194 protein-coding genes, 2 tRNA genes and 1 pseudogene (2 of these 197 running past the window's edge) are annotated in these 230686 nt (G+C 63.5%); 102 read left to right on the top strand and 95 right to left on the bottom strand.

All coding sequences use genetic code 11. From position 1 onward, the window contains the following. From dctP to ACXAEK_RS21655, 6 genes are all read left to right on the top strand, one after another. Positions 1-864, top strand: the 3' portion of a protein-coding gene (gene dctP / locus ACXAEK_RS21680; protein WP_475045093.1) for a TRAP transporter substrate-binding protein DctP. It extends 123 nt beyond the left edge of the window; only the last 864 of its 987 coding nucleotides appear in the window; the start codon falls outside the window, past its left edge; its stop codon occupies positions 862-864. 79 nt (positions 865-943) lie between these two features. After that, positions 944-1486, top strand: coding sequence for a TRAP transporter small permease (locus ACXAEK_RS21675; protein ID WP_475045092.1), 543 nt, complete (start codon positions 944-946; stop codon positions 1484-1486). 5 nt (positions 1487-1491) lie between these two features. After that, on the top strand, positions 1492-2808 hold the full coding sequence (locus tag ACXAEK_RS21670) for a TRAP transporter large permease (protein WP_475033395.1): 1317 nt from the start codon (positions 1492-1494) through the stop codon (positions 2806-2808). Then, positions 2805-4049 carry a malonyl-CoA decarboxylase gene (locus ACXAEK_RS21665; protein ID WP_475045091.1) on the top strand — a complete coding sequence of 415 codons (1245 nt, stop codon included), beginning with the start codon at positions 2805-2807 and terminating at the stop codon, positions 4047-4049. Before ACXAEK_RS21670 ends, ACXAEK_RS21665 begins: the two co-directional genes overlap by 4 nt. Before the next feature lie 15 nt (positions 4050-4064). After that, the gene (locus ACXAEK_RS21660) at positions 4065-5579 is read left to right on the top strand and encodes a malonate--CoA ligase (protein WP_475045089.1); all 1515 of its coding nucleotides are present in this window, start codon (positions 4065-4067) and stop codon (positions 5577-5579) included. Positions 5580-5651: 72 nt separating this feature from the next. Next, a complete protein-coding gene (locus ACXAEK_RS21655) occupies positions 5652-6065 on the top strand; it encodes a universal stress protein (protein WP_475045087.1) in 414 nt (137 codons plus the stop codon). 35 nt (positions 6066-6100) lie between these two features. On the opposite strand, the gene ACXAEK_RS21650 is transcribed toward ACXAEK_RS21655, so the two are convergent. After that, on the bottom strand, positions 6101-6442 hold the full coding sequence (locus ACXAEK_RS21650) for a hypothetical protein (protein WP_475045085.1): 342 nt from the start codon (positions 6440-6442) through the stop codon (positions 6101-6103). 352 nt (positions 6443-6794) lie between these two features. Between ACXAEK_RS21650 and ACXAEK_RS21645 the strand changes: the two genes are divergently transcribed. Beyond that, positions 6795-6884, top strand: a tRNA-Ser gene (locus ACXAEK_RS21645). A gap of 251 nt (positions 6885-7135) precedes the next feature. Here ACXAEK_RS21645 and ACXAEK_RS21640 read toward each other — a convergent pair. From ACXAEK_RS21640 to ACXAEK_RS21620, 5 genes are read right to left on the bottom strand one after another with little or no spacing between them, the layout of a single operon-like run. Further along, a complete protein-coding gene (locus ACXAEK_RS21640) occupies positions 7136-7984 on the bottom strand; it encodes an alpha/beta fold hydrolase (protein WP_475045083.1) in 849 nt (282 codons plus the stop codon). Between the two features lie 32 nt (positions 7985-8016). Beyond that, positions 8017-9174, bottom strand: coding sequence for a CaiB/BaiF CoA transferase family protein (locus tag ACXAEK_RS21635; protein ID WP_475045082.1), 1158 nt, complete (start codon positions 9172-9174; stop codon positions 8017-8019). Next, the gene (locus ACXAEK_RS21630) at positions 9171-9818 is read right to left on the bottom strand and encodes an enoyl-CoA hydratase/isomerase family protein (protein ID WP_475045081.1); all 648 of its coding nucleotides are present in this window, start codon (positions 9816-9818) and stop codon (positions 9171-9173) included. Before ACXAEK_RS21630 ends, ACXAEK_RS21635 begins: the two co-directional genes overlap by 4 nt. Beyond that, a complete protein-coding gene (locus ACXAEK_RS21625; RefSeq protein WP_475045079.1) occupies positions 9815-10564 on the bottom strand; it encodes a class II aldolase/adducin family protein in 750 nt (249 codons plus the stop codon). Before ACXAEK_RS21625 ends, ACXAEK_RS21630 begins: the two co-directional genes overlap by 4 nt. Then, on the bottom strand, positions 10558-11652 hold the full coding sequence (locus ACXAEK_RS21620; protein ID WP_475045078.1) for an aromatic ring-hydroxylating oxygenase subunit alpha: 1095 nt from the start codon (positions 11650-11652) through the stop codon (positions 10558-10560). The genes ACXAEK_RS21625 and ACXAEK_RS21620 overlap by 7 nt, the downstream gene beginning before the upstream one ends. Before the next feature lie 139 nt (positions 11653-11791). Here ACXAEK_RS21620 and ACXAEK_RS21615 point away from each other — a divergent pair, with 139 nt between their 5' ends. Then, entirely contained in the window at positions 11792-12691 is a 900-nt protein-coding gene (locus ACXAEK_RS21615) for a LysR substrate-binding domain-containing protein (RefSeq protein WP_475045076.1), read from the top strand. 166 nt (positions 12692-12857) lie between these two features. On the opposite strand, the gene ACXAEK_RS21610 is transcribed toward ACXAEK_RS21615, so the two are convergent. The 4 genes from ACXAEK_RS21610 to ACXAEK_RS21595 are packed head-to-tail and all read right to left on the bottom strand — an operon-like array spanning position 12858 to position 17070. Next, positions 12858-13640, bottom strand: a complete 783-nt coding sequence (locus ACXAEK_RS21610) for a dimethylarginine dimethylaminohydrolase family protein (RefSeq protein WP_475045075.1) — start codon at positions 13638-13640, stop codon at positions 12858-12860. Between the two features lie 3 nt (positions 13641-13643). Next, positions 13644-15248 (bottom strand): 5-guanidino-2-oxopentanoate decarboxylase, encoded by a 1605-nt coding sequence (locus tag ACXAEK_RS21605; protein ID WP_475045074.1) that lies wholly within the window; start codon positions 15246-15248, stop codon positions 13644-13646. Then, complete coding sequence (locus ACXAEK_RS21600) at positions 15245-16429, bottom strand: pyridoxal phosphate-dependent aminotransferase (protein ID WP_475045072.1); 1185 nt, start codon at positions 16427-16429, stop codon at positions 15245-15247. Before ACXAEK_RS21600 ends, ACXAEK_RS21605 begins: the two co-directional genes overlap by 4 nt. After that, complete coding sequence (locus ACXAEK_RS21595; protein WP_475045070.1) at positions 16429-17070, bottom strand: TetR/AcrR family transcriptional regulator; 642 nt, start codon at positions 17068-17070, stop codon at positions 16429-16431. Before ACXAEK_RS21595 ends, ACXAEK_RS21600 begins: the two co-directional genes overlap by 1 nt. 95 nt (positions 17071-17165) lie before the next feature. Between ACXAEK_RS21595 and ACXAEK_RS21590 the strand changes: the two genes are divergently transcribed. From ACXAEK_RS21590 to ACXAEK_RS21545, 10 genes are all read left to right on the top strand, one after another. Next, positions 17166-17963, top strand: coding sequence for an ABC transporter ATP-binding protein (locus tag ACXAEK_RS21590; protein ID WP_475045068.1), 798 nt, complete (start codon positions 17166-17168; stop codon positions 17961-17963). Between the two features lie 40 nt (positions 17964-18003). Continuing rightward, positions 18004-18768, top strand: a complete 765-nt coding sequence (locus tag ACXAEK_RS21585; protein WP_475045066.1) for a transporter substrate-binding domain-containing protein — start codon at positions 18004-18006, stop codon at positions 18766-18768. A gap of 9 nt (positions 18769-18777) precedes the next feature. Further along, entirely contained in the window at positions 18778-19524 is a 747-nt protein-coding gene (locus tag ACXAEK_RS21580) for an ABC transporter permease (RefSeq protein ID WP_475045064.1), read from the top strand. After that, a complete protein-coding gene (locus ACXAEK_RS21575) occupies positions 19521-20282 on the top strand; it encodes an ABC transporter permease (protein ID WP_475045062.1) in 762 nt (253 codons plus the stop codon). The genes ACXAEK_RS21580 and ACXAEK_RS21575 overlap by 4 nt, the downstream gene beginning before the upstream one ends. A gap of 138 nt (positions 20283-20420) precedes the next feature. Further along, positions 20421-20885: a hypothetical protein gene (locus ACXAEK_RS21570; RefSeq protein WP_475045061.1), complete on the top strand. Its 465-nt coding sequence runs from the start codon at positions 20421-20423 to the stop codon at positions 20883-20885. Beyond that, positions 20876-24985 carry a TAT-dependent nitrous-oxide reductase gene (gene nosZ / locus ACXAEK_RS21565; RefSeq protein WP_475045060.1) on the top strand — a complete coding sequence of 1370 codons (4110 nt, stop codon included), beginning with the start codon at positions 20876-20878 and terminating at the stop codon, positions 24983-24985. The genes ACXAEK_RS21570 and nosZ overlap by 10 nt, the downstream gene beginning before the upstream one ends. Before the next feature lie 3 nt (positions 24986-24988). After that, on the top strand, positions 24989-26257 hold the full coding sequence (locus ACXAEK_RS21560; protein WP_475045059.1) for a nitrous oxide reductase family maturation protein NosD: 1269 nt from the start codon (positions 24989-24991) through the stop codon (positions 26255-26257). Continuing rightward, the gene (locus ACXAEK_RS21555) at positions 26250-27146 is read left to right on the top strand and encodes an ABC transporter ATP-binding protein (RefSeq protein ID WP_475045057.1); all 897 of its coding nucleotides are present in this window, start codon (positions 26250-26252) and stop codon (positions 27144-27146) included. The genes ACXAEK_RS21560 and ACXAEK_RS21555 overlap by 8 nt, the downstream gene beginning before the upstream one ends. Next, positions 27143-27964 (top strand): ABC transporter permease, encoded by an 822-nt coding sequence (locus ACXAEK_RS21550; protein ID WP_475045056.1) that lies wholly within the window; start codon positions 27143-27145, stop codon positions 27962-27964. The genes ACXAEK_RS21555 and ACXAEK_RS21550 overlap by 4 nt, the downstream gene beginning before the upstream one ends. After that, positions 27961-28479: a nitrous oxide reductase accessory protein NosL gene (locus tag ACXAEK_RS21545; protein WP_475045054.1), complete on the top strand. Its 519-nt coding sequence runs from the start codon at positions 27961-27963 to the stop codon at positions 28477-28479. Before ACXAEK_RS21550 ends, ACXAEK_RS21545 begins: the two co-directional genes overlap by 4 nt. A 21-nt stretch (positions 28480-28500) precedes the next feature. On the opposite strand, the gene hisD is transcribed toward ACXAEK_RS21545, so the two are convergent. Both hisD and ACXAEK_RS21535 read right to left on the bottom strand, forming a co-directional pair. After that, entirely contained in the window at positions 28501-29778 is a 1278-nt protein-coding gene (gene hisD, locus ACXAEK_RS21540) for a histidinol dehydrogenase (protein ID WP_475045053.1), read from the bottom strand. Positions 29779-29927: 149 nt separating this feature from the next. Continuing rightward, a complete protein-coding gene (locus ACXAEK_RS21535; protein ID WP_475045052.1) occupies positions 29928-30899 on the bottom strand; it encodes a LysR family transcriptional regulator in 972 nt (323 codons plus the stop codon). A gap of 207 nt (positions 30900-31106) precedes the next feature. Between ACXAEK_RS21535 and ACXAEK_RS21530 the strand changes: the two genes are divergently transcribed. The 3 genes from ACXAEK_RS21530 (at position 31107) to ACXAEK_RS21520 (ending at position 34270) form a co-directional block, all read left to right on the top strand. After that, a complete protein-coding gene (locus tag ACXAEK_RS21530) occupies positions 31107-32102 on the top strand; it encodes a taurine ABC transporter substrate-binding protein (protein ID WP_475045050.1) in 996 nt (331 codons plus the stop codon). Between the two features lie 99 nt (positions 32103-32201). Continuing rightward, positions 32202-33008, top strand: a complete 807-nt coding sequence (locus ACXAEK_RS21525) for a taurine ABC transporter ATP-binding protein (protein ID WP_475045048.1) — start codon at positions 32202-32204, stop codon at positions 33006-33008. Continuing rightward, positions 33005-34270, top strand: a complete 1266-nt coding sequence (locus ACXAEK_RS21520) for an ABC transporter permease (RefSeq protein ID WP_475045046.1) — start codon at positions 33005-33007, stop codon at positions 34268-34270. Before ACXAEK_RS21525 ends, ACXAEK_RS21520 begins: the two co-directional genes overlap by 4 nt. Positions 34271-34437: 167 nt before the next feature. Here the strand turns inward: ACXAEK_RS21520 and ACXAEK_RS21515 are convergent, their stop codons facing one another. Continuing rightward, the gene (locus ACXAEK_RS21515) at positions 34438-36873 is read right to left on the bottom strand and encodes a GcvT family protein (protein ID WP_475045045.1); all 2436 of its coding nucleotides are present in this window, start codon (positions 36871-36873) and stop codon (positions 34438-34440) included. Positions 36874-37013: 140 nt separating this feature from the next. Further along, a complete protein-coding gene (locus ACXAEK_RS21510) occupies positions 37014-38036 on the bottom strand; it encodes a LysR family transcriptional regulator (RefSeq protein WP_475045043.1) in 1023 nt (340 codons plus the stop codon). 281 nt (positions 38037-38317) lie between these two features. Here ACXAEK_RS21510 and ACXAEK_RS21505 point away from each other — a divergent pair, with 281 nt between their 5' ends. The 4 genes from ACXAEK_RS21505 to ACXAEK_RS21490 all read left to right on the top strand — a co-directional run bounded on the left by ACXAEK_RS21505 (position 38318) and on the right by ACXAEK_RS21490 (position 42931). Beyond that, positions 38318-39442, top strand: a complete 1125-nt coding sequence (locus ACXAEK_RS21505; RefSeq protein WP_475045041.1) for an extracellular solute-binding protein — start codon at positions 38318-38320, stop codon at positions 39440-39442. A 154-nt stretch (positions 39443-39596) separates the two neighbouring features. Beyond that, positions 39597-40709 carry an ABC transporter ATP-binding protein gene (locus ACXAEK_RS21500; RefSeq protein WP_475039281.1) on the top strand — a complete coding sequence of 371 codons (1113 nt, stop codon included), beginning with the start codon at positions 39597-39599 and terminating at the stop codon, positions 40707-40709. 12 nt (positions 40710-40721) lie between these two features. Next, complete coding sequence (locus ACXAEK_RS21495; protein WP_475039279.1) at positions 40722-41642, top strand: ABC transporter permease; 921 nt, start codon at positions 40722-40724, stop codon at positions 41640-41642. Next, positions 41639-42931 (top strand): ABC transporter permease, encoded by a 1293-nt coding sequence (locus ACXAEK_RS21490; RefSeq protein ID WP_475039278.1) that lies wholly within the window; start codon positions 41639-41641, stop codon positions 42929-42931. Before ACXAEK_RS21495 ends, ACXAEK_RS21490 begins: the two co-directional genes overlap by 4 nt. 68 nt (positions 42932-42999) lie before the next feature. Here the strand turns inward: ACXAEK_RS21490 and ACXAEK_RS21485 are convergent, their stop codons facing one another. The 8 genes from ACXAEK_RS21485 to lpdA all read right to left on the bottom strand — a co-directional run bounded on the left by ACXAEK_RS21485 (position 43000) and on the right by lpdA (position 52815). Beyond that, complete coding sequence (locus ACXAEK_RS21485; protein ID WP_475045039.1) at positions 43000-44004, bottom strand: helix-turn-helix domain-containing protein; 1005 nt, start codon at positions 44002-44004, stop codon at positions 43000-43002. 101 nt (positions 44005-44105) lie between these two features. Continuing rightward, positions 44106-46958, bottom strand: a complete 2853-nt coding sequence (gene gcvP, locus ACXAEK_RS21480; protein ID WP_475045037.1) for an aminomethyl-transferring glycine dehydrogenase — start codon at positions 46956-46958, stop codon at positions 44106-44108. A 118-nt stretch (positions 46959-47076) separates the two neighbouring features. After that, on the bottom strand, positions 47077-47442 hold the full coding sequence (gcvH, locus tag ACXAEK_RS21475) for a glycine cleavage system protein GcvH (RefSeq protein WP_475045035.1): 366 nt from the start codon (positions 47440-47442) through the stop codon (positions 47077-47079). 21 nt (positions 47443-47463) lie between these two features. Next, on the bottom strand, positions 47464-48561 hold the full coding sequence (gene gcvT / locus ACXAEK_RS21470) for a glycine cleavage system aminomethyltransferase GcvT (protein ID WP_475045034.1): 1098 nt from the start codon (positions 48559-48561) through the stop codon (positions 47464-47466). 30 nt (positions 48562-48591) lie between these two features. Further along, on the bottom strand, positions 48592-49005 hold the full coding sequence (locus tag ACXAEK_RS21465; protein WP_475045032.1) for a universal stress protein: 414 nt from the start codon (positions 49003-49005) through the stop codon (positions 48592-48594). 68 nt (positions 49006-49073) lie between these two features. Further along, positions 49074-50444 (bottom strand): alanine/glycine:cation symporter family protein, encoded by a 1371-nt coding sequence (locus ACXAEK_RS21460; RefSeq protein ID WP_475045031.1) that lies wholly within the window; start codon positions 50442-50444, stop codon positions 49074-49076. A gap of 25 nt (positions 50445-50469) precedes the next feature. After that, entirely contained in the window at positions 50470-51414 is a 945-nt protein-coding gene (gene lipA, locus ACXAEK_RS21455; RefSeq protein ID WP_475045029.1) for a lipoyl synthase, read from the bottom strand. Between the two features lie 18 nt (positions 51415-51432). Beyond that, entirely contained in the window at positions 51433-52815 is a 1383-nt protein-coding gene (gene lpdA / locus ACXAEK_RS21450) for a dihydrolipoyl dehydrogenase (RefSeq protein ID WP_475045028.1), read from the bottom strand. A gap of 173 nt (positions 52816-52988) precedes the next feature. Between lpdA and ACXAEK_RS21445 the strand changes: the two genes are divergently transcribed. Beyond that, positions 52989-53603 (top strand): helix-turn-helix domain-containing protein, encoded by a 615-nt coding sequence (locus tag ACXAEK_RS21445; protein ID WP_475045026.1) that lies wholly within the window; start codon positions 52989-52991, stop codon positions 53601-53603. A gap of 101 nt (positions 53604-53704) precedes the next feature. Then, positions 53705-54373 carry a GntR family transcriptional regulator gene (locus tag ACXAEK_RS21440; protein WP_475045024.1) on the top strand — a complete coding sequence of 223 codons (669 nt, stop codon included), beginning with the start codon at positions 53705-53707 and terminating at the stop codon, positions 54371-54373. Positions 54374-54382: 9 nt separating this feature from the next. Here the strand turns inward: ACXAEK_RS21440 and ACXAEK_RS21435 are convergent, their stop codons facing one another. Next, on the bottom strand, positions 54383-55276 hold the full coding sequence (locus ACXAEK_RS21435) for a LysR substrate-binding domain-containing protein (RefSeq protein ID WP_475045022.1): 894 nt from the start codon (positions 55274-55276) through the stop codon (positions 54383-54385). A gap of 109 nt (positions 55277-55385) precedes the next feature. Between ACXAEK_RS21435 and ACXAEK_RS21430 the strand changes: the two genes are divergently transcribed. From ACXAEK_RS21430 to tcuB, 8 genes are read left to right on the top strand one after another with little or no spacing between them, the layout of a single operon-like run. Continuing rightward, positions 55386-56930, top strand: coding sequence for a trimethylamine methyltransferase family protein (locus ACXAEK_RS21430; protein ID WP_475045020.1), 1545 nt, complete (start codon positions 55386-55388; stop codon positions 56928-56930). Next, positions 56930-58414: an aldehyde dehydrogenase family protein gene (locus tag ACXAEK_RS21425; protein ID WP_475045019.1), complete on the top strand. Its 1485-nt coding sequence runs from the start codon at positions 56930-56932 to the stop codon at positions 58412-58414. The genes ACXAEK_RS21430 and ACXAEK_RS21425 overlap by 1 nt, the downstream gene beginning before the upstream one ends. Then, positions 58411-59706, top strand: coding sequence for an aspartate aminotransferase family protein (locus tag ACXAEK_RS21420; RefSeq protein ID WP_475045017.1), 1296 nt, complete (start codon positions 58411-58413; stop codon positions 59704-59706). The genes ACXAEK_RS21425 and ACXAEK_RS21420 overlap by 4 nt, the downstream gene beginning before the upstream one ends. Beyond that, positions 59703-62108, top strand: a complete 2406-nt coding sequence (locus ACXAEK_RS21415; RefSeq protein WP_475045015.1) for a GcvT family protein — start codon at positions 59703-59705, stop codon at positions 62106-62108. Before ACXAEK_RS21420 ends, ACXAEK_RS21415 begins: the two co-directional genes overlap by 4 nt. Next, the gene (locus ACXAEK_RS21410; RefSeq protein ID WP_475045013.1) at positions 62101-64512 is read left to right on the top strand and encodes a GcvT family protein; all 2412 of its coding nucleotides are present in this window, start codon (positions 62101-62103) and stop codon (positions 64510-64512) included. The genes ACXAEK_RS21415 and ACXAEK_RS21410 overlap by 8 nt, the downstream gene beginning before the upstream one ends. A gap of 3 nt (positions 64513-64515) precedes the next feature. Continuing rightward, complete coding sequence (locus ACXAEK_RS21405) at positions 64516-66180, top strand: thiamine pyrophosphate-binding protein (protein WP_475045011.1); 1665 nt, start codon at positions 64516-64518, stop codon at positions 66178-66180. A gap of 8 nt (positions 66181-66188) precedes the next feature. Continuing rightward, complete coding sequence (tcuA, locus tag ACXAEK_RS21400; RefSeq protein ID WP_475045009.1) at positions 66189-67565, top strand: FAD-dependent tricarballylate dehydrogenase TcuA; 1377 nt, start codon at positions 66189-66191, stop codon at positions 67563-67565. Next, a complete protein-coding gene (gene tcuB / locus ACXAEK_RS21395; protein WP_475045007.1) occupies positions 67558-68646 on the top strand; it encodes a tricarballylate utilization 4Fe-4S protein TcuB in 1089 nt (362 codons plus the stop codon). The genes tcuA and tcuB overlap by 8 nt, the downstream gene beginning before the upstream one ends. A 694-nt stretch (positions 68647-69340) precedes the next feature. Here tcuB and ACXAEK_RS21390 read toward each other — a convergent pair. From ACXAEK_RS21390 to ACXAEK_RS21370, 5 genes are all read right to left on the bottom strand, one after another. Further along, positions 69341-70435, bottom strand: coding sequence for a sensor histidine kinase (locus ACXAEK_RS21390; protein ID WP_475045005.1), 1095 nt, complete (start codon positions 70433-70435; stop codon positions 69341-69343). Continuing rightward, entirely contained in the window at positions 70407-70901 is a 495-nt protein-coding gene (locus tag ACXAEK_RS21385; protein WP_475045003.1) for a response regulator, read from the bottom strand. Before ACXAEK_RS21385 ends, ACXAEK_RS21390 begins: the two co-directional genes overlap by 29 nt. A gap of 101 nt (positions 70902-71002) precedes the next feature. Continuing rightward, positions 71003-71662: a response regulator gene (locus tag ACXAEK_RS21380; RefSeq protein WP_475045001.1), complete on the bottom strand. Its 660-nt coding sequence runs from the start codon at positions 71660-71662 to the stop codon at positions 71003-71005. 550 nt (positions 71663-72212) lie between these two features. Beyond that, positions 72213-74561, bottom strand: coding sequence for a methyl-accepting chemotaxis protein (locus ACXAEK_RS21375; protein WP_475044999.1), 2349 nt, complete (start codon positions 74559-74561; stop codon positions 72213-72215). 263 nt (positions 74562-74824) lie between these two features. Then, positions 74825-75016: a hypothetical protein gene (locus ACXAEK_RS21370; RefSeq protein ID WP_475044998.1), complete on the bottom strand. Its 192-nt coding sequence runs from the start codon at positions 75014-75016 to the stop codon at positions 74825-74827. A 144-nt stretch (positions 75017-75160) separates the two neighbouring features. Here ACXAEK_RS21370 and ACXAEK_RS21365 point away from each other — a divergent pair, with 144 nt between their 5' ends. Then, the gene (locus tag ACXAEK_RS21365) at positions 75161-75874 is read left to right on the top strand and encodes a trypsin-like serine peptidase (RefSeq protein WP_475044997.1); all 714 of its coding nucleotides are present in this window, start codon (positions 75161-75163) and stop codon (positions 75872-75874) included. Positions 75875-75950: 76 nt separating this feature from the next. On the opposite strand, the gene ACXAEK_RS21360 is transcribed toward ACXAEK_RS21365, so the two are convergent. The 4 genes from ACXAEK_RS21360 to ACXAEK_RS21345 form a co-directional block, all read right to left on the bottom strand. Further along, positions 75951-77129, bottom strand: coding sequence for an HlyD family type I secretion periplasmic adaptor subunit (locus tag ACXAEK_RS21360; protein ID WP_475044995.1), 1179 nt, complete (start codon positions 77127-77129; stop codon positions 75951-75953). After that, a complete protein-coding gene (locus ACXAEK_RS21355) occupies positions 77126-79462 on the bottom strand; it encodes a type I secretion system permease/ATPase (RefSeq protein ID WP_475044994.1) in 2337 nt (778 codons plus the stop codon). Before ACXAEK_RS21355 ends, ACXAEK_RS21360 begins: the two co-directional genes overlap by 4 nt. Continuing rightward, positions 79459-80751 carry a TolC family protein gene (locus ACXAEK_RS21350; RefSeq protein WP_475044992.1) on the bottom strand — a complete coding sequence of 431 codons (1293 nt, stop codon included), beginning with the start codon at positions 80749-80751 and terminating at the stop codon, positions 79459-79461. The genes ACXAEK_RS21355 and ACXAEK_RS21350 overlap by 4 nt, the downstream gene beginning before the upstream one ends. A gap of 72 nt (positions 80752-80823) precedes the next feature. Then, complete coding sequence (locus ACXAEK_RS21345; protein WP_475044990.1) at positions 80824-83373, bottom strand: Ig-like domain-containing protein; 2550 nt, start codon at positions 83371-83373, stop codon at positions 80824-80826. Positions 83374-84104: 731 nt separating this feature from the next. On the opposite strand from ACXAEK_RS21345, the gene ACXAEK_RS21340 reads away from it, so the two are divergent. The 3 genes from ACXAEK_RS21340 to ACXAEK_RS21330 are packed head-to-tail and all read left to right on the top strand — an operon-like array spanning position 84105 to position 88896. Further along, positions 84105-86039 (top strand): PrkA family serine protein kinase, encoded by a 1935-nt coding sequence (locus ACXAEK_RS21340; RefSeq protein ID WP_475044988.1) that lies wholly within the window; start codon positions 84105-84107, stop codon positions 86037-86039. An 18-nt stretch (positions 86040-86057) separates the two neighbouring features. After that, positions 86058-87395 (top strand): YeaH/YhbH family protein, encoded by a 1338-nt coding sequence (locus ACXAEK_RS21335; protein WP_475044986.1) that lies wholly within the window; start codon positions 86058-86060, stop codon positions 87393-87395. Continuing rightward, complete coding sequence (locus tag ACXAEK_RS21330) at positions 87382-88896, top strand: SpoVR family protein (RefSeq protein ID WP_475044984.1); 1515 nt, start codon at positions 87382-87384, stop codon at positions 88894-88896. The genes ACXAEK_RS21335 and ACXAEK_RS21330 overlap by 14 nt, the downstream gene beginning before the upstream one ends. Positions 88897-88980: 84 nt before the next feature. Here ACXAEK_RS21330 and ACXAEK_RS21325 read toward each other — a convergent pair whose 3' ends face one another. Continuing rightward, entirely contained in the window at positions 88981-90093 is a 1113-nt protein-coding gene (locus ACXAEK_RS21325) for an S-(hydroxymethyl)glutathione dehydrogenase/class III alcohol dehydrogenase (protein ID WP_475045343.1), read from the bottom strand. A 354-nt stretch (positions 90094-90447) separates the two neighbouring features. Between ACXAEK_RS21325 and ACXAEK_RS21320 the strand changes: the two genes are divergently transcribed. Both ACXAEK_RS21320 and cueR read left to right on the top strand, forming a co-directional pair. Then, entirely contained in the window at positions 90448-92955 is a 2508-nt protein-coding gene (locus tag ACXAEK_RS21320; protein WP_475044982.1) for a heavy metal translocating P-type ATPase, read from the top strand. Further along, on the top strand, positions 92952-93341 hold the full coding sequence (gene cueR, locus ACXAEK_RS21315) for a Cu(I)-responsive transcriptional regulator (RefSeq protein WP_475044981.1): 390 nt from the start codon (positions 92952-92954) through the stop codon (positions 93339-93341). The genes ACXAEK_RS21320 and cueR overlap by 4 nt, the downstream gene beginning before the upstream one ends. A gap of 112 nt (positions 93342-93453) precedes the next feature. Here the strand turns inward: cueR and ACXAEK_RS21310 are convergent, their stop codons facing one another. Genes ACXAEK_RS21310 through pcaC form a run of 4 tightly spaced genes read right to left on the bottom strand, consistent with a single transcriptional unit; the run spans position 93454 to position 96045 of the window. After that, positions 93454-94284, bottom strand: coding sequence for a 3-oxoadipate:acetyl-CoA acetyltransferase (locus tag ACXAEK_RS21310; RefSeq protein WP_475044980.1), 831 nt, complete (start codon positions 94282-94284; stop codon positions 93454-93456). Between the two features lie 11 nt (positions 94285-94295). Continuing rightward, complete coding sequence (pcaG, locus tag ACXAEK_RS21305; protein WP_475045342.1) at positions 94296-94916, bottom strand: protocatechuate 3,4-dioxygenase subunit alpha; 621 nt, start codon at positions 94914-94916, stop codon at positions 94296-94298. After that, the gene (gene pcaH, locus ACXAEK_RS21300; RefSeq protein ID WP_475044978.1) at positions 94916-95653 is read right to left on the bottom strand and encodes a protocatechuate 3,4-dioxygenase subunit beta; all 738 of its coding nucleotides are present in this window, start codon (positions 95651-95653) and stop codon (positions 94916-94918) included. Before pcaH ends, pcaG begins: the two co-directional genes overlap by 1 nt. After that, positions 95650-96045, bottom strand: a complete 396-nt coding sequence (gene pcaC / locus ACXAEK_RS21295) for a 4-carboxymuconolactone decarboxylase (RefSeq protein WP_475044977.1) — start codon at positions 96043-96045, stop codon at positions 95650-95652. The genes pcaH and pcaC overlap by 4 nt, the downstream gene beginning before the upstream one ends. An 87-nt stretch (positions 96046-96132) precedes the next feature. Here pcaC and pcaQ point away from each other — a divergent pair, with 87 nt between their 5' ends. The 5 genes from pcaQ (at position 96133) to ACXAEK_RS21270 (ending at position 103647) form a co-directional block, all read left to right on the top strand. Further along, a complete protein-coding gene (gene pcaQ, locus ACXAEK_RS21290) occupies positions 96133-97059 on the top strand; it encodes a pca operon transcription factor PcaQ (RefSeq protein WP_475044975.1) in 927 nt (308 codons plus the stop codon). Between the two features lie 132 nt (positions 97060-97191). Then, positions 97192-98103, top strand: coding sequence for an MBL fold metallo-hydrolase (locus ACXAEK_RS21285; protein WP_475044973.1), 912 nt, complete (start codon positions 97192-97194; stop codon positions 98101-98103). A gap of 358 nt (positions 98104-98461) precedes the next feature. Next, entirely contained in the window at positions 98462-100120 is a 1659-nt protein-coding gene (locus ACXAEK_RS21280) for a transcriptional regulator (RefSeq protein ID WP_475044971.1), read from the top strand. A gap of 173 nt (positions 100121-100293) precedes the next feature. After that, the gene (locus tag ACXAEK_RS21275) at positions 100294-100752 is read left to right on the top strand and encodes a hypothetical protein (RefSeq protein ID WP_475044969.1); all 459 of its coding nucleotides are present in this window, start codon (positions 100294-100296) and stop codon (positions 100750-100752) included. 240 nt (positions 100753-100992) lie between these two features. Next, entirely contained in the window at positions 100993-103647 is a 2655-nt protein-coding gene (locus ACXAEK_RS21270; protein WP_475044967.1) for a methyl-accepting chemotaxis protein, read from the top strand. An 82-nt stretch (positions 103648-103729) separates the two neighbouring features. Here the strand turns inward: ACXAEK_RS21270 and ACXAEK_RS21265 are convergent, their stop codons facing one another. The 4 genes from ACXAEK_RS21265 to ACXAEK_RS21250 form a co-directional block, all read right to left on the bottom strand. Next, positions 103730-104665 (bottom strand): glycosyltransferase family 2 protein, encoded by a 936-nt coding sequence (locus ACXAEK_RS21265; protein ID WP_475044966.1) that lies wholly within the window; start codon positions 104663-104665, stop codon positions 103730-103732. A gap of 45 nt (positions 104666-104710) precedes the next feature. Then, entirely contained in the window at positions 104711-105652 is a 942-nt protein-coding gene (locus ACXAEK_RS21260) for a GNAT family N-acetyltransferase (protein WP_475044965.1), read from the bottom strand. Between the two features lie 3 nt (positions 105653-105655). After that, a complete protein-coding gene (locus tag ACXAEK_RS21255; protein WP_475044963.1) occupies positions 105656-106516 on the bottom strand; it encodes a hypothetical protein in 861 nt (286 codons plus the stop codon). A gap of 70 nt (positions 106517-106586) precedes the next feature. Then, positions 106587-107261, bottom strand: coding sequence for a NeuD/PglB/VioB family sugar acetyltransferase (locus ACXAEK_RS21250; protein WP_475044961.1), 675 nt, complete (start codon positions 107259-107261; stop codon positions 106587-106589). Positions 107262-107369: 108 nt separating this feature from the next. Here ACXAEK_RS21250 and ACXAEK_RS21245 point away from each other — a divergent pair, with 108 nt between their 5' ends. After that, positions 107370-107783, top strand: a complete 414-nt coding sequence (locus ACXAEK_RS21245) for a sugar 3,4-ketoisomerase (RefSeq protein WP_475044959.1) — start codon at positions 107370-107372, stop codon at positions 107781-107783. Next, positions 107780-108877, top strand: coding sequence for a DegT/DnrJ/EryC1/StrS family aminotransferase (locus tag ACXAEK_RS21240; RefSeq protein WP_475044957.1), 1098 nt, complete (start codon positions 107780-107782; stop codon positions 108875-108877). Before ACXAEK_RS21245 ends, ACXAEK_RS21240 begins: the two co-directional genes overlap by 4 nt. A 653-nt stretch (positions 108878-109530) precedes the next feature. On the opposite strand, the gene ACXAEK_RS21235 is transcribed toward ACXAEK_RS21240, so the two are convergent. Continuing rightward, a complete protein-coding gene (locus ACXAEK_RS21235; protein ID WP_475044956.1) occupies positions 109531-109809 on the bottom strand; it encodes a hypothetical protein in 279 nt (92 codons plus the stop codon). 735 nt (positions 109810-110544) lie between these two features. Between ACXAEK_RS21235 and ACXAEK_RS21230 the strand changes: the two genes are divergently transcribed. Both ACXAEK_RS21230 and ACXAEK_RS21225 read left to right on the top strand, forming a co-directional pair. After that, positions 110545-110682 carry a hypothetical protein gene (locus tag ACXAEK_RS21230; protein ID WP_475044955.1) on the top strand — a complete coding sequence of 46 codons (138 nt, stop codon included), beginning with the start codon at positions 110545-110547 and terminating at the stop codon, positions 110680-110682. A 10-nt stretch (positions 110683-110692) separates the two neighbouring features. Continuing rightward, positions 110693-111067 (top strand): site-specific integrase, encoded by a 375-nt coding sequence (locus ACXAEK_RS21225; RefSeq protein ID WP_475044953.1) that lies wholly within the window; start codon positions 110693-110695, stop codon positions 111065-111067. 250 nt (positions 111068-111317) lie between these two features. Here ACXAEK_RS21225 and ACXAEK_RS21220 read toward each other — a convergent pair whose 3' ends face one another. The 8 genes from ACXAEK_RS21220 to ACXAEK_RS21185 all read right to left on the bottom strand — a co-directional run bounded on the left by ACXAEK_RS21220 (position 111318) and on the right by ACXAEK_RS21185 (position 122626). Then, positions 111318-112799, bottom strand: coding sequence for a hypothetical protein (locus tag ACXAEK_RS21220; RefSeq protein WP_475044952.1), 1482 nt, complete (start codon positions 112797-112799; stop codon positions 111318-111320). A 247-nt stretch (positions 112800-113046) separates the two neighbouring features. Beyond that, positions 113047-113121 (bottom strand) — tRNA-Gln (locus tag ACXAEK_RS21215). Further along, positions 113112-113315, bottom strand: coding sequence for a hypothetical protein (locus ACXAEK_RS21210; RefSeq protein WP_475044950.1), 204 nt, complete (start codon positions 113313-113315; stop codon positions 113112-113114). Before ACXAEK_RS21210 ends, ACXAEK_RS21215 begins: the two co-directional genes overlap by 10 nt. 105 nt (positions 113316-113420) lie before the next feature. Further along, positions 113421-115352 carry an acyl CoA:acetate/3-ketoacid CoA transferase gene (locus ACXAEK_RS21205; protein WP_475044949.1) on the bottom strand — a complete coding sequence of 644 codons (1932 nt, stop codon included), beginning with the start codon at positions 115350-115352 and terminating at the stop codon, positions 113421-113423. A gap of 229 nt (positions 115353-115581) precedes the next feature. Further along, complete coding sequence (locus tag ACXAEK_RS21200; RefSeq protein WP_475044947.1) at positions 115582-117696, bottom strand: peroxidase family protein; 2115 nt, start codon at positions 117694-117696, stop codon at positions 115582-115584. A gap of 207 nt (positions 117697-117903) precedes the next feature. Continuing rightward, positions 117904-120288, bottom strand: coding sequence for a response regulator (locus tag ACXAEK_RS21195; protein ID WP_475044945.1), 2385 nt, complete (start codon positions 120286-120288; stop codon positions 117904-117906). Continuing rightward, positions 120285-121316, bottom strand: coding sequence for a cytochrome-c peroxidase (locus tag ACXAEK_RS21190; RefSeq protein WP_475044944.1), 1032 nt, complete (start codon positions 121314-121316; stop codon positions 120285-120287). The genes ACXAEK_RS21195 and ACXAEK_RS21190 overlap by 4 nt, the downstream gene beginning before the upstream one ends. Before the next feature lie 77 nt (positions 121317-121393). Further along, positions 121394-122626, bottom strand: a complete 1233-nt coding sequence (locus tag ACXAEK_RS21185; protein ID WP_475044942.1) for an NnrS family protein — start codon at positions 122624-122626, stop codon at positions 121394-121396. Positions 122627-122870: 244 nt separating this feature from the next. Here ACXAEK_RS21185 and ACXAEK_RS21180 point away from each other — a divergent pair, with 244 nt between their 5' ends. After that, entirely contained in the window at positions 122871-123566 is a 696-nt protein-coding gene (locus ACXAEK_RS21180; protein ID WP_475044940.1) for a Crp/Fnr family transcriptional regulator, read from the top strand. Between the two features lie 312 nt (positions 123567-123878). On the opposite strand, the gene ACXAEK_RS21175 is transcribed toward ACXAEK_RS21180, so the two are convergent. From ACXAEK_RS21175 to ACXAEK_RS21165, 3 genes are all read right to left on the bottom strand, one after another. Further along, a protein-coding gene (locus ACXAEK_RS21175; protein WP_475038988.1) for an IS3 family transposase occupies positions 123879-125005 on the bottom strand; the annotation gives its coding sequence in 2 pieces (ribosomal slippage) (positions 123879-124741 and positions 124741-125005; 1128 coding nt in all). 53 nt (positions 125006-125058) lie between these two features. After that, positions 125059-125958: a YaaC family protein gene (locus ACXAEK_RS21170; RefSeq protein WP_475045341.1), complete on the bottom strand. Its 900-nt coding sequence runs from the start codon at positions 125956-125958 to the stop codon at positions 125059-125061. Positions 125959-126372: 414 nt separating this feature from the next. Next, the gene (locus tag ACXAEK_RS21165) at positions 126373-126582 is read right to left on the bottom strand and encodes a hypothetical protein (protein WP_475044939.1); all 210 of its coding nucleotides are present in this window, start codon (positions 126580-126582) and stop codon (positions 126373-126375) included. A gap of 124 nt (positions 126583-126706) precedes the next feature. Between ACXAEK_RS21165 and ACXAEK_RS21160 the strand changes: the two genes are divergently transcribed. Genes ACXAEK_RS21160 through ACXAEK_RS21135 form a run of 6 tightly spaced genes read left to right on the top strand, consistent with a single transcriptional unit; the run spans position 126707 to position 131592 of the window. Further along, on the top strand, positions 126707-127159 hold the full coding sequence (locus tag ACXAEK_RS21160; RefSeq protein WP_039150931.1) for a c-type cytochrome: 453 nt from the start codon (positions 126707-126709) through the stop codon (positions 127157-127159). Positions 127160-127172: 13 nt separating this feature from the next. Continuing rightward, positions 127173-128516, top strand: coding sequence for a cbb3-type cytochrome c oxidase subunit I (locus ACXAEK_RS21155; protein WP_475044936.1), 1344 nt, complete (start codon positions 127173-127175; stop codon positions 128514-128516). A 3-nt stretch (positions 128517-128519) separates the two neighbouring features. Further along, positions 128520-129314, top strand: a complete 795-nt coding sequence (locus ACXAEK_RS21150; RefSeq protein ID WP_475044934.1) for an AAA family ATPase — start codon at positions 128520-128522, stop codon at positions 129312-129314. A 4-nt stretch (positions 129315-129318) separates the two neighbouring features. Continuing rightward, the gene (locus ACXAEK_RS21145; RefSeq protein WP_475044933.1) at positions 129319-131196 is read left to right on the top strand and encodes a nitric oxide reductase activation protein NorD; all 1878 of its coding nucleotides are present in this window, start codon (positions 129319-129321) and stop codon (positions 131194-131196) included. A gap of 1 nt (position 131197) precedes the next feature. Further along, complete coding sequence (locus ACXAEK_RS21140) at positions 131198-131371, top strand: hypothetical protein (RefSeq protein WP_475044931.1); 174 nt, start codon at positions 131198-131200, stop codon at positions 131369-131371. Continuing rightward, positions 131368-131592 (top strand): NnrT protein, encoded by a 225-nt coding sequence (locus ACXAEK_RS21135; protein WP_475044929.1) that lies wholly within the window; start codon positions 131368-131370, stop codon positions 131590-131592. Before ACXAEK_RS21140 ends, ACXAEK_RS21135 begins: the two co-directional genes overlap by 4 nt. 125 nt (positions 131593-131717) lie before the next feature. Here the strand turns inward: ACXAEK_RS21135 and ACXAEK_RS21130 are convergent, their stop codons facing one another. The 9 genes from ACXAEK_RS21130 to ACXAEK_RS21090 all read right to left on the bottom strand — a co-directional run bounded on the left by ACXAEK_RS21130 (position 131718) and on the right by ACXAEK_RS21090 (position 140244). Continuing rightward, positions 131718-131966: an EF-hand domain-containing protein gene (locus ACXAEK_RS21130; protein WP_475044928.1), complete on the bottom strand. Its 249-nt coding sequence runs from the start codon at positions 131964-131966 to the stop codon at positions 131718-131720. Between the two features lie 418 nt (positions 131967-132384). Beyond that, positions 132385-133527 carry a M56 family metallopeptidase gene (locus ACXAEK_RS21125; RefSeq protein ID WP_475044927.1) on the bottom strand — a complete coding sequence of 381 codons (1143 nt, stop codon included), beginning with the start codon at positions 133525-133527 and terminating at the stop codon, positions 132385-132387. Continuing rightward, positions 133517-133933: a BlaI/MecI/CopY family transcriptional regulator gene (locus tag ACXAEK_RS21120; protein ID WP_475044925.1), complete on the bottom strand. Its 417-nt coding sequence runs from the start codon at positions 133931-133933 to the stop codon at positions 133517-133519. Before ACXAEK_RS21120 ends, ACXAEK_RS21125 begins: the two co-directional genes overlap by 11 nt. Before the next feature lie 299 nt (positions 133934-134232). Further along, positions 134233-134511: a DUF2160 domain-containing protein gene (locus tag ACXAEK_RS21115; protein ID WP_174148848.1), complete on the bottom strand. Its 279-nt coding sequence runs from the start codon at positions 134509-134511 to the stop codon at positions 134233-134235. Further along, positions 134511-135308 carry a carbohydrate ABC transporter permease gene (locus ACXAEK_RS21110; RefSeq protein WP_475044924.1) on the bottom strand — a complete coding sequence of 266 codons (798 nt, stop codon included), beginning with the start codon at positions 135306-135308 and terminating at the stop codon, positions 134511-134513. The genes ACXAEK_RS21115 and ACXAEK_RS21110 overlap by 1 nt, the downstream gene beginning before the upstream one ends. A gap of 12 nt (positions 135309-135320) precedes the next feature. Beyond that, complete coding sequence (locus ACXAEK_RS21105) at positions 135321-136184, bottom strand: carbohydrate ABC transporter permease (protein ID WP_475044922.1); 864 nt, start codon at positions 136182-136184, stop codon at positions 135321-135323. Next, positions 136184-137278, bottom strand: a complete 1095-nt coding sequence (locus ACXAEK_RS21100) for an ABC transporter ATP-binding protein (RefSeq protein ID WP_475044921.1) — start codon at positions 137276-137278, stop codon at positions 136184-136186. The genes ACXAEK_RS21105 and ACXAEK_RS21100 overlap by 1 nt, the downstream gene beginning before the upstream one ends. A gap of 7 nt (positions 137279-137285) precedes the next feature. Beyond that, complete coding sequence (locus ACXAEK_RS21095) at positions 137286-138350, bottom strand: ABC transporter ATP-binding protein (protein ID WP_475044920.1); 1065 nt, start codon at positions 138348-138350, stop codon at positions 137286-137288. 160 nt (positions 138351-138510) lie between these two features. Further along, on the bottom strand, positions 138511-140244 hold the full coding sequence (locus tag ACXAEK_RS21090) for an ABC transporter substrate-binding protein (RefSeq protein WP_475044918.1): 1734 nt from the start codon (positions 140242-140244) through the stop codon (positions 138511-138513). Between the two features lie 267 nt (positions 140245-140511). Here ACXAEK_RS21090 and ACXAEK_RS21085 point away from each other — a divergent pair, with 267 nt between their 5' ends. Next, the gene (locus ACXAEK_RS21085) at positions 140512-141630 is read left to right on the top strand and encodes a THUMP domain-containing class I SAM-dependent RNA methyltransferase (RefSeq protein ID WP_475044916.1); all 1119 of its coding nucleotides are present in this window, start codon (positions 140512-140514) and stop codon (positions 141628-141630) included. 56 nt (positions 141631-141686) lie between these two features. On the opposite strand, the gene ACXAEK_RS21080 is transcribed toward ACXAEK_RS21085, so the two are convergent. Further along, positions 141687-142886: a hypothetical protein gene (locus ACXAEK_RS21080; protein ID WP_475044914.1), complete on the bottom strand. Its 1200-nt coding sequence runs from the start codon at positions 142884-142886 to the stop codon at positions 141687-141689. Positions 142887-143243: 357 nt separating this feature from the next. Between ACXAEK_RS21080 and ACXAEK_RS21075 the strand changes: the two genes are divergently transcribed. Together ACXAEK_RS21075 and ACXAEK_RS21070 are read left to right on the top strand one after the other, a co-directional pair. Next, positions 143244-144257, top strand: a complete 1014-nt coding sequence (locus tag ACXAEK_RS21075) for a hypothetical protein (RefSeq protein ID WP_475044912.1) — start codon at positions 143244-143246, stop codon at positions 144255-144257. Positions 144258-144339: 82 nt separating this feature from the next. Then, the gene (locus ACXAEK_RS21070) at positions 144340-145140 is read left to right on the top strand and encodes a TIGR03084 family metal-binding protein (RefSeq protein WP_475044911.1); all 801 of its coding nucleotides are present in this window, start codon (positions 144340-144342) and stop codon (positions 145138-145140) included. 224 nt (positions 145141-145364) lie between these two features. Here the strand turns inward: ACXAEK_RS21070 and ACXAEK_RS21065 are convergent, their stop codons facing one another. Further along, positions 145365-146207: a 2-dehydro-3-deoxygalactonokinase gene (locus ACXAEK_RS21065; RefSeq protein WP_475044910.1), complete on the bottom strand. Its 843-nt coding sequence runs from the start codon at positions 146205-146207 to the stop codon at positions 145365-145367. 384 nt (positions 146208-146591) lie between these two features. Between ACXAEK_RS21065 and ACXAEK_RS21060 the strand changes: the two genes are divergently transcribed. Continuing rightward, positions 146592-147608 (top strand): AraC family transcriptional regulator, encoded by a 1017-nt coding sequence (locus ACXAEK_RS21060; RefSeq protein ID WP_475044909.1) that lies wholly within the window; start codon positions 146592-146594, stop codon positions 147606-147608. Between the two features lie 43 nt (positions 147609-147651). Here the strand turns inward: ACXAEK_RS21060 and ACXAEK_RS21055 are convergent, their stop codons facing one another. Then, positions 147652-148008, bottom strand: coding sequence for a hypothetical protein (locus ACXAEK_RS21055; RefSeq protein WP_475044907.1), 357 nt, complete (start codon positions 148006-148008; stop codon positions 147652-147654). Between ACXAEK_RS21055 and ACXAEK_RS21050 the strand changes: the two genes are divergently transcribed. The 3 genes from ACXAEK_RS21050 (at position 147998) to ACXAEK_RS21040 (ending at position 151121) form a co-directional block, all read left to right on the top strand. After that, positions 147998-148765 carry a sugar transferase gene (locus tag ACXAEK_RS21050; protein WP_475044906.1) on the top strand — a complete coding sequence of 256 codons (768 nt, stop codon included), beginning with the start codon at positions 147998-148000 and terminating at the stop codon, positions 148763-148765. The genes ACXAEK_RS21055 and ACXAEK_RS21050 overlap by 11 nt on opposite strands. A 150-nt stretch (positions 148766-148915) precedes the next feature. After that, complete coding sequence (locus tag ACXAEK_RS21045) at positions 148916-149758, top strand: P-loop NTPase family protein (RefSeq protein ID WP_475044905.1); 843 nt, start codon at positions 148916-148918, stop codon at positions 149756-149758. A 112-nt stretch (positions 149759-149870) separates the two neighbouring features. Continuing rightward, on the top strand, positions 149871-151121 hold the full coding sequence (locus tag ACXAEK_RS21040; protein ID WP_475044903.1) for a GumC domain-containing protein: 1251 nt from the start codon (positions 149871-149873) through the stop codon (positions 151119-151121). Positions 151122-151295: 174 nt separating this feature from the next. On the opposite strand, the gene ACXAEK_RS21035 is transcribed toward ACXAEK_RS21040, so the two are convergent. After that, entirely contained in the window at positions 151296-152666 is a 1371-nt protein-coding gene (locus ACXAEK_RS21035) for an oligosaccharide flippase family protein (protein ID WP_475044902.1), read from the bottom strand. A 237-nt stretch (positions 152667-152903) separates the two neighbouring features. On the opposite strand from ACXAEK_RS21035, the gene ACXAEK_RS21030 reads away from it, so the two are divergent. Then, a complete protein-coding gene (locus tag ACXAEK_RS21030; RefSeq protein ID WP_475044901.1) occupies positions 152904-154109 on the top strand; it encodes a glycosyltransferase in 1206 nt (401 codons plus the stop codon). A gap of 86 nt (positions 154110-154195) precedes the next feature. Here the strand turns inward: ACXAEK_RS21030 and ACXAEK_RS21025 are convergent, their stop codons facing one another. The 8 genes from ACXAEK_RS21025 to ACXAEK_RS20990 all read right to left on the bottom strand — a co-directional run bounded on the left by ACXAEK_RS21025 (position 154196) and on the right by ACXAEK_RS20990 (position 172910). Beyond that, positions 154196-155032: a glycosyltransferase family 2 protein gene (locus tag ACXAEK_RS21025; RefSeq protein WP_475044900.1), complete on the bottom strand. Its 837-nt coding sequence runs from the start codon at positions 155030-155032 to the stop codon at positions 154196-154198. After that, entirely contained in the window at positions 155029-157533 is a 2505-nt protein-coding gene (locus ACXAEK_RS21020; protein ID WP_475044898.1) for a hypothetical protein, read from the bottom strand. Before ACXAEK_RS21020 ends, ACXAEK_RS21025 begins: the two co-directional genes overlap by 4 nt. Beyond that, complete coding sequence (locus ACXAEK_RS21015; protein ID WP_475045340.1) at positions 157530-158465, bottom strand: hypothetical protein; 936 nt, start codon at positions 158463-158465, stop codon at positions 157530-157532. The genes ACXAEK_RS21020 and ACXAEK_RS21015 overlap by 4 nt, the downstream gene beginning before the upstream one ends. Further along, positions 158465-159154, bottom strand: a complete 690-nt coding sequence (locus ACXAEK_RS21010) for a 4'-phosphopantetheinyl transferase family protein (RefSeq protein ID WP_475044897.1) — start codon at positions 159152-159154, stop codon at positions 158465-158467. The genes ACXAEK_RS21015 and ACXAEK_RS21010 overlap by 1 nt, the downstream gene beginning before the upstream one ends. After that, a complete protein-coding gene (locus ACXAEK_RS21005) occupies positions 159151-163716 on the bottom strand; it encodes a MupA/Atu3671 family FMN-dependent luciferase-like monooxygenase (protein ID WP_475044896.1) in 4566 nt (1521 codons plus the stop codon). The genes ACXAEK_RS21010 and ACXAEK_RS21005 overlap by 4 nt, the downstream gene beginning before the upstream one ends. Further along, positions 163713-164729: a glycosyltransferase family 2 protein gene (locus ACXAEK_RS21000; RefSeq protein ID WP_475044894.1), complete on the bottom strand. Its 1017-nt coding sequence runs from the start codon at positions 164727-164729 to the stop codon at positions 163713-163715. The genes ACXAEK_RS21005 and ACXAEK_RS21000 overlap by 4 nt, the downstream gene beginning before the upstream one ends. 5 nt (positions 164730-164734) lie before the next feature. Then, a complete protein-coding gene (locus ACXAEK_RS20995; protein WP_475044893.1) occupies positions 164735-171184 on the bottom strand; it encodes a type I polyketide synthase in 6450 nt (2149 codons plus the stop codon). A 262-nt stretch (positions 171185-171446) separates the two neighbouring features. Continuing rightward, positions 171447-172910, bottom strand: coding sequence for a hypothetical protein (locus ACXAEK_RS20990; RefSeq protein ID WP_475044892.1), 1464 nt, complete (start codon positions 172908-172910; stop codon positions 171447-171449). 231 nt (positions 172911-173141) lie between these two features. Between ACXAEK_RS20990 and ACXAEK_RS20985 the strand changes: the two genes are divergently transcribed. After that, complete coding sequence (locus tag ACXAEK_RS20985) at positions 173142-173855, top strand: WecB/TagA/CpsF family glycosyltransferase (protein ID WP_475045338.1); 714 nt, start codon at positions 173142-173144, stop codon at positions 173853-173855. A 198-nt stretch (positions 173856-174053) separates the two neighbouring features. Here the strand turns inward: ACXAEK_RS20985 and ACXAEK_RS20980 are convergent, their stop codons facing one another. Both ACXAEK_RS20980 and ACXAEK_RS20975 read right to left on the bottom strand, forming a co-directional pair. Then, entirely contained in the window at positions 174054-175004 is a 951-nt protein-coding gene (locus ACXAEK_RS20980; RefSeq protein ID WP_475044890.1) for a glycosyltransferase family 2 protein, read from the bottom strand. Beyond that, the gene (locus tag ACXAEK_RS20975; protein WP_475044889.1) at positions 175001-176038 is read right to left on the bottom strand and encodes a glycosyltransferase family 2 protein; all 1038 of its coding nucleotides are present in this window, start codon (positions 176036-176038) and stop codon (positions 175001-175003) included. Before ACXAEK_RS20975 ends, ACXAEK_RS20980 begins: the two co-directional genes overlap by 4 nt. Positions 176039-176189: 151 nt before the next feature. On the opposite strand from ACXAEK_RS20975, the gene ACXAEK_RS20970 reads away from it, so the two are divergent. Continuing rightward, positions 176190-177170, top strand: coding sequence for a glucokinase (locus tag ACXAEK_RS20970; protein WP_475044888.1), 981 nt, complete (start codon positions 176190-176192; stop codon positions 177168-177170). Between the two features lie 69 nt (positions 177171-177239). On the opposite strand, the gene ACXAEK_RS20965 is transcribed toward ACXAEK_RS20970, so the two are convergent. Further along, positions 177240-180866, bottom strand: coding sequence for a translocation/assembly module TamB domain-containing protein (locus ACXAEK_RS20965; protein ID WP_475044887.1), 3627 nt, complete (start codon positions 180864-180866; stop codon positions 177240-177242). Next, positions 180863-182665, bottom strand: coding sequence for an autotransporter assembly complex protein TamA (locus ACXAEK_RS20960; RefSeq protein ID WP_475044885.1), 1803 nt, complete (start codon positions 182663-182665; stop codon positions 180863-180865). The genes ACXAEK_RS20965 and ACXAEK_RS20960 overlap by 4 nt, the downstream gene beginning before the upstream one ends. A 527-nt stretch (positions 182666-183192) precedes the next feature. On the opposite strand from ACXAEK_RS20960, the gene ACXAEK_RS20955 reads away from it, so the two are divergent. Together ACXAEK_RS20955 and ACXAEK_RS20950 are read left to right on the top strand one after the other, a co-directional pair. Continuing rightward, positions 183193-183495 carry a hypothetical protein gene (locus ACXAEK_RS20955; RefSeq protein ID WP_475044884.1) on the top strand — a complete coding sequence of 101 codons (303 nt, stop codon included), beginning with the start codon at positions 183193-183195 and terminating at the stop codon, positions 183493-183495. 77 nt (positions 183496-183572) lie between these two features. Continuing rightward, positions 183573-184169, top strand: a complete 597-nt coding sequence (locus ACXAEK_RS20950; protein ID WP_475044882.1) for a hypothetical protein — start codon at positions 183573-183575, stop codon at positions 184167-184169. A gap of 50 nt (positions 184170-184219) precedes the next feature. On the opposite strand, the gene ACXAEK_RS20945 is transcribed toward ACXAEK_RS20950, so the two are convergent. From ACXAEK_RS20945 to ACXAEK_RS20935, 3 genes are all read right to left on the bottom strand, one after another. Then, on the bottom strand, positions 184220-185203 hold the full coding sequence (locus ACXAEK_RS20945; protein WP_475044881.1) for a type I glyceraldehyde-3-phosphate dehydrogenase: 984 nt from the start codon (positions 185201-185203) through the stop codon (positions 184220-184222). 122 nt (positions 185204-185325) lie between these two features. Continuing rightward, positions 185326-185640: a hypothetical protein gene (locus ACXAEK_RS20940; RefSeq protein WP_475044879.1), complete on the bottom strand. Its 315-nt coding sequence runs from the start codon at positions 185638-185640 to the stop codon at positions 185326-185328. A 67-nt stretch (positions 185641-185707) separates the two neighbouring features. Further along, positions 185708-186484 (bottom strand): IclR family transcriptional regulator domain-containing protein, encoded by a 777-nt coding sequence (locus ACXAEK_RS20935; protein ID WP_475044877.1) that lies wholly within the window; start codon positions 186482-186484, stop codon positions 185708-185710. A 212-nt stretch (positions 186485-186696) separates the two neighbouring features. On the opposite strand from ACXAEK_RS20935, the gene ACXAEK_RS20930 reads away from it, so the two are divergent. Continuing rightward, entirely contained in the window at positions 186697-188145 is a 1449-nt protein-coding gene (locus tag ACXAEK_RS20930; protein WP_475044875.1) for a glutamine synthetase family protein, read from the top strand. Between the two features lie 185 nt (positions 188146-188330). Next, positions 188331-188690 carry a glycine cleavage system protein GcvH gene (gcvH, locus tag ACXAEK_RS20925; protein ID WP_065267652.1) on the top strand — a complete coding sequence of 120 codons (360 nt, stop codon included), beginning with the start codon at positions 188331-188333 and terminating at the stop codon, positions 188688-188690. A gap of 117 nt (positions 188691-188807) precedes the next feature. Here the strand turns inward: gcvH (ACXAEK_RS20925) and ACXAEK_RS20920 are convergent, their stop codons facing one another. The 3 genes from ACXAEK_RS20920 to truA form a co-directional block, all read right to left on the bottom strand. Next, a complete protein-coding gene (locus ACXAEK_RS20920; RefSeq protein ID WP_475044874.1) occupies positions 188808-189743 on the bottom strand; it encodes a 2-hydroxyacid dehydrogenase in 936 nt (311 codons plus the stop codon). Positions 189744-189823: 80 nt separating this feature from the next. Next, positions 189824-190558 (bottom strand): NYN domain-containing protein, encoded by a 735-nt coding sequence (locus tag ACXAEK_RS20915; protein ID WP_475044873.1) that lies wholly within the window; start codon positions 190556-190558, stop codon positions 189824-189826. Between the two features lie 208 nt (positions 190559-190766). Continuing rightward, positions 190767-191534: a tRNA pseudouridine(38-40) synthase TruA gene (truA, locus tag ACXAEK_RS20910; protein WP_475044871.1), complete on the bottom strand. Its 768-nt coding sequence runs from the start codon at positions 191532-191534 to the stop codon at positions 190767-190769. A gap of 112 nt (positions 191535-191646) precedes the next feature. Between truA and ACXAEK_RS20905 the strand changes: the two genes are divergently transcribed. The 3 genes from ACXAEK_RS20905 to ACXAEK_RS20895 are packed head-to-tail and all read left to right on the top strand — an operon-like array spanning position 191647 to position 194503. Next, entirely contained in the window at positions 191647-193062 is a 1416-nt protein-coding gene (locus ACXAEK_RS20905) for a YcjX family GTP-binding protein (protein ID WP_475044869.1), read from the top strand. Beyond that, positions 193059-193514, top strand: coding sequence for an N-acetyltransferase family protein (locus tag ACXAEK_RS20900; RefSeq protein ID WP_475044868.1), 456 nt, complete (start codon positions 193059-193061; stop codon positions 193512-193514). Before ACXAEK_RS20905 ends, ACXAEK_RS20900 begins: the two co-directional genes overlap by 4 nt. Beyond that, entirely contained in the window at positions 193511-194503 is a 993-nt protein-coding gene (locus ACXAEK_RS20895; protein ID WP_475044867.1) for a YcjF family protein, read from the top strand. Before ACXAEK_RS20900 ends, ACXAEK_RS20895 begins: the two co-directional genes overlap by 4 nt. Before the next feature lie 104 nt (positions 194504-194607). Here ACXAEK_RS20895 and ACXAEK_RS20890 read toward each other — a convergent pair whose 3' ends face one another. Next, positions 194608-195030, bottom strand: a complete 423-nt coding sequence (locus ACXAEK_RS20890) for a group III truncated hemoglobin (RefSeq protein WP_475044866.1) — start codon at positions 195028-195030, stop codon at positions 194608-194610. A 157-nt stretch (positions 195031-195187) separates the two neighbouring features. Here ACXAEK_RS20890 and ACXAEK_RS20885 point away from each other — a divergent pair, with 157 nt between their 5' ends. The 6 genes from ACXAEK_RS20885 to ACXAEK_RS20860 all read left to right on the top strand — a co-directional run bounded on the left by ACXAEK_RS20885 (position 195188) and on the right by ACXAEK_RS20860 (position 203442). Then, complete coding sequence (locus tag ACXAEK_RS20885) at positions 195188-196495, top strand: SDR family oxidoreductase (RefSeq protein ID WP_475044864.1); 1308 nt, start codon at positions 195188-195190, stop codon at positions 196493-196495. Between the two features lies 1 nt (position 196496). After that, positions 196497-196985 (top strand): DUF2269 family protein, encoded by a 489-nt coding sequence (locus ACXAEK_RS20880; protein WP_475044862.1) that lies wholly within the window; start codon positions 196497-196499, stop codon positions 196983-196985. A gap of 235 nt (positions 196986-197220) precedes the next feature. Then, positions 197221-200163 carry an isoleucine--tRNA ligase gene (gene ileS, locus ACXAEK_RS20875; protein WP_475044860.1) on the top strand — a complete coding sequence of 981 codons (2943 nt, stop codon included), beginning with the start codon at positions 197221-197223 and terminating at the stop codon, positions 200161-200163. A gap of 333 nt (positions 200164-200496) precedes the next feature. Beyond that, positions 200497-201180, top strand: coding sequence for a hypothetical protein (locus ACXAEK_RS20870; protein ID WP_475044858.1), 684 nt, complete (start codon positions 200497-200499; stop codon positions 201178-201180). Positions 201181-201328: 148 nt separating this feature from the next. Then, entirely contained in the window at positions 201329-202408 is a 1080-nt protein-coding gene (locus ACXAEK_RS20865; RefSeq protein WP_475044856.1) for a peptidoglycan-binding protein LysM, read from the top strand. An 11-nt stretch (positions 202409-202419) separates the two neighbouring features. Next, complete coding sequence (locus tag ACXAEK_RS20860) at positions 202420-203442, top strand: ABC transporter substrate-binding protein (RefSeq protein WP_475044855.1); 1023 nt, start codon at positions 202420-202422, stop codon at positions 203440-203442. 3 nt (positions 203443-203445) lie between these two features. On the opposite strand, the gene ACXAEK_RS20855 is transcribed toward ACXAEK_RS20860, so the two are convergent. Both ACXAEK_RS20855 and ACXAEK_RS20850 read right to left on the bottom strand, forming a co-directional pair. Beyond that, positions 203446-203811 (bottom strand): hypothetical protein, encoded by a 366-nt coding sequence (locus ACXAEK_RS20855; protein WP_475044854.1) that lies wholly within the window; start codon positions 203809-203811, stop codon positions 203446-203448. A 100-nt stretch (positions 203812-203911) separates the two neighbouring features. Further along, complete coding sequence (locus ACXAEK_RS20850) at positions 203912-204298, bottom strand: hypothetical protein (RefSeq protein ID WP_475044852.1); 387 nt, start codon at positions 204296-204298, stop codon at positions 203912-203914. A gap of 197 nt (positions 204299-204495) precedes the next feature. On the opposite strand from ACXAEK_RS20850, the gene ACXAEK_RS20845 reads away from it, so the two are divergent. Further along, entirely contained in the window at positions 204496-204948 is a 453-nt protein-coding gene (locus tag ACXAEK_RS20845) for a methylated-DNA--[protein]-cysteine S-methyltransferase (protein WP_475044851.1), read from the top strand. Positions 204949-205050: 102 nt separating this feature from the next. On the opposite strand, the gene ACXAEK_RS20840 is transcribed toward ACXAEK_RS20845, so the two are convergent. From ACXAEK_RS20840 to fsa, 6 genes and pseudogenes are all read right to left on the bottom strand, one after another. Beyond that, positions 205051-205761, bottom strand: coding sequence for a CDP-alcohol phosphatidyltransferase family protein (locus ACXAEK_RS20840; protein WP_475044849.1), 711 nt, complete (start codon positions 205759-205761; stop codon positions 205051-205053). Between the two features lie 39 nt (positions 205762-205800). Beyond that, on the bottom strand, positions 205801-206013 hold the full coding sequence (locus tag ACXAEK_RS20835) for a hypothetical protein (protein ID WP_475044848.1): 213 nt from the start codon (positions 206011-206013) through the stop codon (positions 205801-205803). Positions 206014-206128: 115 nt separating this feature from the next. After that, positions 206129-206356 (bottom strand): GDCCVxC domain-containing (seleno)protein, encoded by a 228-nt coding sequence (locus tag ACXAEK_RS20830; protein ID WP_475044846.1) that lies wholly within the window; start codon positions 206354-206356, stop codon positions 206129-206131. Between the two features lie 48 nt (positions 206357-206404). Then, positions 206405-207325: a tyrosine recombinase XerC gene (locus tag ACXAEK_RS20825; protein ID WP_475044844.1), complete on the bottom strand. Its 921-nt coding sequence runs from the start codon at positions 207323-207325 to the stop codon at positions 206405-206407. Further along, positions 207322-208030 (bottom strand): annotated as a pseudogene (locus tag ACXAEK_RS20820) (DUF484 family protein). The gene ACXAEK_RS20825 and the pseudogene ACXAEK_RS20820 overlap by 4 nt, the downstream one beginning before the upstream one ends. 296 nt (positions 208031-208326) lie before the next feature. Further along, the gene (gene fsa / locus ACXAEK_RS20815; RefSeq protein ID WP_475044842.1) at positions 208327-208980 is read right to left on the bottom strand and encodes a fructose-6-phosphate aldolase; all 654 of its coding nucleotides are present in this window, start codon (positions 208978-208980) and stop codon (positions 208327-208329) included. 81 nt (positions 208981-209061) lie between these two features. Between fsa and ACXAEK_RS20810 the strand changes: the two genes are divergently transcribed. Beyond that, on the top strand, positions 209062-211257 hold the full coding sequence (locus ACXAEK_RS20810; protein ID WP_475045336.1) for a primosomal protein N': 2196 nt from the start codon (positions 209062-209064) through the stop codon (positions 211255-211257). 139 nt (positions 211258-211396) lie between these two features. On the opposite strand, the gene ACXAEK_RS20805 is transcribed toward ACXAEK_RS20810, so the two are convergent. Next, positions 211397-212458 carry a YeeE/YedE family protein gene (locus ACXAEK_RS20805; protein WP_475044841.1) on the bottom strand — a complete coding sequence of 354 codons (1062 nt, stop codon included), beginning with the start codon at positions 212456-212458 and terminating at the stop codon, positions 211397-211399. Positions 212459-212622: 164 nt separating this feature from the next. Here ACXAEK_RS20805 and ACXAEK_RS20800 point away from each other — a divergent pair, with 164 nt between their 5' ends. From ACXAEK_RS20800 to ACXAEK_RS20790, 3 genes are all read left to right on the top strand, one after another. Continuing rightward, positions 212623-213858 (top strand): MFS transporter, encoded by a 1236-nt coding sequence (locus ACXAEK_RS20800; protein ID WP_475044839.1) that lies wholly within the window; start codon positions 212623-212625, stop codon positions 213856-213858. Positions 213859-214005: 147 nt separating this feature from the next. After that, on the top strand, positions 214006-214878 hold the full coding sequence (locus tag ACXAEK_RS20795) for a 50S ribosomal protein L11 methyltransferase (protein ID WP_475044838.1): 873 nt from the start codon (positions 214006-214008) through the stop codon (positions 214876-214878). A 103-nt stretch (positions 214879-214981) separates the two neighbouring features. Further along, complete coding sequence (locus ACXAEK_RS20790; RefSeq protein ID WP_475044837.1) at positions 214982-215326, top strand: hypothetical protein; 345 nt, start codon at positions 214982-214984, stop codon at positions 215324-215326. Between the two features lie 203 nt (positions 215327-215529). Here ACXAEK_RS20790 and ACXAEK_RS20785 read toward each other — a convergent pair whose 3' ends face one another. After that, positions 215530-215748 carry a DUF1127 domain-containing protein gene (locus tag ACXAEK_RS20785; RefSeq protein ID WP_475044836.1) on the bottom strand — a complete coding sequence of 73 codons (219 nt, stop codon included), beginning with the start codon at positions 215746-215748 and terminating at the stop codon, positions 215530-215532. 327 nt (positions 215749-216075) lie between these two features. On the opposite strand from ACXAEK_RS20785, the gene ruvC reads away from it, so the two are divergent. The 17 genes from ruvC to ACXAEK_RS20700 all read left to right on the top strand — a co-directional run. Then, positions 216076-216573, top strand: coding sequence for a crossover junction endodeoxyribonuclease RuvC (ruvC, locus tag ACXAEK_RS20780; protein WP_475045334.1), 498 nt, complete (start codon positions 216076-216078; stop codon positions 216571-216573). After that, complete coding sequence (ruvA, locus tag ACXAEK_RS20775) at positions 216570-217259, top strand: Holliday junction branch migration protein RuvA (protein WP_475044835.1); 690 nt, start codon at positions 216570-216572, stop codon at positions 217257-217259. Before ruvC ends, ruvA begins: the two co-directional genes overlap by 4 nt. Before the next feature lie 129 nt (positions 217260-217388). Beyond that, positions 217389-218408 (top strand): Holliday junction branch migration DNA helicase RuvB, encoded by a 1020-nt coding sequence (ruvB, locus tag ACXAEK_RS20770; RefSeq protein ID WP_475044833.1) that lies wholly within the window; start codon positions 217389-217391, stop codon positions 218406-218408. A 132-nt stretch (positions 218409-218540) separates the two neighbouring features. Beyond that, positions 218541-218846: a MazG nucleotide pyrophosphohydrolase domain-containing protein gene (locus tag ACXAEK_RS20765; protein WP_475044831.1), complete on the top strand. Its 306-nt coding sequence runs from the start codon at positions 218541-218543 to the stop codon at positions 218844-218846. Positions 218847-219143: 297 nt separating this feature from the next. After that, the gene (locus ACXAEK_RS20760) at positions 219144-219809 is read left to right on the top strand and encodes a hypothetical protein (protein WP_475044829.1); all 666 of its coding nucleotides are present in this window, start codon (positions 219144-219146) and stop codon (positions 219807-219809) included. Further along, entirely contained in the window at positions 219809-220351 is a 543-nt protein-coding gene (thpR, locus tag ACXAEK_RS20755) for an RNA 2',3'-cyclic phosphodiesterase (RefSeq protein WP_475044827.1), read from the top strand. Before ACXAEK_RS20760 ends, thpR begins: the two co-directional genes overlap by 1 nt. Positions 220352-220409: 58 nt before the next feature. Then, positions 220410-220793, top strand: coding sequence for a tol-pal system-associated acyl-CoA thioesterase (gene ybgC / locus ACXAEK_RS20750; RefSeq protein WP_475044825.1), 384 nt, complete (start codon positions 220410-220412; stop codon positions 220791-220793). Positions 220794-220899: 106 nt separating this feature from the next. Beyond that, the gene (tolQ, locus tag ACXAEK_RS20745) at positions 220900-221595 is read left to right on the top strand and encodes a protein TolQ (RefSeq protein WP_475044823.1); all 696 of its coding nucleotides are present in this window, start codon (positions 220900-220902) and stop codon (positions 221593-221595) included. 4 nt (positions 221596-221599) lie between these two features. Then, entirely contained in the window at positions 221600-222091 is a 492-nt protein-coding gene (tolR, locus tag ACXAEK_RS20740) for a protein TolR (protein WP_475045332.1), read from the top strand. A 15-nt stretch (positions 222092-222106) separates the two neighbouring features. Then, the gene (locus ACXAEK_RS20735; RefSeq protein ID WP_475044822.1) at positions 222107-223240 is read left to right on the top strand and encodes an energy transducer TonB; all 1134 of its coding nucleotides are present in this window, start codon (positions 222107-222109) and stop codon (positions 223238-223240) included. Beyond that, complete coding sequence (gene tolB, locus ACXAEK_RS20730) at positions 223237-224562, top strand: Tol-Pal system beta propeller repeat protein TolB (protein ID WP_475044821.1); 1326 nt, start codon at positions 223237-223239, stop codon at positions 224560-224562. The genes ACXAEK_RS20735 and tolB overlap by 4 nt, the downstream gene beginning before the upstream one ends. 92 nt (positions 224563-224654) lie before the next feature. After that, on the top strand, positions 224655-225161 hold the full coding sequence (gene pal / locus ACXAEK_RS20725) for a peptidoglycan-associated lipoprotein Pal (protein ID WP_475044819.1): 507 nt from the start codon (positions 224655-224657) through the stop codon (positions 225159-225161). A gap of 4 nt (positions 225162-225165) precedes the next feature. Further along, positions 225166-225993 (top strand): tol-pal system protein YbgF, encoded by an 828-nt coding sequence (gene ybgF / locus ACXAEK_RS20720; protein ID WP_475044818.1) that lies wholly within the window; start codon positions 225166-225168, stop codon positions 225991-225993. Next, positions 225990-227243 (top strand): tRNA lysidine(34) synthetase TilS, encoded by a 1254-nt coding sequence (gene tilS / locus ACXAEK_RS20715; protein ID WP_475045330.1) that lies wholly within the window; start codon positions 225990-225992, stop codon positions 227241-227243. Before ybgF ends, tilS begins: the two co-directional genes overlap by 4 nt. 79 nt (positions 227244-227322) lie before the next feature. Beyond that, positions 227323-229236, top strand: a complete 1914-nt coding sequence (gene ftsH, locus ACXAEK_RS20710) for an ATP-dependent zinc metalloprotease FtsH (protein WP_475044816.1) — start codon at positions 227323-227325, stop codon at positions 229234-229236. 164 nt (positions 229237-229400) lie between these two features. Then, the gene (locus ACXAEK_RS20705) at positions 229401-229976 is read left to right on the top strand and encodes an MOSC domain-containing protein (protein ID WP_475044814.1); all 576 of its coding nucleotides are present in this window, start codon (positions 229401-229403) and stop codon (positions 229974-229976) included. 186 nt (positions 229977-230162) lie between these two features. After that, positions 230163-230686, top strand: partial view of a formate--tetrahydrofolate ligase gene (locus ACXAEK_RS20700; RefSeq protein WP_475039697.1) — the 5' portion only. Its footprint extends 1153 nt past the window's final position; only the first 524 of its 1677 coding nucleotides appear in the window; the start codon lies at positions 230163-230165; its stop codon lies beyond the right edge, outside the window.

The raw sequence follows: 230686 nt of genomic DNA, 5'->3' as shown, positions 1-230686 counted from the left end.
GCTCAGATCGTCGCCGACGAGGTGGCTGCTGCGGATGTGGATCTGAACATCAAGATCTTCGGCTCGAAATCGCTGTTCAAGCCGCGTGAGCAGTATAAGCCGCTGAGCCGCGGCCAGCTGGACATGACGGTGCTGCCGCTTTCCTATGCCGGCGGCCAGCAGCCTGCCTATAACCTCACCCTGATGCCAGGGCTGGTGAAGAACCACGATCACGCAGCGCGTCTCAGCGGCTCACCCTTCATGGAGGCCCTGGAAGCCAAGATGGCTGAAGACGATGTGATGGTGCTGGTGCATGGCTACCTGGCAGGTGGTTTTGCCGGCAAGGACAAGTGCATCACCAAGCCCGAAGACGTGAAAGGGCTGCAGACCCGGGCAGCGGGCAAGTCATTTGAACAGATGCTGGCCGGTGCAAACGCATCAATTGCATCAATGGCGTCTTCCGAGATTTACAACGCCATGCAAACCGGCGTCCTGCAGGCCGCCAATACCTCTTCCTCGTCCTTCGTCTCCTACCGGATCTACGAGCAGGTCAGCTGCTACACCCCGGCAGGCGATGTGGCGCTGTGGTTCATGTATCAGCCGCTCTTGATGAACAAGCGCACCTTTGAGGGCCTCAGCGATGAGCAGCAGAATGCCCTGCTGACTGCTTCGGAAAAGGCGCAGGCCTACTATCTGGAAGAGGCCAAGAAGCAGGATGCCGCCTCGGCCAAGATCTTTGCCGATGCCGGTGTCGAGATCGCCGAGATGACAGCGGAAGACTTTGAAGCCTGGCGCAAGCTGGCGATGGAGACCTCTTATCAGAAGTTTGTCGATGAGGTTCCGGACGGGCAGGCTCTGCTCGACCTGGCGCTGGCTGTTGAGTGACCCCCTCGCCTGACTGCCGCCGGAGCGGCCCTCGTGCCGCTCCGCTCCCCCTCAACTTCTACAAAAACGGGAGGCGATGATGGCCAGCCATAGCAATGCAGCCATTGCCCATGCCGGCAACAATCCCTTTCTCCGCCTGGTCGCGGCGCTTTCGACCCTCGCGGGCTGGTGCTCGGCCGGCATGATCGTCGCCGCGGTAGCCATCACCTGCCAGATGATCGTGGTGCGTTTCGTGCTGAACGGCTCCACTGTCTGGCAGACCGAGGCCGTGATCTATCTGATCATCGCAGCCACCTTGGTGGGGCTGCCTTATGTGCAGCGCTTGCGCGGCCATGTGAATGTCGACCTGATCCCGCTGTCACTGGCACCCCGCGGCCGCTTTGCTCTGGCGGTGCTGACTGCGGTGCTGTCGATCGTCATCGTCGCAATCATGCTCTGGTACGGCTTTGAGTACTGGCATTTCGCCTGGGAGCGCGGCTGGCGGTCGGACACCGTCTGGGGCGTGCGCCTGTGGATCCCCTATCTTGCGATCCCCGTCGGCTTCGGCCTGCTACTGCTGCAACTGGTTGCAGATCTGGTGGCCGTGCTGACCGGCATCGACAAACCCTTTGGACTGGAGTAAAGCCGATGGACCCGCTTCTTCTTGGCGGAATCGTGGCACTGGCCACCATTCTCGTACTGTTCTCCGGCGTCTCCGTGGCCATTGGCCTGCTGATTGTCTCCGCCGGTTTCCTGATCATCTTTGACGGCCCCCGCTCGCTGGAGCTGATGCCGGAAATCCTGTTCGGCAAGCTCGACAACTTTGCCCTGCTGTCGATCCCGATGTTCATCATCATGGGGGCCTCGATTGCCTCGACCCGGGCCGGCGCCGACCTTTATGAGGCGCTGGAACGCTGGCTTACCCGTATTCCCGGCGGGCTGGTGGTCTCCAACCTTGGCGCCTGCGCGCTGTTTGCCGCCATGTCCGGCTCTTCGCCCGCAACCTGCGCCGCCATCGGCAAGATGGGCATCCCGGAAATGCGCAAGCGCGGCTATCCGGACGGTGTTGCGGCCGGCTCCATCGCTGCAGGCGGCACGCTGGGCATCCTGATCCCGCCCTCGGTCACCATGATCGTCTACGGCATCGCTACCGAGACTTCGATCGGCCGCCTGTTCCTGGCCGGCGTGATCCCGGGCTTGATGCTGGTTGGCTTGTTCATGGCCTGGTCGCTCTACTCCACCTGGCGCTCGGGCGATGCCACCCGCCTTGGCTCGGGCAGCTACACCTGGAGCCAGCGGTTCGAGATCCTGCCCCGCGTGCTGCCCTTCCTGGCGATCATCCTCGGTGTGCTCTACGCCATGTACGGCGGTATCGCGACACCGTCCGAGACTGCTGCGGTCGGCGCGCTGCTGTGCCTGATGATCGCGATGATCATCTACAAACTGTGGAATCCGCGCGATCTGTGGGTGGTGCTGCGCGACAGCACCAAGGAAAGCGTGATGATTCTGTTCATCATCGCTGCCGCCGGTGTGTTCTCCTACATGCTGTCCTCGCTGTTCATCACTCAGGCGATTGCAGAATGGATCGGCACACTGGATGTGAACCGCTGGGTGCTGATGGGGGCGGTCAATGTGTTCCTGCTGATTGCCGGTTTCTTTCTGCCGCCGGTTGCGGTGATCCTGATGGCGGCGCCGATCCTCTTGCCGATCATCACCACCGCGGGCTTTGATCCGATCTGGTTTGCCGTGGTGCTGACCATCAACATGGAAATCGGCCTGATCTCTCCGCCCGTCGGCCTGAACCTCTATGTGATCAACGGCATTGCCCCGGACATCTCGCTGAAGACCATCCTTACCGGCTCGCTGCCCTTCGTGGCCTGCATGGTGGTGGCGATTGTCCTCCTCTGCCTGTTCCCGGGCCTGGCCACCTGGCTGCCGGATCTGGTGATGGGAGCGGCGCTATGACCCTCTTGGCTGATCTCCTGTCCACGGTGTTCGAGCGGCGCCAGCGCCGCGAGGCCGCCGCGGAACCGGACGGCCGCCCGCTGGAGGAGCTGGCCGGCGCGCTGGTCGGCTCCACCGGGGAAACCTCGGGGCTGGCTTTGGCAGAGCAAATCCTGACCCGCTTTGCCGCGCTGGAGGACGAGGGCAAATCCGCCTTCTTCCGCCAGCTTGCCACCGGCATGAACATCGCCCCCGAAACCGTCCGCCAAACGCTGGAGGCCTACGAGAAGAACCCATCCAAGGCCACATACCGCGCCTTTATGGAGGCTTCCGAGCCGCGCCGGCAGGAGCTGATCCGCCGCCTGAACCGGGTGCCCAGTGCCACCGGCGCTCTGGTGCGGATGCGGGCGGACCTGCTGCGGCTGGGCCGGGGCGAGCCGGAACTGGAGGCGCTGGACCTCGATTTCCGCCACCTTTTTGCCAGCTGGTTCAACCGCGGCTTCCTGGTGCTGCGCCCGATCAGCTGGGAGAGCCCGGCCCATATCCTGGAAAAAATCATCGCCTACGAGGCGGTGCACGCCATCGGCAGCTGGGACGACCTGCGCCGCCGGCTGGAGCCCTCGGACCGGCGCTGCTTTGCCTTCTTCCACCCGTCAATGCCGGACGAGCCGCTGATCTTTGTCGAAGTGGCCCTGACCAAGGGCATTCCCGGCTCGGTCCAGGCTCTATTGGCCGAGGACCGCGAGGCGATGCCCGCGGAAGACGCCACCACCGCGGTGTTCTATTCGATTTCCAACTGCCAGGCCGGGCTGGCCAGCATCTCTTTCGGCAACTCGCTGATCAAGCAGGTGGCCAGTGATCTGGCGGCCGAGCTGTCGGGGCTTGATACTTTCGTCACCCTCTCGCCCATCCCCGGCCTGACAAAATGGCTGAAACAGGAAGGTCTCAGCTGGTACACGGGAATCCCGGAAGCCATGCGCGCCACCGCCGCCCGGTACCTGCTGACGGCAAAGGGCAAGGGCGGGCTGCCCTACGACCCGGTCGCCCGCTTCCACCTGGGCAATGGCGCCATTGTGCATGCAGTCCATGCCGACGCCGATACCTCGGACAAGGGCCGCGCCCAGTCCGGCGGCACCATGGTCAACTACCTCTACGACCTCAAGAAAACTGCCCAGAACCACGAGCACTTTGCGGCCACCCAACAGGTGGTGGCCTCTCCTGAGGTGCAATCCCTTGCGGCATCCGCCAGCCCACAGGCTTAAGAAAGGCAAAACCCCATGGCAAATCCATTGTTTGACCGCCTTTTCGGCATCCACGCCGGTAAGGCCACGCCCTTCCTGCATCTGCTGAACGGCGAGGTGATCACCCATCAGGACTTCCTCGGCACCGCTGCTCAGATCGCCAATGTGCTGGCCCAGACCGGGCTGAAACCGGGCGACCGGGTGGCGGCGCAGGTAGAAAAGTCCCCTGAAGCTCTGGCGCTTTATGCCGCTTGCGCACAGGCCGGGCTGATCTTCCTGCCTTTGAACACAGCTTACACCGCCGACGAACTCACCTACTTCATCGAAAACAGCGGCGCCTCGGTGGTGATCTGCGATGCCCGCAGCGAGGCCACCCTGGCCCCCATCGCCAAACAGCTCGGCGCCGGGATCGAGACGCTGAACGCCGACGGCTCCGGCACCCTGATGGATCAGGCCGCCGCGATGCCCCTCGCCTTTGCCACGGTTGAGCGCGACGGCGATGATCTCGCAGCCTTCCTCTACACCTCCGGCACCACCGGCCGTTCCAAGGGAGCGATGCTGACCCAGAACAACCTCTTGTCAAACGCCGAAACCCTGGCGCAGGAGTGGCGCTTCACGGCGGACGACGTGCTGCTGCACGCGTTGCCGATCTTCCACACCCACGGGCTGTTCGTGGCTACCAACGTCACGCTGGCAGCAGGCGGCAGCCTGATTTTCATGCCCAAGTTCGATCTCGACGCGGTACTGCAGCACATGCCGCAGGCGACCAGCCTGATGGGCGTGCCGACCTTCTACACCCGCCTCCTGGGCGATGATCGCTTCACCCGCGAGCTCACGCAGCATATGCGCCTCTTCGTCTCCGGCTCGGCGCCGCTGCTGGCGGAAACCCATGTCCAGTTCGAAGAACGCACCGGTCACCGCATCCTCGAACGCTACGGCATGACCGAAACCAACATGAACACCTCAAACCCCTTTGAAGGCGACCGCCGCGCCGGCACTGTCGGCTTCCCGCTGCCGGGGGTGGAGTTGAAAATCACCGATCCGGCCAGCGGCGAAGCCCTGCCGCAGGGCGAGGTCGGCCAGATCGAGGTGCGCGGCCCCAATGTGTTCAAAGGCTACTGGCAGATGCCCGAAAAAACCGCCGCTGAACTGCGCGAAGACGGGTTCTTCATCACGGGCGACCTCGGCAAGATCGACAAAGACGGCTATGTCCATATCGTTGGCCGCAACAAGGACCTCATCATCTCGGGCGGCTACAACATCTATCCCAAGGAGATTGAGCTGGTGCTGGACGACCAGCCCGGCGTGCTGGAAAGCGCAGTGATCGGTGTGCCGCACCCGGACTTTGGCGAGACCGTGCTGGGTATTGTCATCGCTGAACCCGGCCAGTCCCCCGATCTGGACACCATGATGGAGGCCGTGCGCCAGGCGCTGGCCCGCTTCAAGCACCCGCGCCAGCTGATCCTGCTGGATGAGCTGCCCCGTAACACCATGGGCAAGGTCCAGAAAAACATCCTGCGTAACACCTACAAGGACATGTTCGCGTCCTGACCCTCCTCTCCCTGGGCAGGCGCCTCCGCCCCGTGGAGCGCCTGCCGCCTTTTTTTGCCGGAGAAAGATACTATGCCGAAATACAGCAACATCCTGGTCCCGGTTTCCTTTGAAGCCGCCCGCAATGCCGCCCAGGCCTTGGAAATCGCCGACGCCATCCGCACCAGCGGCGGGCAGATCACCCTGCTGCATGTTCTGGAGCAGCTGCCGCAGTATGCCAGCGACCAGCTGCCGGAGAACCACATGGAAACAGCCCGTGCAACCGTCACTGGAAAGCTTGCGCCATTGGTGGAAGGCCTGCCGGATGCGGAGATCGTGGTGGTGGAAGGCCACAGTGCCCGCAGAATCCTCGACTACGCCGAGGAGAACGCGAAGGATTGCATCGTCCTGGCCAGCCATCGGCCAGGAATGCAGGATCTTTTCCTTGGTTCCACAGCTGCACGTGTCGTGCGCCAGGCACGGTGCTCAGTTCACGTAGTCCGGTGAAGGTTTGCCTTTCGGAGAAGCCGCATCGTGACGTGTCATGCCGGTTGCCCGCCGGTGTCGGACAGATCGAGCCATCTAACCCGCAATGGTGAACGAGAGTTTGCAATGGTTGCTTCCTGCGCTCTGATGCCGCCGGTGTAACCCGCAACATCAAATGAGGCAGCTTGGCCTGCCGAGGGTCCGCTTCCGGGAAAGTGACCAAGGAGTTTCGCGTCGGCAGCATCTTTGGCCCGACACCCCTTGTCTACGGCCGCTTCGGGCTGATTGAGCAAATCACAGTTAGCCTGAGAAAGGTTGGCACTGGTTTCTCGGTGCGGTGCTGCCGCATAGCGGCAGTGAGCCCAAACCGAATTTGCTGCAACGGCGTAAGTTTTCACGTCGGCTCATAGCGAAAACAGCATCCGCTCTAGCATGTGGTAGAAGAGCCGTGGTGAAGCGTGATGAGGTCACCGCTCGCCGATGCCGCCAACGCGGTGTCTAGGATCGCAAGCGCTTCTTCCATTGCGGCATGGCGGTGCTCGCCTTGGCGGCTCTCATTACAGCCGGAGCAGGGGAGGAATCAATTTCAGGCCGGTTGCCGTGAACATCATGTGAACACGGCTGCACGGATTTTGCTCGCGTATCATGTGCAGTTCCCGGAAAACCGGGGAAATCCCCTTTTTTTCTGACGCAGCAAAAATTTGAAAAAACGCCTTGTTTCTCTAGGCTCTGGCAAATATACGGGTCAGCGGAGACGTGGCCGAGTGGTCGAAGGCGCTCCCCTGCTAAGGGAGTAGGCGGGAAACCGTCTCGTGGGTTCGAATCCCATCGTCTCCGCCATCATACCTTGATTTTGTTGGGTGATTTCATCTTGAGTGAACTTGCTCGCCATGCCACCCGCCAAAAGCCGAGCTTCTATTTTAAGTCAAGTGCCTGTCATTTGAATGCCTTTAGGTGCGGACTGCCGGCGGGTTGCGCGGAAAGGCAGCGCTGATTTGAGGTTCCCCGGTGCCAGCGCAAATTGACAATGCTCGCTGTGTCCCGCATCGCAGGGCCGAGGCCGCCGGCTTAAACAGCGGCATGCCGAACTCTCAGGAGCGGAGAGCTGCTGGATCCTGTTGCGCGGCAAACTCTGCCAGCAGCGCATTGAATTCTGAGAACCGTTCTATGTTGACGAGGTGGCCGGTGCCGGGAAACCGATGCCATTTAGCATCCGTCAGCGTTTGCTGGAGAAAGGCATTTGTTTCCTCGACCAGGTAGTAGTCCTCGTCTCCGGTCACCAGAAGAACTGGCTTTGCCAAAGCCCTCAGCCTCGCTGGATCATCAAACAGGGACCGCCGGTTCCAATGCACGGTCGACAGTACATGAACGGCGCCCTCAGGCGATTGGCCGCGCAGGTTCGCGGCATAGATGGCCCAGGCCTCTGGGTCATTCCTCTGAAAACTCTGGTAAGCCGGGTCATCCTCAAGAACGGCAACTGCACCATCGCCGCCCCGCTCTTCGCGCAGCTTTGCTTCATGGCTGACCCATTCCTGGCGGTAGCGGGTCCGTTCCTGGCCGTCGCGCGGGCCGGAGCTGTTGCCGACAAGCGTTACGCCAGCAACCCGGCCGGGATGGTTCAGAGCAAAGTCCAGGCTGGTGAAGCTGCCCATGGAGGTCCCAACCACGTGGGCCTGGTCCAGCCCGAGATGGTCCATCAGGGCCAGAAGGTCGCCGGTTGACTGCTCTTGCCCGTATTGGCTGCGGTCCCGGGGGACAGAGGAGGGCAGGAAGCCGCGGGCGCAATAGGTGATGCAGCGGAAGGATTTCGACAGTTCCGGTATCTGCCGGTGCCAGCTGCGGTGATCGCCGCCGAACTCGTGGACAAAGACAATCGGGATGCCGGTTCCGGTCTGTTCGTAGTAGATCGAGATGCCGTCAGCGGTCTGGAATTCGGGCATTTTGGTGCGTCCTGCCTGGGTTTTCGGGGCGGTCAGCGCGTCAGCGCTGCGATTGCGGTGGCGTCATAGCCAAGTTCGGAGAGAACCTCCGCGGTGTGCTCTCCAAGTTCCGGCGCCGGGCTTTCCTGCAGGCCGCGCTCCGCGATAGGATTGCGGGCGAACTGCATGGTTCGCCCCGGTGCTCCGGCCTCAACATCCGAGAAGGCCGCGTATTCCTCGGCAATGGGGCTGTCGCCAATGGTCTGGATGGTTTCCACCACTGAACAGGGGATGGCTTTGTCGATCAGGATCTTGGTCCAATAGGCCGACGGGTGCTGTCTTAGATGTGCGCCCAGCACCTCATCCAGCGCATCCCGGTTGGCAAGCCGCGCCTCATCGCCCTGAAACCGCGGATCGTCCAGCAACCTGGTAAAGCCGATGGCCTCGCAAAAGCGCGGCCAGTCCTTATCGCTGCCGAGGCCGATGACAATATCGCGGTCGGCAGTGGGGTAGGGCTCGAACGGTGTCATCGACGGGTGGCGCGAGCCGATCGGCCCCGGCACGATGCCTGCGTTGAGGTAGCGGGCAAAGGCGTTCTCCAGGCAGACCCACTGACACGCGAGCATGGACACATCCAGATGGCTGGTTTCAGACGTGCCTTTGGCGTCGCGCTCATACAGCCGCTGCATAATGCCGATGGTGGTGAACAAGGCGGCGGCGATATCGCCGACCGAGAAGCCGACGCGGGTCGGGCCGCCGTCCAGTTCGCCGTTGATGCTCATCATGCCGCTCATCGCCTGCACCACGATGTCGTAGGCGGGGCGATGCGACAGGCTGCCGGTCTGGCCGAAGCCGCTGATCGAGGCGGAGATCAGCCGCGGATTGATCCGCTTGAGGTCGGCATCGCCGCAGCCCAGCCGGTCGCGCACACCGGGGCGCATGTTTTCGACAAAGACGTCGGCGGTAGCCAGCAGCTTGTGCAGGGCTTCCTTGCCTTCCTCGGTTTTCAGGTCCAGTTTCACCGACCGTTTGTTGCGGTTCAGCGAGGCGAAGTAGAGGCTGATGCCGTCCTCGAACGGCGGGGTGGTACGGGCCAGATCGCCGTTCGGGTTTTCCACCTTGATCACATCGGCGCCAAGGCTGGCCAGCAGCCAGGTGCAGAACGGACCGGACAGGACCGAGGTCATGTCGACAACGCGGATGCCTTTCATGACGAACCTCCCTTCAGCATCGATTTGAGTGTCTTCAGATGCGCCCCCTCTGCTGCCAGCGCGGTGGCACAAAGGCTGCGGCAAGTCTCTTCCAGCGCATCCCGCGGCACCAGACGGTCGGCCAGGCCCCAGGCGGCGGCGTCCTCTGCGCTCACGGTGTCGCCGCCAAGCAGGATTGCAGCGCAGCGGCCCGGGCCGGTCAGCGCCTGCAGTTTATCCACATCATACTGCCCCGGCAGCACGTTGTTTTTGAGGACGGGATAAGAGAACCGTGCCTCGGGCACGCAGACGCGGATGTCGCAACCCAGCGCCAAGGTCAGCCCGCCGCCGATGCAGGGGCCGTTGATTGCCGCCACTGTCAGCACCGGAACAGCACGCAGCGCCGCGGCCATTTCGTCCCAGGGATCAGGGCCGTCCAAATCGTCATAAAGCGTGTTCAGATCCGCACCGGCACAAAATACCCTTTCGCCTGCACCGGTGAGGATGACAGCCCGCAAGTCGTTGTCGCTGGCGGCCGCACGGAAGATGTCCCGCAAGGTGCGTAGCATCCCGGCTGTCAGCGAGTTTGCCTTGTCCGGCCGGTTGATGGTGACAGTCAGGCAGGCGCCTTCGCGCCGGGTCAGGATCAGGCTGTCTGCACTCATGACCGGAACTCCGGTACTGTGCGCTCCAGCATCCGGATCAGCGCGGGCCATTGCACATCGCCATGCGGGCCGTTCTCCGGTGCACCCCAGTCGTGCAGGGCGGCCATGGCGTCCTTGGTGATGGCGATGGGCTGATCCGTGGCCCCCAGAATATCCACCTGAATCTTGCAGGCCATCTCAAGGTAGTAGTGATAGGTGAAGGCCTCCGCCGCGGTGCGCCCGGCGACCAGCAGCCCGTGGTTCTGCAGCAGCATGGCGAAATTGCCGCCCAGGTCGCGGGCCAGCAGCGCGCCTTCGTCTTCCACTGCGGTGGAGTCTTGGTAGGGGTGGCTCGACAGGGTGCCAAGCACAAAGCCCGCGTGCTGCGACAGCGGCAGCAGGCCTTCAGGCATTGCCGAGACAGCCACACCGGCGCGGGTGTGACTGTGGATCACATAGTTCACATCGGGGCGCGCGTTCAAAATGCCGGAATGGATGATGTGCCCCGCCAGATTGATAACCTTGCCGCTGCCCGGCTGATCATCCACCGCTTCACCCTCAAACGACATGCGGGTGAGGTTCGATGCCGTAATCTCATCGAACATCAGGTCGTGCGAGTTCAGCAGGTAATGCCCGGGGTCTTCCGGCAGGCGGGCCGAGATATGGGTCGAGGTCAGGTCGGTCCAGCCATAGTGGTGGGACAGCCGGTAGAGCGCGGCCAGATCCTGGCGGGTCTGGGTGGCGGTGCCGGAGGAAGAGGTCAGCATTCCGGTTCTCCCAAGGCATCGCGGTACAGATTGTGGAAATGGCGCAAGCCGACTTCGCTCATAGCGCCGCAGCCGTCGCCGATGACGTACGGGCCGGGCTCGAACGCGCGGCTTTGCATGCCTTTTTGGATCTTGGAGACGACCACCTCGTCCTCGGCGCCGGTGGTCTCCCGGTGCTTGACCATCAGGGCGCGGACCTCGTCGTCGGACACCGTGCCGCTTGCAAACCAGCGGTATCGGTAGATGGTGCGGTTCCAGGCCACTGGCAGCCACTGGCGGATGGTGAAATAGCCGCCCGGGTAGCAGCACATCGAGACATTCGGCCAGATCCAATAGGCGCCGTAGTCGCCCGCGCGGGGGCTGGCCTCGAGGTCGTAGTCGTATTGCTTTTCGTTTTTTGTCTGTGCCTTGCCGTCATGCCAGATGGTCATGCCCTTGGGCACAGTGGTGTAGCCTTCCATGTCCAGCACGCCATGGGTGAGCGAGGAGGCATGAACCGTCGGGCAGTGGTAGCATTCGTTGTAGTTTTCAACCGACAGCTTCCAGTTCGAGTTGTGCTCGATCTCGGTTTCGCAGACGAACCGCAGCCGCTCAGGGTCAGGGTGGAAGCTCAGCAGGTTTTCCTTGTACTCCTCCAGTGCCGGGGCCATCGGCGCGGCGTCCTCGTCCAGGTTGACAAAGACAAAGCCGCAGAAGATCTCCACCTGGACGGTGCGCAGATTGATCTGATCGCAGGTCAGCCCGTCGCTCTCCACCGACCCCGGTGCGCGGCGCAGCCTGCCGTTAATTTCATAGGTCCAGGCATGGTAGGGGCAGACCAAGACCCGCTTGCCCTTGCCGCTGCCTTCGACCAGCGGGTGGCCGCGGTGGCGGCAGATATTGTAGTAGGCCTTGATATCGCCATCCGGTGCGCGGATGACAAAGACATCCTCATCAACAATGGTGAAGGTCTTGAAATCACCAGGCTCCGCGATCTCGGACACATGGCAGACGCATTGCCAGCTGCGGAAAAAGATCTTTTCCTTATCGGTCTCAAAGCAGTCCGGCTCGACATAATACCGTGCAGACAATGGTGTATCCCGTGGCATCTGCCCTCCGCTTCCGGCTAGGCGGCCCAATGATCCGCCAGCCTGTTTGCTTTTTGATGAGCCACAGCCTGCCTTGTTGTAATCTTTGTGAATAGATAGAGAGATATTACACCTAGGGTAATTTCAAGTTGGTCTGACTATGCTGAACATTTCCAGTCAGCTGCCGCTTGGCGCGGTCCGTGTCTTTGCTGTGGCAGCCCAGTTCGGAAACTTCAAACGGGCGGCCGCTGAGCTGGGGGTGACACCAACGGCTGTCAGTTCTCAGATCAAGGTGCTCGAGGCCTATCTGGGCTGCACGCTGTTTGACCGTAACGCCCAATCCGTCACGTTGAACCATGCTGGACGGCAGTTCGCAGAAGCTTGTGATACGGTTTTTGCAAGACTCGGTAAGGCGGTGCAGGATGTGCGCCAATCGGCCAGCCGCGACTCGATCACGGTGGGTGTTGGGGCGCTGATCGGTTCGCAATGGCTGTCAAAGAAGCTTTTCAGTTTTTGGCAGCGCTTTCCCGAAACCGGGCTGCATCTGCAGTATTCACCCGGCGGGGTGGAGTTCTCGGATGGCCAGACAGACATGATGCTGGCTTGGGGTGACGGGCGCTGGCCGGAGTTGGTCTCTGAGCCCTTGCTGCGTTTCACGACCTCGCCGGTGGCAGGTCCTGGGCTGCTGGCGGGCCGTCCGCCCCTGACCAGCCCGGCGGATCTTCTGTCGCTGCCGCTGCTGCATTGGAAAGATCAATTCGACTGGCTGGAGTGGTTTGATGCCATGAAAGTTGAGACTGGCGGTTTCCTGACCGGCGTTGTGATTGATGATTCCAGCGTTCTTCTTAGGGCGGTTCTGTCCGGGCAAGGGGTTTCGCTTGGCCTGCTGCCGCTCATTGAAAGTGAGCTGCAGTCCGGGGATCTTGTCCGGCCTTTCGGAGAGGATTTCACGCCGTCCCGGTCCTATCATCTGGTCTACCCGCCGGATGCCATGGATCAGCCGCAACTGAAGGCCTTCCGGGATTGGATTGTCGAAGAGGCCGGTACAGCCCAGCCCTAGTTTCAGGGTTTGCAACCCGTAGATCAGAGGTGCGGCGCGGGCGTTGGCGTCGATGTGTGCCAGTGGCGGGCAGCCGGGTCTGCGGCAGCCCGCCGGGGAGACAGGAACGGGCAGGAAAAAGAGGCGAGCCTGGTAAAGGCCAGCCCGGATTGCGCCAGCTGGTGGATTAGAACCGCAGCGAAAGGCAGGACATGCCGCCGTCCAGCTTGGCGCAGTCGGTATTGTCGATCTGGACGACCTCAAAGCCCGCCTTGTCCAGCATTTCAGCCGTGCGCGGGAAGCCTGCGGCCATCAGCACCAGATTGTTGAAGCGGATGGCGTTGGCAGCGGCCTCCTCGCCCTCGGGGACATGCAGCACCCGGTAGCCGTCGAAGCAGCCCGAGGCATCCAGGCGTTTGGTTGACAGGATGGTCTCACCGTCCATCAGCGAGCAGTCGGTCTTGAAATGCAGCACGCCTTCGGGAGTAAAGACCTCGCGCAAGCTGTGGCCCCACTCGGCGGCAATCTCCGCCAGTTCGGCAACGCCTGCGGCATCGGTGCGGTCGGAGCGGCCGACCAGGATTTCCTTCTCCGTCACCAGAATGTCTCCGCCCTCGATATGGCCCGGGCCTTTGATTTCGTGGATGGTGTCATAGCAAGCGCGCAAAGTGGGGGCCATTTCCGCTACCTCGCCGAGGCGTGAGGGCGCGCCGGGGCGCATCAGGATGGCGCCCTGGGGCAGGCACAGTGCGGTGTCCTCGACAAATTGGGCGTCGGGGAATGCCTCAAGCGGCTCCAGCTCGATCACCTCGGCGCCGGTGCTGCGCAGGGCGTCCACATAGGCCGCATGGGCGGCCAGCATGCTGTCAAGGCTGGGGTTGCCAATGTCCTCGGCGCGCAGACCCGCGGCGATGGTCGAGGCCGGGCGGCGGGTGATGGCGTGGGTGAACTCAAAGGTGGGGTTGCGCATGGGTTACTCCTGCTCCGGCGCGGGGCCGGTGATTTCGATTTCCACGATGGACGGCGCATTGCGCGCTTGCGCTTCGATCAGTGCAGCGGCGATGGCCTGCGGGTCTTGGGGCACGCGGGTGAAGGGGATGCCGAAGGAGGCGGCGGTGGCGGCAAATTCCGGCGGGGTGGGGTCGCAGCCGACCACCTCGACGTCGACGGCCTCCATAGAGGAGGCGATCTCGCCATAGCCGCGGTTGTTCCACAGCACGAAGGTGATGGGCAGGTTTTCATCGACGGCGGCCATGACCTCAGGCAGCGAGAACTGGGCGCCGCCGTCGCCTGCGATGCAGATCACCGGGGTTTCGGGTGAAGCGATAGCGGCGCCGATGGCGGCGGGGATGCCATAGCCTAGTGCGCCGTAGCCGGTGGCGGCGTTGAACCAGCCGCCGGGGCGGTCGTGGTCGTAATAGAGGTTGCCGGCATAGATCGGCTGGGTGGAGTCGCCCACCATCAGCGCCTCCGGAACCGCTGCGCGCATGGCGTTCAGCACCTCGACCTGGGCGCGGTAATCCGGGCCGATTTCCTCAAAGGCCGCAGCGCGGGCTTGCTCGGCGCGGGCAGCACCCTCGCTTTGGTTCGACTTGCCGGGCAGGGCTGCGAGCAGGCCGGAGACCGCCTCGTCAGCGCGGCCCTGGATGGCGAGCGCGGTGTTGTGGCGGGCCAGCTGCCCGGGGCAGATGTCGACCCGGATCAGACCTTCCATCGCCGCCATGCTGCCGGTGGCATACATGTCGTAGTCGGTGGGGCCGAGTTCGGTTCCCAGTGCCAGAACGCAATCGGCGTCCTCGATCAGGGTGCGGACGGCTTGCAGACTGGGGCTGGCCGGGACGGTGAGCGCATGGCCGTGCATCAACCCGCGCGCATTGACGGTCTGCACCACCGGCGCGTCGAGGCGTTCGGCCAGGGCTTGCAGGTCTGCGCCCGCGGTTTTCGCGCCGCCGCCGGCCAGGATCACCACGTGTTTGGCTGTGGAGAGCCGGTCTGCGGCTTGCGCGATTTGGGCCGGGTCCAGCGCCGGTTTGGCGGTGTCTTCTGCGGTCAGGCCGCCGTTTGCTGCGGTGCCTGCCACGTCCAGCGGGATCTGGATGTGGGTGGGGCCGGGGCGGCCAGCGGAGAAGGGCGCAAAGGCGTGGTCGAGGGCGGTGCTCAGCTCCTCCGGCTGAGAGACATGCTCTGAGACCAGCGCTACGGTTTTGGCGAGCGCGTGCTGATCCGGCAGCTCATGCAGGTGTCCGTGGCCCTTGCCAAGCGTGCCGCTGGCGTTGACACCGGAGAGCACCAGCATCGGCACCGAATCCGCCCGCGCCTGGGCCATCGGGGTCAGCGTGTTGGTGAGGCCTGGGCCGGTGATCACGAAGGCAACGCCGGGTTTGCCGGAGGCCCGGGCATAGCCGTCGGCCATGAAGCCCGCGCCCTGCTCGTGGCGGGGGGTGACATGGCGGATGCCGGAGGCGGCGAGGCCGCGGTAAAGCTCTACCGTGTGAACGCCGGGAATGCCGAAGACGCAGGAGACACCGCGTTCCTTGAGACCGGCGACCAGCGCCTCACCAACTGTTTGCTTGGTCATGCAACGCTCCGTTTCGTGCGGTTTGCGTGGGCCACAATGCGGTCGAGTGCAGTGGCGAATTTGCTGTCGTCGATGGTGAGTGCGACCCGCACCCAGTCGCGCAGGCTGCCGCCAAAGGCGGAGCCGGGCATGACGGAGACGCCATGCTCCAGCAAGTCCCAGGCGTAAGCGTCGCCGTCCATGCCGGTGGCGGCGACATTCACGAGGGCAAACATGCCGGCGTCGGGGCGGTGCACGGTCAGTCCGGTTTCGCTGTGCAGCCGCTGTTCCAGCAGGGCGGCGCGGGCGGAGAAGCGGGCGGCCATGCCGGCCGCAACCGAGGAGCCCTCGCGCACCGCTTTTTCGGTCATGTCGGCGATGAAGGGCTGGTTGCCGAACAGCATGGTTTCCGAGACCGGCAGCAGCGCAGTGCAGAATTCCTCGGGCCCCACGCACCAGCCGCTGCGGAAACCGGGGGCGGCGTGGGACTTGGAGATCGAGGAGACCGCGATCACCCGGTCCGCCAGGGCCGGGTCGGAGAGCGGCGAGACAAATTCGGCGCCTTCGAACACTAGGTGCTCATAGACCTCATCCGAGATGATCCAGAGATCGTGCTGAATTGCCAGCTTACCGATTTCCCGCAGGTCCTGCGCCGTCAGGATGGCGCCGGTGGGGTTGTGCGGGGTGGTGAGCAGGATGGCGCGGCTGCGCGGTGTGATGCGTTCGGCTATGTCGGCGGCCTGCATGCGGAAACCGGCCTCGGGGCGCAGCGGCACCGGTGCAGGCTCCGCCCCGGCGGCGCGGATCACGCCCTCGTAGGTGGCATACATCGGGTCGCCCACCAGCACCTCGGTGCCTGCCTCGGCCACGCCCTGCATGACAGCGTAAAGCGCGGTCTGGGTGCCGGGGAAGCAGAGGATATTTTCCGGGGTGAAAGCCCGGCTGCGGCTGGCGGTGTAGGACTTGGCCAGGGCGGCGCACAGCCCGGCTTCGCCGCGGCCGTTGGAATAGCAGGTGCGGCCCGATTGCAGGGCCTGCGCGGCTGCGTCAAGCAGCTCTTGCGGGGCGGGCACGTCGGGCTCGCCGATGGTCATCTCGACCAGGTCGGCGCCACTTTCGGCCAGTTCGCGCGCCTTCAAGTGCACTTCCCATTTGCCGCCGCCCAATCCGGTCAGGCGTTCGGTGATTGCTGTCAGCCTCATCAGGTTTCAGCCTCCTGCGTTAGATCCAATTCAACGATGGCGGCAACGGATTGCCGTCCGATTTCAACCAGTTCGCCGGGCGCAAAAGCGTCCGGCAGGGCGCCGCCTTCCAGCCACAGCCCGTCGATCACCGCGTTGCAGGCAATCGCCAGCTGCCGCAGGCGGGCAGGGGGGGCAGGGCGGCCGGCTTCCTCCAGCGCGGCCTTGATCAGGCCCTCAAGCTGGTCGCGGAAATAGGCGTAGGTGCGTTCGTGCGTCGCCTTCATCTGCGCGTCGTTCTGCACCTTGTTCAGAAAGCTGGCCCAGAGCGCCAGCGAGCGCGGGTCGACCACCGGCGGCGTCAGCGAGCCGTCGACAAACGCGCGCAGCCGCCCCCGGGCGGTGCCCTCTGCCGCGCCGGGGGCAAAGGTGTCGTCCGTCATCTGGTTCATGTGGTGCTCGTAGGCGGCGGTGATCAGCTCTTCCTTGGAGCTGAAGTAGTGGCGGATCAGACCCTGGGTCACATCGGCGCGTTCGGCGATTCCCCGCACCGTGGCACCGCGCACGCCTTTCTCGGCCACCAGTTCGAGCGTGGCGAGAATCAGCGCTTCCTGCCGGGATTCGGCCAACTCGCGTTTGAATTTTTTGCGCTCCTCGCTCACCTTAGCTCCCTTTTTGCCGGGTGGAGAAATTATACACTTGCATAATTACTGGGATCGCGGCTTACTGCAATCGGAAAATTCGAGGTGACGCAACAATGGACACAGCCGCAGCCGCCGCATCAGTTCAGGAGCCGGAAGCGCGCCGGGAGGCGATCCGGGTGGAGGGACTGCACAAGTCCTTTGGCAATCTGGAGGTGCTGAAAGGCGTGGACCTGACCGCACATCAGGGCGATGTGGTTGCGATCATCGGCGGCTCGGGGTCGGGCAAGTCGACCATGCTGCGCTGCATCAACTTTCTGGAGACGCCGAGCTCAGGGAAAATCGTGATCGGCGGCGAGGAAGTTGCGATGCGGGGCGACGGCAGCCCGGCCAATCAGAAGCAGATCGAACGTATCCGCACCAAGCTGGCGATGGTGTTTCAGCAGTTTAACCTGTGGACCCACCGGACGCTGCTGGAAAACGTGATCGAGGTGCCGGTCCATGTGCTGAAGGTGCCAAAGGCTGAAGCCGTCGAGCGCGCCCGCGAATTGCTGGAGCGGGTCGGGCTGGGCGGCAAGGAGGATACCTTTCCGGCCTATCTCTCGGGCGGGCAGCAGCAGCGGGCAGCGATTGCGCGCGCCTTGGCGGTGGATCCCTCGGCGATGCTGTTTGACGAGCCGACCTCAGCGCTGGACCCGGAGCTGGTGGGCGAGGTGCTGACGGTGATCCGCGATCTTGCCGCCGAGGGGCGCACCATGCTGCTGGTCACCCATGAAATGAAGTTCGCGCGCGAGGTCGCGAACCATGTTGTCTACCTTTACCAGGGCCGCATCGAAGAGCAGGGACCGCCTGCCGAGGTCTTTGGCAATCCGCAATCAGAACGGCTGAAGCAATTCCTGAGCTCAGTTGCCTGACACAAGAAGAGCCCAATAAAATCAACAGGGAGAGAACCTCATGAAACTGAAAACATTGCTTGCTGCGGCAACCGCAGCTGCCGCCCTGACTGCTGGCGCCGCTGCCGCTGAACAGGTCAAGATCGGCATCGCGGCCGAGCCTTACCCGCCGTTTTCCTCGCTCGACAGCTCGGGCAACTGGGCCGGCTGGGAGATCGAAGTGATCAATGCGGTCTGCGCCGCGGCTGAGCTGGACTGCGTGATCACGCCGGTGGCCTGGGACGGCATCATTCCGTCGCTGACCGGCCAGCAGATCGACGCCATCATGGCCTCCATGTCGATCACGGAAGAGCGGCTGAAAACCATCGACTTCTCTGATGCCTATTACAACACCCCGGCGGTGATCGTTGCGGACAAGTCGATGGATATCGAGCCGACGCCGGACTCGCTGGCGGGCAAGATCCTTGGCATTCAGGCCTCGACCACCCACCAGGCCTATGCGCAGGCGCATTTCACCGGGGCTGAACTGAAGGTCTATCAAACCCAGGACGAGGCCAACCAGGATCTGTTTGCGGGCCGCATTGACGCCACCCAGGCGGACAGCATCGCGATGGCGGATTTCGTCGGCTCGGACACCGGCAGTTGCTGCGAGATCAAGGGCGCGGTGGCCGATGATCCGGCAATCCTGGGCCGCGGTGTCGGGGCGGGCGTGCGCAAGGGTGACGACGCGCTGCGCGAGGCGCTGAACAAGGGTATCGCTGCGATTCTGGCGGATGGCACCCATGAGAAGATCACCGCCAAATACTTCACCACCAGCATCTACTAAGGTGCTGCCGTGACCGGACTGCTTGAGTTACTGGGCCTCGGCGCCAGCGCGGAGCTGCTGTCGCTGTCGGGCTGGGGAGGCAACCTGCTGCGTGGGCTTGCCAACTCGCTGCAAATCGCCTTTGGCGCCTTTGGGCTGGGGCTGGTGATCGGGCTGTTCGGGGCCTATGGCAAACTGTATGGCGGGAAGGTCACGCGTGATCTTCTCGCCATCTACACCACGGTGATCCGGGCGGTGCCTGAGCTGGTGCTGATCCTGATCCTCTATTACGTGGGCAGCGATATCATCAACAAGATCTCTGCCGCGATGGGCGGCGGCCGGGTTGAGATCAACGGCGTTGCGGCCGGCATCTGGGTTCTGGGCGTGGTGCAGGGGGCCTATGCCACCGAAGTGCTGCGCGGCGCCATCAAGGCAGTGCCTGTGGGGCAGATCGAGGCGGCAAAATCATACGGCATGCCCGCCTTCATGATCATGCGGCGGGTGACGATCCCGGCGATGATGAGCTTTGCGGTGCCGGGGCTGGCGAACCTGTGGCTGATCGCCACCAAGGACACGGCACTGCTGGCGGTGGTCGGCTTTAATGAGCTGACGCTGGAAACCCGGCAGGCGGCAAGCAGCACGCGGGCTTACTTCACCTTCTTCCTGGCTGCGGGGTTTCTGTACCTGATGGTGACCCTGTGTTCCGGCGCGGTCTTTGCCCGGGTTGAGAAATGGGCACGCCGCGGCCAGCCTTCGCTGAAGGGGGGCACGGCATGATCCCCGTGAAAGAGCTGATGCAGCCGCACCGCATCGTGATGATGCTGGTCTTTGCTGGCATCGTGATCTGGTGCGCCGTTTCGCTGCGCTGGGACTGGATCCCGAAATATGCACCCTTGGCGCTGGAGGGGCTGTGGGCCACGGTGTGGATCCTGGCGGTTTCGACCTTTCTGGGGTTTCTGCTGGCGGTGCCGCTGGGATTGGCGCAGGCGGTGGGGCCCTGGTATCTGTCGATCCCTGCGCGCACTTTCTGCACCATCATCCGCGGCACGCCGCTGCTGCTGCAGATCTGGCTTTTGTATTATGGGCTGGGGTCGCTGTTTCCGCAGTTTCCATGGATCCGCTCGTCGGAGCTGTGGCCGTATCTGCGGCAGGCCTGGCCCTATGCTGTGCTGGCGCTGACGCTGTCTTATGCGGGCTATGAAGGCGAAGTGATGCGGGGCGCGTTTTCCGGCGTCGCCAAGGGGCAGCTGGAGGCCGCGAAGTCCTTTGGCATGCCGCGTTTCACCATGTTCCGCCGGATCTGGCTGCCGCAGGCGGTGCGCAACGTGCTGCCCACCTTGGGTGGCGAAACCATCCTACAGCTGAAGGCGACGCCGCTGGTGGCGACGATCACGGTGGTGGAGATCTATGCGGTTTCCTCGCGCGTCCGGGCGGATACGTTTATTGTCTATGAACCGCTGCTGCTGCTGGCGCTGGTCTACATGGCAATTGCGGGCGTGATTGCACTGGCTTTCCGGCGGTTTGAGAAAGGCTGATGCGGCAGGGAATTAGCCCATTCTGACCGCGGTTTGAGACCGGCTGAAAAAATCAAGTTAATCTGACATACATCAAATTGCGGCTCTGCTGTTCCCAGTAGTGTCAGCGGCAAATGCAGCAAGAGAATCTTGTAACAGATGCCGCGCACTCCTTTCATATCCACTGCTTGCCGCGCCGGGCTGTTCCGGCGGCTGGCGGGGATCTGTGCGGTCTTCATGCTGGTGCTGCAGGTGGCCTTCCCTGGAGCGGGGCAGGCCGCAGCCGGCGGCGAATGGATTGAGATCTGCGGCGAGTTCGGCGTGCAGCAGATCCAGGTCGCTGCCGAGGACAGCGAAGACAGGCAGGATTGCCCCAAATGCAGCACTTGCGCCCTTTGCGCGGCTGAGACCGGGGCCGCTGCGGCATTCCTTCAAACATCAGGGATCAGCCGGGCGGCGGATTGCGCCGTGCTGCTGCCTGCGGGCACCGCGGTGCAGCCGAACCCGGCACAATACTGGCATGAGGGCCGCGGGCCTCCGCTAGTGAAAGAGATAGAATCCGAACGCGCCCTGCGCGCGTCCGTGGCAGCCACTCAAGAAAAAGGAGAGGCGCCATGGTCCTGACACGCGCCTTCCGGGGCTGGTTGACAGCCCTTGTGATGACAATTGCCGCCCTTTTTGCAGCGGCGGCTGAGGCAGACAGCCTCGACTCCTTCCTGACAGAATTGACACCTGCCGACCTGGTGCCCGGCGCCGAGGGTTTTGGCCCGGTGCGCAGCGATGTGCCGGTGGCACCTGTGCTGAAGGGCGGCGAGACCGTCGCCTATGCTTTCCTGACCTCCGATTTTGTCGGCACCACCGGCTACAGCGGCAAGCCGATCCATGTGGTGGCGGCGATTGACACCGATGCGGTGCTGACCGGTGTGAAGCTGGTGAAGCACTCTGAGCCGATTGTGCTGATCGGCATCCCGAACTCGAAAATGGTCAAGCTGACCGAAGGTTATGCCGGGCTGGATCTGAAGGCCGAGGCGGCGGCGGGCGGCGATGCGCATGACCTGGACATCATCTCGGGCGCGACGGTCACCATCATGGTGATCGACGACAGCCTGGTGCGCGCCGGGATCAAGGTGGCCCGCGCGCTGGGTTTGGGCGGTCTGTCGCCGGTGCAGCCGGACGGGCCGAAGCGTGAAGTCGATATGGCCCGTGGGGAGGTGTCGGACTGGACTACGCTGGCAGGGGACGGTTCTGTGCGGCGGATGACGCTGGACGTGGGCCAGATCAATGCGGCCTTTGAGGCGACCGGCGACGAACGCGCGATCAAGCGGCCCGAGGCGGGCGAGCCCGGGGATACTTTCATCGACATGCATGTGGCGTTGGTCTCGGTGCCGTCAATCGGCAAGTCGCTGCTGGGCGAGGCCGAGTACAAGAACCTGCAGAGCTGGCTGAAAGAGGGTGAGCAGGCCATTCTGGTGCTGGGGCGCGGCAGCTACAGCTTCAAGGGCTCTGGCTATGTGCGCGGCGGCATCTTCGACCGGATCCAGCTGATCCAAGGCGATGCCTCAGTGCGGTTCTTTGATAAGCAGCACAAGCGGCTGGGCGCGCTGGCCACGGACGATAGCCCAAGTTTCACCGAGCTGGACCTGTTCAAGATCCCGGCCGATGCGGAGTTCGACCCTGCTGAGCCGTTCCGGCTGCAGCTGCTGGTACAGCGGGCGGTGGGTGCGCTGGAGCGGTCGTTCCTGACCTTTGACCTCGGCTACAAACTGCCAGAGCAGTATCTGCTGCCCGCCGCGCCTGCGCCCAAAGTGGTGGAGGATGCCACGGATGAAGCCGCCGCCAAGGCGGCGCTGTGGCAGCGGATCTGGAAGGACCGCACCGTCGAGATCGGTGTCTTGGGCGTGATGCTCTTGGTGCTGACGGGGGTGTTCTTCTTCCAGTTCCAGGCGACCGTGAATGCGCGCACTTTCTACTGGTTCCGCATCGGCTATCTGACCGTCACGCTGGTGTTCCTGGGCTGGTACGCCAATGCGCAGCTGAGCGTGGTGAACCTGATGGCGCTGGCGGGATCGTTGCGCAGCGGGTTTTCCTGGGATGCTTTCCTGCTGGACCCGCTGGTGTTTATCCAGTGGTTTGCGGTTGCTGCAGCACTGCTGTTCTGGGGCCGCGGCGCCTATTGCGGCTGGCTGTGCCCGTTCGGTGCGCTGCAGGAGCTGACCAACAAGATTGCCCGCGCTCTGAAAGTGCCGCAGATCACCCTGCCGTGGGGCCTGCATGAGCGGCTTTGGCCTGCGAAATACATGATCTTCCTTGGGCTGTTCGGCATCTCGATGGTGTCGATCCCGCTGGCCGAGACATATGCAGAGGTGGAGCCGTTCAAGACCGCGATCATCCTGAAGTTCGTGCGCGACTGGCCGTTTGTAGTCTTTGCGCTGGTGCTGCTGGGACTGGGTCTGTTTATCGAGCGTTTCTACTGCCGCTACCTGTGCCCGCTGGGCGCGGCGCTGGCGATCCCGGCGCGGGTGCGCATGTTCGATTGGCTGAAGCGCTACCACGAATGCGGACACCCCTGTCAGACCTGTTCAAACGAGTGCCCCGTTCAAGCCATTCACCCGACCGGTGAGATCAACCCGAACGAATGTGTGAACTGCCTGCATTGCCAGGTTCTGTACCAATCCGAAACGAAATGCCCGGTTGTGATCAAACAGCTGAAACGCCGGGCCAAAACCGGTGCACCCGGACCGGACGTTGCTCTGGGCCTGCTGCTCGGCCAATCACCCCAACGCGAACAGGACAAAAGTTTCCTGAAGGAGGACATCATGTCTGAAGACCTGAAAAACAAACTGCCCGTCACCCGCCGCGGCCTTCTGGGGGCCACTGCCTCCGGTGCTGTTCTGGCGGCCACCGGTGCCGGCTCCGCGCTGATGGGCGCCAAGCCTGCACAGGCGGCAGGCGTCAACCTGGAGCCGGGCGAACTGGATGAATACTATGGCTTCTGGTCCTCGGGCCAGACCGGCGAGCTGCGCATTCTGGGCGTTCCGTCCATGCGCGAACTGATGCGGATCCCGGTTTTCAACCGCTGCTCTGCCACCGGCTGGGGCCAGACCAACGAGTTTAAGAAGATCCTGACCGAGGGCCTGCTGCCTGAGACCAAGGAATTCCTGGCTGCCAACGGCAAGGAAACCTATGACAACGGCGACCTGCACCACCCGCATATGTCGTTCACTGATGGCACCTATGACGGCCGCTACATCTTCATGAACGACAAGGCCAACACCCGCGTTGCCCGGGTGCGCTGCGATGTGATGAAATGCGACAAGATCATCGAGATCCCCAACGCCAAGGACATCCACGGGTTGCGCCCGCAGAAGTTCCCGCGCACCGGCTATGTCTTTGCCAACGGCGAGCACGAGGCGCCGCTGATCAACGACGGCCAGATCCTGGATGACCCGTCGCAATACGTGAACATCTTCTCCGCCATCGACGGCGACACCATGGAAGTTGCCTGGCAGGTGATCGTCTCGGGCAACCTGGACAACACCGACTGCGATTACCAGGGCAAATACGCCTACTCGACCTCCTACAACTCGGAAATGGGGATGACCCTGGCCGAGATGACCGAGAACGAGCTGGACCACGTGGTTGTCTTCAACATTGCGGCGATCGAAGCCGCCATCGAGGCGGGCGACTATCAGGAGCTGAACGGCGCCAAGGTTGTTGACGGGCGCAAAGGCGCGCCGGGCAAACTGACGCGTTACATCCCGATCCCGAACTCACCGCACGGCATCAACACCGCACCGGACAAGAAGCACGTTTGCGTCAACGGCAAGCTGTCGCCGACTGTTTCGGTGATCGACGTCGAGAAGCTGGACGCGCTGTTTGACGGCGATGCCGACCCGCGCTCGGCCATCGTGGCGGAACCGCAGCTGGGCCTTGGCCCGCTTCACACTGCCTTTGACAACCGCGGCTATGCCTACACCACTCTGTTCCTGGACAGCCAGGTGGTGAAATGGGATATCGCCAAGGCGATCGAGGCCTATGCGGGCGCCGATGTGGACCCGATTATGGACAAGGTTGATGTGCAGTACCAGCCGGGCCACAACTCCACCTCCATGGGCGAGACCGCCGAGGCGGACGGCAAATGGCTGATTTCCATGAACAAGTTCTCCAAGGACCGGTTCCTGAACGTCGGTCCGCTGAAGCCCGAGAACGAGCAGCTGATCGACATCTCCGGCGACAAGATGAAGGTGGTGCACGACGGACCGACCTTTGCCGAGCCGCATGACTCGATCATCGTGCACCGCTCCAAGGTGAACCCGGCCAACATCTGGGACCGCAACGACCCAATGTGGGAAGACGCGCGCAAGCAGGCAGAGGCGGATGGCGTTGATCTGGACGACTATCAGGACACCATCGTGCGCGACGGCGACAAGGTGCGGGTCTATATGTCCAGCCAGGCGCCAAACTTCAGCCTGGAGAAGTTCACCGTCAAGCAGGGGGATGAGGTCACCGTCTATGTCACCAACCTGGATGATATCGACGACCTGACCCACGGCTTCTGCCTGTCGAACTTCGGCATCGCAATGGAAGTGGGGCCGATGGCCACTGCCTCGGTTACCTTTGTGGCTGAGCGTCCCGGCGTGCATTGGTACTACTGCCAGTGGTTCTGCCACGCGCTGCACATGGAGATGCGTGGCCGGATGCTGGTTGAGCCGCGGAGCGCGTAAGCCATGAAACGGCTCCTGCCTATATCCTTGGTTGCGGCTTTGACCTGTCTGGCACCCGCCTGGGCGGCCACTTGGGACGTGCCCAACCGGGCAGGGGCCATCGCTGAAACACTGGCGCTGGCGGCGGATGGCGACACCCTCCGCCTCGCCCCCGGCGAATACGCCGAAACCCTGGTGCTGGACCGGCCTGTCATTCTGGACGGGCAGGGCAAGGCCACATTGGACGGGCAGGGCAAGGGATCGGTGATCACCGTGACCGGGCCGGGCGTGACCGTTCAGAATCTAACCGTTGTCGGCTCCGGCTCCTCGCATCAGGAGATCGACAGCGGCATCAAACTTACCAAGACCGCTAAGGCGCCGCAGATTCTGAACAATGTGCTGCTAGGCAACCTTTACGGCGTGGATATTCACGGCGCCCGGGACAGCCTGGTGCAGGGCAACCGGATCGAGGGGCGTCTCGACCGGCACATGAATGCCCGCGGCAACGGGGTCTATGTCTGGAACGCGCCGGGCGCTGTGGTGGACGGCAACGAGATCCGATTTGGCCGCGACGGGATCTTTGTGAACAGTTCCAAGAAGAATGCCTTCACCAACAACGTGTTTCGCGATCTGCGGTTTGCCGTGCATTACATGTATGCCGACAATTCCGAGGTCTCGGGCAATGTCTCGATCGGCAATCACTTGGGCTATGCGGTGATGTTCTCCAAACGGGTCAAGGTGACCGGGAATGTCTCGCTGAATGACCGCGACCACGGGGTGATGCTGAACTACGCCAACCAGGGCGAGGTGCGCGGCAACTATGTGAAGGGGGCCAAGGACAAATGCACCTTCCTTTATAACGCCCACAAGAATGACTTCTCCGGCAACTGGTTCGAGGGTTGCGGGATCGGCATCCACTTCACCGCCGGCAGTGACGGCAACCGGATGGTTGGGAACGCCTTTGTCGGCAACCGGCACCAAGTGAAATTCGTCTCCACCAAATGGGTGGAATGGAGCGAGGAGGGCCGGGGCAACTACTGGTCCGACTTCGCAGGTTTTGATGTGGACGGAGACGGCATCGCCGATGCGCCTTACCGTCCGAACGACAGCATGGACCATGTGCTGTGGACGCAGCCGGCGGCGAAACTCTTGATGGGTTCGCCTGCGGTGCAGCTGGTGCGCTGGTCGCAATCGGCGTTCCCGGCGCTGCTGCCCGGCGGGGTGATCGACAGCCACCCGCTGATGCGGCCAGAGCGGCCCGGGGCCGCCAGAAAGGTTGAACAGGATGGATAACTCTCCGCTGCAGATCCGCGCGCTGGACAAGTTTCGCGGCAAGACGCAGGTGCTGCATGGCATCGATCTGGACATCGCGCCGGGTGAGCGGCTGGCGCTTTTGGGACATAATGGCGCGGGCAAATCGACGATGATCAAGGCGGTGCTGGGCCTGATCCGGCATGAGGGCGGCAGCATCCGCATCTGCGGTTCCGCTCCCGGCAGTGCCGCGGCACGGGCGGCCACGGCCTTTCTGCCAGAGGCGGTCAGTTTCCACCCGGCGCTGACCGGGCATGAACAGCTGGCGCTGTTTGCCCGCCTTGCCGGTGAACGCGCTGACATCGAGGGCCTGCTGGAACGGGTTGGCCTGGGCGAGGCCATGCATCGCCGCATCGGCGCCTATTCCAAGGGGATGCGGCAGCGGCTGGGCTTGGCGCAGGTGCTGCTGGGCCGCCCCAAGCTGGCGCTGCTGGATGAACCCACCAGCGGGCTGGACCCGATCTCGCGCCAGGACCTCTATGCCATTATCAATGAACTGGCAGAGCAGGGCGCGGCGGTGCTGATCGCCTCCCACGCGCTGACCGAGGTGGAGGCGCGCACTGACCGTATCGCCATTCTGCGCAAGGGCGCAAAGGTGGCGGATGACACTCTGGCGGGCCTGTCGGCCCAGGCCGGGCTGCCGGTGAAGCTGCGGGTGCAGGCCAGCGGCGCGCACGCCGACCGGATTGCGGTGGAGACTGGCGGGCGGCGGATCAACGGTGCCTCGGTCGAGATCCTGTGTTCACCGCAGGACAAGATGGCCGAGCTGCGCAAAATCGCCGCCATGGGCGATGCGGTGGCCGATATCGACATGGTGCCGCCGAGGCTGGAAGACCTGTATCGCCATTACTCCGGGGAGGACCGCAAATGAGACGTGCCTTTGCCATTGCCCGTGCCGAGATGCTGATCCTGCGCCGCAACCGCTGGCTGTTCATGGCCACGCTGATCATGCTCGCCTTTGCGCTGGCCTTGTCCTTTGCTGGATCGGCGCCGACGGGAACGTTGGGGGTGGACATGCTGACCGTCTCGGTGGCCTCAATGACCACCCTGTCGGTCTACCTGGCGCCGCTCTTGGCGCTGATGATGGGGTTCGATGCGGTGGCAGGCGACCGCGACCGGGGCAGCCTTGCCCTGTTACTGGCCTATCCGGCGGGACGGGCTGAGATCCTGCTGGGCAAGCTGATGGCCCATCTGGCTGCCCTGGCGGTTGCCATGTGCATCGGCTTTGGCGCAGCGGGGGCCATTGCTGCCTGGTTCGGCGGCGCCGGCGCTGAGAGCCTGGTGGCATTGGGGCGGCTGGTGCTGACCTCGATCCTGTTGGGGGCCGTTTTCCTGGTGTTGGGCTATGCCTTGTCAGCGCTCAGCAGCGGTGCAACAGCCGCGGCGGGCCTGTCTGCGGGCGTGTGGCTGGTATTTGTGGTGCTCTATGACCTGGGTCTGCTGGGTGCGGTGGTGATGGACAGCGGCGGGGTCTTTACTCAGAAGATCTTCCCCTGGGTGATGGTCGCCAACCCGGCGGACGCGTTCCGGCTGTGGAACGTGGCGGCCTCGGAAAGCGTGGCCCTGTCCAGCGGCATGGCGGGTGCGGCCAGCGCCTTGCCCGGCTGGGCGGCACCGCTGTCGCTCTCGCTGTGGCCCGCGCTGGGCTTTGCTCTGGCTTGCGCTGCGTTCCGGAGGGTAGAGCCATGAAACGCCTGTTCCTTGCCGCCGCATTGGTTCTGGCCGCGTGCCGGGAAGAAGAAGCCAAAGCGCCGCCCGCGCCCGTGGAGCTGACCGAGGCTGCGCTGAGCTATTTCTGCCAGATGAATGTGGCCGAACATGGCGGACCGAAGGGGCAGATCCATCTGGACGGTTTCCCTGCACCGCTGTTCTTTGCCCAGGTGCGCGATCTGGCGGCCTATGTGAAAAGTCCCGAACGGGATGCGGAGATCACCGCGATCTATGTGAGCGACATGGGCGCGGCGGCGAACTGGGAGCATCCCGGCACCAATAACTGGATTGATGCCAATGGCGCGCATTTTGTGGTCGGCTCCAACGCCGCAGGCGGCATGGGCGCGCCTGAGGTGGTGCCGTTTGCTTCGCCAGAGGCGGCGGCACGGTTTACGCAGCGCTATGGTGGCACTGTCGCCGGGTTTGACAGCATACCTGACGACGCCGTGCTGGGGCCGGTTGATCTGGACCAGCAGCTGGAGACGCCGTCCTGAGGGCAGTGTTTCGGTAAGGTCTTAGGCGGTCTCGGGCATCAGCCGCAGTTCGGCGGCGATGGCGTGGCCCTCCATGCCTTCCATCCGGCTGATGCGGGCGGTGCGCTGGGCGAGCTCATGCGAGGCCGCGGCATTGCAGCGCTGCCAGGTCACGGTCTTGGTGAACTTGTGTACCGATAGCCCGCCGGTATAGCGCGCCGCACCGCTGGTCGGCAGCACGTGGTTGGGGCCGGAAGTCTTGTCGCCGAAGGACACCGTGGTCTCCTTGCCCAGGAACAGCGAGCCATAGGCGGAGAGGCGGTCCAGCCACCAGTCAAGGTTCTCAGCCTGTACCTGCAGATGCTCGGGCGCGTAGCGGTCGGCGACCTGAGCGGCCTCTTCACGGCTGCCGCATAGGACCACCTCGGCCCGTTCGTGCCAGGCGCGGTGGGCGGCGGAGAGGTTGGGTTCGGGCAGCTTGTCGATCAAGCCCTGTACACGGGCCATCACGCCCTTGGCCAGGCTCTCGCTGGTGGTGATCAGCCAGACCGGGCTGTCGGCACCGTGTTCCGCCTGGCTGACCAGGTCCCAGGCGACGGTTTCCACTTCGGCGGTGTGGTCGGCAATCACCAGCGAGTCCGTCGGTCCGGCAAACATGTCGATGCCGACTTCGCCGAACAGCATCCGTTTGGCCTCTGCCACATAGGAATTGCCGGGGCCAACCAGGATGTCGGCGGGCTGGGCGCCGAACAGGCCCTGGGCCATGGCAGCGATGCCCTGCACTCCGCCGAGGTTCAGGATCAGGTCGGCGCCGCACAGGTCCATCGCATAGATGATGGCGTCGGGAATGCCGCTGCCCGGGCGCGGGGGGGATACTGCCGTGATGTGCGGCACGCCAGCCACCTTGGCGGTGGTGATCGTCATCAGTGCACTGGCGATATGGCTGTAGCGCCCGCCTGGCACATAGCAGCCGGCGCTGGAAACCGGGATCTGTTTCTGGCCTGCGATCAGGCCGGGGATCACCTCGACCTCGCATTCGCCCATAGTGGCCTTTTGCGCCTCGGCAAAGCGGCGGATATTGGCGTGGGCGAATTGGATGTCGTCCTTGGTTTGCTGCGAAACCCGGTTGCAGGCCGCGCGGCGCTGGGCGTCAGTCACCACGATGGGCCCGGTCCAGCCATCCAGTTTTTCCGCATAGTGGCGCACCGCGTCTTCACCCTCGCGCCGGATGTTGGCCAGCATGACAGCAACTGTGTCGCGGATATCGCGGCTTTCGGTGTTGGGGCGTGCTTGGGCTTGCTTTAGATGGGTGATTGCCATGGGCTTATGTTCCTCGAAAAACCGCCGGTTGCGCAGAAAGACACAGGATGCGGAGTGCGCCTAAGACAGCGTCCGGCGGGCCGGGCGGTCAAGCGGCGGCGCATTGGTTTCGAGAAACACGAATGTTTGTTTCGAATTGCAGCCTGATCCTATGCCTCTTGCGCGGGCAAAGTTCTGAACTCTTCGGCCAGCCAGGGAAAACGGATGCTGATCGGATCTGTGAAGTGGTGGCGCAGGGACTTTTGCAGCGCCTCGTGGATCAGCTGCGAGGTGGCGGCCGGGTAGACGTTGGTGGTGAACAGCGACACCGTGCGGGCAAAGCTTTTGCCGGGAAACCGCACCACTTTGACCTTGTCATGAAACCGCGCTGCACGATGGTAGCTGGCGGCGGTGGTGACCGTCCAGCCGCTGCCCTCCGAGACCAGGCCGATGATTGACTGGTTGCATTCCAGCTCGAACCGGTTGGGCAGCGCGATCTTGAGACGGGTCAGCTGAGTTTCGATTTGCTTGCCGATGGTGTGGTCACGGGAGTAGCGCAGGAACGGGAGCGGCGCGTCAGCTTTGGTCAGGTCCTCGACGCTGCCGGCATAGGCTGCCGGGACCACCAGGATGAATGGGTCGCGCATCAGCGGATATTCTATCAGGTCGGGCAGCAATCCGGACGGGCGGGTCGCGACGCCTGCATCCAGCTTTTGCTCCTGCAGCTTTTCGATGATTTCGTGGCTGGGGCGGGTGTAGTGGCGGAAGCTGCAGCGGGGCAGGGCGGTGGACAGGAACTGGAACAACTCGGGGCCGACTTCATTGTCGAAGTCATCCAGCAGCGCCATCCGCAGGTCGGTGGCATGCTGCCAGCTGCCGGAGCGGATTTCCGCCTCGCCACGTTTTAGGGTCATTAGCCCATCATAGACATAGCGCGCAAAAACCACGCCTGCTGGGGTCAGCCCCATCGGGCGGCGGGTGTGGTCCACCAGTTCCACCCCAAGCGCGCTTTCCAGGCTGCGCAGGTGGTTGGATACGGTGCTGATCGACAGGCCGGTTTCCGCAGCCGCCTTTTGGATCGATCCCGACTTGGAAATCAGCTGGAACACCTCCAGCCAGCGCAGGCTCAGTGTCTTGTGCATATGCCGTCCTCCCTTGCAGTCTGCATATGCTGTCCTTTGATTAGCGCAAAATGTTCCGTAAAAATCGAAACTAAGTTTTACTTTAGCCGCAAGGGTAATTTTGTTCTACAGTGAAATTGCTTCCCGGATATGGTTTGCCGTGCAAAAATCCAAGCCTCAAGACCTGCAGTGAACGGGTCCGGCGTGTCAACTGGGAGGACTAACAATATGATCAAAAAGTATCTGCTTTCAACAGCCTGTGCAGCTGCGGCCGCGGTTTCGGCCACTTCTGCCTCGGCGCTGGACGAAATCACAGTTGCCTATTTCCTGGAGTGGCCGATGCCGTTCCAGTTCGCCAAGGCCAATGGCACCTATGAAGAAGAGATGGGCGTCAAGATCAACTGGGTCTCCTTTGACACCGGCACCGCAATGTCGGCGGCGATGGCATCAGGCGACGTGCAGATTGCCGTGAGCCAGGGCGTTCCGCCGTTTGTGGTGGCCACCTCGGCAGGGCAGGACATCCAGACCGTGGATGTGGCCGTCAGCTATTCCGACAACGACAACTGCGTGGTGGCCGAAGCGCTGGAAATCGACAAATCCAACGCGGGCGAGCTGAACGGCAAGAAGGTGGGAGTGCCGATCGGCACTGCCGCGCATTACGGTTTCCTGTCGCAAATGGCGCACTTCGGTGTGGATATCGGCTCGATGGAAATCGTCGACATGGCGCCCGCGGACGGCGCGGCGGCCTTTGCCCAAGGCAACCTGGACATGGTCTGCGGCTGGGGCGGTGCGCTGCGGCGGATGCTGGAACACGGCAACGTTCTGCTGACTGGTGCCGAGAAGGAAGAGCTGGGCATTCTGGTGTTTGACGTGACCAGCGCGCCGGCGGGCTTTATCGCCGAAGAAGGCGCACTTCTGAGCAAGTTCCTGAAGGTGACCGCAGATGCCAATGCGATGTGGAACGCGGGCGGCAGCAAGGATGAGATGCTGCCGGTGATCGCCAAGGATGCAGGTATGGACCTGGCGGATGCCGAGGCCACCATTGCGACCTTTAGCTTTCCCTCGGCTGAGGATCAGCTGTCCGGCAAATGGCTGGGCGGCGGCGCGCAGAGCTTCATGAAGGGCGTTGCCGATGTGTTCGTGAACGCGGGCAGCATTGAGGCTGCGCTGGAATCCTATGACGGCGCCGTCGACAGCGGGCCGCTGGAGGCCGCGGTAAACTGAACCGGGGCACACCGGTCAAGTCGGACGGCCCGGATCCCGGGCCGTCCGCGTCTGCGGTTTAAGGGCGGTGTTTGCCGACCCTAACAGGAAGGGGAAGAGATGTCGGGACTGGATATCAAGAGTGTCTCCATGCGTTTTGATCTGCCCAATGGCAGCTCGGTTCAGGCGCTGAAAGACGTTTCATTGAATTTGCAGGCGGGGGAACTGCTGTCGGTATTGGGTCCGTCAGGCTGCGGCAAGACCACGCTGCTGAATATTCTGGCGGGCTTTCTGGCCCCCACCGAAGGTGCGGTAGAGCTGAACGGCCATGTGGTAACAGGCCCCGATGCCGAACGCGGCATGGTGTTCCAGAAAGGCGCCTTGTTCGAGTGGATGAACGTGCGCGACAACGTGGAATTCGGCCCCCGGATGAAGGGCATGGCCAGGGCCGAGCGGGAGAAGATCTCGGACCACCTATTGGAAATCGTCGGCCTGCAGGACTTCAAGGAAAAAGCGGTTTATGAACTGTCGGGCGGTATGCAGCAGCGGGTGGCGCTGGCCCGCTGCCTGGCCAATGAGCCGGATGTGATCCTGATGGATGAACCGCTGGGCGCGCTGGACGCGCTGACGCGGGAGAAGATGCAAGGTTTGGTGCTGAAGCTCTGGAAAGAGACCGGCAAGACCATCATCCTGATCACCCACTCGGTGGAGGAGGCGCTGCTGCTGGGGGAGCGCCTGATCGTGATGGCGCCGCGTCCTGGGCGTATCCACCGCGAATACCAGCTGCCGTTTGCCGAGCGCGGCGTGAATGCCGACCTGCGCGACGTGAAGAAATCCGAAGGCTTTGCCGAGACGCGGGATGAGATCCTCTCAATGATCTGGGAGATGGAAGAGGAGATCATGGGCCGGACGGAGCAGGTTGCATGACAGTCCTTCTTTTCTATGTTGCGCTGTTTGCCGGCGCCTTCTTTTTGGTCCACCTGATCCGCCGCGGCATGCAGTCCCGGCAGGATTTCACCAGCCTGAAGACGGTGACTTTCGGCGATGAAAGCGCTGTGACGCCGGACCGGGCGGCCTCGATTATTTCGGTTTTGGTGATCTTTATCATCTGGGGAGCCTTCACCGGCTCAAAACTGATCCCGATCCATGTGCCGGGGCCGTTTACCGGTGAAACCACCTTTACCTACACGCTGGAAAACGCCGAAGGCGCGACGGACGATGCCGAGGTGACTGTGCGGGTCTTTGGCTTTGGCGAAGATGTCGAGAAGTTCGAAGTCGAAGCCGGGGGCGGCTTTGCCAGCAATGACGCGCTGGCGGCGCAGGCCGGGCGCTCGACCACGCTGCTGTTCGACAAGAACGACGAGGCCAAGCGCAAGGCGGGCGCCAGGATTGTTGCCATCAACGGCGAGGCGATTGGTGCGGATGGCGCGGTGGATACCGGCGACGGCACCGTGACGTTGACCGGCAAGGGGGCGATCAGCTTTACCCCGCATCAGGGGATGCAGATGAATCCGATCTGGCTGCCGGCACCGGAAACCGTAGTTTCCCGGTTCTTTGAAATCGCCTCGGACGGCTATCAGAACTTCTCGCTGTGGCAGCATCTGGGCTGGTCGCTGACACGGGTGATCGCGGGGTTTGTAACTGGGGCGATCGTGGGCATTCCGCTAGGCTATGCCATGGGTCTAAGCGGCTGGTTCCGCGGCTGGTTCGATCCGATTGTCGAGTTCATGCGGCCGGTGCCGCCCTTGGCACTGATCCCGCTGGTGATCATCTGGTTCGGCATCTGGGAGACCGGCAAGATCGTTCTCTTGTTCCTCGCCGCTCTCTGGATCATGACAATTGCGGCGCGGGCCGGGGTTTCCGGGGTAAATATCTCCAAGATCCACGCGGCCTATTCGCTGGGCGCCTCCAAGTGGCAGATCATGCGGCATGTGATCGTGCCGAACTCGCTGCCGGAAATCTTTACTGGCGCGCGGGTGGCGATGGGTGTCTGCTGGGGCACGGTTGTGGCCGCCGAACTGGTGGCTGCGCAAAAAGGGGCTGGCATGATGATCATCGCTGCGTCGAAGTTCCAGCTGACCGATATCGTGATCATGGGCATCGTGCTGATCGGCATCATCGGCTATGGCATCGATATCCTTATGCGCAAGGCCGAGAACTGGCTGGTGCCGTGGAAAGGCCGCAGCTGATTTCTGCCGCTGTTACGCAAACGAAAACGCCCGGAACTTCCTGGGCGTTTTCTTAATAAGCGGTGTCCGTTCTAGCTGCTAAGGGCCGCAAAGACCCGCGGGGTGGCGCATCGCGCCGCCCCATGGGGGCGGGTCGGCGCGGCCCGGCCTCTCGGCCGGGCAGAATGTTATCCACGGATCCGTGTGAATTCCGGGTCATAAGGGGAAGGTGCGATGACTGTTGCGCCAACCAGATCGCCGCAGAGGTCGAGCTGCATGGTGCTGCCCTCTGACGCCAGCTCTGGCTCGACAAAGGCATAGGCCAGGTTCATCCCCACCCGGTGGCCCCAGTCGCCGGAGGTCACGGTGCCTACAACCCTATCCTCCTGCATCAACGAGGCGCCGCCGTGGGCCGGGGCGTGGGTGGTACCGATCTGCAACGTGACCAGCTTTTTGCAGGCGCCTTCGGTCTGACGTCTCTCCAGGGCGTCACGGCCGATGAAATCGCATTTGTCCAATTTGACAAACCGGTCCAGCCCGGTCTCGAAAGGATCGAACTCGGTGATCAGATCGGCTTTCCAATGCAGAAAGCCTTTCTCCATCCGCATCGATTCCAGCGCGCGGGCGCCGAAGAGTTTCAGCTCGTGTTTCTCACCCGCTTTCCGCAGTGCCAGATAGGCAGCGTAAAGCGAGGCGTTGGGGACGTGGACTTCATAGGCCAGCTCGCCCGAGAAACTGACGCCCATCACCGTGGCCGGGGCAAAGCCGATGAAGCATTCGCGCACCGACAGCCAAGGGAAGGCCTCAACCGACCAGTCACCCCGGGCGCAGGCTGAGAGTACGTCCCTTGCCCGGGGGCCGGCCAGGACCAGGATGGTCTGGTCATTGGTGAGGGAGCGGATCTGCACGTCCTCGCCCCCGCGGATGTGCTGGGTAAGCCAGTCCATGTCATGGAATTCGCTGGCAGCGGCAGAGCCGTACCAAACGCGTTCGGGCCCGCGGTCCGAGGCGGGGAGGTTGGCGACGGTGGCCTCGCCCTTGATCATGCCTTGGTGGTTCAGGAGGTACCCCAGCCCGGCACGGCCCGCGCGTTTGGTGACGGCGCCGCAGAACATGCGGTCGAGGAAGCTGTGGCGATCTGCACCGGTGATCTCGAACCGGTTGAAACCGTTGACCTCGGCGAGGCCGACGTTCTCCTGCACATTCTTCACTTCCGCGGCGACCACATCGAAGGCTTCGTCGAAATTGAAGCTGAGCGAAGGATGGAAGTCCGGCGAAGGCTTGATGTACTCCACCCGCTCCCAGCCGTTCACCACGGTGAATTCGGCGCCCTCGGCGGCCATGACTGGGGTGAGCGGTGTGGTCTTCGCCGGGCGGCCTGCGGGGCGGTGCTCATGCGGGAAGTGGAAGCGAAATTCGTTCTGGTAGTCTTCGATCGCTTTGAGGGCAGTCAGTTCAAAGTTGGCATGGCCGGAGAAGCGGCGCGGGTCCAGACACCAGGTGTCATAGCAGGCTTCGCCGTGCACGATCATCTGCGCCAGCAGCCAGCCGTGGCCGCCGCCTTCGCCAAGGCCCGCACGCAGACCGATGGCGCAGAAGGCGTTGCGTTTGCCCGGGATCGGGCCGATCAGCGGCGCACCGTCGATGGTATATGTGATCGGACCGTTGACGATGGAACGGATGCCGGTTTCGCGCAACGCAGGCATCCGCTCGAACGCGCCCTCCAGCACGTCCATCACCCGCTCCAGGTCGTCGGGGCAGAGAGCGTTGACGAAGTTCGGATCGATGCCGTCCATGCCCCAGGTTTTGCAGTCCTGCTCGTAGAAACCGATCAGCAATCCGTTCTTTTCCTGGCGGCAGTAGTAGTCCGAGATCGGGCAGCGGATCAGCGGCATCCGGTGGCCTGCTTCGACAATGCCGGGGATGTCCCCGGTCAGGAAATACTGGTGCTCCATCGAGGCGACGGGGTGGTGGACGCCCATCATCGCGCCGACCTCGTTCACCCGGTAGCCGCAAGCATTCACTATGATGTCACAGTCGATGTCGCCGTGCTCGGTATGCACGGTCCAGGTGTTGTCCTTGTGCTGAGTGAGGGCGGTCACCGGCGTGTTGCGGTAGACCTCGGCACCAGCCTTGCGGGCGTGATAGGCCAGCGCCTGGCACAGCTGCGCCGGGTCTATGTCGCCGTCCAGCGGGTCCCATAGCCCGCCAATCAGGTTGTCGGTGGAAATCAGCGGGTGGCGGCGGGCGCATTCTTCGGCGTCGATCACTTCGAAATGCACGTCCATGCCGCGCGCCATCGAGGCGAAATGGCGGTAGCCCTGCATCTGCGCCTCGGTATTGGCCATACGGATGCCGCCGTCGCCGTGGTGGTAGTTGATCGGGTATTCCGGATCTTCGGCCAGTTTCTTGTACAGGTTGATCGAGTGGGTCTTCAGCCCGACCATGGTCTGATTCATGCCGAAGTTGGTCACCTGCGCCGCCGAATGCCAGGTGGTGCCGCTGGTCAGTTCGTTGCGTTCGACCAGAACGACATCGCTCCAGCCTTCCTGGGTGAGGTGGTAGAGGGTGGAGCAGCCGGCGATGCCGCCGCCGATCACAACAACCTTGGTGCGCGATTTCATGAATGGCCTCCGCTGAACACTGCCCGGAGTAAGCGCGCAGCTGTGGTGCAGGGCAATCCTGCCCGGCTTTGATCAGAAAAAATCGGAATTTTAGTCCAGGGTTTTCCCAATATCCCTGGGCCAGACACCTGGTCCCGTGATCAGGGCAGCAGCGTGAAACGGCTGGTCAGCCAGGGGTAGGCTTCGTGTAGCGGCTGAAGTGCATGGCTGCTGATCAGGCTGCGCATCCTGCTGTGCACCAATTCCCGGACAGAGGCCGCGCAGTCAGGCGTAGACAGGATCGACAGGGTGCGCGCGAAGCTCTTTCCCGGGAAGGCTTCAAGCCGGAGTTGCGGTTGGAACCGGCGGGCGCGTGCGTAATGCAGCGGTGTTGTGACCGCCCAGCCGGCACCGGCGGCCACCATCGCCAGCAGGGTCTGGTTGCTGGCGCATTCAAACCGGTACGGCAGGGCGAAACCGTTGCGCCGCAAGTGCGAATCGATCTGACGGGACATCATCTGGGCTGCGGAGTAGCGCAGAAACGGCAGTTCGCCGCGGCCTTCAAAGAGGTCCTGAGCCGGCACATCGCAGGTTTTCGGCAGCACAACGGTGAATGGATCGCTGAGCAGCGGCGTATCCTGCAGGTCGCGCAGCGGCTCTGCCGGGGTGGTTGTGATGCCAAGGTCAAGCTTGCGGTCGTGCAGCATAGCAATGACCGCGTGGCTGGACTCCGTCTGGTATAGGAAATCGCAGCGCGGCATGTGGCGGGCGAGAAAAACTGCCAGTCCGGGCAGGATGTCGCTGTCGAAATCCTCGATCGAGCCGAGCCGCAGCTGGACTGCCTCTGTAATATTCCCGGCTGAGACTTCTGCTTTGGCCTTGCGGATGGCTTGCAACGCCTCGTTGATATTGCGCAGAAAAATCTGCCCTCTTGGCGTCAGCACCATGGGCCTGCGGCTGTGGTCGAACAGCTCCGTGCCGAGATGCTCTTCGAGATTGCGCAAGTGGTGCGAGACTGTGCTGATGGACAGACCGGTTTCGGCCGCGACCTCCTGAAGGGAATTTTTCCGCGCCGCGGCCTGGAAAAGTTCCAGTGCTCTGAGGCTCAGATCTTTGCGGGAAGAATGGTGCGCCATGCCGCCTATCTTCCACAAAATCAGCACCGCGTCATGCGGTTCCCGCAATCGGACTATGATTTCTTCCCATATTGCAAACGCTTGATCGTTGACGCCCCGCGCTGGCGGGCGCACACTGCAGGCACGGTGATTGTTTTTAAGCGCAATAGAATAGGCTGCCGGTGGACTGAGAGCACAGCGTGAACTGGCACCATGCCAGGCGGCTTGCCGGGTGATCTGGCCTTATCAGTTTTTAAAACTGTCACTGTAGGAGACATTCAAGCCTTCGCAAGGTTTGACAGTTGAAACAACAAAAACAACGAAAACAGTCCAAAGGGAGAACAAATCAAATGGCTGTAAAAACATCGATTTCGCGGCGCGGAGTGCTGAAGGGTGCCGGGGCTGCTGCCTTGGCAGCGCCGCTCTACTCGAAAAGCGCGCTGGCGTCTTCGGGTGAAATCAACATCCTGATGTGGTCGGACTACCTGCCACCGGAATTTATCGCGGGCTTTGAAGCCAAGACTGGCATCAAGGTGAACTACACCGGTATCGGCTCCAACGAGGAAATCATCAACAAGATGAAGGCCACCAAGGGCCAGGGCTTCGATATCGTCTCGCCGACTAACAATCGCTCGTTGCAGTGGGGCCCGCTGGAACTGCTGAAACCCTTCGATATGAGCAAGGTCAACATCGACGCGGTGAACCCGGCAATGGCCAAGATTGGCACCGATGCCTGGAACTTCGGCGGCGGCGGCGTTCATTGGCTGCCGCATATCTGGGGCACCGAGGGCATCGCCTACCGGACCGACCTGTGGCTGCCGGCAGGGGACGCACCGTCCTACGGTGACGTCTGGTCGGAAGAGAACGCAGGCAAGACCATGGGCCGCGCACATTCCATGATGCTGGGTGCAGGCCTTTACATGGAAGCCTCGGGCGAGATGGAGCCGGGTTCGATCTGGGCTGCCTATGACGACGAAGAGACCATGCGCAAGGTCTGGGGGCAGGTCACCGACTGGTGCGTGGCGCGAAAGTCCCGCATCAAACTGATCTGGAACGATGCGGACACCCAGAAAAACGGCCTTCTGAACGAAGGCGTCGTGGTTGGCCAGACCTGGGACGGCCCGCCGCTGGCGCTGAAGTCCGCAGGCGAGCCGGTGCATTACCAGGCGCCGGTTGAGGGCGCGATGGCCTGGGTTGACGGCATCTCAATGCCAGTGGGCGCACAGAATGAAGAGCAGGTTTATGCATTCATTTCTTATGCTTACGAGCAGGAGCCCGCAGGCAAAGCGATTGACAGCCACGGCTACAACTCGCCGGTTCTGGGCGCCGACGGCTTCTCCGGCGATGTCTACAAGAAGAACTTTGCGGAGGCCTATCCGGGCGATAGCCTGGCCAATCTGAACCCCTGGCCGGCCGAGGCGCCTTGGTATGCGGATGTGCGGACCGAGTTCGTCAACAAGTTCAAGAGCGCTTAAGCGCCGGGCTTGAGCATCAGGCCCCCGGAGCCAGCTCCGGGGGCCGTTCCGCGCAGTGGCGCGCAATCATATACGAACGGAAAACAGGAAGCAGGCCTTGCGGGGCCGGCGGTGCGCCGCCGGATAGGGGACCTGCGCCCTGGGGAGAAGCCAAATGAGTGCTGGGGTCGGCGTTGATCTCGAAAACCTGTGGATCCGCTTTGGCGATTTTGTCGCCGTGCGCGATGCCAATGTGAACATCAATGGAGGGGATTTCTTCTCCTTCCTGGGGCCTTCGGGCTGCGGCAAGACAACCATCCTGCGCGCGGTCTCGGGCTTTCTGGAGCCAAGCGACGGCCGGGTGCTGATCGGCGGCAACGACATGAAGGGGATCGGGCCGAACAAGCGCCCGACCGCACTGATCTTCCAGAACCTGGCGCTGTTCCCGCTGATGAAGATCTGGGAGAACATCACTTTTTCGATGGAAATCAGGGGCGCCTCGGCCAAGGAGCGCCGGAAGCGCGCCGATGAGCTTTTGGACATGATCGCGCTGCCGGGGCAGGGCGACAAGCTGCCCTCGGAACTGTCGGGCGGCCAGCGCCAGCGGGTGGCGATTGCGCGGGCGCTCTGTGCGGAACCCGATGTGCTCTTGCTGGATGAGCCCTTGTCGGCGCTCGATCTGAAGCTGCGCCAGCACATGCGCACAGAGCTCAGGGAGATCCAGCAGCGGGTCGGCATCACCTTCATCTACATCACCCACGACCAGGGCGAGGCGCTGACCATGTCCGACAATATCGCGGTGATGAAGGCGGGCGTGATTGACCAGATCGCCGATGGCAAGACCATCTACAACGACCCCTCGACCGCCTTTGCCGCCTCTTTTGTCGGCGAAAACAACGTCTTCCGCGGCAAGGTCAAACGCGTCATGGGCAATGAGGCGCTGATCGCCACCAACCGTTCGGGCGAGCTGGTGGCGCGGATTTCCAGTGCCAACCAGGGCCGCATGAAAGAGGGCGACGAGGCGATGATGTTCATCCGCCCCGAGGCCTTTGCGCTGGCGCCTGAGGGCGCCTCCGGCGACCATTTCGTGACCGCGCGCGTCAACCACGAGGAGTTCGAGGGCAATGTCTTCAACATCTTCATGGAAGGCGAGGGCGGCAAGGAGCTGAAGGTCTCGATCCCCAATCTGGGCCAGTCGTTTGACGACCACACCGGCCAGAACATCACCCTGGAATACGAGACGCAGAATGCGGTCTGTGTTCCCGCCGGTGAGCTGGCCGCGGAATAAGGAGGCCAAGCCATGCCAAGCTTCCTGAGGGAGTTTTTCAAACGCAACGGCACCGGCATGGGCAGCCTGATGCTGGGGCTGGTCCTCTTTTGGACCATCGGCCTCATCATCCTGCCGCAGCTGTCGATGCTCGACTTCTCGTTCCGTCCCAACCTGCCGCCGCCGGAGATCGGCGGGCCCAAGGACGTCTACACGCTGGAGAATTACAAATACCTGATCTACGGGCCGGAAGGCGGCAGCCAGGACTATAACGCGGTCGACCTCAAGGTGTTCTTCCGCACCCTGGTGGCAGCCGTCTGCGTCACCATCTTCAACCTGATCCTGTGCTATCCGATCGCCTATTACCTGGCCCAGACCAAGGGCAATCACATCCGCATCTTCGCGCTGATGCTGATCATCCCCTACTGGATCAACGAGATCCTGCGGGCGTTTGCGCTGCGGATCATCTTCGGTGAGACCGGGGTCCTCAATAACATGTTTGTCGGCCTGGGGATCTTCGACACGCCCTTCGACTTCATCCGCAATGACATCGCGCTTTATGCGGGGCTGGGGTACGCCTACATCCTGCTGATGATCTTCCCGATCTACAATGTGATCGAGAGCCTGGACCGCAACCAGATCGAGGCGGCGCGCGACATGGGCGCCAGCTGGCCGATGATCCACCGCCGGGTGGTCATTCCCTACGCCAAGCCGGGGATCTCCTCGGGCTGCACCATGGTGTTCATGCTGTCGGCAGGCGCGCTGGCGGCGCCGCAGATCCTGGGCGGGCCGTCCTCCCTGTGGTTCACCCAGCTGATCTATCAGCAGTTCAATGACAACTCCGACTGGCCGCAGGGCGCGGCTTATGCGGTGGTGCTGCTGGTCACCTGTATCCTGCTTGTTCTGGCGGTGATGCGCCTGTTCAAGGTCAACATGGGGGATATCGGCAAATGAAGAACCTCACTTTCATGCGCCTCAGCCTCTGGGTCTATCTGGGCGTGTTCTTTGCCTATCTGCTGGGCCCTTTGGTGATCATGTCGGCGACCGCCTTCAACTCGCCGTCGTTCCCGCGGATGACCCCCTGGGAGTGCCTGACGTTCGAGTGGTTCTCGGCCCTGTTCCAGGACGAGCGGATCCTCAATGGCATCTGGAACTCGATCCTGGTCGGCGCGGGCACGGTGGTCTTGTCGGTGGCGATGGGCCTCGCGGGCGCCTTGATGCTGACCCAGATCTGGCCCAAGCTGCGCGCCACCTATTACACCATCATCATCGCGCCGATCCTCATTCCCGGCGTGGTGCTGGGGATCTCGACCCTGGTGTTCTGGGACCGGATCAACCGGCTGCTGGGCTTGGGGGCGGACAGCTGGCTGTCGAACGGTCTGTTCCTGACCATCATCGGCCAGTCGACCTTCATTGCCAGCTACTGCATGCTGGTGCTGGTGGCGCGTCTGCAGCGCTATGACATCGCCCTGACCGAGGCCGCGCTGGACCTGGGCGCCACCCATGCCCAGGCCTTCCGCAAGGTGCTGCTGCCGTTCATGCGGCCTGCGATCGCCTCCGCTGCGGTGCTGGCCTTCCTGGCGTCGTTCGAGAACTACAACACCACCACCTTCACCTTTGGCGAATACCCGACGCTGACCATCGAGCTGGCGCAGAAGGTGCGCTATGGCATCACCCCCGCGATCTCGGCCCTGGCCTTTATCATCGTGGTGCTGACGGTGATTGCGGCGCTGTTCAACGAGGCCTCGATCCGCCGAAAGGAGCTGGTTGCAGCGGCGCGCAAGAAGGCCACGGTGGAAGAGCTGGAGAGCGGCAAGCTGCGGCTGCCCGGTTTCCTCAGCTCCAACGCGGCGGCGGTGGGCCTGGTGGTTGTCGCCTGCGCCACGGTGGCGGTGGTCGGCACCGCCTCGGTCTACAGCCCGCAGCAATGTATCGCCGACGTGCAGGAGCAAAAGCGCCTGGAGACCGAGGAGCGCATCCAGGAGCTGCGCCGCCAGCGCGAGCTGCGCCGCCAGCAGCAGCAGGAGCAGCAGGGCGGAACCGCGCCGGAGGCCACCCAGCCTTCGGGCAACAACTCCGGCTTCGGCGGCGTCTTCAACCCGGGCAACCTCTCAGGCGAAGAGGGCGGGGAAGCGACGGAGCAGCAGCCCCAAGGCAGCGGCCAGGGCAACAGCTCGGGCTTCGGCAACGTCTTCGACCCGGGTGCCTTGTCGGGCGACGGCGAGGACGGCTCAGGCAACTGACACCCAAGCTGAAAACACAAAAGGCGGCCCAACGGCCGCCTTTTTCAATTGGGGCAGCTGGGCAAGCGTCAGGCAAATGAGCCGGCGGGGTTCCGGTCAGCGTAATACTGTTTGCGAAAAGCCTGCGGGCTGGTCTTGTATTCGCGCTTGAACCATTCGGTCAGATTGCTGCGGGAGCCGAAGCCGGTGGCGGCGACGATCTCCGCCAGGGGCAGTGTGGTGTGCAGCAGGAGCTGGCGGGCCTTTTCAATCCGCAGCTTGCGGTAGGCGGTCAGCGGGCTGGTGCGGGCTTTCTGCTGAAAGCGGCGCTCCAGCTTGCGGGGGGAGACACCGGCCTGCTGGGCAATATCGCGGATCAGCAACGGCTCTTCCAGGTTCTGCTGCATCAGATCAAGGATCTTGACCACCAGCGCGTCGCCGCCGGCGGTCTGGCGCAGCTGCAGGGAGACCTTCGATTGTTCGGACGCGGGGCCGAAAGCGAGGCCCAGATAGTCGCAAACCGCATCCGCAATGAAGGGGCCGCGGTCGGCGCGCAGGAACCCGGCCAGCAGGCGCAGGGCGGCAAAGCTGCTGATCGCTGTGCTGATCCGGCCAGAGGAGGTGGTGAGCGTGCCGGCGGCGGCGCAGGCCAGCTGTTCTTCTTCCGCAGCGGCGGCAAAATTTGAATGCACCGCAATTTCAGCGGTGGCGTTGAGTCCGGTTTCCGGCAGCAAGAAAATGGCGCTGCCGGCAAACAGGCAGCGCTGCGCCTGTCGGCAGATCCGCTGCAGGCTGGCTTTCTCGCCGGAATTCAGCGGCCAGCGGCTGGAAATACCGCCAAGGAAAATGACCGTTTGCGGCTTCCAGCCAGCGGGGGCTGCACGCATTTGCGACGCGAGATTGCGTACGGCGGTGCGGTAGCCGCTGTCGGGGAACAGTTCGTTAGCGGCGCGGAACACTTCGCAGATCATCTGCGCAGCGGCCGGAGAATCCGTCTGCGGCAGAATGACTTCGACATCGTGGAAGCGGGCCTGTGCCGCGCTGTCAGCGGGGTGCTGTGAAGCTGGCACGGTCAGCGGGTCGAGGCGGGACATCATTCTCTCCTCTGAGCGGGTCATGCGGGGGCAGCTGCGCGGGGGCGCTGCGGGATGCCCCGCCGGACGCGCCGGCGGGGCAGGAGGCCTGAAACTCAGGCTTAGTCTTCTTCGTAGTCCGACATCGGCGGGCAGGTGCAGATCAGGTGACGGTCGCCATAGGCGTTATCCACCCGGTTCACGGCCGGCCAGTATTTGTCGACACCCAGATTGCCCGGCGGGAAACAGGCCTGTTCGCGGCTGTAGGGACGGTCCCATTCGCCGACCAGGTCGCGCACCGTGTGCGGCGCGTGCTTGAGCGGGTTGTTCTCGGGATCGATCTTGCCGTCGATGATATCCTGCGCCTCCTGACGGATTGACAGCATGGCATCGCAGAAACGGTCCAGCTCGTCCTTCGGCTCGGACTCGGTCGGTTCCACCATCAGCGTGCCCGCTACCGGCCAGGACATGGTCGGGGCGTGGAAGCCAGAGTCAACCAGACGCTTGGCGATGTCGTCAACAGTGACATGGCCTTCTTCGTCCAGCGGACGGGTGTCCAGGATGCACTCATGCGCAACCCGGCCGGTCTCCGAGGTGTAGAGGATCTTGTAGCCGTCCTTGAGGCGCGCGGCGATGTAGTTGGCGTTCAGAATTGCCACCTTGGTCGCCTGGGTCAGGCCCGCGCCGCCCATCAGCAGGCAGTAGGCCCAGCTGACCGGCAGGATCGAGGGCGAGCCGAACGGAGCCGCCGAAACCGGACCAACAGCAGTGCCGTATTCCGGGTGGCCCGGAAGATGCTCTTCCAGATGCGCCTTGACGCCGATCGGACCCATGCCGGGGCCGCCGCCGCCATGCGGAATGCAGAAGGTCTTGTGCAGGTTCAGGTGCGAAACGTCGCCGCCAATCTTGCCCGGCTGCGCGAGGCCCACCATGGCATTCATGTTAGCGCCATCGATATAGACCTGGCCGCCGTGATCATGGGTGATCTGGCAGACCTCCTGCACGGTTTCCTCAAACACGCCGTGGGTCGACGGGTAGGTGATCATGCAGGCCGCGAGGTTGGCAGAGTGCTCTTCTGCCTTAGCGCGGAAGTCGGCGACGTCGATGTTGCCGCTGTCGTCCGATTTCACCGGAACCACCTTGTAGCCCACCATCTGTGCCGACGCCGGGTTGGTGCCGTGCGCGGAGGTCGGGATCAGGCAGATGTTGCGGTGCGCTTCGCCGCGCGACGCGTGGTAGTTGCGGATCGTCAGCAGGCCTGCGTATTCACCCTGCGCACCGGAGTTCGGTTGCTGGGAAATCGCATCGTAACCGGTGATCTGGCACAGTTTGTCGTTCAGATCGTCGATCATCTGGTGGTAGCCCTGCGCCTGGTCTTCCGGGCAGAAGGGGTGCAGGTTGCCGAATTCCGGCCACGTGACCGGGATCATCTCGATGGTCGCGTTCAGCTTCATGGTGCAGGACCCCAGCGGGATCATTGCACGGTCCAATGCCAGGTCGCGGTCAGCCAGGCGGCGCATGTAGCGGGTGATCTCAGCCTCGGCCCGGTTCTTGTGGAAGATCGGGTGGGTCAGATACTCGCTTTCACGCAGCGCATAGTCCGGCAGGCGATAGGCGCGGTTGGCAACGCTGTCGTCTTTCTTGGTGATGCCGAAAGCACCCCAGACGGCTTCGATGGTTTCCGGGCGGGTCTGCTCGTCCAGCGAGATGCCGACATGGGCTTCGCCGATTTTGCGCAGGTTCACGCCGCGGGCAACCGCCGCTTCCATGACGGTCTTCTGCAGCGGGCCGACTTCGACTGTGATGGTGTCGAAGAAGACTTCCGGCTGTACCTTGAAGCCGTGCTCTTCCAGGCCTGCGGCCAGGCGCGAGGTCTTGCGGTGCACCGACTGGGCAATCGCCTTGATGCCGTCGGGGCCGTGGTAGACCGCATACATCGACGCGATGACAGCCAGCAGCGCCTGTGCGGTACAGACGTTGGAGTTGGCCTTTTCGCGGCGGATGTGCTGCTCGCGGGTCTGCAGCGCCAGGCGGTAGGCCTTGTTGCCGCGCGCATCGACGGACACACCGATGATACGGCCGGGCATGGCACGCTTCAGCTTGTCGGTGGTTGCCATGTAGGCAGCGTGCGGGCCGCCATAGCCCATCGGAACGCCGAAACGCTGGGTGGAGCCGATGGCGATGTCCGCGCCCATCTCGCCGGGCGACTTCAGCAGCGCCAGCGCCAGGATGTCGGCGGCGACAACGGCGATGCCCTTGTGCTCGTGGATGGCTTCGATTTCCGATGTGAAATCGCGCACATGGCCGTAGGTGCCGGGGTACTGGAAGATCGCGCCAAAGACCGCGCCCGGGTCCAGATCATCGGGATCAGCAACCACAACGTCGATGCCCAGGGGCTCGGCGCGGGTCTGGATCACGGCGACGGTCTGCGGGTGGCAGTTCTTGTCGACGAAGAAGGCCGCGTTGTTCGCCTTGGAGCGCGAGCCGCGGTGCGCCATTGCCATGGCTTCAGCGGCAGCGGTGGCTTCGTCCAGCAGCGATGCGTTGGCAATGTCCAGGCCGGTGAGGTCGCTGACCATAGTCTGGAAGTTCAGAAGCGCTTCTAGACGGCCCTGGGAGATTTCCGGCTGGTAGGGGGTATAGGCGGTGTACCAGGCTGGGTTTTCCAGGATGTTGCGCAGAATTGGTGCCGGGGTAGTGGTGCCGTAATAGCCCTGGCCGATCAGCGAGGTCAGCACCTTGTTCTTGGATGCCACTTCTTTCATGTGGAAAAGCGCGTCGCGCTCGGTCATTGCCGGGCCCCAGTCCAGCGCCTCTTTCTGGCGGATGGCGGGCGGCACGGTGGCGTCGATCAGCTCGTCCAGGGTTTTGAAGCCGATCACCTGCAGCATGTCGGCCATCTCCTGCGGAGACGGGCCGATGTGGCGCCGGTTGGCGAAGTCATAGGCTTCGTAATCGGTAAGTTTGAAGGCCATTTACAAGCGCTCCTGTTTGAAGGTCACGCCCGGCCGGAAGTGCGGGAGCCTCCGGCGGGGATATTTTTAGCCAGATGAAGAGCGGATCCGGGCGGAGTGCGGCGGATCCGCAGGAGACTTAGCCGATCAGGGCCTTGTAGCCGTCCAGGTCCATCAGATCGTCCAGCTGGGAGGCGTCTGCGATCTTGATCTTGTAGATCCAGGCGTCGCCTTCCGGGCTTTCGTTCAGGGCGCCGGGGTTGTCGGCCAGGGCTTCGTTGGCTTCGATCACTTCGCCGTCCAGCGGCGCGTAAATCTCGGAGGCTGCTTTCACCGACTCGATGACGCCGATCTCGCCGCCTTTTTCGAACTCGTCGCCGGCTTCGCGCTGCTCGACGAAGACTACTTCGCCCAGCTGGTCGGCAGCGTGCTGGGTGATGCCCAGGGTGGCGGTGTCGCCTTCAACGGTGATCCACTCGTGGTCTTCGGAGTAATAGGTGGCCATTTTGACTCTCCTGATGATGTCTTAGCGTTTGTAGTTCTGGGTGACGAAGGGCAGGGCAACGATTTCAGCCGGCTGCGCCTTGCCGCGGATGATGAGGTTCACTTTCTCGCCTGGCTCGCCGTGGCCTGCCGAGACATAACCCATTGCAACGGGGCCGCCGACGGTGGGGCCGAAGCTGCCGGATGTGATGGCACCGATAGTATTGCCTTCCGCGCATTGGATTTCCACACCCTGGCGGGCGGGGGCGCGGCCTTCGGGCTTGATGCCGACCAGTTTTTTGGCGGCGCCCTCAGTCAGTTCCTTCTGGACGCGGGCAGCACCGGGGAAGCCGCCTTCTTCCTTGCGGCGTTTTTGGATTGCCCAGGCCAGCGACGCCTCGATCGGCGAGGTCGACTGGTCAATGTCGTTGCCATAGAGGCAGAGGCCGGCTTCCAGGCGCAGGCTGTCGCGGGCACCCAGGCCTGCGGGCTCGCAGTCCTCATGGGCCAGGAACAGTTTGGACACGCGGATGGCGTCCGCTTCCGGGATTGAGATCTCATAGCCGTCTTCGCCGGTGTAGCCGAGGCGCGAGATGCGGCACTCGACACCGCCGATGTCTGCCAAGGTGGTTTCCATGAACTTCAGCTCACGGGCGGCGGGGCACAGTTCGCCCACCACGTCTTCGGCTTTGGGGCCCTGCACGGCGACCAGCGCGCGGTCGAAGATTTCGGTCACTTCGACGCCGTCCAGGTTGGCCTGCATGTGCGGGATGTCCTGGTGGCGCAGGGCGGCGTTCACCACCACAAAGTAGTGGTCGCCTGCATTGGAAACGATCAGGTCGTCCATGATGCCGCCGTCTTCGTTGGTGAAGAAGCCATAGCGCGCCTTGCCCTCTTTCAGGGTGGCATAGGCCTGCGGGCAGAGCGTTTCCAGCTTCTCGCCCACGTTATCGCCGCGCAGAATCACCTGGCCCATGTGGGAGACATCAAACAGCGCTGCCTTCTCGCGGCACTGCTTGTGCTCGCCCATGATGCCCATGGGATACTGGACCGGCATTTCCCAGCCGGCGAAGTCGACCATCTTGCCGCCAAGTTCGACGTGCAGGTCGTAAAGCGGGGTGCGTTTGGGTGCGTCGGTCATGACGGATGTCCCTTCTGATAATTTGCGGGTTCAGCCGCGGACAACCGTGACCGAGCAATGCGCATTGCGCACGACGCGGGCCAGGTTCGGGCCGATTTCATAGTTCGGGAACTCGCCTTCGGCAGAGGCCATGATGATCAGATCATAGCCGTCTTTATGGGCAAGTTTCAGGATTTCGCGGTATACGCTGCCTTCGGCGATCTGCACCGGCACATCTGCGGCACCGTTCTGGGCCAGGATCGCCTCGACCGCGCCTTTGACATGCGCCTTGGCGCCGGAGCCGTAGCCCGCGGGCAGATTGGGCAGCTGGACGATCTCGGGAATGACCGAAACAGCATGCAGTTCGGCGCCGTAGAACTTGGCCTGTTCCAGCGCAACGGGCAGCGCTTTCTTCCAGGAGTTCTGATCGGTGTGGTCGATCGGAAGCAGGATTTTGGTAGCCATCAGCGGTCTCCTCGAGATGTGGAATTCTGTGTCAGGAGCGGGGGGCCGTGACGGCCCCCCGTCGATGGTTATTCAGCTGCGGTGCCAGCTTCTTCCGATTTGCCGCCGGTGGCAAAGAACTCTTTCGTCAGTTTGAAGACGATCGGGCTCAGCAGGGCCAGGGCGATCAGGTTCGGAATGGCCATCATAGCGTTCAGCGTGTCCGCCAGCAGCCAGATGAAGCCCAGGTCCGCAGTGGCGCCAAAGTAGATCATTACGATCCACAATACGCGGTAGGGGATCAGCGACTTCACACCCAGCAGGAACTCGACGCATTTCTCGCCGTAGAAGGACCAGCCCAGGATGGTGGTGAAGGCAAAGATCGACAGGGCAACCGCGATCAGCGAGCCGCCGATGCCGGGCAGGGTGGTCTCAAACGCCAGCGAGGTCAGCGCCGCGCCGGATTCGCCGGAGGTCCATGCACCGGAGGAGATGATTGCCAGGCCGGTGATCGAGCACACGATGATGGTGTCGATGAAGGTGCCCAGCATCGCGATCAGGCCCTGGTTGACCGGACCTTTGGTCTCAGCCGCTGCGTGGGCGATCGGAGCGGAACCCAGGCCCGCTTCGTTCGAGAACACGCCGCGTGCCACACCAAAGCGGATCGCCGCCCAGACTGCCGCACCGGCAAAGCCGCCTTCGGCCGCGGAGGGGGTGAAGGCATAGGTGAAGACCAGCGACAGTGCGTTGCCGATGTTGCCGAGGTTCAGCAGCAGTACCAGAAGGCCTGCGATGATGTAGGCAATTGCCATGAACGGAACCAGCTTACCGGCAACCGCACCGATGCGGGTGATGCCGCCCAGGATCACGGCGGCGGTCAGAACCATCAGGATCACGCCGGTGACCGAAGTGTTCACGCCGAAGTTCGATTCCAGAACCTGCGCCACACCGTTGGCCTGCACACCGTTGCCGATGCCAAAGGCCGCAACTGCGCCGAACAACGCAAATGCAAAGCCCAGCCAGGCCCATTTCGCATCCAGGCCGTTCTTGATATAGTACATCGGGCCGCCGACATAGTTGCCCAACTCGTCTTTCTCACGGTATTTCACCGCACAGACGGCTTCGGCATATTTGGTGGCCATGCCGACCAGCGCGGTCATCCACATCCAGAACAGCGCGCCGGGGCCGCCGAGGAAGACCGCGGTCGCCACACCCGCGATGTTGCCGGTACCGATAGTGGCCGACAGCGAGGTCATCAGCGCGTTGAACGGGCTGATCTGGCCATCGCCTTGGCCTTCACGGCCCTTGAACAACAGGCTGAAGCCGGTGCCGATCTTCAGGATCGGCATGAACTTCAAGCCGACCTGAAGAAAGAAGCCAACGCCCAGAATGAGGACCAGCATCAGCGGCCCCCATACTACGCCATTGATGGCTCCTACGATTGAATTTAACGCTTCCATGGGTCTCCTCCCGCTTGCGTTAAGGTTAAATGCCCTTTGCCAAGGCCATCTGACGGGCCTCTTTCAGGGCGGCAAAATCTTCATCCGCGTGGAACGATGAACGGGTCAGCGGCGTGGCTGACACGTGCAGGAAGCCCTTCGAGCGGGCGATCTGTTCCAGCTGCGCGAATTCTTCCGGCGACCAGAAACGGTCGATCGGGTGATGTTTGGGGGTGGGCTGCAGGTATTGGCCCACGGTCAGGAAATCGACCTGTGCGGCGCGCAGATCATCCATCACCTGGCGCACGTCGTCCAGAGTCTCGCCCAGGCCGACCATGATGCCGGATTTTGTGAACAGCTGCGGGTTGGCGCGCTTGGCGTCGTCCAGCAGCCGCAGAGAGGTGTAGTAGCGCGCGCCGGGGCGCACACGCGGGTAAAGCCGCGGCACGGTTTCCAGGTTGTGGTTGAAAACATCCGGTGCGGCTTCGAACACCGCGTCCGCCGCCGCGCCCTTGCCCAGGAAGTCCGGGGTCAGCACTTCGATGGTGGTGCCGGGGTTCTGGTGGCGGGTGGCGCGGATCGTCTGGGCGATGTGCCCGGCGCCGCCGTCCTCCAGGTCGTCCCGGTCCACGGAGGTGATCACCACATGGCGCAGGCCCAGTTTCTTGACCGCCGCCGCAACCCGGCCCGGCTCAAACGCGTCCAGCGTGTCCGGCCTGCCGGTGGTCACGTTGCAGAAGGAACAGCCGCGGGTGCAGACCTCGCCCATGATCATCATGGTGGCGTGGCGCTTGGACCAGCATTCGCCGATGTTGGGGCAGGCGGCCTCTTCACAGACGGTCGCCAGATCATGCTCCCGCATCAGCTTGCGGGTCTCGTAATACTCCGCGCTTTCGATCTTCTTCTTGCGGATCCACCGCGGTTTGCGCGGGATGGCGCTGTCGGCCTTGTGGGCCTTTTCCGGGTGGCGGGGTCTTAGCTGGATCGTCATCTGGCGGCTCCCTCCAGATCAGGCGTGGATGGCACGGCCAAGCGCATCAAGGCAGGCTTCTTTCACCGCCTCCCCCATCGCAGGATGCGCGTGACAGGTCCGTGCAACCTCCTCGATAGTAGCACCTTTGGTCATCGCAAGCACCAATTCTGCAATTAAATCACCGCCATGCGCGCCGCAGATATGGGCGCCGAGGATTTTGCCCTCAGGGCTGGCCAGCACTTTGACGGCGCCGTCGGTTTCGCCAATCGAGCGGGCGCGGGAGTTTGCCATGAACGCAAACTTGCCAGAGATGTAATCGGTGCCCGCTTCTTTCAGCGCTTCTTCGGTCAAACCGACAGAGGCAACTTCGGGGTCGGTGTAAACCACGCCGGGGACAGTGTTGTAGTCCACATGGCCGTGCTCGCCCGCCATGATCTCCACGCAAGCCACGCCGTCTTCCTCGGCCTTGTGTGCCAGCATCGGGCCGGGCACGCAGTCGCCGATGGCAAAGATGCCGGGGACAGAGGTTTGGAAGGTTTCGTCCACCTCGATAAAGCCGCGAGGGTTGATGGAGACGCCGAGCTCTTCCAGGCCCAGGCCCTTCGTCACCGGGCGGCGGCCGATGGCGACCAGCACCTTGTCGGCCTCAATCTGCTCTTCCTTGTCCTTGCCGACACGGTCGAGGGTCAGGGTCAGGCCGTTCTCGCCCTTCTCAATGGTCTTCAGCGCACGGCCTAGCTGGAACTTCAGCCCGCGTTTGCTGAGTGCGCGCTGGGACAGCTTGGCAATCTCGCCGTCGATACCGGGCAGGATGCGGTCGAGGTATTCCACAACCGTCACCTTGGAGCCGAGGCGTGACCAGACCTGACCAAGTTCAAGCCCGATCACGCCGGCGCCGATCACCACCAGATGCTCTGGCGCGGCTTCAAGCGCCAGCGCACCGGTGCTGCTCAGTACATCCACCTCGTCGATCTCCACGCCGGGGAGGGTGGCGGGTTCCGAACCGGTGGCGATGAGGATGTTCTTTGCAGTGTAGGTTTCACCGCCCACCTGCACCTGGCCGGGCGCCGGAATGCTGGCCCAGCCTTCGATGTGGTCGACGCCGTTCTTCTTGAACAGGAAGGCGATGCCTTTGGTCAGGTCGCTGACAATCTTGTCCTTGCGCGCCATCAGCGCGCCCAGGTCCAGGCTGACCTCCCCGGCCGAAATGCCATGCGAGGAGAGATGGGAGAGTTCGGCATATTTGCCCGAAGAGGTCAGCAGGGCCTTGGAGGGAATGCAGCCAACGTTGAGGCAGGTGCCGCCCAAAGAGCCGCGGCCTTCGACGCAAGCAACCTTCAGGCCCAGCTGCGAAGCCCGGATTGCTGCGACATAACCGCCCGGTCCAGCCCCAATCACGATCAGATCATAAGCGCTCATTTGGTTTCTCCTCCGAAATGCGGTCCAGGACCGGCACGTATGCTGCCGTATACGACGTTGCGTCTCCTATAGGAAACTTTTTCCCTCTTGCAAACAAAAAGTACTGTGATGGAAATTTTGACCCGCAGATACATCAAAGCTAAGCTGTTTTCAGCACAGGAGAATTCACGCAAATGGAACCAATTCCCTCAGAGGAAACAGGACTGGGTCCCGAAGCCATGGAGGCTCCGGACGGGGAAATCCTGGGGAAAATAATTCGCGACGCCCGCAAGGAAAAGGGCCTGACGCTGGAGGAAGCGGCCCGCGCTGCGGCCATCGGCAGGTCCACTTTGTCGAAGATCGAGAACAACCAGACCCGTCCCAGTTTCGAGATCATCCGCCGCCTGATGCAGACGCTGGAACTGGAAACGCCGCAGCTGTTTGTGCAGTCGGGGCAAAGCGGCGTGACCGGGCGGCGCGACTTTACCCGCACCGGCCTGGGCGAGCACAAGGAAACCGCGACCTACGACCACGAACTGCTGTGCAGCGAGCTGACCAGCAAGCGCATGGTGCCTTATATCAGCACCATCAAGGCGCGCGATGTGACCGAGTTCGACAATTGGGTCCGCCACCGCGGCGAGGAGTTCATGTTTGTCTTGAGCGGCGAGCTGATCCTTTACACCGAGCACTACCGGCCGCTGCGCATGGGACCGGGTGACTCGGTCTATTATGACAGCGGCATGGGCCACGGCTGCGTGTCGGTCAGCGCGGAAGACGCAAAGGTGCTGTGGGTCTCGCTGGAAGTCTAGCCGGGCCTGTGGCCGGTTTGCCTGCTTGCCGCATTTCGTATCCAATCTGCTTTTCCGGCCGGCCAGGTTTTAATAGACCTGTTTGAAAGGAGACCTGTGTTATGAATCTGGATCCGGTCGATACCTCCAAAGCCGCTTCGGCCTCGGCCGCGGTGTTCGAAGCCCTGCGCCAGGCGATCATCGACGGCCGCCTGGAGGAGGGCGAGCCGCTCCGGCAGGAGGAGATTGCGCGCCGGTTCAAGACCAGCCGCATTCCGGTGCGCGAGGCGATCTCGCGGCTGGAGGAATACGGTCTGGTCAAGACACAGCGGTTCAAGGGCGCGGTGGTGGCCGGTCTGTCGGCGGATGAGGCGGCGGAGATCTTTGAGTTCCGTGTCCTGCTGGAGCCGGAAATCATCCGCGATGCGGTGCCGCGGATGTCACCGGAACTGCTCGCGCAGGCCCGATTGAACTGCGAGGCCTTTGCAGATTGCAAGAACCCTTTGGAATGGGGGGTCTTGAACCGGGAATTCCATGACGCGCTCTACAGTGCCAGCGCGCTCACGTTTTTCCGGGAGTCGGCCCGCGGCGCGATGGACCGCATTGACCGCTATATCCGGGCGCAACTGGTGATGAGCGACGGCATGGAGCGGGCCGAGCGCGAGCACCTGGAGATCCTTGCCGCCTGTGAAGACGGCGATGCCGCCCGGGCGGCTGACCTGACCCGCACCCATATTCAGGCAGCCAAGGTCTCGCTGCTGGCGCATTTTCCGGTTCTGGCACGGCGCTGAAATCTCAGGTCAGGCGGCTGACGCCCTGGATGTCTGTGCCAGCAGCCAATCGCAAATGGCGCCGGTGATGTTCTCATTCGGGCCGGTTTCGGGCCGCACCAGGTAGTAAGCGCGGTTTTCGCTGACGGCGGTATCGAACAGCTGCACCAGAACCCCGCTCTCCAGATCGGTGTCGATCAGCGGAATCCACCCCATCACGATGCCCTGGCCGGCGGCGGCGGCCTGCAGCACGACGTTGGTGTCTTCAATGACCGGCCCCGGCAGAGGACCGTTCAGGCTGACACCGGCCTCCAGGAACCAGGCATTCCAGCCCAGGGTGTCGCGCTGGTGGATCAGAGGATAATTTGCGAGGTCCGCAGGCGACTGCGGCGGCCCCAGCCTCTGCAGCAGTGCCGGGCTGGCGACGGGCGCAGACAGCACGCTGACCAGCGGCTCCGAGATCATTCCGGGAAAGCGGCCGTCGCCCCAGGTGATGAAGATATCCGCATCCACATTCTGCGGTGACACCAGCAAAGGGGTCTGCACCAGCTTCAGCTCCACATCCGGAAACTCGGCACAGAAGTCGGCAAAGCGCGGCAGCAGCCAACGGGTGGCGAAACTGGGGCCAAGGGCGATGCGGACAGTGGTCTTCTCCGGCCAGCGTGCAACGGAGTTGACCGTCGCCTCCAAGATGCGGAACGCCTTGGCAGCACCATCGGCCAGCCGCGCGCCTTCATCGGTCAGATGCACCTGGCGGCCATCGCGGGTGAACAGCTGGATGTTCAGAAAGGCTTCCAGCCCGCGGATGTGATGGCTGATCGCGGTAGGGGATACATTGATGGCCTCCGCCGCGGCGCGGAAGCTGCCAAGCCGGGCAGCCGCCTCGAAGGCACGCAGCGCGGGGAGGGAGGGAAGATTGGCCATGCGGAAGTTAAATGAGTTTTTCTCATCAGTAGCAAGAGAAACTTGTTTTTGTGCGGCAGCCCGCCCCTGCGTAGCCTTTCGCGCACAGGAAGTCCGTCAGGGGAACACAATGGCTGCAAGATCGCGCCGCCGCGGCAGGGAAGCCCGGATCGAAGCCGAAAGCGCACCGGCAGAAGACAACCCGCCGGTCTGGGGCGGTATCGAGGGCGGACGTTTCCGGCCGCTGAGCGATGCGGATGAGGCGGAGGTCAACGAGGCGGTTCTGTCGCTTCTGGAAACCCTGGGGCTGAGCCAGGCAACACCCTCGATGATCGAAAGGGTCTGCGCGGCGGGCGGCAGCTACACCAACGACAAACGCCTGCTGTTCCCGCGCGATCTGGTGCTGAAAACCATCGAGGAAGCCCGCCGCGACGTTGTTCTGTACGGTCAGGACCGGCGCCACGATCTGGACCTGTCCGGCAAGCGGGTTCACATGAGCTCCGGCGGCGGAGCGCCCGGGGTTTTCGACATCGAGGACGGGCGTTACCGCGACGGCACGCTGCAAGACCTCTACGATGCCGCGCGCATTTGCGATGCGATGGAGAATATTCACCATTTCAGCCGTTCGGTTGTCGCCCGCGACATCGAAAACGTGGCGGATATGGACCTGAACACCGCCTATGCCTGCCTGATGGGCACCTCCAAGCACGTGTCGGTGTCGGTCTCCGAGCCTGAGAATGTGCCGCAGCTGGCGGACATGTGCTACGCGCTCGCCGGGTCAGAGGAAGCGTTCCGTGCGCGCCCCTTTCTGACGGTGATGGTCTGCCACGTGGTGCCGCCGATGCGCTTTGCCGAGGAGGCGCTGGACACGCTGGAGGCCGCGGTTCTGGCAGGCTTCCCGGTGCAATTGATCTCGGCTGGGCAGGCCGGCGCCACCAGCCCCGCGACCATTGCAGGCTCGCTGGTGCAGGCGGTGGCGGAGACTCTGGCCGGGCTGGTCTTTGTCCGGCTGGTCGACCCGGATGTGGCCGCGATCTATGGTGCCAAGCCGCTGATTGCCGATCTGCGTACCGGCTCCATGTGCGCAGGCGGCGGCGAGCAGGCGATCTTGATGGCGGCGGCGGCGCAGATGGGGCGGTTCTACAACCTGCCGGTCACGTCCATTGCCGGCATCACCGATTCCAAGACGCTGGATGCGCAATACGGCAGCGAGAAGAACCTGGCGGTGTCCTCGGCCGCCCATGCCGGATCCAACCTCATTACCCAGGCCTGCGGTATGCAGGCGAGCCTGCTGGGCGTTTCGCTGGAGGCCTATGTGGTCGACAATGATATGATCGGCAACATTCTTCGGACCTTGCGCGGGGTGGAGGTGAACGCCGAAAACATCGGTGCAGAGGTGATTGCCGAGGTTTGCCGCGGCGAGGGGCATTATCTGGGCCACCGCCACACCTTCAGCCGGATGAAGTCGGATTATTTCTACCCGCATTTCGGCGACCGCCAGACCCCGCGGGAATGGGAAGAGCAGGGCTCGCGCCCCATCGGCGATGCCGCCAAGGACAAGGCGCGGGAATTGCTGGCCGGCCACTTCCCTGGCCATATCGCGGATGGCAAGGACCTGGAGCTGCGCGCGCGTTTCAACATCTGCCTCAGCCGCCGGCAGATCGGGCGGGCGTGATGCTGGATCATCCGCTTTACCCCCGGCAGCTTGACCGCATCCCGCATTGCTGGATTGACGGCGCAGGTCAGGCAGGGTCGGGTGCCGCACGCAGCCTGATTGACCCTGCACTGGGCCGTGCCTTTGCCGAATGCCAGGATGCGGCGACAGGCCAGGTAGATCAGGCCGTTGCCAGCGCCAAGGCGGCGCTGCCGCGCTGGGCTGATACACCTCCGGCAGACCGGGCCGGGGTTCTGCTCCAGCTGGCTGAGCTGCTGGAAAAACACGCGGACAGGCTGGCAGCCGTTGAGAGCCTGAATGCAGGCAAACCCATCAGCCAGGCAAAACGCGACGTAGGCCGGGCGGCGGATTACTTCCGTTTCTATGCCGGCGCCTGCGACAAATTGAATGGCGAGAGCATCCCGCTGGGTCCGGAGCAAACCGCCTTTACGGTGTTGGAGCCGGTGGGGGTGACGGCGCATATACTGCCGTGGAATTACCCGATCTCAACACTTGCACGTGGGGCAGCTCCAGCCCTGGCCGCAGGCGCCTCGGTTGTTGCCAAACCCTCGGAGCTGACGCCGCTCACAACCATCTTGACCGCCGAGCTGGCATCTGAGGCGGGTCTGCCTGCCGGGGTGTTCAATGTTGTAACCGGCGCAGGCGAAATCGGGGAAGCGCTGGCCAGCCACAAGGATGTTGCGCATGTGACCTTTACCGGCTCCACCGCGACCGGGCGCAAGATCATGCAGTCCGCCTCCAAGCCTGTTGCCGGAACCACGTTGGAGTTGGGCGGCAAGTCCCCGGTTGTTGTGCTGGCGGATGCCGATCTGGATGCCGCAGCCGAAGACGTGGCGCGTGGCATCTTCTTCAACGCAGGCCAGGTCTGTGCCGCAGGCGCCCGGCTGATCTGCGAGTTTACCGTGCATGATGCGCTGGTTGATAAGGTCGCCGCCAAGGCCGAAGCCATGACCTTGGGCCACGGGCTTGACGACCCGGACCTTGGCCCGCTGATCTCCGCAGGCCAGCTGGAACGGGTGCAAGGGTTTGTCGACCGCGCCAAGGCCAAAGGTTTGACCTGCGTCACCGGCGGCCGGCGCAATTTCCCGGAAAAGTTGTCAGCTGGCAATTTTTTCGCGCCAACGATTTTCGCGGCAGTCCCGGCTGACGCCGAGATCGCCCGGCAGGAGGTCTTTGGCCCGGTGCTGGTGACCCAGACCTGCCAATCGCCTGAAGAGGCGCTGGAGCTGGCAAACGGCACGGCCTTTGGCCTCGTCGCCGGGATCTATACCGCCGATACCACCCAGGCCATGCGCTTTGCCCGCAAGGCGGAGGCGGGGCAGGTGTTTGTGAACGGCTTTCTCAAGGGCGGCGACACCCTTCCCTTCGGCGGCGTCAAGGAAAGCGGCATCGGCCGCGAAAAAGGGCTCGCAGGCCTCAGCGCCTATTGCGCCATCAAATCCATCGTTTTGAACCACAGCTTGAACCACCAGGAGCGGGCATGAACACCAGCCAATCCCTTGCTGAACGCGCACGCCTTTTTATGCCGGGCGGGGTCAGCCACGAGCTGCGCTACAAGACCCCGCATCCGGTCTATTTTACCCGCGCCAATGGGGCCGAGAAATGGGACGCGGATGGTAAGCGCTATATCGATTTCAAGCTGGGCGCCGCCAGCCAGATTCTGGGCCATGCCCATCCCGAGGTGGCCGAGGCCGTCGCTGCCCAGATGCAGCAGATGCCCTATACCGGCGACTGCCACCCGTTGGAGGTGGAATGGGCCGAGTGGCTGAACCGCCTGTTCCCCTCCGCTGAACGCGTGCGCTTCACCGGTTCGGGCACTGAGTCCACCATGCTGGCGCTGCGGCTGGGCCGTGCGCATTCTGGCCGCGACAAGGTGCTGCGCATCGACGGGCATTTCCACGGCTGGCACGACATGCTGATCAAAGGCGCCAAGCCCGGCGCCAATACCGCGCCCTCGCTGGGGGTGCCGCAGGCGGTCAGCGACCTGACTGTGGTGGCGCCGTCGGATTTGGAGGCCATTGCCGCGGCACTGGACAGCGACCCGCAGATCGGCACGGTGTTTGTCGAGGCTTCGGGTGCCAACTACGGCTCGGTGCCGCTGCCCGAGGGCTTTATGCAGGGCATCCGGGCGCTGGCGGATCAAAGCGGCCATGTGCTGATCTTTGACGAGGTGATCACCGGCCTGCGCTGGTCGCCCGGCGGACGCCAGGCCCGCGACGGCGTGGTGCCGGATCTGACCACCCTGGCCAAGGTCGTGACCGGCGGGCTGCCGGGCGGCGCGGTTGTCGGCAAGGCAGAGATCATGGAGCTGCTGAGCCCTGGCGAAACCCGCGACGGGCTGTCGCCGCCGGTCAGCCACAAAGGCACATTTAACGCCGCGCCCATGGTGGCGGCAGGTGCGATCAAGGCGATGGAGATCCTCTCCACCGGCGACGTGCAGGCCCACGCTGACGCGATGGCCGCGCGGCTGCGCGATGGTTTCAATGCGGTGTTCCGCGAACAGGAGGTGCGGGCGCTGGCCTATGGCGACAGCTCCACCTGCCATATCTATTTCGGCGGTACCTCAATCGACGGGCTGGACGCCGCCGCCATCCGCAAGACCCCGCCTGCCGTTGTCAAGGGGCTGCGCGACGGGCTGCTGGAGCGCGGCGTGGACTTCATGTCTTTCACCTCCTGCGTCACCGGCCTGCCGCATACGCCTGACCTGATCGACGAGGCCGTGGAGCAATTCCGCGGCACCATTTCCGCGCTCATCCGTGACGGAGTACTTCAATGAGCCTCCCCTCCCACGCCCGCACCGTCATCATCGGCGGCGGCGTCATCGGCTGTTCCATCGCCTATCACCTGGCCCGCGAAGGGCGGAAGGATATCGTGGTGCTGGAACGTTCCAAGCTGACCTCCGGCACCACCTGGCACGCCGCCGGGCTGGTGCGCCGCCTGCGGCCCTCGGCGACGCTGACCAAGCTGATCAACTATTCGATCGACCTTTATGGCGAGCTAGAAGTGGAAACCGGCCAGGCCACCGGCTGGACCCAGACCGGCTCCCTGACGCTGGCCACCAATCAGGACCGGCTGACCAACATCAAACGCCAGGTCAGCTTGGGCCGTGCCTTCGGGCTGGAGGCCGAGGTGGTGGATGCCAAACGTGCCAAGGAGCTGTGGCCGCTGATCGAAACCGACGACGTGATCGGCGCGGTCTGGTCGCCTGCCGATGGCCGCGTGAACCCCTCTGACGTTGCGCTGGCACTGTCCAAGGGCGCAAGGGCGCGCGGTGTGCAGATCTTTGAGGACACTGCTGTCACCGGCCTGCAGAAGAAAGGCGGGCGGATCTCCGGCGTCGAGGTGGGCGAGCATCTGATCGAGGCCGATGAGGTGGTCATTGCCTGCGGCCTCTGGTCCCGTGAAGTCGCCGCCATGGCGGGTGCCCATATGCCGCTGTACGCCTGCGAGCATTTCTACATCCTGACCAAACCCTTGCAGGAGGTGCAGGCGCTGGGCAAGGGCGCGCATCTGCCGACGCTGAACGATCAGGACGCCTTCCTCTATGCCCGTGACGATGTGGAGGGGCTGCTGGTCGGCTGTTTTGAACCGCACGCCAAGGGGTTGCCCCTGGACCGGCTGCCCAAGGATTTCTCGTTTGATCTGCTGGACGAGGACTGGGACCACTTCATGCCGATGATGGAAAACGCGCTGCGGCGCATCCCGCCACTGGAAAAGGCCGAGGTGCGGATGCTGCTCAATGGCCCCGAAAGCTTCACCCTCGACAGCCAGTTCATGCTGGGTGAAAGCCCCGAGGTGCCGGGGCTGTTCCTGATGGGCGGCATGAACTCCACTGGCATCGCGCTGGCCGGTGGCGCGGGCAAGGCGATGGCGGAATGGATCATCGCCGGTGAGCCGACGATGGAGCTGAACGAGGCCGACATCCGCCGCTTCAGCCCGGAAATGAACGTGCTGGGCGCGCTGGAGGCCCGCATTCCCGAGGTGCTGGGCCGCCATTACGACAACCCCTTCCCGGGCCGCTCGATGGAGACCGCACGGGGCCAGCGCCGCTCACCCATCCATGCCGGCCTGGTGGCCGCAGGCGCACGCTTTGAGTCCCGCGGCGGCTGGGAGCGTGCGGTGCATTTCGGCGGTGAAGACGCGCATCTGCCGCTGACCTTCGGCGCGCCGGCCTGGCGTGAACAGGTCGGCAAAGAGGTGCAGGCCTGCCGCACCGGCGCCGCGATCCTGGACCAAAGTGCCTTTGGCAAGATCATGGTGCAGGGGCCGGACGCCTGCGCGTTCCTCAACCATCTATGCGCGGCACAGATGGACATACCCGATGGCCGGATCGCCTATACCCAGATCCTGAACCAAAAGGGTGGCGTCGAAAGCGACATCACGGTGCAGCGGCACGGGCCAGGCACTTATCTGATGATCGTGGGTGCGGGCGAAGTTGTGCGTGACCTCAAGCGGATGCGCGAGACCAAAGGCGCGTTTCACGTGGAATTCACCGATGTGACCGGCGGTTATGCGATCATCGGTCTGGCCGGAGCCAAGGCGCGCGAGGTGCTGCAAGCCACCTGGAACAGCCCGGTGCCGGATCTGAAACGCTTTCAGTTTGGCGCCGTGGAGATCGGCCTGGCCCGCGGCTGGGCCGGGCGCCTCAGCTTCACCGGTGAGGAGGGCTATGAGCTCTACATCCCTGCCGACATGGCCATGGCCGCCTATGAGGCGCTTGTTGCGGCAGGTGCCACCCATGCCGGACTGTTTGCCAGCGGTAGCTTGCGGATCGAAAGTGGTTTCCGGGCCTTTGGCCATGAGCTGTCGCCGGGAACAACTCCGCAGGAAGCCGGGCTGGGTGCTTTCTGCGCTTTCGGCACCGGTTTCGTGGGCGAAGAAGCCTTGAAGGATCACGCCCCGGAGCGCCGCATCGTCTCGATCCTGTTTGACGATCCGGAGGCGCTCCCGATCCATGACGAGCCGGTTTACTTTGATGGCAAAGTTGTCGGCCAGATCACCTCGGCGGCCTGGAGCTACAAATACGGACGGTCTGTCGCGCTGGCGATGGTCGACGCGCCGCTGGACCAGCTTGCCAAAGACACCGTTGTCCCCGGCTTCGAAGTCGAAATCGCCTGCACCCGCTATGGCGCCAAGGCGTCACTGAAATCCGCCAAAGAGGCGTTTGCACATGACTGACATCCCCCGCAGCACGCAGGTCGCCATCATCGGCGGCGGCATCATGGGCGTGGCCGCCCAATTCCAGTTGGCGGAGAACGGCTGGACCGACACCATCCTGTTTGAGAAGGCGGAGCTGACCTCCGGTTCCACCTGGCACGCGGCAGGGCAGATCGCCCATGCAGTGGGCAGCCGCTTGGCGGGCTGGATCAACAAAACCTCGATCGAGACTTATAAGAGGGTCGAAAAGGAAACCGGCCAGAGCATCGGCTGGCATGAGGTCGGCGGTTTCCGGATCGCGACCACCGATGACGAAGTCGACTGGATGAAGTCGATCATGGGCGTCGGCAAGCTCTTGGACCTGCCGATGGAGCTGGTTGGCCCGGAAGAGGTGACCCGCGTGAACCCCTTCTACAAGGTGGACGACGTCAAGGCGGCGGTGCAGACCTTTGAGGACGGCCATATCGACCCGTCTTCAGTGACAATGGCGCTGGCCGCCGCCACCCGGGCGCGGGGGGCGAAGATAGAACGCCGAAATCAGGTGCTGGGCGCCTCGCGCAAGGGCGATATGTGGCTGCTGCGCACGGAAAAGGGCGATGTGCTGGCCGAACATGTGGTGATTGCCGCGGGCTCCTACGCCAACCAGGTCGGCGAATGGTTCGGTCTGAAAATCCCTTCAGTCTCCTGCCTGCACCACTATCTTGTGACGGATACCGTGCCCGAGTTCATGGACCGCCCCGAACTGCCTGTCATGCGCGACAACGCCTATGGCGGCTATATCCGGCAGGAGCAGAAGTCCGGCCTCATCGGTATTTACGAGGGCCATGTCTGCCCCACCGTCTGGACCATGCCGCAGGGTGCGCCCTGGGCTGCGGAGAATGAGCTGTTTGAGGCGGATTACGACTTCATCGGCGACTTTCTGATGGTGGCGTTTGACAAAATGCCGGTGCTGGCGGAACTGGGCATCAAACGGGTGGTGCGCGGCGCCATCACCCACACGCCGGATGGCGGTATGCTGGTGGGGCCGTCGGGGGCGCCCAATGTCTGGCTGTCCTGCGGCTCCTCCATCGGCCTTGCCTGGGGCGGAGGCGCGGGCAAGGTGCTGGCCGACTGGATGGTACATGGCGAAACCCCGATCAACACCCGCGGAATGGACCCGCGACGCTATGGCAATTTCTCAACCGATCATTTCATCGTTGAACGCACCAAGGACGAGTTCATGCGGCGGCATGATACTCCGTGTCCCGGCAAACAGTTCGAGAGCCTGCGGCCGCTGAACCGCCACCCGCTTTATGACCGGCTGGCCGCCAAGGGTGCGGTGTTCGGCGAAGTGGCTGGCTGGGAACGCCCGCGCTATTTCGGCGAGGTTGGCGAAGTAGAGCAGATCGGCTGGGGCCACCAGCCCTGGCACGCCAACGCCATGGCCGAGGCCAAGGCGACGCGTGAAGCGGCAGGTGTCATCGACCTCTGCGCCTTTGCCCAGTTTGAGATCACCGGCAAGGACGCAGGCAAGCTGCTGGACCGTTTGTCGGCCAACAGGATCCCAGTGCGCGACGGTCGGATGAGCCTCAATCACTTGCTGACGGAGAAAGGCCGGTTCGAGACGGAGATCACCATCTGGCGCATGGCTGAGGATCGCTATTTCACCGGCTCGCCCATTGCCCGCTGCAACCCGGATTTCGACTGGATCAAATCGCACATCCGTGACGGCGAAGACGTGCAGATGATCAATCGCACGTACGACTGGGGCATGCTGGCGCTCTCCGGCCCGGCCGCGCGCCGGATCCTGGCGGAGCTGACGGAGGCCGATCTCACGAACAATGCGTTCCCTTGGCTTTCCGGGCAGGAGATCACCGTGGCCGGCATCCCCTGCTACGCTCTAAGGGTCTCGTTTGTGGGCGAACTTGGCTGGGAGCTGCACGCGCCGCTGGATCGTATGGGCGAACTCTACGACGCGCTGTTTGCCGCTGGTGAAAAACACGATCTGACCGACCTGGGCTCTTATGCTTTCAACGGCATGCGGATGGAAAAGGCCTACCGGGCCTCTGGCGAGCTGACCACCGATGTGGGGCCGCTGGACGTGGGGCTGGAACGTTTTGTGGCCGCCGAAGGCCGCGAATTTCAGGGCAAGGACGCCCTGCTGGCCCGCGATCCGGAGTGGGAGCTGTTCTACGCGGAACTTCACGCGGACGGGATAGACATCCACGGCGGAGAGCCAGTGCTGCTGGATGGCCAGCCCGTAGGTCTGACCACTTCCGGCGGCTACGGCTATACCGTTGGCAAGTCTCTGGGTTGGCTGTTCGTGCGCAAGGGCACGCCGCGTGAAGGCCTGTCCGTGCAGATCCTGAACCGTGAAATTCCCGTGACCGTCCACCAGGACGCCATCTTTGACCCGCAGAACCTGCGGCCCCGATCCGAGGATTAAGACATGACCATGATCAATGGCGGCGAGGCCGTCTACCGTGTGCTGCAAGCCAATGGCATCGACACCGTGTTCGGCCTCTTGGGCGGCTCGATGCTGGAACTTTACGACGCGATGTATGAAGGCGGCGAAATCGCCTATGTCGGTGCTCGGGATGAGCGCGCGGCGGGCCATATGGCAGATGCCTGGGCACGCATGACCGGCAAACCCGGCGTGGTGCTGGGCGCGCAGGCAGGTCCCGGGGTCGTCAATATCGTGACCGCCGTGGCCGAGGCGCAGCTGGCCTATTCCCCGCTGGTGGTGATTGCCGGTGCCATCACCCGTGCCGACCAGTGCAAGGACACCTTTCAGGAGGTCGACCAGGTGGCGCTGTTTGCGCCGATCTCAAAACGCTCGGTCATGGTCACCGACCCGTCGCGCCTGGCGCCGATGCTGGAGGATGCGATCCGGCTGGCCAACTCGGGCCGCCGCGGCCCTGTGGTGCTGCATGTGCCGCGCGACCTGTTTGCCGCCGAAGTGCCCGCCATCGACCCCAAGCCAGTGAACATCGCCCGCCCGGGGCCAGCGGCTCCGGAAGACATCAGCGCCATCGCAACCCTGCTGTCGAACGCGGAGCGCCCGGTGATCTTTGCGGGCGGTGGCTTCAAATGGGGAAGGGGGCGCGAGGCGCTCACCGCTCTGGCTGAATCCCTGGAAGTGCCGGTGGTGGCCTCGACCGGCCATGCCGATGTGATGCGCCACGGCCATCCGTGGTTTTCAGGCCAGGCCGGCCCGCGCGGCAATCGGGTCGCCAGCCGGCTGACCAAGGAAGCCGACGTGATGGTGGTGCTGGGGGCGCGGCTTGGCTTCAACTCTACCTTCCACAGCAATGATTACGTCGGCTCCGATACCCGCATCGCCCATGTGGATATCGACGGATCCGCCGTAGGACGTTACTTTCCGGCCGAGATCGCGGCGCAGGCGGATGCACGGCTGACCGCCGAGGCGCTGGCCGCAGCCGCCAACAAACCGGCAGCGGACGAATGGCGTGCGGCCTTTAAGGCAGACATGGAAAGCCTCGCCGCGGAACGCGAGGAAGAGGCGCAGATCGCCACCCTGCCGATGCACCCGCGCCGCGCACTGGGCGAGATCCGCGCGGCGTTGCCGGAGAACGCTATCGTCACCCTGGACACCGGCAACACCTGCCTGCAGGCCGCCGACCGGCTGGCCCATTATGAACCCCTCAGCCTGATCACGCCGCTGGATTTTGGTCTGGTCGGTTTTGGCCTGGCCGCCGCCATCGGCGCCAAGGCCGCAGCACCGGAGCGCCCGGTGGTGGCAATCATGGGCGACGGCGCCGTCGGCTACACCATGATCGAGATCCAGACCGCCATTCAGCACAAGCTGCCGGTGGTGATCGTGGTCTTGGACAACGAGGCCTGGGGGGCTGAGAAGGCTTATCAGCAGGAGTTCTATGGCGGCCGCCTGCTGGGGGCTGAGATCACCTCGCCGCGCTATGACAAATTTGCCGAACTGTGCGGCGGTAAGGGCATCTGGGTCGATGGCCTCGGTGAAATGGGGCCGGCGCTGGAGGCAGCTCTTGCCAGCGGGGAAACCACCATCATCCAGGGTAAAATCGACCCCGGTGCGCTGATGACCCTTCGCAAGGACCTGTTCAAGGCGCCAAAGTAAGCGAGATGATGAGCAATCCCGATATCGTTGTGGTGGGCGGCGGCAATGCCGCCCTTTGCGCTGCGATCACTGCGGCGGAGACCGGCAAGCGCGTGCTGATGCTGGAGGCCGCGCCCAAGCCCTACCGCGGCGGCAACTCCCGCCACACCCGCAACTTCCGCTGTATGCATGACGGTCCCTTGTCGGTGCTGACCGGCACCTACGATGAGGACGAGTATTACAACGACCTGCTGCTGGTCACCAAGGGCAAGACCGACGAGCACTTGGCCCGCATGGCGATCCGAGGCAGCCAGGAAAGCCAGCCCTGGATGGAGGCGCATGGCGTGCGGTTCCAGCCCTCGCTGTCGGGCACGCTGTCGCTGAGCCGCACCAACGCCTTCTTCCTGGGCGGCGGCAAGGCGCTGGTCAATGCTTACTACCGCACTGCTGAGGCGTTGGGGGTCGAAGTGCTCTATGAGGCGCCGGTCACCCATATCGAGCTGGACGGCGACCGGATCACGCGGGTTGAATTCACTCACGGCGGCGAACACCACAGCCTTAGCCCGCCCGCGGTGGTGGTGGCCTCCGGCGGCTTCCAGGGAAACATCGAACGGCTGGTCGAGGCCTGGGGGCCGGAGGCCGAGAACTTCCTGATCCGCGGCACGCCCTATAACCGCGGGGATGTGCTGTTTAACCTGCTGGGGCAGGGGGTGCAGTCCATCGGCGATCCGACCCAATGCCACGCGGTGGCCATTGACGGGCGCGCGCCCAAATTCGACGGCGGCATTGTCACCCGGCTGGACTGCGTGCCGTTCTCGGTGGTGGTGAACAAGGACGGCGACCGTTTCTACAACGAAGGCGAGGACGTCTGGCCCAAACGCTATGCGATCTGGGGGCGGCTGGTGGCAGCCGAGCCGGAGCAGGTGGCCTATTCGATCATTGATGCGAAATCCAAGGACCTGTTCATGCCCTCGGTCTTCCCGCCGGTCACCGCGGACACGATCCCGGAACTGGCGGGCAAGCTGGGACTGGACCCGCAGAAGCTCACCCAGACCATCGAGGTCTTCAACGCGGGCTGCCGTCCTGGCGATTTCCACCCGGCCGAGCTGGACGGGCTGGCGACCGAAGGCGTGACGCCGCCGAAAACCAATTGGGCCCGCCCGATCACCGAACCGCCGTTCTACGGCTACTCATTGCGTCCCGGCGTGACCTTTACCTACCTGGGCTTCAAGGTGGACGACACCGCCCAGGTGCAAGGGGCGGGCGGCCCGGTAGAAAACCTCTGGGCCGCAGGAGAAACCATGGCCGGCTCGATCCTGGGCCAAGGCTATCTGGCCGGCTTCGGCATGACCATCGGCACTGTGTTCGGCCGCATTGCAGGCCGGGAGGCCGCCAATCATGTTTGATCAGAGCCAAATGGACAGCAAACCCTCGACCCGCATCGGCGAGGCGCGCCGCCAGATCGAGATCTGCAACGCCTGCCGCTACTGCGAGGGCTATTGCTCGGTCTTCCCCGCGATCATGCGCCAGCGCAGTTTTGCCGAGGCAGACATCACCCAGTTCGCCAATCTCTGCCACAATTGCCGCGGCTGCTACTATGCTTGCCAATACACCGAACCGCATGAATTTGACCTGAACCTGCCCGGCATCCTGGCCGAGGTGCGTGCGGAAAGCTGGGAGCGCTTTGCCTGGCCCGGTCCTTTGGCCCGGCTGTTCCAGCGAAGCGGTACGGCGCTGGTGCTGGCGCTGATGCTGGGATTTGCAGCGCTGTTCTGGGCTGCCCAGACCCTGCGTCCCGAAAGCGGTGAAGGCTTCTATGCAGTGATGAGCCACGGGCTGATGGTCTCGATCTTTATGCCGGCTTTTGTGCTGCCGCTCTTGGTGCTGTTTGCCTCTCTGCGCGGCTATTGGCGCCATGTGGGCGGCGGGCGGGTCCGCCTGTCCCACATACGTCAGGCATTGGACCGCGCCGCCCGGCTGAAGGACTTGTCCGGCGGCCAGGGGCAGGGCTGCAATTTCGAGGATGAGGACCGTTTCTCCAACGCCCGCCGCATTGCTCATCAGGCGGTGATGTGGGGCTTTTTGATGTGCTTTGGTGCGACCGCTTCGGGCACTATCATGCATTATCTATTTGACATACCCGCACCCTATGGCCTGTTAAGCCTGCCCAAGCTGCTGGGGGTGCCGGGCGGCATTCTGCTGGTCCTGGGGTGCGCCGGACTGGCCCGGCTCAAGCTGAAGGCGGATCCGGACCTTGGGGCCAAGCAGATGCGGTCCGGGGAGATGGGCTTTATTCTGCTGCTGGGGTTTGTTTCGCTCAGCGGTTTGCTGCTTTTTGCAGCGGCGGGCACTGCGCTGACAGAGGTCCTGCTGCCAATGCATTTGGGCGCGGTGCTGACCTTCTTCCTGCTGACCCCCTATACCAAGATGGCTCATGGTTTTTTCCGGCTAACGGCGCTGATCATGGATGCTGCACAGAAGAAGTGAGTTGCAGAGCGGCTTAGCTCCAGCCCCGGCAGTTCCTTCGTTAGCTGGCGCCGTGGCAGCCATCGCCCGGTTGCGCGCGGAATTGGCTGTTGTGCGGCCCGGTCCTGACAAATCAGCACAACCGCGGCAGGAGGGGTCAATTCCTTCCTGGGGGCGGGTTAACGCCTGCTGTGCGCCCCGGAATTCGGCGATGCGGTGAAGGGGATACCCCAAAGCCCCGCGTCCAGCGGCGGCCGTTGACCGCTAACGGCTTGCCAAAACAAGCAGCATATTGAATGCGAGTGCGGAATATCGCAATTGAAGGTGCCATGGTGATAGCGTGGCAAGTGTTATGTGCCGCCGGGCAACGGCCGGCTGCACTCACTCCGGACGCTTCGAAGGCGGCGCGGATAGAAAGGAGCTGCTGCCTCAGCGGATCGCGCATTGGCACCAGATATCCAGCCCGTAATACCGGCCCGGCCCGATTTGCCAGCCGCGGAAAGAAGAGTTCTGCCGGGCGCGCCGCGGTCCTGGCACAGGGCGAAGCGGCGGAAGTGTATCAGGTCCGCGCCGCTGCTATGGAGGATGGCGCGATTGGGCCGCCGTACGGCCCTGCCTGGACCAGTGGCAAGCGGTGTGCAATGTCAGGCCCTGCGGCACCGGACAGCGGCTTGCGCTGGCGGCGGGGCGGTTCAGGCTCAGCCAGGTGCCGCAGTTAAGCGCGTGCCTGCGCAGGCCCTGCTGCGTCCAAGCCAATGGTAAACCGGATGGCGGTGCCGCCCTCGGGCCGCGGGTCGCACCAGATTGTGCCATTGTGGCGGCTGGCGATCTTGGCGCAGGTGGCCAGGCCCAGTCCGCTGCCAGGCTGATCGCTGCCGCGCTGCAGGCGTTTGAACGGTTCAAAGATCTTTTCGCGGTATTCTTCAGGCACCCCGATACCATTGTCCGCCACGGTTATCATGAGCCCCTGCTGTGCCGTCTCAGCCGACACGGCAATCTCCGGCGTCTTGCCGCCGCTGTATTTGATCGCGTTGCCAATCAGGTTCTGCAGCAGCTGCACAATGTCCGGCGGAAAGCACAGGACGCTCAGCCCGCCTGAATGCCACTGCAGTCTGGCTCCGGACTTTGCAAGATCCTGTGCCAGCACCGCCTGCAGACTGTCAAATAGGCTGTCAACTGTGACATGTTCAGGCTTGCCGTTGCTGTGCGGGTTGATGTGGCGTGCCAGTCCTTCGATCAGCTCTGAGGTCTTGCGCACCGATTTCTTCATCAGCTCGAACTGCCGCCCGGCTTCCTCCTGATCGCCGCTCCGGTATTCCTCCTGGATCTGGTCGCTGAGAAACTTGATCGCCCGGAGCGGTGCCCGCATGTCATGCACCAGAACATTCGAAAACAGGCGCAGTTCATTCTGCTGTTCCTGGATCCGCCAGCGCATTTCCGCAAGCCGCAGCCCGTTTGCAACCATCCGCTTAAGCGCTTCCTGGGTGATTGCAGACTTGGGGATGTAATCGCTGGCTCCGGCCAGAATGACGCTCTTGGCGATCTCCTCATCCCCCTGGCCGGTGGTCATGAACAGAACGGCCCGCGGCCAGGCATCGCTCAGCCGGGCAATCAGTTCCAGCCCGTTGCCGTCTGGCAGCAAGTAGTCCAGCAGGATCACCTGCACTGGCTGGCCGGCGTGAGACAGAGCCTCACTGCCGCTGCCGGCCTCAATGACATCGGCGGCGGGATAAAGCTGTCGCAGCAGCCTGCGCATCAGCTTCCGGTCACCGGCATCGTCGTCAATGATCAGGATATTGGCCACCGTCATCGGACACCTTTCTGATGTGGATTTCGGGCAATTCGACGATGCGCCAGTAGCTGTCCAGCGTCGCCATAAGATCGACAAACATGTCGCCGGCGTTCGACTTAAGAATGTAGCCGGCCACATTGCTGGCATAGGCTGCGGAAATATCCCGTTCATCCGCGGAGGTGGTCAGGAAAATGAACAGAATCTTGTTCAGAACAGGGTCAGCACGGATATCCCGCAAGAGCTCAATGCCGTTCTTGCGCGGCATGTTGATATCGCTGAGAACCACAAAATTGGGCGGCGGCACCTGCTGCATTTCGCCGCGCAGAAAGGCCAGGGCGTCAACACCGTCTACAAACCGCATGATCGGATTTGCGATCTTTGCACGGTCAAAAGCCCGGCGGAGCGCCTTGGCGTCGCCGTCGTCGTCCTCAACCAGAATGATGTTCAGGGCGCGGCGGCGGCCGGGCGGGGGGCTGTGTTTCATTCTGTCCTTTCCTTTCCCGGCGTACGGGCCAAGCAGATGCGCGGCAGATTTTCATGGGCTGCCGCCGTCAGCCGGACTGGCCCGCCAGCAACTGTTAACGCCTATTGAAGCAGAGTGGGCGTGGCCCTGGCGGTGATCTCCCGGGTGTCCTCGATCACGCTGTCCAAATCGTCCATAAAGGCCACAAGATCCTTACAACCGCGTTCCAGCAGCGACACATCGGACAGCACCGAGGGCGGCACACTGCCGTCCTGGCGGGCCTGGGTCTTGACCATGCGGACCCCGGCCAGCGTGCGGCTCAGAAGCAGCCGGAGATCCGGGCCGCAGCCCACGATGAACCGTTTGAAGATCCGCCGCAGCTCCTTTTCGGAGGCACGGGCGCTGGTCAGCTGGCCGTAAAGAGCGCGGCGTTCTATTGCAGAGGCAATGGATTTGATCAGCGTGTCAGTGGTCAGCTCTTCCTTGACGATGTAGTCGGCACAGCCGCGGCGCATGGCATCGACGGCAATTTGGTAGTTGGTCATGCTGGTCAGCATGATGGGGACCGCCTGCACCTGCTCCTCGTGGCACAGAAGGATTTTCAGCGCATCCAGCCCGGTGTCCATGCCCAGGTTGTGATCCAGGAAAACCAGGTCGAATTGCGCGGCTTCCAGCTGCTGGCGCATTTCATCCAGATTGGCGGCTTCGTAGAATTCCGCCCGCATCCCCGCTTTGCGGCATAATTTGCTGAGGCGCAGCCTGTCGATTTCGTCGTCATCCACGGACAGAATGCTGAGGATGGCTGCATGGCCGGCGGGGCGGTCAGGTCGGAAAAGTGAGTCTCTCTCATTCGGTAACCCTCTTTGAACTACGCATCCCCCGGGATGTCGGTCACCGGGAGATATTCGCCTTAAAGGTGATTGTAGCACCATTCAGTTCGCGTGCTTAATAATTTTCTTGGGCGATTTGATTAAAGAAAATTGAGCAACTGTAATGCGTTACGGCTTTTTTGCGCTGCCGAAACGCAAAGTGGTTCCATTTTGCGCTGTGTTATTGCGGCGGTGCCGGTGCACTTGCCGGACGGGCCCGGTCCGCGGGCCGCCTGCCGGAGGGGACTGTGCGGCAAGGCCGGTCCTGCCGCAGGCGGACGGCCGAAAGCCCGGGCATCGGCAGCGGAAGGTCAGAGCCGGCCAGGCTGCAAGCGGGATGTATCAGGGGGGAGGGCGGTTCAGCGGTTCAGCTGCCGTTTAAGCAAGGGCAATCCAGCCCGTTCTGCGGGCTGGATCCTGAGCGGCGCTGGTCGAGGCCTGCAAATTCCGGGACAGGCTGCGGTCAGAAGTCTTCCCATTTGACCATGCCGCCAGTGCCGGTTGCGGCTGGCTGCAGAGGTTCCGGTTCCTCGAACCTGTCTTCCCCGGCCCAGAAATCTGCTTCTGCATCCTCAGCTGGAAGGCCGGGCGGATTTCCTGCCGGCGCAGCAGGCGCCTGGCCCTTGATCGTGAAATGCGCCACCAGTTCGGAAAGTTTGCCTGCATCAGTGTTCAGCATGTGGCCCGCAGCAGTTGCTTCTTCCACCATCGCCGCATTCTGCTGGGTCACCTGGTCCAGCTGTGTGACGCCGGTGTTGATCTCGCTGAGGCCGGTGGACTGTTTCACCGCGCCTTCGGCGATGCCGGAGACCAGCTGCGAAATATGGGCAACCCGCTGCACGATGCTTTGCAGCGCACCGCCCGCTTTGCCGACCAGATCTACGCCGCGCTCCACCTGTTTGGAGCTGTCAGAGATCAGAGTCTTGATCTCCATCGCCGCATCTGACGAGCGCTGCGCCAACGCGCGCACTTCGCTTGCGACGACTGCAAAGCCCTTGCCTGCTTCGCCCGCCCGGGCCGCCTCGACGCCGGCGTTCAGGGCCAGAAGGTTGGTCTGGAAGGCGATGTCGTCGATCACGGAGATGATCTGGCTGATGTGGGTGGAGCTTTGTTCAATTTCAGTCATCGCGGACACGGCATTTTGCACGATGCTGTCGCTCGATTCCGCCTCTGCCCGTGCCTCTTCCATTGTTGCTTCAACGCTGCGGGCGCCTTCGGCGGCCTCAGATACGGATGTTGTCAGCTCATCCAGTGCCGCGGCGGTTTCTTCCAGGGTTGCCGCCTGGCTTTCGGTGCGGTGCGACAGATCATCCGAGGCCTGGCTGATCTCCGCAGCCCCATTGCGGATGCTGCTGGCCGCCTCGACAACTTTCTGCACGGTCTCATTCAGAGTTTCCAAAGTCAGGTTGTAATCGTGGCGCAGCTGCTCGTGATCCTTCGGAAACGCCTCGGTGATCGCCTGCGAGAAATCTCCGGCGGACAGGCGGACCAGTCCGGCGCTCAGGCTTTCGACCACGAATTGCTGCTGCTGCTGCAGCTCGCTGCGGCGCTCCTCCGCCGCGCGGGCCTGCTGCAGATCGGCCTGCATGGAGACCAGAGTTTTGCCGATCTTCCCGATTTCGTCCTTGCGGGACGCGGCGTCGATCGTATTGCCGAGATCGCCACCCGAGATTGCTTCCATATCGGAGCAGATCCTGTCGATGGGTTTGGTCACCGATCGCGCAAAGAACCATCCGAACAGGGAGACCGCCGCGGCACAGGCCAGGGAAATCAGCAGCATGAGATTGCGCTGGCGGACAGCCGGCGCCAGGATTTCCGCGCGGTCCAGCTCAGCAACGATCGACCAGCGGATGTCTCCGAAAACCACAGGGCCTGTTACGGCGGCGACAAAATGGCCATCCGCCTTTTCGACGGCAGGGTGGAAGACGTTCACAGGCCCACCCGCTGCGCCTAGGCTGCCGCCTGCAGCGGCGGCACCCGAAAAGGCCGCTTCGATATGGGGCAGATGCGCCAGCTCTTCCAGAACGCTGTGGCCCCCCTCTTGTCGGGAAGGGGTGCGCGCCCTGAAATCCTGCCCGATCAGGTAAACGTCCAGGGATTGCAGATCGCCGCCGAAATTCGTGGTGATCCTGGCGATTTCATCAATGGCAACCTGCAATGCAAAGACGCCGGCAACGCGGCCGCTGGAATCGATGATTTGCGTCGCCGCAAAGGCGGCCGGTGCGCCCGCGCTTGGCGCGTAGGCGTCAATGTCCGAGAAATAGACCTGCTCTGCCGCGCCGTTCACAGCGCGGTTGAACGCCTCTGCCAGGCCGGAGCTGCTGTAGGGGCCGGTAACCATATTCGTTGCATAGTCGCTTTCCTTGGTGACAGAGAACACCACGTCGCCTTCAGTGCTGATCAGGAAGATGTCGTAGAACCCCATCCGTTCCATGACTTTCTTGAAGGCCGGGTGATTGCGTTCGAAATGCACGTCGTAAGGCGAAGCCGCTGCAGCAAACATCGACAAGTTGCCCACCTCGGATTGCCCGTCGCCGCCCCTGCTTGCCCAAGTCACTTTCAGATCTTTCATCGCCTTTGCGGTGGAGGGGACCGAGGCAATGGTCAGAATGGCGGCATCAATCCCTTCCAGGTAGGCCTCCAGTGCCAGTTCGCGGTCTGTGACCAGCGACTGCATGAACATCTCCGCGTCATGCACAACACTGCGGCGGAAATAGTTCGTGCTGACAGCAATCAGCAGTGCCGTAAGCAACAGCGCGGTGCCGACGATCATGAGCGGCAGTTTGTAGGCAAGCTTCAGCGATTTGAACATTTTTTTAACCCAACCTCTAACGGTGGCATTCCCGCTGGCAAGGCCGCAGGGGAACCGGTGATGCAACTGGGCTGATACAACGATAGATAGATTTTCGATGAGTTAATGCGCCTGGGGTTTTTCGGTAGATTTTTGATCTTTTTGCCTCTCAAGACAGGCGTTCGACTGCCTGGAAAATAGGCAGGAGCCAATGCGCCGCCGGTACAAAGGGACGCCGGGCCAAGGGGCGTTTTAACCAATTGGGCAGCTTTGCCCTGGCTCGATCAGGCCGGCAAAAGCCGTCTTTTTGCTCCCCTGGCGGCCTTGCGCGGCGCCCGACAGGGGAGCGAATTGCTGCCGCAGTCCGGCTCAGCTTCGGTATCTCCGGCGGATTTTTCCCACTTTTTTTGGGCTTTTTCAGAAAAACGCACGCTGCCTTCGGGTTTTTCTGGCAATTTGCGGGGCTTTTTTGCCATGGTTGAGCATCAATAACCGGGGGGTTAGGGAATTGTTAACGCTGCCACATTCTGTCCATGAATTCGTCTCTGCCTGGCAACATTGGGCCTCATTCCAGCCGCACGCCTGAATAACGATGCGTCTGTGGGAAGCTGGAGTGGGTCATGAGACTTATAATTGCTGCGATTGCGGCATGCCTGTCATTAGGCATGCCCATCGGCGCGGCTGCGGATGACACGCAGTTTGGCGTCAAATCAATAGAGGGGTGGGAGGCCGTGGGACGGCTCAACATCTCTAACAAAAACATGTGTACGGGCGCTTTGGTGGCACCGGATCTGGTGCTGACAGCGGCGCATTGCCTGTTTGATCCGCGGACCGGCGCGCGCGTCGATCCGGCCTCGATTAGGTTTGAGGCTGGGCTGTCCGGGCGCGAAGCAGTGGCCCTGCGGCAGGTGGTGCGGGCGGTCATGCATCCGCAGTATCGCTACCGGCCGGCGGGCACGCATCAGATCGGCAGCGATCTGGCCGTGCTCAAGCTGGACCGGCCGATCAGCCGCAGCCGGATCCAGCCGCTGACAATGGCCAGCGGTGCCGAGCGGGGGGATGTGCTGGGGGTTATGTCCTATACGCGCAGGCACGCAACCCGGCCCAAGATGGAGCGGTCCTGCAGCGTGCTGGCGCGCCAAAGCCGGACCCTGGTGATGTCCTGCCTGGTGGATTTCGGGGCCTCAGGTTCGCCGGTCCTGGAAATGCGCCCGGGGCAGCCGCCGCGGCTGGTGTCGGTTATTTCGGCCAAGGCTGCGATGGGTAACCGCCGGGTGTCGATCGGCACTGCGCTGGATGCATCCTTGCGGGATCTGATGCAGCGGGCGGGCTAGGGTCTCCCGGCCATAGGGTTTTCCAGCTGTCACTGGGATGGCGGCCTGCTGCAGGACTGAGGCAGGCCTGTTCCGTTTACGGCTCCCGCAGGGCTTCGCGGGACTTGTAGAGCGGTTTCAGCAGGTATTGCAGAACGGTTTTGGCGCCGGTCTGCAATTCCGCTGTGGCGCGCATGCCGGGGCGGATTTCAATCGACTGCTGGCGCTCGGTCAGGCCGGATTTGTCTACCCGCACCGTCACCCGGTAGTAGGGTTCGGCGCGCGGGTTGCGGTCGTCCTCGAAGGTGTCGGCGGAGACGAAATCCACCTTGCCGCGCAGCGAGCCGTAGATTGTGTAGTCATAGGCCGAGAGCTTGATGGTGGCGTCCTGGCCGGGCTGCACGCTGGCGATATCCTCGGGCTTGACGCGCGCCTCGACAAACAGCTCCTCGCCCAGCGGGATGATTTCCAGGATTTCCTCGCCGGGGCGGATCACGCCACCGATAGTGGTAACAGCCAGGCTGTTCACGATTCCAGCCATGGGGGAGGTGATGATGGTCCGGTTCAGCTGGTCTACCGCCAGCCGCTGCTCTTGCCGCAGAGTGGTAATTTCACGCAGCGTTTGCGAGTATTCCTCGGCCTGTTCCAGTTCCGCCTGGGTGCCAATCTCAGTAAATTTGGCGCGGGCATCAGTGGCCGCCTTGCGAGCCTTGTTCACCTCGATCAAAGCCACGATCTTCTGCTTGTAGAGCCGCTCCATATTGGCGAGCTCTGCGTTCAGCTGATCCATGATCTGCCGGGCGCTGTCGCGGCGGCTGGTGAAATCGGTTTGCCGCGCGGTCAGCAGGCCCCGTTCCGAGGCCAGAATGCCGGGAGAGCGCTGCGCCAGCATCTCCGGCACGGTGAATTCAAAGGCGCCTTTCATCTGCGCCTCCAGCCGGTAGCGCTTGATCTCCAGCGCATCGATCTGGTTCTGCAGCTCGTCTGCAGCGGTGCGGAATTTGGTGTCCTGCAGCTTGGCCAGCACCTGGCCCGCGGTGACGATGTCGCCCTGGCGCACATGCAGCTCCGCCAGGATGCCGCCCTCCAGGTTCTGCACGATCTGCGCGCGGGAGGAGGACACCACCTGGCCTTCGCCGCGCACGATCTCGTCGATGGAGGCAAAGGCGGCCCAGATCAGGAAGGTGAGCACTGCGGCCAGCGCCAGATAGATGATGCGGCTGGCACTGCGCGGCGTTGCGGCATCGCCGTAGGGGTCGTGCAGCGCCATGGTCATTTGCCCTCACCGGCGGCCAGATGCGCCAAAACCTGGTCGCGCGGGCCGTCCACCACCATCCGGCCCGATTGCAGGATAAGGGTGCGGTTGGTCAGCGACAGGATTGGCATCCGGTGGGTGGCGATTACCGCGGTGCGGCCCTCCAGCCAGCTTTCCAGGCGGCTGACCAGGGTGCGCTCCAGCGTCTGGTCCAGCGCCGCGGTGGGTTCGTCCAGCAGCACGACAGAGGGGTTCTGAAGCCACAGCCGCGCCCAGCCGATAGACTGGCGCTGGCCGATCGACAACCCGTGGCCGCCGTCGCTGATCTCCAGATCCAGCCCTTTGTGGTGATTGCGCACATGCGAGCCGAGGCCTGCAAACTCCAGCGCTTCCATCAGCCGCTCGTCGTCGCGTTCCAGCTGGTTGAGGTTCAGGTTGTCGCGCAAGGAGCCTGCGAACAGCCGCACGTCCTGGCTGAGATAGCCGATGTTCGCCCGCAGGTCGCGCGGGTCAATCTGCGCCATATCGGTGCCGTCCAGCAGGATACGGCCGCGGTCCGGTGCGTACAGCCCCGACAGCAGCTTCAGCAGCGTCGACTTGCCAGAGCCGTTGACCCCTAGCACCGCAACCCGCTGGCCCGGTGTAACCGCCACCGCCTGCACGTCCAGGGTCGGCGCTGCATCATCCTCATAGCGGAACATGATCTCGCGCAGCTCAAACCGGCCTTCGATCTTCTGGCGGCGCAGATAGGTGCGCTCTTTCTCTTTTTCCTGCGGCGCCTGGGCAATGGCGTCCAGCCCTTCCAGCGCGGCCTTGACGTTGCTCCAGCGGGCCAGGGTCGCTGCGAACTGTGTCAGCGGCGCCAGCGTGCGGCTGGTCAGGATGCCGGTGGCGATGATGGTGCCGACGGTGAATTCGCCGGCAAACACCAGCAGGGTGCCCAGCACAACCGCGGTGATATATGTGGCTTGCTGCACCCCTTGCGACCAGTAGGTGAGGGCGCTGGAGAGCTTGCGCTGTTCGGTGGCAGAGTGCGACGACAGCGTGTTCAGCTCATCCCACAGCCGCAGCACCCGCTCCTCGCCGCGCTGGGTCTTCACGGTGTCGAGTTCCGTCACTACCTCATGCAGCAGCCGCCCTGCCTTGGCGTTGGCGCCCTGGGTCTGGCGGGTATAGGCGATCATCTTCTTCTGCATGAAATAGGCAGGCAGCAGCATCAGGATACCGCCGGCCACAATCACCCAGACCACCGGCCCTGCAATGGAGGCGACCAGCAGCAGGAACACCGCAATAAAGGGGATGTCGGCCAGGGTTGAGATGGTGGAGGAGGTAAAGAACTCCCGCACTGATCCGAAATCCCGCATCGCGGCAAAGAGGCCGGAGGGCGGCAGCGGCTTCTTGTCAGAGCGCATGCCGATCAGGCGGCGCATCAGGTTGTGCTGCACCGACAGTTCGATCTGGCGGCCGGCCGCATCGGTGAGCCGCGCGCGGGCCAGTTTCAGCATCGCCTCCAGCGCAATCGCCAGGAAGGCGCCGACGGCCAGAACCCAGAGTGTGGCGTGCGACTGGTGCGGCACCACCCGGTCATAGACTTGCAAGCTGAACAGCGCCACCGAGACTGCCAGGATATTGGCAACCAGCGAGCCCAGCATGATCTCACCGACCTGGCGGCGGTATTTGGGAAACTCGCTCCAGAACCAGTGGCCGGGATCGATCTGCGGCGTATGCTTGGCCGCCATCTGCTTGAGAGAGGGGCGCGCCGACAGCACGGTGCCGGTGAAATACGGGCCGAACTCACCCAGCGGAACCTCTGTCCGGTTGTCCGGGCAGGCGGTGTCGTAGATGGTCAGAACATCGTCTGCCTGGCTCAGCACCAGCACGCATTGGCCGCCGGACATGATCGCCAATGCCGGCCACAGGGCCGGTGACAGCGGCTGTTTCTCCAGCACTTTCGGTTGCAGCCCGGCGGTTTGCAGCGCCTTGGCCAGCGAATGCAGCGACAGGTCGCCGGGGGTTTCGCTCCACAGGAAGGCCGCGACGTCGCTGACCGGGATTTCACTGCCTTTCAGTGCCGCTAGGGTGGCGATCAGGCTGGCGCGGTGCTGAATGCGCGCGGCGGCGCCTTCCAGCAGCGAGCCGACCTCGGGCTGCGCGTCCTGCGGCTGGGCTGTGCTTTGAGATTTCTGCTGGGCCTTGCCCGCCGGGGCCGGTTCAGGGGCCGGGGCAGGGGTGTTTGCAGGCTGGATACCGTCACGCGGCGCAGCTTGCGGTCCGGATACAGGCACAGCCCGCAGCACCGGTTTCTTGCCGGCAGCGGGCAGGGGGCGGGGGGGCTTTGGCGTGGTGTCGGTCAAATCTTGTCCCCATCGGCCAGAAGCCCCAGGCTGCGTGCCAGCTGCAGCTGGATCAGCACCACCTCGTATTTTGCGTCGATATAGGCCTGCTCGCGGCGCATCAGTTCCTCATAGACCTGGATCACCTCCATCACCGGGCGCTGGCCGGCCTCGAACTGTTTTTGGAACAGCTCATAGGTCTCACGGCTGCGGCGCACCAGCGCGGCGGTTTCGCCTTCCTGACGCTGATAGGAGGCGATCTGCTGGATCTGACGGCTGTAGGTGCGGCGTGCGGCTTCTTCGGCCTCGCCTACCTGGCGGGTTGCGGCCTCCTTGGAGGCTTCCAGCGCCTGAATGGCAGCCGGCGTGCCCAGCCCAAGCGGCTGCCCCACGCCCAGCGTCAGCCCGGCGCCGGATCCGTCAGACGTCACGTTGCCAGAGGCGGCAATCTGCGGCAGCAGGCCGGCGCGGCCCGCCTTGGCCTGGGCAATGGTGCGGTTTGCCTCGGCGCCGGCCCTGAGCACCGACAGGAACTGACCCTGTTCCGGCGGTGTGCCGATCCCCAAATGCGAGGGTTTGTGCGCAAAGCTTTGCCCGGTCATGGCCTGCAGTTCCGCGCGTGCGGTTGCCGCGGCGTCCTGCGACGTCGCGGTGGACGTTCGGATGCCGCTGATCTTACTGTCCACCACATTGAGGTCGGCGCGGTCAGAGACCCCGCCGTCGACACGGCCCTGCACGATACGGCGGAATTCCTGCATCCGCCGCAGGGCGCGTTCGCCATAGGCGGCCTTCTCATCGCCGCGCAAGGCGGCTGCATATAGGCCCACGGCCGTTTCCACCCGGCCGTTCATGTCCTCGGACAGGCTGACGGCGGCAACCTCCACATCGGCGGCGGCGAATTCGCGCTCCGCCTTTCGGCGGCCGTTGTCGAACAGCACTTGCTCGATCAGCAGCCCTGCGACCAGATCGCCCAGATCGGTCAGGCTGACCGAAGGCCCCAAAGTCGGCAGCCAGTTCTTGGAGGCGGCCTCGGCCCGCAGTTTTGCACTGATCAGCTCAGCCTCCGCAGCGCGGGAGGAGGCGGCAATGGCGGCCTCTGCCACCTGGCCGTAAGCGCTGTCTGCGGCCAGCAGGGAACGGCGCTCCATCAGCTGCCGGATCACCTCGGAGGAGGCTTCGCCCGACTGGGCGAAATTGCTGCGCGGGGCGCCGTCTGCCGCACCGCCCGCCGCACCGCCAAAGGGGGCGGGTGCGCAAGCCGACAGGCTGCACATCACTGCGATGGCGCAAAGAAAGCGTCCCGGTTGCATCCTGCCCTTTGCCCTTTTGTTTAAGGCTTTTAGTATGTTGGGCCCGGCAGCGCCAACTGCCGGGCCGGATGTTCAGATCACGACGTTGACGTCATCGTCGACAAGAATGGAGGTGCCGTCATCGCCGATTGTGTAGACGGTGTAGGCTTCCCCATCGATGGTCTCGGTTTCGTCCGTCTTGGTCGCTCCGGAAATGGTAAGCGTATCCTGCTCGCCGGCGGCGTCATCCTTGCTGCCATGCACAACCAGCCTGTTGCCATTGCCCGACAGGCTGTTGATGTCGGCTTCGGTCAGGGTGAGATCGGCATTGTCCGCATGAACCAGGTTCAGCTCGTCGATGTTGAACCCGGACAAACCCGCATGGTCCAGAACCGTTTCATCGGCGTCGTTCTGGAACACAACCAGGGTTCCGGAGCTGTTGCCGGCTGTATCCACACGGTTCACCACCAGATGCGAGCCGTCCGGAACCTCTGCGTCAAAGTCGAACAATGTCCGGCCGCCGCTCAGATCGGTCAGGGTGCCGCTGACTTCCGAAACTCCGCCTGTGCCGGTCAGCTCATGCGCGGTGTCGCCTGCTGCAAAGTCCTCGCTGAAGAAGCTGCTGACACCGGTGCCGGAACTGATCACCTCGCCAATGTTCGGAGCATCGTATTCGGTGTCGACGTTGAAGCTTTCGGTCAGGGTCTGGGTGTTTCCGGCCGGATCGGTTGCGGAAATTTCCGCCGAGGCCTCATAGGTGCCTTCGCGCAGGGAGCCTGCTTCAAAGGCTGCGCTCCAGTTTCCGTCTGCATCCACAACTGCGTCGCGGGTGATGCCCTGAATGGTCACCTGGACGGTGGATCCGGGCTCAACCGTGCCGGTCAGGGTAAGGCCCGCAGCGTTTTCAGCCAGATTCACCACATCATCGCCGGTCACGCTGTCAGATGTGAGGGGCACCACTTCGGTGTCGATCGCCAGGGTGTCAGTGATTTCCGAGGTATTGCCCACAGCATCCGTTGCCGTCACCACCACGGCGGCATCATAGCTGCCCTCCGGGATGCTGGCGGCGGCAAAGGCCGCGGTCCAGTTGCCATCCGCGTCCACGGTTGCGGTTTCGGTGGCATCGCCCAGCTGAACCACAACGGTCGAACCCGGCTCGACCGTGCCGGTCAGGGTCACGCCGTCGCTGCGCTCGCTTGCGTTGACGATGCCGTCGCCTTCGACGCTTGCGGTTTCGACGGTGAGCGGGTCCACCACGGTATCCACATGCAGATCTGCCGTGGCGGTAGCGGTGTTGCCGGCCGCATCGGTGGAGGTCACGCTGATGGTGGTGTCATATTCGCCCGTCGGCAGGGAACCTGCTTCAAAAACCGCCGCCCAGTTGCCGTCGGCATCCACGGTTGCGGTGCGGGTCACCCCCTCGACGGTCACGCTGACAGAGGCGCCCGCCTCGCCGGTGCCGGTCAGAGTCAGCCCGGCAGAGGCTTCGGCATTGCTGACAATATCGTCGCCGCCGGACTGGCCGCTGTCGATGCCGACCGCAGTCAGCGTGTCCACTCGGATTGTGCCGCTGGTGCTGTCCGTGTTGCCGAACGCATCGGTGGCCGTGACGGTCACTTCCGAGTCGTATTCACCCGCGGCGATTTCAGAGGCGGCGAATTCGGCGCTCCAGATCCCTGTTTCGGTCGCGGTGACGGTCCGGGTGACGCCCTGGAATGTGACTTCGACCGTTGCGCCGGCCTCGGCGGTGCCGGTCAGGGTGACGCCGTCCGCAGCCTCGGCACCGTTGATCATGTCGTCGCCGCCTGCCTGGCCGCTGTCCAGGTCCACCACGGTGACCGTGTCGATCACAACGGCGGGACCGTCCAGATCGAATTCGGTGCCGTTCGGGTCCACCACATGCACGGTGGAGTCATAGTTGCCGTCCTCCGGCAGCTCATCAACCGGGAAGGTAACGCCCCAGACGCCGTCTTCGTCGACTGTGGTGGTCTGGGTAGAGGTGCCGATCGTCACCGTTACGTCGGATCCGGGTGCGCCGGTGCCAGTGATCACCACCGGGTCGGTGGTCGATCCGGAAACAGGGTGGGTTGCATCGGGGTCATCGACTGTCGGCACAATGCCGTCCGTCCCGCCGCCGCCATCGCCGCTGCCGCCGCCGCCGCCCGCGATGACCGCTGCGCCGACGACACCGGCTGCGGCCGCGCCTGCTCCCAGGCCGCCGAACAGCGGTGCGGCCAGCGGTGCAACCACTGGTTCAACCCGGTCCACGTCCAGGAACACCATTTCGTCATAGGCGCTCCATTTGCCGGTCAGGTCCAGCGGCTCATAGGTTGCAAACAGCATGCCGCTGGACTTGTCTTCCAGCACAACTTCGACAAACTCGCCCTCCTGGCTGAGGAACAGGTTCTTCCCGCCTGCAGCACCGTAGGAATAGTAGTTCTCCAGCACCAGCTCCTGGCCGTTGGCGAGGGTGATGTGCAGGTTGCTGCCCTGGCGGGAGTAGCTTTCCACGTCGGCAGGGCTGAGGTTCAGAGATATGTCTTTGGCATGGGCGGCATCAATACGTGCCGGGGTGCCTTCGGAAAAGTTCCCATGCTGTGTAGTGCCCGCCATATTGCGGGTGATAAATGCGACCGTGCTCATAGTAATACCACTCATCTATGCGCGGCGGCGCCGGATTATGGCGGACGCTGCGAGGTTCCGTTGCCTGTACTTTTTGCCCAGCGGCCGTCTTTTGCGGCCATTTTGGGGTCATACTGTGACCATTTTTGCAGTGCTGTCCAGTGCATGGGGTGGATTCCTCAAGTGAATTAGGCAGGAACCGTGTCCTGGCTGCCGCAGAATTTTTAACGATTTTCACGCCGCCGTGATGCCGGGCCGGGCTGCGGGCCGTGGCCAGACGTGCCGGAAGCCTAGGCTGCAGATGCGGCGAGACATGGCCCGAAGCTGCGTTGCCTGCGCAGGTCTGCCGCCGCCTTCCCCCCTTTTATTGCTGGCCTCTGCAAGGGTGGCGAGGGCGCCTGTGCCGCGGCGCAGCAGGCGGTTTTCACACCATTGATCGCCGCGATGTGATGTAAATTTCCCGCAAAAGTTTCTGGCAATTAATTAAAAGTACACCACTTTCAGATAGTAAGAAGTTCGTAATTGGTGTAAGCTCGAGAGTAAGTAACACGACGCCGATAGCCCTGGTCACCGGGCGCAGGCCGCCGCCAAGAGCGGCCAGCCGGACATAAGACGCCAGCAGCGGCGCCGAGCAGAAATCAGAACTCAACACTGACGCGGACACCTATGCCCACGTGATGGGCACTTTCTGTCCGTGCGCGAATTGAACGCCAGGAGGAACGGCGCCAAGTAACCAGGAGGCTTGATCCAAGATGAAAGACATTGCCGAACTTTTTGCAGAGCAGTACGGCGAAACGCGCGAGCAGGAAATGCCGCTGCAGGAGTATTTGAACGCCTGCCGTGACGATCCAAGCCTGTACGCCAACGTCGCCGAGAGGATGCTGAAGGCAATTGGCGAAGAGGAGCTGGTGGACACGTCCAAGGACGCGCGGCTCGGGCCAATCTTTCAGAACCGCACGATCAAGCGCTACAGCGCCTTCCACGACTTTTACGGCATGGAAGACACGATCGAACGGATCGTCGGCTATTTCCGCCACGCCGCGCAAGGCTTGGAAGAGCGCAAGCAGATCCTTTACCTGCTGGGACCGGTCGGCGGCGGCAAGTCGTCGCTGGCGGAACGGCTCAAGCGCCTGGTTGAGGACCAGCCGATCTATGTGCTGAAGGCCGGCGATCAGATTTCACCGATTTTCGAGAGCCCGCTGGGTCTGTTCGACCCGGTTCGCATGGGTAAGGTGCTGGAAGAGGAATACGGCATCGCCCAGCACCGCCTGCCGGGGCTCATGTCGCCCTGGGCAGTGCAGCGTCTGGATGAATTTGACGGCGATATCAACAAGTTCTCTGTCGTCCGCATGTACCCGTCGCGGCTGCGCCGGATCTGTGTCGCCAAGGTGGAGCCGGGCGATGAAAACAACCAGGATATCTCCACCCTGGTTGGTAAGGTCGACATCCGCCAGCTGGAGCATTTCAGCCAGGACAATCCGGACGCTTACAGCTTCTCCGGCGGTCTGAACCGCGCGACCCAGGGCATCCTGGAATTTGTCGAGATGTTCAAGGCGCCGATCAAGATGCTGCACCCGCTGCTGACGGCGACCCAGGAAGGCAACTACATGGGCACCGAGAGCTTTGGCGCTATCCCCTTCAGCGGCCTGATCCTGGCGCACTCGAACGAGAGCGAATGGCAGTCCTTCAAGAACAACAAGAATAACGAGGCCTTCATCGACCGGGTGTCGATCGTCAAGGTGCCCTATTGCCTGCGGGTGTCGGATGAAACCTCGATTTACCAGAAGCTGATCGAGCACAGCGAATTGCGGGATGCGCCCTGTGCACCGGAAACGCTGAAGATCCTCAGCCGCTTCTCGGTTCTGACGCGCCTGAAGCCGCATGAGAATTCCAATCTTTACAGCAAGATGCGGGTCTATGACGGTGAAAGCCTGAAGGATACCGACCCCAAGGCCAAGACGGTGCAGGAATACCAGGACCGGGCCGGCGTTGATGAAGGCATGAACGGAATCTCCACCCGCTTTGCCTTCAAGGTGCTGTCGACCACCTTCAACTTTGATACCAATGAGGTGGCGGCGGACCCGGTGCATCTGATGTATGTGCTGGAACAGATGATCAAACGCGAGCAGTTCCCGCAGGAGATGGAACAGAAGTATCTGGAGTTCATCAAGACTGAACTGGCACCGCGTTACGAGGAGTTTATCGGCAACGAGATCCAGAAGGCGTACCTCGAAAGCTATACCGAATACGGCCAGAACGTCTTTGACCGCTATATCTCCTACGCTGACGCCTGGATCGAGGAGCAGGACTACAAGGATCCCGATACCGGCCAGCTTTATAACCGCGAGGTGCTGGATGCGGAGCTGAGCAAGATCGAAAAGCCGGTGGGTATTGCCAATCCCAAGGACTTCCGCAACGAGGTTGTGAAATTTGCCCTGCGCCACCGTGCCAACACCGGCAAGAACCCGGCCTGGAACTCCTACGAGAAGCTGCGCGATGTGATCGAGAAGCACATGTTCAGCCAGGTTGAGGAGCTGCTGCCGGTGATCTCCTTCGGGTCCAAGAAGGACAGCAAGACCGAAGGTAAGCATCAGGAGTTCGTCGAGCGGATGCGCGGCCACGGCTATACCGACCGCCAGGTGCGGCGTCTGGTCGAATGGTACATGCGGGTCAACAAGGCGGGCTAAAGAGGAGCGCTGTGCAACATGCATCATTTCATCGACAGGCGCGCCAATCCGAAGGGCAAGAGCCTCGGGAACCGCCAGCGGTTCCTGCGGCGGGCCCGGGAGAATATTAAGGAGCGCGTCGATCAGTCGGTCCGGGGCAAGTCGATCCAGAACGGAAGCGGTGTCCCGGACGGCGGAGAGAAGGTCACGATCCCGACCCGGGGGCTGAAGGAGCCGCGGTTCTTCCATTCCTCCAAGGGCGGCCTGCGCCGCCATGTGCTGCCCGGCAACAAGGATTTTGTTGTCGGCGACACCATCAAACGGCCGCAGGGCGGCGCCGGGCAGGGCGGCCGCAAGGCCTCCGAAGACGGTGACGGCGAGGACGAGTTTTCCTTCACCCTGACCCAGGAAGAATACCTGGAGATCCTTTTTGAGGGGCTGGAGCTGCCGGATCTGGTGGAAAAGGCCACGGTGGAGACCGAAACCATCGGCACCCGCCGTGCCGGCCTGACCACTGCGGGCACGCCCAACAATCTGAACCTGGTGCGCACCATGCGCAACTCATTGGGCCGCCGCATCGCCCTGCAGCGTCCCACCACCAAATCCCAGCGCGAGCTGGAGCAGCAGATTGCAGAGCTGGAAGCGCTGGACGAACGCACCCCGCCGCAGGACGAGTTCCTGGCAGAACTGCAGCGCAAGCTTGAAGGCATCATCCGCAAGCGCAAGGTGGTCGGCTACATCGACCCGCTGGATCTGCGTTACGACACCTTTGTGCCGGAAAAGATCCGCAATTCGCGCGCCGTGGTGTTCTGCCTGATGGACGTCTCCGGCTCCATGCAGGAGCGTGAAAAGGATCTGGCCAAGCGGTTTTTCCTGCTGCTGCATCTGTTCCTGGAGCGTTGCTATGAGCACACCGAACTGGTGTTCGTGCGCCATACCCATCATGCCCAGGAGGTGGATGAGGAGACCTTCTTCTATGCCCGCGAAACCGGCGGCACTATTGTCTCCACCGCGCTGGAGAAGATGAAGGAGATCATCGAGGAACGCTATCCGCCGGATGAGTGGAACATCTACGGCGCCCAGGCCTCGGACGGCGAAAACTTCGGCAACAACTCGGTCAGGTGCAAGAACCTGCTTCTGAACGACCTGCTGCCGGTCAGCCAGTTCTATGCCTATGTGGAAATCGTCGACGAAGCGGCGGAAATGCTGCTCAATAACCCCGAAGCAGGCGAAGACCTGTGGCAGAACTACCGCGAGGTGAAGGCACAGGCGCAGCATTTCGAGATGCAGCGGGTCTCGCAGCCCGGCCACATCTATCCGATTTTCCGGGAGTTCTTCCTCCCCAAGGTGAAAGGGATGCAGCATGCAGGCAGCTGAAAAGGCGCGCGAGCCGCTGTTTGACGGGCCGGAATGGACCTTTGAGCTGATGGAAAAGGCGCGCGACGCGATCGAGCAGATCGCGCTCGAAGACCTCGGGCTGGATGTCTACCCCAACCAGATCGAGATCATCTCGGCGGAGCAGATGCTGGACGCCTATTCCTGCGTCGGCCTGCCGCTGATGTATCAGCATTGGTCCTTTGGCAAGCATTTCGCCCGCGACGAGGCGCTCTACCGTACTGGACGCCAGGGCCTGGCCTATGAGATCGTCATCAACTCCAACCCTTGCATCAGCTACAACATGGAAGAAAACACCATGGCGATGCAGACGCTGGTGATGGCGCATGCGGCCTTTGGGCATAACCATTTCTTCAAGAACAACTATCTGTTCCAGCAATGGACAGATGCGGCGGGCATTCACGACTATCTGGCCTTTGCCAAGAACTATATCGCCGCCTGCGAGGAGCGCTACGGCCCGCTGGCAGTGGAAGAAGTGCTGGACGCCGCCCATGCAATGCAGTCGCAGGGGGTTTTTCGCTATGGCCGCCCGCCCAAACCCACCAATGAGGAACTGGTGGCCATGCAGAAGGTGCGCGAAGGCTATGAGAGCGGCCAGAGCGTGCTGGACATCTGGACCGATTTAACACTGGGCCGCGACAAGCTGGAGCTGGTGGAGGATGCCGACTTCAGCGCGCGGCGCAAGATGATGAACCTGCCGCAGGAGAACATCCTGTATTTCCTGGAAAAGCACAGCCCGGTGCTGGAGCCATGGCAGTGCGAGATCCTGCGTATTGTGCGGATGCTAGCGCAGTATCTGTATCCGCAGAAACAAACCAAGGTGATGAACGAGGGCTGCGCGACCTTCGTGCATTACTACATCATCAACAAGCTCTATGAGCAGGGCCAGATCACCCAAGGAGCGTATATGGAAATGCTGCACAGCCACACCAATGTGGTGATGCAGCCGGAATATGACGATCCGCGCTACTCCGGCATCAATCCCTATGCGCTGGGCTTTGCGATGATGGAGGATATCCGCCGTATTTGCCAGGATCCGACGGAGGAGGACCGGGAGTGGTTCCCGGATTTTGCCGGCAACCCGGACTGGCGCGGGGTGCTGCGGGATGCCTGGGCGAACTACCGCGACGAAAGTTTCATCCAGCAGTTCCTGTCACCAAACCTGATCCGAAAGTTCAAGCTGTTCACCCTGACCAATGACGCGGAGCTGCCCAACCTGGTGGTCAGCCAGATCCACAACCGGGCAGGTTACAAGGCGATCCGCCGCGATCTGGCGAAACAGTATGACCTCGCCTACCTTGAGCCGGATATCCAGGTGACAGACGCCGACCTGCGCGGCGACCGGGAGCTGAAGCTGACCCACACTGTGCGTGATGGCATTCATCTGGACGATGACGACCAGGAGGAGGTGCTGAAACACCTGCGCCGCCTTTGGGGGTATGACGTGCGGCTCGACGCGGTGGAGGCCACCACCGAAAGCTGACGGCAGGAGTGCTGCTCTCTACCGTTCAAAAGAAAACGCAGGCCCGGGGGCCTGCGTTCCCTCTGTTCCACATGAATCCCGGGATCAGAATTCGACCACCGCGCGGATGGATTTGCCCTCGTGCATCAGGTCAAAGCCTTCGTTGATCTGGTCCAGCGTCAGCTTGTGGGTGATCATCGGGTCGATCTCGATCTTGCCGTCCATGTACCAATCAACAATCTTCGGCACGTCGGTGCGGCCGGAGGCGCCGCCAAAGGCGGTGCCGCGCCAGGAGCGGCCGGTGACCAGCTGGAACGGGCGGGTCGAGATCTCGGCGCCGGCGGGGGCCACGCCGATGATGATGGATTCACCCCAGCCCTTGTGGGCGCATTCCAGCGCGGTGCGCATGACGTTCACGTTGCCAGTGGCGTCAAAGGTGTAGTCTGCGCCGCCGCCGGTCAGCTCAACCAGATGCGCCACCAGATCGCCGTCGACCTCGGCCGGGTTGACGAAATCGGTCATGCCGAAGTGTTTCGCCATCTCCACCTTGCCCGGGTTCAGGTCGACGCCGACGATCTGGTCGGCGCCGGCCAGCCGCAGGCCCTGGATCACGTTGAGGCCGATGCCGCCGAGGCCGAAGACCACCGCGCGGCTGCCGATCTCCACCTTGGCGGTGTTGATCACCGCACCGATGCCGGTGGTGACGCCGCAGCCGATATAGCAGACCTTATCGAACGGTGCGTCTTCACGGATTTTCGCCAGCGCAATCTCCGGCACCACAGTGTGGTTGGCGAAGGTCGAGCAGCCCATGTAGTGATGGATCGGGGTGCCGTCCTGCATCGAGAAACGGGTGGTGCCGTCGGGCAAGAGGCCCTGGCCTTGGGTCGAGCGGATCGCCTGGCAGAGGTTGGTCTTGGGGTTGAGGCAGTATTCGCACTCACGGCATTCCGGGGTGTAGAGCGGGATCACGTGGTCGCCCGGTTTCAGGCTGGTCACGCCTTCGCCGACCTCAACCACCACGCCTGCACCCTCATGGCCCAGGATCGCCGGGAAGATGCCCTCGGGGTCGTCGCCCGAACGGGTGAATTCGTCGGTGTGGCACAGGCCGGTTGCCTTGATTTCCACCAGAACCTCACCCGCTTTCGGGCCTTCGAGGTTCACCTCCATGATTTCCAGCGGTTTGCCGGGGGCAACCGCAACGGCGGCGCGGGTCTTGATCATGTGACTGGTCCTTCGTCCTTATTCTTTGAGGCCGGGCCGCCGCGGGGCGGGTCCGGGTGGAACCGCTGCCTGCAGCAATGCCGCGGGTCTGACTGACCCAGCGTTACATTTGCAGCCCGGCACGCGCAAGCATTGCCTCTGCACCCTAACAGGGGCGGGTGGCCGGGCTTTGCCTTGAATGCGACAGCCTGCGGGCGGTCCGCGCCATTCGCCGGGAGGAAAACAACCGGTTTCCAGCAGCTTGACCGCGGGGTTCCAGTTTTGGGAAGGAATTTCGCAGCCACCCCTTGACCTTCCCCTCGCTGGAACCCTCATATCCCTTGTCAAAGGATCAGAACCGGCAGGATTCCGATGTCAGACACGACCCGAATTACCTTGCAAATTACTGGCATCAGCTGTGCAGGCTGCGCTGGCCGGGCAGAGCGCGCCCTGACGGCTGTCGAGGGGGTTCTATCGGCCTCTGTCAATCTGACCAATGCCACCGGCCAGGTGGAGGCCGAGCGCGACGTTGCACTGACGGACCTGACCGGCGCTCTGTCCGCGGCCGGCTATCCGGCAGCAGAGGCGCAGGCTGCGCTGGTCATCAGCGGCATGAGCTGCGCCTCCTGCGCGGGCCGGGTGGAGCGGGCGCTGCTGGCGATGCCGGGGGTTCTGTCGGCAACTGTGAACCTTGCAAATGAAACCGCACAGGTCCGCTATCTGACCGGCGCTGCCCGCGCTGCGGATCTGGCCCGCAAGGTGACAGAGGGTGGTTATCCCGCCCGTCTCAGCGGCGCGGCAGAGGATGAGGCGGAACAGGCCAGCCAGCGCAAGGCGGATGAGATCTCCGAACTGGGCCGCCAGGTGCTGATCGCCGCGCTGCTGACCCTGCCGGTGTTCCTGATTGAGATGGGCGGACACATGGTTCCGGCGCTGCACCACTGGGTGGCGGCGAATATCGGTATGCAGAACAGTTACTTGCTGCAATTTGCCCTGACCACCGGGGTGCTGGCGGGGCCGGGGCGGCAGTTCTATGCCAAGGGCTTCCCGGCGCTGTTGCGGGGCGCACCCGACATGAACGCGCTGGTGGCTCTGGGCACTGCCGCGGCCTACGGCTTCTCGGTGGTTTCCACCTTCGCACCCCGGCTGCTGCCCGCGGGCACCGCCAATGTCTACTACGAGGCGGCAGCGGTCATCGTGGTGCTGATCCTCACGGGCCGCTTCCTTGAGGCCCGCGCCAAGGGCCGCACTGGCGCCGCGATCCGCAAGCTGGCTGGGTTGCAGCCTAAGACTGCCATGGTAGTTACCGGAGATGACATTATCGAAACCCCGGTGGAAGAAATCGGCACCGGCGACCTGATCCGGGTCCGTCCGGGCGAACGGATCCCAGTGGACGGCGAGATCACTTCCGGAAGCTCCTACGTCGACGAAAGCATGATCTCCGGTGAGCCGGTGCCGGTCGCCAAGTCGCGCGGTGACGAGGTGACGGCGGGGACCATCAACGGCAACGCCGCGCTGGAATTCCGCGCAACCCGTGTGGGGCGCGACACCGTGCTGGCGCAGATCATCCGCATGGTGGAGCAGGCGCAAGGCGCCAAGTTGCCGGTGCAGGGGCTGGTCGACCGGATCACCCTGTGGTTCGTGCCTGCCGTCATTGCAGTGGCTGCGCTGACCGTGCTGGCCTGGTCGCTGTTCGGCCCGGAGCCGTCGCTGCCGCTGGCGCTGGTGGCCGGCGTTTCCGTGCTGATCATCGCTTGCCCCTGCGCTATGGGGCTGGCAACGCCGACCTCGATCATGGTGGGCATCGGCCGCGCCGCCCAGATGGGGGTGCTGTTCTGCAAGGGCGACGCGCTGCAGCGGCTGCAGGAGGTCAAGGTGGTGGCGCTCGACAAGACCGGCACATTGACCGAGGGCCGCCCGGCGCTGACTGAACTGATCTGCGCCGAGGGTTTCATCCGTGAGGAGGTGCTGCGCCTGGCGGGCGCCGCCGAGGCGCAATCCGAACACCCGATTGCCCGGGCCATCACGGCGGCGGCGGGCAAAGGGCTGCCCAAGGCGTCAGGCTCTGAGGCGATCCCGGGCTACGGCCTGCGGGCAGAGGTCGAAGGCCGCGTGGTGCTGGCCGGTGCTGCCCGTCTGATGACGCGGGAAGGCATCGAACTTGGCGCGCTGGAGGCGGAAGGCACGCGGCTGGCCGAACGCGGCGAAACCCCGCTCTATGCCGCCATTGACGGCCGGCTTGCGGCGGTGATTGCAGTGGCGGATCCGGTCAAGCCGGGCACCCCGGCGGCGATCAAGGCGTTTCATGATCAGGGTTTGAAGGTGGCCATGATCACCGGCGATGCGGGTGCGACGGCGCAGGCGATTGCCAAACGGCTGGGCATTGACGCGGTGAAGGCCGAATGCCTGCCTGCGGATAAGGTAAAGGCGCTGCAGGAATTGCAGGCGGAACACGGCACCCTGGCGTTCGTTGGTGATGGCATTAATGACGCCCCGGCTCTGGCCGCGGCGGATGCGGGCATCGCCATAGGCACCGGCACCGACGTGGCGATCGAGGCGGCGGATGTGGTGCTGGTCTCCGGCGATCTGCGCGGGGTGGTGAATGCGCTGACCGTCAGCCGCGCTACTATGCGCAATATCCGCCAGAACCTGGGCTGGGCCTTTGGCTATAACGTGCTGCTGGTGCCGGTGGCGGCAGGCGTTTTGTACCCGTTCGGCGGGCCGCTGTTGTCGCCTGCGCTGGCGGCGGGTGCCATGGCACTGTCGAGCGTCTTTGTGTTGTCGAACGCGCTGCGCTTGCGCCGACTGAAACCAGCCATAGATGAGGAACAGGCCGCACCGGCGGCGAAGGCGGGCACCAAGCAGGAGGCGCGCGCATGAATATCGGGGACGTATCCAGCCGCTCAGGCCTGCCGGCGAAGACAATCCGCTACTACGAGGACATCGGCCTGATCAAGCCGCACCGCAGCGCCAATGGCTACCGCTGCTTTGCCGAGACTGATCTGCACAAGCTGGCGTTTTTGGGCCGCGCCCGGGCGCTGGGCTTCACCATTGAGGACTGCCGCACCCTGATGGCGCTCTATGAGGACGAAAGCCGCGCCAGCGCCGATGTAAAGCGGCTGGCGCAGGAGCATCTGGCCAAGATCGAGGCCAAGATCGCCGACCTTCAGGCGATGCGCGACACGCTGGGCGAACTGGTTAAAGGCTGCGCCGGCGACAGCCGCCCGGATTGCCCTATCCTCAAGGATCTGTCCGGCGAGAGGTGATCCAGCTGGCGGGGCGGCCGCCGACGGGGAACTCCCGCGCCTGCGGCTGCCCTGACGGGCCGCCTGGCAGCCTTGGGCATGGCTTCAGGCCGCTGGCCCGAAGCGGACGCCATCAGGCGGGGCGCAGCTCCAGGATTTCGCGGGCCTGCTGCCAGGTGGCGACAGGGCGCTCGTGTTTTTCACACAGCTCTGCTGCCCGTTGCACCAGCGCGGCGTTTGAAGGCGCCAGTGTAGCGCGGTCAAGCCGCATGTTGTCCTCCAGCCCGGTGCGGGTGTGGCCGCCTGCGGCGATGGACCATTCGTTGACCAGGATTTGCCCCGGCCCGACACCAGCGCCGCACCACTGGGCCTCCGGCGCCAGCCGCTGCATGGTTTTGACGTAGTAGTCGAACACGTCCTTGTCGACCGGCATGGCGTTCTTCACCCCCATCACAAACTGGACATAAAGCGTGCCGGGAATGCGCCCTTCACGGTTCATCTTCACCGCCTGGTGGATGTGCGACAGGTCAAAGGCCTCGATCTCCGGTTTCACGCCGTAGGTGCGCATCTCCGAGGTCAGCCAGTCCACCAGGTCCGGGGAGTTCTCGTAGACCCGGGTCGGGAAGTTGTTAGACCCCACCGACAGCGATGCCATGTCGGGTTTGAGCGGCAGCATACCGCCGCGCTCGCGGCCCGCGCCGGAGCGGCCGCCGGTTGACAGCTGGATGATCATGCCGGGGCAGTGTTTCTGCAGCCCCTCCATCAGGCGGGCGAATTTCTCCGGATCCGAGGTCGGCGTCTGGTCGTCGTTTCGCACGTGGCAATGGGCGATCGAGGCGCCGGCCTCAAACGCCTCATGGGTGCTTTCGATCTGCTCTTCGATGGTGACCGGCACTGCCGGGTTGTTCTCCTTGGTCGGGACTGAGCCAGTGATGGCAACGCAGATGATGCAGGGTTTGCTCATGGAATTCCCCTTCAGATGTCAAAAAACACGGTCTCATCTTCACCCTGAAGGCGGATATCGAACCGGTAGACGGTCTGGCCGTCCCGCTCACTGCGGCTGGCGATAAGGGTAGCGCGGCGGCGCTCCCACTCTATCAGATTCAGCACTGGGTCGGCAGCGTTGGCCGCGGGTTCGTCCTCGAAATAGATCCGCGTGTTCAGTCCCACGTTGATGCCGCGCGCCACGATCCACAGGTTGATATGCGGCGCCATTATCTGGCCGCTCCGGTCCGTCACCGGGCCAGGCTTCACGGTGTCAAACGCCCATTCTCCACTCTCGAAATCAGTGATTACCCGGCCCCAGCCGCGAAAGCCTTCCTCCACTTCACCCGCGTGCTCGGGGTGAGCATAGACGCCGTCCGCATTGGCTTGCCAGGCCTCCAGCAGCACGTCCTTGACCGGCGAACCGGTGCCGTCGGTCACCACGCCCTGGACCCGGATGCGTTCGCCTTTGGCGTTGGGGCCGGCGATGTCCCATCCGAGCTCCTGATCGTAGATCTCAAACCCTGCCGCGCCGGGAGCCAGTCCGATATGGACATACGGCCCGGCGGTCTGCGAGGGGGTTTCTTTCAGGTAGTCCAGCTTCTGGCGCATCAATTCCCCTCCAGCCGGTTTTCAAACAGGGTGGACCGCCGCCCGCGCAGCACGATGTCAAAGCGGTAGGCGATGGTGTCCAGCGGGATGGTGGCGTTCATGTCGAGGCGCGCCACGAGCATCTCCACCGCCTCCGGATCCGGGATGGTGTTCACGATCGGGCAGCGGGCAATCAGCGGGTCGCCCTCGAAATAGAGCTGGGTGATCAGCCGCTGGGCAAAGCCGCTGCCAAAGACCGAAATGTGGATATGCGCGGGCCGCCAGTCGTTTACCCAATTGCGCCAGGGATAGGCGCCGGGTTTCACGGTACGGAAATGGTAGCTGCCGTTCTCATCCGTCAGCGTCCGGCCGCAGCCGCCGAAGTTCGGGTCCAGCGCCCCCAGATAGGTGTCCTTCTTGTGCCGGTAGCGGCCTGAGGCATTGGCCTGCCAGACCTCCACCAGCGTGTTCGGCACCGGGCGCGCGTTTTCATCCAGCACCCGGCCATGCACTATAATCCGTTCGCCGATCGGGCTTTGGCCGGCTTGGGCGAAATTACGCAGCAGGTCGTTGTCGCCGGGGGCGATGTCGTTATGGCCGAACACCGGTCCAGTGATTTCGCTGGTGGTGTTCTCCAGGCTGATCAGCGGAAACTGCGGCGAGCGGGTGACCGAGGTCTTGTAATCCTGCGACAGGGCAGGGGGGTGCCAGCGGCGGTCCCTCTGATAGAACTCCCCGGGCTGCGGTGGCTTGGTCATTCGGTTTCCCCTCCCTCGCTTTCCATTTCGGCATAGGTTTGCTTGGCCAGTTTCAGCGCGCGGTTGGCCCGCGGCACCCCGGCATAGATGGCCACGTGCTGGAAGGCCTCCAGCACGTCTTCCCGGCTGGTGCCGGTGCGGATGGTGGCGCGGATGTGCATCGGGATCTCGTCAAAATTGCCGGTGGCGGCCAGCAGCGCCAGCGTCAGCATCGAGCGTTCCCGCAAGCTGATCCGGTCCGAGGCCCAGACCGTGCCCCAGGCGGCCTCGGTGATCAGTTCCTGAAATGGCTGGTCCAGCGCGATCTTGGCGGCCTCCGCCCGGTCCACATGGGCATCTCCCAGCACCTGGCGCCGCACCTGCATGCCGCGGTCGTAACGGTCTTGCGTCATTCCGGTCTCCTCGTCGTGAAAGAGTATCGCATAGCGCAAGTGATCTGTATAATCCTCAATCAGGCATGAAATAATAACTGTATCGGTATGCGTTTTTCCTCATCCCTGAAGCTGCGCCATCTGGAGGTTTTCGTAGAAGTGGCCCGCAAGATGAGCGTTACCCAGGCGGCCGAGGCGCTGGGGGTGTCTCAGCCTGCGGTTACCAGGGCGCTGCGCGAGCTGGAGGCGGTCTGCGGAAAGCCGCTGGTTGAGAGGCATGGCCGTGGCATCCGGCTGAGCGCCTATGGCGAGCTGTTCCTCGATCATGCAGGCCGCAGCTTGGCGCTGGCCCGCGACGGGGTGGCGCTGCTGCGTGGGCTGGATGAGGCAGAGGGACCGCTGGTCGCCATTGGCGCCTTGCCCACGGTGGCGGCGGATCTGGTGCCGGACACGCTGGCGCAGCTGCGCAATAGCGGCGCGCCGGGCCGGTTCAAGGTCATGTCCGGCGATAACCAGTATCTGATTGATCAGCTGCGCCGGGGGCAGCTGGACCTTGTGGTTGGCCGGATGCCGGCGCCTGAGACCATGGCCGGGGTGGAGTTTGACCCCCTGTACCGCGAGCGGGTGGCAGCGGTGGTGGCGAGCGGCCATCCTCTGGCCGGTGCCCCGCATGTGACGCCCGGGGCATTTGAAGACTACCCGGTGCTGATGCCTTCAGAGGGGTCGATCATCCGGCCCCTGGTGGAGCGGATGTTTCTGGAGCAAGGCCTGACCATGCCGCGGTTCCCGGTTGAATTTGTGTCTTCGACCTTTGGGCGCCGGTTCGTGCTGCAGCACCGGGCTGTCTGGATCATCAGCCAGGGCGTGGTGCGCCCGGATCTGGAGGCGGGCACAATGGCAGCATTGCCGCTGGACACCGGCGCCACGCTTGGCCCGGTGGGCCTGTGCAGACGGCGGGAGCATCAGTTGTCCGTACCAGCGCAGCGGTTTTGCACGGTTCTGCGGGGAACCTGTGCAGCGTGTGGTTTAGCCTAAGGATTCTGGGCCGCTTACCTCGCAGCGGGCTGGCTGCGGCAACAAAGGGAGTTTTCGGGCCGCTTGTTGACTATATAATTCACGAAGGCGCATATCTGAATTTAATTTGCGCAGCACAGGAGGGAGATGGTCATGGCTTTGAGCAGGCGTGATTTCGGTTTGGCGGCGGCAGCCGGGCTTGCAGCGGCGGCAGTGCCAGGGTGGGGCACAGCTCAGCTCCGTTTGGGCGGCAAGCGGATTGAGACGGTTTCCGATGGCCATCTTACCTTGCCGCCTGACTTCTTGTTTCCCGGCTTGGACGCGGAGGCGCTGCAGCAGGTGCTGAAGACGTTCGGGTTGCCTTCCGGGCCGCTGACACCGGCAGTGAATGTAACGCTGCTGAAGGAGGAGGGCCGGGTTGTCTTGTTTGATGCAGGCGCCGGGCCGGGGTTCCAGGACAGCGCAGGCGGATTGCCCGACGCCTTGGCGGCCATAGGCCTGTCGCCGGAGGATGTGACCCATGTTGTCTTTACCCATTGCCATCCCGATCACCTGTGGGGGGTGCTGGACGATTTTGATGACCTGCTGTTCCCCCAGGCAGCCTTCTTGATGGGGCAGGGCGAATGGGAGTTTTGGTTCGACCCCGCGACGGCTGAAATGATTGGCGGCGGCCGCGCGGCCATGGCGGCAGGCGCCCGCCGCCGCATGGAGATCCTGGAGGACCGGATACAGCTGTTCCGGGGCGGTGAGGAGATCCTGCCGGGCGTGGCAGCGGTTGCCACTCCGGGCCATACGCCGGGCCACATGTCCTTTGAAATCCGCGAGGGCAGCGAAAGCGTTATGGTTTTGGGTGATGCTATTGGCAACCATCATGTCAGTCTTGCCGAGCCGGAGAGAGCCGTGGGGGCAGACCAGGATCCGCAGGCGGCGGCACAGACGCGGCTTCGTCTGCTGGACCGGCTAGCCGCGGAGCAGATGCGTGTGATCGGGTATCACTTCCCGCAAGGCGGTATCGGCCGGGTGGAGCGGAACGGGACGAGCTACAGGTTTTCTGCAGGGGCATAGGCTGCCGGGTGACAGGCCGCGCAGCACGTTCCGTGATTGTGCTGCACTGCTGCCGTTTGGGTTGAGTTTCGGAATGCTTGGTAATTGTATGTTACCTGTGCGCAAACAGGGTGCGCGTGGCGCATGTCTGAAAATGCCCGCAATACGTGAGTTCAGGAGTGGCCCGCCGGCGGCGCCCTTTTGTTGCGGCGCTTTGCAATTCCAGGTACGCTGCGCAGTGATGGCTTTCCCGGCGGTTGCGTGATTATTTTGCGTCGTTTTGAAATTCTTACAATCTTTAATTGCAAAATAAATACACGCAATGCAATATGATGGTGATTTAATCTCAGGTGTATCACGCTTATTGTGGGGTTGACGGATGTCTGTATTCCTCAAGATCTGCCGTTTTGGTGCTTTCGGTGTTTTTCGTGCGGATGGAACCGCTGTTCAGCTAGGAGCAAAGCATCAGGCGCTGCTGGCACTGCTATCAACTGCGGATGGAGGGATCCGGACGCGGGCGTTTCTGGAGAAGACTTTGTGGTGCCTGGCGCAGCCTGAACAGGCCAAGGCAAGCCTGCGCACGGCGTTGTCCACGCTGCGGCGCCATCTGGGCCCGGAAGCGGCAGAGCTTCTATTTGCCAACCGCGAGCGGGTCATCCTGGATCTGACCCGTGTGGAGCTGGACAGCTGCACGGGCCATGCAGACTTCATGGAAGGCTTTGAACTGCCGCATGAGGCTGTGTTCAATGCCTGGCTGGGCGAAACCCGGGCGGAATTCGTACGCGGCGCGGCCAGTCCTGGAACTCGGACCGGGTCTTCGCCGGGCCGGGTCATTCTTGACGGCATGCTGCCATCCATCGCGGTGCTGCCTTTTGTCCACCGCGCGCCCGGAGAGGCCGCTGAGCCGCTGGGGTCGCTGATGTCAGAGGAACTGTCCCGGCATTTGTCGCGCAGCTGGGCGTTCTCGGTCACCTCTTATTTGGCGTCGCGCCAGTTTGATCCGTTCACCGTGCGCCCGGCCGAAGTGTCTTCGGTGGCCGGTGTCGATTATCTGGTGTCGGGCACGGTCAGCTGCGAGGGCGACCGGTTCCGTGCCGAGATTGATCTCCACGATGCTCTGCGCGAAAAGGTGATCTGGTCGCGCAGTTTCGAGGGATCGGTCGAGGGGTTGATCGCTGGGCACAGTGCGGTGCTGCGCAATGCAACCCAGCAGATCGGCCAGACCGCAACGGGTGAGGCCGTCCGTCTGGCAGATTTCAAGCCGCTTGCGGCGTTAGAAAGCCACACTTTGCTGATGGCGGCGATTTCGCTGATGCAGGAAATGGACGCTGCGAAATTTCAAAGGGCGCATGAGATCTTGTCCTATTTGCTGGAACGGGAGCCGGATCATGTGCTGCCTCTGACCTGGATGGGGTTCTGGCATGTCATGCGGGTTGAAAAGGGCCTGTCCCCAAACCGGGAGGAGGACTGCCGCCTGGCCAACAGCATGGCTGGGGCGGCAATTGAGGCCGCGCCGGGTTTCTCGCTGGCGCATACCCTCAAGGGGCATATTTCCAGCCATCTGACCTTCCGGTTCGATCTGGCCCAGGATGCCTATGATCTGGCCTTGCGCGACAACCCGAACGAAGCGCTTGCCCTGCTGCTGAAAGGGGCGACGCTGGCCTATCAGGATATGCCGGATGAGGCGGTTTTGATGACAGACGCGGCGCGGCGTCTGACACCATTAGGTCCGCAGCGGTACTATTTTGATGCACTGTCCGCGCTTGCCAATCTGTCGGCCCGTAATTTTGGCCGGGCGATTGAACTTGCCGACCGGTCCTTGGAGGCCAAGGGGGCCTTTCCTGGACCGCTGCGGTCCAAGGCGATCGCCTTGCAGATGTCGGGGCGCGGAGAGGAAGCCCGCAGCACCGTCCAGCAGCTGCTGGAGGCGGCGCCTGAATTCTGCCTGTCGCAATTCCAGCGCGACAACCCGGCAGCCATGAGCCCGGCGGGGCAGGAGTGGGCCTCTGCGCTGCGCCGGGCCGGGGTGCCTGAATAAGCGGCCGCCGCAGCGCTGCGATGGGGCCGTCAGGCGGACGCTGGCGGCGTGACGTGATGTAACATGTGTCAAAAATCTATCTTTTGCGCTGCAATTCACTGAAGTCTGCTAGGCTTTTAGTAATTGAGCAATAGAAACAACAGTCAGCCCGCTAACGGGCGGCAGGGGGCGGTTTGGCGGAAAGTCTTGCCTTTGAGCGGCGGTTCTCAGAGTTCGGCCAGCATGTGCTGCCAGAGGAGCGGACACAGGACATTCTTGATGTCGTGGAAGATTTCATGCAGCGCTGGGGGTATTCGGTTCAGAACCTGATTGGCGCTGAGTTGACGGTTGAGCATCTGGGCGGTCAGCCCGGCGAAGCGCCAGACCTGATTTTCAGGATGGCCGCGGTGGATTATTTTGAGATTGTGATCCGAAGCCCAAGCGGCGCTGTCAGCTATGGCGGCTGGCTGACCGGCACCTTGCCTGTCACCGTGTCCGGCGAGCAGGTTAATGGCCGGCCTGTGCTGCTGTCAGCCTCCCGCCAGGGCGGAAAGATACGGCATGTTTTTGATCCTTTGGCGGGCTACCGTCCCGATGGTCAGACGGCCAGCTTGCCGCTTCACGCCGCTCAGCGCCTGGCGGTTGCAGACTGATGATGCATAAACTGCAGGCCGGATGAGCACTGGTGGCAGATGATCACTAAAATCCAATAGATTTCCTTTCAGCCGCTCATGCCTTTTTAACGTTCTTCCGGCCCTTCTATCCGGGAGACGCGGGTGGCTGTGCGGCAGCGGCTTTGCACCATCGAAGGCCTGGTTTGCCCGGTTGCGGCAGCGGTGCCGGCTGAACGCCGGACCAGGAAAGCAAGACGGGCGGATGCCCTGGGTGAAAATATGACTGCAAAGAAGAACGTTTCCGGCAAACGTGGTTTCCGGCTGTTTTCAAGCATTGGCGCCAAGATCACGCTGATCCTGATGGCGATGGGGGGTGCCTTGGCGGTTGGCGGGGTTCTGGTCACCCTGGTTTTTGCCCAGACAGGCCGCCAGATGGAGGTTCTGACCGGTCAGAAAGTGCCGCAACTGGAGTTGAGCGGCCGTCTGGTTAAGGCAGCAGGCCGGGCCAAGGATGCCATGATCGGGGTTCTTCAGGCCAATTCTGCAGAGGCGCTTGCAAAAGCAGAGGAAGAGGCGGCTGCAGCTGTTGCGCATTTGGAAGACAGCGTCGCTGGTCTGCCGGCTGCGGATCAGGCGATGTTCAAGCCAGAGGCGGTGGCAGCGTCTGAAATGCTCAGCAATCTGATTGCTGCCCGCAAGGGTGCCTTCCGCAACCAGGCCTGGATTGATACCCAGACCGCCAGCTTGCAAACGCTCAGCCAGGCCTTGCAGGCGAAGCTCGTCAAGGTGGCCTCGGAAGCCAGTGACAGCCTGATGGCGGGTGGTGAAGATACGATTGGTCAGGTCGACGAGGTGCTGAACAACCTTGTAGAGCAGCAGTTCGGCAGTTTGCAGATCCTGCTGGAGGCCAGGGCGGACATCAGCGTTCTGTCCGGGGCAGCGCTGGCGCTGGGCCATGTGCGCGACGTGCCGACGAAGCGGGCGCTCAAGAAGATGGCGAATGAGGCGCTGAAACGACTGGAACCGGTGCTGAACCGCCTTGACGAACTGGGGCTGGACGCTTTCCGTGCCAAGAAAGTCCGCGAAGGGGTTGAGTTGTTCCGCTCGACGCTGTCGGCCAGCCGCAAGGAGCTGAAGGACAGCCGCAAAGCGGTGCTGAGCGCCCGGAACGCAAGTGTGCGCCCCTTGACCCAGGCAATGGAGCGGATGGTGTTCACCCTGTCGGTTGCAGCGACCCAGGCCAGTGCCGACAACCGGACGGCCATTCAAGGGCTGCTGGACAATCAGGTCGGAGTCCTGCAGCAGCTGCTGGAGGTCAATGGCTGGATCAGCGCCTTTCAGATTGCGTCGCTGGAAGTGGCCGCCGCTTCTGATATCAGTGCTGCAAACGCAGCCTTGGCCCCCCTTCAGAAGGCGGCCAAGGCCCTGCAGGGCTACATCGCCTTTGGCGGCGGGGTGCTGGAGGCGGAGCTGAAAGGCATCACGGTTCTTGCGGATCCGTCCGAAGGGCTCCCGGTGTTCAAGGTGGCATCGCTCGAAGCCTCCGCAGCGGCAGCGGCAGCGTCGCAGGCAACCGTGGCGGCCATGCTGGAGTTTTCCCAGCACGCAGCTGGGCTGGGGGCTGAAAGCCGGCAGGAGATCGCCTCCATCGCAGATGGTCTTGCCAGTGATGTGTCGGCGGCCCAGCGGCAGTTGCAGATCCTGGCGGCGGTCTCTGTGGCCGTGTTCCTTGGGGCGCTGGTGCTGACGCGGATGCTCATCCTGCGCCCGCTTGCGGACATCAGCGGTACCACGGAACGGCTGGCAGCGGGCAACCTGCGCCCGGTGAATGGGTATGAGCGCTCCAGCAGCGAAATCTACCGGATTGCCACGGCGCTGTCGGTGTTCCGGGACGGGCTGGTCGAAAAGGCGGAGGTTGAAGCCGCGGCCGAAGAGGAGCGCAATGCCAGGCTTGCGGAACAGGCCGCAGCGGTGACGGCCATCGGCGACGGGCTGGAACGGTTGTCGCAGGGCGATCTGACGATACGGATCCACGAAGACATGGGGGAGGGTTATGCCAAGCTGCGGGACGATTTCAACGCAGCGCTGGAAAAACTGGAAGCCTCCATCAGTAGTCTCAGCGTCAGCGGTCAGTCCATTGCGGGGGGCAGTACCGAAATCTCAGCCGCGTCGCATGATCTGTCTGAACGCTCGGAGCGCACGGCGCAAACGTTGGCCGGCACCGCAGCAGCCGTCAATCAGCTGTCGGTGTCGATCAGTGGAACGGCGCAGGCGTCGGGGGAGGCTTCTGCATCGGTGGAGGCTGCGCGCCAGAACGCCAGCGAAAGTATCGAGGTGGTCAAGCGGACCTATGGTGCGATGGAAGCCATCAAGGAAAGTTCCGAAAAGATCTCGCGGATTATCGGTATGATCGAAGCCATTGCCCAGCAGACCAACCTGCTGGCGCTGAACGCCGGGGTAGAGGCCGCGCGGGCGGGGAGCGTCGGCAAGGGATTTGCGGTCGTTGCATCCGAAGTGCGCACCCTTGCCCACCGTTCCAAAGAGGCGGCGACGGAAATTGCGGCGCTGGTGGACGAGTTGGGTCAGAATGTAGAGCTTGGTGCGGAACTGGTGGCGCAGACCCAGACAGCGATCAGCGAGATCTCGGCGTCGGTTGCCAGTGCTGCCGATCTGATGAAGACCATTTCGCAAGCGTCCTCGGAACAGTCCGGCAGCCTGCAGGAGATCAACTCGGCCATGTCCAATCTTGACGATGCGACGACGCGCAACGCCGGGCTGTTCGAAGAGGTGACGTCTTCCAGCCTGGGCTTGTCCAAGGAAGCTCAGGCGATGGCTGGCGCAATTGGGGCTTTCCGCACAAATGCTGCAGGTGGCGCTGGCCAGCCCGCTGCAGAGGAGATTGGCCAGGAAGAGCCTTGGCGCCTGCAGGCTTGAGGCCGCGGCCCAGGCATAGGGCCTGATGCGGTTCTGACGGTCAGCCGGGGCGTCGGCGGGGCAGGGGTGGTCCGCTGCGGCGTTACCTGTTGCGCAGCCTGCGCAAGCCCTCGCTGGCGATCCCCTGAAGCTTGGCGTTCCAGCCATAAGACCTGCTGAACAGCACCTTGCCGAGCCCCTCGTAGGAGTCCAGCCGGGCGCAGATCTTACCGGCTGCCTGTGTCATATTTTTGACCACCAGCGCGTCCTCCGCCAGTCCAAAGTTCCGGGCATCTTTCAGCCTCTGTTCCAGAACCGCGAGCTGGCCCTGCAGCATTCTTGTGCGGCGCTCCTGGTTGGATAGGGGGCTGACTTTCTTGGTCAGCTGGGCTGAGATGCCGACGTCCTCTTTGTAGATCACCAGCTTTTCGGGGATGTAATGCAAGGCGTCTTCCAGCGCGGCGCGGAAGCCAAGGATCAGATCCTCATAGGCGCGCTCCTTGGGGAAGCCGCCGTATTTGCGGTACAGATCCTTGTGCCAGGCTGCCGTTGCACCCAGGTAGAGGGAAAAAGACGTGGCGGCATCCGCGGTTGTGAAGTCCTTGTAAAACAGCGCCCGGCGGTAGGCGTCCTCGCCGGGCTGCCCAGCCGGGTCCACGGTTTCCGCATCCGAATAGAACAGTTTGGCACCGGTTTGCCGGTGGCTGTCGATGATCCGCTGCGCCCGGTTGGGGGCGTTCCGGTCGTCGCCGGCGGTCCAGATCATCAGATCCGAGTTGGCCAGCGCGATGGCCTGTTCGATGTGCCGGTTGACACCCATGTTGGCCTCATTGCGCCGGGCTACGATCCGGTGCGGGCCGGTATACTCCTCTGCCAGCGCCTGGATGATTGCAAAGGTTTCATCGGTGGAGGCGTCATCCGAAATGATGATCTCGATCGGCTCGCAGTCCTGTTGCAGCAGCGATTGCACCGACCCGGCGATGGTGTCCTGCTGGCAGTAGGACAGCAGAATGAAGCTGGCGGCGGGTGTCTGCGTCATTGAATGTCCTCTTTATCATCCGGACCAGCCGTCCGGCTGCCCGCGTCAGGCAAGCTGCCAGCGGAACTGCTGATACACCGAGCTGCGGGCGCCGAACATTTCTTTTTGCTTGGCGAGGCCGGCGTTCAACACATGGCCTTGATCGGTCGTTGAAATGCCAAAGTCGAACCACGCCCGCCCGGCGTATTCGCCCTCCAGCAGCGCGTGAACAATCAGGTCGACGCCGCCGTGCCGGCGGCCGCGATCCGAGGAGGCGATGTATTGGACGTGCACAGTTTGGCTGCAATCGAAGATCACGAGGGCGGAAACCATCTGTTCGCCGTCAAAAGCGCCAAACAGGCGGATCCGGTCGGGGAACCGGCCGGCCAGCAACCGGATTTCTGCCTCGCTGTGCACGGGGCGTGCGTTGTGGCGGTCGCCCAGCACCTGGGTTAGCAGCGCCCAGCAGGCGCTCCAATCGCTGCTTTCGTGAACGTCGAGGCCTGCTTTGCGGGCCTTGCGCAGGCCGTCCTTTTTGCCGCTGCCAAAGGGCAGGCGGCGCGGCACCGCGATTGTCGCCGAGATATCTGTGCGAACAGCTAAGGCCCCATGACGGAACAGCGCATAGATGTCCTCGTCAGCCGGCTGGCTGTGGTAAATGTAGGGAATTGCCTTGTAGTTTACTTCGCTGAACCCGGCGGCAGGCAGGTAGTCTGCCAGCGCGTCAAACACATGCAGCATCCGTTCCGCGCTCATCTTTGCGCCGGAGATCACGCCGCCATAGGTGAGCCCGCCGTGGGAGTTCAGAACTGCGCCATCGGCGTTGGCAGGCATCACAGCAAGCAAGTTCCCGTTTTCGCGGATCATCAGCGAATGATCCTGAAACCTGTCGGCGTGATAATCCATGAAACCACGCTGCAGCAGGAAGGTGCCATTTTTCGACGCTTCGACAAAAGCATCCCATTGGCTGGCTTCCTCAGCCGCATAGCGCTGAACCTCAATGGCCACAGATCAATCCTCCAGCACGGCAACGCCGACGCCGGTCGCGCCCATGTTGTTGCCGTTGTAGAACAGATAGCTGCGGCCCTGAGGCGTGTCGATGCGTGCGGGGTAGCAGGTCATCTCGCCGTCCCAGGCTCCGGCTTCGCCACGCGGCAGTTCCAGGTCCGAGGTGCGGGTGAACTGCACCCCGTCGGGCGAGGTGAAGCGGAAGCTTTCGTATTGCTTGGACAGGGTGTCGGAGGTTGCCCGTAGCTCCCAGGTACCGTCCGGCAGCTGGTTCGCACGGGGGCGGCCAATGCGGTATTCCTGCGCGGCAGGGGGGATGATCCGCTGGGCTGCGGCGTTATCAAAGCGCAGCCCGTCGCTGCTGGTCAGGGTCCAGCAATCATAGGCCGGGTACAGCCGCCCGCCGATGTCCTGCCAGCCGAAGCCGCGGGAGATCCAGGCCCGGTAGGAGGAACCGTCCGGCAGCGGCGAAATGGAATGCAGCGCACCGATAAAGGCGCCTTCGGGGCAGCGGTCGATGACCGGTGTCTGCTGCACCCGCTCAAAGCTGTTGCCGCGGTCGCGGCTGACGGCCAGTCCGGTAAATGCCAGGAACTTGGCCTTCTCCACCAGCTGGAAGCCGACGTAATACATCCGCAGCTCATCTGCGGAGACTTCCAGAATATCACCCAGGATCATGCCGTTGTCGTCGAACATTCCGGGTGCGCCGAGGTCGATTACTGGATCTTCGGACACGGCCTGGACCCGCAGCGGATCAGCCGCATCCACATCCACCCAGCCGATCCGGCTGATGCCCTGATCGTCGCGCATGCCGCCAAACAGACGGATGGTGTCCGGATCCCGCTGCCAGGGGCAGGGGGTCATGAAGGAATGCCGGGCCCAAGTACGGCTCCCGTCCGGACTGAACACCAGGCCTTTTTTAACCCAGCCCATCTTACGGCTTTATCCTGAAATAGCGGTAAGACGACACTTTGGCCGGTTCCGCCGGGTTGCCGTTTAGGATCAGGCCAGGGGTGTCGAAGCTCTTGTTGACGACCGCTGCCATCCCGACAAAGCCGTCGTCGCCGGTTTTAACATTGTCCGCAAAGGCTGCATTGACCCCGACAAAACTGCTTGCGCCGATGTCGCAATATCCCGAAACAACCACGTGGGAGGACAGGAAGCAGTGCTCGCGGATCCGGGTCTGGTGACCGATATGATTGCCCGACCACAGCACACAGCCGCTTTCGATTGTGACCCCGTGCTGCACGACATTGTTCTCGAAAATAAAGACGTTGTCGCCCAGTTCGGCCGTTCGCCAGACCATGGCCCGGGGGCTGATGAAATTAGCCAGGGTGTACCCTTTGCTACGGGCGATCCCAATCAGCCGTGCCCGGACCCGGTTCAGTTTGGTCGAGGTCACGGCCACATGGGCCTCCACCGCAGCAGCTGGGAAAACCGTATCGGCTGTTTCCAGGGCCACCACGGGAAGGCCGAATTTCTCCGTTTCCGTCAGATACTCAGATTCCACAGCAAAGCCCGCAACCTCGTAGGCGCTGTCCACGGTGAAATACTCATAGGCGATGTCGGCGAATTCACCCGCACCGATGATCAGTAGCTTTTTGCTCATGGGAGGGGCGCTGTCCTTGATTGAGGCGGCCGCGGCGGCGGCGCTGCTTGCTGGTCCGGTTCAGATATGCATATACACAAGGGACATTCAAATGCGAAGGCGGTTTCCGTGCCTCTGACCGACTGCAAAATCATTGACTTGCCCAAGATTACCGATGTGCGGGGCAACCTGACCTTTGTCGAGGGCGGCAATCACATCCCCTTTGACATCAAGCGGGTCTATTACATTTATGATGTTCCGGGCGGGGCCGACCGAGGCGAGCATGCGCATAAGGCGCTGCATCAGTTTATCATCTGCATGTCCGGCAGCTTCGACATCCTGCTTGATGACGGGTTCGAGACCAAGCGGTTCCATCTGAACCGCTCTTATTACGGGCTTTATGTCTGTCCGATGATGTGGCGCTATCTGGACAATTTTTCCTCTGGGGCGGTTTGTATGGTGCTGACCTCAGAGATCTATGATGAGGCAGATTATATCCGCGACTATGATGAATTCAAAGCCGCCGCAGGTGCGGTGTCATGAAGGTTCCCTTTCTTGATATCGCGGGGGCTCATGCGGAGATCCAGGAACGGCTGGAAAGTGCCGTGCTGCGGGTTGCGCGGTCGGGCTATTTCATCCTTGGCCCTGAGGTCGAAGCCTTTGAGGCAGCGTTTGCCGGTTACACCGGCGCGGGTTTTTGCCGGGGCACCGGCAACGGCCTGGATGCGCTGATACTGGCATTGAGGGCGATGGGGATTGGCCCGGGCGACGAGGTGATCGTGCCTGCCAACACCTATATCGCTACCTGGCTCGCGGTCAGTTTTTGCGGTGCCCGTATTGTTCCGGTTGAGCCGCTGGAGGATACCCACAACATCGATCCAGCGGCCGTTGCAGCAGCTATCACACCGCAAACAAGGGCGATCATCCCTGTTCATCTTTACGGGCAGCCTGCAGATATGGACCCGCTGCTGGCGCTTGCGGAGAAGCATGGGCTGCATCTGCTCGAAGACGCGGCTCAGGCACATGGTGCAAAGTACAAGGGCAAACGGATCGGCAGTTTCGGCGAGGCGGCCTGCTGGAGCTTCTATCCAGGTAAAAACCTGGGGGCGCTGGGGGACGGCGGCGGCTTTACAACCAGCTCCGCGCAATTGGCCGCGCGGGTTGAGATGCTGCGAAACTATGGATCTGCGGTCAAATACGAGCATGAGCTTACTGGTCAGAACAGCCGCCTGGACCCAATGCAGGCGGCGGCTTTGCAAGTGAAGCTGCAGGTTCTTGACGGCTGGAATGCCCGGCGTCAGGCTATTGCCACCCGGTATCTGGATGCGCTGTCCGGATCCAGCCTGGTGCTGCCGGCGGTTCCGCAATGGGCGGACCCGGTCTGGCATCTTTTCGTGGTGCGGCACCCGGAGCGTGACGCCTTCCGGGCCCGTCTGGAAACGGCGGGCATCGGCACCGTCATCCACTATCCCAAACCGCCGCATCTTCAAGGCGCCTACGCGGGACTCGGATACGGGCAGGGGGCTTTCCCCTTGTCAGAGAAACTGGCGTCAGAGGTCATCAGCCTGCCGATTGGCCCGGCCCAGACCAGCGCCCAGACGGATTATGTCGTCGAACAGGTTCTAAAGCTCGTCTGATCTGTCCGGCATCGCGGAGCCAAAAGCTGCAACGCAGGGGCTGAACGCTGGCGTGCCGTCAGGGCAAACGCCTGCGGTTAGTGGCTCGGGGGAGTTTCAGGCGGCAGCAATACTATCAGCTCCGCATCATCCTGGCCGGCCGTGGTATGGGTGAAAGGTAAGCGGGGCTTTTCCGAGGGGTGAAGTCTATATCACCCGCTCGGAAACAATTCCGCAGGCTGCTGCTCTCTTCGACGGCTGCAAATGCCAGCTGGATATCTAGCCATGGGAAAGCGGCCTTGTCGGCACGCTGAAATCGTACGGAAAGAACAGGCAGCGAAACCGGGGGGCGGTTTTGCCGCGCAGGCGCATATTATTAAGGGAGATTGACCGATGTGGGCGTTTTCTTATTTCTTGGCGAACCTTGGTGACTACATCGACAGGCTCATAGCGAACAAAGTTCTGCTAGGCCTCCTCGTTGCTGTTCCCGTGGCTATTTTGGGTTATGGCCATTGGGCGGAGCAGCAAGTGGAGACGCAACGTGTCCAAGCCGCTGCCATCGAGAGCGTGACGGTGGAGACCCGGTGGTGGCGAGGGGCGGTGTGGTTGGGGGAGAATTGCTTCTTAATGGAGGCCCATTGCGTTAGAAGACGGGAACCCTTGCGACGGCTTGATCAGAACTTGAAATCTTTTGGTCCCCGGTTGAAAACGTACTCAAAGACTGCCCCAAGGTGCGCGTATAGTTCGTCATCGGTGTCAAAGGAGGAGTTGTGCTGATCTTCCCATTCCTGAGCGCTGTAAGGCCGGTTCTTCAGAACCCACTCAAAGGCAGTGCGCCAGGCGTCTCGCCGCATGCCATCGTTCATCGCCAGATTGCGCAGAAACCTGGCATCAAACGAGTCTCCGGATAGGTTGAAGAAGATAAAACCCTCAAATTTTTCTATTTCTTTCATTTGCTTGCCTCCGGATACATCGTGATCAAGCGCGGCTCTGAACCGGGAACATAGTTCCCATTTGAGTTTACATGGAATTGAAAGCGGACAACAATCACCGCGTTCGAAAAGTCCACCGGCACGGCACGCCGTGGGTTCTTCAGTGACCCAATACGCTGTACTCCTTCAACACGGCTGGCAGCGTCAGCGCCAAGAGCATCATACAGCGGCAACCTTATAGCAAACCTTCCATCAGCATCAGTTTTCAGAGCCCCAACAGTTTGGGGGCCAAATCCATCTGAGGGGTCAGAAAATCTTCCTTGCGCGATTGCGAGAGCATCACGGTATTCCTGACTGCGCCGAGCACCCTCCCCAGCCTCTGCAGGCTTACCGTGAACTCGGACTGGCCGCCATTTTGCAGGAAGCGGGAGGAAGGGGACGCAAGCATCATAGTTCGCCTCAAGATTGGAACAGACACCATAATTCCATACCTGCGTTAAGGCTGGCCAAAGACTGCGCGCGCTTATCGGCAGTACGCAGCAACACCCTTAGACATTGAGTTGAGTTGCCTGACTAGAGAAACTGCAAGCCCCTAAAACCGAGCATCCCTCCGTATCTAAATTGATAGCAACTACGGAGGTTTATCATGCTGTATCAACTACTTGCTCTGCTCCTCAGGCACTCCAAGCCTCCTAAGCCCAAGCTTTCTTGGGGAGACGAGTTCCTTGTTTGGCTAGTCATCATCGCGGTTCTGCTATGGCTGAGCTGACTGAAGGCACCATCGTGGTCATCCACGCGTCTGAGGACTGGCCGGAGCATTTGTTCCGGATCACCGAGGTCTTTGACGACTGCGTGGGCGGCAACTCACTGAACGGACCATTGGAAGGCGAATAACCAACTGAGATTGCTGAAGACCGATGCTGCCGAACGGTTGGTGCCGGTTCATCCTCTACTTGATGAAGTGTTCCGAACGCTGCCCTCGGCAGGCCCATTGTTCCCGAAGCTAACCGTGAACCATGTAACTAAGGGATTTGCGGTACTTCGTCGACGGTTGCGGTTGGAGCGTCCAGGGCTGGTGTTTCACTCAACAAGGAAGTGGTTCGTGACCCAGTGCGAGCGTACCGGTGTGCCTGAGCACTTCACGGCGTCTTTGGTTGGGCACCAGTCAGCACGTTCCGAGAATGGCCTGACCTACGGCATCTACTCAGCAGGCATCAGCGACGAGCAGAAACGGTCGATCGTTGACCAGATCAGGTTGCCCTTTGGGGTTTCACCGTGAGCCAGGTGCCTGACATAGATGCATTCGACGAGAGGGCCGCTATCGCAGAACACGATGGCGGCCTTTCTCGTTCTAGGGCAGAGGATCTGGCGGCTAGATCTCAGGGCTTCGCTGACGCTGAAGACTACTGGCGATGGCTGGCGGAATACGTGCTAACCCGGAAGATACCATAGAGAAACCCCGGCTGGCTTCGTGCTGGCCGGGGGTGACCACTTTGGTTTTTTATGCCAGTTTGGGTCGCGCCGGGCGTTTAGACGAACAGGAAGTGATCGCTCACGGCTAGGTCATCGACTGCGGTGTTCTCGACCGTGATTTCGACATTACGGAAGCTCACCAGCACATCGTCGCCAACCTGCTCAAAGTCGAGTTGCCCAAATCTCGAAGCGCCTCGACCGATCTGAATATGGTCGATGCCTAGCTCGAAGTCGGTGATCGTGTCGGCGCCGTCGCCACGGTTGAAGACGAAGGTGTCGCGCCCACCACCGCCAGTTACCTCATCGTGACCACGTTGCCCCTGTAAAATGTCATGGCCGCTTCCGCCAGACAGCGTATCATTGCCGCCACCGCCTAGCAGACTGTCGCGCCCACCGCCACCTAGCACCAGATCGTTGCCGCCGTTGCCAACCAGCCGGTCGCTGCCGCCGTTGCCTTTCAATGTATCGGTCCCAGCCCCTCCTGCGGCAGTATCCGCACCCAGGCCACCCAATAGGATATCATCGCCTTTGTTCCCGCTAAGGGTATCGTCACCTGCTCGCCCCACAAGACGGTCATTGAAACTTCCGCCTATCAGCACATTGTCTTGCCGGTTGCCAAAAAGAACCAATTCACCAACGACTGGAGAGGTGGCTCCGCTGGTCACAGTTTCCAGAGTGCCCTGATCATCGGTGTAACTGACAAGCAAGGAAATCTCCGAACCGACATCCGCCTCAGTAAGGGTGTAGCTCTCATTGGTAGCATTGGAGATTGTTGAGCCGTCACGCAGCCATTGGTAGGATAGCGATCCGAGCCCGTCAGGGTCTGCAAGGCTCGAGATGTCAGAAGTTAATGTTTCCCGAAGAGTGGCTGCGCCAAAAATCGTCACTCCGCCGGTAGGTGTGTCGTTGACGTTACTGATTGGGTGGGAAATTTCACTAAATATCTGTTGCTCAAATGGTTCGAAGGTCGTTTGATTTTGAAAGTATTGCGCGGCATCCGCATAGGAGGATATTCCTTCTGCGTTTAGCGTATGGATAACTCTATTTCCCACATCGCCGCCGGACAAGTTGCTCGGCCATCCGTCCGCATTGTCCCAGTATTGACCAATCCCGCCTCTGTCTTTGATGCGCCGGGCCGCTTCAAGCGAAATGCCAAGCAGGGGAATGTCCCGCTCAGTATGGGCCACCTTGACCTCCCGCCCATTCTCCCGGATTCGGAGGTGCGGGACGTTATGGTCCAGGACAAAATCCTCTAGGGGTGCGCCGGTTATCTCGCTGGGCCGGGCGCCGGTATTGATGGTCATCAGGAAAATGTCCCGCGCCTCATCATTCAACCCGTCCAGCGCCCCAGGGGCTAGGAGGACGTCCGCTACATGCTTTCTGGAAAATGGCGGGTGAACCGTCTTGTTCTTGTTGCGCCTCACCTCGAACCGGAGCTTTACGAACGGGTTGTCCAGTTCGATTTTCTTTAGTGCAGCCCAGTCGGACAGCATTTTCGCCAGATGCCCGAAATCCTTGTTTGCGGTTTCGAGGTCCATCCCCTCCCGCTGAATCTTTTCCCCCCACCAGTCCCGGAATTTCAGGGCGTCCTAAGCCCCCGGTCATCCATTCCCAATCTCCAAGCACTGCCAGAGGGCAAAATGTTGCGGGATTTGTTGCGGGAAATGTTGCGGGATGCACAACCCTAGGTCAAGTGGGCAGTTTTCGCAGATTCTCTATGCCGTTGATTTGACTTGGTAAAAAGCGAAAAAACCCGATGCGTGAAGCATCGGGCTTAGAATTCTGTGGCTGGGGTGGTAGGATTCGAACCTACGGTACACGGTACCAAAAACCGCTGCCTTACCACTTGGCTACACCCCATCGGTGAGGCGCTGTCTAAAGTTTGTTGCGGGGGGGTGCAAGAGGGTTTTTGAAAAAAAGTGCAGTTCTTTTCCATGCCCCCTGAAAAACCCAGCCGGAGCAGTGGCACAGGTCCCGGAGCCGGGGCGTTCAATGCCGGAAATCAAAATGAAATGAAAGATTTGGACGGCCATTTCCATAAAGGGGATACTCATCGCAAGGCTCCTAGATGAGCGCTGTCCCGGCGTGATTGAACAGGCCGGGGCAGGGGGGCAATCAATGGCGAAGCCCGTTGCCTTACGGGGCAGGAAGAGGCTGTTTCAAGAGCCCCAGATCGCCTGATGTGCTTCCTCGCCGCTTTCGAAGATATGCGGCTGGACGCTGCGGCTTGACAGCTCGCCCTGCATCTTCAGGCGCATGAAGGCACTGGTGGTGTAATGGGCAATCAACTCGCTATTGTGCTTTAGAAGCTGCCCGACTGTGGCCGCATAGTCGTCCTGCAGATCTTCGGCGATGCGGAAGCCGTTCTGGTTCATCACCATGCTTACACCAGTACCGCTCTTGGCGTAGGCTTCCTGCAGCACCCGGTCCAGATCCTCGATGTCACGCTTTTTCTTGACGCTCCAGCCTTCCAGGTTGAGGAACATGGTGTGGCGGGCGGCGTCATAGGTGACGCGTTCCGACAGGTTGAGGTTCAGCAGGTCATTCATCAGCCCCATTGGCTCGTCGCGGAAAATGCGCGGGTCCATTTGGGTGACGTTCTCGATGATCGGCTTGAACTCCATCTGGTCCAGAATATCGCGCTGCAGGTCGATGCCCGGGGCGATCTCAATCAGCTCTAGCCCCTTGGGGGTCAGCTGCAGCACGCAGCGTTCGGTGACATAAAGCACCGGCTGCGAACGTTTCGAGGCATAAGGCCCGGAAAAGGTGATTTGTTCGATCAGTCGCACGAACTTCTTGTTGCGGCCCTCCTGGACGATACGTAGCTGGCCGTCCTCGACCGCAACCTTCAGCCCGCCAGCGGTGAAAGTGCCGGCAAAGACCACGGCGCGGGAGTTCTGCGAGATGTTGATGAAGCCGCCGCAGCCGTTCAGGCGGCCGCCGAAGCGGGAGGCGTTGACGCTGCCCTCGGCGTCGCATTCGGCCATGCCGAGACAGGTGAGGTCCAGCCCGCCGCCGTCGTAGAAATCGAACATCTGGTTCTGGTCGATGATGGCGTCGGCATTGGCGGAGGAGCCGAAACTTGAGCCGCCTGCCAGCACCCCGCCCACCGCGCCTGCCTCGGTGGTGAGGGTGATATAGGGAGTGGCCTTTTCTTCGTTGGCCACGGCCGCCACGCCATCGGGCGCGCCGACGCCGAGGTTCACAGCACCGTTGGGCGGCAGCTCAAAGGCGGCGCGGCGGGCAATGATCTTGCGCTGATCCAGCGGCATCTTGGCGATGCCCTCAACCGGGACCCGGATTTCGCCCGACAGGGCCGGATTGTGCTGCACGCCATAGTTCATCCGGTGCATCTCCGGGTCATCTGCGACGCAGACACAGTCCACCAGCAGGCCGGGGATCTTCACGTCTTTGGGCTTGATCGAACCGTCCTCGACGATGCGTTCCACCTGGGCGATGACGATGCCGCCGTTGTTGTGCGCGGCCATCGCCTGGGCCAGGCAGTCCAGTGTCAGCGCCTCGCGCTCCATGCTGATGTTGCCGGAGCGGTCAGCACTGGTGCCGCGGATGAAGGCGACGTCGATCTTGGTGGCTTTGTAGAACAACCATTCCTCGCCATCCACTTCGTGATAACGGACGATGTCTTCCTTGGTCACCTTGTTCACCTTGCCGCCGCCATGGCGCGGGTCGACATAGGTGTGCAAGCCAACCTTGGAGAACAGGCCGGGCTGGCCTGCTGCGCAGGCGCGGTAGAGCTGCGAGATCACTCCCTGGGGCAGGTTGTAGCCGCAGATCTTGTTCTCCTGTGCGGCTTGGGCGACTTTGGGCATCCGGCCGAAGTTGCCGGCAATCACCCGGCGCAACAGGCCATCATGATGCAGGCGCCCGGTGCCCAGGCCCTTGCTGTCGCCCGCACCTGCGCACATGATCAGTGTGAGGTCGCGGGGGGCGCCTTCGGCCACGAAGCGCTTTTCCAGTGCCGCGTGCAGCATTTCCGGAATGCAGCTTTGCACAAATCCGGTGGTGGTCACGACATCCCCGTCCCGGATCAGCGCCATTGCTTGTTCGGTTGTGGTTGTCTTGTCTTTCATGGCGGCGCGTCCTCCCCGATGCCTGTCGCCTCCCGCGCGGGCTGGGCAGCCTTGCGGAAATCTGATCGGGCATTTTAGGCGCTGCGCGATTTCCACCTGTCCGCTGATTGCGTCAGCGAATGAGGGAGTTGCGACATCCATGCTGGCTGGGTTGACGTAAGTTTCCTATCGGCGGCTGCCTGTTCTTGAAGGAGGGCGTGGTGCGCTGCCGCCCGCCGGAGGCGCGGGGTCAGAGCAAGCTGTCGCCGCCGTCCAGCCACGCCGCCAGGCTGACATCCTCCAGCAGCACGGACCAGTCCCTGCCATCGGACAGCAGCAGCCCGGCAGCCTGTTCCTCAATCTGCAGGACGTGCCGCATCGGGCCGGTGACCTTGATTTCATCCAGGCCAGGGGTGAAGTCGGTGACGGTGTCGTTGCCGGTATGACGGGTGCGGAACAAAAAACAGTCGCCGCCGGTGCCGCCCGTCAGCAGATCATCCCCAATGCCGCCGGACAGAGTGTCAGCGTGCTGTCCTCCGTTCAGCGTGTCGCGGCCGCTGTTGCCGGAGAGATGATCCTTGCCGCTGCCGCCTGACAGAAAATCATCCCCCTGGCGTCCGCTCAGCCTGTCCCGCCCGCTACCGCCGGTCAGGGCGTCGTGCCCGTGTCCACCGCCAAGGCGGTCGCTTCCGCTCCCGCCGCCCAGCACGTCGTGGCCTGTTCCGCCGCTCAGGTAGTCCTCTCCCCTGGCGCCCTGCAGCGTATCATCGCCACGTCCGCCTTGCAGATCATCACCGCCAGCGCCCCCGAAAAGAAAATCATGACCACCCCGGCCATGCATGAAGTCCCGTCCCCCACCCCCCTGCAGCGCGTTGTCCGCTCCAGAGCCGACGGTCCTGTCCATACCGGCAAAGACCTCCTTTTGCAGGACACCGGTATCCGTGTTGCGCAGGACAATATCGGACAGTCTGGTTGCCCAAAGTGTTTTCAGCTCGCCGGCGGGGATGCCGTCCCGTGACTGGCTCCAGAATGGATCGCCATCGCGCAGGCGGGTGAACTGGTCCGCCATCACAATGGAAAAGGTCTCTCCCAGCAGGCTGCCGACGGCCGGGTCCTCGGCCAGGCCGCCGATCCATGCATCCACCAGGGCGACGTCGCCATAGGCCTCCTCCAGACGGGTGGCAAGGGCCGGGTCCGCGGTGATATCTGCAAAACTTTCCGCCATATCCAAGCCAAGCGCCTGGCGCAGGCCGTTGTAGCTGGCAACCCCCAGGTCGCGGCCGCGCTGGATGTTGAGGGCGGCCAAATCCAGTCCGCCTGCACCAGGCGCACCGAACAGGAAGGAGCGCACATCCTCGACCACTTTGGTGTCGACGGCCTCCGCGGCCTGTCCAGCAGCGCCGCGCAGGACGTTTTCCATCATCCCGTCCCGGCTCACCAGATGCGGCTGAAAGAAGACGTCCCGCAGGGCCAGCGGATCCAGCCGGGTTCCGTTTTCCGATACCAGTTGCAGGCTGGCTGGAAGCAGAGTGTGCCCCAGCCGGTAAACGGCCGTTGAAAATTCGATTGCGATGCCTGGGTTCACTCCCGCTTTGTACCCGTCATACGCGTTAATGGCAGCGGGCCCGAGCAGCACGGGCAGAAACTCCTTGAAGGTTACCGCTTGAACCAGAGCTTCGACCCGGGCGCGGGAGGCTTCAAACAGCTGATCATCGGTCAGGCCTGGATCCCTGAGGGCAAGTTCGGCCGCCAGGCGGTTGTGTTCGCGGGTAAAGAGCGTGTGCATCGACGACAGTGCGACATTCTCGGCGGCGCGCACGTCACCGGTGAGGAAGCCGTGGCCCTCCAGCAGCAGATGATTGTCCTGGGTCATCTTCAGTCTGCCGCCGTCCGCCCGCAATGCTGCCAGGGTTTCTGCAGTTGAGCCATAGATCATCGACGCGTCAATATAGGCCGTGATCTCGTTTATGTATGCGCCGTTTTTTTGGTCGACCCGGGTAAAGGGGATAACCGCCTGTCCAGTGCCTTCAGGATCAAAATGCGGATCGCCCGCGGGCACAGGAATATCCGCGCGGGTGGTGTGCCCTTCGCTGGTCAGTGATAGATCATGATCCAGGAACTGTCCCCAAATCCACAGAAAATCAGAGGCCCCGGCGCTGTTCGGGAGGCTGCCGTCCTGCACCGACAGGATGTTTGAAATGTCGCGCGGATTGGGACGGTGTTCTCCGGCCATTTCGCCGCCGGCTCCCAGACCACTGGGTGCCATATGCAGAAGGTTTGTCCCGGTTGCGCCCCAGTCCGGGTTTTCTGAATGTGTTAATACCCCATCGGCAGGGCGCGCGGCCCCGATTTGCAAAACGGACATGTGATCCCCCAATCACTCATTACTTTCACCAAAGCTGCCAGCGTGCGGCTGCTCCGCCAATTGAGCACCACGATGGCAGGCGCCTGAAAATCTCCGGAACTGGTAAAGTCCTGCCGGACTCAGGCAGAACTTCAGTCTATCACGAAACCGTGTGCTTTTGTGATGTTTCGTGAATTCAGATAGGGCAAAGGCCGGAATCTGCTTGTGTCAGGCCTGCCGGACATGTGTGGCGGCGCTGTCGGATGCCGGGCCATTGGTCCATTTGGCAATGTGTTCCAGCAATTGCTGTTTCCGGACCGGTTTCGACAGAAATCCAACCATCCCCGCCGCGCGGCACGCGGCTTCGTCGGAACTCAGCACATTGGCTGTCAGGGCCAGGATAGGGCAGGGCGGATGCCCGTTCTCCTGTTCCCAGGCCCGCAGGCGCCGGGTGGCTTCCAGCCCGTCCATCACCGGCATCGACATATCCATCAGCACCAGATCAAAGCTTTGGGCTGCAAAAGTGTCCACCGCCTCTTGCCCGTTGCTGCAAATGGTAAGCTGAACGCCAGTGGGAGCCAGCATTTTCTTCAGGACCAGCTGATTGGTCCGGTTATCCTCAGCCACCAGCAGGCGCAGGTGGCTGAACCGGTTCGCGTCTGGCGCAGCCTCTGCCTGCTGCAAAATGGGGGATGTTGCGGGCGCGGCGCCAGTGCTTAGCGCGTCCTGCAGGGTTTGCAGCAGCAGCCTGTTGCGGGCCGGCTTCATCAGGACGCGCAAAGTCTTACACTCTTTGAGCGTTTCATAGGCCGAGAGCATCTGGCTGCCCGCGCAAAAGACGATGGGCAACTCGCGGCAGCCGGGCAGTGCGTGCAGGCTCCGGCACAGGTTCCTGGCCTGCTCCAGCGGCAGGCTGGTTTCGACTAGAACAAGGTCGGGCGGCTGGTTTTCCTTCGCCATGGTTGCGACTTGTTCCAGCAGGCCGGCCATGCTGCGCGGGGCCAGAGTCTCAGCCCCCCAGTAGGCCAGTTGGCGCAGCCGCACATCCCGTGCAACCGCAAGGTCGGCGGCTACAGCCACGCGTTTTCCGGCCAGCGGGCGGCGGGGCAATTGTGCTGGTGCTGCAACCGGAAGCGTCAGGCACACCGTGAAACAGGACCCTTGGCCGGTCTGCGAGACCACATCGATCCGCCCACCCATGGCCTGTGCCAGGCGCGAGGAGATGGCCAGGCCCAGGCCGGTGCCTTCAAAACGCCGGGCAGTGGTGCTTTCCACCTGTTCAAAGGCATGGAAAATCTGGCCGATGCTCTCTTCCGGAATGCCGACGCCGGTATCGCGGACATCTATACACAAGGGAATTCTGTGAGAGGCATCATAGTTGAGCCGAATGCTGATGTGGCCTTCCAGCGTGAACTTCACAGCGTTGCCGACAAGGTTCATCAGAATCTGGCGCACCCGGCCGCTGTCACCGATAAAGACGGCCGGGGTATTCTCCGGGATGTCGATGCAGATCTCCACACCCTTGGCAGTGGCTGAGGGCGACATCAACGTGGCGACATCATAAACAACATCGCGCAGGTTGAAGGGCTGTTCCAGCATCTGGGTTTTGCCGGCTTCCAGCTTGGAAAAGTCGAGAATGTCGTTGACGATGCGCAGCAACGCCTCAGAGGATGCTAGTATGGTCCCGGTACAGGACTGCTGTTCAGGTGTCAGGCTGGTTTCATTCAGCACTTCCGCCATCCCGAGGACCCCGTTAATCGGGGTCCGGATTTCATGGCTCATCGTAGCCAGGAATCGGGACTTTGTCTCAGTTGCGGCCTCGGCTCGGGTTTTTTCCTGCTGCAAGTGTTCGGCAATGCGCTTTTTTTCCACCAGGCTGGCTTCCAGGGTGTCCAGGGCGGTGAAGACGGCAGAGATTTCATCCGCTTCCTGTTGCGAGGCAGGCTGCTCCCGGCTGGCAAGGCGCCGCAGTTTGGATGCGGCCACCTGCATCGCCTCTGAAATGGCATGCGCCTTGCGCATGGCAAAGATCAGCGCGGCGGCCATCAGCAGGGCGGTGCCGGTGAGGCCAAGAATGAAGATCCGGGACAATGCCTGATTGGCTGCTGCCACGGCCTGTTCCGCGTGTGAAGCGGCCAGCCGGGTCACGGTCTCCGCCTGCTGGGTGACCGCCTCGCTGCTCATCATCAGGGCGCTGAGAGTGGGTATCTGCTGGGCAGGTTTGATGCCCAGCAGAATAACTGCCATCTCGCACCATTCCGTCAATGACTGGTTGAGCGTTTCAGCAGAACTGCGCAGGTGCCCCGGCAGCGGTTGTTTGAGAAGGGCGTTCAGGTCCCGGTTGATGTTGCGAAGGTGGGCTTGAAACTGGCTGGCGGCTTCATCCTGGGGGATCAGCCGGGTCATTGCCAGAACGTCCTGTGCATAGAATTGGGCCGCGGTGATGCCGGCGCTGACGCTGCTGGTGCGGCGGGTCACCTCCAGCGAGGCCTCAAGCACCGCATCCTTGCGCCCCGAGGCATAAGTTGCCATGCCGCCTACCAGAAGCGCGGCCAGCAAAGCCGCAACCGCAATAACCAGAACTGGCAGGACGGTGGAGCGCTTGATGTTCATATATGGCCCCTTTCAGCAGCGCGCATCAATTGGCCGGCAGGATCGGGGTTGGAACATGAGAACTCGGTATCCGTCAGGGTCTCCAGAAAGGCAATTAGGTCTGAGATTTCGTCTTCGCTGACAGAAAAGCCAGCGATATCCGGGCTGCGCCCGGCTTGGGCAGATCCCCCGCTTGCGTAATGGCGGATGACTGCCCGCAGCGATGGCAGGGAGCCGTCGTGCATATATGGCGCCCGCAGTGCGATGCTGCGCAGCCCCGGCGTCTTGAAACGGTAGTTCAGGTCCGGGTTTCCAGGTGCTGCGCCGCCGCCGCCCAAGTCGTCGGTTGGCATGCCGATATCATGAAGCTGATTGTCAGTGAACATCCATCCTGTATGGCAGGACACACAGCCCGCCCGCCCGGTGAACAACTCAAAACCGCGCTTGGCGGCCTCAGGCACGGCGGTGTCATCGCCATCCGTCCAGCGGTCGAATTGTGCGACCCCGCTGACAATGGTGCGCTGATAAGTTGCGAGCGCTATGAGGACTGTTTCCTTGCCGATACCCCGCCCGGGGAACAACCGTTCGAACCAGGCACGGTAGTCCGGCACCGTACTCAGCCGGGCGGCAATACCGGCGAAGGTCGCGTTCATCTCGTCCGCTGCAGTGATCGGGCCGACGGCCTGTTCCTCCAGGCTGGCTGCGCGCCCGTCCCAGAACAGGGGGGTGATCCAGGCAGCATTCAGCAATGTCGGAGCGTGGCGGCGCACCGGTGTGTTCCCGGCGCCAATCGCCTTGGGCACGGGGGTTTCCCAGCCAAAGGATGGATTGTGGCAGCTTGAACAGCTGATGTTCTGCCCGCCGGATAGGCGGGGATCAAAGAACAGCATCTTGCCCAGCGTGGCGATCTCGCGGTTATAGGGGGCTGTTTCAGGAAAGGGCACGGTTGAAGGGCGTTTAAAATTCTCGAGCCCGGCGGCATTGGCCAGGCTCGAAACGGCCCACAAGAGCAGCGGCACCACAGCGGCGGCGGCAGCTTTCCACTGCATTCGTGACCTCCTCGTTCTATCCAGTTCCTAGTTACCCGGAATGGCATTCTCTGAGAAGGCCGTTAAAAATACGTGAGCTAAGCGCGTTCTGCTGCGGCCGGGGATGACTGGGGGGCGGCTGGTTTGCCGGACACCTTTTTGGGACCAAGGCGCTGCGAGACCAGCCAAGGGCCTGTTTTCAGAACCATCAGGGCAAAGCTGGCTGTCCACAGCACGCCCGAGGCCAGGATCCCGTCCCAGCCGGGCATCAGCTCAGCACTGCCCGCCAGACGCAGGGCGGCCGCTCCCAGCAGCAGCATGAAGGAGACTGTCAGCGCCGGGCCTGCGACCAGCGGGCGACCGCTGTGGCCCATGGTGGCCCGCATCATCACCGCAAGCGTCATGCCGCCGATGGCGCCGATGCCCAGGATATGCGCTGCGGCAGCGGGTTCGGTCTGGCCAAAGGGCACGCCGCCCGCTGCAATCAGCCCCGCCGGCACCAGCGCATAGGCCAGGTGGAGCATCAGCAAAAGCGGGTCGGGCAGGGTGGCAAGGCCGCGCCAGCGCCCCAGCCGCACCGCGTGCAGCAGGCCGGCTGCCAGCAACAGCGCGCCGCTGACGGCGGCCCAGGGCGCCGCGGTCCAGGCCACCAGCGCCGCTGCGCCAAAGACCAGCGCTACGGCGTCGAATTTGCCAAAGGGCACCGGCATTTTTTCCGCCCCGTGCTTGGCCAGCCAATTGCGGGTGAAGCTTGGGATGATCCGGCCGCCGATCAGCATGATCAGGAAGATCAGCACCGCAATGCCCAGCCGGCGCGAGACATCTGCCGCGCCCTCGGTCATCGCCTCGATGTGGAAGCAGGCATTTGCGGCGCCCAGCAGGGTAACCGGCACCAGCACCTTGAGGTTGCGCCAGTTCTCACCGGCGATGATCTCGCGCGCGATCATGGCAATCACCGCGGCCAGGAAGCCGCAGTCCGCAACCATCACCCCCAGCGCCGGCAGTCCCAGCCAGCCCGCCGCCGCCAGCCGCCCCAGCAGCCACAGGACGGACAGCAGCGCCAGCGGCAGGCCGCGCGCAGGCATCCGCCCGGTCCAGTTTGGCACCGCGGTGAACAGAAAGCCCGCCACCACGGCGGCGCCGTAGCCAAAGATCATCTCGTGAATGTGCCAGTCAGACGGCAGGAAGGGACCTGAATACTCCAGATTGCCGCGCCAGATCAGCAGCCAGACAGGCACCGCCAGCAGGGCAAACAGGCAGGCACCCAGGAAAAACGGCCGGAAGCCGAAGGAGAAGAGAACAGGTCCGGTATAGTCGGTTCGCGCAGCCATCACGGCCTCCTAGCGTCCAGGCAGATGAAAGGCGGGCGGCACTGGTCAGGTGCCGCCCGCCGGTCCGGCGCAAGGGACGCAATCTTTTGCCGGACCCTCTGGATCAGCACCGGCGGGCAGGGAAGAGGGAGTGTCCCCTGTTTCTGGAATTTCCCGTTTTTCCCGCACGGTTGTTTCCTCTGGCTTCACTATGCGATAACGGCGGGGGTATCTCTTTGTCCTTCAGCAAACTTGCGGTGCATTCTTGTCCAAGCTCGACGAAAGCCTCCTGACCGGGCTGCCGCCCTTCAGCCTCCTGGAACGCGGCCAGATCCGCGAAATCCTCGATCAGGCACTGCCCAAGAGGTATGACGAAGGCGCGGAGATCTTTCACGAAGGCCATGACGCCGAACGCTTCCACCTGCTGCTGGATGGCTACATCCGGGTGGTGAAGACCACCGAGGGCGGCGAGCAGATCATCGCGCTGCACATTTCGCCGGGCCAGCTGTTCGGCATCGCGCCGGCGCTGAACCGCGACACTTATCCGGCCACCGCCATCGCCGCCTCTGAATTGCTGGCACTGTCCTGGCCGGTACGGCTGTGGGGGGAGTTCACCGCCAAGTACCAGGGCTTCGCCACTGAGAGCTACAATACCCTGGGCCAGCGGCTGGGGGAGATGCAGACAAGGATCACCGAACTGGCGACGCAAGCAGTAGAGCAGCGGGTGGCGGCAGCGCTTCTGCGGATGGTGACCCAATCGGGCCGCAAGGTGGAGGAGGGGATCGAGATCGCCTTCCCCGTGACCCGCCGCAATATCTCCGAAATGACCGGCACCACGCTGCACACCGTCAGCCGTTTGTTGTCGGCCTGGGAGAAGGACGGCATCGTGCACTCCACGCGCAAGCACATCGTGGTGACGGCCCCGCACCGGCTGGTTGTGCTGAGCGGGGCACAGGGGTAGGAGCGTTTCTGCCGTTCGCTACCGTCGCAACTTTTGTCGGCCCGTACGGCCAAATTGATAAGAAGTAAACTCAGCAAGATCGCGACTACTGAGATGGCTAGATGCGCAAGACGGTCCAGAGCTGCCTCTCCGAACATGAAAGCAAAACTTCTATTGCCCCAACGCAAGATGATCGAGCCTAACTTTCAACATAATTGGCTCTTCTCTCTCAGAGCGTCAACACGGCCTAGAGTGTCGAAAGTTTTTAGTTTTGTGTAAGTGAGTTGCCGTTGTGGATGTGATCAGCCCCACCTGAGTGGTCCGGTTTGATTGTTAGTGCATGACCGGCCTCGGGTCCATCGGGACGAGTGTTTCCGGAGCCGGTGGGCGATAGCGCAAGGCGCTGTGTGGTCTTTTTGTGTTGTAGTGCTTCCTCCATTGTTCGATCAGGATCTGAGCCTCGCGCAGGCTGTAGAAGATTTCTCCGTTGAGCAGTTCATCGCGGAACCGGGCGTTGAAGCTTTCACAGTATCCGTTCTCCCAGGGGGATCCCGGCTCAATGTAGGCGGTCTTGGAGCCGACCGCAGCAATCCAGTCCCGGACAGCCTGTGCCACGAACTCAGGACCGTTGTCGGACCGGATGTAGGCCGGGACGCCCCGCAGGATGAACAGGTCACTCAAGGCATCGATTACGTCACCTGAGTTCAGCTTCCGCTTCACCCGGATAGCCAGGCACTCCCGGCTATGTTCGTCGAGGATGTTCAGCGTGCGGAAGGCCTTCCCATCATCGGTCCGGCAATGCACGAAGTCGTAGCTCCAGACGTGGTTGCGATATTCGGGCCGCAACCGGACACAGGAGCCGTCGTTCAGCCAGAGCCGTCCTTTCTTCGGTTGTTTCGCAGGCACTTTCAGCCCCTCACGCCGCCACAGGCGTTCGACACGCTTGTCGTTCACTTGCCAGCCTGCATCCCTCAGCAGGGCCGCGATCCGCCGGTAACCGTAGCGGCCGTATTGGCGCGCCAGCTCAATCATGTCCGCGATCAGGCGCGCCTCGTCGACCCGGCCTCGTGGCAATTTTCTCTGCGTGGAACGGTGCTGCCCCAGGACACGGCAGGCCTTCCGTTCCGACACGCTGAACCGACTGCGCACATGATCTATGCAGGCCCGGCGGCGAGCGGGGCTCAGAAGTTTCCCTTTGCGGCCTCCGACAGGATGAGCTTGTCCAGGGTCAGATCCGAAACGGCGCGACGCAGCCGCTCGTTCTCTTTCTGCAGCCGTTTGAGCTCTCTGAGTTGGTCGGTTCCCATCCCGCCGTATTGCTTGCGCCAGCGGTAGTAGGTCTGCTCGGTGATGCGCACTTCGCGGATCGCATCCACGCGCTGCAATCCCTGACCGACAAGCACCTCAACCTGCCGCAGCTTCGTGACAATCTCTTCCGGCTTGTGTCGCTTCGTTCCCATTCTGATCCTCCGTTTTCCTAAACATAACGGCGGACCACTTCATTGGGGGAGGATCAGATGCCGGGAACATGGATTTCCTGACCTGTGATCTCACATGCGATCTCATCTAGAAATTGAGTGGGTGCTGATTTGATGAATTCAGCGAGGATCCAGTTGCGCTGCGTGTCTAGAATGCGCGATAGGCGAATAGGGTCGTACCGAGAGAGCTCGCTAAGGCGATGCATCGCTGCAAAAATCATGGTTGGGGCGTGGCGATCCACAGTGACCAAACTAGAATGCCTTCTTTTTAAATACCATCGATCTGCACCCGCCACATAAGTCAAGTTGCGCCGCAACTTTTTGTGGTAATTTGTTAGCCTGCCAAGGTTCGCACGCTTTTCAGAGGTTCCGCTCTTCCATCTGAAGCGTTGCTTCTTGCGAACTACCAAATCGCTCGGGAATGTGGGGTTCTTCTGATAGCCCAGTGGAAGTGTCGCCAGAACTCGTTTGTCATCGAACCGAGCTTCCATCCCGAAACTAATCCAAGCTTCAGTTGAGCCCCGAGCCTTCACAAAAACAGGTTCAAAGGCAGAGAAAAAGTGAAAAGGCTCACTGTATGAAAGGCAGTAGGCCCTGTGGACAAAAGACATGTTCCCAAGAAGTTCTTTTAGCGTATAAGTTCCATTTCTTTCGTCTCCATAGTAAGTGATAAGTGCCGGTAAAACACCGCTTGTCTTTATCGTTATTTGTTCATTGGAGAGGCTTGCTTTACTTGCCGTTTTCTTTCCAGACACACCGTGGAGGTCAGAAAAAGATAGTCCCTTTGACGCCAAAAGCGCCTTTGTGGCGTTCAGGAAGCAATAGTATAGTGTTAGTGGTGATGCAGTAACAGGCAGCCCAAGAGATGCTCTGTAAAACTCTCGTGCCTGCTGCCAATAAAACTGGGCATCTGTAGCTTTTGCGTTCCGCCGAATCCATAGGTCGACATAAGATCCATAGATCTGAGGTTAGAACCTTTTCATCTTTCCAGGCCGGATTTACAACTGCACGCCTCAAAAGAAGCGGCTTTCTATCTATTGTGATTAATTCGTGCGCCAAGCTTCTGGTCTCTATGAAAACCCTAGAAAATAAACACGCGGTTTGAGTGGGGTCAAGGGCCGCTTCTCTCGGGTACTCTCTCTTTACGGAAACTCTTCATAAATCGTGTAGATCGTAGTTATGGGGTTCTTGTAGGGCAACTAGAAGCAATGGTCTTCTCAGTTCATCCTGAATGTGGCTAAGTGGCAGTCGGCTTAAGGTCGGCAGCAGCCTACTGAACATGCAGCATCTTAGCGAAGCATCGACGGCTGCAACAGGGTCGGCAGGGGTCACTCCCGCCAAAACGCGGGCTATGCCCCCATCATCCCCCGCAACTCCTTCCGGAACGCCATCTCCTCCAGTCCGTATTCCTCGCACGCATCAATCAGCGTGTGAAACGGCGCGATCGGGCAGCCGGGGCAGAGCATCTGGCGGTTCATAAACTCGCCCGCGCAGGCGGGCCAGTGGTGGAACAGTTCCGAGAGCGGCAAGTCGGGATCGTCGAAATCGGGGCGGCGCATGGCGTGTCCTCCTTTTCCTGCATTTTGCGTGCAGCAATGAGGCAGGTCTTTGCGCTTGGACAATATTCGCGGCGGTGCGCGGGTTTAGGCAGAACCCATCCGCAACTGTACTCAGGACCGCGATATGTCAGAGATACTTACCAAGTCGCGGGCCAGGAACGTGTTCTACGGGGGCTCCTTGTTCTTCGTCGTCGTGTTCGTGGCCATGACCGCGCACAGCCACCGCTTCATCGTCAACACATCTACCGCTGGCATGGAATTGACCGACGAGGTGCGCCAGGGCAAACACGTGTGGGAGCGCCATTCCTGCATCAACTGCCACACGCTGCACGGCGAGGGCGCCTATTTCGCACCGGAAGTGGGCAACGTGATGACCCGCTGGGGCGTGCTGGATGATCCGGAAGGCGCCTATGAAATGCTTGACGGCTGGATGAAATCGCAGCCCTCCGGCGTCGAGGGGCGCCGCCAGATGCCGTTCTTCGACCTGACCGAGGAGGAGACAAAGGCCTTGTCCGAATTCCTGCGCTGGGCGGATCAGACCGACACCCAGAACTGGCCGCCGAACGACGCGGGCTGAGGGGAGAGAAACAATGAAATATCAATCTCAAAAAGTGGCCTATGCCTATTTCATGGTGGCAATGGGCCTGTTTGTCATTCAGGTTCTGGGCGGTCTGCTGGCCGGCTGGATCTATGTCTGGCCTAACACGCTGAGCGAGCTTTTGCCGTTCAACATCGTGCGGATGCTGCACACCAACGCACTGATCGTCTGGCTGCTGCTGGGCTTCTTCGGTGCTGCCTATTATCTGATCCCCGAGGAATCCGAGCGTGAACTGTTCTCGGTGAAACTCGCCTATATCCAGCTGGCCATTCTGGTCGTCGGGACGCTCGGCGCGGTGGGGTCCTATCTTGTGGGCATCCATGGCGGGCGGGAGTTCCTGGAACAGCCCCTGTGGGTCAAGTTCGGCATCCTTGTTGCGGCGGTGATCTTCCTCGTGAACATCTCGCTGACCGTGCTGGCAGGCCGCAAGACCGCGATCACCAACATCCTGCTGATGGGCCTGTGGCTGCTTTCGCTCCTGTGGATCTTTGCCTTCATCAACCCGGACAACCTGTCGCTCGACAAGATGTACTGGTGGTTTGTTGTCCACCTGTGGGTGGAAGCCACTTGGGAACTGGTGATGGCCGCGATCCTTGGCTACCTGATGCTGAAGCTGACCGGTGTTGACCGCGAGGTGGTGGAGAAGTGGCTCTATGTCATCGTGGCGCTGGCGCTGTTCTCCGGTATCCTCGGCACCGGCCACCACTTCTTCTGGATCGGTACCCCCGGTTACTGGCAGTGGATCGGCTCGATCTTCTCGACCTTGGAAGTGATCCCCTTCTTCGCGATGATGAGCTTTGCCTTCGTCATGGTCTGGAAAGGCCGCAAGAACCACCCGAACAAGGCTGCGCTTTTGTGGTCGCTGGGTGCATCCACCGTTGCCTTCTTCGGCGCCGGCGTCTGGGGCTTCCTGCACACGCTGCACGGGGTGAACTACTATACCCACGGCACTCAGATCACCGCCGCGCACGGGCACCTGGCTTTCTATGGCGCCTATGTGGCGATGAACCTGGCGATGTTCACCTATGCGATGCCGCAACTGCGCAACCGCGACCCGTATAACCAGGTGCTGAACATGGCCTCCTTCTGGCTGATGACTGGCGGCATGGCCTTCATGACCTTCGTGCTGACCTTTGCCGGCACCATCCAGACCCACATGCAACGCATTGTCGGTGAGTACTTCATGGACGTGCAGGACCAGCTGGGACTGTTCTACCTGATGCGCCTCGGTTCCGGTGCAGTGGTGGTCCTGGGTGCGCTGTTGTTCATCTACGCAACCGTCGTGGTCCGCCGTGAAGTCATCAAACCCGGCCCCGCGGCCGTACCGGGAGAGTAAGCCATGAACGCGATGAACATGCCTTCCGTGCCCTTCTACCGTCCCGCAGGCGATGAATGCACCGTCTTCGAGATGGCCCAAGCCAACGGTCTGCCCCTTCTTCTGAAGGGGCCCACCGGCTGCGGCAAAACGCGGTTCGTGGAGCATATGGCAGCCCGGCTCGGGCTGCCCCTCCACACCGTCGCCTGCCATGACGACCTGTCCGCCGCTGACCTGATCGGGCGCTACCTGCTGAAAGGCGGCGAGACGGTCTGGGTCGATGGCCCGCTGACCCGCGCGGTGCGCGAGGGCGGCATCTGCTACCTTGATGAGGTGGTTGAGGCCCGCAAGGATGTGGCCGTGGTGCTGCACCCGCTGACCGATGACCGCCGCCGCCTGGTCATAGACCGCACCGGCGAGGAGCTGGCTGCGCCCAAATCCTTCATGCTGGTGGCCAGCTACAACCCCGGCTACCAGAATATCCTGAAGAAGCTGAAGCCCTCGACACGGCAACGCTTCCTGTCGATCGGCTTCGACTTCCCGGAAGCCTCTGCCGAGACCGCAGTGGTTGCCTCTGAAAGCGGGCTGGACGAGGACCGCTCCGCCGCGCTGGTGCGCCTGGCGGGCCATATCCGCAAGCTTTCCGGCATGGACTTGGAGGAAGGTGTCTCTACCCGCCTCTTGATCTACGCCGCCACACTGATTGCCAAGGGCATGGGTGTGGAGCGCGCGGTGGAGGCCGCCATCATCGAACCCCTCAGCGACGAGGCCGACGTGCAACAGGCGCTGCGCGACCTTGCCGCCAGCGTCTACGGGTGATGCCATGATCCACGCTCTCGACCTTCTGGAACCCGAAGAAACGGTTGGCAACCTGTGGCACGGCATGGCTACGCGGATCGGCGCCGCAGAGGATGGGGCTGAGCACACCGTCCGGTTCGAGGACATGCGCGCCAGCGTGGCGGCCTTGTTCCGGGCGCTGGGCGGGGCCGGGGGCGTGGAGATCCAGGTGGCGCCCGCGGTGCTGTCGGACCACCGCCCGGACCGGCTGCGCCGCATCGGCACCCCGCGGGAGATGGTGCATCTGGCCAGTTTCGACGGCGAGCGTCTGCGCCTGCCGCCGGAAATGGCTGTTTTTCCCAAACCCGAACTGAACCGCAAGGCTTACCTGTGGCTGGCCGCGATGGCTGCCACGATCGAATTGCCTGAACGAAACGAAGACCTCTATCAGGCCGACCAGTTGGAGATCGCCGCCAATGCCCGCGCAGCGGACAAGGTGTTTGCCGCCTGTCCGGGGCTGCGGTCTGCCTATGGGGCGTTCTGCGCCCATACCGCAGAAACCCGCAAACGCAGCGGCCTGCCGCGGTCCGAGGCGCGGATCGAACAGATGGTACTGGATCAGATCGGCTCGGACTGCCGGATTGCCGAACCCTGCACCTGCACCGCGCCGCGCGGCTACCGGACCTATCAGCCGGTGCCGTTCTGGCTGCGCCTGCCGGTGCCACAGGCGGGCAGGGGCGCGGCGCCTGAAGCGGAGGAGATGAAAACCCCCGGCCTCGCCGTCTCCACCCGCAAGACAGCCAAGCGGCAGGATCAGGACCAGACCACCCGCAAGGACAGCTTTATCGTCCACCGGTTCGAGTCCATCCTGTCCTGGGCTGAAAGCCTGAACATCAACCGGATGGTGGATGACGACGACAACGAGAACGCGCAGAAAGCGGCAGAGGATCAGGACAACCTCACTCTCTCGCAGCACATGAAACGTGCCGCCTCAAGGCTGCGGATCTCGCTGGACATGTCGCCGCAGGATGCTGAACACGAACGGCTGGCGGGCCAGTTCACCTACCCCGAATGGAACCACCGCCTGGGCAAGCACATGCCCGCTCACGCTCGCGTGCTGGAGGCCGAGGGCAAGCCCGCCGGCAGCTTCCAGCCCGATCCTAAATTAGTTGCCCGCGTGCGCCGCCAGTTTGCACCGTTGCACCCGCGCCGGGTGATGCTGCCCCGGCAGCTGGACGGCGACGAGCTGGATCTGGAAGCGGTGGTGAAATCCCACGTCGATCTGGCCTGCGGCCAGCAGGGTAGCGACCGGGTCTGGCAGGCCAGCCGCCCGATGGCCCGCGACCTGAGCGTGGCGGTGCTGATGGACTGCTCGCGCTCCACCGAAGCAACCGTCGGCGACCGCCCGGTGATCGAAACCGCCCGCGAGTTGCTTGCGGCCCTAGCAGGCGGCATCGCCACTGCGGGCGACCGGCTGGGCATCTGGGGCTTCTCCTCCCTGCGCCGCGACAGGGTGTTCCTGACCCGCGCCAAGGGCTTTGAAGACCCTATGTCGGAGGCAGTCACAGCCCGCATCGGCGGCTTCAAGCCCGGTCACTACACAAGGCTTGGCGCCGCAATCCGACACGCCTCTGCCCAGCTGGCCGAAGAAAGTGCTGAACGCCGCCTTCTCCTGGTGCTGACTGACGGCAAACCCAACGATCTCGACCACTATGAGGGCGTGCACGGCATTGAGGACAGCCGCATGGCGGTGCGCGAGGCGCGCGCCCTGGGCCAGTCGGTGCATGGCGTGGTGATCGACGCCGACGGCCAGGACTGGTTTGCCCGCATCTTCGGCCGCGCGGGGTTCACATTGCTGCCCGACCCGGACCGGCTGCCGCGCGCACTGCCGGAAATCTATCAATCCCTGACAATGGAGCACTGAGATGAAACGCATTCTCTCCTTCGCCCTGCTGGCACCTTCCACCGTCTTTGCTGCCACTTTTGAACGCCCGATTCCGCAGCCGCAGACCGAAACCGCAGAGTTCTGGTTTCTGGTGGGCTCCATCGCGCTGATCGTCAGCCTGGGGTTTGTTCAATACTTGGTCAGCCGGCGATGACACCGCAGCCCTCCTGGCGGCTGCTGACGGCGCTTTACCCGTTCGGGGCAGGGGCTGCAGCGGTCAATATCTTCTTTGCCTCGCTGATTGCCAGCTGGATAGGCTGGCGGGTGCTGACCCCCTACGAGTTGGTGGCTTGGGGCCTGCTGCTGGGTTTGCCAATAACCTATGTCTTTGCCCGCCATATTGAGCGGTTGAAGCAGCAGGCAGACGGCGGTTGAACTGCGGGTGCGTCACAGAAAACAAGGCCCCGCTTGGCGGGGCCTTGGCACTCTTTACCATCGGCAGGGACATCCAGTAGCAAGGCGGCCCTGTGTCGGGGGGGGAGAGCCGCCTTGCCGCGGTTTCAGCCAGCCGCTGCCAGCAGGCCGGCATCCGCCGCTGCTTTAACCTCGGCCAGGTCAGCCTCGCCATCGGAATTGGCATCAATGGTGGCAAAGGTTTCCGCGGTCAGGTCCGGGAAGGCAGCCTGCAGCTCTTCCAGGGAATAGGTGCCGTTGCCATCGGTGTCGGCTTCTGTGATGGCCTCCATCGCAGCCAGCGGCGCGGCGGACAGAACAGCAAAAGCGGTGGCGGTCAGCGCGAATTTTTTCATGTGAGACACTCCATTCTATTGTTTGGTTTTACTTGCGGCCACGGTGTTCCGCGTGCCGTGGAATAGACCTACGGTGTGCCTTGGGGCGGTGCTATCCATTTGACTTAAGATGGTAATTTCAGGCGCCTAACTGCCTGAACGCCGTTGTTTGTTCGGCGCTTTGCTGCCCTTGCGGCAGGCTGGTCCTTTATCCGCCCAAGATCCGGGCTGTGTTTTGCAGAATTCTGCCTGCTCTTGCCCGGGAGATGCCCGAAACCTTGAAAGAAGGCCAAAGCGGTCATCGGGGCGGCTTGGAGAAGCGATGGAAATCCCGCTGACGGAAGCTGGTGCCCGATGTATGGCAACGGCCCGGATTCAGAGGCTGCAAAAGCTGGCGCAGGGGCGCGGGATCGAAGGTGGCCAGGCGGTGCTGCCGGGCTTACTGTGAGGCGATTGCAAAGCCGCCATTCAAGGCGCTGACAGCAAGCTCCGGGGTGCTGCTGCGGGTTGCCATCCGTTCCAAATTGACGATGGTGGACAGCATGATGCGGTCGTGGCTCCAGTCGCTCGGCCGCTGCAGCAGCATTGCTGTTGCAAGCACCACCCCTGCCATCGCCAAAGAGACAATAGCCCACCCTAGCGAATTGGCCCCCTGAGGCTGAACCGCGGTCACAGCAATGATGCGGCGCTGCAGCGACAGGCCGCGGCGGGTTTCGCGGCGGTCCACAAGGGCCACCGCGGGGCTGCGGCGCATGAACAGGGCCGGGCTGCGGGCCGCATGGGCACAGGCGCGGATCAGGCATTCGCAATAGGCGCGCGCATCGAAACCGGGCCGTGCCATCAGCGCCTGGTCGCAGGCAAATTCACGCAGCAGGCGCACTTCGCGGCGCCACAGATAGAATGCCGGATTCCAGAATAGGGCAGGGCGCAGCAGTTCCAGCAGGAACTCGCATTCGATGTCACGCTGGCGGAAGTGTTGCAGCTCATGGGCGACGGTCAGGCGCAGGTCGCGCGGATCATTCAGCAAGTCCGACGGCAGCACCACATAGCGCCGCAACAGACCCCGGGTCGAATAGGCAACCCGGATATTGTCAGAAACCAAAAGCTGCACCCGGCCGATGCGCTTCCAGACGAAGGCACCTGCCAGATTCTGGCGCAGACGGAAAACAGAAGCTGCCACATGGGCGAGGCAAATCAGCGCCCCGGCGGCAAAGGCAGCGGCAATGCCCTGAGCCCACAGAGGCTGCAGATTGGTGAGGCCGCGCACAGCATCCTCACGCAGGCCCAGCACGGCCTCAAACCTTCCGGCGCTCATGCCGACATTGCCTTGCAGGTATTGCGAGACCAGCATGTCGGAGAAATTCGGCGGATGGGCGATCACAAAATGGGTAAAGGCCAGGATCAGCGCCGGCGAGACGGCAAGTAAAACGGTCATCCCATTCAAAAGCCGCAGCTGCGGCTGGTAGGCCCGCCCCAGCGGGCTGCGTGTCAGCAGCTTGCGGGCGCCAACCCAAAGCGCCGCGCCTGCCAGCAGCAGGATATTCAGATCGATGTAGGCATTCAGCAGAACATCAGCTTGCATTGTCCCCCAACCTTTCCTCCAAGAGCGCCCGCATCTCCTCGAGCATCTCGTCGGTCACATCCTCATCATCGACCAGCCGGGCGACCAAAGCCGCCGGTGCACCGTTGAAGAGCTTGCTCGAAAGGTTTTTCAGAGATGTTTTCTGGTACTCTGCCTTGGGAACGGCAGGGCGGTAGACCAAAGAGCGGTCCTTGCGCTCGCTGGTGAGGAAGCCCTTCTGTTCCATGATCTTGAGAACCGTTGCCACCGAGGTATAGGCGCGCTCCTGCGCCTTATTCAGCTCAGCCAGGATATCACGCACGGTGCCGCCGCCCATGTCCCAGACGACGGTCATGAATTCCAGCTCAACCTCGGTCAGCAGGGAAGAGTCGTGTTTCTTGCGCATCGCCTCGGCAGTCCGGCTCATGTGATCGTTCCAGTTATGCTAGGGGAAGCAGGCTTCCGTGAAAACTATTTTTTTAGAAGATGCGCGGCGGCGGGGCTCTTGTTGTCAAAATGTGCGCTGCCGCGCGAGTTTACTCAGCAAGGGGCGGGGTGAGGTGCCGGTCCCAAGGGCACTGCTTGGCGCACCGGTTCAGGGTCTTGGCTGAGAAGGTCTTGAAGGGCAGCTTTGCCTTCAAGGCCTTTCACGATTGTGTTTTGGTTTCGCGCGTCAAGGGCAAGCCGCCTTTGGCGGGGCCTGCGGCCCCCTTGACCCGAAGGGCATCAGACCTTCCAGAAGCAGAAGATGCCCCAAGCAATCGACAGCCCCAGCGGCCACCATAGCGGCATCCCCACCAGGCCGAGCCAGGCCAGGAAGATGTAGGAGGTGCCCAGGAGGCTGATGAACAGCCGGTCGCCGCGGGTGGTGGTGAGGCCGAGCACGCCTTTCCGGGCATCGCCGCCGGGGTGGCGGATCTCGGCGATGATCAGCACACCGATGGCGCTGAAGATGCCGATGAATAACAGGGCAGTGGGCCAGGTCCAGGCCATCCATGAAAGCATTACACCCTCCCCATCGCGAAGCCTTTCGCGATGTAGTTGCGGACGAACCAGATCACGATGGCGCCCGGAATGATTGTCAGAGTTCCCGCAGCTGCCAGCAGTCCCAGTTCATAGCCCGCGCTGGAGGCGGTCTTGGTCATGGTGGCGGCAATCGGCTTGGCGGCGACGGCGGTCAGAGTTTTCGCCAGCAGCAATTCCACCCAGGAGAACATGAAGCAGAAGAAGGCCGCTACGCCCACGCCCGCTTTGATCGACGGGATGAAGATCGTCGCAAAGAAGCGCGGGAAGGAATAACCGTCAACGAAGGCGGTTTCGTCCAGCTCCTTGGGCACACCGCCCATGAAGCCCTCCAGGATCCAGACTGCCAGCGGGATGTTGAACAGGCAGTGCGCCAGGGCCACCGCCAGGTGGGTGTCGAACAGTTCGACGGCGGAATAAAGCTGGAAGAACGGCAGGGCGAACACCGCGGCAGGCGCCATCCGGTTGGTCAGCAGCCAGAAGAACAGCTGCTTGTCGCCCAGAAAGCGGTAGCGGCTGAAGGCATAAGCTGCAGGCAGGGCAACCGCGATGGAGATCACCGTGTTGATCGACACATAGGCAATGGAGTTTATGTAGCCCCAGTACCAGCTGGGATCGGTGAAGATGGTCGCGTAGTTCTCCAGCGTGAAGGTCTGCGGGAACAGCGAGAAGCCCGACAGGATTTCGTTAGTGGTCTTGAAGCTCATCGCTACCAGCCAATAGATCGGCAGCATGAGGAACAGGATATAGATAATGGGGACGATGGATCGTTTCTGCATGTTCCCCTCCCTTTAGTTCAGATCGTCCTTGGTCATCAGCGTGTAGAACAGCCAGGAGACCAGGAGCGTGATTGCAAAATAGATGAGCGACATTGCAGCAGCGGGGCCGAGGTCGAACTGGCCAAGCGCGATTTTCACCAGGTCGATCGACAACAGCGTGGTGGAGTTGCCGGGGCCGCCGCCGGTCAGAACAAACGGCTCGGTGTAGATGTTGAAGCTGTCCATGAACCGCAACAGGATGGCAATGGTCAGCACCGTTTTCATCTTCGGCAGCTGGATGAACCGGAACACCGCCCAGTTGGAGGCGCCGTCGATCTTGGCCGCCTGGTAATAGGCGTCGGGGATCGACACCAGGCCAGCATAGCTCAGCAGCACAACCAGCGAGGTCCAATGCCAGACATCCATGGTGACAATCGTCACCCAGGCCGCAACCGGGTCCTGCGTCATGTCATAGGAGATGCCCAGAACGTGGTTCAGGAAATAGCCCAGCAGGCCGATATCGGGCAGGGTGAAGATGTTCCACATCGCGCCGACAACGTTCCACGGGATCAGCATCGGCAAGGCCATCAGCACCAGGCACACCGGCACCCAGAACCCCTTGCGCGGCATAGACAGGGCAATGGCGATGCCCAGCGGCACCTCTATGATCAGGATCAGGAAGGTGAACAGGAACTGGCGGCCAAGAGCCGCGTGGAAGCGGTCAGAGCGCAGGATCTGCTGGAACCAGTCCAAGCCCTGCCAGAAAAACACGTTGTCGCCAAAGGTCTCCTGCACCGAGTAGTTGACCACCGTCATCATCGGAATGAGAGCGTTGAAGGCGACCAGCAGCAGCACTGGCAGCACAAAGAACCAGGCTTTCTGGTTTTCGGTTTTCATCAGGCCGTTCCTTGTTTGTCTGCAGTAGGGGAAGTGGCAAGCCAGCCGTCCACGTAAAGCCGGGTCATGTCCTGGCGGAAGGCGAGATGTACGGCGCTGCCTTTTTCCGGTGCGGCGTCTTCGGTGACGGCGTTGATGCGGCAGCCGCCGGCCGCGCATTCCACCACTGTGTGGCGGCCCACGTCAGACACCTTGGTGACGGTGGCGGGCAGGCCCGCATCTGCCAGCGAGACAAATTCCGGGCGGATGCCGATTTCGGTCCGGCCGTCTGCCGCGCCTTCGACGGGGCCTTCCAGCGCGATCTGCTGGCCCGCAAACACGGCGGCACCATGCTGCAGCTCGCTAGGCAGGATGTTCATGCCAGGCGAGCCGATGAAATGACCGACAAAGGTATGCGCGGGGCGTTCGAACAGCTCCACCGGCGTGCCGATCTGCACTACTTCGCCCAGCTGCATCACCACTACCTGATCGGCAAAGGTCAGCGCCTCGGTCTGGTCGTGGGTGACGTAGATCATCGTCGCCTTCACCCGTTGGTGCAGCTCCTTCAGCTTGCTGCGCAGTTTCCACTTCAGGTGCGGGTCGATCACAGTGAGCGGTTCGTCGAACATCACCACATTGACGTCTTCGCGCACCAGGCCGCGGCCCATGGAGATCTTCTGCTTGTTGTCGGGGCTAAGGCCGGCCGCCTTCTGGTCCAGCATCTCCGTGACTTCGAGCATTTCGGCAATTGCCATCACCCGCTCGCGGACGGTGGCCTCGTCCCGGCCGCGGTTGCGCAGGGGAAAGGCCAGATTGTCGTAGACCGTCATGGTGTCGTAGATCACCGGGAACTGGAACACCTGGGCGATGTTGCGCTGGTCCGGGGGCAGGGCGGTGACGTCCTGGCCGTCGAACAGGATCTGGCCCTCGGACGGCACCAGCAGGCCGGAGATAATGTTGAGCAGGGTGGATTTGCCGCAGCCCGAGGGGCCGAGCAGCGCATAGGCGCCGCCGTCGGTCCAGTCGAGGTCGATTTCCTTCAGCGCGTAGTCCGAGTCGGACTTCGGCGTCGAAAGATAGCTGTGGCGCAGTTTGGAGAGAGTTATTTTAGCCATTGATGCCTCACGCCGCGCGGCTGCCGTCGGGGGCAAAGAAGTATGCCTGCGCGGGATCCATATAGAAATCGTGCAGCTCACCCACGCGGTAAGAGTGGACGCCTTGGGCCAGAGAAACCCAGCTGCCGGAACCCATGTCGAAATGGGCGGAGCTTTCGGAGCCGGAGAGCTCGGTCACCTGCACCTTGCCCGACAGCTGCACCTGAGCGCTGTTCTTGACGACGGGCAGCACGTGGTGCGGGCGGATGGCGATGGTGTAGGTGCCATCGGCCAGCCCGGCGGCAGCGCCGCTCAGCTCCCAGGTGACACCGGCGCCCAGGCGCGCCATGCTGCCCTGCTTGGTTATTTCGGCGGTGTTGATCGGCGGGTCCGAAAACACCCGTGCGGCATCGACGTTGCCGGGGTTGCGGTAGATCTCGGCGGTGGGGCCGAACTGGGTCACCCGCCCGTCGGCCATCAGTGCGGTCCTGCCGCCCAGCAAGAGCGCCTCTTCCGGTTCGGAGGTGGCATAAACCACCACCGCGCCGCGGCCGGCAAACAGCTCTGGCAGCTGGTCGCGCAGCTCCTCGCGCAGCTTGTAGTCGAGGTTGGCCAGCGGCTCATCCAGGAAAACCGCGCGGCTTTCCTTGGCAATTGCACGGGCCAGGGCGCAGCGCTGCTGCTGGCCGCCGGACAGCTCATGCGGGCGGCGGTGCAGCATCGGCTTTAGCTGCAGGATTTCTGCAGCCTCTTCGACCCGGCCGGCAATTTCCGACTTCGCCATGCCTGCCACTTTCAGCGGCGAGGCGATGTTTTCGAACACCGTCATATGCGGGTAGTTGATGAAGAACTGATGCACCAGGCTGATATTGCGCTTCTGGGTGCTAAGACGGCTGACATCCTCGCCATCCATCAGCACCTGGCCGCTGGCCATCGGGTCCAGGCCCGCCATCAGTTTAATGAGTGAGGTCTTTCCGGAGCCGGTGGCGCCCAGGAGGACATTGAAGTGACCGGGTTCCAGCAGCAGCGAGGTTTCCTTGATGTGCTGAATGGCGCCGACGCGCTTGGTCACGTCTTTGAGTTCGAGTGCCATCTTGCTTTGACTTTCCGGCAGGCGGCCTGTTTGCGCACCGGGATCCGGCGCGCGCGGTCTTTGGGGGGAAGAAGGCCCCGGAAGACGGGAAAGGGTCTCCGGGGCCTGTTTCAGCCCGGCCAGACGATGGGGAGGTCTGGCCGGACCGGGAGGAGTTGCTTTACTCGGTTGCCCAGCGGGCAACCAGCTCGTCGTAGTTGACGGTCTGGCCCTGCGGCTTCTCGTTCTCCAGCGGCGGCTTGGCGCCGCCATTGGCGTACCACCACTCCGCGTCTTTTTCCTCATTCAGGCGCGGGCCGCAGCCGCCATAGACATTCGCCTGCTCATCCGCGCGCTGCATCCGGGCCATGGTGATGTCCATTTCTTCAGCCAGACGGTCCATCGCTTCCTGCGGGGTGAAGGCGCCGGAGTTCACGTCGCCGATCTGCTGCCACCAGATCTGGGCCAGCTTCGGATAGTCCGGCACGTTCACACCGGTCGGCGACCATGCCACACGGTCGGGCGAGCGGTAGAACTCGACCAGGCCGCCCAGTTTCGGCGCGCGCTCGGTGAAGCTTTCGTGGTTCACGGAGCTGTCGCGGATGAAGGTCAGACCCACATGCGATTTCTTCACGTCCACAGTCTTGGAGACCACGAACTGGGCATAGAGCCAGGCAGCCTGAGCGCGGTCCAGCGGGGTGGACTTGAGGAAGGTCCAGGAACCCACGTCCTGATATCCGACCTTCTGGCCTTTTTCCCAATAGGGCCCGTGCGGGCTGGGCGCCATCCGCCACAGCGGGGTGCCGCTCTCATCGACGGTGTTGTTGCCTTCGGATTGCGGCTTCACCATGTCGGCGGTGAAGGCGGTGTACCAGAAGATCTGCTGTGCCACATTGCCCTGCGCCAGTGCCGGCAGCGACTGGTAGAAGTCATAAGACGCAGCACCCGGAGGCGCGTATTTACGCAGCCATTCGTCCCACTTGCGGATCGCATAGACCGCCGCCGGGCCGTTAGCGGCACCGCCGCGGCTGACGCTGGCGCCCTGCGGGTTGCAGCTGCCTGCTTCCATGCGGATGCCCCATTCGTCGATCGGCACACCGTTCGGTTCACCCTTGGAGCCGGCACCGGCCATCGACAGCCAGGCATCGGTCATCCGCCAGCCGAGGTCCGGCGCGCGCTTGCCGTAATCCATGTGGCCATAGATTGCGGTGCCGTCGATTTCCTTGACCTGCTCGCTGAAGAACTCGGCGATGTCCTCATACGCGGACCAGTTGACCGGGACGCCCAGGTCATAGCCGTATTTTTCCTTGAACGCGGCCTGCAGGTCTTCGCGGTCGAACCAGTCCTTGCGGAACCAGTAGAGGTTCGCGAACTGCTGGTCGGGCAGCTGGTACAGATCGCCATCCGGGCCGGTAGTGAACTGGGTGCCCATGAAGTCACCCAGGTCCAGGCCGGGGTTGGTCACGTCCTTGAACTCGCCCGCCATCATGTCGGTCAGGTTATAGGCCAGCTGCAGGCGCGAGTGGGTGCCAATCAGGTCGGAGTCATTGACGTAGCCGTCATAAAGATTCCGCTTGGTCTGCATCTGGGTCTGCACCGCCTGGACCACTTCGCCCTCGCCCAGGATCTGGTGGTTCACCTTGATGCCGGTGATTTCCTCAAATGCCTTGGTCAGCACCTCGGATTTATAACTGTGCGTCGGGATGCCTTCCGACAGCACGTTGATCTCCATGCCCTTGTAAGGTTCCGCGGCCTTGATGAACCACTGCATCTCCGACAGCTGTTCATCCTTGGTCAAAACCGATGGCTGGAACTCTTCATCAATCCATTTTTTGGCCGCCATTTCGTCGGCATAGCCAATTGAACCCGCAACCACCGCACAAACGGCTGCTGCGGACAAAAGATACTTACGCATCTTTTCCTCCCTGAAAGTCTATTAAGGCCAGCTGTGCATTGGCTGCATCTGACTGGCATAGAGCTTTCATAGGTTGGATTATGTTGTCAAACTAATTTTTTAGTAATGCGTATCATGTTGAAATGTATTAATTAATACCCTTGTCACAGGGCAACGCTCCTATGCTGCATCGCAGCGTCTTCAGTTGTGACGCAGCGGCAGTTTCGCCCATGGCGGTACTTGAAAAAACGGTCGCCGCGCGCAGACTTTGCGTCTAAGGAGGGCAGCATGACGCAAGACACCACCTTCGAGATCTTCCTAACCGCACCGCCGGGACTGGAACAGGCGCTGCTAACCGAGGCCAAGGAGCTGGGTTTTGCCACGCCCAAGGCTGTACCTGGCGGGGTCAAGGTGCAGGGCACCTGGAGTGAGGTCTGGCGCGCCAACCTGTGCTTGCGCGGCGCTGCGCGGGTGCTGGCGCGGATCGGCGAATTCCGCGCTTTTCACCTGGCACAGCTCGACAAACGCGCGCGCAAGTTTCCCTGGGGCGGCGTGCTGCGCCCGGATGTGCCGGTGAAGGTCGAGGTGGCGACCAACAAGAAATCCAAGATCTACCACGCCGGAGCTGCTGCCCAGCGGGTGGAAAAGGCGATTGCCGAAACCCTCGGCGTCCCTGTCACCAAGGACGCTGAACTGACGGTCAAGCTCCGGATCGAAGACAACCTTTGCGTCTTCAGCGTCGACACCTCGGGCGAGGGTCTGCACAAACGCGGCCACAAATCCGCCGTCGGTAAGGCGCCCATGCGCGAAAACCTGGCGGCGTTGTTTCTGCGGGAATGCGGTTTTGACGGCAGCGAACCGGTGGTCGATCCGATGTGCGGCTCCGGTACCTTCGTGATCGAGGCCGCGGAGATCGCCAAGGGCCTGCTGCCCGGCCGCAGCCGCAGCTTTGCGTTCGAGCAGCTAGCCACTTTCGACGCCGCTGCCTGGGAGGTGCTGAAGCAGCAGGGCGCGCTGTGTGAGACGGACCTGCACTTTTACGGCTCTGACCGCAACGCAGGCGCCGTTGAGATGTCTACCGCCAATGCGGAACGTGCCAGCGTGGCGGATTGCACCTGCTTTGCCCAGGCCGCCGTCAGCGACCTGCAGCGCCCAGTCGGCCCGCCGGGCTTGGTGATTGTCAATCCGCCTTATGGCGCGCGGATCGGCAATAAGAAACTGCTTTACGCCCTCTATGGCGCTCTGGGTCAGGTACTGAAGGAGCGTTTCTCCGGCTGGCGGGTGGGCATTGTCACCTCCGAAACCAGTCTGGCCAAGGCCACCAACCTGCCGTTTCTGCCCTTTGGTGCACCGGTGGCCCATGGGGGGCTGAAAATCCGCCTGTTCAGGACGGATCCGCTGCCCTGATACCGCACAAGAGGGCGCCTGTGGCGCCCTCCCGGCCTTTTTAACAGCGCGGCAGCCTAAGCGAGGTCTGCCAGATCCTCCATGGCACCCTCTGTTCCGCCGCCAGGCATGGTACCGCTGATGGGCTGGTTCATCAGTGCCATGATGTCCTCAGTGCCGGGCTCGCCGGTGCCGCCGAATTGCCCGGCCAGATTTGCGTCGTACCAGTTGCTCAGCCCGTCACCGGTGACGCCGCCGTTGGCATAGGCGGTCCCACTGCTGGCCGCCGCTGCCGGATCATAGCCGCCTTCCAGCACCTGCTGCGAACCGTCCGGATTGCTAACCACGAGCGACAGGCTGCTTAGGTCGATGTCCTCTAGCGTCAGCCCAGCGTCCGACCACAGAGTGAAGTTTGCATTGGTGACGGTGCCATCGGTACTGTCCGGGACCTGGCCGAATTGCACCATCGCGTCAAAGCTGCCGGGCACAGTGGTGCCGTCCCCCAGCGCGTTGACAGAATTGGCATTGGCCGCATGGCCGGTCACTGGCAGCGTGTTTTCATCCGGAAAGAAATTGAGCCCATCCAGGCTGGAATCCTCCGTCATGTTGAAGAACAGGCCGTCAATATCGGCAACCTCACCGTCAAAGGAGGTCGGCTCCAGCTTTATAAACAACTGACCTTGCGGCGTTTGCAGCACCTCGACAGAGACGCTTGGATCGCCGTTTCCTCCTATCTCGAAAGTCACAGAGGTTTTGCCGCTGCCGTCATTGCTGTCGCTACCGTCGCTGCCACCGGTGCCCTTCGTACCGCCGGACCCGCCGCTTCCTTTGGTTCCCCCAGACCCGGAGGCGCCGGTGCCCGACCCTCTGGTGCCTGAACCGCAGCCATGAGTTCCCCCGGAGCCGCCGCTTCCATAGCTGTTCCAATCGTCTTCTTCACGATGCCACCAGTGCGATTTGCCGTGATGCCCTTTGCCGCCGCATCCTTTGGTTCCGCCGGATCCCTTGGTGCTGCCTGACCCCTTGGTTCCGCCGGATCCTTTGGTTCCGCTGGATCCTTTGGTGCCGCCAGTTCCGTCTTCATCTTCGCGGTCCTGCCAGTCCTTGAAGCCCTTGCCTTTCCAGCCATAGCGGCTGGACAGATGGCTGTCATACCAGCGGCTGAAACCGCCGCCCTGGACGCCGCCGTTGTAGTAGCTGTTACCGCCACAAGCCTGCTTGCCGCTCCAGGCGGAATGTCCGCGTCCCCAGCTGTATGAAAAATGTCCCCGGCCCATTCATTCCCCCAGACAATACCCAGATCCAAATTGCGGTGCGGCTGCATTCGTAAAGCGCGCATAGCTTGATCAAGGTTAGGCAGAGAGGCAACTGCGGCCAGATTTTTGACGTATTTTAGTCAAAATGGGCTTTAAAAACCGGGCTTGCGGAAACAAACTGAACCGCCGCCTCGGGATTGTTGTTAAATCCGCCTCGGCGCAAAGGCCACGGCTGGCCCGACCCGTTCGAATCGCCCGGAGCAACTTTTGAATTGCCGTATTCTGTCCTGAAAAGCGCCGTCTTTCCCCACCAAAAGGTTAAGCATTCAAGGGTGAGCTGTCCCGGTCTTGGGCAGCAGTTCGGGAGAGACGCGGGATATGGCTGACGGAAAATTTGACGACCGCACCGCATATATTGCAGGCGCGGCCTGGCAGGTGCTTGGGGAAGAACCGGTGGAGATTTCGGCGCCGGGCGGCAAATCACGCTCGTCGCTGCGGCTGCATTTCAAGGACCGCACGGCAATTGCAACGCTGCGCGCCAATTTCCGCCGCACCCATCTGGAAGCCTTCGTGCTGGAACAGCTGGCGCCGCATTGCGATGACATTCCTCAGGTGCTGGGGGTGCACAACGATGTGCTGTTCCAATCCGATACCGGCGAGACCCGGCTGAGCGAGGAAATCATCGGATTTGAAGAGAGCGACCAGCTTGAACTCGCTGCGGAAGCCTGCGCCGCAATCTTCCGTATCCAGTCCGCTGCGCGCAGGACCAAGCTGCATACGGTGCTGCCGCATCTTGGGGCAAACCGCAGCTGGATTCGCAGTTTCGTCAGCTCGGTAGAGGCACTTGAACCCTATTCCATGGGAGTTCCCGCCAATTTCGACTATCCGGCCGTTGCCGAATACATCGAACACCCGGGCGCTCAGTTTCTGAAATGGGATTGCCGCTCCGGCAATGCCGCCATAGGCGGCGACGGGTTTGTCCGATGGTTCGACTTCGAATATGCCGGCCTGCGGCACGGCGCAGAGGATTTTGCCTGGCTGATTGGCGATGAAACCTGGCCGGTTGCACCAGACAAGATGGCCGATGTGATGATCGAGACCTTCGATCCGGACTGCGGCCACGAAATCGGCGCCTATTTGGAGTATCTTTCGGTCTATACCGCACTCCACTGCATCCAGCGGCTGGAGCTGATCCGGAAAGAAGTCAAAAGCCGCGGCTGGCTGACCCGGGAAAGAGTGCGCAAATACGACGACGCGGGCGTGCATCCTGCGTTTGCGGCTCAGCTGTGCCGGACCGGAGCCTATTACGCGGCGCAGTCCCGGCTCACCGCGCCGCTCAGCCGAAATTTCGAGGTCGCCGGGCACGCTTTCCGCGCTATGCAGGCGGACTAATCCCTGCCGTGACGTGCGGTCCAGGTTTCCTGGGATTGCCCGGAACCGTTACCCTGTTGCTGCGTGCAAAAGAGGGGGAGCTATGCAGCAGGCTGAAGATTTCCGCGCCGAGAGCCGTGCGCTAGCGGCGATACTGGAAAATTTGCCGGAGGCGGATTTCCACCGGGCAACCCAGTTCAAGGGCTGGACCATTGATCACGTGCTGGGGCATCTGCATCTTTTCAACGCCGCCGCAGAAGCCGCCTTGCAAGGCGATGCAGATTTTGCCGGTTTTATCGCCCCGATTCTCAAGGGCATGCAGGCCGGCAGATCTATTCTGGATTGCCAGTTTCCTTGGCTGAACGGCCTGTCCGGTCAGGCCCTGTTCGAGGCCTGGCGGCAAGGGGCTGAGCGATGCGCGGATGCCTTTTCCCGAACGGACCCCAAGGCGCGGCTGAAATGGGTTGGCCCGGATATGAGCGCACTGAGCTCTGTGACTGCCCGGCAGATGGAGACCTGGGCCCACGGTCAGGAAGTCTTTGACCTTTTGGGGCAGGAGCGCCGGGAAGAAGACCGCATCCGCAACATTGCGCATCTTGGGGTGGCCACTTTTGGCTGGAGCTTCCGCAACCGCGGCCAGGACGTTCCGGACCCGGCGCCTTTTGTGCAGCTCACCGGACCGTCGGGCGCTGTTTGGCAGTGGAACGCGCCGCAGACTGACAATTTTGTCAAAGGCTCCGCGGTGGAATTTGCCCGTGTGGTGACGCAAGTGCGCAGCCTTGGTGATACCGGGCTGCACTGCGCCGGACAGGCGGCGGAGGACTGGATGCGCATCGCCCAGTGTTTCGCAGGCCCGCCCGAAACACCGCCCGCCAAGGGCAGCCGGTTCCGGGCACCCGCCTGATACCATAACAGCTCGGGTTGCGCTCCCGTCCGGCTTCGGCTGTCCTGGCGGACAGCCTGTGCCCGTTGGGCGTAGCGCCGCGCACAGCGCGGCGCTACGCCCAAGGCTGCGAAGGGGCGGCCGGTGCAGCCGATGCACCTGCAGGCGCGGGAGGGCTTGCTTGTGCCCTTCGGACAATCCGTCTCGCGCATCATTGCCCGGCGCAGGATGCCTTTGTCCTGCCCCTAGCCCGGCCAGGTGGCGGACACTCCTTCCAGCGCCATCCGAACAGGCTCTGCCACGGTTACAGGCAGCGCCTGGGCATCCAGCGCCGCTGTATAAAGTGCACGCAGCCCGTCATCGGCAATAAGGGCAAGATTCTGCCCAAGCCAATAGGGACGTGCAGCGGCCAGCTCCGCGCCCAGAAGAAGGCCCCACAGGCGGGCTCTTGCGTCCTCTGCCGTCAGGCGGCCCAGGCTTGCGGCTGCCTGGACGGCGGCCAGTCGGGCGGCCAGCAGTTCCGGTTTGGCGAGGCCATCTCCCGCGGCCTCTGCCAAAACCGGCTTGTCCCAGGCGCCATGCGGATCCAGCGCCATGCCCTGTGCGGCTGCTGCAGCCAGTTGCCAGGTCAGCGCGCTTTGAAAGCTGACGATCTCACGGGCGCTCACCTGCACCCAGTGGGTCACAGGCCCGGGCAGGCAGATCACCCCGTCCCAATCCGGGTTCAGCCGAATGAAACCGCAGACACGGGCAACAGCGCCCTGCATCACGCCGCACGGGGCGGCTTGGCTTACACCCGGCAGGACATGAACAGTCAAATCCTCGAGCCGGGCATTGACCGCCGTCAGCTCTGCGGCAGGCAGCGGAACCGGCCGGGGCGCAGCCAGGCCGCTGCCGCCCAGCAGCACCGGGCGCGGCACCCCGCCCATCGCCTGGCGCAATGCATCTGCCACCGCGGCGGGCTGGCCGCCCTCTAAGGTGAACACCTGGGCTGGCGCTGCTTGACGGCCGGACATTTCCCAGACCAGAAGCCTTTGTCCGTCCAGGTTGGCGGCCAGCCAGGTGGCCTCGCTGCGGGAAGGCTGCATGGTGTCCTCTTTGATCGCTGCTTCCGGTTTGCCTGCTTATGGCGCCGATTCCCCGGTCCGGCAAGCGGGCGGGTGTTGCGCAGGCATAGGCATAAATACCCGTATGGAGAGGGTCCTGAGCGGAAGTATGCCCGCCATAGGCTAAAGCGCCTAGGATTTGTGCAAAAGACAGGGCGCCCCGCCCTGCGCCCGGTTCCAAAAATCCAGTAATGTAAAGCATCCGTCAAAGACCCGCTTCAACGGCCAGGTTCAGGCTCAATCAGCTGGCAAAGCCGGGACAAGCGGTCTGCCGCCCAAGCGGAGTTTTTTGATCGAACAGCGCGGCGGAGAGCCGCCGCGGGTACGTAACAGTGACTTGTAACCGTGACAGGAGGTAGTGCAGACATGACCGAAGCTCCGGCACAGCATAACGCGGTTTTTGCCCAGCTCGCTGCACGCCATCTTCTGGCCGAAGGCTACGCGCCGGATGCGGTGTTTTCCGGAACAGGGTTTGGCCAGGCGCTGCTGAACCAGGATGATCCTTCCGCCCCATTTTCCGCAATCACTGGAATTTTCGACCACGGGTCTGAGCTGACCGGCGACCCATTGTTCGGCTTTCATCTCGGCAGCGCCACTGATCTGCGTCAGGCCGGGCTTTTAGGCTACATCGCCCGGACGTCCCCCACGGCAGGCTGCTTTCTGCGCAATATTGCACGCTACGCGGGAGTGATGAGCGATGTCTGGGAGCTGGACACCTCCCGGCTGGCCTCGCATGGGGAATTCACCTGGTCGTGCCGGGCGGTCTCCGGCCAGCAGGGGCAGCAGTACATAGAGTTTCTGGCGGCCTTGTTCTTCACCGCCTTGCGTGAGGCTGCTGAAAGCCGGATCGAGCCGCAGCAGGCGGTCTTTGCCCATCAGCGAAGGTCAGGGCTGGAGGAAATGGCGTCCTACTACGGCTGCCCGGTGGATTTCGGGGCGGCTGTCAGCCGTTTTGTCTTCAAGCCTGAGGATATGGATTTGCCGCTGGCCAGTGCTGACCGGGTGCTGTTGCGGGTTTTGCGGTCTTATGGCGACCAGCTGCTGCAAGGGCAGGATCAAGGCAGCAAAAGCACCGGGCTTGCGGCTCAGGTGGAGGAGGCGATCTCTGCCCGGCTGTCCAGCGGCTCTGCGACGCTTGGCAATGTGGCGGCGGATCTGGGCATGAGCCCGCGCACGTTGTCGCGCAGGCTGTCACAGGCTGGAACCAGCTATTTCACCATTCTTGAGGAGCTGCGCAAAGCGCTGGCCGTTCGCTACCTGCGGGAGAGCAAGCTTGCCCTGGCAGAAATCGCCTTTCTTCTAGGTTACTCGGGCCTCAATAGCTTTAGCGATGCCTTCCGCCGCTGGACCGGGCAAAGCCCGGGGCAGTTCAGGGGCGGCTGAACCAGTGTCCGGGGCGCGGCCAGCGGCTGATTCCCTGCAGCTTTTACACGTTTGCCGGACAATGCTCTTGAGCGGCAGGTAATTGTTTCCATGAATATCGGCGATACAGCGGGATTTTAGGCTTTTTCGGGCCGCTCTCACAATATTTACGCCAGTTTTCTAAAGTTTGTCTTAAATAAGACTGGCTGCAGAAATGCAGTGCCGCCAGGGGATTGGGCGGAGAAAACATTGGACGCGGGCGCGTGGGGGCGTGCCCGGTTCTGAACCAGAATACCAGTAATAGCTGTTTGCGCCCTTTGCGGGTGCGGGTGGCGGTTTTCAGTTTCATCGGCTGCACGTGCGTGGCGGCGGGCCGGCTGATTTGTGGCCGGAAAGCGGGGGTATAAGGAATGAAAGACATGGTTCCCGGCGGGGCGGGGCTGTCTTTTGCGCAGGGTGATCTCAAACGGCGGCGGCCTGTCACAGCCGCCGGCCCTGTTCAGGCTGCCAACATAAACGCAGCTTTGAGGAGCATTGCGCAAACGGGCAGGCATGGTGCAAGCGCGGGTTCAGCCTACGCGGCTGCCGGCAAGCGCGCATTGGATCTTTTCCTGGTTCTTCTCAGCCTGCCGCTGACGCTGCCGCTGATTGCTATATGCGCATTGGCGCTTTGGCTAGAAGGCGGCGGGCCGTTCTATACCCAGGCGCGGCTGGGCCGCGGCGGGCAGAAATTCCGCATTCTAAAACTGCGCACCATGGTCCGGGACGCAGACCAGCTGCTGCTGCACTATCTGGACAGCAATCCGGCGCTGCGCCTGGAATGGGACGAGACGCAGAAGCTCAAGAACGACCCGCGGATCACCCGTGTGGGCCGGGTTCTGCGGGCCACTTCCCTGGATGAGCTGCCGCAGCTTTGGAATGTTGCCAAGGGCGACATGAGCCTGGTCGGGCCGCGTCCGATGATGCCGGATCAGCTGCCGCTTTACGGCGATGCCCGGGCCTATTTTGCCTTGCGCCCCGGGATCACCGGAATCTGGCAGGTATCGGTCCGCAACGAGGCCAGCTTTGCCAGCCGGGTGAGGGCGGATTTCCAGTACCAGCGGGAACTGTCGCTGGGCCGGGATCTTGGCTTGATCTGCCGCACGGCGGGCGTGGTTGTGAAGGGGACAGGGTATTAACATCTTTCTGATCTGATGCCGGTTCGCGCTTTGCGGCCGGCAGCATTTCATCCACCCATTGCGGGGAGCACGGTTGTGAAGCATTTTTCAGTTTCAGGGGCGTTGTGTGCCGGCCCGGCGCAACGCCCGCACACAGGAGTTGAGGACAGCATGAGCGAGCAGGGCTTCAAGCGGTTCCGCCGCCGCCGCGCTCCCGCGGGCGATGTGCCCTTTGCGGCGGGGGCAGGCGGGCAGCACCGGCTGGGCGCGCCTGCGGAAGATACCGATGCGCAGCTGCCTGCCCCATTGCCAGAACCCTGGGAACGCATTCCGCAGCGCCGGATGGCAGCTGAGGAGCCGCAGCAGGCGGGGCTGCCTCTGGTCAGCTGTTTCCGCAGCAGCCCCGCGGCCAAGTCCTTTGACCTGCTGCGCACCCGGCTGCTGCATACACTGCGGCAGCGCGGCTGGCGGCGGGTAGCAGTGACGGCCCCTTCGGCTGGCGCAGGCACCACCTTTTCAGCCGTCAACCTGGCGCTGAGCCTGGCCCGCGTGCCCGGCAGCCGCACCATTCTGATGGACCTGAACTTCCGGCGCCCGGGCGTCGGACAGTCCTTGGGCATGGCTGCGCCCGGCGGGCTTGCGGATTTTCTGTCCGGTGCAGTCCCGTTGGAGCAGCAGCTGCTGCGCCCGATGCCGTCCCTGGCCGTCGGCCTCAACAATGCAGCAGATCAGGATGCCGCTGAAATCCTGCATGGCCGCAGCTGCGCCGGGGTGCTGGACGACATGATGCTGCGCAGCGGTGCCGATACCGCTCTTTTCGATCTGCCGCCGGTGCTGGAGTATGACGATACCGCCGCTTTCCTGCCGCAGGTGGACGGGGTGCTGCTGATTTCTGACGGCACGGCCACCACTGCGGCCCAGCTTGCAGCCTGTGAAAAAATGCTGACGGGCCATACCCAGCTGCTTGGGTTGGTTCTGAACCGGGCCCGCGCATCGGACTGCCCGCTGAACTAGGCCGCAATGTCATAGTTTTGCCCGGTTGCTGTGATGAAACTCAGGACACAGGTGGCCAAGGTGCAGCCTGAGGAAATTGGAACGGCGGCAGCCGGGGCATGAGAGCAGACAGATGGGGCCGATTTACTCGCTTGGCGACTTCCTGGACATGGTGCGGCGCAGGTTGTTCACCATCCTGTGCGTGTTTGTGCTGGGATGCCTGCTGTCGGTCTGGTTCGCGGCCAAGCAGCAGCATGAGTATGAAACCGCAGAGGTGCTCCAGATCACCCAGCCGCAGATCGCAGGGGAACTGGCGAAGTCCACTGTAGAAGGCTCCTCTGCCCGCCGTATGCAGCTGATTGAGCAGCGACTGATGGCACGCGGAACGGTGCTGGAAGTGATCGGGAAATTCGGCCTCTACGCTGATACGGAGGCGCTGACTCAGCTGCAAAAAGTGGCGCTCCTGCGCGAGTCGGTGCGGATCACCGGGGTTGCTGCCGCCCGCGAGGGCTTTGCCGATGACGGCACCATCTCGGTGCTGACGATCACCGCGCGGATGCCCACTGCGGAACAGGCGCAGCAAGTTGCCAGTGAGTTTGGCCGCCGCACAATCGAGCTCAGCGTGGCAAGCCGTATCGACCAGGCGCGCGAAACGCTCAGCTTCTTTGCCGGAAAAGAGGCCGCGCTGGCAGACCAGGTCGCCGCGCTGGAGGATGAGATTGCCGCCTACCGCAATGAAAATGATGTAACCTTGCCTGGCACGATCGAATTCCGCCGGGCTGAAATCGCGGCCCTGAACGAGGGCCTTTTGGAGATTGCGCGGGAGCGGATTGAAATCCGCCGCGCCGCCGACCAGGCGCAGGCGACGGAACGCCCTGCCACCGCCCGCCGGATGCTGGAGGAGGCTGAACAGAAGCTGGCCACGCTGGAGGCGCAGGAACTGCTGCTGGAACAGCGCAAGACCGGGCTGGCAGCCTCCCTGCAGACCACACCTGAGGTCGAGCGCCAGCTGGGCGCCTACGACCGGCGGCTGGAACAGCTGCAGGCGGAGCTTGCGCAAATGACCGCCCGGCGCAACGAGGCAGAAGTCGGCTTCCGTTTGGAAACAGGCCGCCAGGCGGAACGCCTGACGGTCATCGAGCCGGCGCCGCTGCCGGATTATCCCGTGACCGGCGCCCGCAAGACCAAGGCGCTGATGGGGGCTGCTGCCAGTGTTATTCTTGCCCTTCTGGCAGCCTTTCTGCAGGAACTGCGCCACCCGGTGCTGCGCACCGCAGCGCAGATGGAGCGGGAAACCGGACTGGTGCCGGTGGTCTCGGTTCCGGTAATGGACACCCGCCCACCGGGCAAAGCGCGCATCGGATTGTTCCGGCGCAAGGTCTGAGCCAAGCAACCTGCTGCCGGAAGTACTTCTTTAATTTGCCTGTCTCGCGTTAGCGGCAGGCACGCGTCCGCCCGCCCCACGGCGGGCGCGTTCCGCTCCCGGCCAAGCGAACGCTCAGTGACTTGATCAAGCACGCGCTATTACTTGAATTGCTTTCTAAAAAAACGGGCGTGCTCAGGGGGCATTCAGCGCCGCCGCCATCTTTGCAATCTCCGCCCAATGCCAGTGCAGCGCTGCGCCGCCTGCCGCGGCGGTTAGTAAGGCATAGCCCGCATCATGCAGCGGGTCCCAGACGTGATGTTTGCGCGCCAGACGCACCAGCACCGGATAGGCCGCCAGCATCGCCAATCCCAGCGCGGCAATGCCGCCCGCCAGCCCGAACCACATCACCCCGCCCAGGAACAGCACCGTCTGCAGGCAGGCGCGGGCAGCGGAAAACACAAAGAAGCCACGGCTGTCGCCCGCCGCCAGCGCCGCCTGATCGTAGGTCATGGTGATCACTGCCGGCGCCAGCGCCAGGGCAATCAGCACGATCATCGGCCCGGCCAGCAGGTAGCGGTCATCATACAGGAACTGCACCAGCCACGGCCCGGCCCAGGCCATCACCAGCAGCATTGCGAGGATGCCACCGGTCAGCCCGCTGCGCAGTTGCCGCTGCCGCCGGAGGTTCTCAGGTGCCTCCCGCGCAGGCCTGTCGCGATAGACCGGGATCATCAACCGCTGGTTCACCGCATGGCCCAGGAGCATCGGAAAGCTCGCCAGGAAATAGCCGATGTTGTAGATCCCCAGCACCTCCAGCGGCACGAACTTGCCCAGGATCGCCCGGTCTCCTTGCGAAGTCAGAAACCAGAAGGCAGTGGACAGGAAAATCCATTTGCCGAAATGAATGAGCTCCCGCGCAGCTGCCTTCTCCCAGCGGAACCGGTTGGCAGCCCCCGGCAGGCCGTAGTGGCACAGCACCAGCTTGGCCGCAGCCTGAATGACCCCGCCTAGCACCAGCGCGATCACCGACTGCGTCGCCAGCGCCAATGCAATCATCGCCGCCAGCCCGACGATTTGGCCGCCCAGGTCCAGCGCCGTGACCCGCCCAGCCAGAAGATGCCGGTGCGCGGTCTCGATCCGGGTCGGGTTGAAGCCGGCAATGACCAGACCGGCGCCTGCGATAGGCAGATACAGCAGCAGCTCCGGCGCGCCATAGAACGCGGCGGCAGGCCAGGCCAGCAGCGCCGTCAGCGCCCACAATCCAAAGCCGCGGATCACCTGGATGGTCCAGGCTGTGTCCAGAAACGCCGGCTCATCGCCGCGCTTGTTCTGGGCAATCGAGGGCCCGATGCCGACGTCGGAAAACAGCGACAGCCCCACCGTCACCACCGTAACCAGCGCCATCAGGCCAAAGGCTTCTGGAAACAGAATACGCGTGAGGATCAGGTTGGAGGCCAGCCGCAAGGCCTGGCTGCCGCCATACCCGATCATCAGCCAGGAGGCCGAGCGCAGCACCCGCGCCATCATCCCCTGGCCGGCAAAAAGCAAAGCAACCCGCTGCATCCCGGCGCCATTCCTCAAAACACTTGTCCTGCAGGCTAGGCGGGCAGGGCAGGGGCGTCAATCGCGCGGCGGCAATGGCGGATGAGAGCCATGCAAGCGGCTGAAATGAAGCGACAATCCTTATCCTTGTGCTGCATTCTCCACGCCCCCCGGAACAAGCGGCATCCAACGCTGGGCAAGCCGCCAATCCACCGCTAACCTGCCGCAGAAACATACACTTGCCGGGAACCCTCAGCGTTGAAGATCGCCTATGTTCTGAACACTTATCCGCAGCCCTCGCACAGCTTCATCCGCCGCGAGCTGCAAGCGCTGGAGCAGCAGGGCGTGGAGGTCCTGCGGCTGGCGATGCGCCCCTCGGAAAGCGCACTGGCTGACCCCGCCGACCAGGCGGAGGCCGCGCGCACCGGATATGTTCTGCAGGCCGGCACAGGCCGTCTTCTCGCCGCTTTGGCACGCGAGGCCTTGACCCCGCGCCGGTTCACACGGGCGCTGGCCCTGGCCGTGAAACTGGCGCGCGCTTCGGACAAAGGCGTGCTCCGGCATATCATTTACCTAGGCGAGGCGGCGCATGTGAAACAGCGCTGCGCAGCAGAGGGCGTGCAGCACATGCACGCGCATTTCGGCACCAATTCCGCTGCGGTCGCGATGCTGGCGCATGAATTGGGCGGCCCGGCCTACAGTTTTACCGTGCACGGGCCGGAGGAATTCGACGCCCCCCATGCGCTGTCGCTGGGGGAGAAGATCAGCCGCGCCGCTTTCACCGTGGCGGTCAGCAGTTTCGGCAAAAGCCAGCTGAGCCGCTGGGCGTCTTTCAGCAAATGGGACTGCCTGAAAGTGGTTCATTGCGGCATCGAGCCGGACCGCTTCGCAAGCCCCGCGCCGCTGCCGCAGGGGCCGCTGCGGCTGGCTGCCATCGGGCGGTTTGTCGAGCAGAAGGGCCAGATGGTTCTGGTCCGTGCCATGGCGCAGCTGGTGCAGAATATCCCGGATGCGCATCTGGCGCTGATTGGCGACGGCGAGATGCGCCCGGACCTGGAGGCAGCGATTGCCAGCCTCGGGCTGCAGCGGAATATCACTCTCACCGGCTGGCTGGCAGAGGACGGCGTGCGGGCAGAACTGGCCCGCGCCCACGCGCTGGTGATGCCCTCTTTTGCCGAGGGGCTGCCGATGGTGGTGATGGAGGCAATGGCCGCCGCCCGCCCGGTTATCGCCACCTATATCGCGGGTACTCCGGAGCTGGTGCTGCCGGGAAAGACTGGCTGGCTGGTGCCAGCCGGCGGTGAAACCGCGCTGGCTGAAGCAATTCTGGAGCTTGCGCATACGCCGCCAGAACACCTCGCCGCCATGGGCCAGGCGGGCCGCACCCGGGTGCTGCAGCGTCACGGCAGCGCAACCGAAGCTGCAAAACTGGCAGCGCATTTCCGCGAAGCGATCCAAAGGTAACGGGTCCCTCCCACCCGCCGCCGGCACATCTGACGATGCTCCGCTCCTGCTGAGCCTGGCCCAAGGCCGCCGAAAGCGGCGGGCTGTCAGCGGCCCCGGGTCCAGCGGGAGCGGGAGGCAAACAGCGGGGTTTTCACCGCCAGCGCAACCGCAGCGTATGTCAGGAACCCGCCCGGATCGCGCAGCAGCAGGCGCAGTGCCGTGCCGCCGCCGGCCCTTGGCGTGTCCGCGTTCCGCAGCAAATGCGGGTATGCTTCTGCCACCTCTGCCACCCCGGCATTCTGCCGCCGTCTGACCCGCACCAGATTGCGAAAGCCTTCGACCATCGGCCAGCTGTATGGCGCCGCCACCTGCACCCGTTCCTGCGGGGCAAAATTCAACCGGGCAAAGATGTCATCGGCAATGATATCCGGCCAGTCCCCCCAGCGCTGCCGCCCGGTGCGGGTCATTGCAAAGATGCCGAACCCGGGCACGCCGGAGGAAAAAAACGGCAGCCGCACCCACAGCCGTGCATAGGCGCGGGTCACCCGGCTGCGGGCAGGCGCCACCCGGGGGCTGCCGCTGGCATAGCGCGGTGCCCCCGTAGACAATGCCGCGGCGATCTGCGGAATCAGCCCGGGCGAAACCTGAACATCTGCGTCCAGGTAGATCAGGATGCTGCCCCGTGCCGCTTTGTCTCCGGCATTCAGCGCCCCGAGCTTGCCGCCCTGCGGCAGCTCCAGCACCTGCAGGTGCCAATCCGGGCCAGGCGTGCAGGCGCGGGCCAGGGCTGCGGTGCCGTCCGTGCAGCCGTTGGCCAGGACCAGCACTTCCGCTGCCACGCCCGCAGGCAGCGGATCCGAGGCAAACACCGCCTGCAGGCAGTCTTTGATATAATTGGCTTCGTTATGAGCCGGGATCAGGATAGAGACCTTCGGGCTCACTTCACAGCCTCCAGCGCATCCCAGCGCGGGTTCCGGTCGCTGAGAGTGCGCAAGGCGCCCCAGCTGCCCCATTTCCCCGGCATGCCCACATCGGCATAGGCGGTGAACAGCGTGCCGCCAAGCGCCAGCCAGCCAGCCAGCAGCTCCTGGTAAAGCGCCCCCATTTCCGGCGTGTAGTTGAAATGGGTGAAGAAGTGGGTCAGCGCTTCATCCTCCACCATCGGTCCAATCCCGACCACATGGCTGCCGCCTTCATACATGATCAGCTCCAGCCCGTGTTTTTGCGCAACCCCGGCATGATAGGGCAGCACCCGGCCCAGCAGATCCGCCAGCGTGTCCGCAGGATCACCCGAGATCAGCCCGTCCCGCAGTTCGGCACTCGCCTGGGCCGAGGCCGCATCGTACTGATGCCGCTCTGCAAATCCCTCTGCCGCCGCGCCCGTCAGCCCGCGCTGCGCAGCCACCGCCCCTGCCTGCTCCCGGCTGGCAGCGATCCAGGCACGGACCTCCCCCGCGCGCTCCTTCAGCCCCAGGACGCCGCCGAAGTAACCGGTCACCGCATAGGCATCGAAATAGGCGGCGGGCGCCAGGCGCTCCGCGCGTTCCGCCTTCCACAGCGGTGCGGTCAGAACCTGCTCCTCCAGCCCCAGCCAGCCGGTTTGCGACGAAATCACCCGCACCAGCCGCCCGCTGTTCCCGCCAAAAACATCCGTCCAGATCTGCGCTGCTTCTGCCGCCCGGCCGCCGTAGAACTGCATCCACAGCCCGTCACTGCCCCAGCGCGCTTGCGCCTGGGCATCGGCCCAGGCGGCCTGCTGGAACTGCCAGTTCCAGACCTCGTTGGAATATTCGGCATAGACGCGCAGGTCCTCGTCCAAACCGCGTTCAGCCAGGCGGGCAAACTGCCGGATATAGGTATTATCTGCCATATGCGGCATGGTGAACCAGGGATCGGCGCCCAGCGTGTTGGCGAGCGCCAGCATCACCTCTGCTGGAACCCCCTTCAGCGCCCAGGTGTAATCCTGCGGCAAGGGGCGGTCCTCCCAGCCGGTCTGGCCAGAGTCATTGGTGGCCATCCAATCCATGAACCGCAGCGCCGCAAACCCGTCGAGCCGGTCCAGCCACAGCGGGTTGAACAGCGCCCCCTGCGCGTAGGCCTCCAGATGCTCCTCTTTCACCACCGAGATATTGCGCACGTAATCGCCGTCCCGGCCGGTGCGCTGGATGCGGATCTCCACCGGGCCGGGGCCAGGCGTATAGTCAAACCGCACTTCGCCTTTGCCATAGCGGACATTCCCGGCCCGGCCCAGAACCTCGACAATGCCGTCGCCCTCAAAGCGCAGCACATAGCGTCCCGCCAGCGAGACCGCCTCCTCCGGCAGGTCGGTGAGGATGACCGTGCCGATTGAGCTGAGTTCAGGCGGGATGGCAGTGGGCCAGCCATTGGCATCCAGATATCCAGCGGCCAGCAGGTCTTCATGCCCGGCGCCGCCCCAGCGTTTCGGCAGATGGCCGATCCAGGGGCGCGAGGTTTTGAAATGGTCGAGAAAAGGCGCCTGGGTGCTCCAGTCCGCGATGCCCGCGAGGTTGATGGCAACGGGCTGGCGGGCGGCCGGTCTTGCGGTGTGGGCTGCGTCTTCCAGCACTGCTGCATTCAGCACAGGCAGGGGCGGATCCTGCGGCAGCGGTGCAGGGCGCGCGGGCAAGGCCGCCGTGCGGATGCTGTTCCCCTGGGCGGCAGCCCAGGCGATGACCTGCAGCCGCGCCGCCAACTCGGGTGAGGGCGCGGCAAAGGGCTTGCTCCAGCGATCCGTCAACTGGTGCGGCAAACCGGCAGGGTCCTTGCCGGTCAGCACCGCATATTGCAGCAGGGCCAGGAAATAGAAACCGGTGGCATTGGGGTGGATATCATCGGCAAAGACGTCGCGGATACTGGACAGCCCCGGCATGGTGCCCGCCTGAATGGCATCATCCAGCCGCGCCATCGCCTGGCCTGCGGGCAGAAGTTTCACGTCGCCGCCAGTGGCCGCATTCACCTGTGCCACCACCGCCTGCCAGCGCGGCAGGTCCTGTTCCAGACGCTCCCGCCAGGGCACATCGGCGCCGTCGTCAAACGGCACATCCGCCCCGGTGCCGCTGTCCAGGCTGTGCCAGGTTTCCTGCAGGTAGAATTGCACGTCCGGATTGGCCGCACGCGCCAGCTCATAATACTGCGTGAGCGCTTGTTCGGTGCCGCTCCATTTCAGGTGATTGGCCAGCGGGATAGCTTCCGTCACAATGACCGCATCTGCGCCTTCGCGCAGCCTTTCACGTGAATCCACACCCTCGGCACTGCTGCTGTGCTTCCAATTGTAGCTGAGCGGCGCGCCATTGATGATCTGTGCTTCAACCCGAGCCTCTGCCCTTGTGTGCAGCAGCTGTTTCAGCATCTGCGGATTGTCCGGCCCGAACAGCGAATGGCCGATCATCACAACCGATGTGATCAGCGCCTCCAGTTTCATGCCGCTGCTCCCGCGGCGGCCAGACCGGTGCGGGGCAGGGCGCGCACAGTGTCCCAGACAATCTGCTGCACCCTGGCCGCAGCCTCCGGGGCAAATGCATCTGCCCGGCTGCCATCGGCGCGGGTCAATTGATGCGGCAGGCCCATGGGCGCGCGCTGATACAGCACCGCATAGTGGGTCAGCGCCACAACATAGGCGCCCAGATCGTTGATATGGATGCTGTCCAGACCGCCCTCAGGCGTTCTGGCAAACAGCGATTCACGTGAAGCCAGTCCCGGGATTTCCTCAGCCTCCGCTGCACGCGCTACCGCAGCCAGCACCTGCCCGCCAGGGATAAGGTAAACCGGGCGCTGAGGATTGCGGCGGCTGTCACGCCCCAGCAGCTGGCGTGTCCATAACGCTTCGAGGTCTCCCTCGATCCGTTCCAGCCAACCATCCGGGTCATCCAGCCTGTGCCAGGTTTCATAGAGATACACACGCGGCTCCGGCGACGCCTGCCGCGCCAAATCCGCCCATTTCCCCAAATACTTGGCTGCATCGAAGTATTTGATCGCGTCCCGCAGCTCGACCATCTCTGTCAGCACCACTGCGCCATATTCGCCTGACTCGATGGCCTCTTTCGCATCCCGGTACGCCGGTGCCTGATTGGCGGCGTCAAAGTCGAGGATGTCTTCCTCCGGCTCCCAATGCGCCCTCAGCGACGTGCCCGATCCCAGCTGGCTGTTAAACCTGTGCCCCTCCGGTGCCAGCTGCGCCAGCATATGCGGCATGTCCGGCCCGACCAGCGAATGGCCGAGGTGAAACACCTTCATCGGACCCGCAGGCGGGGCGAGCGGCGGCGGCACCGGTACGCTTCGGCTGCGGGTCGCAAACACCATCAGCCCCAGCGTTGCGGCAGCAGCGCTCAATGCCAGAAACCCGCGCCGCCCCATCATCCGCGCCCCCGGATTTCTGCGGTAGTCATGATCAGCCCCGCACCAATGGCAAAACGCCCGCCAACCGCTTCGCCGCGCTTGAACGGCCCCCGGTCGGCGGTAAAAAAGGCTTGGTAGGCGCCTGCGGCCAAATCAAACTCCAGCTCCATCCCGTCAAACCCGTAAAACGACCGGCTTAAGCAGTATTGCGCCTTGTAGGCCGCTTCCTTGGCGGAAAAGATCATCTTGGCCATCTGGCCCGGATTGTCCTGCCGCTTCAGCCAGGCCTGTTCCCGGTCCGAGCAGATCGCCGGCAGCAGTTCATCTTTCAGGGGCGTGTCTTCTTCCACGTCGATGCCCAGCCCCAGAACCGCGCCAGACCGTGCCAGCACCGCCATCGCGCAGCTTTTGGTGTGGGTGATGGAGCCGACCAGCCCCGCGGGCCAGACCGGCGCCCGGTCGCTGCCCACCTGCACCGGAGTGGGGGGCACGCCCAGCTGCTGCATGGCCTGATGCACCGCTGACCTTCCCGCAGCAAATTCATTGCGCCGTTTCTCCACCGCATTCGGCGACAGCCCCGCGGCTTCCTCTGCCAGCGGCACGGGCGGTGCGCCCAGCGGGTCTGCCCCGGCCAGCGCCACATCGGCGGCAAAAAGCGGCCGGACCAGGGCCAGCCGCTCTGCCAGTCTGCTGTTTGTTTCCGTCATCCGGTCCTTGCCCTGCGGTTGGCCCGCATCGCTCGCCGTTTCGACATCATGTCGCTGCGGTCCGGTGCTGCGGTATCCTGCGGCTGTTCTTCCGTATTTGCCGGGGTGCCTGCAAGCCCTTCGATATGCGCCGCCAGCCCCGCCAGCGTCGGGAAACGGAAGATATCGGTGATCGACAGCGCCGCGGTGCCCAGCTCCGCGCGCAGTTCCCGGTGCGCCTGCACTGCCAGCAGCGAATGGCCGCCAAGGGCAAAGAAATTATCCTGCGCGCCGATGCCGCTGACCCCCAGGATGCGGCTCCAGACCGTGGCAATCCGCGCCTGAGCACCCGCATCCAGCGCAACGGCCGGGGCGGCATCAGCCCGCTCGGGCTGCGGGTCCGGCAGCGCCATGCGGTCGATTTTCTTGTTTGGGGTCAGCGGGAAAGCGTCCAGCGTGATGATGCGCGCGGGCACCATCACCTCTGCCAGCCGCGCCGCCAGCGCCTGTTTCAGGGCCTCTGGCTGCACTGGCGCAGAGACGGTGATGTAACCCGCCAGCTGCCCGGTGCCAGCTTCACCGCGCGGCACCACCACGGCGCCTGTCACGCCTGGTTGCGCCGCCAGCACCGCCTCGATCTCGCCCAGCTCGATCCGCTGACCGCGGATCTTCACCTGGTGGTCGGTTCGGCCCAGGAAGGCGAGCGTCCCGCCTTCGGTCCAGCGCACCAGATCGCCGGTGCGGTACAGGGGTGTTGCAGCGAACGTTGCGTTAACGAAGCGTTCAGAGGTCAGTTTGTCCCGCTGCCAGTACCCCGCTGTGACCCCCGCGCCGCCGATATAAAGTTCACCTGGAGACCCCGCAGGGACAGGAGTTTGCTTTTCGTCCAGAACATAGGCTTGCGTATTCGCAACCGGTGTGCCGATCCCGGCCGTCCCCGCAGGGGCAGAGCTGATTGTCTCCACCGTCGACCAGATCGTCGTCTCAGTCGGGCCGTACATGTTGTGGATCTCCGCCCGGGTCGTCTCGCGCAGTGCCTGCACCAGATCCCCCGGCAGCGCTTCGCCGCCCACCAGCAGGTGCTGCAGCCGGCCCAGGCAGGCGCTGGCATCGGCATCCGCGGCAATCATCCGCGCCATTGAGGGCGTGCATTGCATGTGGCTGACCCCATGGCGCACGATCTGTGCCGCCAGCGAGAAATCATCCACCGCCAGTTCCTGCGGCGCGTTCGACAGCCGCAGCACCTCGGCCAGCGGTTTCAGCCCCTCCAGCACCACATCCGGCGCGATGCCATAGTCGATCAGGCAGGCGATCTCATCCACGCCAATACGCTTCAGCTGTTCCACTCGCTGGCAGGCGTCCTGAATGGTGCCGAACAACCCGGAGTCCTCGAAATAGCGCTCAAAGGCAAAGTCGAGGATTGCCTCCAATTCCTCCTCCGACAGCATGCCGAGGTCCATCTCAAACGGGTTCTGCACCCCCTCGGGTTTCTTGAAGGCGGGGAAGGCCCAGGCGTATTGCTTGATCAGCCCGGCGGCGGAGCGCAGGTAATCCTTCATCGGCTCCCGCGCCACCCGCCGGGCTTCCTCCCGGGTTCCAGCCAGATAGCTGTGCAGCATCAGCGTGACCTTGAAATCCGCGGGATCATGGCCCGATTCGCGCAGGGCGTCATGGTAGATGCGGATCTTGCCCGCGACCTCATCAATGCTTTGGCCCAGCAGGTGGGTCAGCACGTTTGCCCCGATCGCACCGGCCTCACGCCAGGTCTCCGGGTTGCCCGCGGTCGTCACCCAGACCGGCAACTCCTTGGAGACCGGGCGCGGCTGGGTGAGGACGTTGTGTTCACCGCCATCTTTGCGGGGAAAACCCACTTCCTCGCCGCGCCACAGCTTGCGCACGGTTTCGATGGCCTCGAACATCGCGGGCTTGTTGGCAGGCGGGGTGTTTTCAGGCCGCAGGATGAAATCGTCCGGCTGCCAGCCGGAGGCAAAGCCGATGCCTGCACGCCCCGCGGTCAGGTTGTCGATCACCGCCCATTCCTCGGCAATCCGCGCCGGATGGTGCAGTGGCGCCACGCAGGAGCCGGAGCGCACGCCGATGTTCTGCGTCACTGCGGCAACCGCCGCGCCGGTGACGGATGGGTTCGGATAGGGGCCGCCAAAGGCGTGGAAGTGGCGTTCCGGCGTCCAGACCGCGTTGAAGCCGTGGCTGTCGGCGAACTTGGCGCCCTCCAGCAGCAGATGGTATTTCTGCGGACCGGGTCCGTCGTCGTTGCCCCAGTAGAACAGATTGAAGTCCATTTTACGGTCTGACAGGGCCACCGGCCCCTTGGACAGCTCCAGCCGGCTTTCATCGCTGGACAGCACCAGCTTCAGCCCGCGCGTGAGCGTCCAGAACAATTCCAGCACCGAGATATCGAAGCTGAGGCTGGTCACCGCCAGCCATGCATCGCCGGGCTGGTGCGGGATGCGTGCGTCCATGCCGGTGAAAAAGTTCGACACATTCGCGTGGGCGACCATCACCCCCTTGGGCAGGCCGGTGGAGCCGGAGGTATAGATCAGATAGGCGAGATCGCCGCCGGAGGCACCGCCGTCAACGTTACCGGCCGCTGTCTCCGCGGGAACGGTTTCGATATCCAGAACCTGGGCGTCCGAGGCAGGCAGCCCGTTCGCCAGCGCGGATTGGGTCACGATCACCTGCGCCTGGCTGTCAGCGATGTAATGCGCGATGCGGTCAGCGGGGTAGGCAGGGTCCAGCGGCACATAGGCGCCGCCGGCTTTCATCACCCCAAGCGCAGCAAACACCAGCTCCGGCGTGCGGCGGATGTGGATGCCAACATGCACGCCCGGCACTACGTTCATTTCTCGCAAGCGTCCCGCCACGGCGTTGGCGCGGGCGTTGACCTCGGCATAAGTGAAGCTCTGATCCTCGAACACCAGCGCGGTGGCCTCCGGGGTCAGGGCGGCCTGCGTCTCAAAGGCCGCGTGGATGGTGAGATCAGCAGGGTAGTCCGCTGCTGTCTGGTTCCAATCCTCCAGCAGCAGCTTGCGCTCGGCCTCGGGCAGGACGGGAAGCTCTGCAACCGGGCGGCTGCCGTCTTCTGCAATGGCGTTCAGAATCAGTTCCAGGCGTGCAGCCAGCAGGCCTGCGGTTTCGACTGTCAGGGCGGCAGTGTCGCAGTGCAGCGCCATGGCGCCATTGGTCAGGGAGACTGTGGCAGCGCAGCCCTCAACCGCTGCATCGGACCCCAGCTTCAGGCCCATACCGGGCATGGGTTGCGCTGCAATCTCCGGTGCGCGGGCCACCAGATCCTCGGCAAAGCCGCCGGTTTTGCGTGCCTTGGCAATCTCTTGCACGCTGCGTTCAACGAGGTCTGCCACGCTGTCCTGCCGCCGCGCCTGCAAGGGCATCCAGCCGGAGATCAGGCCGGGCAAACTCTCCATCCCCTCCACCGACAGCGCCACATCGCCGGCTTCTGCACCGCTGCTGAGCAAGGCAAAGGCAAGCGCGGCAGCTGCTGCCTGTTCTTCACTTAGGTTTGCAGGCAGGGCGATGTCCCGGCGGCTGTATTCACCGCTGCTGTTGCCTGAGGCCAGCGGCACCTGCACCGGCTGCATCGCTGCAAGCCGCCGGCGCCAGTGGCTTTCACCGCCCTGGACCGCAGCGAAGCGGGCGGTGAGTGACTCGGCCTCTGCTACGGTCAGGGAGGGAACCTTGTCTCCTGGATTGACCCGTTTGGAGATGTCCAGCGTCTGGCCCGCGGGGGTGGTCAGGCGGGAGAGCAGGAGGGCCCCGCTGCCGGTTGCGACTTTTACGCTGGCCTTACTGACCTCCAGGACGGTTCCCGACGCGCCGCTGCCCTCCGCAACTTCTGCAGCGCCAGCCAGCACCACGGTCCCGCCGATGCGCAGCTTGGCGGCGCACATCGGGTTCCAGTATCCGCCGGTGTCCAGCGCCCGCACCAACCGCGCGAGTTCCGCCGCGGGCCGGTTGAAATCCAGCATCCCGCCCGCCGCCGGGCGGTCCGACTTCTTGAACAGCCGGCGCTGGCTCAGGTCCTGTTTCTGACGTTTCAGATCGCCGGTTTCCAGCTGGGTGACGACCTCGCCAAAGCTGTTCATTGCGGCGGCATAGCATTTGGAGTTGAGGCTGAAAGCGGTCTCATCCTCAGCCACATCAAACAGCCGCTGGGCCAGGATATCACCCTCATCCACGCCGCCCTCGATCAGGTGCCAGGTGATGCCGTGCTGCGGCTCGCCGTTGATCAGCGCCCAGTTCGGGGTGTTGAGGCCCGCGTAGGCCGGCAGCGGCCCGTCGTGAAAGTTGACCGCGCCCTTGGCAGCCTGCGCCAGCACCGCATCCGGGATCACGGTCAAGTTGGCAATCGACAGCAGCCAATCGAAGCTGCCGCTGAGGTCTGCGGGTTTGTCCAGCAATGCCAACCCCTTATCCGCAGCCCAGGCGCGGATGTCCGCGTCTTGGGACACCACCGCCCGGATCTGGTGGCCGCGCGCCAGCAGCGCATCGGCGCAGCCGATCAGAAGGGATTCATTGCCAATCAGGGCACAGGTGAATGCGGTCATTTCTGCTCCTTTGCAAGCGGAGAAGGGAGGCGCGTTTCGGTACGTGTTGTGCGGCGCGGCGCAAAGAGTGCGCGCAGGCTGTGCAGGCAGAGATCGCGCAGGAAATGCGGCGGATCAGCCTGCGGTTTGTTCTGGATCAGGCGGCGCAGGCCATAGATCAGGCTGCCGCTGATGCGGGCCAATGTGGCTGCGGCGGCATAGGCGCGGCCGTGGTTCTTGACGAAGTAATACAGGCGCGAGTCGAACCAATACTGCGGCGTGCGCTGCCAGCCCTTCATGCCGGTGGAGGCAGAGCCGATATGCGCCACCTCGCTGGCCGGCACATAGTGGGTGCGCCAGCCCGCCCGGGCGGCGCGGCGGCAGAGGTCGGTCTCCTCAAAATAAAGGAAGAAGGTCTCGTCAAACCCGCCTGCGGCCTCGATTGCCTCGCGGCGGATCATCAGGCTGGCGCCGGCGGTCCAGTCGACCTGCACCTCTGCCTGCGGCATCTCCATGGCGACGATCCAGTGTTTCAGGAGGCGGGTAATGAAGCCGGTGCGTACGCTCGCCTCAAACTCGCCCGCGACGGAGGGAAAGCGGAAGGCGGTGCGGTGCGGCGTCCCGTCGATGCCGCGCACATACGACCCCGCCAGCCCGGCACCGGGGTGGTCCAGCAGGAAGTCGCGCAGGGTGCGGATGGTGCTGCCCTGCACAAAGGCGTCGGAGTTCAGGAGATAGTAGAACTCCGGCGCGCTGCCGTCTGCCAGGCCAGTGCGGAGCCCGATGTTCATGCCAGCGCCAAAGCCGCCGTTCACCGGCGAGGCAATCACCCGCACCCGGCCGCCGCCCAGCCAGCCGCGGGTTTCCGCCTCTGCCCGGATTTGGTCATAGGAACCGTCGCCGGAGCCGTTGTCGATGATCAATAGCTCGCCCGGCAGCTCCTCCAGCTCGCGCAGAGCGGCCGCTGCGGATTGCAGGGTCATTTCCGGTGTGCGGAAATTCAGCAGGATGATCAGGATGCGCTGCTGGGCCATGGCGGTCACTCCGCTGCCCGGACGGTGCGCGACGGGCCGGAGGCCGCCGCCCGGTCGGCGGCATCGAGCCGTGCCTTGACGCCTGCCGCCAGCACGCTGACGTTCGGCACCAGCACCATGCTGTCATGGTCGCCCGGCACCTCGGCCACTTCGACGGCGGGGGCCCAGCGGGTCCAGTCGTTGTCGGCAAAGACATATTCACGTTCGCCGCTGACCCAATTGCCGCCGCTCACCTGCCATTTGCGGTCCAGCGGCGGGCGGAACAGGGTCAACGGGCCGTGCCAGGGCTGCAGGGCATAGGCCTCGACCGCGGTGCGGAAGGCCATTTCGATCTTGCGGTTGTTGAACTCCGGCAGGGCGCCGGTTTCCGCCGGTTTGGTGCGGCGCTTTTCGAACTCCCAGGCAATGCGGTTCCTGGCCCATTCGCCGAGGTAGCCCGCGCCCTTGCTGCGCAGCTCTGCCAGCTTGATCAGCGCCTTGTCCTGCCGGTTCAAGGCCGGGCGCACCGGCAGCGGCGTATCAAGCAGGATCAGCGCGGCGGTGTCTTGGCCCTGGTCCTTCAGCTGCTGCGCCATTTCATAGGCGGTGATGCCGCCGCCGGAGAAGCCGCCCAGCAGATAAGGACCGTCGGGCTGGATCTGGCGAATCTCATTCAGGCAGCTGCGGGCGGCGTCCTCGATCCGGTCGTGCGGTGCGTCCGCGCCCACCAGCCCTTTGGCCTGCAGGCCGTAGACCGGGCGGTCCTTGCCCACCAGCAGCGCCAGATGCCGCAGGTTCAGCACGTTGCCGAACATGCCCGCGACCAGGAAAAAGGGCCGCCGTCCGGTGCCATCGCCTGGGTGCAGCTGCACAAGGTGGGTGAACTGCGGTTTCTCTTCCGGGGTGTGCGCGGGCTCGCCTGGTTCCTCGGCAACACCGCCGCCAGTGCGCTCGATGATCCGCTCCGCCAGCGCGGCAGCACTGGGCGCCTCAAACAGCACCGACAGCGGGAATTCCACGTCAAAGGCGCGTTTCACCTGCGCAAACAGCCGCACCGCAATCAGAGAATGGCCGCCGAGGTCAAAGAAGCTGTCCTCAACCCCGACCTGGCTGACCCCGAGGAGAGAGGCAAACAGCTGGGCCAGCTGCTCCTCCACCGGGTTGCGCGGGGCGACGTAGCCGGTGTCGAGCTGCGGCCGTTCAAAGGACTGCGTTGCTGCCACTGCCGGTGCGCTTTGATCCGCCTGGGCGATCAGCGCGGGCAGGTCGAGCGAGGAGACCACCACCTGCGGCAAGCCTGAGGCCAGCGCGCGCGCCAGTGCCTCGCCGCCGTCCTCTGCCTTGATTCCGTTTGAGATGTTCAGCTGCAGGCGGCGTTCCTCGGGTGACAGCGGCTGAGGGCTGCTGGCGGGCTCCAAACCCAACTGGGCGGCTGTCGCATCTGGCTCGCCATGTCCTGCTGAGGCATCAAGACCGCTGGCAAGTCGTTGCATCCGGAAGCCTTCGATCTCTGCCAGCACAGTGCCGTCGCGATCCGTCAGGGTAGCAGCAAACTCCGCGGACCCGCTGTCATGGGTTTCCGCCAGCCGCACGTGGCTGCAAATCTGCCTGGGCAGCGGGGCAAAGACCCTGATCGACCGGTAGGAAACCGGCACCCACAAGGCGCCGCCCTGATAGCCGGGGATCAATCCGATGGCCCAGCCGGTGGCCAGATCCATCAGGCCGGGATGCAGCAGAGTGCCGTCCTGCGCAGCGCAATCCGGCAGTGACAGATGGGCCAGCCCTTCACCTTCGCCCAGGGCAGCACGGTCCAGCACATGCCAGCGCGGGCCGAACTTAAGATGCGCCTCCTGCGGGGATCGCAGGCGCCCGGCGGTTGGCGCCTGCTCCTCCGTGCATCGGGTGAGAATATCCTGGAGGTTGAGCGCGGCAGGGCGTTCTGCCGCCGCCGCGCTGGCCAGCATAGCCTGACAATTTAGACGGTAACCATTTGTATACCCGGAGTAAACGAACAGTTCATAATCATTTTCATCAGCTTCTAATTTAATGACAGCATTCTGCGGCTTATCGTCCTGCACAACCATCGGGCGCAGGAAATAGAGGTCACGGATTTCGAACGGCCCATCAACGCCTATGGCCGCCAGCGCCTCGGCGGCCATCTCGACATAGCCGGTGCCGGGCACCAGCGCAGTGCCATCCTTGGTGCGGTGCTCATCCAGCAGCCACTCCGCAGTGCCGAAGCGGGGGGTGAAGATGCGGTTGCCCGCGGCGTCGAACGCCTGCTGCTGCAGCAGCGGCTGCGGGCAGGGTTCCGGCGCGCTGGCGCCTGCGGTTGCGTTGCGGCCTGCCATGGCGCCAGCGGCCATGCCGGTGTCGGCCCAGACACCCCAGTCCACGGCAATCACTTGCGTCCGCCCGCCCGTGCGGTGCTTGGCCCAGGCGTTGAGGTATTCGTTGGCGGCGATGTAATCCACCTGGCCCGCCGGCCGGGTTACGGTGGAGGAGGAGGAAAACAGCACCATCAATTCCAGGCTGCCGTCCGGGAACACGGCATCGAGCGCCCGCAGCCCGCTGACCTTGGGGGCCAGAACCTGGGCGATCAGGTCCTCATCCTTGGCCAGCAGCGGGCCGTCATTGATGACGCCGGCCCCGTGGAACACTCCGGTAACCGGACCAAAGGCTGCCTCTGCCTGATCCTGTGCCGCGCGCAAGTCGCCGCTGTTGCAGACGTCGGCGGCCAGCGGCAGCACCGAACCCTTGCCACCGGCCTCCAGCGCCATGACGGCGCGGATGCGCTGGGCGGTGCGGTTGGCCGGGCTGTGGCTGGCCAGATACCGCTCCCATGCCTCGTGCGGCGGCAGGCCATCGCGGGCAATCAGCGAGACTTTGGCGCCGTAGTTGCGCATCAGGTGGCCGGCGATGGTCAGGCCGATGCCGCCATAGCCGCCGGTGATCAGGTAGTGACCGCCCTGTTTAAATGGTGGCGTTTCCGGTTCAGGCAGGGGCTGCGGGCGCCAGCTGAGTTCAAACCGTTTCTCCCCGCGCCAGGCGGCGGAGAGGTTTGCCGGTTCCGCCAACAGCTCCTCCAGTATGCGGTTCGTGATGTCAGCCTGCACTGGTTTGCGGGGGGCAAACAGGCCTTTTTCGGCCTGCGGCAGTTCAATGTCCACAGCGGCGCAGGTCAGCCCCGGCAGCTCGCGCGGGATCACCCCCAAGGGGCCTGCGATCATTGCCTTTTCCGGGTAGGGCAGTGCCTCATCCCGGACCTGCGCGGCGCCGGTCGTTAAGACCGTCAGATGCGCCGGAACCGGCAATTCGGCATTGCCCAGCTCCTGTGCCAGTGCGGTCAGCGAGTGGAAGCCCATCTCAAGATTGCGGTCAAAGAAGGAGGAACCGGGGCGGAAGGTTTCCCCCTCGGTCACCAGCCAGAAATGGGCGATGCGGTCCGGCAACAGACCGGCGTCCGCCAGATCCGCCATCAGCGCACCATAGGCGGCGCGGCCCTGTTCCGGCGGCAGCACATAGACGTTGGGCGCAAGCTGAGCATAGGTGTCGCCCGCGCGAACCCGCGCAACGGTATGGCCTGCTGCCTCCAGCTGGCCTGCGGCGCGGGCGGCATGGCCGGCGTCATCCTCGAAGATCAGCCAGGTGTGCGGCTCTTGGTCCAGCTCCTGCAGCACATCCAAGGAGCAATCGGCCAGACGCGGGCGCCAGGCGGGGCGGTAGCCCCAATCCTTGGGGTCGCTGTGGCGTTCGGGTGCGGCCTCTTCCTCCACCGCCGGTTTGCCCGGCTCGATGAAATAGCGGCTGCGCTGGAAGGCGTAGCCGGGCAATGGCAGGCGGTTGCGTCGCGCCTCGCCCCAGATCTGTTCCCAGTCGGCCTCCACCCCGCAGGCCCAAAGACGGCCGATGATGCCAAAGAAATAGCTGTCGTCCATCACCTCTTGGTCCGGGTGGCGCAGCGAGCTGAGCACCTGACCCTGCTTCACCGCAGGCGACATCTGCGCCAAGGCGCTGAGTGCCTTGCCGGGGCCAACCTCCAGGAATACCCGGTCCGGGGTTTTAGCCAGAGTTTCAATGCAGGCGGCATAACGCACGGTATTGCGCAGCTGGCCGACCCAGTAATCGGCGCTGGTAGCCTGTTCCGCGGTCAGGTCAGCCCCCGTGCGGTTCGAAATCACCGGCAGGGTTGGCGCCGACAGGGTCAGGGAACGGATGAAATCGCCGTATTCCTGCAGGATGCCGTCCAGCATCCGCGAATGCGCAGCGATGTCGATGGGAATACGCTGGTGTTCGACCTCGCGGGCGGTCAGCTCTGCCGACAGCCTGTCCAGCGCCTCCTGCGGGCCGGAAACAGCGGTGAGCGAGGGCGCATTGACGCTGGCGATGTCCAGATCGTCCCCGATGATGGCTTCGACCTCATCCAGGGGCAGGGCAATCGACAGCATGCCGCCCGCAGGCACGGTGTCGAACAGCCGCCCGCGCAGCAGCACCAGGTCAATGCAGTTTTCAAAGGACATGACACCGGCCAGGCAGGCGGCGGTATTTTCGCCCATGGAGTGGCCAACTAGCGCCGCGGGCTTCACGCCCCAGCTGATCCACAGCTGCGCCAGCGCGTATTCCACGATCATGATCAGCGGCAGCTGCACCGAGGGCTGCTGGAGCTTGGCATTGGCGGCGTCCTCCGCGCCGTCCTCCGGCAGCCAGATCGCGCGGATGTCGTAATCAAGGCTCTGTTGCAGATGCTCCAGCCCGCGGTCCATCCAGTCGGCAAAGACCGGCTCAGTCTCGTAAAGGTCGCGCGCCATACCGGCATATTGCGCGCCGCCGCCGGGGAACATGAACACCACCTCTGGCGCGTCGCCCAGCCGGTCATGGGTAAAGACCTTGCGGGGATCTTTTTCCTCAATCAGGTCAACGGCTTCAGCGGCGGTCTCCGCCACCAGAACCCGGCGTTTGGCAAAGCCGCGGCGGCCTTCCTTCAGCGTATAGGCCACGTCGGCCAGGTCCGCTTCGGGGTTCGCCTTCAGGTACTCTGCAAGGGCTTGGGTGTTGGCATCCAGCGCCGCCTTGGACTGGCCGGAAACACAGAGGATCTGGAACGGAAAATCGCTTTCCTCTGACGCGGCACGCTCTGGCGCTTCCTCCAGGATCACATGCGCATTGGTGCCGCCGACGCCCAGCGAGTTGATACCGGCGCGCCGCGGACCCTTGTGCGGGGTCCAGGGGGTGAGGGCGGCGTTCACGCGGAACGGCGAGCTCTCAAAATCAATTGCCGGGTTCGGGGCCTCAAATCCCAGCGAGGGCGGGATTTCCTTGTGGTGCAGCGCCAGCGCGGTTTTGGTGAGGCTCGCCACACCTGCCGCCGTATCCAGGTGCCCGATGTTGGTCTTGACTGAGCCGATGCGGCAGAAACCGCTGTCCTGAGTGGTGGCCCGGTAGGCATCGGTCAGGGCGGAGACTTCGATCGGGTCGCCCAAATAGGTGCCGGTGCCGTGGCATTCGACATAGTCGATGGTCTCCGCCGGAGTACCCGCGGCCGCCAGTGCCGATTGCACCGCCGCCGACTGGCCGCCGACGGAAGGCGCGAGATAACCCGCCTTGTCCGCACCGTCGTTGTTGATGGCAGAGCCCTTGATCACCGCCCAGATGTGGTCGCCGTCGGCAACCGCATCCTCCAGCCGCCTCAACGCCACCGCGCCTGCACCGGAACCGAACACCGTGCCCTTCGCCCGGTGGTCGAAGGCATGGCAATGGCCGTCCGGGCTGAGGATCTCATTTTCCTTGTAAAGATAGCCGCGCCCCTGCGGCAGCTCGATAGTGACCCCGCCCGCCAATGCCACACCACAGTCGCCCTCACGCAGGGCTTTACAGGCGTAATGCACCGCCACCAGCGAGGTGGAGCAGGCGGTCTGCACGTTGACCGACGGCCCCTTGAGGTCAAAAACGTGGCTGACGCGGGTCGACAGGAAGTCCTTGTCGTTGCCGGTATGGCGCAAGAGGAACATGCCGACGTCATCGACCAGTGATGGGTTCGAGCAGATGTTGAAATAGAAATAGCTACCCATGCCGCAGCCCGCATAAACGCCGATGGGGCCATTGATGCTTTCGGGCGGATGGCCCGCGTTTTCCATCGCGCCCCAGGCAACTTCCAGGAACTTACGGTGCTGCGGGTCGAGGATCGCGGCCTCTTTCGGGCTGAAGCCGAAAAATTCCGCATCAAACTCGTCAAACCCCTGCAGCGGAGCAGAGGCGGGGACATAGTCAGGATCGGCCAGAACAGAGGCGCGCTCGCCGTTTGCCAGCAGCGTTTCGCGGTCCAGCACCTCAATCGATTCGATACCGCTGCGCAGGTTCTGCCAGAACAATTCTGCCGACCCGGCCCCCGGCACCGCGACGGACAGACCGACAATCGCAATATCGCCCGCCGGTTCTTTCTTGGCAGCGCCCCCCGCTGCGGCTTTCCCATGCTGCATCGCCACCACCTGGCCCGAAGGCCCTTCACAGATAGCCCGGCACGCCGCGGCCAGCCTGCTTTGCAGCACTGGCAGAAGCCCCCGGGCGGGTTGATCTTTACTTGTGCCGGGGTTCTCCCCGGCGGCCTGTTCCCGGCGGGCAGCGCAAGATCCCCATCTGCGCCCCATGCCGGTTTCGTTGCGTTTATCTTCGTAAATCCATAGGGCGTGCCTGTGGACGCATTGTGTCAAATTGAGCCGGAAAAGCGGAAAGATTGCGGCATCACAGGATGCTGCGCCTGTCCGGCCCGGCGGCATCGGGCATCAGCGCCTGGGTGCCGCCGAAAAGTGCAGGTTTCTTGCGGAACAGATCCGGATAGAGCAGGCGCTCTGCATAGCCCAGCACCGATCCCGCGCACATCCAGGTGATCGGGATCAGCGTTGCATTCAGCAGCATATCCACCATGGTGGCCGCCAGGATCAGGGCAATCGGTGCCGCATAGGGGGAAACGCCGCCCGCAGGCGCACGGGCTGCAGCATAGGCCAGCAGCACCAGCGGTGCGGCCAGCAGACCCATCTCGGCGATATAGCCGAGCCAGCCGAAGGTGCCAAAGACGATGATCCAGCGCCCGTCCGGGATCGACAGGATCTGGCCGGTCTCCTCATGGCGCACCAGGTTGCGGCCCCAGCCGCCCCATCCGAACCAGGTCTTCTCGGCGGCGCGTGCCAAGAGCTGCGCCTCGTTCTCAAAGCGGTAGTTCAGCGAATGTGCCCGCTCGGCGCTGATTGCCTCGGCCTGGGCTACTAGCGCCTCGGTCGGCACCAGCCCGGTGTTGCGCAGCATTGGATAGACCACCGCGATCAGCGCCAGCAGCAGGGCCGCACGCAGCTGCCAGCGCAAGGGCGCCAATGCCACAACCGGTGTGAAGGCCAGCGCATAGGCCAGCGAGGCCAGGCTCTTGCACAGCACCAATACACCAAAGAGGTAGCTTGCGGCCAGTGCCAGGCGCAGCCTGTCCTTGCCCTGTGACGCCCGCGCCAGGGCTGCGGCGGCCAGAACTGCTGACATCATGAAGAACGCCAGCCACAGGGCGTGGGGTAGGAACACGATGGGGCGGAAACCGCCCTGGCGGATCATCTGGCTGAAATCGTGCTGGAAGAAGCCGTAGATCCAGACGTTCATCTGCGGGCTGAAGCGGATTTCGATCAGCGACGGAACGGTATAGGCCAGCGCGGCGATCATCAGCGCCAGCAGCAATTCCCGCTGGGCTTCGGGGGTGGACAGATAACGGCGCGCCAGCAGGAAGGGGATCAGCACGATCACCTGGTTGATGATCACCGAGCCCAGGTCGCGCCAGCGCAGCCCCGGCAGCTGATCGGTCAGAAAGATGATCGGGTCGGAATTGGCGATCTTGCGGAACAGGATCGGCTCGCCATTGGTCAGAACGGTGGGAATGACCCCGAACACGAACAACAGCACCAGCAGCCGCACTGCCGGGTGCCGCGGCATCAGCGGCACCGGTTTGCGCAGCAGGAAAACGCACAGCACAAAGGCCATCACCGATGGGATGGCGAATTTATCCATGTCCGGCACCAGCGGCAGGTCGAATTCGGCCAGCGGCGGCAGCAGCAGGTAGCCCGCGATCAGGCTCCACAGGACCGCCCGCTCCAGCGGCAGGCGCCGGAACAGGATCAGGCTGGCCAGCGGCCAGGCCAGCAGCATCAGATAGGCCAAAGCGTTGGGCAAAGCCCCGTGCTCCCTCAGTTCCCCGGTATTTGCATCAAACTTTACCTGTTGCGCGCAGCGCTGTCGCGCGGATTTGCAACAACGGGTTAACAGGGTGCAGCTTTGCCACGCAGCGCCGCCGCGGCTGCCGCGGCGCTGGCTTGCGGGCCGCGGCAGCGCTATGACAGGGCGGCGCTATCATTGGAGGCTGCAGTGTATTTCGACTTTGGCGGCCGCCGGGTGGCGGTGAACATGCCCCGCAAGGCCATGCTGGACGCGGAGATCCGTGCGCGTTTTGCGGCAGGCCAGGGGTTTGCGCTGGCCACGATCAACCTGGATCACCTGGTAAAACTGGCAGAGGTCCCGGGTTTCCTGCCGGCCTATCAGGCGCAGGACCTGGTGGTTGCGGACGGGCGCCCGATTGTCTGGCTGTCGCGCCTCGCCCGGCGCCCGGTGGAGCTGATGCCGGGCTCTGATATGGTGCTGCCCCTGTGCCGGCTTGCTGCCGGGGCCGGTGTGCCAGTGGTGCTGGCAGGCAGCACCGGCGCGGCGCTGCAGGACGCCGAAGACGCGCTGACGGCGCAAGTGCCTGGCCTGGAAATCGCCTGGACGCAGGCGCCGTCGGGGGTATTCGACCCGGATGGCGAGGAAGCGGACCAGATCCTGCACCGGCTGGATGAGACGGGGCCGTGTTTGTGTTTCCTCGCGCTTGGCGCTCCCAAGCAGGAGCGTCTGGCCCAGCGCGGCCGCCGCCTGGCGCCGCGCGCGGGCTTTGCCTCGGTTGGGGCCGGGCTGGACTTTCTCGGCGGCCATCAGAAACGGGCACCGGCCTGGGTGCGGGCGATTGCGATGGAATGGCTCTGGCGGGCGCTGTCCAGCCCGGCGCGGCTGCTGCCGCGCTATGCAAAATGCTTGTCGGTCCTGCCCAGGCAGTGTCTCAGAGCCTGGCGCATCCGGGCGCGCTGATCCCTGGCGGTATTTCTGCCTTGAGACCTGGGGATGCGAGGCTCTGCCTCGCGCTCCGGGATATTTGCGGCCAGAAGAATAAGGGATCCAGTCTTCATCTGGCCGCAAATATCCTGGGGTGAATTGGCCGTCAGGCCAAGAGGGGCAAGGCCCCTGCGCCGCGCCCGCGCGGCGCCGCGTTTGCGCCGGGCAGGCGTGCTACTTGTACTCTAGAATGCCTCTGGCCTTGCCGCGCCTGCGGTTCCAGTGGAATTCCAAAACGCCGGCGGCTTCGGCGAATTTTCCAAGCACCGTGAACAGGGCGCGCTCTGCGCCCATCCGCCGGGACAGGCGGGCAATCTGGGCCGGGTACACAAGGGCGGCCAGCAGGAAAAGCGGCTCAATCAGCGCCGCCAGGCCTATGGCGGCAGGCAGCGCAGCGCCCCAGATCAGCGCGCGGCGGGTCTCGGCCACCCAGTGGCGCTCCGGCCCGGCACCGTGCAGGGCGGCGCCCTCGGCAAAAGCGTGGCCCGCGCGGCGGCTGCGGTTCCACCATTGGCTGAACCGCAGCATCTGGGCGTCATGCAGTGTCATTTCAGCATCCAGCCGCCAGATCTGCCAGCCCGCCCGCCGCAGCCGCAGGCACAATTCGGGTTCTTCGCCGGCGATCAGGCTGTCGCGGTAACCCCCGGCCGCGCAGACCGCCGCCACCCGCATCAGCGCATCGCCGCCGCAGGCCTTGGCCTCGCCAATCGGGGTGTCCCATTCGGCGTCGCACAGCCGGTTGTAAACGGAGGTCCCGGGAAAGCGTTCACGGCGGCGGCCGCAGACCGCGGCGGCCTGCGGACAGGCGTGCAGGAACCGCAGGGCCGTGCTGATCCAATCCGCATCAACCTCGCAGTCGCCATCAACGAATTGCACAAAAGCGGTGTCCTTGGACAGGGCTGCCAGCCCGGCGTTGCGGGCGCGCGCAGCGGTGAAGGGCTGCGACAGGTCGAGGTTCACCACCTCCGCCCCCAGACCGCGGGCGGCCTCTGCCGACCCGTCGCAGGAGCCGCTGTCCACATAGATGACCTGCTGCACCTGCCCCTGCAGGGAGCGCAGGCAGCGGATCAGCCGCTCGCCTTCGTTGCGCCCGATCACCACGGCGCCGGTGGCAGGCGCGCTCATTGGCAGCCTCCCGCCAGAAAGGCGCTGTACTGCGCTGAGCGGCGCAGGAATCCCTGGTGCTGAAGATCTGCAATACCGGCGTCTTCCACCGCGTCCGGGGACCACAGCCCCAGACTGGGGCGGGACTGCATTGCACTGGCCCGCAGCCTGTCCTCACCGTGCTCGGAAACCGCTTCGGCCTGGATCTGCAAATCCCGGCTCAGGGAGTCGCCTGCGAATTTGTAATGGCGGATCAGCCCTTCCATGTCGGCCAGCTGCAACCCGGCAGAGGCATGGGGATGCACCGCGGTCTGCACTCCGGGCCCGTTAAACACCAGCGGGTGCTTGCTGAGGCAGCAGGTCTCGCCGAACACCTTGCCGCGCACCCCGCCCGACAGTATCTGCGCTCCGCCGGGCGGCAGGCGGTTGTGCTGCAGCCAGTAGGAGAAACCGGTCTCCGGCGCATGATAGTCCACAGCCTTAACCGCGGTGATGTCTGAGAAACGGAACTGGGCCACCGCTTCGGCATAGGTCAGGCTGCGGGCTGCGGCCAGCGGTCCGCGCGGGAACATTTCCAGCATCTGGGCCTGCAGGCCCGTGTAGCCATGCTGCGACAAGTAGCGGGTCAGCCCGGCCAGCCCTGCTGTGCCGCTGCCTTCGAAATCGAACAGCTCGTCCATATCGGCAAACAGGCACCAGCGGTTTTGCCCGTAACGGCGGGCGGCATATCCGCGGAAACTGTTTTCAAACGACAGCCAGGGCAGGGCGGAGCGCAGCACCGCGGTGCCCGGCTCCTGGCGGATGCGTTCCAGGGTCGCATCGGCGGAGCCGTTGTCGATAAAGACAAAAGCGGAAACGCCCAGCCGCCGGTAGTGGTCGAAGAACACGTCCAGATAATAGGCCCCATCGCGCACCAGGGCGATCAGCACCACCTCATCCGCTGCGGCAAAGCGTCGGGACGGGCCGTGCAGCCGGCGCAGCGACACCTGCAGCCGCAGCTGATGCGCCATGCGCCCGGTGCGGGCGGCCAGCCTTTGGCCAAGTGATGTCTGCACGCTGCACCCGTCCTGCGTCGGTTCCGGAATTTCCCTGTCAAATTGCAAACTTCCGCCGAAGCCCGCAAGCATCCTGCCGCTGCTCAATTGCAAATGCGGCGCGAATGCTGCAGTCTCAAACCCGGGAAAACATCAGAAAGGACCGCGGCCCATGGCGGCTGAGCTGACTGTTCTGGCCGGGGATGTGGGCGCCAGCCGGACCCGGCTGGCCCTTGCCGCACCCGGCATCGGGGTGACTGCGCTGCAGAGTTTTTCCAATGACAGTTTCGCAAGCCTTGAGGCCGTGCTGCAGGCCTATTGCGCCCAGCCGGGTTTGCCGCCGCTGCAGGGGGCTTGCCTGGCTGTGGCCGGCCCGGTTGCGGATGGTGCCTTCGCGCTCAGCAACCGCAACTGGCGGGGCAGCACGGACAGCATCGCTGCGGCGCTGGGACTGACAGGCGGCGCCAAGGCATGGATCGTCAACGATCTGGCCGCGCTTGGCCATGCGCTGCCGGTGCTGATCCCGGGGCAGCTTTGCAGTCTGCGGGCCGGGCGGCAAAGCGGCGGCCAGGCGCTGGTTGCAGGAATTGGCACCGGCTTCAACATATCCGTATCGCTTAGCGGCGCTTCGCTGGAGGCGGAAATGGGGCATGCGGGACTGCCGCAGCCTTTGTGCCGCCGGCTGGAGGACGTTCTGGGGCGTGCGCCTCAGGATTTTTCCAGTATCGAGGCGCTTTTTTCGGGACCGGGGCTTGTGCGTTTTCACCAGGCGCTGACCGGCAGCGCCGCCAGCAGTGCCGAAGCGGTGGAGGCGGCGTATCTGGCGGACCCCAAGGCGCCGGAAGCCCGCACCGTTTGCGAATGGGCGCATCTGCTGGGGCTGCTGGCACGGGAGCTGACGGCGGCTTACCTGCCGCGGCAGGGGCTGTTTTTCGCAGGCAGCGTGGCGCGCGGCATCCTGAACACGGCGGCGCGGGCCCAGTTCCTGGACAGCTATACTGCCCCTGGCGGGCGGCTTGGGGCGATCTGCTCTGATGTGCCCCTGTGGCTGATCACTGACGATGCAGCGGGGGTCAGCGGCGCCGCCCAGGTGGCGCTTGCCGCTGCCGGGGTTGCGGAAACCGGTACGAATTCCGATCCGGAAATCGCCTGATTTCCGGGCCGTTTTCCGTGCCGGAAAACGGTTGCCGGGGCGCGCGGAAGGGCTGCGGACGGACCTTGGTCAGTAGTCGCGTTTGAAGAACAGCCCGAACCCGGTTTCGCCTTCGCTGTCCACCGTGCCCTGCACCGTCAGGCTGCCGGTCACATCCAGATTGATGCTCAATTCGCTTTCGCCGCGGGTGTTGACGTTGAAATCGGTATAGACATTCTCTGCCGCATAGCCGCCCAGCCCCAGCTGCCCGGCGCCCAGGTTGTCGGCTCCGATATCGACGTCATCGGCCCCGGTCGCCTGGCGCACCCTGTCCTGGGCACCGCCGCCGCGTCCGCTGAGGGTCAGCGCCGAGCCGGCCAGCCGCGCCAGCGCCAGCGGCGAGATATCCTGGATATTGTCGCCGAACAGCAAGAGCGCCAGTGCTTCTTCACTGGGTCTTGGCGGATCCGAAGTCACCTTGATCTCCGGCGCGTCGACCCGGCCGGAGATTTCCAGCGTCGCGGTGCCCTGGTCGGTGGCGGCAGAGGACTTGAACTCCAGATAGGGTTTCAGATCGCCAAGCAGGGTGATCCGGCCCTCGTCCAGCTCCAGCCGCCGGCCCAGGATATCAAAGGTGCCGCGGATTAGGCTGATCTGGCCGGAGGGCGAGAGCCGCGCGGTGCTGCCGCGCAGGCGGATTTCGCCCCCCAGTTCCGAGCGCAGGCCGCGGCCGCGGGCAAAAATTCGCGATGGCGCGCTGATCAGGATATCCAGATCCGTCCTGCCTGACCCGCCGGCGCTGCCGCCACTGCCGGTCAGCCCGGCGCGGGCCAGCGTCTGGCGCACCTCCCGCGGCGCGCCCACATGGCGCACCGGCGGAATGGGCGCTGCCGAGACCGAGCCTCCCGCCGTGTTCAGGTTGATATTGGTCTCGCCCACATCAATACGGCCAGTGATCCGGTTGCTGCCTGCCATGGCACCGGACATCGCCAGCGAGCCATTCAGCAAGGTTTCGTAAGACAGGTGATCTGTCACCACCACATCGGCGATGGCGATCTGCAGGCCGCCGTTGAACGGCGGCAGCAGCGCGACTGGCCCGCTGACCCGCACCGTCCCGCCATCGCGGGGGCGGGCCGAGACCTGCAGCTGGGCGCTGGAGCGGGCGATAGAGACAGTGGCGTTGATATCATCCACCCGCTGGGCGGCTGACGGCACCGCCAGCGAGGCGCCGGGGATGGATACGGTGCCGCTCAGGGCGTCCAGCGAAGGCGCCCCCTTGAGCGCGAGATCGAAGTTTGCAGCCCCCTGCAGCAGGTTCGGAGAGATAAAAGGGTTCACACCCTCCAGCCGCAGCGTGCCCTTGGCGGTGACATCGGCGGTGCCCTTTGCCTCGTTCCAGCTGCCTGCCACACGGCTGTCGATGCCGGCAGGCCCGCTGGCGGTGCTGTCTATGGTCCAGGTGCCATCACGGCGGCTGGCGCTGCCCTTGGCCGCCAGCCGGCCGGGCAGGTCGGGGACCAGACGCTGCAGCTGTTCCATCACCGCATCAAACCGCAGATCGGCGCTGCCGTCGCCTTCATTGAAACTGCCTTCGAAATCCGCGGCAGATCCGGTGGGCCCTGCCACCGCGGCCGAAAACTGCCAGTCCCCATTGCGGCGCCTGGCGGTGCCATCGGCGCTCAGCTTGCCCGGAAGCTGCGGCACAAAGCGCTCCAATTCGTGCAGCGCGGCGGCAAAGGTGAAATCCGCATCGCCCTCCAGCGTGACTGAGCCGTCCAGCTTGGCGCCGGAGGTGTGCGGCCCGCTCAACTCCGCCACACCGCTGAGCCGGTTGCCATTGCGGCTGAGGGTGGCGGCCAGCGCCAGCGTGCCGGGGTTCTGCGGCACCAGCACCTCCAGTTTCCTGAGTTCGGCGGTGATCTCCATCTGCCCGGCATCGCTGTTGAGGCTGCCTGCAGCGGCGGCGGCAATGGCGCTGCCTTCCAGGTCGAAATGGTCGATGGCGATGCCGTTTTCGTCCCGTGCCGCCTTGAGCTGCAGGGTGGTGGTGCCCGCCAGCAGCGCATCCGCCTGGGCGATGCCGGCGGAAAGATCCTGGGCGGTAACTTCCAGATCGGTGTCAAAAGCACCGGAGAGCGGCGTGAAGGAGCCCTTCACCGCGCCGCGCACCGCGCCGCCCAGCGGGCGCCCGGCCAGATCCGAAAAACGGGCAAGATCAGCTGCGCTTGCGGCCAGGTCCGCGGTCACTTTCAGCCCGCTTTCCAGCCCGTCCAGCGCCACATCGCCGGCGGCCTCATAACCGCTGCCGCGCAGCTCCATCTCCGTAATACGCAGCGCCCCGGGGCCTTCGGTGCTCAGCGTGCCCTCGAACCGGATGTCCTCACCAGCGGCCCGCGCCAGCGCCGGATCACGCGGCTGGAACCCGCTGAGGCCGGCACTCAGGCGCCCCTCCAGGGCAAAGCCGCTGCTTTGGTCCAGCGTGCCGCGGCCAGCGATTTCGGCCTGGCCGATCAGCGCGCCCGGGTGGCTCAGCTGGTTCAGGACGCCGTCCAGAGCCCAGCTGCCGTCTGTTGCCTTGCGCAGTTGAAGGTCGGCCCCGGCCAGCGTGGTCTGGCCGCCCGCAACCGGCAGGGTGACGGCGGCCAGACCTGCGGGCGGCGTGATGGCGGTTTTCAGGTTGGCGGTGTCCAGCTTGCCGCCCGCGTCCAGTGCCGCGGCGCCGGTGACCTGCAGCGCGCTGGTGCGCAGAACCAGCGTGTCCAGCGCCACGGCGCCGCTGGCGGCACGTGCGCCTTTTACGTTCAGCCGCAATCCGGGGCCAAAGAACGGGCGATTGACCGGCGGCAGCAGCACATCAATATTGCCGCCCAGATCGGCAGAGAACCCAATATCGCGCGGGCTGCCGGCAGCTGCGCCTGCGGGCAGCGGGCGGGCCGCCAGCACCACCTGGCCCGCCAGCCGTTCGGTGCCATTGGTGGCAAGGCTGATATCCGCGGTGAAATCCGAAACCGGCCCGGCGCCCTTGGCGGTAAGCTTCAGATCGGGCCGGCCCGGCAGGTCCAGGCTGCGGGAAATCAGCCCGCCCGGCGCCTCTTGCAGCACCAGGTCCAGCGCGATCTCTTGTGTTTCATTGTCATAGCCGGCCATCAGCTGCAGGTGATCGCCGGGTTTGTCCAGCCGCGCGGCCTCAAGCCGCGTGTCCAGCGCCCCGTCAGCCAGTTTCAGGGACCCTTCGACCGACAGGCTGGCAGCGGTGCCGGCCAGCGCTTCGCCCAGGTCAATCCGCGCAGCCTTGATCTGGCCCAGCTCGATCGCCACCGGCAGTTCGGGCAGGGCAAAGGGTGCTGCTTCAGGTTCTGGCAGCTCCGGGTCCGGCGGCAGCGGCTCCGGCGCCCGCTCCACCGCGATCCGTTCGGCAGACAGCTGATTGACCGAGAACCGCCCGCGCAGAAGCTCCAGCCGGTTCCAGTCCAGTTCCGCCTCCTCAATGGTCAGCCAGATACCCAGTTCATCCGCGACGGTGATCTTCTTGATCCTGGCCTCGGAGGAAAACGCCCCCTCCAGCCCCGACACGCTGATATAGCGGCTGTCGCCGGACAGCGTGTCCTCCAGGAAGCCGACCAGCAGCCCGCCGGCATCTTCATCGCCGGTGTCCTGCGCCGCTACAGGCGCCACCGTCAGGCCCGCGGCCAGAGCAAGGCTAAGGTACTGTCTCAAAACGCCTGTCCTATCCCGATGTAGAATTGCAGCCCGTCCTCGGACCCGCCGTCCACCGGATAGGCAAGGTCCAGCCGGATCGGGCCGATGCCGGCCACATCATAGCGCAGCCCGAAACCCGCACCCGCATGGCGGGCCGAGGAACCAGAGACAAAACTGTCCGCATCGACAAGGCCGATGTCGTAGAAGCCAACCAGCGAGATCTTCTCTGTCACCTTGCCGCGCAGTTCTCCTGACAGGGACAAAAAGCTGCGCCCGCCTGCGGTGCCGCCGCCAACAGGCACCCCCAGCGACTGGAACTCATGGCCGCGAACCGATCCCGCGCCGCCGGAAAAGAACAGCAGCGTGGGGGAGATTTCGCTGAGCGACGGCCCGATGACCGATCCGATTTGCAGCCGCCCGGCCAGTACGATCCGGTCTTCGGCGCCCAGCCCGTAATAGGCACGCCCGTCGCCTTTGAGCTGCAGGCCGGATTTGCTGCCGCCGATGCCGATAAATGGCGTGGCGCCGCCCTGCAGGAAAAAGCCGCTGCTTGGGTTCACCCGGCTGTCGCGCCCGTCGTATTCGGCGCGGATCCGGCCTGCCAGGTATTTGAAACGGCGCTTGCCGAAAACATCCTCTGCCAGGGTTGAGGAGACTCCCAGCGCGGCCTCGGCAAAAAACATGTCGGAAAAGGTCCGCCGGGCGCCAACCGCCCCCAGCACCTGGGTGGCGCTGTAGTGCTCCTCGTCCAGCCGCTCGGCCTCTGCCAGATAGAAGATACTGTCATCCGGCCCCAGTTTCGCAGGCCGGTCCAGCCGCACCGCGATGCGGCCGTCAATGTCGTTGCTGCTGCCGATGCCGCTGAGGCGGGCCTCGATGCGCAGCTTTTCGGCGGCTCCGAACAGGTTGCGGTGCATCCAGCTGCCAGAGATTTCCAGCCCGTCCGAAGAGCTGATCTCGGCGCCGAAGGTCAGGCGGCGCGGCGGCAGGTCTTCAACCTGGGCGGTGAAGTCCAGGGTGCCGTCCGGGTTGGGCTGCTCCGCCTCGCGCAGGACAACTGTTGAGAACGTGCCGGTGCGGCGCAGGCGGGTGGCCGATTTTGACACCAGATCGGGGTGGAATTCCTCACCCGCCGGGAAACCGGCAATCCGGCGGATGGCCTCTTCGCGCACGGCGGTCTCGCCAAAGATCCGCATCTGCCCGAACCGCAGCTTGGGCCCCGGGGCAAGGCGCAGCTGCGCGTCCAGCCTGGCCTGCAGGTGATCGGCGGTGATTCTCTGCTGCGCGAGGGTGGCCTTGGCATGGCCGCTGCGCCGCCAGGCCCGCACCCCGGCAATGGCCGCTTCGCGGATGGCGCCGCTGCTTGCGGGCTGCCCGGGGGCGTAAGCCGCCGGGATTTCCACCTCGCTTTGGGCCGGAAAGGGGGCAAGCTCCGCCTTGCCAAAGGCAAATCGGGGGCCGGGCTGCACGGTGATCTCGACCTTGCTGATGCTTTTGGGCGGGTTCAGCGGCTGGATCCCCGCGGCCTCGCGCCCATCCAGGCGGATGTTCACCACAGGCGAAAAATGGCCTGCATCATACAGCACCTGCACCAATGTCCGGTAGTCTGACAGGGCTGCCGCCAAAAGCTCCTGCACATTGGTCTCCCCGCTTGCCGCAACCGAGGCAGAGGCGCCGCGCAACCGGTCTGCCAGCTCCTGGCTCGCGCCGGGCGCCTTCAGGGCTGCGTCGGCGGCAAGGGCCGCAGGCGGAGAAAAAGCCAGCAGGCCCAAGGCAATGGCGCACGCCAGCGGGCGCGGGCGGAAGAGAAAATTCATGTCGGCTCCCGGCAGCGGGCTAATCAATTCCGGCCGCAAAGCCCGGCAGGGCGGCTGGCGGCTTGGGGGGAGCCTAGCACGGGTAAAATGGGGGATGGAACCGGCAAAGCGGCAGCTTTGCGCCGGGTCCGGCGGCGCCTGCCCCAGCGGCAGATTGCCGCGCAGCCCGGCGGCCGCGGCGGCTCGCTGCAAAGGGGAACAGGGCTGCGCCAGCACAATCTTGCCAGTTTGGCGCTTGCACGGTGAAAATGGCCGGAAAGGTGATTGGAAAACCGTGGGGAAACTGTACTATCCAGTTCAGCTCCGGCAGGTGAACCCGCCGGAGCTGACACTGGTTAACAATATACTTTGATTAAACGTCAGGCGCAGCCACCACTCACAACGCAGCTAAGCCTGACTGGAATGATACCACGCGGAATGTTACTGTCCAGATAATTGTCGGATTGATAATTTTCCCGTGGTGTCGTTTCATAGGTACGGATTTTATCAGTGCTGGAGCAATGGTTTAGTATTCCGGGGGTGCAATTGTGGATCGGTTGAAATCTATTTTCGAACTTCGCGACATGCTGCATGAGATGGAGCGCGACATTGGCCTGGACCGTTTGAGCCGCGCCGAAAGGGACGTGCTGCTTGCGGCCCACGCGCTGACCAGCGCACCGGGGGCGGCGGTTCAGTCCGAACAGATCCGCAGCCACCGCCTGGTGCGGGGCATTGCGCAGGCGACGTTTCACCGGACCTTGAAGTCCCTGCTAACGCTTGGCCTGCTGGAACGGGCCGGGGGCAGCAGGGCCAAGCATTACGTGGTCTGCTTAGACAAGGTCGCTGGCTGACGGCGGCTGGACGTTCGTTCAATAACCGGATTGCAGCTTCTCTGTCCTCTGTCTAAAGGGGCGGCATGATACGAGTATTGCAGTTGCCCCCCGGTGTTCAGAGTTTCGCGGTCATCACTGCCGCCTATGTTATTTGCCACGGTTTGACAGCTTGGGTTGTCACGCCGGTGCAGAATCTGTTCCTGCCGGACATCACCGTCTTTGCCAGCCTTGTTTACCTGCCCCACGGGGTGCGGGTGCTGAGCGTCTGGCTGCTTGGCTGGAAGGCCGTCCTGCCGCTTGCTGCCGGGGCCCTTCTGGCTGAGCTGCTGTTCACCTCTGCCAATGTGCGCCAGCTGATGGAGCCGGTGCTGCTGGAATCCATCGCTGTTGGCGCTGTTTCGGCGCTGGCGGCCTTCGAGCTTGCCCGGCTGCTGGGTAGGAACCTCTATGCCGGCCAGTCGCGGCGCATGGCCTGGTCCGGCTTGCTGGCCATCGGAGCCGTGGCTTCTGTGCTCAATTCCCTGGGGCAATCGCTGGTGTTTTCCGGGCTGATCTTTCCCGGCGATCAGCTGCCGGTGATGGCGGTCTATGCGGCAGGCGATCTGATCGGGCTGGCGGTTTGCATGGTTGTTCTGATGCTGATCTTCCGCTGGTTCCGCCTGGCAGGAAAAGGGCGCAGGCTGCAGGAATAGCAAAGCCCGCCGGACGGGCGGGCTTGCACACAGGTTTTGCGGGGGCGGGCCTATCCTGCCATCAGCCGTGCCACGTCCAGCATCCGGGCTGAAAACCCCCATTCATTGTCATACCAGCCAAAGACCCGCACCTGGGTATCCCCTGCCATACGGGTTTCCGGCCCGGCAATCACCAGCGATTCCGGCCGCGCCCTTAGGTCGGAGGAGACCAGCGGCATGTCGGTCCAGCCCAGCACCTTCGATGCGGCGACCCCTTCACGCAGCGCGGCATCGAACTCCGCCTCGCGCATCGGGGTTTTCAGCTGTGCCACCATGTCGATGGCAGAAACGCTGGCCGTCGGCACCCGCACCGCCGCACCGCTCACGCGGCCCTTCAGATGCGGCAGCACCTCATCAATCAGATGCATGGCGGATGTCGTCGTCGGCACCATCGACTGCGCACCGCCGCGCGAGCGCGCAAAATCGCCGCGCGGCGCGTCCACCATCGGCTGCGAGTTGGTATAGCAGTGGATCGTCGTCATATGCGCGGTGTCGATGCCTGCGATGCCGTCCAGCAGCTTGACCAGCGGCGTCAGCCCGTTGGTGGTGCAGGAGGCATTGGAGACGATGCGCGCATCGCCCAGCGTCTCCTCGTTTGCACCCAGCACCACAGTCAGTTCAGCCGCCGGGGAGGGGCCGGAGATCAGCACCTTGGCAGCGCCCGCCTTCAGCCCGCGTTCCGCCACATCGGAGGTCCGCGCAATGCCGGTGCACTCCAGCACCAGATCGACGCCGCTCAGATCCACCTTGGTCAGGTCCGGCTCATGGCTCACCGGGATGGTGCGCCCCATCACCTGCAGCGCATCGCCGCCATGCTCCACCGGATGGGCAAAGGGGCCAAAGGTGCTGTCGTACTGAAACAGATAGGCGCACATGTCCAAGGGCGCGATATCATTGATCCGCACCACCTCGATGCCGTCTCCGCGCGACGTGGTCAGAATCTGGCGCAGGATGGCGCGGCCAATGCGGCCGAATCCGTTGATAGCAAGTTTCATGCGCAATCTATGGCAGGCGCGCCGGGGCCGCTCAATCCGTCGCTCCCGGGAAAATGATCACATTTCACGGGGAGGATGTTTCAGAAAAACGCTGCCAAACCGCGCTAGCGTCAGGCGCGCGCCTATTTGCGGCAGATCACCTGCGCGTAATAGGTGCCGGTGATATTGCGCACCATTGTGTCCAGGCTGACGCTGCAGCCGGTGGCGGTTCGGATAGCCCTGACCGCCTGGCGCGCGGTCAGCACCGCAGGCGGGCGGAAGGCCAGATGCTCCAGGTTCATCCGGGTGGCGCTGTAGCGGTTTGGCACGTCCTCCACCGGGGCCACCACCCAGTCGCGGCCCAGCACGGTGACTTGCTTGCCCTCCACGCCCTGGGCCTGGGCAGCCGGGGCCAGCGCGGCGCAAAGGGCCGCTGCCAATGCAGTCTTTTTCATCATCGAAATGCTCCTGCGGAAATCACTGGTTTCAGCCTAGCTCAGGGCAGGGGCTTTGCAAGACGTAAGCTTACAGGTGATCCACTGCCTCCGCCTGGCGCAGCTCCGCGGCGCACAGCTGCAGCCCGCGCAGCAGCCGCCCGGCATCCGCCTCCGGCTGCTGGCCCCGCGGCGCAGAGCAGCCGGCCACGATCGGCGTCCGGCCGGGGCGCGACACAGACACCGCATAGCCGGTGATCCCGGACTCGAATTCACTGTCCGTCAGGCAATACCCTTGCGCGCGGGCTTCACCAACGCGCTCCAGAATGGCGGCGGGATCGCTCAGAGAGGCCTCGGTGTGGCGCGGCAGGTCCGTTTCTGCCAGCACCTTTGCGGCCTCTTCCTCCGGCAGCCCGGCCAGCAGCATCCGCCCCAGGCTGGTGTGGGCCAGCGGAATATGCGAGCCGGCGGTGAAGCCATAAGTGATATGGCCGTGCTCGACGGTGGATTGCGCCAGCAGCAGCACCCGGCCCTGATCCAGCATTGCCAGCGTCACCTCGATTTCCATCTGCCTTGCGTGGCGGTTCAGCACCGGTTGCACCCGGCGGCCGAACTGGTTGGCCTGCAGGAACCCGCCCGCCAGCGCCAGCACCCGCGGCGTCAGCGACAGCATCCGCCCGTCCTGGCGCAGATAGCCCGCCTGCACCAGCGTCAGCGCGCCCCTGCGGGCAGTGGCACGGTCCTGGCCGCTACGCCGCGCGATTTCGGCCAGGGTCATGCTGGGGGTCTCGGCGTCAAACACCGCCAGCACCGCCAGCCCCTTGGCAAAGCTCGACGAAATATTCCTGTCCTGGTCTGCCGCTGTCATGGCGAAGCCGTCCCGTTCTGATCCTGAATTGCCGCGGCCCGGCAGGGCATTGTGCGGATGCTGGCATCAATGTTCGCTTTGCGAACGCTGTCAAGGCGCAAAGGCACCGCAATATCCAGATTGCGCAAGGGGTTGCAGTGAAAACCGCCGCGGACTGGACGGCAGGCCATTTCCGGTGCAATTTCAAACAGCTCCGCACAACGAGGCCGCCCATGGCAGAAGATTTCACATCCGGCAGACTGGCCCGCCTGGGCCTGCTGTCACCTGAGGACTGCCGGAAGGCGGCAGAGATCACGTCGCGCGCGCAGTTTGACGGGATTGAGACGGTGCGGGTGCTGTTCCCCGATCAGCACGGGCTGCTGCGCGGCAAGACAGTGATGGCAGAAGCCTTTGCCCCCGTCTTTGACCGCGGCCTCAACGTGCCCGCAACCCTGCTGCTCAAGGACACCTCGCACCGCACCGCCTTCCCGGTGTGGGAGGAGGGCGCCGATCTGGCTGGCCCGATGCAGGGGGCAGGCGACGTGCTGCTGGTGCCGCGCCCTGACACTTGGCGCGCGCTGCCCTGGTCCGGTCACTCCGCCTGGATCTTCTGCACCCCGGTCTACCCGGACGGCCGGCCCATTCCCTTTGCCCCCTGCGCGGTGCTGCAGCGGCAGGTGGAAATGCTGACGGCGCAGGGCATGGCCGCCACCTTCGGGCTGGAGGTGGAGTTCCACTTGTTCGAGCTGGCGGATAAGTCCGACGCCCACGCCCAGGCCACCCGCCCCGGCGCCCCGGTGCAGACCCGCAATCTGACGCAGGGCTACCAGTATTTGACCGAAACCCGCTATGGCGAGGTGGAGGGCATCCTCGACCTGCTGCGCCGCAACGCCCAGAAGCTCGGCCTGCCGGTGCGCTCCGTGGAAATCGAAATGGGCCCCAGCCAGGTTGAGTTCACCTTTGCCCCCGACAGCGCCATGGCGCAGGCCGACGCGATGGTGATGTTCCGCACCATGGTCAAGGAGGTCTGCGCCCGTAACGGCCTGCACGCCAGCTTCATGGCCAAGCCGCGGCTGGACAACGCCATGGCCAACGGCTGGCACGTCCACCAGTCACTTCAGGACCTGGCCACGGGGCGCAACCTGTTCATGCCGGAAACCGACGGGATGCTCAGCCCTCCCGCCAGCGCCTGGATGGCCGGCCTGCTGAAGTACGCGGCGGAAACCTCGCTGCTGATCGCCCCCACGGTGAACAGCTACAAACGCTACCTGCCGTTCCAGCTGGCCCCCAGCCGCATCGGCTGGGGCGAGGACAACCGCGGCGCCATGCTGCGCGCGCTGATGCAGCCCCGCGACGCCGCCAGCCGGATCGAGAACCGCGCCCCGGACAGCTCCGCCAATCCCTATTATGCGCTGGCCGCCCAGATCATCGCAGGCGCGGCGGGGATCAGGGAAGGGCTGGAAGCCCCGAAACCCACCCTGTCGCCCTATAGCGAAGACGCCGACCGCCTGCCGCGTTCGCTGGGCCAGGCGCTGGATGGCTTCGCCGGCTCCGCCCTCTGCCGCGAGGCGCTGGGCGCAGACACCGCGGACTATCTGCTGCAGCTCAAGACCTTTGAGTGGGAACGCTATCTGGATACCGTCAGCGAATGGGAACAGGCGGAGTATTTCAACCTTTTCTGATCCCCCCGCAGGGCAGCAATTTCTCCATCTCCGGATGAATTGCCGACTTGATCGCCCGGCCCTCCCATTGATAGCGTATACTCGCGTATGCAGGGGGCGGCGCTGCCGGTTCCCGCTATATGCGGCGCCATTTCCGGCGGCCAGAGACATTCAAAACCCACGCCTCTTCGAAGGAACACACCCCCATGAAATACACCGAGGAACACGAGTGGCTGCTGCCCGAAGGCGACCTGATCACCGTCGGCATCACCGCCCACGCCGCCGAGCAGCTGGGCGAGGTGGTCTATGTCGAACTGCCGGAACCGGGCACCGAGGTCTCCAAGGACGACGAGATCGTGGTGATTGAATCGGTCAAGGCCGCCTCCGACATCCTGGCCCCCCTGGACGGCGAGATCGTCGAGGTGAACGAAGCGCTCGCCGACGACCCCGGCAAGGTGAACGAGGACGCCGAGGGCGACGCTTGGTTCTTCAAGATCAAGCCCTCGGACCTGTCGCCGATGGACGATTACATGGATGAGGCCGGCTACAAGGACTTCATCAGCTGATCTAGCTGCCCCGCCGCCATTGTGTATCCGGCTTTTTCCAGCGGGAAAAAGCCGGTGCCTCCGGCGGGAGTATTTCAAACCAGAAAGAAGCAACGGGCGTTTCTTTCCGGATTGGGCTCAATACCCCCGCTCACGGTCCACTTCGTGCAGCAGGTCTTCGCCCGCCTCCAGCCGCCGCAGGTTCTCCACCACGTCTTTCAGCGCGTCGCCCAGGTGCCAGCCGGACACATGCGGCGTGATGGTGACCTGCGGATGGGCCCACAGCGGGTTATCCGCGGGCAGGGGTTCCTTGCTCACCACGTCCAGCACCGCATGGCCCGGGGTGCCCCGGTCCAGTGCCGCCAGCAGCGCGGCTTCATCCACCAGATCGCCGCGGCCTGCGTTGATCAGTGTGGCGCCCGGTTTCATCGATGCCAGCACCTCGGCATTCATCAGCCCGCGGGTGGCAGGGGTGGAGGGCAGGATCGAACAGACATAATCGCATTCCCCCAGCATCTGCGGCAGCGCATCTGCGCCGTGGCGGCAATCGACGCCTTCAATCTCCTTGGGCGAGCGGCTCCAGCCCAGCACCTTGAACCGCATGTCCCGCATCAGCTGCGCCGTCATGCCGCCGATATGGCCTAGCCCCAGCACGCCCACCGTGGTTTCCTGCGGCCGTCCCGGTGCCAGCGGCTCCCAGGCGCTGCGGGACTGCGAGGCTGCGTGCGCCGTCATATTGCGCTGGCCGCGCAGCACATAGGCCAGGCAGAATTCCGCGATCTCATGCGCGGGTTCCAGCGGCTTCAGCCGGGTGACGCGCACATGCGGCGCCAGGCCCGGGTGCGCAACGATAGTATCCACCCCCGCACCCAGCTTCTGCACCAGTTTCAGGTTCGGCAGCTGTTCCGGCAGGCCGTCCTTCAGCACCGAAACAGCCAGCACGGTGATGTCTTCCAGGTTGCCCGGCGCCGAGATGGGCCGGATATCGGCGCCGGGGGCCATCGCCCGCAGCTCCTCCGCCAGCTGTTCCTCGGTATACCAGCCGTCGTGGCCGATGCTGATCAGCATTGCCATGCGCGTTCCTCCCCGTGCCGCGTCCCCTTGGCGGGACTAAGCCACGGATCGCGCTGGAACGAAAGACAGTTTTCGCGGTCTCAATCCAGCCGCCGCACCAGGATCTGGTTGCCCTCGCCGCGTTTGGTCTCAAACAGCTTCAGCGAAGCGATCAGGTCGCTCAGCTTGCGCTTGCCATAGCTGCGGGTGTCGAAGTCCGGAAAGGCCGCAGTGATATACTGGCCGATCTGGCCCAGGGTGAACCACTCGTCCTCCTGGCCGATCGCATCCATTGCCCGCACCACCAGCTTGGCCGGGTCCGGCAGCGCCGCGGGGGCATTGCCGCTGTCGTCTTCCTTCTTGGGCTTGGCCTTGGGTTTGGCCGGCTCCTCCAGCAGGTTCTCCACATAGATGAAGCGTTTGCAGGCCTGCACAAAGGCAGCGGGCGTCTTGCGCATCCCCATGCCGTAGACATCCACCCCCTGTTCGCGGATGCGGCTGGCCAGACGGGTGAAATCGCTGTCAGAGGAGATCAGCACGAAACCGTCAAAGCGGCCCGAATGCAGGATGTCCATCGCGTCGATCACCAGCGCTATGTCAGAGGCGTTCTTGCCGGTGGTATTGGCAAACTGCTGATGCGGGATGATCGCCAAGGCGGCGAGTTTCTCCTTGTTCCAGCCTTGCGGGCTGCCGCCGGCAAAGTCGCCGTAGATGCGGCGGATGCTGGCCTCGCCGAAGGAGGCGATCTCCTCGAACATCGCCTCGGCGTATTTGGCAGAGATATTGTCGGCGTCGATCAGGACAGCCAGAAGCGGCGGTTTGGTTGTTGGTGCCATTTTCGGGGTCTCTGCTTTCTTTTGTGTGCGGGCGGTGCCGCAGGGGAGCTGCCGGTTCGTCAGTATGGCTGAGTATGGGCAGGTGCCGCTGCGATGCAAGGGCAGGGCGGTTTGGCTGCTGCCTGCTGCCGGAGGGGGCGAGGGGGTGCAAAGGGGGTGCACAGGTGGTGCACAGGGGGTGTACGGATGGCACCCCCTTCAGTCCGGCTCAGGCAAAGGGATCGTCCGGATACCCTACCCGCGCCAGATAGAGGCCATGGCCGGGGCAAACCGGCCCGCAGGCGGCGCGGTCGCAGGCTTCCAGCGCGGCCTTCACATCGGCCGGATGCCAGGCCCCGGCGCCGACCCGCTCCAGCGTGCCGACAAAGCTGCGCACCTGATTGTGCAGAAAGCTGCGGGCGCGGACGTGGAAATGGATCTCCGGCCCGGAGAACCCCTGCACCCGCTCCACCCGCAGTTCGTCCAGCGTCTTGACCGGGCTTGCCGCCTGGCAGATCGAGGAGCGGAAGGTGGTGAAATCATGATTGCCGATCAGGTGGTTGGCCGCTTCCTGCATGGCGTCTGCATCCAGATCATGGCTCAACTGCCAGACCTGTCCCGCGTCATGGGTGGCCGGTGCGCGGCGGATCAGAATGCGGAACAGATACTGCCGCTCCACCGCGGAAAACCGGGCGTGCCAGTCCCCCTCCACCCGGGCGCAATCCACGATGGCGACCGGATCGGGCTTCAGATGGTAGTTCAGCGCTTCTGACAAGCGGAACGGGTCCCACTCCTTGGCCATGTCGCAATGCGCCACCTGACCCAGCCCGTGCACGCCGGTGTCCGTGCGCCCGGCGGCGGCAATGGTGTGCTCCCCCGGCTCCAGCCGCGCCAGCGCAGCCTCGATCGCGCCCTGCACCGACGGCAGGTCCTTCTGCCTCTGCCAGCCGGCAAAAGGCTTCCCGTGATATTCGACTTTCAAAGCAAAACGCGGCATGGCCGGGCAACTAGCAACAGGGCCGGACCAGGGCAAGCCCTGCGTGCGCTCTGGTATCCGGGTGGGAGGCCGCCTATCTTGTCAGCAGCAAGAACAGAGCAGGATCAGGGCCTTGGTGATAACCTCCCTTGCAGACGGGGTGATGAGCGGGGTGGAGAGCGCGGCCAGCGGCCTCTCCGCGGCGCTGTTCGACCGGCCCATCCGGCTGGGCGTCACCGGGCTGGCGCGCTCCGGCAAGACGGTGTTCATCACCTCGCTGGTCGCCAATCTGATGGACCGGGGCCGGATGCTGCAGCTGAACGCCGCGCGCGAAGGCCGGATCGAGGCCGCCTTTCTGCAGCCCCAGCCCGACGACACCGTGCCGCGGTTTGACTATGAAAACCACCTCGCGGCGCTGACCGGGCCGTCACCCCATTGGCCGGACAGCACAAGGGCGGTCTCTGAGCTGCGTCTCAGCCTCAAGGTGCGGCCCGCCGGCTTGCTGGCCGGGCTGCAGGGGCCGCGCACGCTGCATCTGGATATTGTCGACTACCCCGGCGAATGGCTTCTGGACCTGGCGCTGCTGGACAAATCCTATGGCGAATGGTCCGCGGATGTGCTCGCCCGCATCGCCGCCCGGCCGCAGGCAGAAAATTTCCTGGCTGAGAAATCCAAAGCCGTCCCCGCGGGGACGCATGACGAGCCGCAGGCCCAGGCGCTGGCCGCGGCCTTCACGGATTACCTGGCTGCCGCCCGCGCCGCCGGTTTCTACGATTGCACACCGGGCCGCTTCCTGCTGCCCGGTGACCTTGAGGGCTCGCCGGTGCTGACCTTTGCGCCGCTGCCGCCTGAGGCCAGCGCGCCGCGCGGCAGCCTGTGGCGTGAAATGGAACGGCGCTACGAGGCCTATAAATCCAAGGTCGTGAAGCCCTTCTTCCGCGACCACTTCGCCCGCATCGACCGGCAGGTGGTGCTGGTGGATGCGCTCTCGGCGATCCATTCCGGCCCGCAGGCGGTAGAGGACCTGCGCCATGCGATGACCGATATCCTCAGCGCCTTTAAACCGGGCCGCAACCATTTCCTGACCCGGCTTCTGGGCGGCAAACGGGTCGAGAAAATCCTGTTTGCCGCCACCAAGGCCGACCATCTGCACCACGCCCAGCACCCGCAGATGACCGCCATCATCGAGGCGCTCACCCGCGAGGCGCAGGACCGCGCCCGCTTTGCCGGCGCTGAGACTGCGGCGCTGGCGCTGGCCTCCCTTCGCACGACGACAGAAGAAATGCGCAGCCATAACGGCAGCGAATTACCCTGCGTGCGCGGCACCCTGCTGGACAGCGGCAAGCAGGCGGCTTTCTACCCCGGCGCCTTGCCCGATGACCCGGCCCAGTTGCTGACACCGGCGCGGCAAGGGGCGGAGCGCTGGCTGGAGGGCGATTACCAGTCAATGGCCTTTGCACCCGCGCCGCTCACCCTGAAACACGGCAGCGGCCCGCCGCATATCCGCCTCGACCGCGCCGCAGATTTCCTGATCGGAGATGCCTTGTGACCCTTGTCTTGCGCCCCGCGGCCCCGCTCGATGCGGGGGCAACCGGTGATATTCTCTACCGCTTCCAGCAGGATACCGAATGGATGCCCAAGCTCTATTCATCGGCCCAGACGATCATGTTCTGCGGCATGATGATCGACCGGGGCTGGGTCACCGTGGCGGAGCGGGACGGGACGGTTCTGGGTTTCCTGGCCCGCAAGGAGCAGGAGGTCTGCTCCCTCTACCTTGCTCCCGGGGCTTGCGGGCAGGGGGCGGGCAAGATGCTGCTGGATGCTGCCAAGGCGGCGGCGCCGCGCCTGGTGCTGAACACCTTTGCCGCCAACACCAGGGCGCAGCGGTTCTACCTGCGGGAGGGGTTTGCCGAAGTTGCCCGCGGCGATGGCTCTGGCAATGAAGAGGGCCTGTCAGACATCACCTATGAATGGCGCGCCGCGCAGGAGGCCGCGGCATGAGCAAGAAGCCCGTTCTGTTTGATCTGGAGGAGGAGGAGGCAGATGCCCCCTCCGTCACAGAGGCGCCGCCTGTGCCCGATCCGGCGCCGCTGGCAGCGCGGCCAAATGCAATGGAGCAGGCGGCCCGTATCGCTGCCCGCCGCCCGTCACGGCTGGCCCGCTGGTTCTGGACGCTGCTGGTTGCGGTCATTGGTGCCATGGCCTCCGTTGCGGCCTGGGATTTTGCCGCCGGGCTGATTGCGCGGGTGCCGCTGCTGGGCTGGGCCGTCACCGCTGGCCTGGGCGTGCTCCTGCTGCTGGCGCTGGCGATGGCTCTGCGTGAGCTGGCGGCGCTCTCCCGGCTGCGCCGCGTCGATGCGCTGCGTCATTTGGCAGAGGAGGCCGCGGATCTGGCCGATGCCTGCGCCTTCACCGCGCGGCTGGAGGCGTTTTACAAAGGCCGCGAGGATCTCAGCTGGCATCAGGCCCGGCTGGCGGAACGCCGGGATGAGGTGATGGATGGCGACGCTCTGCTGCTGCTGGCAGAGGAGGAACTGCTGCTGCCGCTGGACGCCATTGCCCTGCGTGAGGTGGAGGCCGCGTCCCGGCAGGTCGCGACGGTCACGGCGCTGGTGCCAATGGCGCTGGCGGATATTCTGACGGCGCTGGTTTCCTCGCTCAGGATGATCCGCAGGGTGGCGGGGATCTACGGCGGACGCCCTGGGTTCTTCAGTTCCTGGCGGCTGACCCGCGCGGTGCTGGCGCATTTGGCCGCCACCGGCGCAGTGGCCGCAGGCGATGACTTGCTGGAGCCGGTGCTGGGCGGGTCGGTTCTGTCCAAGCTCTCCCGCCGGTTCGGCGAAGGGCTGGTCAACGGCGCCTTGTCCGCCCGCGTTGGTATTGCCGCGATGGAGGTCTGCCGCCCGATGCCGTTCTCGCCGCAGCACAAGCCCAGCACCCGCAAGGTGGTGCAGCGGGCGCTGACGGGATTGTTTTCCAAGGAGAAATAACGCGCGCGCCAGGCTCATGCCCAGCATGAGCCGCGCCCAAGGCCGCCAAGGCGTTCGGCGCCAGCCGTAGGCCTGCGGGCGCGGGAGCACCACTGTCCGGGCGATCAGAACAGCTTGGGCGGCTGGTCCTTGGGCTGGCGCATTGCGACGATGCCAGTACGGAAGCCTTCGCCGATGCGGTCGGCCAGGGCGCCCCATTGCAGCGCGGTGCGCTCCGGCAACTCCGCCCGCAGCACCCGGTGGAACAGCCCCAGCCACAGCGGGAAATGCTCTGCCTTCACGTCTGGGCGCGAGACATGCACCCGCATCGGATTGCCGCTGTAACTGCGCTCGCGCAGGATTGCATTGCGCCAGAAGCCTGCGATCTTCTCCTCATGTTCGGGCCAATCCGTGACATGTGCGGCAAACACCGGCCCCAGCACATCATCGGCGCGCACCCGCATGTAGAACACCGCCACCACGCGGGAAATCTCCTCAGCGGTGATCTCGAACCGCGCCAGCGGGTTCTGTGTTTCGGTATCGGTCATTGTCTGCTCCGGCCTGCTTTGGCCTGTAGATAAGTGGAAGCCAAGCCGAGCGGAAGGGTAAAGGCGCATCTGCCGCAGGGCTTGTTCGAGGCTCTGCTGGCGCCTGCGGCCGCCACCGCTATGGTGAGCGGGAGATTTGTCAAAAAGGCATTCATTGATGGCGGAGAATGCGAAGAGGGTGCTGGTTTTAGGCGCCTATGGGTTTATCGGGGCTGAGGTGGTGCGCACCCTTCGGGCCGCTGGAATGCATGTGACTGGCCTGGGACGCAGCACCGCGCAGGCAGCGCGGGTGCTGCCGGACGTTTCATTCAAGCAGGGCGATCTCTTGCAGCTTTCGCGGCCTGAGGACTGGGCGCCGCTGCTGCAGGGCGCGGACGCCGTGGTGAATTGCGCGGGGGTTCTGCAGGATATGGCGCCGGGTGAGCTGGAGGCCGTGCATCACACCGCCATCGCAGCCCTGGGCACGGCCTGTGCAGAGCGGGGCATCGCGGTAGTGCAGATTTCAGCGGCCGGGGCAGGTCCGGACGCGGGGACAGAGTTCATGTGCAGCAAGGGGCGGGGGGACGCAGCCTTGCGGGCCACCGGTGCGCCGCTGCGTATCCTGAAGCCAGGGCTGGTGATCGGGCAAAACGCCTATGGCGGCACGGGGCTGCTGAGAATGCTGGCAGCGGTGCCGTGGGTGCAGCCTGTGGCGCTGGCAGACGCGCCGGTGCAATGCATCGGCATGGCGGATCTGGCGGCCGCGGTTGTTGCTGCGCTGCGCGGTGATCTGCCGCAGGGCACCTATGACCTGGTGGAGGATCAGCCGCACAGCCTGGAAGATGTACTGGCAGAGACCCGCAGCTGGCTGGGGTTTGTACCGGCAAGCCTGGTGCTGCGGATCCCGGGCTGGCTGCTGCCGCCGGTTGCAGCCTGTGCCGACGCTTTGGGGCGGCTGGGCTGGCGCTCTCCGCTGCGCTCCACCGCAATGGCCGAAATCCGCAGCGGCGTGCGCGGCGATCCCGCACCCTACCGGGCCGCCATGGGGCAGGGGATTGCGCCGCTCAAGCCCGTCTATCAGTCGCTGTCTCCGGGGCGAGCGCAGCGGCTGGATGCGCGGATGGCTCTGCTGATGCCGGTTGCGGTCGCTGTGCTAAGCCTGTTCTGGCTGGCCTCGGGCCTGATCGGCCTCTGGCAGATGAATACGGCGGCGAAAGTGCTGACGGATGCAGGATGGAGCAGCCTGCCGGCGAATGCGAGCGTCATCTTCTGGTCGCTTGCCGATATCACCCTGGGGCTGGCCATCCTGTGGCGGCCCTGGGCGGCGCGTGCCTGTCTCGGCATGGCGGCGGTCTCGCTGATCTATTTGGCGGCGGCCACTGCCGTTACCCCGCAGATGTGGGCGGATCCGCTCGGGCCGCTGGTCAAAGTGCTGCCGGGGCTGCTGCTGGCGCTGATCACCCATCAACTGCTGCAGGAGCGCTGAAATGGACCTGGACCTGATCCTGCGCTGGCTGCATGTGATCGGCGCCTGTGTGCTGCTTGGAACCGGCGCGGGCATCGCCTTCTTCATGCTGATGGCGCACCGGACACGGGACGCGGCACTGGTTGCCCATACAGCCAGCATCGTGGTGCTGGCGGACCTTTTGTTCACAGCCACGGCCGTGGTTGCCCAGCCCGTCACAGGCGGGTTGCTGGCCTGGCGGCTGGGCTGGCCGCTGAGCGCCGGCTGGCTGGCGCTGTCGCTGGGGCTTTATGTGCTGACCGGTCTGTTCTGGCTGCCGGTGGTCTGGATTCAGCTGCGGTTGCGTGACTTGGCGCGGGAGGCAGCCGCGGCGGGGCAGGTGCTGCCCGCGCGCTACCACCGGCTTTTTGCCATCTGGTTTGCCTGCGGCATTCCAGCCTTTGCCGCGGTGCTGATGATCCTTTGGCTGATGCTCGCACGCCCGGATCTGGGCGTCTGGCTGGTGCGGTGACCAGAACGGTTGGTTCCGCTCGCTGCTGCCCTCATCACTGTGCGGCACATCTGCCGCTTTACCCTGCTGCGCGCCCGTCCTATAAGGCCGTTCATGTCCCTATTCGCGGCCATCATTATTCGAATTATATCCCCGGCGCTCTGAAACCATTGAGCCGCCGGGCAAAGGCGCTTGAGCCATCGCGCTGAACCGAATATCCCCATTTCCGACCTTGATCATCCAAAGGACGCCCCAGATGTGCGCCGACACGCCCCAGACGCCTGACTATAAAGACACCCTGAACTTGCCCAAGACCGCTTTTCCGATGCGCGCGGGCCTGCCCAAGCGCGAGCCCGGCTGGCTGGAGCGCTGGGCGCAGATCGGGGTTTACGACAAGCTGCGCGAGAAGGCCGCGGCGGCCAAGGGCGGCGACGCCGAGCGCAAGCCCTTCACCCTGCACGACGGCCCGCCCTATGCCAACGGCCACCTGCACATCGGCCACGCGCTGAACAAGACCATCAAGGACATGATCGTCCGCTCGCACCAGATGATGGGCTTTGACAGCCGCTATGTGCCAGGCTGGGACTGCCACGGCCTGCCCATTGAGTGGAAGATCGAGGAGCAGTACCGCAAGAAGGGCAAGAACAAGGACGCGGTGCCGGTTGTCGAGTTCCGCCAGGAATGCCGCGCCTTTGCCGACAGCTGGGTCGATATCCAGCGCGAGGAGTTCAAGCGTCTGGGCATCACCGGCAACTGGGATGATCCGTATCTGACCATGAACTACCACGCCGAGGCGGTCATTGCGGATGAGTTCATGACCTTCCTGATGAACGGCACGCTCTATCAAGGCTCCAAACCCGTGATGTGGTCGCCGGTCGAGAAAACCGCTCTGGCCGAGGCCGAGGTGGAGTATCACGACAAGGAAAGCTTCACCATCTGGGTAAAGTTCAAGGTTGCCGAGCCTGCGGATCACAAGCTGGCGGGCGCCAATGTGGTGATCTGGACCACCACCCCTTGGACCATGCCGTCGAACAAGGCCGTCGTTTACGGCGAAGAGATTGCTTATGGCCTCTATGAAGTCACCGGCACTCCGGATGAGTGCTGGGCCGCTGTGGGCGAGAAATACATCCTGGCCGACAATTTGGCTGCGGATGTGTTCAAACGCGCGCGTCTGGCTGAGGATCAGTACAGCCGCGTGGCTGACGTTCCGGCCTCGGAGCTGGCGGGCATCGGCCTGACCCACCCGCTGGCCGGCGCCGAGGGCGGCAATGGCGAATGGGACGATATCCGCGACTTCCGTGCGGCTGACTTCGTGACCGACACCGAAGGCACCGGCTTTGTCCACTGCGCGCCGAGCCACGGTATGGAAGAATTCGAGCTTTACCGCGACCTCGGCATGCTGGAGCAGGTGATCACCTATAACGTGATGGACGACGGCTCCTTCCGCGCGGATCTGCCGTTCTTTGGCGGCAAGTTCATCCTGTCGCGCAAGGGCGGCGAGGGTGATGCGAACAAGGCGGTGATCGACAAGCTGGTTGAGGTCGGCGGCCTGCTGGCGCGCGGCAAGATCAAGCACAGCTACCCGCATTCCTGGCGCTCCAAGGCGCCGATCATCTACCGCAACACGCCGCAGTGGTTTGCCTCCGTCGACCGCAAGATCGACGACGGCATGGACCAGATGGGCGACAGCATCCGCACCCGCGCGCTGCGCTCGATCGACGAGCTGGTGAAATGGTGGCCGCAGACCGGGCGCAACCGCCTGCATTCGATGATCGAAAGCCGTCCCGACTGGGTGCTGAGCCGCCAGCGCGCCTGGGGTGTGCCGCTGACCTGCTTCACCAAGAAGGGCGCGCTGCCGACCGATGCGGACTTCCTGTTGCGCAACGAGGAGGTGAACAAGCGCGTTGTCGCGGAGTTCGAAGAGCATGGCGCCGACGTCTGGTACACCGAGGGTTTCAAGGCCAAGGTGCTGGACGGCATCGTCGATGCGGACGCCTATGACCAGGTGTTCGACGTGCTGGACGTGTGGTTCGATAGTGGCTCGACCCATGCCTTTGTGCTGCGCGACCGTGAGGACGGCACCGAGGACGGCATTGCGGACGTCTACATGGAAGGCACCGACCAGCACCGCGGCTGGTTCCACTCGTCCTTGTTGCAGGCCTGCGGCACCAAGGGCCGCGCACCCTACCGCAATGTGGTGACCCATGGCTTCACGCTGGACGAGAAGGGCATGAAGATGTCCAAATCGCTCGGCAACACCATCGTGCCGGAAGAGGTCGTCAAGCAGTACGGCGCCGACATCCTGCGCCTGTGGGTGGCCCAGACCGACTACACCGCCGACCAGCGGATCGGGCCGGAGATCCTGAAAGGCACCGCCGACAGCTACCGCCGCCTGCGCAACACCATGCGCTTCCTCTTGGGGTCGCTGGGCGACTTCAAGGAAGAGCAGCGGGTGGAGCCGGCAGATATGCCGGAGCTGGAGCAGTGGGTGCTGCACCGCCTGGCCGAACTGGATCACAAGGTGCGCACCGGTTACCAGTCGTTCGACTTCCAGGGTGTGTTCTCGGCGGTGTTCAACTTTGCCACCGTGGATCTGTCGGCCTTCTATTTCGACATCCGCAAGGACGCGCTCTACTGCGACGGCGACACGCTGAACGCCCGCGCCGCACGCACTGTGCTGGACATCCTGTTCCACCGCCTGACCACCTGGCTGGCGCCGATCCTGGTCTTCACCATGGAAGAGGTCTGGCTGGAGAAATACCCGGGCGAGGGGTCTTCGGTGCACCTGCAGGACATCCCGAACACGCCTGCCGACTGGCTGAACGAGCCGCTGGCCGCCAAGTGGTCCAAGATCCGCCAGGCCCGCCGGGTGGTGACCGCGGCGCTGGAGGTGCAGCGCACCGACAAGGTGATCGGCGCCTCGCTGGAGGCCGCCCCTGTGGTGCATGTGCGTGACGGCGAAGCGCTGGAGGCGCTGCAGTCGGTGAACTTTGCCGATGTCTGCATCACCTCGGATATCCAGCTGACAAACGATCCGGCCCCCGCCGAAGCTTTCCGCATGCCGGAGGTGGATGGTGTTTCGGTGGTGTTTGAAAAGGCCGACGGCGGCAAGTGCCAGCGCTGCTGGAAGATCCTGCCGGATGTGGGCAGCCACAGCCACGAGGGCGTCTGCGGCCGCTGCGATAGCGCGCTGGATTAACTGCAGGATTCACCTTCGAATTGTTTGCAACGCCCGGCTTTTTGGCCGGGCGTTGTCATTTTTGCGCTATTGTTGCGAAATTCTCCGCACTTTTACCGTGTGTCGCCTTGTGTTTAGTGGAATTAGATTCCTCTAGATGTTGACCGGTTTTCCACAATTGGTTAAAAATTTGTTAATTCCATGAAGATTTTCAGCCGTCATTTCAAAGCATGGCATGGAGTAGGGGGGCAGTTTTCAATGCTGAAGCTGAAGGCAGACGCGCAACCGGCAGGTGAATCAGCCAAGCCGCGGGGGACATCCATCCGGATTGATGGGGTGTCTGCGCCGAAAAACATGAAAATCGGACTGGTTGCAGACGGCGCGGAGCGCAAGCCGGCCCCGGCCGCAGCCGAAGTGGCGAAACAGGCCCCGGTCAAGCCTGCAGCTGTCAAACCCTCTGCGCCCAAACCCGGCAAACGCGCCAATTCGGCGGAACAGACCGGGCCGCAACCCTTTGCTCCGCCGCAGATGGAAGGCGCAAGCTCTTTGCCGAAGCTGGGGCTGGCGGCGGCCGGACTGGCTGTGGCAGCGGCGATGCTGCTGTATTTCCAGTTCAGCGGCGGCACTCCGGCAGACACGGCGGAGATGGCCGGCCTGCAAGCTGCCGCTGCACCGGATACCCTGGCCGCGGATGTGCAGCCGGCCGGTGCTGCATCTGCTGCGGGCCTGCAGGAAGGCGCGGGCGCCGGGGAAGACGCTTTGGTGGCGCGCATCACTGCCGGAACCCTGGCAGCGCTGCGCAGCAAGCAGGAAAACCCCGAAAACCTGAGTCAAGGCGCCTCTGCCGCGGCAGAAGAGGGAACGGCGCTGTACAAAATGGTGCTGACTGCGGCGGCTCAGGGCCAGTCGGAAGCCTATATCGACCAAATGGTGAACGGTGCCTATGCACGCAAGGAAATCACTGTGCCTGCCAGCCTGATCGGAACCGACGGGCGGGTCGACACCGCCACGCTGCTGGCGCTTTTCGTCGGCAACTAAGGGTTTGCGCCGGCGTTCGCGCCGGAGCTGTTTCCGCAGAAGCCGCGTGCAGAACGCCGCGGCGGGGCGGAATACTATCATAACAAACAGACTAACAGGTGCTGCTGGCCGGAACCGGCTGCAGCACAGACGACTTCCCGGGGGGACTATGAAGAACTATATCGCTGCCGCTGCTATGGGTCTATTTGCCTTTGCAGCCAATTCCGCCGCTGCCGAAACCTGCGGCGGGATCTACTCTGTGCAGCCGGGTGACAGCCTGTCGGTGATCGCTGACAAACTGTACAAGGACGCAGGCAAATGGAGCGCGATCCACAGCCGCAATATCGACACCATCGGCCCCAAGCCGAACGCCCTGCGCGTCGGCATGAAGCTGTCGCTGGCCTGTCTCGAAGGGCTGCCGCTGGGCCTGGAAGGCGGCAAGGAAATCTCTGCCAGCGCGCCGGTGGCGGCCAAGCCGGTGCAGATCGCCTCAGGCAGCGCCGAGGTGCGCCACCGCATCAACCTGCTGACGGCGGATGACTTTGCCCCTTTCACCGGCAAGGACCTGCACAACGGCGGCATGATGACCGACGTGCTGAATGCCGCGATGCGCCACGCAGACCCGGACGAAGGCTATGCGGTTCATTGGGTTGATCTCTGGACCTCGCATGAAGAGCCGCTGTTGTCCAATGCGCTGCTGGACGCGGGCTTCCCCTGGTACAAGCCGGATTGTGAAAACAACCCGGCAGAGCCGCGCTGCAAGAACTTCCTGTTCTCCGAACCGATGTTCGAGGTCCTGGTTCTGATGTTCACCGACAAGTCGCGCCCTCTGACCTTTACCAAGGATGAGGATCTGTTCGGCAAGACCTTCTGCCGCCCGCAAGGCTATGAAACCTATCTGTTTGAGCAGCAGGGCCGCCATTGGCTGCGCGACGGCAAGGTAGAGGTGGTACAGCCGCTGACCACCGCGGAATGTTACGAAATGGTACTGGAGGGCAAGGCCGACGCGGTGGTGATGAATGAATTCACCGGCCGCGCGCAGATCAAGGAACTGGGCCTGTCGGACCGGTTTGACGCAGTGCCAGAGCCGATCTCGATCCAAGCGCTGCATGTGATCGTGCACAAGACCCACCCTGAGGCGCAGCAGCTGATGGACATGGTCAACACGTCTCTGCGCGGCATCCGTGAGGATGGCACCTATCAGGCGATCATCGAAGACCACATGGCCAGGGTCTGGGCCGGATATTGAGGGGGAGAGGCATGTTCAACAGCATCTGCCGCCATCTGCTGAGCCTTGGATTGCTGCTGGGTCTGCCTTCGGCGGCCCAGGCGATCTGCGACGTGGATTACGTTGTGCAGCCCGGCGACAACCTGTTCTCGATTGCAGAGACCCACTATGGCGACCGCGAACGCTGGACGATGATCTATTACCGCAACCAGGATGTGCTGGTGGGCTCCTCGGTGGTGCCGGGCCGCAAGCTGCACATCCCCTGCATAAAACAGGCAACCGCGCCCGATGCGACACCCCTGCGCAAGCAGGACGCGGAGATGACGCTGCTGACGGGCGGCGGATATGCGCCCTTCACCGACCGCGGCCTGCCTGGCCAGGGCATGGTGACAGAGCTGGTCAATGCGGCGCTGGAACTGGCCCCGTCTCCGGTGTCCTATGCGATCAGCTGGGAGGACGACTGGTCCAAGCATCTGTTCCCGATGCTGGATCAAAAGGAGTTCGACATGGGCTTTCCCTGGCTGCGCCCCGACTGCGAGGCAGAGCCGGACAACGAGCGTTGCGCGAATTTCCACTTCTCAGAGCCGGTTATGGCGCTGCCGATCATGCTGTTCGTGCGCTCCGATGATCAATTCGCCTATGCTGCCGACAGCGACATTGAGGGCAAGACCCTGTGCCGTCCCAAGGGCTATTTCACCCATGACCTGAACCGTTCAGGGCGGCGCTGGCTGGATGAGGGCAAGATCACTCTGGTGCAGCCGGACACGCCGGCCGATTGCTTCCGCATGGTGGCGCAGGGGCAGGTGGATGCCGTGGCGGTGAACCTGTTCCTGGGCGCCAACACCATCGTCCGCGAGGGGCTGCGCGACACCGTGCTGCCACTGGAGAAACCGCTGTCCGAAGAGGGCTTGCATGTGGTGATCTCCAAACGCCATTGGCGCGGCACGTCCCATCTTTACCGGATCAATGCTGGGCTGAAGAAACTGCGCGAAAGCGGCCGCTTCGAAGAGATCATGTCGCGCCATCTGGAGCTGTTCTGGGCGCAGCTGCAATAAGGATCAGGCCTGCCAGGCTGAAAAGCTCCTGGCAGCCTCATAGCCGTGACAGGCCGCTTCTGATCCTGTTTCCGGATCCGGCTCTTCGCGGCGGGCGCGCTGCAGCAGCAGATGCGCGGCCAGGACGGCATTTTCCTGAAACAAAGCGGGCGGCCGGTCCGGCCCGAGCAGGCCGCTGCGCGCCTTCAGGCGGCGGCTGTTCTGCCCGGCGGGCGGGTCCTGAGGATGGCTGTCCGGGTCCCGCTCCCGCGGGCTGGTGCTGGCAGATTCGCTGCGCTCAGGGTCGTCCGAGCGGACAACCGGGCGGGCGGTCAGATGACCGCGGTTTGGTTTGGCAGGATCTACCCGGCCTGAAACTGGTACAAACATGGAGCGGAACCTTCGCGCTGGCTGAGAACCGGTCTTGCAGGAAGGTTAACAGATCACGCTTAACAGCATGTTAATGCCGCCCGCACCCGGAAACAGCGGATCAGCCGGTGACCATCCGGGCCTTGGCGTATTGGGCTTCGGCAGCCAGCGCGCTCACCGGTTTTGGGCCGGCCTGGCAGCCATTGGCCAGATCCAGAAAGAAGGCAGCCATGTCGAAGCCATTGATTTGTTGCAGGTTCAGGGCCTCGCTGCGGGCAGCTGCGCGGGCGGGGCCAATGTACTGAGGCGTCAGGGCATCGGGACGTTCTGTGCTCAGCATTTCTTCGCGGGCAGTGCTGCGGGCCAGGCCCTGGCTGCTGCCTTGGGTCAGCGGCGCATCCACCGGCTGGCCGCCTGCTTCTGCAATCGCCGGCTGCCGCTGATAGGCGGCCTGCATCTGCTTCATGCTGTTAAACAGGCTGGCGGAGCTGGAAACTGCAGAAATCATCTTGCTGACCTTTAGTACCGTTCTTGAAACTCACTTTATTATAATTTGATGCAATGGGGTGAGGATTTCTAAACACTGGTTAACGAAGTGTTAACGGCGGAGGCCGAAGCTACTGATCCGTCGGACGGGCCACCGGACGCTCTTGCCTCTGGCGCCAATCCTGCCAGGATGCGCCAGCAGCGCTTCTGGGAGGTTCTATGATTTCAGCAAGTCTTGAAACACCGGTCGGCGCGCTCAGCGTGACGGAGCGGGACGGGGCCATCGTGCGCCTCGCATGGTCGGCGCAGGCAGGCGGCCAGTCCGCGCTGCTGGACAGGGCACTGGCACAGCTGCGCGCCTATTTCGCGGGGGAACTGACAGAATTCGACCTGCCGCTTCAGGTAGAAGGGTCCGGTTTTCAGCGCGCGGTTTGCGATGCGATGGTCGCGATCCCCTTCGGCGAAACCCGGACCTACGGGGAAATTGCCAAGGACCTGGGCGCGCCGCCCCAGCCGGTGGGCAATGCCTGCGGCGGCAACCCTATCCCGGTGATCATCCCCTGCCACAGGGTGCTGAGCGCTACCGGCCTTGGCGGCTTCTCGGGCCAGGGCGGGGTGGAAACCAAAGTGGCGCTGCTGAAGCACGAAGGCGCCGCCAGCCTGCTGATCTGAGCCGCAGCCCGGATGCGCCCTTTTCGCTTCTTTCTGGTAGAAAATACTCCGGGGTGAATGCGTCCCGGCAGGGGCGCAGAGGGGCAAAGCGCCCCTTCATCCTCAAACGGTGGAGGACTTGCGCCGCCGCTCGGGCACGATCTGCTGGGCGATGCCGACGAACAGCAAGTAGACCGAAGTCACAACCAGCCCCCAATGCGCCCAGCTGGCCGGATGGAAATCCACCCAGGCCGCCCAGCCCGCAAAGAAGGTCCAGGCCAGCGCCATGGGCAGCGAAACCTTGCGCCAGCGCACAGTGCGCACCGGATGAATGAACTTCAGCGGCAGGAACATGGCGATAGACAGGAGAGTCACCAGCACCAGGCTGGTCCAATGGCTGGGCTCCAGCGCAAAGATTACCAGCACCGGCATGTTCCAGACCCCGGGATAGCCGGAAAAGGAGTTGTCCTTGGTCTTCATCCGCGTGTCGGCGTAATACATCGCGCTGCCAAAGGTGATCACGATGATCGCAAACCAGCCGGTCCAGCCCGCCATCAGCCCCGACTGGAACAGGGCAAAGGCGGGGATGAACACATAGGTCAGATAGTCGATGATCAGGTCCAGCAGCACCCCGTCGAATTCCGGGGAATACCGCTTGACGTGGTAATGCCGCGCTAGCGGCCCGTCGACGCCGTCCACCGCAAAGGCCACCACCAGCCACAGGAACATCAGGCTCCATTTGCCATCCGCCGCCGCCAGCATCGCCAGCATGGCAAAGACGGCACCGGTTGCGGTCAGCAGATGAACGGAGAGGGCGCGGATCTGAGGTGTCATTTGTCCCTGATGGCGAATTTGCCCCGGACCCGCAACCGTTCAGTGCAGGTTTGGGCGGAATTCCGTACCCTTGGCAAATTGGATCCGCGACATCCGGCGGCCATGCGGGGCAGGATCGGTAATGTCCGGGGCGGAGAAGGGCGGATGAGAAGGCAGATCGCTGATCCGCTCCCAGGGGTGGCTGCCGGGCGGCGGCGCAGGGGCCGCGGGGGCGCCGTCAAAGAACAGGGCGGCAAGGCCGGAACTGGTCATAGCAGAATCCTTTCTGGATCGGTTTCTGCCATCAAGCCTGCACCGCCTTAACAGAGGCTTTCAGCTGCCCGGCGAAAATAGCGCGGATTTTATCTAGTTCGGACCGCCTGCAGCTTCAGCCGCAGCACTTGTGCCCCAATTGCACCGGCGGGCAGGGTATAGTGCCATAGGAGCAGAACACGCAGCAATCCCCGGGCTTTGGCCGCAGCAGGGTGCTGCAGGCGGGGCAGTCATGGAACCACTGGCAGGCGTCCTGCGGCATCTCCAGAGCCGCCTCGTGCCCGCAAGCCGGGCATGTGAGCACACTGATCAGTTCGGGTTGCGCGGATCTGGCGTCAGTCATCGCAGGCCTCCTGCCGCCAGCAAAGGCCAGTCTCTTTGCCTGGTCAAGTCACGCCTTTGGATGGGCCTTGTTGTAGACTTCCATCAGGTGGGTGGTATCGACTGCCGTATAGGCCTGGGTGGTCGACAAGGAGGCATGGCCCAGCAGTTCCTGAATCGCACGCAGATCGCCGCCGGCCTTGAGCAGGTGGGTGGCAAAACTGTGGCGCAGCGCATGCGGTGTGGCGGTGGCAGGCAGGCCCAGCTGGGCGCGGGTCTTGGCCATCGCCCCCTGAATCTGGCGCGGGTTCAGCGCACCGCCGCGCACGCCGCGGAACAGGGGCGCGCCGGCTTCCTGCGGATGCGGGCAGAGCTGAAGGTAGCGTTCCACCGCATCCCGCGCGGCAGGCAGCACCGGCACCACGCGCTCCTTCCGGCCCTTGCCCAGGATGCGCAAGACCGGTGGCAGCGGCGCGTCTGCCCCCGTCAGCCCCAGCGCCTCGGAAATCCGCAGCCCGCAGCCGTAAAGCAGCGTCACCACCGCCACGTCGCGGGCGGCCACCCAGTCCTCTTGCGACTGCAGCTCGACCGTCTCCAGCACCGTCTTGGCGGCCTCAGGCGCCAGCGGGCGCGGCAGCTTCTTCTGGAACTTGGGGGAGCGCGCCAGCAGCACCGCGGCCGGTTCAAAGCCTTCGCGCTCCGCCAGCCAGCGGTAGAAATTCTTAACCGCCGACAGCTTGCGTGCAAGCGACCGCGCGCCGGTGCCGGAGGTGCGCTCGGACGCCATCCAGGCCCGCATGTCTGATGTGGTGATCCGCGCGAGCGCACCCAGACCCTGCGGCCCGCCGCTGTGCTGTGTCATGAAGGTCAGAAAGGCGGTGACGTCGCCGCGGTAGGCAGTGAGAGTGTTGGCGGAGGCATCCTCCAGCCCGCCCAATCGCTCCAGCCACAGCTGCAGCGCATCCCGGCAGGCGGGGGAGATCAGGGTCATGACAGCCAGTAGCGCATCGAACGTTCAAACACGCCGCCAAAAAAGGCCAGCAGGTCGGTGCCCTGCATGGGCGAGAACTGATGCGGGTCTTCAGATCCCATCACCAGCATCCCGGGCAGGCGGCCTTCGCCCAGGTTCAGCATCAGGCAAGCCTCGGAGCGGATCCATTCGGCCTTTTGCCCATAGACGCGCGGGCTGCCGCCTTGGGTCTGGCGCAGCGTGACGGGGCGTTCGCTGCCGGGCTGGCCGGCATAGCTTTCGGTGAAACCGGGGCCCGCCAGTTTCAGAGCGCCTGATTTGCGCTCAATTGCCGCGCCGCCGGGCTGGGCAGTTTCCAGAACCAGCGCCAGCGCATTGACGCGCAGGATCTCCGGCATGTCCTGCTCCAGGCAGGTGAGGAAGGCGGTGAAATCCTGCGGCTCCAGCAGCCGCAGCACGGCGCGGTGAATGAGGTTGGTGCCGGCTGAGGTTGTCATAAGCCGCGGCAATCACTGAGCGGTGGGTGTCCTCCAGCCGGTCCAGCCGCGCCGCCATCCGCTCCATCGCGATGCCGCGCAAATCGACGACATTGGAGCCCATGGCGCGCTCATTGGCGGCTACCAGGGCATTCATCAGGTGCTGGTCCTCCAGCACGGCATCGGGTTTGGCGAGGATCGCCTCGCGCAGCTGGTGTTCCAAATTGGCGGATTGGCTTGAACTGCTCATGGGTGAACTCTTGCGGCTCCGGACCTCTGACGGGTTTGGTGATGTGTATAGCACGGGATTTTTCCAATGCTGAGGAAAAATGCGGGCGCAGCGGAATTTACCGGCAGGGCGTGCTCCCGCCCGTCGCCTGCGGCGTGAAGCGCCGCTGCAGCGCGCCGAAAGGCGCGCTGCCGGGCCCAAGCCGCCAAGCGGTTCGGCAACAGCCGGGGCGCAGGGCTGCGCGGGAGGACTTTGCCTGCAAAGGAAAAGGCGCCCGGTTAAGGGCGCCTTTCCAGGCCTTGCGAACTTCAGGCCAATCAGAGGATCTTGATCTCTGCCGCCTTGATGTCGGCCAGGAAGGCGTCCAGGCCCTTATCGGTCAGCGGGTGGTTCACCATCGCCTTGATCACGGCGGGCGGGGCGGTGATCACATCGGCGCCGATGCGGGCCGAATCCAGCACATGGTTCACCGAGCGGATCGAGGCGGCCAGGATTTGGGTCTCAAAACCGAAGTTGTCATAAATGGTGCGGATGTCCTCGATCAGCTCCATGCCGTCCAGGTTGATGTCATCCAGACGGCCGATGAACGGTGAGATGAAGGTCGCGCCCGCCTTGGCTGCCAGCAGCGCCTGGTTGGCGGAGAAGCACAGGGTCACGTTCACCATGTGGCCATCGTCTGTCAGGGTTTTGCAGGCCTTCAGCCCGTCCCAGGTCAGCGGCACTTTCACCGCGATGTTCTCGGCGATCTCAACCAGCTTGCGGCCTTCGGCGATCATGGTGTCCGCATCGGTCGCGGTCACTTCCGCTGATACCGGCCCCTCGACCAGATCGCAGATCTCCTTGGTCACTTCGATGATGTCGCGGCCGGATTTCTTGATCAGTGACGGGTTGGTGGTGACACCGTCCACCATACCCAGATCGTTGAGCTCGGCAATGGCGCCGATCTCGGCGGTATCTACGAAGAATTTCATGGGGCAGTCCTTTGGATGGGTTGGCCTCGGTCGCTTCTGCCTTTACCTCATGGGATTACGGGCGGCAACATGGGGCTCAGCATGAGCGGGCAGGAGTTCTTTCAGGCAGGCGAGCGGGTCGGGGTGCTGACCACGCAACCCCTTGACCGGCTTCTGGATTACCGCGCCCCCGAGGGCGGCTGTTTCCTCGGCGCCTATGTCGAAGTACCCTTGGGCCCGCGCAAGGTGCTGGGCGTGGTCTGGGGGGCGGGTGCCGGGGACTTCAATTCGGCCAAGCTGCGCGCGGTGATCCGGGTGCTGGACGTGGCGCCGATGCGGGGTGAGATGCGCCAGTTCCTCGGAAAAGCCGCCGATTACACCCTGACTCCGATGCCTGCGATGCTGCGGTTGGCAACCCGCGCGCCGGGTCTTTCCGATCCGCCGTCGATGCGCAAGATCCTGCGCCGGGGCGAGGGGGTGCCCGACCGGATGACCGATGCCCGCAGCCGCGTGCTGGAGGTGCTGGAGGAGTACGGCGGCCTCGCTTTCACGCCCAAGGAACTGGCCGATATGGCCGATGTTACGCCCTCCGTGGTGAAGGGGTTAGTCAAGCAAGGCGCCCTGCGCGAGGAGGAGGCGCCCCGCGATCTGCCCTATCCGCATCTGGACCCGGAACTGCCCTCCAAGCAGCTGACCGAGGACCAGGCCAAGGCTGCCGCCACGCTGGCCGAAGGTGTCCACAGCGGGCGCTATGGCACAACGCTGCTGAAAGGCGTCACCGGATCCGGCAAGACCGAGGTCTACCTGGAAGCCGTCGCTGCTGCCTTGCGCGCCGGGCGGCAGGCGCTGGTGCTGCTGCCGGAAATCGCGCTGACGGCCGAATTCCTCACCCGGGTGGAGGCACGCTTCGGCGCCAAACCGGCCGAATGGCACTCTGGCGCCACCATGACCGAACGCCGCCGGGTCTGGAAGATGGTCGGGCAGGGCGCGGCGCAGCTGGTGATCGGCGCGCGCTCGTCGCTGTTCCTGCCGTTCCGGGATCTGGGACTGATCATCGTCGATGAGGAGCACGACACCTCCTACAAGCAGGAGGACGGGGTCCTTTATAACGCCCGGGACATGGCGGTGCTGCGCGCAGCCATGTGTTCGGCGCAGGTGGTGCTGGCCTCCGCCACGCCGTCGCTGGAGACCTGGGCCAATGCCGAGGCCGGCAAGTACAACCGCCTGAACCTGACGTCGCGTTTCGGTGCCTCTGTGCTGCCCGACATGCGCGCGGTGGACATGCGCAGCGAAGACCTGCTGCCCTCAACCTGGATATCGCCGACCCTGAAACAGGCGATGAAACTGCGCATGGAACGCGGCGAGCAGTCGCTCTTGTTCCTCAATCGCCGCGGCTTTGCCCCGGTCACCATCTGCCGGGCCTGCGGCGCGCAGGTAGCCTGCGACCATTGCGACGCGCGGATGGTGGAGCACCGCTTCATGAAACGGCTGATGTGCCACCAGTGCGGCGAGACCAAACCGGTGCCGGAGGCCTGCCCCTCCTGCGAGGTGGAAGGCAAGATGGCCCCCGTCGGCCCCGGCATCGAGCGGCTGGCGGAAGAGGCCACGGGCCTGTTTCCGGAGGCGCGGATTGCGGTGCTCAGCTCCGACCTGTTCGGCTCCGCAAGGGCGCTGAAGCAGAGGATTGAGGAAATCGCAGCAGGCGAGGCCGACATCATCCTCGGCACCCAGCTGGTTGCCAAGGGACACAACTTCCCGCTGCTGACTCTGGTGGGGGTGATTGACGCCGATCTCGGCCTGCAAGGCTCCGACCTGCGCGCCGCAGAGCGCACCTTTCAGCTGATGCGCCAGGTGGCGGGCCGGGCGGGCCGCGCCGAGCGGCCCGGTGAGGCGCTGATGCAGACTTTCCAGCCCGAACACCAGGTGATCCGGGCGATCCTGTCCGGCGATGAAGAAAGCTTCTGGAAGGCGGAAGCGGCCGAGCGCCAGGCGGCCGGTGTGCCGCCCTATGGCAGGATGGCCGGGATCATCCTGTCGGGGCGGGATCTGGCGGCGGTCTTTGACCTCGGCAATGCGATGGCCCGCAATGACGGCCCCCTGCGCCAGATCGGCGCCCAGCTGTTCGGCCCGGCACCGGCCCCCATTGCCCGCGTCCGCGGCCGCCACCGGGTGCGTCTGCTGGTCAAGGCGCCGAAAGGCGTGCCCTTGCAGGAGGCGATTGCCCGCTGGACGGCGCCGCTGCGTCTGAAGGGGGATTTGCGGCTGAGCATCGACATCGACCCGCAGAGCTTTTTCTGAGGCCAGGGTGGCGGGGGCGCTGCCCCCGGCCCTTGCGGGCCTCCCCCGGGATACTTGGGGCCAGAAGAAGAGGGGATCCTTTCTTCTTCTGGCTTCAAATATCCCGGAGCGCGAGGCAGAGCGTCGCATAAAATGCCTGTCAGGCGCTTGCGGTTTCAACTGGAGCACGGGTCAGAATGCTGGTTGCCATGGCGCCGATCCACATGAAGAACAGCGCCGCCCAAGCCGTTCCAACAAAGATCGACCCGCCGGTGACACCAGCGCCAATGGCGCAGCCGCCCGCCAGCATGCCGCCAAATCCCATCAGCGCGGCGCCGGTCATCGACCTGCGCATGGTGGCAGCATCGTCAAAGGCCTGCAGCTTCATTTCTCCGGCCAGGGCGGCAGCCATCATCGCGCCGATGAACACGCCAGGCACCAGGCCGATGTCGAATTCCAGTACCGCGCCGCGGTCCAGGAAGAACATCAGCGTATGCGCCGAGGGGCCGGTGAAGGTGGCGCTTTCGATTTGCACCGGGTCAAAGGCCACCTGGCTCAGCGCATAGGTCAGCACCCAGCCTAAGGCGACTGCAAACCCAACGCCGGAGGCAAAGACCAGCCGTGCCGTGCCGATCCGGTTCCGGCGCGCCAGCACCAGCGCCAGCGCTGCTGTACCCATACCCAGCACCAGCCCGCCGGTTTGCGGCAGACCGAGGGCGGCCAGCAGGTCCAGGTTGCGGCCGCCTTCGGTGATCCACAATCGAGCCAGCCAGTCCCGGGCCGGCGACAACAGGCCAGAGAGGCTCATCTGTGCCACCACTGCGAAGATCAGTCCGGACACCACCGAGCGCAGATTTCCGGTGGCCGCCAGCACCAAAAGCCGCCCCGAACAGCCGCGCGCCAGCACCATGCCGCAGCCGAACATCAGCCCGCCGAGGACGGCGCCGGACCAGCTGCCGGGCACCGCCATCATCCGGGCATCGGCGCTTTCCATCAGCCCCAAGAGCTGCGCTGCCTGTACCCAGACCACGGCAGTGGAGAAGGTCAGCAGCCAAACTGCCACCTTGTCCCCCAGCCGGCCGCTGGCGAATTCTACCGTTGCCGCCCGCAGGCAGAAGCGGGACCGCTGTGCGGCGGCTCCGAACACTATGCCGGTGGCAAGGCCCAGCAGCGCCGCTGCCGGTGCCTCGCCGATGCGGTCAGCCAGGGGCACCAGATCCATCACACACCTCCAAATTCACGAAATTGCATATGTGATTTCAGACGCGGCTGTCTTGATGCAGATCAGAAACCGCCCTGCGCCGGTTTCTGCGCGCTGATGCGAGGGTCGGTGTGCAGGCCGTCTTTGCCCTCGCCAAAGGCTCCGGACAGGCGTACATCCAGGGCATGTTCAAACCGATGCCCCTGCATGAGGCGCAAGGCCTCCCGTTCTGGCGCCGCCCCGTGACGCTCTTGTTCCTGATGGCGCTGGCGATGCCCATTGCCTTCAACGCCTGGAGCGCGCTGCTCAACAACTTCGTGATTGAGGCAGCGCAGTTTGATGGCGCCGATATCGGCCTGCTGCACACGGTTCGGGAGATCCCGGGCTTCCTGGCGGTGGGGGTGATTGCCGTCATCCTGTTCATCCGCGAACAGGTGCTGGGTCTGATCTCGCTGATGCTGCTGGGTGTGGCCACGGCTGTAACCGCCTGGTTCCCAAGCTTGGGCGGGCTGTTGATGGTGACGCTGCTCAGCTCGATCGGCTTTCACTACTACGAGACGGTGAACCAATCGCTGCAGCTGCAATGGCTCAGCAAGGAGAAAGCACCGCAGACGCTGGGCTGGCTGGTGGCGGCAGGCTCTGCTGCGACGCTGGTGGTCTATGGCCTCATCGTGCTGACCTGGGACCGGTTCGATCTGGCCTATAACACGGTTTTCCTGGCGGCAGGCGGGGCAACGGCCTTGATTGCGCTGATTGCGCTCTTTGCCTACCCGCAGTTTGACGCACCGCACCCGCAGACCAAGAAACTGATCCTGCGCAAACGCTACTGGCTGTACTATGCACTGCAGTTCATGGCCGGTGCGCGGCGGCAGATCTTTGTGGTCTTTGCCGGCTTCATGATGGTCGAGAAATTCGGTTTCGACGTGCATGAGCTGACCGGGCTCTACCTGATCAACCTGGTGATCAACATGACCGTGGCGCCGATGCTGGGCAAAGCGGTGGCGGTCTTTGGTGAACGCCGCACACTGATCTTTGAATACGCCGGTTTGGCGATTGTCTTTGCGGCTTACGGCGGCATCTACTGGTTCGGCTGGGGCGTGGTGATTGCGGCGGTGCTTTATGTGGTGGACCACGTGCTGTTTGCCCTGGCGCTTGCGCTCAAGACCTATTTCCAGAAGATCGCTGATCCGGGCGACATCGCCCCTACGGCGGCGGTGGCCTTTACCATCAACCACATCGCGGCGGTGTTCCTGCCGGTGCTTCTGGGCCTCCTGTGGGTGTATTCGCCGGGCCTGGTCTTTGCCCCGGCGGCAGCGATGGCGCTGATTTCGCTGTCGCTGTCGCTGCTGATCCCGCGCCACCCTGAACCGGGCAACGAGACCATCTTCAGCAAATATGCCCGGCCCGCGCCGGCCGAATGACCCTGCAGCCCTGTTGCGCAAGCCGCGGGGCGAGCGCCCGCGCACGGGGGGGAGCGCGGGCGCTGCCCGGCCTTGCGGCTGGGCGGGGCGCTTGACGCGGGGCGCGTGTCAGCCTAGGCGCTGGGCAACAGTTTCAGGAGAGACGCCATGACCACCTTCACCGCCCTCACCACTCTTCCCGGAAAAGCCCAGGCCGAAGCGCTGGGCGAAGCCATGGAACGGCTGAACCCGGAACCCACTGGTGTCGGCGTCTTTGAGATGGAAGACGGCTCCGGTCTGTGGGAAGTGGGCGGCTATTTCACCGAAGCGCCGGATGAGGCGGGCCTGGCGCTGCTGGCCGCGATGCATGAGGCCAAGCCCTTTGTGGTCTCCGAGGTGCCGGAAACCGACTGGGTCGCCCATGTGCGCCGTGAGCTGGCACCGGTCGAGGCGGGCCGGTTCTTTGTCTATGGCTCCCATGATGCTGACAAGCTGCCGGAGGGCCGCATCCCGCTGCTGATCGAGGCGGCGATGGCGTTCGGCACCGGCCACCACGGCACCACGCTCGGCTGCCTCAAGGCGCTGGACCACCTGCTGGACCAGGGGTTTCGTGGCGAAAAAGTGGCCGATATCGGCTGCGGCACCGCGGTGCTGGCCATGGCCGCGGCGCGGGTCTGGGACGGTGCGATTCTTGCCAGCGACATTGACGAGGTTGCGGTCGAAGTCGCCGAGGCGAATTTGAAGGCCAACGGCATGGAAGGGCAGGTTGCCTGCCTGGAGGCGGCCGGTTTCGATCATCCCGACCTGCAGGCGCAGGCGCCCTATGACCTCATCTTCGCCAATATTCTGAAGGGGCCGCTGGTCGCTTTGGCGCCGGATCTGGCGGCGAATCTGCGTCCTGGCGGTTATGCAATTCTCTCTGGCATTCTGAACGAGCAGGCCGATAGCGTGGCCGAAGTTTATGCACAGAACGGCATCAATCCGGAGCGCCGGGACGAAATTGGTGAATGGACAACGTTACTTCTCCGTAAAGCGGGTTGATTAAAACAAGTTTGCGGCGAATTTGAATGGTTCGCCGCATTTCTGCCGCATTCTGAGCCAACAATGGGCTATCCGCTGGTGGGGGCCAGTTCGGAGGCGAGTTATGGGGGAAGACCGTAACCAGTTCCAGGCGCGTTTGAAGCAGATCAACCGCAAGCATGAAGCCTTGTCTGGGGGCTATTCGGTAAAGCTGCGGCCGGACGGGCTGCTGGTGGTGAAGCCGCACAGGGTGCAGTCGCGGATCTCGGGCCGCACCGTGATCTTTTTCCTTGCAGCATTTCTGATGTTCAAGGGCTTTCTGATGGCAGCACTTGGCTTTGGCAGCTACGATGAGCGGGTGCAGACCCTTGCCGTGGGCACCGGGCTTGAACGGGCCGGGGCCTTTGTGATGCAGGCGGACCCGCTATCGGTATTCATCGCTCAAAAGATCGGACCCATCCTGCGCTGATGGGCTGCCCTGGCGGAGTGTTCCGCCCGGGATCCAGCTGTGGGGGCTGAAAGGGCCGCTGGCGGGGGGAGCCGGCGGCTCTTTTTAATCGGCAAGGCGGCTGCCGCACTTGCAGGCCGGCAATAAAAAACGCCGCGGCCTTTTCAGGTCCGCGGCGTTTCCCTATTCGCCCCGAGGGAGGAGGCAGGGCGGAATCAGGTGTCTCAGAGGACGGTTTTGCCGGTGGCCACGCCTTCGATGTCACCGCGGCACATGCCGATATCGGCCAGCTCGCGGTCGGACAGGCCGGACAGCGCGTTGCGGGTTGCACGGGCGTCGTTCCAAGCGGCAATGGCGCCGGTTGCAGCGGCGGCCAGTGCGCCGACGCGGCCAAACAGGCCGGTGGAACCATAGGTGGTACGGGTGGTGTCAAAAGCGGCCATGTCCTTGTCCTCTGATTAGGTGTTAGCAAGCGTTCGCGTCATTGCGATGAGCCGCATCTAGTGCCGGGTGATTTCCGCAGCAAGGCCCGAATTTGCATGTGTCATATGCGCTGTGCGCATAGCTTTGCGCCTTATAAACAAGGGCTAAACGCTTGGTTGCCCAATTGTGGCGAAAGTGTCGGTGCAGCATAGGCAACTGGTCGGTTTCAGGCGTCATTTCCGCCGGGACGCAATTGCCGCGCGAGGGAAAGCAATTGGACATGTTCGCGTTTTGTGCTAGCCGTAGGGAAAATAATTTTGAACAAGCAGGCAGGGACCGGGCAGATCATGCGGATTTTGGGAATTGATCCGGGGTTGCGGAACCTTGGATGGGGCGTGATCGAATTGCGCGGCACCAGGCTGAGCCATGTTGCCAACGGCGTCTGCACCTCTGACGGCGACGATCTGGGCGAGCGTCTTTTGTCGCTGCACAATCAGGTCTCCGAGATCATAGAAGACTATGCACCGGATCAGGCGGCGATCGAACAGACCTTTGTGAACAAGGACGGCGCCGGCACGCTGAAGCTGGGCCAGGCGCGCGGCGTTGCGCTGCTGACGCTGGCCAAGGCCGGACTGCCGGTGGGCGAATACGCTCCGAACCGGGTCAAGAAAACCGTGGTGGGCGTAGGCCACGCCGAAAAGGAGCAGGTCATGCATATGGTCAAGCTGCAGCTGCCCGGCTGTTTGCCCAAGAACGCGGATGCGGCAGATGCGCTGGCGATTGCCATCTGCCACGCTTATTACGGCGGCACGCAGCAGCGCCAGCTGAGGGAGAAGCGCGCATGATCGGCAAGCTGACAGGCCGTCTTGACTACCGGGCGCAGGATCATGTGCTGATCGACGTGCGTGGCGTCGGCTATATTGTCTATTGCTCCGACCGCACCATGGCGGCGCTGCCTGGGCCGGGTGATCCGGTGGCGCTCTATACGGACATGGTGGTGCGCGAGGATCTGATGCAGCTCTATGGCTTTACCTCGCTGGTGGAGAAAGAATGGCACCGCTTGCTGACCTCGGTGCAGGGGGTTGGGGCCAAGGTCTCTCTGGCCATCCTAGGCGCCTTGGGGCCGGATGGCGTGAGCCGGGCAATTGCGCTGGGCGACTGGGCTTCGGTCAAGGCGGCCAAGGGTGTTGGTCCCAAGACGGCGCAGCGCATCGTGCTGGACCTCAAGGACAAGGCGCCCGGCGTGATGGCGATGGGCGGCACCGTGGTGGACGCGATGGACGGCCCGGGGCTGGAGGTGATCGAGGACGCCGATCCCGCGCCTGCTGCGAAGCCGGCCCGCAAGGCGCCGCCTAAGAAACCCAGCGGCGCGGCGGCAGCCTCCGCCGGGGCGCTGTCGGCCTTGGGCAATCTCGGCTATGGTCCCTCGGACGCAGCAGCGGCGGTGGCAGAAGCCGCCGCCACTTATCCGGATGCGGATGAGGCAGAACTGATCCGCGCCGCGCTGCGCCTGCTGGCGCCGAAGGGGTGAGGCGTATGGGCGTTAAATTTCAATGTATCGCTCGGCCGATAGGCCGGGCAGCGCCCGACCGCCCCCATGGGCGGGCGCTTTGCTTCCGCCCGCGGCCGGGCGCTGCCCTTTATGCCAGGGGAAATGACTATGATTGACGCCGATCCCGCCCTGCGCCCTGACCCCTTACCTGAGGACAACGACCGCGCCCTGCGTCCGCAGGGCCTTGGCGAGTTCATCGGCCAGGCCGAGGCCCGCGCCAACCTGCGCGTCTTCATCGAAAGCGCCCGCCGCCGCGGCGAGGCGATGGACCACACGCTGTTCCACGGCCCTCCGGGCCTCGGCAAGACCACCCTGGCCCAGATCGTTGCGCGCGAACTGGGAGTGAACTTCCGCATGACCTCCGGACCGGTGCTGGCCAAGGCCGGCGACCTGGCGGCAATCCTCACCAACCTGGAAGCCCGCGACGTCTTGTTCATCGACGAAATCCACCGTCTGAACCCGGCAGTGGAGGAGGTGCTCTACCCGGCGATGGAGGATTTCGAGCTGGATCTGGTGATCGGCGAAGGCCCCGCCGCGCGCACCGTGCGGATTGAGCTGCAGCCCTTTACTCTGGTCGGCGCCACCACCCGCATGGGGCTGCTGACCACGCCCCTGCGCGACCGCTTTGGCATCCCGACCCGGCTGCAGTTCTACACCATCGACGAGCTGTTTGAGATTGTCAGCCGCAACGCCCGTAAGCTGGGCGCCCCGGCCGATGACGCCGGTGCCCGCGAGATCGCGTGGCGCGCAAGGGGAACGCCAAGGATTGCCGGGCGGCTCCTGCGCCGCGTGGTGGACTTCGCGGTGGTGGAGGGCGATGGAACGATCACCCGGGAGCTGGCTGATGGCGCCTTGACGCGGCTGGGGGTGGATCAGCTGGGGCTGGACGGCGCAGACCGGCGGTATCTGACGCTGATTGCCGAAAACTACGGCGGCGGGCCGGTGGGGATCGAGACGATCTCGGCGGCCTTGTCGGAAAGCCGGGATGCGCTGGAGGAGGTGATCGAGCCCTATCTGCTGCAGCAGGGGCTGATCCAGCGCACACCGCGCGGCCGGATGCTGGCGCAGAAGGCCTGGACGCACCTGGGCATGGCGCCGCCACGCAGTCAGAACGATTTGTTCGGGTGACACCGGGGTGTGCCACTATAAGTTGTGTCAGTGACTCTGCCCCAATGTTTCGCGCGCGAAACATACGGTCATAGGTGCTGACCTTTTTTGAGGCGGCTCAATCTGGTTTCCCGCGGCCCGCAGGAGGAAAGCATGACGCAAGGGGGCACTGTTTCGGAACTGACGGATCTGGCCCGCCAGGTTGCCGCGATCTATGCCGGGCGGTTCGGGATTGAGCGAGATCCGGCCTGGTACCTGGGTAAGATGACGGAAGAGCTGGGCGAGGTTGCCTCGGCCTATCTGAAGCTGGCGGGGCAGGGCCGCGGGGAGGCTGCACGGCAGGATCTGGAAGATGAAATTGGTGATCTGCTCGGTTTTCTTCTGCTGTTTGCCGATTGGCAGGGAATAGATGCCGCTGCGGCCTTGCAGCGCAAATGGGGAAGGTACCTGCAGGAGTAGCAGGGTCCCGCCCGGCACGGCGGCATCGCAGATGCCTTGCGCCAGTTGGGCCGGGCGCCGCGCTGGCGCGCGGCGTGCCTCCGGCGGGGATATTTGCGGCAAGAGGAAGGCGCAGCGCATGGCCTGTCTGCTGGAAGGATCTAGCGGGCTGTCCGGAACCGCGCCGCGCCAGTGGCGCCGGGCCCAAGGCTGCTTGCGGCCGCCTGGCGCAGCCAGGGGGGCGGGCAGGCGCGGGAGCTCCCCCTTGCCGCGGCGCGCGCCAGGCGGCATAGACGGGGCAGTACCAAGGAGACGCAAATGACCGCCCAGTTGCCAGACCTGACGCCGGAACAGATTGAAGCCCTGTTCACCCGCCATGACGGCTCTTACGCCTTTGCCCGCTGGGGGCGGCCGGTGGCGCCGATCGTGTTCGGGGTTCAGGACGAGACCCTGAAAACCGTCAAGGGCGCCTTGGAGGCGGTGATGACCTTGGCGGGCCATCAGATGGCCGAGACGGATCCGGAGCTGGGCTCGAACCTGATGTTCTTCTTCTTCCTGGACTGGGATGAGCTGCTGGCGGTTCCAGACCTGGACCGGTTGATTCCGGGGTTGCAGGAGCTGGTTGGACGGCTGAAAGAGGCGGATGCCAGCCAGTACCGCACCTTCCGCTTTGACGATCAGGGCGGGATCAAGGCGGCGTTTGTGTTCCTGCGGATGAAGGGCGCCTTGTCGCAGATGCCGGCCGAGACCCTGGCGCTGACCCAGGCGGTGCAGGTGGCGCTGATGTGGGGCGATGGTGCCTTTGCAGAGGCCTCGCCGCTGGCAGTGATCCCGGAAACCGGTGCCACCATCCTGCGGCCGGAGATCGCCGGGGTGATCGCCGCGGCCTATGACCGGATGATGCCGGTTGCGGCAGAGGATAAATCCCACGCCCTGCGCTTGTTTGCGCGGCTGCAGGCGCCGGCGGAACCGCCGCAGGGCTGATGCGCGCCTTCGTCGGCCTGCCGCTGCCGGACGCAGCCCTGGATGCGCTGGAACGGGTGCAGGAAGGGCTGACCGTGGGGCGGCATGTCCCGGCAGAATACATGCACCTGACGCTGGCTTTCCTTGATGACCAGCCAGAGGCCGCGCTGCAGGCCTTGCATCAGCTGCTGGCAGAAATCAGCGCGCCGCCATTGACGCTGGCCTTCAGCGGGCTGGACACTTTTGGCGGCAAGCTGCCGCGGGTGTTGGCGGCGGAGGTGCGGAAAACGCCGGAGCTGGCGCATCTGCGCGACCGGGTCCGCAGCGCTTGCCGCCAAGCCAGGATCGATCTGCCCCGGGAGCGCTTCCGCCCGCATGTGACCCTGGCGCGTTTCCCCCGGCACATGGAGGCCGGGGGAGTCGAAAAAATAGCCCGCTGTCTGGCCGCAGCAGCGGATTTCAAGCTGGAGTGCGAAGCAGACAGTTTGGCGCTGTTCCAGTCCACGCTGGCCCCAGAGGGTGCGCGCTATGACGTTTTGGCGGAATATCCGCTGGAGGGGTGAGCCGCTTGCAGCGGTTTGGCGCGGCTTTTAGGGTGCGGGCAAGCGTAAGGAGCAGGCAATGGATCACCAATTCCCCGTCCGGGTCTACTACGAGGACACCGACATGGGCGGGATCGTCTACCACGCCAATTACCTGCGGTTCATCGAACGCGCGCGCAGCGACTGGGTGCGCGGGATCGGCATTGATCAAAACGCCATGCGCGAGGCCGGGCTGATCTATGTGGTGCGCCGGATCGAGGCGGATTACCTGGCGCCCGCAAAGTTCGACGAGGAGCTGGTGGTCACGACGTCGCTGCAAAGCCTGACCCCCGCCAGGATGACCCTGAATCAGGAAGTCGCGCGGGACGGTCAGCCGTTGTTCCGCGCCCTGGTCACCATCGTTTGCATCACTACGGGCGGCAAACCGGCCCGGCTTCCGGCAGAGATTCGCGCATTGCGGTAACATTTGGCGCAAGGCCGCCTGTTTTAATGGCCTTTGCCATTGAACTGCGCTAGCTTCGCGTCAAATAAGGCCGGATAAACGGCCGGGACATCGTAGAGCAGGCGGAATGGAAGCAGAAACTCTGGCGCTGGCGCAGGAGATTGATTTCTCCATGTGGGGCCTTTTCGCGCGGGCCACCGTAACCGTGAAACTGGTGATGCTGATGCTGATCGTGGCCTCGGTCTGGTCTTGGGGCATCATCATTCAGAAGATGATCAACTACCGCAAGGCGCGGCAGGAGGCGGACGCTTTCGACCGGGCGTTCTGGTCCGGAAACCCCTTGGATGAGCTGTTTGAGCGGCTGGGGGCGGAGCCTCCGGGCCAGGCAGCGCGGATTTTCTCCGCTGGGATGAGCGAATGGCGCCGCAGCCACCGCAGCGACGGCGGGTTGATCCCGGGCGCCCAGGCGCGCATTGACAGGTCGATGGATGTGGCGATCGCCAAGGAAACCGAAGGCCTGCAAAGCGGGCTGTCGGTGCTGGCGACCGTTGGTTCCACCGCGCCCTTTATCGGTCTTTTTGGCACCGTCTGGGGCATTATGACTGCCTTTATTGAGATTGCCGAGCAGCAGAATACTAACCTGGCCGTGGTGGCGCCGGGCATTGCCGAGGCGCTGATGGCGACCGGGCTGGGCCTGCTGGCGGCGATCCCGGCGGTGGTTTTCTACAACAAGCTGAGCGCGGACAGCGACCGCATTATCGGCGGCTATGAGGCCTTTGCCGATGAGTTCGCCACCATCCTCAGCCGCCAGCTGGACTCCTGACGCCATGGGCGCCGCAGTCCAGCAGCCGCAGGGCGGCGGCGACCGCCGCCGGGGACGCCGCCGCCGCAGCGGGCGGCCGATGTCCGAAATCAACGTGACGCCGTTTGTGGATGTCATGCTGGTGCTGCTCATTATCTTCATGGTGGCAGCGCCGCTGATGACCGTGGGTGTGCCGGTGGAGCTGCCCAAGACCGCAGCCGGGGCCTTGCCGGGCGACGAGGAAGAGCCGCTGACCGTCACCATAACGGCCGAGGGCGGGGTGGAGATACAAACCACCCCGGTGGCGCGGGATGAACTGGTGGCCAAATTGCGGGCGATTGCGGCGGAGCGGTCTTCGGACCGGGTATTCCTGCGGGCGGATGGGCGGATTGCCTATGCGGAAGTTATGCAAGTGATGGGCGCGCTGAACGCGGGCGGGTTTTCCAACGTGGGGCTGGTGACGGATACAGGCGGCCCGGCCTTGGACGGGCGGCAAGCCGAAGGCACGGGGCAGTAGGCGGGGACGCACGGGGTGCAGACCGGAACCAAAATCTCGCTGGCAGGCCATGGGCTGTTGATGACCTGGGTTGTCTTCGGCGCCTGGTTCCCGTCCGAACCTTTGCCGTCCAACGTGCAGCAGGTGGCGCTGATCTCAGCCGAGCAGTTCGAGAAGCTCAGCCAGCAGCGCCAGGCGCCGCAGGTGTCGCCAGAGCCTGCGCCGCTGAATGAACCTGCAGAGGTGCAGCCCGCGCCGGAGCCAGCGCCGCAGCCGGATCCGGAGCCGGAGATCACCCAGCCCGAACCGGTCCCCCCGGCTGAGCCGGATCCGCAGGTGGCGGAATTGCCCGAACCGCAGCCGGAACCCGTAGTGCCGGATACGCTGCCTGCCGCCGCCGAGGAGCCGGAGATCGCAGCGCTGGTGCCGCAGCTGCGCCCGGAAACCGCGCCGCGCCCGGTAGACCGGGTCGCGCCGGAACCGGTGGCGCCGCCGGAGCCGGACACCAGAATTGACGAAATCGTCCAGCCAGAGGTGGCACCGGATGAAGGGGCAGAAACCGAGCAGGAGGTGCAGGAGGCAACTGCACGCGAAGCGGCCAGCGACCGGATCGTGACGGAGGAGAACGAGGGCGAGGACGTCGCGGCCTCTGCCGCGCCGGAGGTGTCGGTACGGCCGCGCACCCGGCCCGCGCGTCCGCAGCCACAGCCGGAACGGGTCGTAGAGGCGGCGCAGCCCGCAGAACCCGAAGAACCCGTGCGGGATGATGCCCCGTCTGCCGTCGAGGATGCCTTGGCCGAGGCCCTGGCAGGCGGCGCGGATGTAGTGGCGCCGGAACCCTCTGGCCCGCCGCTGACACTGGGCGAGAAAGACGCCCTGCGGGTTGAGGTCTCGCGCTGCTGGAACGTGGGCGCGCTGTCCACCGATGCGCTGAAGACGACCGTGGTCGTCGGGGTGTCGCTGAAACAAGACGGAAAGCCTGAGACTGGCACCATCCGAATGCTGTCGAGCACCGGAGGATCGTCCTCGGCGGCAAAACAGGCTTATGAGGCGGCCCGGCGGGCAATTATCCGCTGCGGGGCCAGGGGATTTCAGCTTCCCCCTGAAAAATATGCGCAATGGCGCGATATTGAAATGACATTCAATCCGGAAAGGATGCGGATCAAATGAGGAATTTTCTGGCAGCTCTCCTGATCGGGGCCTCGGCACTGTCCGGTGCCAGCGCGGCGGCGGCGCAGAACGGCCCGCTCCGCATTGAGATTGATCAGGGCGTGATCGAACCCTTGCCCTATGCGGTGCCGGATTTCGTGCCGGAAACCGCTGCGGCTGCGGAATATGCCGCGCAGATCGCGCGGGTGGTGGCAGCCGACCTGAGCGGCACCGGCTTGTTCCGGGAAGTGCCGGCCAGCGCGCATATTTCCAAGGTGACCGGTTTTGACAACCCGGTGAAATTTGCCGACTGGAAGGCGGTAAACGCGCAGGCTCTGATCACCGGTGCGGTCAGTGTGACCGGCAACCGGCTGACGGTGCGGTTCCGCGGCTATGACGTGTTTGCGGAAAAACCGCTGGAAAGCGCGCTGCAGTTTTCCGGCACCACCGATGGCTGGCGGCGGATGGCGCATAAGGTGGCCGATGCGATCTACAGCGAGATCACCGGCGAGAGCGGCTATTTCGACAGCCGGGTGGTCTATGTCTCGGAAAGCGGCCCCAAGAACGACCGGCGCAAGCGGCTGGCGATCATGGACTACGACGGCGCCAATGTGCAGTATCTGACCAATAGCGCCGCCATCGTGCTGGCGCCGCGGTTTTCGCCCACTGGCGACCGGGTGCTTTATACCAGCTATGAAAGCGGCTTTCCGCAGATCCATGTGCTGGATGTGGGCCAGGTGCAGCGCAAGATCCTGTCCAGCGGCGACGGCATCATGAGCTTTGCCCCGCGCTTTGCGCCGGATGGGCGCACGGTAGTTTATTCGCAGACCCAGGGCGGCAATACCGACCTCTATTCGATGGATATCTCCACCGGAGCCAAGTCCCGGCTGACCTCCGCCCCCTCGATCGAAACCGCGCCCTCTTTCTCGCCGGACGGCTCGCAGGTTGTGTTCGAAAGCGACCGTTCCGGCAGCCAGCAGCTTTATGTGATGCCTGCCGGCGGCGGCGAGGCGCGGCGGATCAGTTTCGGCCAGGGGCGCTATGGCACCCCGGTGTGGTCGCCGCGCGGCGACCTGATTGCCTTTACCAAGCAGAACAAGGGCCGGTTCCACATCGGCGTGATGCGCACCGACGGCAGCGAGGAGCGGCTGCTGACCGCCTCTTTCCTGGACGAGGGGCCGACCTGGGCGCCCAACGGCCGGGTGATCATGTTCACCCGGGAAAGCCAGGGCAGCACCGGGCGGGCGCTGCTTTATTCGGTGGATATCACCGGGCGCAACCTGAAGCCGGTCAAAACGCCGGACGGCGCTTCGGACCCGGCCTGGTCGCCGTTGCAAAGGTAAATGAACCGTTATGGCGGGGATACCCGCATAGAACCACCCCCGGGCTTGTGCTAGTTTCGGGTCAAGAAACAAGAATGGGATAGGCAGACGATATGAGCGGTTTGAAATTGGCAATGGCGGCTGTTGCCGTTCTGGGCCTTGCGGCCTGCAGCAACAACCCTTGGAATGACGATCTGAACGGCGGTGCCGGGGCAGGCGGTGCCGGCGCCGGGGCAGGCGCGCTGGATCCGGCCAGCCCGGCCTATTTCCAGCAGACCGTCGGCGACCGGGTGCTGTTTGCGGTGGATCAGTCCACGCTGTCGCCCGCCGCCCAATCCACCCTGCAGGGCCAGGCGCGCTGGCTGACCCAGAACGCGGACTATGTGGTCACAATCGAGGGCCACGCGGACGAGCAGGGCACCCGTGAGTACAACCTTGGCCTGGGCGCCAAACGCGCCAATGCGGCACGGGAATTCCTGATTTCCCAAGGCGTTGCAGGCAGCCGGATCAAGGTTGTGAGCTACGGCAAGGAGCGCCCGCTGGAAATCTGCTCGGACGAGACCTGCTATTCCAAGAACCGCCGCGCGGTCACCGTGCTGGCGGGCGGGCTGACGGGGTAACGCCATGAAATCTCTTCGCACTGCGCTTTTGGCAACCGTGATGCTGCTGCCGCTGCCGCTGGCGGCGCAGGACCAGCAGACCCTGGCGGACATCCGCCAGGAGCTGACCGTGCTGCATGTGGAAATCCAGCGTCTCAAGCGGGAGCTGTCGACCACCGGGTCACCGTCGGCGGATGTCTCCGGCAATACGGTGCTGGACCGCGTCGCTGCGATCGAGAGCGAATTGCAGCGGCTGACCCTGCAGACCGAAGAGATGACCCACAGAATTGACCGGATCGTCAGCGATGGCACCAACCGGATCGGCGATCTGGAGTTCCGCCTGGTGGAACTGGAAGGCGGTGATGTCGGCGCCCTGGGCGAGACCACCACGCTGGGCGGCGGCGAATTGCCGCCTGCCGGCACTGCAGGTGCGCAGCCGGGTGACAGCGGCACCGCGGGCGGTGAGCTGGCGGTCGGCGAGCAGGCGGATTTCGACGCCGCTGAAAACCTGCTGGCCGAAGGCCTGTACCAGGACGCGGCAGAGAAGTTTGCGGCCTTCAACCAAGCCTATCCGGGCAGCCCGCTGGCGCCGGCGGCTGAATTCAGCCGGGGCAAGGCGCTGGATGGGCTGGGGGACACCCGCGAAGCCGCCCGGGCTTATCTTGCGGCCTTCACCGGCAACTCCGTAGGGCCGGTGGCGCCACAGGCGCTGTTTGAACTGGGGGCTGCTCTGGGGCGGCTTGGACAGACCGATCAGGCCTGTGTGACCCTGTCGGAAGTCGGGGTGCGGTTCCCGGGCGGAGCCCAGGAGAGCGAGGCCCTGGCGGAGATGGCCAAGCTGGGATGTTCTTGACGGGCATGAAACGCGATATCCTGGCGGTGGTGCGCAACCAGTTCCGGTCCGCGCTGCCGGACAGGCTGGGCATTGCAATCTCTGGCGGCGGTGATTCGATGGCGCTGCTGCATCTGCTTCACGACTGTTTTGCGCAAGGCGGGCCGCAGCTATATGCGGCGACTGTGAACCACGGGCTGCGCCCGGAGGCAGCGGCGGAAGCCCGGGCAGCGGGCGCGGCGGCTGGAAAGCTGGGCATCCGCCATGAGGTTCTGCATTGGGAAGGCGGGCCGCAGGCTGGCAACCTGCAGAATCAGGCCCGCGAAGCCCGGTACCGCCTGTTGACCGGCTGGGCGCAGCAGCAGGGGATCCCGGTGCTGGCGCTAGGCCATACTGCCGATGATCAGGCGGAAACGGTTTTGATGCGGATGGCACGGGCGTCTGGCGTGACCGGCCTGTCCGGCATGGCGGAGCGGCGCACGCATAATGGTGTCACTCTGCTCAGGCCGCTTCTGGATGTCACCCGGGACGAGCTGCGCGGTTACCTGCAGGGACGCGGTATCGAATGGTCAGAGGACCCTAGCAACGAAGATACCAAATTCGAGCGGATCCGGGTGCGGCGCGCCTTGGAAGAACTGGCGCCGCTGGGGCTGACGCCGGAGGTGCTTGCCAAGGTCGCCCGCAACATGACCAAGGCCCGCGAGGCGCTGGACTGGTATGTTTTCCTGGCTGCCCGCGACCTTGCGCATCTTCAGGCCGGCGCCGTGGTGCTGTGCCAGCGCAAGTTCCGCACGCTGCCCAGTGAAATCAGCCACCGGCTTTTGGTGCGCGCGGTTCAGTGGATTTCCGCCGCTCCCTATCCGCCGCGCCGGGTGCCGATGGAGAAGGCGGTGCTGGCGGCCCGCAGCGGTGGTTCCGTGACGCTGTCCGGCTGCCGCCTGCTGACCACAACCAAGCAGATTTGGGTTTGCCGCGAGTACAACAGGGTGAGCACGCTGACGGCTGCGCCGGGCCGGACCTGGGACGGGCGCTGGAAGGTTTATGGCGGTGACGCAAAGGGATGCGAGATCCGGGCCTTGGCGCGCACAGGCCTGCAGAACTGCCCGGAGTGGCGCGCCGCAGGTGTTCCCGGCGCAGTGCTGGAGGCCACGCCGGCCCTTTGGCGCGGCGATGAACTGATCGCGGCGCCGGCGGCTGGTCTGGGCAACGGGTGGTCGGCTGAAACCACCGGAACCGAAGAAGAGTTCTTTGCATCCCTTTTATCGCATTGAACCTGCCCGAATGATCCTTATTTTAAGCACAACGCAGGCGCGCCCCGGCGGCGTGCCTATCTGATAGGGAGAACTTTCCTTGGGCAACGCTCGCAATATCGCCTTTTGGGTTGTTCTGTTTCTGCTGATCCTGGCGCTGTTCAATCTGTTCAGCGGTTCCGGCAGCACGATGCAGAGCCGTGAACGCACTTTCTCGGACTTCGTGGCTTCGGTCGAGTCCGGCAACGTGAATAGTGTCACTCTGGACGGGGAACAGGTGCGCTACACCACCTCGGACGGCCAAAACTATGTCACCATCAAGCCGGGCGATGCAGAAGTCACCTCGCTGCTGATTGAGAAGAACATCCCGGTGCGCGCTGAAAAGCAGCAGCAGTCGGGCTTCCAGTCCTTCCTGATCACGCTCCTGCCGTTCCTGCTGCTGATCGGCGTCTGGATCTACTTCATGAACCGGATGCAGGGCGGCGGCAAAGGCGGCGCCATGGGATTCGGTAAATCCAAGGCCAAGATGCTGACCGAGAAGCATGGCCGCGTCACCTTTGACGACGTGGCAGGCATCGACGAGGCCAAGGAAGAGCTGGAAGAGATCGTCGAGTTCCTGCGCAACCCGCAGAAGTTCTCGCGCCTCGGCGGCAAGATCCCCAAGGGCGCGCTGCTGGTCGGCCCTCCGGGCACTGGTAAGACGCTTCTGGCCCGCGCCATTGCAGGCGAGGCCGGGGTGCCGTTCTTCACCATCTCCGGCTCCGACTTTGTCGAGATGTTCGTCGGCGTCGGCGCCTCCCGCGTCCGCGATATGTTCGAGCAAGCTAAGAAAAACGCGCCCTGTATCGTCTTTATCGACGAGATCGACGCGGTGGGCCGTCACCGCGGCGCTGGTTACGGCGGCGGCAATGACGAGCGCGAGCAGACCCTGAACCAGCTGCTGGTGGAAATGGATGGTTTTGAGGCCAACGAAGGCGTCATCATCCTGGCCGCCACCAACCGCAAGGACGTGCTGGACCCGGCGCTGTTGCGCCCCGGCCGATTTGACCGCAACGTGACTGTTGGCAACCCCGACATCAAAGGCCGCGAAAAGATCCTTGGCGTCCATGCGCGCAAGACCCCGCTAGGTCCCGACGTGGACCTGCGCATCATCGCCCGCGGTACGCCGGGTTTCTCCGGTGCCGACCTGGCCAACCTTGTGAACGAGGCCGCGCTTATGGCCGCCCGCGTCGGCCGCCGCTTTGTCACCATGGAAGATTTCGAATCGGCCAAGGACAAGGTGATGATGGGGGCCGAGCGCCGCTCGATGGTGCTGACCCAGGATCAGAAGGAAAAAACCGCCTACCACGAGGCCGGACACGCCGTTGTCGGCCTGGAACTGCCGCTGTGCGATCCTGTCTATAAGGCAACGATCATCCCGCGCGGCGGTGCTTTGGGCATGGTGGTCAGCCTGCCTGAGATGGACCGCCTGAACTACCACCGGGATGAATGCCAGCAGAAACTGGCGATGACCATGGCAGGCAAGGCGGCGGAAGTCATCAAATATGGTGAGGACCACGTCTCCAACGGCCCGGCCGGCGACATCCAGCAGGCCAGCCAGCTGGCCCGCGCCATGGTGCTGCGCTGGGGCATGTCGGACAAGGTCGGCAACATCGACTATGCCGAAGCCCACGAAGGCTACTCCGGCAACACTGCGGGTTTCTCCGTGTCCGCCAATACCAAGGAGCTGATCGAGGAAGAGGTCAAACGCTTCATCCAGCAAGGCTATGAACAGGCGCTGGAGATCCTCAAGGACAAGAATGAGGAATGGGAGCGTCTGGCGCAGGGCCTTCTGGAATACGAAACCCTGACCGGCGACGAGATCAAGCGGGTGATGAACGGCGAGCCGCCACAGGCCGGCGACGACGAGGATGACAGCGAGGATCAGGGCAATGCCTCGGTCACCGCTATCCCCAAGGCGAAGCCCAAGAAGACCCCGCCAGAAGGCGGGATGGAGCCTGAGCCCTCCGCCTGACCCCCCCAAAGCTCTGACCCCCGGATGCCGCTGGTTTCCGGGGTTTTTTCATTCCCGGCACTGAACTGCGGGAACACAAAAATGCATCGCGCCACTACTGGCGCCGGCCCGCGCCGCCTGTATGCTCGCCGGAACATCAAAGAGATAAGCGGGGGAGAGCGGGCATGCCGGTGCTGCGGAAGACGGAATTCACGGGAGAGATCACCTGGCTGGGGCATGTGCCTGCGGACAGCGGCTTGCAGGCGGTGCCGTCAGATCAACTGGATCTGGGGTTTGCTGGCATCGCCGGCGGGCGCCATGAGGGCGAAAACCGTGCCGCCTGTGTGCGGGTCCGGAATCTGTACCCGGAAGGCACCGAAATCCGCAACGTGCGCCAAGTGACCGTCCTGTCGGAAGAGGAACTGGTGCTGATCGCGGCGGATATGGGTATGGACAGCGTCGATCCTGCGCATCTGGGCGCCACCATCGTGCTGCGCGGCATCCCGGACTTCACCTTTGTGCCGCCGTCCTCGCGACTGCAGGGGCCGGATGGGATGACGCTGACTGTAGACATGGAAAACCGCCCCTGCGTGCTGCCGGGCCGGGAGATCGAGAAGGATCACGCAGGCTTTGGCGCCCGTTTCAAACCCGCCGCGCAGAATTGCCGGGGAATCACCGCCTGGATCGAATGCCCTGGCAGCCTGTCGCTGGGCAGCGAACTTGCGCTCTTTGTTCCGGATCAGCGCGCCTGGGCGCCCTAGGGGCACATTTCGGGGAATTCCGTTTCCTTTAAGGAACCACCGCAGAGCTTGCGAAAGACCCCACGCCGCTTCACGGCAGGATAATGTCGGAAATCACGCGCGTGTTTTGCCGCAGATTGGCTACACCTAGCGCCAATCCGGCATTCTGTGCCGGCGATTGTATGCAAACTCAGCAGGAACCTTGCCATGAGCTACAAGAGTGACATTGAGATTGCGCGTGAAGCGCAGAAGAAGCCGATCCAGGAGATTGGCGCTAAGATCGGGATTTCGAACGACGATCTGCTGCCCTACGGCCATGACAAGGCGAAGGTGTCGCAGAGCTTCATCAACTCCGTTCAGGACAAGGAAGACGGCAAGCTGATCCTGGTGACCGCGATCAACCCGACGCCCGCTGGCGAAGGCAAGACCACCACCACCGTGGGCCTGGGCGACGGTCTGAACCGGATCGGCAAGAACGCGATGATCTGTATCCGCGAAGCGAGCCTGGGGCCGAACTTCGGCATGAAGGGCGGCGCTGCAGGCGGCGGTTACGCGCAAGTGGTGCCGATGGAGGAGATGAACCTCCACTTCACCGGCGACTTCCATGCGATCACCTCGGCCCATTCGCTGCTGTCGGCAATGATCGACAACCACATCTACTGGGGCAATGAGTGCGACATCGACACCCGCCGCGTCGCCTGGCGCCGTGTGGTCGACATGAACGACCGTGC

Source organism: Leisingera sp. ABM4_101, from assembly GCF_056158725.1.
This window is presented reverse-complemented; position numbering and strand designations above follow the sequence as displayed.

Coding starts and splice junctions, on each gene's coding strand:
- ACXAEK_RS21675 (WP_475045092.1), top strand. CDS start 944: ATGGCCAGCCATAGCAATGCAGCCATTGCCCATGCCGGCAACAATCCC.
- ACXAEK_RS21670 (WP_475033395.1), top strand. CDS start 1,492: ATGGACCCGCTTCTTCTTGGCGGAATCGTGGCACTGGCCACCATTCTC.
- ACXAEK_RS21665 (WP_475045091.1), top strand. CDS start 2,805: ATGACCCTCTTGGCTGATCTCCTGTCCACGGTGTTCGAGCGGCGCCAG.
- ACXAEK_RS21660 (WP_475045089.1), top strand. CDS start 4,065: ATGGCAAATCCATTGTTTGACCGCCTTTTCGGCATCCACGCCGGTAAG.
- ACXAEK_RS21655 (WP_475045087.1), top strand. CDS start 5,652: ATGCCGAAATACAGCAACATCCTGGTCCCGGTTTCCTTTGAAGCCGCC.
- ACXAEK_RS21640 (WP_475045083.1), bottom strand. CDS start 7,984: ATGCCCGAATTCCAGACCGCTGACGGCATCTCGATCTACTACGAACAG.
- ACXAEK_RS21635 (WP_475045082.1), bottom strand. CDS start 9,174: ATGAAAGGCATCCGCGTTGTCGACATGACCTCGGTCCTGTCCGGTCCG.
- ACXAEK_RS21630 (WP_475045081.1), bottom strand. CDS start 9,818: ATGAGTGCAGACAGCCTGATCCTGACCCGGCGCGAAGGCGCCTGCCTG.
- ACXAEK_RS21625 (WP_475045079.1), bottom strand. CDS start 10,564: ATGCTGACCTCTTCCTCCGGCACCGCCACCCAGACCCGCCAGGATCTG.
- ACXAEK_RS21620 (WP_475045078.1), bottom strand. CDS start 11,652: ATGCCACGGGATACACCATTGTCTGCACGGTATTATGTCGAGCCGGAC.
- ACXAEK_RS21615 (WP_475045076.1), top strand. CDS start 11,792: ATGCTGAACATTTCCAGTCAGCTGCCGCTTGGCGCGGTCCGTGTCTTT.
- ACXAEK_RS21610 (WP_475045075.1), bottom strand. CDS start 13,640: ATGCGCAACCCCACCTTTGAGTTCACCCACGCCATCACCCGCCGCCCG.
- ACXAEK_RS21605 (WP_475045074.1), bottom strand. CDS start 15,248: ATGACCAAGCAAACAGTTGGTGAGGCGCTGGTCGCCGGTCTCAAGGAA.
- ACXAEK_RS21600 (WP_475045072.1), bottom strand. CDS start 16,429: ATGAGGCTGACAGCAATCACCGAACGCCTGACCGGATTGGGCGGCGGC.
- ACXAEK_RS21590 (WP_475045068.1), top strand. CDS start 17,166: ATGGACACAGCCGCAGCCGCCGCATCAGTTCAGGAGCCGGAAGCGCGC.
- ACXAEK_RS21585 (WP_475045066.1), top strand. CDS start 18,004: ATGAAACTGAAAACATTGCTTGCTGCGGCAACCGCAGCTGCCGCCCTG.
- ACXAEK_RS21575 (WP_475045062.1), top strand. CDS start 19,521: ATGATCCCCGTGAAAGAGCTGATGCAGCCGCACCGCATCGTGATGATG.
- ACXAEK_RS21570 (WP_475045061.1), top strand. CDS start 20,421: ATGCCGCGCACTCCTTTCATATCCACTGCTTGCCGCGCCGGGCTGTTC.
- nosZ (WP_475045060.1), top strand. CDS start 20,876: ATGGTCCTGACACGCGCCTTCCGGGGCTGGTTGACAGCCCTTGTGATG.
- ACXAEK_RS21560 (WP_475045059.1), top strand. CDS start 24,989: ATGAAACGGCTCCTGCCTATATCCTTGGTTGCGGCTTTGACCTGTCTG.
- ACXAEK_RS21555 (WP_475045057.1), top strand. CDS start 26,250: ATGGATAACTCTCCGCTGCAGATCCGCGCGCTGGACAAGTTTCGCGGC.
- ACXAEK_RS21550 (WP_475045056.1), top strand. CDS start 27,143: ATGAGACGTGCCTTTGCCATTGCCCGTGCCGAGATGCTGATCCTGCGC.
- ACXAEK_RS21545 (WP_475045054.1), top strand. CDS start 27,961: ATGAAACGCCTGTTCCTTGCCGCCGCATTGGTTCTGGCCGCGTGCCGG.
- hisD (WP_475045053.1), bottom strand. CDS start 29,778: ATGGCAATCACCCATCTAAAGCAAGCCCAAGCACGCCCCAACACCGAA.
- ACXAEK_RS21535 (WP_475045052.1), bottom strand. CDS start 30,899: ATGCACAAGACACTGAGCCTGCGCTGGCTGGAGGTGTTCCAGCTGATT.
- ACXAEK_RS21530 (WP_475045050.1), top strand. CDS start 31,107: ATGATCAAAAAGTATCTGCTTTCAACAGCCTGTGCAGCTGCGGCCGCG.
- ACXAEK_RS21525 (WP_475045048.1), top strand. CDS start 32,202: ATGTCGGGACTGGATATCAAGAGTGTCTCCATGCGTTTTGATCTGCCC.
- ACXAEK_RS21520 (WP_475045046.1), top strand. CDS start 33,005: ATGACAGTCCTTCTTTTCTATGTTGCGCTGTTTGCCGGCGCCTTCTTT.
- ACXAEK_RS21515 (WP_475045045.1), bottom strand. CDS start 36,873: ATGAAATCGCGCACCAAGGTTGTTGTGATCGGCGGCGGCATCGCCGGC.
- ACXAEK_RS21505 (WP_475045041.1), top strand. CDS start 38,318: ATGGCTGTAAAAACATCGATTTCGCGGCGCGGAGTGCTGAAGGGTGCC.
- ACXAEK_RS21500 (WP_475039281.1), top strand. CDS start 39,597: ATGAGTGCTGGGGTCGGCGTTGATCTCGAAAACCTGTGGATCCGCTTT.
- ACXAEK_RS21495 (WP_475039279.1), top strand. CDS start 40,722: ATGCCAAGCTTCCTGAGGGAGTTTTTCAAACGCAACGGCACCGGCATG.
- ACXAEK_RS21490 (WP_475039278.1), top strand. CDS start 41,639: ATGAAGAACCTCACTTTCATGCGCCTCAGCCTCTGGGTCTATCTGGGC.
- ACXAEK_RS21485 (WP_475045039.1), bottom strand. CDS start 44,004: ATGTCCCGCCTCGACCCGCTGACCGTGCCAGCTTCACAGCACCCCGCT.
- gcvP (WP_475045037.1), bottom strand. CDS start 46,958: ATGGCCTTCAAACTTACCGATTACGAAGCCTATGACTTCGCCAACCGG.
- gcvH (WP_475045035.1), bottom strand. CDS start 47,442: ATGGCCACCTATTACTCCGAAGACCACGAGTGGATCACCGTTGAAGGC.
- gcvT (WP_475045034.1), bottom strand. CDS start 48,561: ATGACCGACGCACCCAAACGCACCCCGCTTTACGACCTGCACGTCGAA.
- ACXAEK_RS21465 (WP_475045032.1), bottom strand. CDS start 49,005: ATGGCTACCAAAATCCTGCTTCCGATCGACCACACCGATCAGAACTCC.
- ACXAEK_RS21460 (WP_475045031.1), bottom strand. CDS start 50,444: ATGGAAGCGTTAAATTCAATCGTAGGAGCCATCAATGGCGTAGTATGG.
- lipA (WP_475045029.1), bottom strand. CDS start 51,414: ATGACGATCCAGCTAAGACCCCGCCACCCGGAAAAGGCCCACAAGGCC.
- lpdA (WP_475045028.1), bottom strand. CDS start 52,815: ATGAGCGCTTATGATCTGATCGTGATTGGGGCTGGACCGGGCGGTTAT.
- ACXAEK_RS21445 (WP_475045026.1), top strand. CDS start 52,989: ATGGAACCAATTCCCTCAGAGGAAACAGGACTGGGTCCCGAAGCCATG.
- ACXAEK_RS21440 (WP_475045024.1), top strand. CDS start 53,705: ATGAATCTGGATCCGGTCGATACCTCCAAAGCCGCTTCGGCCTCGGCC.
- ACXAEK_RS21435 (WP_475045022.1), bottom strand. CDS start 55,276: ATGGCCAATCTTCCCTCCCTCCCCGCGCTGCGTGCCTTCGAGGCGGCT.
- ACXAEK_RS21430 (WP_475045020.1), top strand. CDS start 55,386: ATGGCTGCAAGATCGCGCCGCCGCGGCAGGGAAGCCCGGATCGAAGCC.
- ACXAEK_RS21425 (WP_475045019.1), top strand. CDS start 56,930: ATGCTGGATCATCCGCTTTACCCCCGGCAGCTTGACCGCATCCCGCAT.
- ACXAEK_RS21420 (WP_475045017.1), top strand. CDS start 58,411: ATGAACACCAGCCAATCCCTTGCTGAACGCGCACGCCTTTTTATGCCG.
- ACXAEK_RS21415 (WP_475045015.1), top strand. CDS start 59,703: ATGAGCCTCCCCTCCCACGCCCGCACCGTCATCATCGGCGGCGGCGTC.
- ACXAEK_RS21410 (WP_475045013.1), top strand. CDS start 62,101: ATGACTGACATCCCCCGCAGCACGCAGGTCGCCATCATCGGCGGCGGC.
- ACXAEK_RS21405 (WP_475045011.1), top strand. CDS start 64,516: ATGACCATGATCAATGGCGGCGAGGCCGTCTACCGTGTGCTGCAAGCC.
- tcuA (WP_475045009.1), top strand. CDS start 66,189: ATGAGCAATCCCGATATCGTTGTGGTGGGCGGCGGCAATGCCGCCCTT.
- tcuB (WP_475045007.1), top strand. CDS start 67,558: ATGTTTGATCAGAGCCAAATGGACAGCAAACCCTCGACCCGCATCGGC.
- ACXAEK_RS21390 (WP_475045005.1), bottom strand. CDS start 70,435: ATGACGGTGGCCAATATCCTGATCATTGACGACGATGCCGGTGACCGG.
- ACXAEK_RS21385 (WP_475045003.1), bottom strand. CDS start 70,901: ATGAAACACAGCCCCCCGCCCGGCCGCCGCCGCGCCCTGAACATCATT.
- ACXAEK_RS21375 (WP_475044999.1), bottom strand. CDS start 74,561: ATGTTCAAATCGCTGAAGCTTGCCTACAAACTGCCGCTCATGATCGTC.
- ACXAEK_RS21370 (WP_475044998.1), bottom strand. CDS start 75,016: ATGGCAAAAAAGCCCCGCAAATTGCCAGAAAAACCCGAAGGCAGCGTG.
- ACXAEK_RS21365 (WP_475044997.1), top strand. CDS start 75,161: ATGAGACTTATAATTGCTGCGATTGCGGCATGCCTGTCATTAGGCATG.
- ACXAEK_RS21360 (WP_475044995.1), bottom strand. CDS start 77,129: ATGACCATGGCGCTGCACGACCCCTACGGCGATGCCGCAACGCCGCGC.
- ACXAEK_RS21350 (WP_475044992.1), bottom strand. CDS start 80,751: ATGCAACCGGGACGCTTTCTTTGCGCCATCGCAGTGATGTGCAGCCTG.
- ACXAEK_RS21345 (WP_475044990.1), bottom strand. CDS start 83,373: ATGAGCACGGTCGCATTTATCACCCGCAATATGGCGGGCACTACACAG.
- ACXAEK_RS21340 (WP_475044988.1), top strand. CDS start 84,105: ATGAAAGACATTGCCGAACTTTTTGCAGAGCAGTACGGCGAAACGCGC.
- ACXAEK_RS21335 (WP_475044986.1), top strand. CDS start 86,058: ATGCATCATTTCATCGACAGGCGCGCCAATCCGAAGGGCAAGAGCCTC.
- ACXAEK_RS21330 (WP_475044984.1), top strand. CDS start 87,382: ATGCAGGCAGCTGAAAAGGCGCGCGAGCCGCTGTTTGACGGGCCGGAA.
- ACXAEK_RS21320 (WP_475044982.1), top strand. CDS start 90,448: ATGTCAGACACGACCCGAATTACCTTGCAAATTACTGGCATCAGCTGT.
- cueR (WP_475044981.1), top strand. CDS start 92,952: ATGAATATCGGGGACGTATCCAGCCGCTCAGGCCTGCCGGCGAAGACA.
- ACXAEK_RS21310 (WP_475044980.1), bottom strand. CDS start 94,284: ATGAGCAAACCCTGCATCATCTGCGTTGCCATCACTGGCTCAGTCCCG.
- pcaG (WP_475045342.1), bottom strand. CDS start 94,916: ATGCGCCAGAAGCTGGACTACCTGAAAGAAACCCCCTCGCAGACCGCC.
- pcaH (WP_475044978.1), bottom strand. CDS start 95,653: ATGACCAAGCCACCGCAGCCCGGGGAGTTCTATCAGAGGGACCGCCGC.
- pcaC (WP_475044977.1), bottom strand. CDS start 96,045: ATGACGCAAGACCGTTACGACCGCGGCATGCAGGTGCGGCGCCAGGTG.
- pcaQ (WP_475044975.1), top strand. CDS start 96,133: ATGCGTTTTTCCTCATCCCTGAAGCTGCGCCATCTGGAGGTTTTCGTA.
- ACXAEK_RS21285 (WP_475044973.1), top strand. CDS start 97,192: ATGGCTTTGAGCAGGCGTGATTTCGGTTTGGCGGCGGCAGCCGGGCTT.
- ACXAEK_RS21280 (WP_475044971.1), top strand. CDS start 98,462: ATGTCTGTATTCCTCAAGATCTGCCGTTTTGGTGCTTTCGGTGTTTTT.
- ACXAEK_RS21270 (WP_475044967.1), top strand. CDS start 100,993: ATGACTGCAAAGAAGAACGTTTCCGGCAAACGTGGTTTCCGGCTGTTT.
- ACXAEK_RS21265 (WP_475044966.1), bottom strand. CDS start 104,665: ATGACGCAGACACCCGCCGCCAGCTTCATTCTGCTGTCCTACTGCCAG.
- ACXAEK_RS21255 (WP_475044963.1), bottom strand. CDS start 106,516: ATGACCCCCTGCCCCTGGCAGCGGGATCCGGACACCATCCGTCTGTTT.
- ACXAEK_RS21250 (WP_475044961.1), bottom strand. CDS start 107,261: ATGAGCAAAAAGCTACTGATCATCGGTGCGGGTGAATTCGCCGACATC.
- ACXAEK_RS21240 (WP_475044957.1), top strand. CDS start 107,780: ATGAAGGTTCCCTTTCTTGATATCGCGGGGGCTCATGCGGAGATCCAG.
- ACXAEK_RS21235 (WP_475044956.1), bottom strand. CDS start 109,809: ATGAAAGAAATAGAAAAATTTGAGGGTTTTATCTTCTTCAACCTATCC.
- ACXAEK_RS21230 (WP_475044955.1), top strand. CDS start 110,545: ATGGCTGAGCTGACTGAAGGCACCATCGTGGTCATCCACGCGTCTGAG.
- ACXAEK_RS21220 (WP_475044952.1), bottom strand. CDS start 112,799: ATGGACCTCGAAACCGCAAACAAGGATTTCGGGCATCTGGCGAAAATG.
- ACXAEK_RS21210 (WP_475044950.1), bottom strand. CDS start 113,315: ATGAGTATCCCCTTTATGGAAATGGCCGTCCAAATCTTTCATTTCATT.
- ACXAEK_RS21205 (WP_475044949.1), bottom strand. CDS start 115,352: ATGAAAGACAAGACAACCACAACCGAACAAGCAATGGCGCTGATCCGG.
- ACXAEK_RS21200 (WP_475044947.1), bottom strand. CDS start 117,696: ATGTCCGTTTTGCAAATCGGGGCCGCGCGCCCTGCCGATGGGGTATTA.
- ACXAEK_RS21195 (WP_475044945.1), bottom strand. CDS start 120,288: ATGAACATCAAGCGCTCCACCGTCCTGCCAGTTCTGGTTATTGCGGTT.
- ACXAEK_RS21190 (WP_475044944.1), bottom strand. CDS start 121,316: ATGCAGTGGAAAGCTGCCGCCGCCGCTGTGGTGCCGCTGCTCTTGTGG.
- ACXAEK_RS21185 (WP_475044942.1), bottom strand. CDS start 122,626: ATGGCTGCGCGAACCGACTATACCGGACCTGTTCTCTTCTCCTTCGGC.
- ACXAEK_RS21165 (WP_475044939.1), bottom strand. CDS start 126,582: ATGCGCCGCCCCGATTTCGACGATCCCGACTTGCCGCTCTCGGAACTG.
- ACXAEK_RS21160 (WP_039150931.1), top strand. CDS start 126,707: ATGTCAGAGATACTTACCAAGTCGCGGGCCAGGAACGTGTTCTACGGG.
- ACXAEK_RS21155 (WP_475044936.1), top strand. CDS start 127,173: ATGAAATATCAATCTCAAAAAGTGGCCTATGCCTATTTCATGGTGGCA.
- ACXAEK_RS21150 (WP_475044934.1), top strand. CDS start 128,520: ATGAACGCGATGAACATGCCTTCCGTGCCCTTCTACCGTCCCGCAGGC.
- ACXAEK_RS21145 (WP_475044933.1), top strand. CDS start 129,319: ATGATCCACGCTCTCGACCTTCTGGAACCCGAAGAAACGGTTGGCAAC.
- ACXAEK_RS21140 (WP_475044931.1), top strand. CDS start 131,198: ATGAAACGCATTCTCTCCTTCGCCCTGCTGGCACCTTCCACCGTCTTT.
- ACXAEK_RS21135 (WP_475044929.1), top strand. CDS start 131,368: ATGACACCGCAGCCCTCCTGGCGGCTGCTGACGGCGCTTTACCCGTTC.
- ACXAEK_RS21130 (WP_475044928.1), bottom strand. CDS start 131,966: ATGAAAAAATTCGCGCTGACCGCCACCGCTTTTGCTGTTCTGTCCGCC.
- ACXAEK_RS21125 (WP_475044927.1), bottom strand. CDS start 133,527: ATGCAAGCTGATGTTCTGCTGAATGCCTACATCGATCTGAATATCCTG.
- ACXAEK_RS21120 (WP_475044925.1), bottom strand. CDS start 133,933: ATGAGCCGGACTGCCGAGGCGATGCGCAAGAAACACGACTCTTCCCTG.
- ACXAEK_RS21115 (WP_174148848.1), bottom strand. CDS start 134,511: ATGCTTTCATGGATGGCCTGGACCTGGCCCACTGCCCTGTTATTCATC.
- ACXAEK_RS21110 (WP_475044924.1), bottom strand. CDS start 135,308: ATGCAGAAACGATCCATCGTCCCCATTATCTATATCCTGTTCCTCATG.
- ACXAEK_RS21105 (WP_475044922.1), bottom strand. CDS start 136,184: ATGAAAACCGAAAACCAGAAAGCCTGGTTCTTTGTGCTGCCAGTGCTG.
- ACXAEK_RS21100 (WP_475044921.1), bottom strand. CDS start 137,278: ATGGCTAAAATAACTCTCTCCAAACTGCGCCACAGCTATCTTTCGACG.
- ACXAEK_RS21095 (WP_475044920.1), bottom strand. CDS start 138,350: ATGGCACTCGAACTCAAAGACGTGACCAAGCGCGTCGGCGCCATTCAG.
- ACXAEK_RS21090 (WP_475044918.1), bottom strand. CDS start 140,244: ATGCGTAAGTATCTTTTGTCCGCAGCAGCCGTTTGTGCGGTGGTTGCG.
- ACXAEK_RS21085 (WP_475044916.1), top strand. CDS start 140,512: ATGACGCAAGACACCACCTTCGAGATCTTCCTAACCGCACCGCCGGGA.
- ACXAEK_RS21080 (WP_475044914.1), bottom strand. CDS start 142,886: ATGGGCCGGGGACATTTTTCATACAGCTGGGGACGCGGACATTCCGCC.
- ACXAEK_RS21075 (WP_475044912.1), top strand. CDS start 143,244: ATGGCTGACGGAAAATTTGACGACCGCACCGCATATATTGCAGGCGCG.
- ACXAEK_RS21070 (WP_475044911.1), top strand. CDS start 144,340: ATGCAGCAGGCTGAAGATTTCCGCGCCGAGAGCCGTGCGCTAGCGGCG.
- ACXAEK_RS21065 (WP_475044910.1), bottom strand. CDS start 146,207: ATGCAGCCTTCCCGCAGCGAGGCCACCTGGCTGGCCGCCAACCTGGAC.
- ACXAEK_RS21060 (WP_475044909.1), top strand. CDS start 146,592: ATGACCGAAGCTCCGGCACAGCATAACGCGGTTTTTGCCCAGCTCGCT.
- ACXAEK_RS21050 (WP_475044906.1), top strand. CDS start 147,998: ATGAAAGACATGGTTCCCGGCGGGGCGGGGCTGTCTTTTGCGCAGGGT.
- ACXAEK_RS21055 (WP_475044907.1), bottom strand. CDS start 148,008: ATGTCTTTCATTCCTTATACCCCCGCTTTCCGGCCACAAATCAGCCGG.
- ACXAEK_RS21045 (WP_475044905.1), top strand. CDS start 148,916: ATGAGCGAGCAGGGCTTCAAGCGGTTCCGCCGCCGCCGCGCTCCCGCG.
- ACXAEK_RS21040 (WP_475044903.1), top strand. CDS start 149,871: ATGGGGCCGATTTACTCGCTTGGCGACTTCCTGGACATGGTGCGGCGC.
- ACXAEK_RS21035 (WP_475044902.1), bottom strand. CDS start 152,666: ATGCAGCGGGTTGCTTTGCTTTTTGCCGGCCAGGGGATGATGGCGCGG.
- ACXAEK_RS21020 (WP_475044898.1), bottom strand. CDS start 157,533: ATGAAACTGGAGGCGCTGATCACATCGGTTGTGATGATCGGCCATTCG.
- ACXAEK_RS21015 (WP_475045340.1), bottom strand. CDS start 158,465: ATGGGGCGGCGCGGGTTTCTGGCATTGAGCGCTGCTGCCGCAACGCTG.
- ACXAEK_RS21010 (WP_475044897.1), bottom strand. CDS start 159,154: ATGACGGAAACAAACAGCAGACTGGCAGAGCGGCTGGCCCTGGTCCGG.
- ACXAEK_RS21005 (WP_475044896.1), bottom strand. CDS start 163,716: ATGACCGCATTCACCTGTGCCCTGATTGGCAATGAATCCCTTCTGATC.
- ACXAEK_RS21000 (WP_475044894.1), bottom strand. CDS start 164,729: ATGGCCCAGCAGCGCATCCTGATCATCCTGCTGAATTTCCGCACACCG.
- ACXAEK_RS20995 (WP_475044893.1), bottom strand. CDS start 171,184: ATGCAGCATGGGAAAGCCGCAGCGGGGGGCGCTGCCAAGAAAGAACCG.
- ACXAEK_RS20985 (WP_475045338.1), top strand. CDS start 173,142: ATGCCCCGCAAGGCCATGCTGGACGCGGAGATCCGTGCGCGTTTTGCG.
- ACXAEK_RS20980 (WP_475044890.1), bottom strand. CDS start 175,004: ATGAGCGCGCCTGCCACCGGCGCCGTGGTGATCGGGCGCAACGAAGGC.
- ACXAEK_RS20970 (WP_475044888.1), top strand. CDS start 176,190: ATGGCGGCTGAGCTGACTGTTCTGGCCGGGGATGTGGGCGCCAGCCGG.
- ACXAEK_RS20960 (WP_475044885.1), bottom strand. CDS start 182,665: ATGAATTTTCTCTTCCGCCCGCGCCCGCTGGCGTGCGCCATTGCCTTG.
- ACXAEK_RS20945 (WP_475044881.1), bottom strand. CDS start 185,203: ATGAAACTTGCTATCAACGGATTCGGCCGCATTGGCCGCGCCATCCTG.
- ACXAEK_RS20940 (WP_475044879.1), bottom strand. CDS start 185,640: ATGATGAAAAAGACTGCATTGGCAGCGGCCCTTTGCGCCGCGCTGGCC.
- ACXAEK_RS20935 (WP_475044877.1), bottom strand. CDS start 186,484: ATGACAGCGGCAGACCAGGACAGGAATATTTCGTCGAGCTTTGCCAAG.
- ACXAEK_RS20930 (WP_475044875.1), top strand. CDS start 186,697: ATGGCAGAAGATTTCACATCCGGCAGACTGGCCCGCCTGGGCCTGCTG.
- gcvH (WP_065267652.1), top strand. CDS start 188,331: ATGAAATACACCGAGGAACACGAGTGGCTGCTGCCCGAAGGCGACCTG.
- ACXAEK_RS20920 (WP_475044874.1), bottom strand. CDS start 189,743: ATGGCAATGCTGATCAGCATCGGCCACGACGGCTGGTATACCGAGGAA.
- ACXAEK_RS20915 (WP_475044873.1), bottom strand. CDS start 190,558: ATGGCACCAACAACCAAACCGCCGCTTCTGGCTGTCCTGATCGACGCC.
- truA (WP_475044871.1), bottom strand. CDS start 191,534: ATGCCGCGTTTTGCTTTGAAAGTCGAATATCACGGGAAGCCTTTTGCC.
- ACXAEK_RS20895 (WP_475044867.1), top strand. CDS start 193,511: ATGAGCAAGAAGCCCGTTCTGTTTGATCTGGAGGAGGAGGAGGCAGAT.
- ACXAEK_RS20890 (WP_475044866.1), bottom strand. CDS start 195,030: ATGACCGATACCGAAACACAGAACCCGCTGGCGCGGTTCGAGATCACC.
- ACXAEK_RS20885 (WP_475044864.1), top strand. CDS start 195,188: ATGGCGGAGAATGCGAAGAGGGTGCTGGTTTTAGGCGCCTATGGGTTT.
- ACXAEK_RS20880 (WP_475044862.1), top strand. CDS start 196,497: ATGGACCTGGACCTGATCCTGCGCTGGCTGCATGTGATCGGCGCCTGT.
- ileS (WP_475044860.1), top strand. CDS start 197,221: ATGTGCGCCGACACGCCCCAGACGCCTGACTATAAAGACACCCTGAAC.
- ACXAEK_RS20870 (WP_475044858.1), top strand. CDS start 200,497: ATGAAAATCGGACTGGTTGCAGACGGCGCGGAGCGCAAGCCGGCCCCG.
- ACXAEK_RS20865 (WP_475044856.1), top strand. CDS start 201,329: ATGAAGAACTATATCGCTGCCGCTGCTATGGGTCTATTTGCCTTTGCA.
- ACXAEK_RS20860 (WP_475044855.1), top strand. CDS start 202,420: ATGTTCAACAGCATCTGCCGCCATCTGCTGAGCCTTGGATTGCTGCTG.
- ACXAEK_RS20855 (WP_475044854.1), bottom strand. CDS start 203,811: ATGTTTGTACCAGTTTCAGGCCGGGTAGATCCTGCCAAACCAAACCGC.
- ACXAEK_RS20850 (WP_475044852.1), bottom strand. CDS start 204,298: ATGATTTCTGCAGTTTCCAGCTCCGCCAGCCTGTTTAACAGCATGAAG.
- ACXAEK_RS20845 (WP_475044851.1), top strand. CDS start 204,496: ATGATTTCAGCAAGTCTTGAAACACCGGTCGGCGCGCTCAGCGTGACG.
- ACXAEK_RS20840 (WP_475044849.1), bottom strand. CDS start 205,761: ATGACACCTCAGATCCGCGCCCTCTCCGTTCATCTGCTGACCGCAACC.
- ACXAEK_RS20835 (WP_475044848.1), bottom strand. CDS start 206,013: ATGACCAGTTCCGGCCTTGCCGCCCTGTTCTTTGACGGCGCCCCCGCG.
- ACXAEK_RS20830 (WP_475044846.1), bottom strand. CDS start 206,356: ATGACTGACGCCAGATCCGCGCAACCCGAACTGATCAGTGTGCTCACA.
- ACXAEK_RS20825 (WP_475044844.1), bottom strand. CDS start 207,325: ATGACCCTGATCTCCCCCGCCTGCCGGGATGCGCTGCAGCTGTGGCTG.
- fsa (WP_475044842.1), bottom strand. CDS start 208,980: ATGAAATTCTTCGTAGATACCGCCGAGATCGGCGCCATTGCCGAGCTC.
- ACXAEK_RS20810 (WP_475045336.1), top strand. CDS start 209,062: ATGAGCGGGCAGGAGTTCTTTCAGGCAGGCGAGCGGGTCGGGGTGCTG.
- ACXAEK_RS20805 (WP_475044841.1), bottom strand. CDS start 212,458: ATGGATCTGGTGCCCCTGGCTGACCGCATCGGCGAGGCACCGGCAGCG.
- ACXAEK_RS20800 (WP_475044839.1), top strand. CDS start 212,623: ATGTTCAAACCGATGCCCCTGCATGAGGCGCAAGGCCTCCCGTTCTGG.
- ACXAEK_RS20795 (WP_475044838.1), top strand. CDS start 214,006: ATGACCACCTTCACCGCCCTCACCACTCTTCCCGGAAAAGCCCAGGCC.
- ACXAEK_RS20790 (WP_475044837.1), top strand. CDS start 214,982: ATGGGGGAAGACCGTAACCAGTTCCAGGCGCGTTTGAAGCAGATCAAC.
- ACXAEK_RS20785 (WP_475044836.1), bottom strand. CDS start 215,748: ATGGCCGCTTTTGACACCACCCGTACCACCTATGGTTCCACCGGCCTG.
- ruvC (WP_475045334.1), top strand. CDS start 216,076: ATGCGGATTTTGGGAATTGATCCGGGGTTGCGGAACCTTGGATGGGGC.
- ruvA (WP_475044835.1), top strand. CDS start 216,570: ATGATCGGCAAGCTGACAGGCCGTCTTGACTACCGGGCGCAGGATCAT.
- ruvB (WP_475044833.1), top strand. CDS start 217,389: ATGATTGACGCCGATCCCGCCCTGCGCCCTGACCCCTTACCTGAGGAC.
- ACXAEK_RS20765 (WP_475044831.1), top strand. CDS start 218,541: ATGACGCAAGGGGGCACTGTTTCGGAACTGACGGATCTGGCCCGCCAG.
- ACXAEK_RS20760 (WP_475044829.1), top strand. CDS start 219,144: ATGACCGCCCAGTTGCCAGACCTGACGCCGGAACAGATTGAAGCCCTG.
- thpR (WP_475044827.1), top strand. CDS start 219,809: ATGCGCGCCTTCGTCGGCCTGCCGCTGCCGGACGCAGCCCTGGATGCG.
- ybgC (WP_475044825.1), top strand. CDS start 220,410: ATGGATCACCAATTCCCCGTCCGGGTCTACTACGAGGACACCGACATG.
- tolQ (WP_475044823.1), top strand. CDS start 220,900: ATGGAAGCAGAAACTCTGGCGCTGGCGCAGGAGATTGATTTCTCCATG.
- tolR (WP_475045332.1), top strand. CDS start 221,600: ATGGGCGCCGCAGTCCAGCAGCCGCAGGGCGGCGGCGACCGCCGCCGG.
- tolB (WP_475044821.1), top strand. CDS start 223,237: ATGAGGAATTTTCTGGCAGCTCTCCTGATCGGGGCCTCGGCACTGTCC.
- pal (WP_475044819.1), top strand. CDS start 224,655: ATGAGCGGTTTGAAATTGGCAATGGCGGCTGTTGCCGTTCTGGGCCTT.
- ybgF (WP_475044818.1), top strand. CDS start 225,166: ATGAAATCTCTTCGCACTGCGCTTTTGGCAACCGTGATGCTGCTGCCG.
- ACXAEK_RS20705 (WP_475044814.1), top strand. CDS start 229,401: ATGCCGGTGCTGCGGAAGACGGAATTCACGGGAGAGATCACCTGGCTG.